Annotated in this window: 202 protein-coding genes, 4 tRNA genes and 7 pseudogenes (1 of these 213 running past the window's edge); 123 read left to right on the plus strand and 90 right to left on the minus strand. The window is 46.2% G+C overall.

Features of this window, described 5'->3' with window-relative positions:
- A protein-coding gene (locus P253_RS09660) for an IS4 family transposase (RefSeq protein ID WP_016658443.1) crosses the window boundary here: on the minus strand, positions 1–44 show its start. It extends 1,261 nt beyond the left edge of the window; 44 of the gene's 1,305 nt are visible here — the first part of the coding sequence; its start codon is at positions 42–44; the stop codon falls past the left edge of the window.
- A gap of 100 nt (positions 45–144) precedes the next feature.
- The gene (gene ponA, locus P253_RS09665; RefSeq protein ID WP_016658444.1) at positions 145–2,721 is read right to left on the minus strand and encodes a penicillin-binding protein PBP1a; all 2,577 of its coding nucleotides are present in this window, start codon (positions 2,719–2,721) and stop codon (positions 145–147) included.
- Between the two features lie 170 nt (positions 2,722–2,891).
- Between ponA and P253_RS09670 the strand changes: the two genes are divergently transcribed.
- From P253_RS09670 to P253_RS09750, 17 genes and pseudogenes are all read left to right on the plus strand, one after another.
- Positions 2,892–3,950 carry a pilus assembly protein PilM gene (locus tag P253_RS09670; protein WP_016658445.1) on the plus strand — a complete coding sequence of 353 codons (1,059 nt, stop codon included), beginning with the start codon at positions 2,892–2,894 and terminating at the stop codon, positions 3,948–3,950.
- A complete protein-coding gene (locus P253_RS09675) occupies positions 3,950–4,585 on the plus strand; it encodes a PilN domain-containing protein (RefSeq protein WP_005180516.1) in 636 nt (211 codons plus the stop codon). Before P253_RS09670 ends, P253_RS09675 begins: the two co-directional genes overlap by 1 nt.
- Entirely contained in the window at positions 4,582–5,301 is a 720-nt protein-coding gene (locus tag P253_RS09680; RefSeq protein ID WP_016658446.1) for a type IV pilus inner membrane component PilO, read from the plus strand. The genes P253_RS09675 and P253_RS09680 overlap by 4 nt, the downstream gene beginning before the upstream one ends.
- Positions 5,301–5,828: a pilus assembly protein PilP gene (locus tag P253_RS09685; RefSeq protein WP_035363443.1), complete on the plus strand. Its 528-nt coding sequence runs from the start codon at positions 5,301–5,303 to the stop codon at positions 5,826–5,828. Before P253_RS09680 ends, P253_RS09685 begins: the two co-directional genes overlap by 1 nt.
- A gap of 60 nt (positions 5,829–5,888) precedes the next feature.
- On the plus strand, positions 5,889–8,027 hold the full coding sequence (locus tag P253_RS09690; RefSeq protein WP_171066701.1) for a type IV pilus secretin PilQ: 2,139 nt from the start codon (positions 5,889–5,891) through the stop codon (positions 8,025–8,027).
- A gap of 36 nt (positions 8,028–8,063) precedes the next feature.
- Positions 8,064–8,606 (plus strand): shikimate kinase AroK, encoded by a 543-nt coding sequence (gene aroK / locus P253_RS09695; RefSeq protein ID WP_016658449.1) that lies wholly within the window; start codon positions 8,064–8,066, stop codon positions 8,604–8,606.
- A 22-nt stretch (positions 8,607–8,628) separates the two neighbouring features.
- On the plus strand, positions 8,629–9,711 hold the full coding sequence (aroB, locus tag P253_RS09700) for a 3-dehydroquinate synthase (RefSeq protein WP_016658450.1): 1,083 nt from the start codon (positions 8,629–8,631) through the stop codon (positions 9,709–9,711).
- 12 nt (positions 9,712–9,723) lie between these two features.
- Positions 9,724–10,560, plus strand: a complete 837-nt coding sequence (locus P253_RS09705) for a hypothetical protein (RefSeq protein WP_016658451.1) — start codon at positions 9,724–9,726, stop codon at positions 10,558–10,560.
- A 438-nt stretch (positions 10,561–10,998) separates the two neighbouring features.
- Entirely contained in the window at positions 10,999–15,474 is a 4,476-nt protein-coding gene (gene gltB, locus P253_RS09710; protein WP_155757093.1) for a glutamate synthase large subunit, read from the plus strand.
- A 73-nt stretch (positions 15,475–15,547) separates the two neighbouring features.
- On the plus strand, positions 15,548–16,969 hold the full coding sequence (locus tag P253_RS09715; RefSeq protein WP_016658453.1) for an FAD-dependent oxidoreductase: 1,422 nt from the start codon (positions 15,548–15,550) through the stop codon (positions 16,967–16,969).
- Positions 16,970–17,210: 241 nt separating this feature from the next.
- Positions 17,211–18,095 carry a metal-dependent hydrolase gene (locus P253_RS09720; RefSeq protein ID WP_016658454.1) on the plus strand — a complete coding sequence of 295 codons (885 nt, stop codon included), beginning with the start codon at positions 17,211–17,213 and terminating at the stop codon, positions 18,093–18,095.
- 166 nt (positions 18,096–18,261) lie between these two features.
- Positions 18,262–18,852, plus strand: coding sequence for a LemA family protein (locus P253_RS09725; RefSeq protein ID WP_005180484.1), 591 nt, complete (start codon positions 18,262–18,264; stop codon positions 18,850–18,852).
- Between the two features lie 26 nt (positions 18,853–18,878).
- Complete coding sequence (locus tag P253_RS09730; RefSeq protein WP_016658455.1) at positions 18,879–19,943, plus strand: TPM domain-containing protein; 1,065 nt, start codon at positions 18,879–18,881, stop codon at positions 19,941–19,943.
- Positions 19,937–20,497 (plus strand): TPM domain-containing protein, encoded by a 561-nt coding sequence (locus P253_RS09735; protein ID WP_016658456.1) that lies wholly within the window; start codon positions 19,937–19,939, stop codon positions 20,495–20,497. The genes P253_RS09730 and P253_RS09735 overlap by 7 nt, the downstream gene beginning before the upstream one ends.
- Positions 20,498–20,801: 304 nt before the next feature.
- A pseudogene (locus tag P253_RS09740) lies at positions 20,802–21,314 on the plus strand (hypothetical protein).
- A 426-nt stretch (positions 21,315–21,740) separates the two neighbouring features.
- Positions 21,741–21,989, plus strand: a complete 249-nt coding sequence (locus P253_RS09745; protein ID WP_016658457.1) for an antitoxin Xre/MbcA/ParS toxin-binding domain-containing protein — start codon at positions 21,741–21,743, stop codon at positions 21,987–21,989.
- 97 nt (positions 21,990–22,086) lie between these two features.
- Positions 22,087–22,872, plus strand: coding sequence for a hypothetical protein (locus P253_RS09750; protein WP_016658458.1), 786 nt, complete (start codon positions 22,087–22,089; stop codon positions 22,870–22,872).
- A gap of 31 nt (positions 22,873–22,903) precedes the next feature.
- On the opposite strand, the gene P253_RS09755 is transcribed toward P253_RS09750, so the two are convergent.
- Both P253_RS09755 and P253_RS09760 read right to left on the minus strand, forming a co-directional pair.
- Positions 22,904–23,524: an HAD family hydrolase gene (locus P253_RS09755; RefSeq protein ID WP_016658459.1), complete on the minus strand. Its 621-nt coding sequence runs from the start codon at positions 23,522–23,524 to the stop codon at positions 22,904–22,906.
- Between the two features lie 103 nt (positions 23,525–23,627).
- Positions 23,628–23,894: a hypothetical protein gene (locus tag P253_RS09760; RefSeq protein WP_004281168.1), complete on the minus strand. Its 267-nt coding sequence runs from the start codon at positions 23,892–23,894 to the stop codon at positions 23,628–23,630.
- Positions 23,895–24,054: 160 nt separating this feature from the next.
- Here P253_RS09760 and P253_RS09765 point away from each other — a divergent pair, with 160 nt between their 5' ends.
- Positions 24,055–24,282, plus strand: a complete 228-nt coding sequence (locus P253_RS09765) for a helix-turn-helix domain-containing protein (RefSeq protein ID WP_081402515.1) — start codon at positions 24,055–24,057, stop codon at positions 24,280–24,282.
- A 19-nt stretch (positions 24,283–24,301) separates the two neighbouring features.
- Here P253_RS09765 and P253_RS09770 read toward each other — a convergent pair whose 3' ends face one another.
- Positions 24,302–25,300: an Arc family DNA-binding protein gene (locus tag P253_RS09770; protein WP_016658460.1), complete on the minus strand. Its 999-nt coding sequence runs from the start codon at positions 25,298–25,300 to the stop codon at positions 24,302–24,304.
- A gap of 112 nt (positions 25,301–25,412) precedes the next feature.
- Here P253_RS09770 and P253_RS09775 point away from each other — a divergent pair, with 112 nt between their 5' ends.
- The 5 genes from P253_RS09775 to P253_RS09795 all read left to right on the plus strand — a co-directional run bounded on the left by P253_RS09775 (position 25,413) and on the right by P253_RS09795 (position 31,503).
- A complete protein-coding gene (locus tag P253_RS09775) occupies positions 25,413–25,562 on the plus strand; it encodes an Arc family DNA-binding protein (RefSeq protein ID WP_228153534.1) in 150 nt (49 codons plus the stop codon).
- 165 nt (positions 25,563–25,727) lie between these two features.
- On the plus strand, positions 25,728–27,155 hold the full coding sequence (locus P253_RS09780) for a tyrosine-type recombinase/integrase (RefSeq protein WP_016658461.1): 1,428 nt from the start codon (positions 25,728–25,730) through the stop codon (positions 27,153–27,155).
- Positions 27,152–29,089, plus strand: coding sequence for a hypothetical protein (locus tag P253_RS09785; protein WP_016658462.1), 1,938 nt, complete (start codon positions 27,152–27,154; stop codon positions 29,087–29,089). The genes P253_RS09780 and P253_RS09785 overlap by 4 nt, the downstream gene beginning before the upstream one ends.
- A complete protein-coding gene (locus P253_RS09790) occupies positions 29,086–31,143 on the plus strand; it encodes a hypothetical protein (RefSeq protein WP_016658463.1) in 2,058 nt (685 codons plus the stop codon). The genes P253_RS09785 and P253_RS09790 overlap by 4 nt, the downstream gene beginning before the upstream one ends.
- A 3-nt stretch (positions 31,144–31,146) precedes the next feature.
- Positions 31,147–31,503: a hypothetical protein gene (locus tag P253_RS09795; RefSeq protein WP_016658464.1), complete on the plus strand. Its 357-nt coding sequence runs from the start codon at positions 31,147–31,149 to the stop codon at positions 31,501–31,503.
- 27 nt (positions 31,504–31,530) lie between these two features.
- Here the strand turns inward: P253_RS09795 and P253_RS09800 are convergent, their stop codons facing one another.
- Positions 31,531–32,037, minus strand: coding sequence for a pilin (locus P253_RS09800; RefSeq protein ID WP_370670881.1), 507 nt, complete (start codon positions 32,035–32,037; stop codon positions 31,531–31,533).
- 788 nt (positions 32,038–32,825) lie between these two features.
- Here P253_RS09800 and P253_RS09805 point away from each other — a divergent pair.
- The 3 genes from P253_RS09805 to P253_RS09815 all read left to right on the plus strand — a co-directional run bounded on the left by P253_RS09805 (position 32,826) and on the right by P253_RS09815 (position 35,926).
- Positions 32,826–33,332 (plus strand): pilin, encoded by a 507-nt coding sequence (locus P253_RS09805; RefSeq protein ID WP_016658467.1) that lies wholly within the window; start codon positions 32,826–32,828, stop codon positions 33,330–33,332.
- A gap of 145 nt (positions 33,333–33,477) precedes the next feature.
- Entirely contained in the window at positions 33,478–34,194 is a 717-nt protein-coding gene (tfpZ, locus tag P253_RS09810) for a TfpX/TfpZ family type IV pilin accessory protein (protein ID WP_016658468.1), read from the plus strand.
- 91 nt (positions 34,195–34,285) lie between these two features.
- Positions 34,286–35,926 (plus strand): PglL family O-oligosaccharyltransferase, encoded by a 1,641-nt coding sequence (locus P253_RS09815; RefSeq protein WP_016658469.1) that lies wholly within the window; start codon positions 34,286–34,288, stop codon positions 35,924–35,926.
- A gap of 111 nt (positions 35,927–36,037) precedes the next feature.
- Here the strand turns inward: P253_RS09815 and bfr are convergent, their stop codons facing one another.
- From bfr to gmk, 6 genes are all read right to left on the minus strand, one after another.
- Positions 36,038–36,502, minus strand: a complete 465-nt coding sequence (gene bfr, locus P253_RS09820; protein ID WP_005180468.1) for a heteropolymeric bacterioferritin subunit Bfr — start codon at positions 36,500–36,502, stop codon at positions 36,038–36,040.
- Between the two features lie 248 nt (positions 36,503–36,750).
- The gene (locus P253_RS09825) at positions 36,751–36,945 is read right to left on the minus strand and encodes a bacterioferritin-associated ferredoxin (protein WP_035363392.1); all 195 of its coding nucleotides are present in this window, start codon (positions 36,943–36,945) and stop codon (positions 36,751–36,753) included.
- Positions 36,946–37,099: 154 nt separating this feature from the next.
- Complete coding sequence (locus P253_RS09830; RefSeq protein ID WP_016658471.1) at positions 37,100–37,483, minus strand: RidA family protein; 384 nt, start codon at positions 37,481–37,483, stop codon at positions 37,100–37,102.
- A gap of 71 nt (positions 37,484–37,554) precedes the next feature.
- The gene (locus P253_RS09835) at positions 37,555–39,654 is read right to left on the minus strand and encodes a RelA/SpoT family protein (RefSeq protein ID WP_016658472.1); all 2,100 of its coding nucleotides are present in this window, start codon (positions 39,652–39,654) and stop codon (positions 37,555–37,557) included.
- A 223-nt stretch (positions 39,655–39,877) separates the two neighbouring features.
- Positions 39,878–40,159: a DNA-directed RNA polymerase subunit omega gene (gene rpoZ / locus P253_RS09840; RefSeq protein ID WP_005013174.1), complete on the minus strand. Its 282-nt coding sequence runs from the start codon at positions 40,157–40,159 to the stop codon at positions 39,878–39,880.
- 76 nt (positions 40,160–40,235) lie between these two features.
- Positions 40,236–40,859: a guanylate kinase gene (gmk, locus tag P253_RS09845; RefSeq protein WP_005180457.1), complete on the minus strand. Its 624-nt coding sequence runs from the start codon at positions 40,857–40,859 to the stop codon at positions 40,236–40,238.
- A gap of 134 nt (positions 40,860–40,993) precedes the next feature.
- Here gmk and ispH point away from each other — a divergent pair, with 134 nt between their 5' ends.
- From ispH to rplS, 12 genes are all read left to right on the plus strand, one after another.
- Positions 40,994–41,944, plus strand: a complete 951-nt coding sequence (gene ispH / locus P253_RS09850) for a 4-hydroxy-3-methylbut-2-enyl diphosphate reductase (protein ID WP_016658473.1) — start codon at positions 40,994–40,996, stop codon at positions 41,942–41,944.
- A 164-nt stretch (positions 41,945–42,108) separates the two neighbouring features.
- Positions 42,109–42,552, plus strand: coding sequence for a GspH/FimT family pseudopilin (locus P253_RS09855; protein ID WP_016658474.1), 444 nt, complete (start codon positions 42,109–42,111; stop codon positions 42,550–42,552).
- On the plus strand, positions 42,549–43,055 hold the full coding sequence (pilV, locus tag P253_RS09860) for a type IV pilus modification protein PilV (RefSeq protein WP_016658475.1): 507 nt from the start codon (positions 42,549–42,551) through the stop codon (positions 43,053–43,055). Before P253_RS09855 ends, pilV begins: the two co-directional genes overlap by 4 nt.
- 1 nt (position 43,056) lies before the next feature.
- A complete protein-coding gene (locus P253_RS09865; RefSeq protein ID WP_016658476.1) occupies positions 43,057–44,181 on the plus strand; it encodes a PilW family protein in 1,125 nt (374 codons plus the stop codon).
- A complete protein-coding gene (locus tag P253_RS09870) occupies positions 44,181–44,948 on the plus strand; it encodes a hypothetical protein (protein ID WP_016658477.1) in 768 nt (255 codons plus the stop codon). The genes P253_RS09865 and P253_RS09870 overlap by 1 nt, the downstream gene beginning before the upstream one ends.
- 17 nt (positions 44,949–44,965) lie before the next feature.
- On the plus strand, positions 44,966–48,532 hold the full coding sequence (locus tag P253_RS09875; protein ID WP_016658478.1) for a pilus assembly protein: 3,567 nt from the start codon (positions 44,966–44,968) through the stop codon (positions 48,530–48,532).
- 10 nt (positions 48,533–48,542) lie between these two features.
- Positions 48,543–48,980 (plus strand): type IV pilin protein, encoded by a 438-nt coding sequence (locus tag P253_RS09880; protein WP_016658479.1) that lies wholly within the window; start codon positions 48,543–48,545, stop codon positions 48,978–48,980.
- The gene (locus P253_RS09885) at positions 48,974–49,444 is read left to right on the plus strand and encodes a type IV pilin protein (protein ID WP_016658480.1); all 471 of its coding nucleotides are present in this window, start codon (positions 48,974–48,976) and stop codon (positions 49,442–49,444) included. Before P253_RS09880 ends, P253_RS09885 begins: the two co-directional genes overlap by 7 nt.
- Before the next feature lie 146 nt (positions 49,445–49,590).
- Positions 49,591–49,848: a 30S ribosomal protein S16 gene (gene rpsP / locus P253_RS09890; protein ID WP_004809941.1), complete on the plus strand. Its 258-nt coding sequence runs from the start codon at positions 49,591–49,593 to the stop codon at positions 49,846–49,848.
- A 28-nt stretch (positions 49,849–49,876) separates the two neighbouring features.
- Positions 49,877–50,425 (plus strand): ribosome maturation factor RimM, encoded by a 549-nt coding sequence (rimM, locus tag P253_RS09895; protein WP_016658481.1) that lies wholly within the window; start codon positions 49,877–49,879, stop codon positions 50,423–50,425.
- A 26-nt stretch (positions 50,426–50,451) separates the two neighbouring features.
- The gene (trmD, locus tag P253_RS09900) at positions 50,452–51,192 is read left to right on the plus strand and encodes a tRNA (guanosine(37)-N1)-methyltransferase TrmD (RefSeq protein ID WP_016658482.1); all 741 of its coding nucleotides are present in this window, start codon (positions 50,452–50,454) and stop codon (positions 51,190–51,192) included.
- Between the two features lie 206 nt (positions 51,193–51,398).
- Positions 51,399–51,773 carry a 50S ribosomal protein L19 gene (gene rplS, locus P253_RS09905; protein WP_003792460.1) on the plus strand — a complete coding sequence of 125 codons (375 nt, stop codon included), beginning with the start codon at positions 51,399–51,401 and terminating at the stop codon, positions 51,771–51,773.
- Between the two features lie 63 nt (positions 51,774–51,836).
- On the opposite strand, the pseudogene P253_RS15900 reads toward rplS, so the two are convergent.
- The 4 genes and pseudogenes from P253_RS15900 to P253_RS09925 form a co-directional block, all read right to left on the minus strand.
- Positions 51,837–52,818, minus strand: a pseudogene (locus tag P253_RS15900) (esterase/lipase family protein).
- A gap of 71 nt (positions 52,819–52,889) precedes the next feature.
- On the minus strand, positions 52,890–53,864 hold the full coding sequence (locus P253_RS09915) for a lipase family alpha/beta hydrolase (RefSeq protein WP_016658486.1): 975 nt from the start codon (positions 53,862–53,864) through the stop codon (positions 52,890–52,892).
- Positions 53,865–53,951: 87 nt separating this feature from the next.
- Positions 53,952–54,938, minus strand: a complete 987-nt coding sequence (locus tag P253_RS09920; RefSeq protein ID WP_016658487.1) for an esterase/lipase family protein — start codon at positions 54,936–54,938, stop codon at positions 53,952–53,954.
- A 412-nt stretch (positions 54,939–55,350) separates the two neighbouring features.
- Positions 55,351–56,379 carry a lipase secretion chaperone gene (locus P253_RS09925; RefSeq protein WP_016658488.1) on the minus strand — a complete coding sequence of 343 codons (1,029 nt, stop codon included), beginning with the start codon at positions 56,377–56,379 and terminating at the stop codon, positions 55,351–55,353.
- Between the two features lie 149 nt (positions 56,380–56,528).
- Between P253_RS09925 and truB the strand changes: the two genes are divergently transcribed.
- The 3 genes from truB to P253_RS09945 all read left to right on the plus strand — a co-directional run bounded on the left by truB (position 56,529) and on the right by P253_RS09945 (position 58,856).
- Entirely contained in the window at positions 56,529–57,434 is a 906-nt protein-coding gene (truB, locus tag P253_RS09930; RefSeq protein WP_016658489.1) for a tRNA pseudouridine(55) synthase TruB, read from the plus strand.
- Positions 57,435–57,470: 36 nt separating this feature from the next.
- Positions 57,471–58,238: a sulfite exporter TauE/SafE family protein gene (locus tag P253_RS09935; RefSeq protein ID WP_016658490.1), complete on the plus strand. Its 768-nt coding sequence runs from the start codon at positions 57,471–57,473 to the stop codon at positions 58,236–58,238.
- A 159-nt stretch (positions 58,239–58,397) separates the two neighbouring features.
- The gene (locus P253_RS09945) at positions 58,398–58,856 is read left to right on the plus strand and encodes a hemerythrin domain-containing protein (RefSeq protein WP_005180403.1); all 459 of its coding nucleotides are present in this window, start codon (positions 58,398–58,400) and stop codon (positions 58,854–58,856) included.
- A 71-nt stretch (positions 58,857–58,927) separates the two neighbouring features.
- Here P253_RS09945 and P253_RS09950 read toward each other — a convergent pair whose 3' ends face one another.
- The 3 genes from P253_RS09950 to serA form a co-directional block, all read right to left on the minus strand.
- Positions 58,928–59,800 (minus strand): EamA family transporter, encoded by an 873-nt coding sequence (locus tag P253_RS09950; protein ID WP_035363445.1) that lies wholly within the window; start codon positions 59,798–59,800, stop codon positions 58,928–58,930.
- 146 nt (positions 59,801–59,946) lie between these two features.
- On the minus strand, positions 59,947–60,822 hold the full coding sequence (locus P253_RS09955) for an EamA family transporter (RefSeq protein ID WP_016658492.1): 876 nt from the start codon (positions 60,820–60,822) through the stop codon (positions 59,947–59,949).
- 236 nt (positions 60,823–61,058) lie between these two features.
- On the minus strand, positions 61,059–62,291 hold the full coding sequence (gene serA / locus P253_RS09960) for a phosphoglycerate dehydrogenase (protein WP_005180397.1): 1,233 nt from the start codon (positions 62,289–62,291) through the stop codon (positions 61,059–61,061).
- A 354-nt stretch (positions 62,292–62,645) separates the two neighbouring features.
- Between serA and P253_RS09965 the strand changes: the two genes are divergently transcribed.
- The 3 genes from P253_RS09965 to craA all read left to right on the plus strand — a co-directional run bounded on the left by P253_RS09965 (position 62,646) and on the right by craA (position 66,041).
- Positions 62,646–64,055, plus strand: a complete 1,410-nt coding sequence (locus P253_RS09965) for an FAD-binding oxidoreductase (protein ID WP_016658493.1) — start codon at positions 62,646–62,648, stop codon at positions 64,053–64,055.
- Positions 64,056–64,207: 152 nt separating this feature from the next.
- A complete protein-coding gene (locus P253_RS09970; RefSeq protein ID WP_016658494.1) occupies positions 64,208–64,579 on the plus strand; it encodes a hypothetical protein in 372 nt (123 codons plus the stop codon).
- A gap of 232 nt (positions 64,580–64,811) precedes the next feature.
- Positions 64,812–66,041 (plus strand): chloramphenicol efflux MFS transporter CraA, encoded by a 1,230-nt coding sequence (gene craA / locus P253_RS09975; RefSeq protein ID WP_016658495.1) that lies wholly within the window; start codon positions 64,812–64,814, stop codon positions 66,039–66,041.
- A gap of 114 nt (positions 66,042–66,155) precedes the next feature.
- On the opposite strand, the gene P253_RS09980 is transcribed toward craA, so the two are convergent.
- The 4 genes from P253_RS09980 to P253_RS09995 form a co-directional block, all read right to left on the minus strand.
- Positions 66,156–66,455: a DUF3817 domain-containing protein gene (locus P253_RS09980; RefSeq protein ID WP_016658496.1), complete on the minus strand. Its 300-nt coding sequence runs from the start codon at positions 66,453–66,455 to the stop codon at positions 66,156–66,158.
- Between the two features lie 287 nt (positions 66,456–66,742).
- Entirely contained in the window at positions 66,743–67,288 is a 546-nt protein-coding gene (gene sodC, locus P253_RS09985) for a superoxide dismutase family protein (protein WP_016658497.1), read from the minus strand.
- A 105-nt stretch (positions 67,289–67,393) separates the two neighbouring features.
- On the minus strand, positions 67,394–68,521 hold the full coding sequence (locus P253_RS09990) for an AI-2E family transporter (protein ID WP_162182848.1): 1,128 nt from the start codon (positions 68,519–68,521) through the stop codon (positions 67,394–67,396).
- Positions 68,522–68,657: 136 nt separating this feature from the next.
- Positions 68,658–69,302, minus strand: coding sequence for a ParA family protein (locus tag P253_RS09995; protein WP_016658498.1), 645 nt, complete (start codon positions 69,300–69,302; stop codon positions 68,658–68,660).
- A 119-nt stretch (positions 69,303–69,421) separates the two neighbouring features.
- Here P253_RS09995 and P253_RS10000 point away from each other — a divergent pair, with 119 nt between their 5' ends.
- Positions 69,422–69,889 carry a Holliday junction resolvase-like protein gene (locus P253_RS10000; RefSeq protein WP_005180383.1) on the plus strand — a complete coding sequence of 156 codons (468 nt, stop codon included), beginning with the start codon at positions 69,422–69,424 and terminating at the stop codon, positions 69,887–69,889.
- A 25-nt stretch (positions 69,890–69,914) separates the two neighbouring features.
- Positions 69,915–70,235, plus strand: a complete 321-nt coding sequence (locus tag P253_RS10005; RefSeq protein ID WP_174428841.1) for a hypothetical protein — start codon at positions 69,915–69,917, stop codon at positions 70,233–70,235.
- Positions 70,236–70,265: 30 nt separating this feature from the next.
- Here P253_RS10005 and tnpA read toward each other — a convergent pair whose 3' ends face one another.
- The gene (tnpA, locus tag P253_RS10010) at positions 70,266–70,715 is read right to left on the minus strand and encodes an IS200/IS605 family transposase (RefSeq protein ID WP_171066692.1); all 450 of its coding nucleotides are present in this window, start codon (positions 70,713–70,715) and stop codon (positions 70,266–70,268) included.
- Positions 70,716–70,786: 71 nt separating this feature from the next.
- Between tnpA and P253_RS10015 the strand changes: the two genes are divergently transcribed.
- Positions 70,787–72,178 carry an RNA-guided endonuclease InsQ/TnpB family protein gene (locus tag P253_RS10015; RefSeq protein WP_023274419.1) on the plus strand — a complete coding sequence of 464 codons (1,392 nt, stop codon included), beginning with the start codon at positions 70,787–70,789 and terminating at the stop codon, positions 72,176–72,178.
- 48 nt (positions 72,179–72,226) lie between these two features.
- Here the strand turns inward: P253_RS10015 and P253_RS10020 are convergent.
- Positions 72,227–72,658 (minus strand): annotated as a pseudogene (locus P253_RS10020) (class I SAM-dependent methyltransferase); the annotation flags it as partial.
- 200 nt (positions 72,659–72,858) lie between these two features.
- Here P253_RS10020 and P253_RS10025 point away from each other — a divergent pair.
- Both P253_RS10025 and P253_RS10030 read left to right on the plus strand, forming a co-directional pair.
- Entirely contained in the window at positions 72,859–73,392 is a 534-nt protein-coding gene (locus P253_RS10025; protein WP_370459245.1) for a hypothetical protein, read from the plus strand.
- 70 nt (positions 73,393–73,462) lie between these two features.
- On the plus strand, positions 73,463–73,882 hold the full coding sequence (locus P253_RS10030; RefSeq protein ID WP_035363407.1) for a protease inhibitor I42 family protein: 420 nt from the start codon (positions 73,463–73,465) through the stop codon (positions 73,880–73,882).
- Positions 73,883–73,939: 57 nt separating this feature from the next.
- Here the strand turns inward: P253_RS10030 and P253_RS10035 are convergent, their stop codons facing one another.
- Positions 73,940–74,272, minus strand: a complete 333-nt coding sequence (locus tag P253_RS10035) for a HopJ type III effector protein (protein WP_035363454.1) — start codon at positions 74,270–74,272, stop codon at positions 73,940–73,942.
- 173 nt (positions 74,273–74,445) lie between these two features.
- Between P253_RS10035 and crcB the strand changes: the two genes are divergently transcribed.
- A complete protein-coding gene (gene crcB, locus P253_RS10040) occupies positions 74,446–74,826 on the plus strand; it encodes a fluoride efflux transporter CrcB (RefSeq protein WP_016658506.1) in 381 nt (126 codons plus the stop codon).
- A 106-nt stretch (positions 74,827–74,932) separates the two neighbouring features.
- On the opposite strand, the gene P253_RS10045 is transcribed toward crcB, so the two are convergent.
- From P253_RS10045 to P253_RS10060, 4 genes are all read right to left on the minus strand, one after another.
- The gene (locus P253_RS10045; protein WP_016658507.1) at positions 74,933–75,190 is read right to left on the minus strand and encodes a type B 50S ribosomal protein L31; all 258 of its coding nucleotides are present in this window, start codon (positions 75,188–75,190) and stop codon (positions 74,933–74,935) included.
- A gap of 108 nt (positions 75,191–75,298) precedes the next feature.
- The gene (locus P253_RS10050) at positions 75,299–76,597 is read right to left on the minus strand and encodes an ABC1 kinase family protein (protein WP_016658508.1); all 1,299 of its coding nucleotides are present in this window, start codon (positions 76,595–76,597) and stop codon (positions 75,299–75,301) included.
- A 156-nt stretch (positions 76,598–76,753) separates the two neighbouring features.
- Positions 76,754–78,052 carry an MATE family efflux transporter gene (locus tag P253_RS10055; RefSeq protein WP_042119738.1) on the minus strand — a complete coding sequence of 433 codons (1,299 nt, stop codon included), beginning with the start codon at positions 78,050–78,052 and terminating at the stop codon, positions 76,754–76,756.
- Positions 78,053–78,143: 91 nt separating this feature from the next.
- The gene (locus P253_RS10060; protein WP_016658510.1) at positions 78,144–78,602 is read right to left on the minus strand and encodes a DMT family transporter; all 459 of its coding nucleotides are present in this window, start codon (positions 78,600–78,602) and stop codon (positions 78,144–78,146) included.
- Between the two features lie 127 nt (positions 78,603–78,729).
- On the opposite strand from P253_RS10060, the gene hemW reads away from it, so the two are divergent.
- Positions 78,730–79,884, plus strand: coding sequence for a radical SAM family heme chaperone HemW (gene hemW / locus P253_RS10065; RefSeq protein ID WP_016658511.1), 1,155 nt, complete (start codon positions 78,730–78,732; stop codon positions 79,882–79,884).
- Between the two features lie 89 nt (positions 79,885–79,973).
- Here the strand turns inward: hemW and P253_RS10070 are convergent, their stop codons facing one another.
- The 4 genes from P253_RS10070 to hemF form a co-directional block, all read right to left on the minus strand.
- A complete protein-coding gene (locus tag P253_RS10070; RefSeq protein ID WP_016658512.1) occupies positions 79,974–81,797 on the minus strand; it encodes an acyl-CoA dehydrogenase C-terminal domain-containing protein in 1,824 nt (607 codons plus the stop codon).
- 410 nt (positions 81,798–82,207) lie between these two features.
- Positions 82,208–82,996, minus strand: coding sequence for a shikimate dehydrogenase (gene aroE / locus P253_RS10075; RefSeq protein ID WP_005180346.1), 789 nt, complete (start codon positions 82,994–82,996; stop codon positions 82,208–82,210).
- 218 nt (positions 82,997–83,214) lie between these two features.
- Entirely contained in the window at positions 83,215–83,424 is a 210-nt protein-coding gene (locus tag P253_RS10080; RefSeq protein ID WP_016658513.1) for a hypothetical protein, read from the minus strand.
- Positions 83,425–83,629: 205 nt separating this feature from the next.
- Complete coding sequence (gene hemF, locus P253_RS10085; protein WP_016658514.1) at positions 83,630–84,571, minus strand: oxygen-dependent coproporphyrinogen oxidase; 942 nt, start codon at positions 84,569–84,571, stop codon at positions 83,630–83,632.
- 235 nt (positions 84,572–84,806) lie between these two features.
- Here hemF and hemN point away from each other — a divergent pair, with 235 nt between their 5' ends.
- On the plus strand, positions 84,807–86,180 hold the full coding sequence (hemN, locus tag P253_RS10090) for an oxygen-independent coproporphyrinogen III oxidase (RefSeq protein WP_016658515.1): 1,374 nt from the start codon (positions 84,807–84,809) through the stop codon (positions 86,178–86,180).
- Positions 86,181–86,495: 315 nt separating this feature from the next.
- On the opposite strand, the gene ribA is transcribed toward hemN, so the two are convergent.
- The gene (gene ribA, locus P253_RS10095) at positions 86,496–87,098 is read right to left on the minus strand and encodes a GTP cyclohydrolase II (protein WP_034598236.1); all 603 of its coding nucleotides are present in this window, start codon (positions 87,096–87,098) and stop codon (positions 86,496–86,498) included.
- A gap of 310 nt (positions 87,099–87,408) precedes the next feature.
- Here ribA and dxs point away from each other — a divergent pair, with 310 nt between their 5' ends.
- The 8 genes from dxs to P253_RS10135 all read left to right on the plus strand — a co-directional run bounded on the left by dxs (position 87,409) and on the right by P253_RS10135 (position 96,112).
- Positions 87,409–89,319 carry a 1-deoxy-D-xylulose-5-phosphate synthase gene (gene dxs, locus P253_RS10100; RefSeq protein ID WP_016658516.1) on the plus strand — a complete coding sequence of 637 codons (1,911 nt, stop codon included), beginning with the start codon at positions 87,409–87,411 and terminating at the stop codon, positions 89,317–89,319.
- Positions 89,320–89,431: 112 nt separating this feature from the next.
- A complete protein-coding gene (locus P253_RS10105; RefSeq protein WP_034597976.1) occupies positions 89,432–90,262 on the plus strand; it encodes an inositol monophosphatase family protein in 831 nt (276 codons plus the stop codon).
- 457 nt (positions 90,263–90,719) lie between these two features.
- Positions 90,720–92,504 carry a DEAD/DEAH box helicase gene (locus P253_RS10110; RefSeq protein ID WP_005180331.1) on the plus strand — a complete coding sequence of 595 codons (1,785 nt, stop codon included), beginning with the start codon at positions 90,720–90,722 and terminating at the stop codon, positions 92,502–92,504.
- A 389-nt stretch (positions 92,505–92,893) separates the two neighbouring features.
- The gene (locus P253_RS10115) at positions 92,894–93,715 is read left to right on the plus strand and encodes an ABC transporter ATP-binding protein (RefSeq protein ID WP_005180329.1); all 822 of its coding nucleotides are present in this window, start codon (positions 92,894–92,896) and stop codon (positions 93,713–93,715) included.
- Positions 93,712–94,491: a lipid asymmetry maintenance ABC transporter permease subunit MlaE gene (mlaE, locus tag P253_RS10120; RefSeq protein WP_005180328.1), complete on the plus strand. Its 780-nt coding sequence runs from the start codon at positions 93,712–93,714 to the stop codon at positions 94,489–94,491. The genes P253_RS10115 and mlaE overlap by 4 nt, the downstream gene beginning before the upstream one ends.
- Positions 94,491–95,162 (plus strand): outer membrane lipid asymmetry maintenance protein MlaD, encoded by a 672-nt coding sequence (gene mlaD / locus P253_RS10125; RefSeq protein WP_016658517.1) that lies wholly within the window; start codon positions 94,491–94,493, stop codon positions 95,160–95,162. The genes mlaE and mlaD overlap by 1 nt, the downstream gene beginning before the upstream one ends.
- Positions 95,163–95,180: 18 nt before the next feature.
- Positions 95,181–95,813, plus strand: coding sequence for an MlaC/ttg2D family ABC transporter substrate-binding protein (locus P253_RS10130; protein WP_016658518.1), 633 nt, complete (start codon positions 95,181–95,183; stop codon positions 95,811–95,813).
- Positions 95,814–95,824: 11 nt separating this feature from the next.
- Positions 95,825–96,112 (plus strand): STAS domain-containing protein, encoded by a 288-nt coding sequence (locus tag P253_RS10135; protein WP_005180321.1) that lies wholly within the window; start codon positions 95,825–95,827, stop codon positions 96,110–96,112.
- Positions 96,113–96,251: 139 nt separating this feature from the next.
- Here P253_RS10135 and P253_RS10140 read toward each other — a convergent pair whose 3' ends face one another.
- The gene (locus P253_RS10140) at positions 96,252–97,265 is read right to left on the minus strand and encodes a CorA family divalent cation transporter (RefSeq protein ID WP_005180320.1); all 1,014 of its coding nucleotides are present in this window, start codon (positions 97,263–97,265) and stop codon (positions 96,252–96,254) included.
- Between the two features lie 152 nt (positions 97,266–97,417).
- Between P253_RS10140 and P253_RS10145 the strand changes: the two genes are divergently transcribed.
- Together P253_RS10145 and P253_RS10150 are read left to right on the plus strand one after the other, a co-directional pair.
- Positions 97,418–98,011: an LOG family protein gene (locus P253_RS10145; protein WP_005180318.1), complete on the plus strand. Its 594-nt coding sequence runs from the start codon at positions 97,418–97,420 to the stop codon at positions 98,009–98,011.
- Between the two features lie 2 nt (positions 98,012–98,013).
- Positions 98,014–98,415, plus strand: a complete 402-nt coding sequence (locus P253_RS10150) for an NUDIX hydrolase (RefSeq protein ID WP_035363410.1) — start codon at positions 98,014–98,016, stop codon at positions 98,413–98,415.
- A 22-nt stretch (positions 98,416–98,437) separates the two neighbouring features.
- Here P253_RS10150 and P253_RS10155 read toward each other — a convergent pair whose 3' ends face one another.
- Entirely contained in the window at positions 98,438–99,073 is a 636-nt protein-coding gene (locus P253_RS10155) for a ComF family protein (RefSeq protein ID WP_016658520.1), read from the minus strand.
- Positions 99,060–101,105 (minus strand): ATP-dependent DNA helicase RecG, encoded by a 2,046-nt coding sequence (recG, locus tag P253_RS10160; protein ID WP_016658521.1) that lies wholly within the window; start codon positions 101,103–101,105, stop codon positions 99,060–99,062. Before recG ends, P253_RS10155 begins: the two co-directional genes overlap by 14 nt.
- A 33-nt stretch (positions 101,106–101,138) precedes the next feature.
- On the opposite strand from recG, the gene P253_RS10165 reads away from it, so the two are divergent.
- Entirely contained in the window at positions 101,139–101,954 is an 816-nt protein-coding gene (locus tag P253_RS10165; protein WP_016658522.1) for an NAD(P)H-binding protein, read from the plus strand.
- Positions 101,955–102,034: 80 nt separating this feature from the next.
- Here P253_RS10165 and plsB read toward each other — a convergent pair whose 3' ends face one another.
- Positions 102,035–104,599, minus strand: a complete 2,565-nt coding sequence (plsB, locus tag P253_RS10170; RefSeq protein ID WP_016658523.1) for a glycerol-3-phosphate 1-O-acyltransferase PlsB — start codon at positions 104,597–104,599, stop codon at positions 102,035–102,037.
- A gap of 287 nt (positions 104,600–104,886) precedes the next feature.
- Here plsB and P253_RS10175 point away from each other — a divergent pair, with 287 nt between their 5' ends.
- Entirely contained in the window at positions 104,887–105,759 is an 873-nt protein-coding gene (locus tag P253_RS10175; protein WP_005180310.1) for an acyl-CoA thioesterase, read from the plus strand.
- Between the two features lie 49 nt (positions 105,760–105,808).
- On the opposite strand, the pseudogene P253_RS15515 reads toward P253_RS10175, so the two are convergent.
- Together P253_RS15515 and P253_RS16065 are read right to left on the minus strand one after the other, a co-directional pair.
- A pseudogene (locus P253_RS15515) lies at positions 105,809–107,046 on the minus strand (IS3 family transposase).
- Positions 107,047–107,141: 95 nt separating this feature from the next.
- Complete coding sequence (locus P253_RS16065) at positions 107,142–107,270, minus strand: YHYH domain-containing protein (RefSeq protein ID WP_194088134.1); 129 nt, start codon at positions 107,268–107,270, stop codon at positions 107,142–107,144.
- A gap of 179 nt (positions 107,271–107,449) precedes the next feature.
- Between P253_RS16065 and P253_RS10190 the strand changes: the two genes are divergently transcribed.
- Positions 107,450–108,694 carry a dicarboxylate/amino acid:cation symporter gene (locus P253_RS10190; protein WP_035363412.1) on the plus strand — a complete coding sequence of 415 codons (1,245 nt, stop codon included), beginning with the start codon at positions 107,450–107,452 and terminating at the stop codon, positions 108,692–108,694.
- Here the strand turns inward: P253_RS10190 and P253_RS10195 are convergent.
- The 7 genes from P253_RS10195 to P253_RS10225 all read right to left on the minus strand — a co-directional run bounded on the left by P253_RS10195 (position 108,685) and on the right by P253_RS10225 (position 115,958).
- Positions 108,685–109,110, minus strand: coding sequence for a VOC family protein (locus P253_RS10195; RefSeq protein WP_016658527.1), 426 nt, complete (start codon positions 109,108–109,110; stop codon positions 108,685–108,687). The two genes, P253_RS10190 and P253_RS10195, sit on opposite strands and share 10 nt — an antisense overlap.
- A gap of 113 nt (positions 109,111–109,223) precedes the next feature.
- Positions 109,224–110,171: a metal-dependent hydrolase gene (locus P253_RS10200; protein WP_016658528.1), complete on the minus strand. Its 948-nt coding sequence runs from the start codon at positions 110,169–110,171 to the stop codon at positions 109,224–109,226.
- Positions 110,172–110,320: 149 nt separating this feature from the next.
- On the minus strand, positions 110,321–111,160 hold the full coding sequence (gene yihA, locus P253_RS10205) for a ribosome biogenesis GTP-binding protein YihA/YsxC (RefSeq protein WP_005180304.1): 840 nt from the start codon (positions 111,158–111,160) through the stop codon (positions 110,321–110,323).
- 87 nt (positions 111,161–111,247) lie between these two features.
- Complete coding sequence (locus tag P253_RS10210; RefSeq protein WP_016658529.1) at positions 111,248–111,700, minus strand: RrF2 family transcriptional regulator; 453 nt, start codon at positions 111,698–111,700, stop codon at positions 111,248–111,250.
- Positions 111,701–111,791: 91 nt separating this feature from the next.
- Positions 111,792–113,003 (minus strand): NO-inducible flavohemoprotein, encoded by a 1,212-nt coding sequence (hmpA, locus tag P253_RS10215; protein ID WP_005180299.1) that lies wholly within the window; start codon positions 113,001–113,003, stop codon positions 111,792–111,794.
- 149 nt (positions 113,004–113,152) lie between these two features.
- Positions 113,153–114,736 (minus strand): helicase HerA-like domain-containing protein, encoded by a 1,584-nt coding sequence (locus tag P253_RS10220; RefSeq protein ID WP_016658530.1) that lies wholly within the window; start codon positions 114,734–114,736, stop codon positions 113,153–113,155.
- Positions 114,737–114,755: 19 nt separating this feature from the next.
- Positions 114,756–115,958, minus strand: coding sequence for a PLP-dependent transferase (locus P253_RS10225; protein ID WP_016658531.1), 1,203 nt, complete (start codon positions 115,956–115,958; stop codon positions 114,756–114,758).
- 161 nt (positions 115,959–116,119) lie between these two features.
- Here P253_RS10225 and P253_RS10230 point away from each other — a divergent pair, with 161 nt between their 5' ends.
- From P253_RS10230 to P253_RS10370, 30 genes and pseudogenes are all read left to right on the plus strand, one after another.
- A complete protein-coding gene (locus P253_RS10230) occupies positions 116,120–116,872 on the plus strand; it encodes a type 1 glutamine amidotransferase (RefSeq protein ID WP_016658532.1) in 753 nt (250 codons plus the stop codon).
- Positions 116,873–117,138: 266 nt separating this feature from the next.
- Positions 117,139–117,450 carry a 30S ribosomal protein S10 gene (gene rpsJ, locus P253_RS10235; protein ID WP_005180291.1) on the plus strand — a complete coding sequence of 104 codons (312 nt, stop codon included), beginning with the start codon at positions 117,139–117,141 and terminating at the stop codon, positions 117,448–117,450.
- Between the two features lie 59 nt (positions 117,451–117,509).
- Positions 117,510–118,148, plus strand: a complete 639-nt coding sequence (gene rplC, locus P253_RS10240) for a 50S ribosomal protein L3 (protein ID WP_005180289.1) — start codon at positions 117,510–117,512, stop codon at positions 118,146–118,148.
- 11 nt (positions 118,149–118,159) lie between these two features.
- A complete protein-coding gene (gene rplD / locus P253_RS10245; protein ID WP_005180287.1) occupies positions 118,160–118,762 on the plus strand; it encodes a 50S ribosomal protein L4 in 603 nt (200 codons plus the stop codon).
- On the plus strand, positions 118,759–119,079 hold the full coding sequence (rplW, locus tag P253_RS10250; protein ID WP_005180285.1) for a 50S ribosomal protein L23: 321 nt from the start codon (positions 118,759–118,761) through the stop codon (positions 119,077–119,079). Before rplD ends, rplW begins: the two co-directional genes overlap by 4 nt.
- 11 nt (positions 119,080–119,090) lie before the next feature.
- Positions 119,091–119,915 carry a 50S ribosomal protein L2 gene (gene rplB, locus P253_RS10255; protein WP_005180283.1) on the plus strand — a complete coding sequence of 275 codons (825 nt, stop codon included), beginning with the start codon at positions 119,091–119,093 and terminating at the stop codon, positions 119,913–119,915.
- A gap of 20 nt (positions 119,916–119,935) precedes the next feature.
- The gene (gene rpsS / locus P253_RS10260) at positions 119,936–120,211 is read left to right on the plus strand and encodes a 30S ribosomal protein S19 (RefSeq protein WP_001138119.1); all 276 of its coding nucleotides are present in this window, start codon (positions 119,936–119,938) and stop codon (positions 120,209–120,211) included.
- Positions 120,212–120,222: 11 nt separating this feature from the next.
- Complete coding sequence (rplV, locus tag P253_RS10265) at positions 120,223–120,552, plus strand: 50S ribosomal protein L22 (protein ID WP_001982638.1); 330 nt, start codon at positions 120,223–120,225, stop codon at positions 120,550–120,552.
- A gap of 1 nt (position 120,553) precedes the next feature.
- Positions 120,554–121,370, plus strand: a pseudogene (gene rpsC, locus P253_RS10270) (30S ribosomal protein S3).
- Positions 121,310–121,723, plus strand: a complete 414-nt coding sequence (rplP, locus tag P253_RS10275) for a 50S ribosomal protein L16 (protein ID WP_005180280.1) — start codon at positions 121,310–121,312, stop codon at positions 121,721–121,723. Before rpsC ends, rplP begins: the two are co-directional and overlap by 61 nt.
- Positions 121,723–121,920, plus strand: a complete 198-nt coding sequence (gene rpmC, locus P253_RS10280; RefSeq protein WP_000849928.1) for a 50S ribosomal protein L29 — start codon at positions 121,723–121,725, stop codon at positions 121,918–121,920. Before rplP ends, rpmC begins: the two co-directional genes overlap by 1 nt.
- On the plus strand, positions 121,917–122,174 hold the full coding sequence (gene rpsQ, locus P253_RS10285; protein ID WP_005180277.1) for a 30S ribosomal protein S17: 258 nt from the start codon (positions 121,917–121,919) through the stop codon (positions 122,172–122,174). Before rpmC ends, rpsQ begins: the two co-directional genes overlap by 4 nt.
- Before the next feature lie 91 nt (positions 122,175–122,265).
- Complete coding sequence (gene rplN / locus P253_RS10290; protein WP_001982634.1) at positions 122,266–122,634, plus strand: 50S ribosomal protein L14; 369 nt, start codon at positions 122,266–122,268, stop codon at positions 122,632–122,634.
- Positions 122,635–122,643: 9 nt separating this feature from the next.
- On the plus strand, positions 122,644–122,961 hold the full coding sequence (gene rplX / locus P253_RS10295) for a 50S ribosomal protein L24 (protein WP_005180274.1): 318 nt from the start codon (positions 122,644–122,646) through the stop codon (positions 122,959–122,961).
- Positions 122,962–122,977: 16 nt separating this feature from the next.
- Positions 122,978–123,514: a 50S ribosomal protein L5 gene (rplE, locus tag P253_RS10300; protein ID WP_005180272.1), complete on the plus strand. Its 537-nt coding sequence runs from the start codon at positions 122,978–122,980 to the stop codon at positions 123,512–123,514.
- A gap of 9 nt (positions 123,515–123,523) precedes the next feature.
- Entirely contained in the window at positions 123,524–123,829 is a 306-nt protein-coding gene (gene rpsN, locus P253_RS10305) for a 30S ribosomal protein S14 (protein ID WP_005180266.1), read from the plus strand.
- Positions 123,830–123,841: 12 nt separating this feature from the next.
- Positions 123,842–124,237: a 30S ribosomal protein S8 gene (gene rpsH, locus P253_RS10310; RefSeq protein ID WP_005180264.1), complete on the plus strand. Its 396-nt coding sequence runs from the start codon at positions 123,842–123,844 to the stop codon at positions 124,235–124,237.
- A 13-nt stretch (positions 124,238–124,250) separates the two neighbouring features.
- Positions 124,251–124,784 carry a 50S ribosomal protein L6 gene (rplF, locus tag P253_RS10315; protein ID WP_005180261.1) on the plus strand — a complete coding sequence of 178 codons (534 nt, stop codon included), beginning with the start codon at positions 124,251–124,253 and terminating at the stop codon, positions 124,782–124,784.
- A 14-nt stretch (positions 124,785–124,798) separates the two neighbouring features.
- Complete coding sequence (gene rplR, locus P253_RS10320; protein WP_005180260.1) at positions 124,799–125,149, plus strand: 50S ribosomal protein L18; 351 nt, start codon at positions 124,799–124,801, stop codon at positions 125,147–125,149.
- 2 nt (positions 125,150–125,151) lie between these two features.
- Positions 125,152–125,649, plus strand: coding sequence for a 30S ribosomal protein S5 (rpsE, locus tag P253_RS10325; protein ID WP_005180258.1), 498 nt, complete (start codon positions 125,152–125,154; stop codon positions 125,647–125,649).
- A gap of 6 nt (positions 125,650–125,655) precedes the next feature.
- Complete coding sequence (gene rpmD, locus P253_RS10330; protein WP_005180256.1) at positions 125,656–125,832, plus strand: 50S ribosomal protein L30; 177 nt, start codon at positions 125,656–125,658, stop codon at positions 125,830–125,832.
- A 3-nt stretch (positions 125,833–125,835) separates the two neighbouring features.
- Entirely contained in the window at positions 125,836–126,276 is a 441-nt protein-coding gene (gene rplO, locus P253_RS10335) for a 50S ribosomal protein L15 (RefSeq protein WP_005180254.1), read from the plus strand.
- A gap of 45 nt (positions 126,277–126,321) precedes the next feature.
- Complete coding sequence (gene secY / locus P253_RS10340) at positions 126,322–127,641, plus strand: preprotein translocase subunit SecY (RefSeq protein ID WP_171065119.1); 1,320 nt, start codon at positions 126,322–126,324, stop codon at positions 127,639–127,641.
- Between the two features lie 20 nt (positions 127,642–127,661).
- Positions 127,662–127,778 carry a 50S ribosomal protein L36 gene (gene rpmJ / locus P253_RS15520; protein ID WP_000867907.1) on the plus strand — a complete coding sequence of 39 codons (117 nt, stop codon included), beginning with the start codon at positions 127,662–127,664 and terminating at the stop codon, positions 127,776–127,778.
- Between the two features lie 107 nt (positions 127,779–127,885).
- Positions 127,886–128,242, plus strand: a complete 357-nt coding sequence (gene rpsM, locus P253_RS10345) for a 30S ribosomal protein S13 (RefSeq protein ID WP_005012957.1) — start codon at positions 127,886–127,888, stop codon at positions 128,240–128,242.
- A 19-nt stretch (positions 128,243–128,261) separates the two neighbouring features.
- Positions 128,262–128,648, plus strand: a complete 387-nt coding sequence (rpsK, locus tag P253_RS10350) for a 30S ribosomal protein S11 (protein ID WP_001040166.1) — start codon at positions 128,262–128,264, stop codon at positions 128,646–128,648.
- A gap of 12 nt (positions 128,649–128,660) precedes the next feature.
- The gene (rpsD, locus tag P253_RS10355) at positions 128,661–129,284 is read left to right on the plus strand and encodes a 30S ribosomal protein S4 (protein WP_016658534.1); all 624 of its coding nucleotides are present in this window, start codon (positions 128,661–128,663) and stop codon (positions 129,282–129,284) included.
- 17 nt (positions 129,285–129,301) lie between these two features.
- Positions 129,302–130,309, plus strand: a complete 1,008-nt coding sequence (locus P253_RS10360) for a DNA-directed RNA polymerase subunit alpha (protein ID WP_005180245.1) — start codon at positions 129,302–129,304, stop codon at positions 130,307–130,309.
- Between the two features lie 19 nt (positions 130,310–130,328).
- On the plus strand, positions 130,329–130,694 hold the full coding sequence (gene rplQ / locus P253_RS10365; RefSeq protein ID WP_016658535.1) for a 50S ribosomal protein L17: 366 nt from the start codon (positions 130,329–130,331) through the stop codon (positions 130,692–130,694).
- A 198-nt stretch (positions 130,695–130,892) separates the two neighbouring features.
- Entirely contained in the window at positions 130,893–132,383 is a 1,491-nt protein-coding gene (locus P253_RS10370; protein WP_005180241.1) for a flavin-containing monooxygenase, read from the plus strand.
- An 87-nt stretch (positions 132,384–132,470) separates the two neighbouring features.
- On the opposite strand, the gene P253_RS10375 is transcribed toward P253_RS10370, so the two are convergent.
- A complete protein-coding gene (locus P253_RS10375; protein ID WP_016658536.1) occupies positions 132,471–133,643 on the minus strand; it encodes an acyl-CoA dehydrogenase family protein in 1,173 nt (390 codons plus the stop codon).
- A 183-nt stretch (positions 133,644–133,826) separates the two neighbouring features.
- Between P253_RS10375 and P253_RS10380 the strand changes: the two genes are divergently transcribed.
- Both P253_RS10380 and P253_RS10385 read left to right on the plus strand, forming a co-directional pair.
- Complete coding sequence (locus P253_RS10380; protein WP_005180238.1) at positions 133,827–134,084, plus strand: FAD assembly factor SdhE; 258 nt, start codon at positions 133,827–133,829, stop codon at positions 134,082–134,084.
- A complete protein-coding gene (locus P253_RS10385; RefSeq protein ID WP_005180237.1) occupies positions 134,071–134,463 on the plus strand; it encodes a hypothetical protein in 393 nt (130 codons plus the stop codon). The genes P253_RS10380 and P253_RS10385 overlap by 14 nt, the downstream gene beginning before the upstream one ends.
- A gap of 147 nt (positions 134,464–134,610) precedes the next feature.
- Here P253_RS10385 and P253_RS15775 read toward each other — a convergent pair whose 3' ends face one another.
- The gene (locus P253_RS15775; protein ID WP_127801044.1) at positions 134,611–134,790 is read right to left on the minus strand and encodes a hypothetical protein; all 180 of its coding nucleotides are present in this window, start codon (positions 134,788–134,790) and stop codon (positions 134,611–134,613) included.
- Positions 134,791–134,979: 189 nt separating this feature from the next.
- On the opposite strand from P253_RS15775, the gene P253_RS10390 reads away from it, so the two are divergent.
- The 3 genes from P253_RS10390 to P253_RS16120 all read left to right on the plus strand — a co-directional run bounded on the left by P253_RS10390 (position 134,980) and on the right by P253_RS16120 (position 139,138).
- Entirely contained in the window at positions 134,980–136,053 is a 1,074-nt protein-coding gene (locus P253_RS10390) for a hypothetical protein (RefSeq protein WP_016658537.1), read from the plus strand.
- A gap of 55 nt (positions 136,054–136,108) precedes the next feature.
- Positions 136,109–136,681: a rhombosortase gene (gene rrtA, locus P253_RS10395; protein WP_016658538.1), complete on the plus strand. Its 573-nt coding sequence runs from the start codon at positions 136,109–136,111 to the stop codon at positions 136,679–136,681.
- 1,014 nt (positions 136,682–137,695) lie between these two features.
- Positions 137,696–139,138 carry a TRAP transporter large permease subunit gene (locus P253_RS16120; protein WP_370670875.1) on the plus strand — a complete coding sequence of 481 codons (1,443 nt, stop codon included), beginning with the start codon at positions 137,696–137,698 and terminating at the stop codon, positions 139,136–139,138.
- A 61-nt stretch (positions 139,139–139,199) separates the two neighbouring features.
- Here P253_RS16120 and P253_RS10405 read toward each other — a convergent pair whose 3' ends face one another.
- The 5 genes from P253_RS10405 to rnr all read right to left on the minus strand — a co-directional run bounded on the left by P253_RS10405 (position 139,200) and on the right by rnr (position 145,444).
- A complete protein-coding gene (locus P253_RS10405) occupies positions 139,200–140,087 on the minus strand; it encodes a DMT family transporter (protein ID WP_016658540.1) in 888 nt (295 codons plus the stop codon).
- Positions 140,088–140,147: 60 nt separating this feature from the next.
- Complete coding sequence (locus P253_RS10410) at positions 140,148–140,564, minus strand: hypothetical protein (RefSeq protein ID WP_016658541.1); 417 nt, start codon at positions 140,562–140,564, stop codon at positions 140,148–140,150.
- A 22-nt stretch (positions 140,565–140,586) separates the two neighbouring features.
- Positions 140,587–140,796 (minus strand): YheV family putative zinc ribbon protein, encoded by a 210-nt coding sequence (locus tag P253_RS10415; protein WP_171065117.1) that lies wholly within the window; start codon positions 140,794–140,796, stop codon positions 140,587–140,589.
- Positions 140,797–140,836: 40 nt separating this feature from the next.
- The gene (locus P253_RS10420; protein WP_035363458.1) at positions 140,837–142,876 is read right to left on the minus strand and encodes a M3 family metallopeptidase; all 2,040 of its coding nucleotides are present in this window, start codon (positions 142,874–142,876) and stop codon (positions 140,837–140,839) included.
- Positions 142,877–143,011: 135 nt separating this feature from the next.
- Positions 143,012–145,444 (minus strand): ribonuclease R, encoded by a 2,433-nt coding sequence (rnr, locus tag P253_RS10425; protein ID WP_016658543.1) that lies wholly within the window; start codon positions 145,442–145,444, stop codon positions 143,012–143,014.
- A gap of 265 nt (positions 145,445–145,709) precedes the next feature.
- On the opposite strand from rnr, the gene P253_RS10430 reads away from it, so the two are divergent.
- The 4 genes from P253_RS10430 to P253_RS10445 all read left to right on the plus strand — a co-directional run bounded on the left by P253_RS10430 (position 145,710) and on the right by P253_RS10445 (position 146,323).
- Positions 145,710–145,799, plus strand: a tRNA-Ser gene (locus tag P253_RS10430).
- Positions 145,800–145,812: 13 nt separating this feature from the next.
- Positions 145,813–145,889, plus strand: a tRNA-Arg gene (locus tag P253_RS10435).
- 49 nt (positions 145,890–145,938) lie between these two features.
- Positions 145,939–146,015: transfer RNA gene (locus P253_RS10440), tRNA-Arg, on the plus strand.
- Positions 146,016–146,246: 231 nt separating this feature from the next.
- Positions 146,247–146,323 (plus strand) — tRNA-Arg (locus tag P253_RS10445).
- A gap of 77 nt (positions 146,324–146,400) precedes the next feature.
- On the opposite strand, the gene P253_RS10450 is transcribed toward P253_RS10445, so the two are convergent.
- Positions 146,401–147,699, minus strand: coding sequence for an SRPBCC family protein (locus P253_RS10450; protein ID WP_016658544.1), 1,299 nt, complete (start codon positions 147,697–147,699; stop codon positions 146,401–146,403).
- A gap of 172 nt (positions 147,700–147,871) precedes the next feature.
- On the opposite strand from P253_RS10450, the gene P253_RS10455 reads away from it, so the two are divergent.
- Together P253_RS10455 and P253_RS10460 are read left to right on the plus strand one after the other, a co-directional pair.
- On the plus strand, positions 147,872–148,369 hold the full coding sequence (locus P253_RS10455) for a YcxB family protein (RefSeq protein ID WP_005180217.1): 498 nt from the start codon (positions 147,872–147,874) through the stop codon (positions 148,367–148,369).
- 36 nt (positions 148,370–148,405) lie between these two features.
- Positions 148,406–149,047 carry a fumarylacetoacetate hydrolase family protein gene (locus P253_RS10460; protein WP_016658545.1) on the plus strand — a complete coding sequence of 214 codons (642 nt, stop codon included), beginning with the start codon at positions 148,406–148,408 and terminating at the stop codon, positions 149,045–149,047.
- Between the two features lie 69 nt (positions 149,048–149,116).
- Here P253_RS10460 and msrA read toward each other — a convergent pair whose 3' ends face one another.
- From msrA to lgt, 9 genes are all read right to left on the minus strand, one after another.
- On the minus strand, positions 149,117–149,638 hold the full coding sequence (gene msrA / locus P253_RS10465) for a peptide-methionine (S)-S-oxide reductase MsrA (RefSeq protein ID WP_016658546.1): 522 nt from the start codon (positions 149,636–149,638) through the stop codon (positions 149,117–149,119).
- Positions 149,639–149,703: 65 nt separating this feature from the next.
- Complete coding sequence (locus P253_RS10470) at positions 149,704–150,165, minus strand: META domain-containing protein (protein ID WP_005180208.1); 462 nt, start codon at positions 150,163–150,165, stop codon at positions 149,704–149,706.
- Positions 150,166–150,240: 75 nt separating this feature from the next.
- On the minus strand, positions 150,241–151,311 hold the full coding sequence (locus P253_RS10475) for an Lnb N-terminal periplasmic domain-containing protein (protein WP_016658547.1): 1,071 nt from the start codon (positions 151,309–151,311) through the stop codon (positions 150,241–150,243).
- A gap of 29 nt (positions 151,312–151,340) precedes the next feature.
- Positions 151,341–151,853: a dihydrofolate reductase gene (locus P253_RS10480; protein ID WP_016658548.1), complete on the minus strand. Its 513-nt coding sequence runs from the start codon at positions 151,851–151,853 to the stop codon at positions 151,341–151,343.
- A gap of 100 nt (positions 151,854–151,953) precedes the next feature.
- Positions 151,954–152,796: a thymidylate synthase gene (gene thyA / locus P253_RS10485; protein WP_016658549.1), complete on the minus strand. Its 843-nt coding sequence runs from the start codon at positions 152,794–152,796 to the stop codon at positions 151,954–151,956.
- A 202-nt stretch (positions 152,797–152,998) separates the two neighbouring features.
- Positions 152,999–153,490 (minus strand): lipocalin family protein, encoded by a 492-nt coding sequence (locus P253_RS10490; RefSeq protein WP_005180198.1) that lies wholly within the window; start codon positions 153,488–153,490, stop codon positions 152,999–153,001.
- A gap of 184 nt (positions 153,491–153,674) precedes the next feature.
- A complete protein-coding gene (locus tag P253_RS10495; RefSeq protein ID WP_005180197.1) occupies positions 153,675–154,049 on the minus strand; it encodes a hypothetical protein in 375 nt (124 codons plus the stop codon).
- A complete protein-coding gene (locus tag P253_RS10500; protein ID WP_016658550.1) occupies positions 154,050–154,427 on the minus strand; it encodes a hypothetical protein in 378 nt (125 codons plus the stop codon).
- An 83-nt stretch (positions 154,428–154,510) separates the two neighbouring features.
- Positions 154,511–155,320: a prolipoprotein diacylglyceryl transferase gene (gene lgt, locus P253_RS10505; protein WP_016658551.1), complete on the minus strand. Its 810-nt coding sequence runs from the start codon at positions 155,318–155,320 to the stop codon at positions 154,511–154,513.
- Positions 155,321–155,414: 94 nt separating this feature from the next.
- On the opposite strand from lgt, the gene P253_RS10510 reads away from it, so the two are divergent.
- Positions 155,415–156,197: an NRDE family protein gene (locus tag P253_RS10510; protein ID WP_035363459.1), complete on the plus strand. Its 783-nt coding sequence runs from the start codon at positions 155,415–155,417 to the stop codon at positions 156,195–156,197.
- 41 nt (positions 156,198–156,238) lie between these two features.
- Here the strand turns inward: P253_RS10510 and P253_RS10515 are convergent, their stop codons facing one another.
- From P253_RS10515 to tatA, 4 genes are all read right to left on the minus strand, one after another.
- The gene (locus P253_RS10515) at positions 156,239–158,566 is read right to left on the minus strand and encodes a PhoX family protein (RefSeq protein WP_016658553.1); all 2,328 of its coding nucleotides are present in this window, start codon (positions 158,564–158,566) and stop codon (positions 156,239–156,241) included.
- Positions 158,567–158,738: 172 nt separating this feature from the next.
- Positions 158,739–159,521, minus strand: coding sequence for a twin-arginine translocase subunit TatC (gene tatC / locus P253_RS10520; protein ID WP_016658554.1), 783 nt, complete (start codon positions 159,519–159,521; stop codon positions 158,739–158,741).
- The gene (gene tatB, locus P253_RS10525; RefSeq protein ID WP_016658555.1) at positions 159,518–159,964 is read right to left on the minus strand and encodes a Sec-independent protein translocase protein TatB; all 447 of its coding nucleotides are present in this window, start codon (positions 159,962–159,964) and stop codon (positions 159,518–159,520) included. The genes tatC and tatB overlap by 4 nt, the downstream gene beginning before the upstream one ends.
- A 19-nt stretch (positions 159,965–159,983) precedes the next feature.
- Positions 159,984–160,208: a Sec-independent protein translocase subunit TatA gene (tatA, locus tag P253_RS10530; protein ID WP_005180185.1), complete on the minus strand. Its 225-nt coding sequence runs from the start codon at positions 160,206–160,208 to the stop codon at positions 159,984–159,986.
- Between the two features lie 160 nt (positions 160,209–160,368).
- Between tatA and P253_RS10535 the strand changes: the two genes are divergently transcribed.
- Entirely contained in the window at positions 160,369–161,250 is an 882-nt protein-coding gene (locus P253_RS10535) for an AEC family transporter (protein ID WP_016658556.1), read from the plus strand.
- A 195-nt stretch (positions 161,251–161,445) separates the two neighbouring features.
- Here P253_RS10535 and rdgB read toward each other — a convergent pair whose 3' ends face one another.
- The 9 genes from rdgB to P253_RS10580 form a co-directional block, all read right to left on the minus strand.
- Complete coding sequence (gene rdgB / locus P253_RS10540) at positions 161,446–162,072, minus strand: RdgB/HAM1 family non-canonical purine NTP pyrophosphatase (RefSeq protein ID WP_016658557.1); 627 nt, start codon at positions 162,070–162,072, stop codon at positions 161,446–161,448.
- Positions 162,073–162,177: 105 nt separating this feature from the next.
- Positions 162,178–162,768, minus strand: a complete 591-nt coding sequence (locus P253_RS10545) for a tetratricopeptide repeat protein (RefSeq protein ID WP_005180179.1) — start codon at positions 162,766–162,768, stop codon at positions 162,178–162,180.
- Positions 162,765–163,358 (minus strand): methionine biosynthesis protein MetW, encoded by a 594-nt coding sequence (metW, locus tag P253_RS10550; protein WP_016658558.1) that lies wholly within the window; start codon positions 163,356–163,358, stop codon positions 162,765–162,767. Before metW ends, P253_RS10545 begins: the two co-directional genes overlap by 4 nt.
- Entirely contained in the window at positions 163,358–164,518 is a 1,161-nt protein-coding gene (gene metX / locus P253_RS10555) for a homoserine O-succinyltransferase MetX (protein WP_005180176.1), read from the minus strand. The genes metW and metX overlap by 1 nt, the downstream gene beginning before the upstream one ends.
- 84 nt (positions 164,519–164,602) lie before the next feature.
- Complete coding sequence (gene leuA, locus P253_RS10560; RefSeq protein ID WP_016658559.1) at positions 164,603–166,300, minus strand: 2-isopropylmalate synthase; 1,698 nt, start codon at positions 166,298–166,300, stop codon at positions 164,603–164,605.
- Between the two features lie 255 nt (positions 166,301–166,555).
- Positions 166,556–167,668 carry an alpha-hydroxy acid oxidase gene (locus P253_RS10565; protein ID WP_016658560.1) on the minus strand — a complete coding sequence of 371 codons (1,113 nt, stop codon included), beginning with the start codon at positions 167,666–167,668 and terminating at the stop codon, positions 166,556–166,558.
- Complete coding sequence (locus tag P253_RS10570; protein ID WP_016658561.1) at positions 167,665–168,348, minus strand: Fe2+-dependent dioxygenase; 684 nt, start codon at positions 168,346–168,348, stop codon at positions 167,665–167,667. Before P253_RS10570 ends, P253_RS10565 begins: the two co-directional genes overlap by 4 nt.
- A gap of 107 nt (positions 168,349–168,455) precedes the next feature.
- Complete coding sequence (locus tag P253_RS10575) at positions 168,456–170,690, minus strand: catecholate siderophore receptor Fiu (RefSeq protein ID WP_016658562.1); 2,235 nt, start codon at positions 170,688–170,690, stop codon at positions 168,456–168,458.
- Between the two features lie 321 nt (positions 170,691–171,011).
- The gene (locus P253_RS10580; RefSeq protein WP_016658563.1) at positions 171,012–173,210 is read right to left on the minus strand and encodes a TonB-dependent receptor domain-containing protein; all 2,199 of its coding nucleotides are present in this window, start codon (positions 173,208–173,210) and stop codon (positions 171,012–171,014) included.
- 245 nt (positions 173,211–173,455) lie between these two features.
- Here P253_RS10580 and tig point away from each other — a divergent pair, with 245 nt between their 5' ends.
- The 4 genes from tig (at position 173,456) to P253_RS10600 (ending at position 177,805) form a co-directional block, all read left to right on the plus strand.
- Positions 173,456–174,787, plus strand: a complete 1,332-nt coding sequence (gene tig, locus P253_RS10585) for a trigger factor (RefSeq protein WP_016658564.1) — start codon at positions 173,456–173,458, stop codon at positions 174,785–174,787.
- A gap of 191 nt (positions 174,788–174,978) precedes the next feature.
- On the plus strand, positions 174,979–175,584 hold the full coding sequence (gene clpP / locus P253_RS10590) for an ATP-dependent Clp endopeptidase proteolytic subunit ClpP (protein ID WP_005180162.1): 606 nt from the start codon (positions 174,979–174,981) through the stop codon (positions 175,582–175,584).
- A gap of 27 nt (positions 175,585–175,611) precedes the next feature.
- Complete coding sequence (gene clpX / locus P253_RS10595) at positions 175,612–176,922, plus strand: ATP-dependent protease ATP-binding subunit ClpX (RefSeq protein ID WP_016658565.1); 1,311 nt, start codon at positions 175,612–175,614, stop codon at positions 176,920–176,922.
- Positions 176,923–177,091: 169 nt separating this feature from the next.
- Positions 177,092–177,805 (plus strand): DUF2846 domain-containing protein, encoded by a 714-nt coding sequence (locus P253_RS10600; protein WP_016658566.1) that lies wholly within the window; start codon positions 177,092–177,094, stop codon positions 177,803–177,805.
- A 72-nt stretch (positions 177,806–177,877) separates the two neighbouring features.
- Here P253_RS10600 and P253_RS10605 read toward each other — a convergent pair whose 3' ends face one another.
- The 7 genes from P253_RS10605 to P253_RS10630 form a co-directional block, all read right to left on the minus strand.
- A complete protein-coding gene (locus tag P253_RS10605; protein WP_005180157.1) occupies positions 177,878–179,404 on the minus strand; it encodes a fumarate hydratase in 1,527 nt (508 codons plus the stop codon).
- A 545-nt stretch (positions 179,405–179,949) separates the two neighbouring features.
- Complete coding sequence (locus P253_RS10610; protein WP_016658567.1) at positions 179,950–180,351, minus strand: hypothetical protein; 402 nt, start codon at positions 180,349–180,351, stop codon at positions 179,950–179,952.
- Entirely contained in the window at positions 180,318–180,530 is a 213-nt protein-coding gene (locus P253_RS16000; RefSeq protein ID WP_016658568.1) for a hypothetical protein, read from the minus strand. Before P253_RS16000 ends, P253_RS10610 begins: the two co-directional genes overlap by 34 nt.
- Positions 180,531–180,647: 117 nt before the next feature.
- The gene (pta, locus tag P253_RS10615; protein WP_016658569.1) at positions 180,648–182,786 is read right to left on the minus strand and encodes a phosphate acetyltransferase; all 2,139 of its coding nucleotides are present in this window, start codon (positions 182,784–182,786) and stop codon (positions 180,648–180,650) included.
- 49 nt (positions 182,787–182,835) lie between these two features.
- Entirely contained in the window at positions 182,836–184,056 is a 1,221-nt protein-coding gene (locus P253_RS10620; RefSeq protein WP_016658570.1) for an acetate/propionate family kinase, read from the minus strand.
- 314 nt (positions 184,057–184,370) lie between these two features.
- Entirely contained in the window at positions 184,371–184,775 is a 405-nt protein-coding gene (locus P253_RS10625; protein ID WP_005180148.1) for a hypothetical protein, read from the minus strand.
- A 115-nt stretch (positions 184,776–184,890) separates the two neighbouring features.
- Positions 184,891–186,156 carry a glutamate-5-semialdehyde dehydrogenase gene (locus P253_RS10630; RefSeq protein ID WP_016658571.1) on the minus strand — a complete coding sequence of 422 codons (1,266 nt, stop codon included), beginning with the start codon at positions 186,154–186,156 and terminating at the stop codon, positions 184,891–184,893.
- A 307-nt stretch (positions 186,157–186,463) separates the two neighbouring features.
- On the opposite strand from P253_RS10630, the gene P253_RS10635 reads away from it, so the two are divergent.
- Entirely contained in the window at positions 186,464–187,786 is a 1,323-nt protein-coding gene (locus P253_RS10635) for an alpha/beta fold hydrolase (RefSeq protein WP_016658572.1), read from the plus strand.
- A gap of 74 nt (positions 187,787–187,860) precedes the next feature.
- On the opposite strand, the gene P253_RS10640 is transcribed toward P253_RS10635, so the two are convergent.
- Together P253_RS10640 and nagZ are read right to left on the minus strand one after the other, a co-directional pair.
- Entirely contained in the window at positions 187,861–188,715 is an 855-nt protein-coding gene (locus P253_RS10640; protein ID WP_016658573.1) for a class I SAM-dependent methyltransferase, read from the minus strand.
- A gap of 94 nt (positions 188,716–188,809) precedes the next feature.
- Positions 188,810–189,832 carry a beta-N-acetylhexosaminidase gene (nagZ, locus tag P253_RS10645; protein ID WP_016658574.1) on the minus strand — a complete coding sequence of 341 codons (1,023 nt, stop codon included), beginning with the start codon at positions 189,830–189,832 and terminating at the stop codon, positions 188,810–188,812.
- Between the two features lie 195 nt (positions 189,833–190,027).
- On the opposite strand from nagZ, the gene P253_RS10650 reads away from it, so the two are divergent.
- Positions 190,028–192,220 carry a carboxy terminal-processing peptidase gene (locus tag P253_RS10650; protein WP_016658575.1) on the plus strand — a complete coding sequence of 731 codons (2,193 nt, stop codon included), beginning with the start codon at positions 190,028–190,030 and terminating at the stop codon, positions 192,218–192,220.
- Between the two features lie 279 nt (positions 192,221–192,499).
- Positions 192,500–194,560, plus strand: coding sequence for a putative bifunctional diguanylate cyclase/phosphodiesterase (locus P253_RS10655; RefSeq protein WP_016658576.1), 2,061 nt, complete (start codon positions 192,500–192,502; stop codon positions 194,558–194,560).
- A 127-nt stretch (positions 194,561–194,687) separates the two neighbouring features.
- On the opposite strand, the pseudogene P253_RS15525 reads toward P253_RS10655, so the two are convergent.
- Positions 194,688–196,650, minus strand: a pseudogene (locus P253_RS15525) (TonB-dependent receptor); the annotation flags it as partial.
- Positions 196,651–197,155: 505 nt separating this feature from the next.
- Here P253_RS15525 and P253_RS10670 point away from each other — a divergent pair.
- The 5 genes from P253_RS10670 to P253_RS10690 all read left to right on the plus strand — a co-directional run bounded on the left by P253_RS10670 (position 197,156) and on the right by P253_RS10690 (position 202,379).
- Positions 197,156–198,745 (plus strand): peptide chain release factor 3, encoded by a 1,590-nt coding sequence (locus P253_RS10670; protein WP_005180132.1) that lies wholly within the window; start codon positions 197,156–197,158, stop codon positions 198,743–198,745.
- A gap of 79 nt (positions 198,746–198,824) precedes the next feature.
- A complete protein-coding gene (locus P253_RS10675) occupies positions 198,825–199,649 on the plus strand; it encodes a hypothetical protein (RefSeq protein WP_016658579.1) in 825 nt (274 codons plus the stop codon).
- A gap of 56 nt (positions 199,650–199,705) precedes the next feature.
- On the plus strand, positions 199,706–200,680 hold the full coding sequence (locus P253_RS10680) for a DUF3298 and DUF4163 domain-containing protein (protein ID WP_016658580.1): 975 nt from the start codon (positions 199,706–199,708) through the stop codon (positions 200,678–200,680).
- Positions 200,680–201,498, plus strand: a complete 819-nt coding sequence (locus P253_RS10685) for a TatD family hydrolase (RefSeq protein ID WP_016658581.1) — start codon at positions 200,680–200,682, stop codon at positions 201,496–201,498. Before P253_RS10680 ends, P253_RS10685 begins: the two co-directional genes overlap by 1 nt.
- Positions 201,499–201,605: 107 nt before the next feature.
- Positions 201,606–202,379 (plus strand): tRNA threonylcarbamoyladenosine dehydratase, encoded by a 774-nt coding sequence (locus tag P253_RS10690; protein ID WP_005180122.1) that lies wholly within the window; start codon positions 201,606–201,608, stop codon positions 202,377–202,379.
- Between the two features lie 57 nt (positions 202,380–202,436).
- On the opposite strand, the gene dusA is transcribed toward P253_RS10690, so the two are convergent.
- A complete protein-coding gene (dusA, locus tag P253_RS10695; protein ID WP_016658582.1) occupies positions 202,437–203,459 on the minus strand; it encodes a tRNA dihydrouridine(20/20a) synthase DusA in 1,023 nt (340 codons plus the stop codon).
- Between the two features lie 133 nt (positions 203,460–203,592).
- On the opposite strand from dusA, the gene P253_RS10700 reads away from it, so the two are divergent.
- Positions 203,593–204,741, plus strand: coding sequence for a site-specific integrase (locus P253_RS10700; RefSeq protein WP_016658583.1), 1,149 nt, complete (start codon positions 203,593–203,595; stop codon positions 204,739–204,741).
- On the opposite strand, the gene P253_RS10705 is transcribed toward P253_RS10700, so the two are convergent.
- Positions 204,725–205,000 carry a pyocin activator PrtN family protein gene (locus P253_RS10705; protein ID WP_035363420.1) on the minus strand — a complete coding sequence of 92 codons (276 nt, stop codon included), beginning with the start codon at positions 204,998–205,000 and terminating at the stop codon, positions 204,725–204,727. The two genes, P253_RS10700 and P253_RS10705, sit on opposite strands and share 17 nt — an antisense overlap.
- Positions 205,001–205,184: 184 nt before the next feature.
- Between P253_RS10705 and P253_RS10710 the strand changes: the two genes are divergently transcribed.
- On the plus strand, positions 205,185–206,117 hold the full coding sequence (locus tag P253_RS10710) for an IS5-like element IS17 family transposase (RefSeq protein ID WP_081402516.1): 933 nt from the start codon (positions 205,185–205,187) through the stop codon (positions 206,115–206,117).
- A 68-nt stretch (positions 206,118–206,185) separates the two neighbouring features.
- A pseudogene (locus P253_RS15780) lies at positions 206,186–206,277 on the plus strand (hydrolase or metal-binding protein); the annotation flags it as partial.

The following is a 206,277-nucleotide window of genomic DNA, read 5'->3' on the forward strand; positions in this document are numbered from 1 at the left end:
AGAGCATGTTCAAGAGTGGATTCTAAATGTTCAGATAAAGACATAAAAAAATGAGCGTATTTACATACACTCATTTTTACTACATTTTTCTAAAATTTGCTTAACTGACTGGCATTACTCAACTGAGGGCTTTTTGTGGTGCGTTTATAAGACTTCATCAATCAGGTTTTCAATCGCATCAGGGCGAGAATTCTGCTGCTGATTTTGCGCTGGTTGTTGCGGCTGTGCCGGTTGCTGTGGCTGAGGCTGCATTGGTGGTGGAGTCGCCTCATCCGGAATCAGGATTTCCTCACCCGGCAAATCATCAAAATCATGCTGTGGCGCAGGCGCGACCGGTGCCGGCGCAGGACGATACAGCGGACGGGCCAATGGCGGTGATGAACGATAGCGCTGCTGCAACTCCTGGCCCATGCTGTCATTGCTGGCACTATCGCGGCTTAGCTGGTTGCCTTTACGGTCCAGACTGACCCAGGCTTCCGGTGTACCTTGCAGGGCTTTACCCATAAACTCGGTCCAGATCGGCAGGGCTGCGACACCGCCATATTCACGACGACCCAAAGTCGTTGGCTGGTCAAAACCGACCCAGGAAATGGTCACCAGTTTACCATTAAAGCCGGCGAACCAGGCATCTTTGGCATCGTTGGTGGTTCCGGTTTTTCCACCAATATCATTACGGCCAATACGCAGGGCAGCGCGTCCAGTACCGTACTGAATCACATCACGTAGAATATTGGCCATATCATAGGCCGAGCTGGATTTTAAAATACGCTGTGCCTGACGATACTGGCTGCGTTCAATCTTGTTGGCTGGCGCTGCATCTGCAGTTTGGATTGACTGATTGGTGACTTCAATCACTTCATCATCTGGCGTTTTTACTTCAGCTGTTTCAGGATTTTTTTCATCTTCACTGATACAGGCAATGCAGGCATATTCAGGATTGGCCTGATAGATGGTTTTGCCATACGCATCTTCAATACGCTGAATAAAATGCGGTTGTACCCGATAACCGCCATTGGCAAAGGTGGCATAGCCGGTGGCCATTTGCACCGGCAGCACCTGTGGCGTACCTAAGGCGATGGTGTAGTTACGCGGAATCTGGTCTTCCTGCAAGCCAAAATCCATAAATAGTTGGCGGGTACGGTCCAGACCGACGGTTTGAAGTAAGCGGACTGAAACGGTATTTCGAGATAAATACAGCGCACGGCGTAAAGGAATCATGCCCAGATAACGGCCATCCGAGTTACGTGGTGACCATTTGCCAATGGTAATTGGGCTGTCATTGAGCATGGTATGCGGAGTCATGCCGCGTTCCAGCGCCATCGCATAAACAAAGGGTTTGATAATTGAGCCTGGCTGGCGCCAGCCTTGCAAGGCACGGTTAAAGGTCGATTGATAAAAGTTATAACCGCCGACAATGGCTTCAATCGCGCCATTGTTTGGGTTAATTGCAATCAGCTGCCCCTGAACTTTGGGAACTTGCACCAGTGACCAGGAACTTTTGTTCTGGTTAGGGCGTAAACGGACAATATCGTTAACTTTGACAATTTGAGCTGCCCGGTTTGGTGCTGCGCCAACACTATTGGCATTGCGATAGGGACGCGCCCAGGACATGCCAGACCACGGGACAGTGACGGTAGAACCATCCTGCATCAGGGCTTCAAAAGAATTGTTCAGGACTTTGGTGACTTGTGCGGGATAGGTGTTGGCAAAGGCACGAAAGTCACTCAGTGGCTGGTCATGCGCTTCGGCACCGCGCCAGCCATGACGGCGGTCATATGCTTCTAGACCATTTTGCACCGCCTGTTCGGCATAAGCCTGACGTTTACTGTCAATGGTGGTGTAAACCTTATAACCAGAATCAACCGCCTGCTTGCCGAATTTTTTGACCAGTTCAGCTCGGACCATTTCCCCAACATAGGGGTGAATATTACTGATACTGCGATCCGGCATATCCAGGTTAATTGGCTCGGCAATCCCACCCTGATATTCATTCTGGTTGATATAACCGAGTTGCAGCATCCGGCCCAGAATCCAGTTGCGACGTTCTAAGGCACGTTCCGGATTGACCACTGGATTGTAACGTGATGGCGCTTTTGGCAGACCGGCAATCATCGCCATTTGCGCAATACTCAGTTCTTCCAAGCTTTTGTTATAGTAAATTTTGGCTGCTGCCGCGATCCCGTAAGCATTTTTACCGAGAAAGATTTTATTGACATACAGGGTCAGAATTTCTTCTTTGGACAGGTTCTGTTCAATTTTTCGGGCTAGAAAAATTTCAGTCAGTTTGCGTCTTAAAGTGCGTTCCGGGCTTAAATAATAGTTCTTGGCCACCTGCATGGTAATGGTCGAGCCACCGGTTTGCACATTAGAACCGGTCACCGCTTCACTCACCGCACGGCCTAGGCCTTTAAAGCTGATGCCGCTATGTTCGAAAAAGGCCGAATCTTCAGCCGCTAAAAAGGCATAGATAAACTTTTCGGGAATCTGGTTGTACTCGACAGGTACAGAAAGTTTGCCACCATACTCTGCAATTAACTGATTATCCGTGCTATAAACTTGTAAAGGCTTCAAAAGAGGCGCTTTTTTTAGAGTGGTCATTTCCGGCAAAGATGGGGCAATATAGAGATACATGCCATAAAAACCCATCGGAATGGAAACTAACACAATAATTATGAGCAAAAAAAATGGATGAACACGGCCCGAACAAGATAGCTTTTTCATAACAAGTAAGTTTTAATAAGAGCTAATGGCAAACTAATTGCTGGTCAGTATAGCCTTTACCCATACGGATTGTTAGATGAGTTATTGTATCCGTACAAAAATATAGACCACAAAGCAACTTAGTGAATGGCATTTTTTTGGGGATAAAAAAATAATAGGAAAAACTTATTGTGCGCAGGTTATATCGTAAACCGAGTAAGGGGTTAATAGGTGTAGATATTAGTTCTACTTCTGTTAAGTTATTGGAACTCTCTGTAAAGAATGATCGTTACTGGGTGGAAAGTTACGCCTTGGTACCGCTCCCAGAGGGCAGTGTGGTTGAGAAAAATATTCTGAATCCTGAAGCTGTAGGGGATGCGCTCGAGCGTGCCTTTAATTTGGCCAATACACCGACAACAGCTGCCGCTTTAGCGATTCCAACCTCAATGGTAATTAGCAAGACCATTGAGATGGATGCCGATATGACGGATGACGAACGTGAAGTTCAAATCCGGATGGATGCAGAGCAATATATTCCTTTCCCATTAGATGAAGTTAGCCTGGACTTTGAGGTGCTGCCTGATCGTCTGGCCAATCCAAACCGGGTCAATGTTTTGCTGGTGGCGACACGACTGGAAAATGTCGAGAGTCGCTGTGAAGCGATTGAACTGGCCGGTTTAACCCCAAAAGTGGCAGATGTCGAAAGCTTTGCCATTGAAAATGCCTTTAAAGTCTTCGCCGATACCTTGCCGATGGGGGTAAATACCATTGGTGTGTTAGACATTGGTCATACTATGACCACGCTGTCGGTACTCAAAGACAATAAAATTATCTATACCCGCGAGCAGGTCTTTGGTGGCAAGCAGCTGACCCAGGAAATCCAGAACCGTTATGGTCTGTCCTTTGAAGAAGCCGGCCGCGCCAAGAAAAGCCGTACCTTGCCAGATGATTATGATGTTGAAGTGTTGGAGCCATTCCTTGAGGCGGTGGTGCAGCAGGCGGCACGTTCGCTGCAGTTCTTCTTCTCCTCATCGCAGTTTAGTGAAATTGACCATATTCTGCTGGCCGGTGGGAATGCCAATATTCCGGGCCTGGCCAAGCTGCTCCAGCAAAAACTGGGTTACCGAGTCACCATTGCCAATCCGTTTTTACAGATGGGTTTCTCCTCCAAAATTGATATTAAAAGAATTGAAAGCGATGCCTCTTCATTGATGGTGGCATGTGGCTTGGCATTGAGGAGTTTTGATTAATGGCAAAAATTAACTTACTCCCTTGGCGTGATGAGCTAAGAGAAAAACGAAAAAAAGAATTTATTGCGGTTTGTATTGGGGCTGCATTAATTGGGGTGCTGGCCGTCACGCTGGCATGGTTCTATTACAACCATAAACTGCAGGATCAGGAACAGGCCAATCAGCTGGTGATCAGTACCAATCAGAATCTGGATGTACAGTTAAAGTCGCTGGAAGGTCTGCAAGAGCAGCGTAATGCCATTGTCGAGCGTATGAAGCTGATTCAGGGTCTGCAAAGTCAGCGTCCTGTAGCGGTACGTCTGGTCGATGAACTGGTACGCGTCACCCCAAGCAGCATGTATTTGACCAAAGTGGCCCGTATTGGCAATAAATTTACCTTTGAAGGCAAGGCTGAAAGTCCAAACACCGTGGCAGAGTTCCTGCGTAATCTGGAAGCATCGCCATGGTATCGCAATGCCTTCATGAATTCTTTCTTGGCCGTTGAAGAAAATAAAAACAAGGCACCAAGTTCGGTTGTTCCACGGGTAGAAGAAAGCTATGGCAGCTTCGTGGTAACGGCAGATTTGGATGAAATTGCACTTCCAGGCACAGCACCTGCGTCTGGTACTCAAGCAACAGCGGGGGCAGTACAATGAGTCTCGATCAATATGAAGAAATGAATCAGGATACTGTTGCTGCGCCAAAGAAAAAAATGACGCTGGATAAATTCCTGCAGCAATGGAATACCTTAGATCCGAATAACTATGGCAGCTGGCCGTTTTCCGTCAAGCTGACCATCTGGCTCTTTATTATTATTTTAATTGCCATCCTGGGCTATTTCCTGGCCATCAAGCCCAAGCTGGATGCAATTTCCAATGCGCGTGCACAAGAGCAGAACCTGCTGAATGAATTTCGTGAAAAAGATTCCAAACTGCGTAACTTGCAGCAATATCAGGCGCAGTTACAGGAAATGGAAGCCAACTTTAACCAGCAGCTACAACAGTTGCCAAAAGAAACCGAAATTCCAGGTCTGGTTGAAGATGTCAACGTTACGGGCGTGAATTCAGGCTTAAGATTTAAAAATATCCGTCTGGAAAATGAAATCAAGCAAGAGTTCTTTATCGAGCAGCCAATTTCGATTGAAGCCACCGGTGATTATCATGCTTTTGGTTCTTTTGTGAGCGGTACAGCCGCTTTACCGCGAATTGTGACCATGCATGATTTCACTATTACTGCCGGTGAAAACAAGGAAAAGAAAACCGATATTCCACAAATTACCTATGTCGCGAAAGCCAAGACCTATCGCTATGTCGCGAATACCGATGCACAGGCCGGTAATAGTACGACTCCAGCCACAGGAGCAGCACAATGATGAAATTTGAAAAACTTTCGTTGGTTCTGGTGTTGGGCCTACTGGCTGCAGGTTGTGATTCACGTATTGATGCCGTGAATGCACAAATGGCAGAAATCCGTAATCAGCCGCCGTTACCGATTGAACCGGCACCGACTTTTGAGCCAGCACCTGTATTTAACTATGCAGCACATCAGCTGAAAAGCCCGTTTATGCCAAGTTCTCTGGCGGCCGAGCTAAAGATTATGGCCGGCAAGCGGGTTTATCCAAACCTGTCACGCCAGTTGCAGCCTTTAGAAAGCTATGCACTGGAAACCTTAAGCATGAAAGGCAGCATGCGCGGGCAACGCGGTGAGATTCAGGCCCTGATTCAAACTCCAGATGGGGAAATTGAACGGATTCAGCGCGGCAGCTATATGGGCTTGAATCATGGTCGGGTCATCAATATTACGCCGACACAAATTGACTTAATTGAGATTATTCCAGATGGTCGCGAAGGGTATGTTGAACGTCCAAGAAGTCTAGTACTGATTGGGCCGGCACCATAAATTAAAGGAATAAAAATGAATAATACTGTGAAAGATTTTATTTTTGGGGATGGCATTACAATGAACAATTTGTTCCGTCAGTTTTCAATGGGCGCTGTTGCGATGGCCGTCATGCAAGTGGCCAATGCGCAGGTCAGCATTACCAATATCGTACCCATGCAAATTCCAGGACAAGGTACTGAAATTCGTGTCATGTTCAATGGCTTGCCGTCTCAGCCTGCAGCCTATCAGCTTGAGCAGCCATCACGTTTGGTGCTGGATTTTGATAAAGCCCAGCAGAGCTTAAAACAGGCCAGCATTCCGGTTGCGACCCGAGAAGCCAGCTCGGTTGATGTCAGTTCCGATGCCCAGCGTGCACGTTTAACGGTCAATCTGGCTGAAGCCGGTGCTTTTACTACCCGTGTCGAAGGTAATACTTTTATTCTTAAAATTAATAGCACTCAGGCAGCCGCAACCCCAGTAGCCGTACAGCAGACGGCTCAAGGCGTATCGAATATTGGCTTCCAGCGCGGTGCAGAAGGGGAAGGTCAGGTGGTGATTGACCTGGCAGGCAGCAATACTCCGGTCGATGTACAACAGCAAGGCAGTAAAATTATTGTCCGTACTTTGGGCAATAAAATTCCTGCACATCTGGCGCGCCGGTTAAATGTCAATGATTTTGCCACGCCGGTATCTACCATTGATGCGCAAAATGATGGTGGTAATGGGGTGATTACCATTCAGTCTGCCGGAAGCTATGAATATATGGCGTATCAGGCGGAAAATAAACTGACCATTAGCCTGAAACGCCCGGTAGATAAGAACCCGTTCAAACCGCGTGCAGCACAAAGTTATACCGGCAAAAAGATTTCTTTAGATTTCCAGGATATTGAAGTGCGTCGTGTGCTGCAGTTACTGGCGGATTTTACCGGAATTAACATGGTGGCCGCCGATACGGTACAAGGCAATATCACCTTACGTCTCAAAGATGTGCCGTGGGATCAGGCGCTAGATATTATTTTAAAAACTAAAAATCTGGATAAACGCCGTAACGGCAATGTGATCTGGATTGCACCCGTCGCAGAACTGATCAAGGCCGAAGAAGAAGAAGCCAAAGCGATTGCACAAAGCGTCAAGCTGGCGCCGTTGCAAACCGAATATATTCAGTTAAATTATGCCAAGGCTGCTGATATTGAGAAACTGATTACTGATGGTAAAAACGCATCCAATTCTCGTGGCGGCACAAATTCGGGTTCAGGGACAGATCCACTTGGTGATAGCGTCGGTAGTCTGCTCAGCCCTCGCGGTACCGTGTCAGTTGATCCACGAACCAACACCCTGATTATTAATGATACCGCGCAAAAGATTGACCAGATTCGCGGCATGATTGACTTGCTGGATGTGTCAGTGAAACAGGTGATGATTGAAGCGCGTATTGTGCGTGCCACCACTGATTTTACCAAAGAGATGGGGGTGAAGTGGGGCATCCTGTCACAAGGGATCATGAATAATAACCATCTTCTGGTCGGTGGTAGTGATACCACACTGTGGAATTTACGTGAGCCGGAATTTGACGATGTGCGTGGTGGTTATACCTATGAAATTGAACGTCCACAAAACTTGAATGTCGATTTGGGAGTCACCAGCCCAGGTGCGAGCCGGATTGCTTTTGGTCTCATCAGCCTGTCTGACTTTATGCTGGATTTAGAACTGTCTGCCTTACAAGCTGATGGCTATGGTGAAGTAATTTCGACCCCGAAAGTGCTGACTGCTGACAAGCAACAGGCCAAAGTCGCTTCAGGTACGCAGATCCCGTATCAGTCTGCTGAAGGAGGTGGTGCCAATGCGGTGTCCACCACAGAGTTTATTGATGCCACGCTCAGTCTGGACGTTACACCAAGCATTACCCCGGATGGTAAAGTGCAGATGAACCTGAATATCACCAGTGATAGTCCAGGAGCACCAACCCCAACCGGTCAGCTGACCATTAACAAAAACTCGATCAATACCAATGTACTGGTCGATAATGGTGAAACCGTCGTGCTCGGTGGTATTTTTGAGCAACAAACGGCAAACTCACAAACTAAAGTGCCATTCCTGGGTGATATTCCGTATTTAGGCCGTTTATTCCGTAAAGATATTAAATCGGACAATAAACGTGAGTTGCTGATTTTTGTGACACCACGAATTGTTAATGACAGTGTTTCAAGAAATCATTAATATATTTTCAATTTAACAAAATAAATAGGTGACTCCTTGCCAAGCAAAGAGTTTAACGCCCTGCCAAATATCTATTTGGTAGGGCCGATGGGGGCCGGAAAAACCACGGTAGGGCGACATTTGGCAGAGCTGCTCGGGCGCGAGTTCCTGGACAGCGATCATGAAATCGAGCGCCGTACCGGGGCCACCATTCCCTGGATTTTTGAAAAAGAAGGGGAAAGCGGTTTCCGTAACCGTGAAACCACCGTCATTGACGAGCTGACCTCTCGCACTCAACTGGTTCTTGCCACCGGCGGCGGTGCAGTCACCCAGGCCCCGAACCGTGAATTCCTCAAACAGCGTGGTATTGTGGTATATCTGTATACCCCGGTGGAAATCCAGCTGCAACGTACCTACCGCGATAAAAACCGTCCTCTCCTTCAAGTTGAAAATCCTGAACAGAAACTGAAAGATTTGCTTGCAGTACGCGATCCATTATATCGTGAGGTGGCACATCATATTATTGAAACCAATCAGGGTGCAGCCCGTGATCTGGCACAAAAAATCCTGAATGTGATCGTGGCGAAGAAATCAATTTAATTGAGTACAGTGTTTTAAAACCATGCAAACCTTATATGTTGAACTCGGCGATCGCCGTTACCCGATTTTTATTGGCAGTGATTTAAATCCGCAGACCTTACTGGAGCCTTATATTCAAGGCAAGCAGGTCATGATTGTGAGCAACAGTACCGTGGCGCCTTTGTATTTAGAGCACTATCAAACTGCCATAGAAGCACTGGGTAAACAGGTGGCAACATGTATTTTGCCTGATGGTGAAAAATACAAGGATATTCAGCATCTCAATCTGATTTTTGATGCGCTGCTAGAGGCCGGGTTTAACCGCGATTGTACCGTGCTGGCACTCGGCGGCGGTGTGATTGGTGATATGGCCGGGTTTGCCTCAGCCTGTTTCCAGCGCGGCGTGTATTTTATTCAGGTACCGACCACCTTGCTGTCTCAGGTCGACTCCAGTGTGGGTGGGAAAACCGGGATTAACCATCCGCTAGGTAAAAACATGATTGGTGCCTTCCAGCAGCCGCAAGTGGTGCTGGCCGATATGTCGCAGCTCAAGACCTTGCCGGATCGTGAGCTGTCTGCTGGTCTGGCCGAAGTGATTAAATATGCACTGCTGGGTGATATTGAGTTTCTGGACTGGTTAGAACAGCACATGGATGCCTTGGTGGCGCGTGATCCGGTTTTACTGGCAGAAGCGGTGTACCGTTCTTGCGCGCACAAAGCCCGTATTGTCGCCAATGATGAAAAAGAGCAGGGCGAACGCGCATTGCTGAATTTAGGCCATACCTTTGGTCATGCTATCGAGTCTTATCTCGGCTATGGCGAATGGCTGCATGGTGAAGCGGTTGCGACCGGCATGGTGATGGCCGCCGATTTATCACATCGGATGGGCTGGATTTCCGCAGACGATGTTGAGCGTACAAAAAGAATCATTTCTCGTGCCCAATTGCCGATAGTATGTCCTAAAATTCCGTTGGATGATTTTCTCGGTTTTATGGCCCATGACAAAAAAGTGCTGAATGGCCAGTTGCGACTGGTGTTAATGCAGCGTCTGGGACAGGCCATCATTACCCGGGAATTTGATCCGGAATTAATGAAACAGTCTATTCTTGCGCATCAGGCAGCATAAATAAGGGATCCCATGGCAGCAGCATCACAAAGCGTCAAACAACGTGTTCAGAATTCCATCTGGTTGGTGTGTGGTGCGCTGTGTCTGCTGCTGGCGATTATCTTCTGGGCCATTACCGATCGTGATGAGCTGGTTGAAGTGGAAAAAGCCCCGGAATCAGAAGTTGAATTACAGATTCAGCCGGCAAAAGTCGCGGCAACCGCGCATTTGGGTGCCTTGATCGACGAAGTCAAACCGCTGGAACAAACCAAGCGTTTAACCGCTTCCGGTTTGCATGAGCCTGAATTTCGCGGCACCAAATTTATCTCCGAGCAGCGTAAGAACCAGACCATTGAACTGTTTCGCGTGAGCGAAGAAGACATTATCAAGGGTTTTCTGAAAAAACAGGCTGATCGCCAGAGTTTTCTTTATATTCGCTTGAGTGGTGAAAACCGCGCCGAGCAATATGTATTGCTGTATGGCAATTATAAAAATACCAGTCAGGCGCAAAGCGCTTTAGAACAGCTAGCGCTGCAATTGCCTGCATCGATCAAACCGGTGGTAACCAGCTTTATGGACTATCTGCCGTTTGTCAATGACCTGGGTGCAGAGGAAGTGAGCCTGAACAATAAACTCTATGAAGTGGCTTTAAAGCCGGCTGCGCTGCCGAAAATTGATGAAAGTCTGCTGGCTGCACCAAAACAGAGCGCAACCAGTCCGCAACGCTCCACCACAACCACCACCGTAACCCGCCGTGATCAGGACGGAAACGTGGTGGATGTGCAAAAATCACAAAGTGGTGTCGCTCCACCTGCACCAGCATCGAATAACACCACCACAGAACAAGAAATTAGCGATCCTTTCAATTAAACTGCCGTTCTAAAATAGCGCAGGCTGGTGTATAAAAATAAAGATATGCACAAAAATAGTGCGTATAAAATAAGCCAAACTTCCCTGAAAGCGCACTGCTCTCACTGAAACTTGCCCAAATTAAGTCATTTAAAAATAGCACAATAAAGTTGGCATCATTTTTGCATTATTGGTGCATCAATTGAGTTAATGTCCCTATTTTGGAGCAAGAAAGATTCAATGATTGTGCGAAATCGTCAAATGTTTATGCTTGATTTAAGTGCGTAAAGGCAGTCATGGTTTTCCTTAGCTTGTCATCTTGATCACTCAAGATCAAAGCCAGGAGAAATGAACTTGCTCAACATGGATCTTAAGCTAAGTCAGTCGGACCAGGTCGCAAAAGAAAGTAGATTGTTAATGCCCAGCAAGGGCGCGTTGAAAGAAGGGTACGCTATGCACATGCCATCGCCTAATACTGTAGCTCCCGCTCAAGGTTTATACCAACCGGATGAGTTTAAAGATAACTGTGGTTTCGGTTTAATCGCCCATATGCAGGGTGATGCAAGCCATGATCTCGTCAAGACCGCCATTCATAGTTTAAGTTGTATGACCCACCGTGGTGGTATTGCCGCAGATGGCAAGACGGGCGATGGTTGCGGTCTATTGCTTGCCATGCCAAAGCAGTTCTTCCGTGAAGAAGCCAAACGCTTAAGTGACATTACCTTAAGTGAAGTGTTTGCTGTGGGCACCATTTTCCTGAGCCTCGATCCGGCCTTAGCTGCGCATGCCAAACAGACGTTAACCAAAGAAATTGAAGCAGAAGGCTGTAAAGTCATTGCCTGGCGTGTAGTGCCAACCAATAACGATGCCTTAGGCTCAATTGCCATGCAGTCTTTGCCTGCCTTTGAACAGGTCATCGTGAACTGCCCGATTGGCGTGACTGAAGTTGAATTTAACCGCAAATTATTTTTGGCGCGTCGCCGTGCCGAGCAGCAACTCAGCAATGATCCGTATTTCTATGTGACCACTTTGTGCTCAACTGTGATCAGCTATAAAGGTCTGATGATGCCAGCCGCGATTGCTGACTTCTATACCGACCTGGCTGATGAGCGTTTAGCGTCTCATATTGTGGTGTTCCACCAGCGTTTCTCGACCAATACCTTGCCACGCTGGCCGCTGGCGCAGCCGTTCCGTTATCTGGCGCACAATGGTGAAATCAACACCATTACGGCAAACCGTAACTGGGCGCTGGCGCGTACCCCTAAATTTGAAAACCCGTTATTGCCGGGCTTAACCGAGCTGAATCCAATTGTGAACCGTACCGGTTCGGATTCATCCAGTCTGGACAATATGCTGGAAATCCTCGTGGGTGGCGGTATGGATCTGTTCCGTGCGCTGCGTATGCTGGTGCCACCAGCCTGGCAAAACGTGGAAACCCTGGATGCAGACCTGCGTGCCTTCTATGAATTTAACTCGAAACACATGGAAGCCTGGGATGGTCCGGCAGGTTTGGTGATTCAGGATGGCCGTCATGCCATCTGTATGTTAGACCGTAACGGTTTACGTCCAGCACGCTGGGTCATCACCAAAAATGGCTATATTACGCTTGCCTCTGAAATTGGGGTTTGGGGTTATGAACCGGAAGATGTGGTGTCGAAAGGCCGTGTTGGTCCGGGCCAGATTCTGGTGGTCGATACCATGACCGGCAAAGTGCTGGACACCAGTGATGTAAACCAGCACCTGAAAAAAATGCGTCCTTACCGTGAATGGTTACGTGAAAATTCAGTTCGCGTTCAAGGCAGCCCGGAATTAGAAGAATATTTATGTGATCAGGGCTTAAAAGGCGATGGCCTGAAAGCGGCACAAAAAATGTTTATGGTCACTTTTGAAGAGCGTGATCAGCTGCTGCGTCCAATTGCAGAAAGCGGTCAGGAAGCAGTTGGCTCGATGGGCGATGATACCCCAATGGCCGTGTTGTCGCGTCAGGTGCGTCATGTATCGGATTATTTCCGTCAGCAGTTTGCACAGGTCACCAACCCGCCAATCGACCCGTTACGTGAATCGATTGTGATGTCGCTGGAAACCTGTCTGGGCCGTGAGCAAAACGTATTTGAACAGGGGCCGGAACATGCTGATCGTCTGATCATTTCCAGCCCGGTACTGTCAAACTCGAAAATGCACCAGATTCGTACTTTAGGACGTAAAGGCTATGAAATTGCCGATATCGACCTGAACTATGCTGAAACTGAAGGTCTGGAAGCGGCAATCACACGTATTTGCGAGCAGTCTGCGCAAGCAATTCGTGATGGCAAAACCTTATTGGTACTTTCCGACAAGAAAATCCGTGAAGGCTATCTGCCGGCTAATGCAGTGATGGTCACTGGGGCAGTGCATCACCACCTGATCAATACCGGTTTACGTACCGATGCTAACCTGATTGTGGAAACTGGTTTTGCCCGTGATCCGCATCAATTTGCAGTGTTGCTCGGTTTTGGTGCAACCGCGATCTATCCATATCTGGCCTATGATGTGATCAATGATCTGGTGACTAAAGGTGAATTGCTCGGTGATCCGGTCTATGCACAATCGAACTTCCGTAAAGGGATTGAAAAAGGCCTGCTGAAAGTTCTGTCAAAAATGGGTATTTCAACTGTTGCTTCGTATCGTGGTGGTCAGCTATTTGAAGCAGTCGGTTTATCTGCCGAAGTGGTGAATACCTGCTTTAGCGGTGTACCAAGCCGTATTCAGGGCGCGACTTTTGTCGATCTGGAAAATGACCAGAAAAAACTGGCCGATACTGCGTGGAAAGCGCGTAAGCCAATTGACCAGGGTGGTTTGCTGAAATTCGTCTTCGGCAAGGAATATCATGCCTTTAACCCGGATGTGATCAATTCCTTACACAAGGCGGTGCGTTCAGGCAATTATGCCGATTTTAAAGAATACGCCGAGATTGTGAATAACCGTCCAATCGCGACCATTCGTGATTTATTCAAACTGAAAACAGACAATTCGATTCCACTGGAACAGGTGGAATCGGTTGAAGAGATTTTACCGCGCTTCGACTCTGCCGGGATGTCTTTGGGTGCGTTATCACCTGAAGCGCACGAAGCGATTGCGATTGCCATGAATACGATTGGTGGTCGTTCTAACTCGGGTGAGGGCGGTGAAGATCCAGCGCGTTACGGCACCATCCGTAACTCGAAAATCAAACAAATTGCATCGGGCCGTTTTGGTGTGACTCCTGCCTATTTAACCTCTGCAGAAGTCCTCCAGATTAAAGTCGCGCAAGGTGCAAAACCAGGTGAAGGTGGCCAGTTGCCGGGCGGTAAAGTAAACGGACTCATTGCGCGTTTACGTTACTCTGTACCGGGCGTAACCTTAATTTCGCCGCCGCCGCATCACGACATTTACTCGATTGAAGATTTATCACAGTTGATCTTCGATTTAAAACAGGTGAACCCACAGGCGATGGTGTCGGTGAAACTTGTTTCTGAGCCAGGTGTCGGTACGATTGCGGCCGGTGTTGCGAAAGCTTATGCCGATTTCATTACCATTTCTGGTTATGATGGCGGTACAGCGGCTTCGCCACTTTCTTCTATTCATCATGCAGGTTCTCCGTGGGAGCTCGGTCTAAGTGAAGCGCATCAGGCACTGCGTGTGAACGACTTGCGTGGTAAAGTTCGCGTACAAACCGATGGTGGTTTAAAAACCGGTCTGGACGTGGTGAAAGCGGCTATCCTCGGTGCTGAAAGCTTCGGTTTTGGTTCTACCCCAATGATCGCTTTAGGTTGTAAATACCTGCGTATCTGTCACCTGAACAACTGTGCGACCGGTGTGGCGACGCAGCAGGATCACTTGCGTCAGGAACACTATATTGGTGAGCCGCAAATGCTGATCAACTTCTTCACCTTTATTGCTGAAGAAACCCGTGAATGGCTGGCGGCACTGGGTGTATCCAGTCTGAAAGACCTGATTGGTCGTACAGACTTGCTGGAAATTCTGCCAGGTGAAACCGACAAGCATGCCCATCTGGATTTAAGCGCCTTGCTGGAATCACATCCTGCCGCGGAAGGTAAGGCGCAGTACTGTGAAGTACAAGGCAATGAACCGTTCGATAAAGGCGTATTGGCCGAGCAGATGGTTAGCGAGATGCTGCCAGCAATTGAAGCCGGTACCGGTGGTGAATTTAATTACAGCATTGGCAACTGTGACCGTTCAATCGGAGCACGTATTTCCGGTGAAATTGCCCGCCGTTATGGCAACCTCGGTATGGAAGCCCATCCGGTGAAAATGAACCTGACCGGTACTGCAGGTCAATCGCTGGGTGTCTGGAATGCCGGTGGTTTACACATCAAGCTGGAAGGCGATGCCAACGATTACGTCGGTAAAGGTATGGCTGGTGGACGACTCTCGATCTTCCCGCCAAAAGGTTCGCCGTTCCAGACCCAGAATACCGCAATTATTGGGAACACCTGTCTGTATGGTGCCACTGGTGGTAAACTGTTTGCAGCCGGAACTGCAGGCGAGCGTTTCGCGGTGCGTAACTCGGGTGCCTTTGCCGTGATTGAAGGCGCGGGCGATCACTGCTGTGAATACATGACCGGTGGTATCGTGACCGTGCTGGGTAAAGTCGGACACAACTTTGGTGCCGGGATGACAGGTGGTTTTGCTTATGTACTTGATTTGGACAACGACTTCGTTGACCATTACAACCATGAGCTGATCGAGTTAAACCGTATTTCTACAGAGTCGATGGAGGAACACAAAGAGTTCTTGTCACGTATCTTAGATGAGCATATTCAAGAAACGGGTAGTGCCTGGGCGTACAAGATCCGCCATGAGTTTGATTACTACAGCCGCAAGTTCTGGCTGGTAAAACCAAAAGCAGCCAACTTGCTGACTTTGTTAAAGACAACTCAAGCTGATCCTCAATAATTCCACGACTGCAGAAATGAAGCCAGATGCAAGGCAACTGTGAATCCCTTGCATCTAGCCACGGAGTAAAGACATGGCAGAACGCCTAAGTAATGACTTTCAATTCCTGGATGTTGCACGCCAAGACCCAGAGAAAAAAGAGATTGACGTCCGCAAATCTGAGTTTGTGGAAATTTATAAGCCATTTACCGCAGAAGTGGCGACCAACCAGACCCATCGCTGTTTAGGCTGTGGTAACCCGTATTGTGAATGGAAATGTCCGGTACATAACTACATTCCAAACTGGTTAAAACTGGTTTCAGAAGGCCGTATTTTCCAGGCGGCAGAACTGTGCCACCAGACTAACACCTTGCCAGAAGTTTGTGGCCGGGTGTGTCCGCAGGACCGTCTCTGTGAAGGCGCCTGTACCCTAAATGATGGCTTTGGTGCTGTGACCATCGGTAATGCAGAAAAATACATCAATGACACTGCATTTGCGCTGGGCTGGCGTCCAGACATGTCACATGTCAAATGGACCGATAAAAAAGTCGCGATTATTGGTGCGGGTCCGGCAGGTCTGGGTTGTGCCGATATTCTGGTGCGTAACGGGGTAAAACCAGTCGTATTTGACAAGCGTCCGGAAATTGGTGGTCTGCTGACTTTTGGTATTCCAGAATTCAAGATGGAAAAAGATGTAATGAAACGCCGCCGTGAAATTTTTACCGGTATGGGCGTAGAGTTCCGTTTAAATACCGAAATTGGCACAGATGTCACCATCGACCAGTTACTGGCTGATTACGATGCCGTATTCATGGGCATGGGTACTTATACCTATATGAAAGGTGGTTTTGCCGGTGAAGACCTAGATGGTGTGTACGATGCGCTGGACTTCCTGATTGCCAACGTGAATCGTTGTCAGGGTTGGGAAAAAGATCCATCGGAATACATCTCAGTCGAAGGCAAAAAAGTGATTGTCCTGGGTGGTGGTGATACCGCGATGGACTGTAACCGTACTTCAATCCGTCAGGGTGCCGGGTCAGTGACCTGTGCCTATCGTCGTGATGAAGCCAACATGCCGGGTTCACGTCGTGAAGTGACCAATGCGCGTGAAGAAGGGGTTGAATTCCAGTTTAACCGTCAGCCAATTGAAATTGTTGGCGAAAATGGCAAAGTGACTGGCGTGAAATTCGTGACCACGCAACTGAGTGAACCAGACAGCCGTGGCCGTCGCAGCCCTGAACCAATTCCGGGTTCAGAAGAAATTGTGCCGGCAGATGCGGTGCTGTTGGCCTTTGGTTTTCGTACCAGCCCAGCCGACTGGTTTGCCGATGTGAACATCAACCTGGATGGTTCAGGTCGTGTGGTGGCTGCAGAACAGCAGCAATTTAAATTCCAGACTTCAAACCCGAAAATTTTCGCCGGTGGTGATATGGTGCGTGGTTCTGATTTAGTCGTGACTGCAATCTGGGAAGGCCGTCAGGCAGCAGAAGGCATTCTGGACTATCTGGATGTCTGATTTACGCTGAATTCATTCAAGAAGCCCGCTTTTTAGAGCGGGTTTTTTAATCTCTTTGGTTTAAGAATCAATCCCTGAAAATGGAAAAGAGGCAATGGCTGCTAGCAAATTTTATTGAAACGCACTTTATGCAACCGGCGATTTTGAAGTTTTTTGCAAATCGAATCGGTCTTTTTGCCATAGGGGAAAAGTGATTTTGTTCACATACTGAGCTTCTCCAAAACAAAAAAGGTCAGTAACCATGACGCAAGTGACGGCAGAAAAATCTTATCTTCATCGTCCGAAAGCCATTGGGATCACGGTTCGCCGGCTCAAATTTAATCCTCATGCTATCCGCCGGTATTATTTTGCCAATTCGCCGGTGATGTCGCATCTGCTTACCGCCTTATCTTCCACTTTTCCCATTGGTGAGCAGTTTTTTGTGCATAGCGTGCGTAATGTACGCGATCGGGTTCAGGATCCGCAGTTGCAGGCACAAATTGCTGCATTTATTGGGCAAGAGGCGATGCATTCCAAGGCACATCGTGAATTTAACAACGCCTGGCGCCGTGATGATTATCAGCTGGATCGTTTTCAGGCCTGGCTGGCGCGTAAAGATCATCATGTCAAAAGTCTGCCCCCTAAAGTGCAACTGGCGATTACCTGTGCCTTTGAACATTTTACTGCGCTACTGGGCGGCTATATCCTGCGTCATCCGGAAGTGTTGAGTACGCTGGATGATGATGCGGCCAAGCTGTGGATCTGGCATGCGATTGAAGAAATTGAGCATCGGGCGGTGGCGTTTGAGGTGTATCAGCATGTGTATAATGATCATCGTCTGCGCCGTATGATTATGCGCAGTGTTACTGCCGGTTTTGCCAGTCTGACTTTTTATAGCACCTCACAGCTGTTTTTACAGGACAAGAAAAACAGTATGCCGAAAATCGGCGGTAATCTGTTTGGTTTGTATTTGCTGGCGAAAATGCTACTGCAGTTATTGCCGGAATATCTGTCCTATTACCGGAAAGATTTTCATCCGGCTAAAATTAATTACAGTCACAGCCTTACCTACTGGAAGCAGCGCATGGCAACGCAGTATCAGGTTGAAGGTTTCCAGCAGGAACAACAGCCACAATTACTCAGTTAATTCAAACAGATGGTAAACCAATGATTAAAACCGGGCTTCTTTACGCGTCCGGTTTTTTCATGTGCATGTGTTTTCCAAGTGATAAATAAAATTAACAAAACTGGGCTAAAATACCGTTAGAATCAAATTATTGAACAAATACAAATAAATAATTAGAGGATAAGGCATGAACTTAATGAAAAAAACACTGCTGATGCTGGCACTCAGCAGCAGCTTGACCCTGAGTGGCTGTGGCTATAACACCTTGCAGGTCAAAGATGAAGCCGTGACGGCGGCCTGGTCGGAAGTCCAAAACCAGTATCAGCGCCGTGCCGATCTGGTGCCGAACTTGGTCAATGTGGTGAAAGGCTACGCTGCACATGAAGAGCAGGTGTTGACTGAAGTGACCCAGGCACGTGCCAATGTGGCCGGCTTAAAAGTCGATCAGGCGGTGCTGGAAGATCCGGCTCTGTTCCAGCGCTATCAGGAAGCGCAAGCGCAAATGACCGGGGCGTTATCGCGTTTAATCGCGGTATCAGAAAATTATCCGGATTTAAAAGCCAATCAGCAGTTCCGGGATTTGCAGGTACAGCTTGAAGGCACCGAAAACCGTATTGCGGTAGCGCGTAACCGTTATATCACCACGGTACAGGACTTTAATGCCTATTCACGCCAGTTCCCGCAGGTGATGACCGCAAAAGTCATTGGTATGGACACCAAGCCAAACTTTAGTGCCGATCAAAACGCGCAAACTGCACCAACCGTATCGTTTGAATAATCCCACGCCCCAAGGAGCCGCGGATCATGCCTGATTCAATTACTGCTCTCATCCGGTGTATACTACACTGCCTGCTGTTGTGCTGTGCGCTATTGCTCAGTTCACTCAGCTTGGCAGATACCGCTGCCACCAGCTCAGCAGATGATCTGGTGGCAGCGCGTATCATTCAGGAACAGCAACGTGCGGCCAATGCTCGTCATCAGAGTCAGACAGCCGCTGCATCTGAGGCAAGTGTTGAACAACCGGTGATTGGCAATGATATGGCAGAAGGGGAGTCCATTCGTGGCTTGCCGACTTTAAATGAACCGGTGATTGATCAGGCCAATTTGCTGAGTGCAGCGCAGAAACAGGCGATTAGCCAGCGGATTTTGGCACTGCATCAGCAGGGTAAAGCGCAAATTGGGGTGGTAATTGTGCCGACCACCGGTCAGGAAGATATTTTTGATTTTGCTATGCGTGTTGCAGAACGCTGGCAGTTGGGCTCGGCCAAATATGACAATGGCTTGTTGATGGCAATTGCGGTGAATGATCGCCGTATTCAAATTCTGACCGGTTATGGTCTGGAAGGGGTATTACCCGATATTGTGCTAGGCCGGATTATCAACAACCAGATCACCCCGTATTTTAAACAGGCACAATATGCCAGCGGCATTGAAGCCGGTCTAGCCGAAATTGAACGTATTTTGAATATGGACCCGGAAGTAGCGGCCACTGCGGCTAAAGAACTGCAGGAACGCCAGCAACAGGCACTGCGTGAGCAGCAGGCACGGGAAAAAACTTTTAATACAGTAATTTTTATTTTAATTGCCGGGGTGATTGGCTCTTATATTGTCGGTAAACGTCTCAGCGCTTCAACCGCTGCGGTGGCGGCTACGGTGGCGGGGTTGGTCAATGGTGTGGGCATATTCACCAGTTTATTAATGGGGCTTGGGATTTTCTTTTTACTCATTACCGCACTGGCCCAAGCGATTTTTCATATTTTCCTAGTCTCGGCCGGTCGTGGCGGTGGAGGCGGCGGCTTTGGTGGAGGCGGTGGATATAGCGGCGGAGGCGGCGGCTTCGGCGGGGGAGGGGCATCAGGATCATGGTAACCACAACAGATACAACCGAAATAATTACCCAGCCGAAAACTCAGGAGCTGAGTCAACCCAGTTTAAAGCGCTGGTTCAGGCATTTTTTCTACATGCCGGCCACTAAACGCTTTTTTAACCAGCAGGACCAGTACGCGATTGCGCAAGCGGTCACAGAAGCTGAACACGGACACATTGGTGAAATACAAGTCGTCATTGAAGGTTGTCTGCCTTCGCGTTTAGCTTATTATCAGGATACGCGTACCCGCGCACGGCAGCTGTTTGCTGAATTAGGTGTTTGGGATACGGAATATAACAGTGGGGTACTGCTTTATTTAAACTTGTGTGAGCGAAAAGTTGAGATTGTGATTGACCGTGGTATTAAGCATGCTACTGAGCAGCAGGTCTGGGATGAGATTTGCCAGAAAATGGTATATGGCCTAGCGCAAAGAGAGTATCAGCAGGCAGTGATCTTGGGGGTTAAAGAAATTGGCATGATTCTGGATGGTTATTATGACCGGAAAATTCAGGATGAAGCCAATGAGCTAGGGAATAAGCCGATTATTCTCGGTTAATGTTGTAAATATGTGACACTAAGTGTCACTTTTTTACATAAAAATACATTAAAAAAATAAAGTGAAAAATTTTTATCCATAAATGGCTGTTTTTTCTTTAAATATATTTATAATAAAAGTTGGCACATATAGTGCTATATACAAAATAGCTTACAAAGCTTATAAAAAATTAACAAAACATTTGTGGAGAATGTTATGAAAACTGCTCAAAAGGGTTTCACCCTAATCGATACTCCATAAGTGTCCATATAAAATGAACAATCCATAAGTAATTCAATATGGACATAAAAATAATAAATTTGATATGAAGAATCACTATTATCTTTTTCTACTTTTTTCAATCTCCGTTTTTACTCATGCTCAAGAACTAGACTTCATTCAATATTCAGATATTTCATCAATTCCTCAAATTGTTTTGAATCCAAAAATCCAAACAGAACTTCAAACATTGTTAAAGCATGATTATCTAAAATTTTAATCTAATTTCGACAATTACTCAGCGCCCTATTTACTAAAAACAGATGAGGCTCTGTATTATGAAGGTCGGTCTGGAAGCAGTTTAGATGCTTCATCCGCGATTGTGTTTAAAGATGGGCGATTTTTTGCTGCAATATATTTTTCCAATACCAAGACTTTAAAATACTTTAGCAACGATGCCAGTTGCTCAGAACAGTTACATCCTGCGATTCAAGTTTTTGCTCAGCAGCGTGAAATTCAAGGTATTGAATATGCAACAGCTAGAGCCAATACCGCTTTAAAATATAATTTTGGCCCCTCTTCAAAATGTGAAACCTATTTTAAAAAATTAGGAAGATAGCTGTGTTAGCGGCAGTGTAAAAATGCCCCCCTAACGGCATTTAAAAACTGCCCCCTTGGTTAATATAGTGGTCGATTTATTGTTCGTGTTCCATCATTGTTCATCAAAAACTTGCCTTGGAAGCAGCAGGGCGTGGTGTAAGTATGAATCATCAGGTGTCGGCAAAATTAGCTTATGTGACTATTTCTGGTCGTCTAACAAGTAAGAATAACTGGTATGCTACGAACAGGAATAGGTGATCATTTTATCTAGTAATTTGTATGATATTGTTAGATTTAAGGCTTGATCAGTAAAATTAGAGCTTGAGGTGATGCTATGACGTTATTGGAACAGCAGGTAGTACCAGCAGCTGTATTGGGAAAGTCAGTACTTAGGGCTGCTAAACTGCTTTCCCTTAGTCAGTCTTAGCTCGCAATAGTGCTAGATATGGATGTTGAGGTAATCACTCAATTGCAAAACCAACCTGAATTAGATACAAATTCTAAACAGGGGAAATTAGCACTGTTGCTGATTCGTCTATGCCAGGCTTTACATGCTTTGACAGGTGGTGATCAGGCTGCGATGAAGATTTTTTTAACGTCCGAAAATAGAGTCACTAGCGGTATCCCAATTCATCAAATAGAAACGATGAGTGGCTTGATTTCTGTTCTTAATTTTGTTGAAGCCCTTGAGTGACAATATACTCCTATGGACTAACTTACAATCAACTTTCACAAATTATGTTGTGTAACGCATGTAACAAGTTGAAATTATTAAAAAAGGATAACTAAAAATGCAACCGACTGAATTAAAACAATTACCAGACTGGTTATTAGAACAGTTACCCCAAATAACTGAAACAGCAATTTTATCACTGCGTGATACGAAACTTGTCGTCACTTACCCTGATCGTATGGAAGCAATTCACGAAAGCTTAAAAGACGTACAACGCCAGATCCATCATGTCAAACCTACAGATTTACAGATTCTACCAGAGGTCTATCAATATTTTGGTAAGGATAAAGAGAGTGGTGGTTTATTTTTTAAAACCTCTGAGCATCTTTCTAGTAGTTTGTTTTCCTACACTGATAAAAATAAATTTGAGCATTTACAATCTGCTTTACAGACTGCCTTTGAAAATGAGCAAGCATATCTCGCAAATCCAACAGACTTTTTAACAGCCTATCATTTTATTGATACACACCCAGCTTTTTGGACGGTTATTGGTGATGTACCATCATGGCACTGGAATACATGGGGGCACTGCCAAAATGTTTATCACGGTGCATATAATGATGAAGATAATGGGCAATTAGTGATTTATTTAGAAACTGGCTCACATCTCAATAAAGTAGAAGATGGTGGTAAATTATACCAAGAGCATTATCATGATTATCGTTTAGATGTTTGGGCAAATACGTTTGAACAGGCGTTTATCAAGTTGGCGGCAAAGGTGTATAAGTTTTTTGACCATCAAGGTGTTGAGCGCCTAAATGTGCCACATATAAAACCAGCATGGGTTCTGGAGCTTGAAGAACGAATTGCAGAATTTAAAAAATGGAAAGATGAGGAGCTGTGAGTATTCACTATTAGGTGGCGTCCACGAGTTGTTAAAGTATGTCGCTTAAAACATCTGCCAGCTTTTGCCCACTCTTACGATCAATTAAACGTGCTGACATACCAAATTCAGTTGGACCACTGTAATCAGCTAAAAGAGTATCTCCAATAAACAAAATGTCTTTGGCATGACATTGTAATTTATCAATTAAATATTGATAAATTTGTGACTCTGGTTTAATTGCTCCAACCTCATAACTCCAAGCATAAGCATCAAGAGAAGGTAAAAATGAAGAAACAACTTTTCCATATGGCATCGCTAAATTTGAGCATACTGCCAATCTGAATCCTAGTTTTTTTAATTCTTCCAAAGTTGATAAGGTATCTTCATACAGTCTAATAGAGCGTAACTCTTCATCTAAATCATGCTCAAGTTCTTGCAGAAATTGGTCTGGAATATTTACTGCTAATCGCTTTGTAAGCTCTGCCAAATTCAAATTGTGGGACATAATAAATTTGGCACCATCAGGTTTTGGTTGTCGCCCATTTTCTTTTAGCCATTTCATTAATTTTCTATATGGAGAACGTCTTTCCTCTATTTTTACAAGTGTACCAAACACGTCAAAAATAATGACTGAAGGCTCAATATGGCCTACTTTTATAAATAATTCCATATTTTTACAACCAATTAAATTGAATTTCACTTTTTGTTGAGATTACCATAAGAGGATTGCTATAAAAATTAAGGGAGATATTTGATATCTCCCTTTGATTATTTTATTCACTGAAATTTGCAAACATAATTTTAGGAAAATTTTTCATAAAGTGGCGTCTAACATGATTGAAGTCACTGAGATCATGTTGATTTTTTTCAAAATAATTCACCCAGGCTAAAGTCGCATCTTGGTCATTTAAGTTAGGGTTAACATTCAGAAACAAAGCTAAATCAAATGTACGGTCAATATTAAACTCTTTGATTAGTGCAACAGCAGTTGAACGAACTTCCTCTGAAACAGAGAATTTTGGAGAAAAATAGTTATTCATAGCTGAACTTCCTTAAAAAACTATATAATGAAATTTAGAACGGCTAATTTGTTTTTTAATAAAACAATATAACCTGCTGCAGGTTAAATTATCACGGTAAAAGTTATTTATCAAGTTGAATTAACCTGCTGCAGGTTAATTTTTTAATTTAAAGGTTGTTATGATTAGATGTAGGTTGTCAAATTTGATGGGTGAGCGAAAAATTTTAAAGTTAAGTGAGGTAGCTCAAGCGACTGGTATTAATCGTAATACGCTAACAAGTCTTTACTATGATCGTGCAGTACGAATTGAACTTTCAGTCGCTGATACCTTATGTAAATATTTTAATTGTAATATGCAAGATTTATTTGAATATATCGATGAGTATGAGGAAAGAGACGACACTTAGTAAAATGTCGTCCTTTTTTTTAAAGCTGAATAGGATGCTTTAAATACAATTCAGGATCATTCCAAATCGTCTGAATGTATTCTTTTGCATCAAAATCTCGTATTAGTCTTGCTCTAAGTTCATCAAAACCATCCCAATAATCTAAATTTTCATATGGAAATTTATCTACTAAATCACTCAACCATTGAATATTAGGTAGTTTTTCTGCAATTGTTAAGGGGTGAACTTTTCCAGTCAAAATAAGTTTAAACTGTTCTTTTGAGAGAAGGTGGCTGCATATAGTCACTTTAGCGTTGTAATATCGCAGCAGCACTTTGGTCAATAAGCAAAAATATAATAATGAGTTATATCCACCTACTCCGTTTACGTCACTGATATGATATGGAGGATAAAAAGTCTCAACTGCGTAATTTTCATAAATTTTAAGAATAATTAATTGCCCCGCTTCTGACAATTCTCGAATAAACTTTAATTCTTTCACTTTTGAATTATTTAAATATTCATTATTTGGATTTGAGCCTAAGAGCAGTTTTATATCTTGATCTAAATACTCTTTTAAACGTATGTGCTGAATATCATAGGGAGTCTGTTTACCAAAGAGTAACCAGTTTGGATTCACTGAAGTATGTTGCGCTATTTTTTCCAATTGTCCGAAGGTGGGTTCTAATTCTGCTCTAAACCATGCTTCAGCCTCATCAGCCGTATCTTCATTGATCTCAAAAGCTAATTCAGCAATTGTAAACTCATTGAAATGATGAAGTTTTTTCAGCTCACTTAGTACAAAATTTAAACGTTCTGCTACCACTTTTTTTCGCTCTGTCGGAGATCGAGCTCGAAGAAAGTTTTCAACGATTTTTGCTGCTTCAACTTGAATATTATCATTCATGACGAATGAATCGTAAAGTCGAGAGGTCGCTTCTGCATTGATAGAGCGTTGATTCGCTTTCGCTGCAGCATCAATTTTAGCTTTTAGCTCTTCAGGAATACGAAGATTAAATTGGATATCTTTCTTACTCATACATTTTTAAGTCGGTAAAAAATAGCACTAGCATTATGCTATAAAAAAAGAGTTGACATAAGTGTTAGCATATTGCTATGTTAGCAATATGCTAACAATTGGTGTGATGCACATGAAACAGACGAATCTTCGTTTACCCATAGATTTAGTTTCTTGGGTCAAACAAATGGCAAAACAAAGACATCAGTCAATGAATGCTTTTTTTATTACGGAATTGGAACGATTAAGGAAAGAGGAACAGAGAGAATTGACAAAAAAGTAATTATTTTCATTCGGCAAAAAGTATAAAAGCCCATGCGGGAACATGAGCTTTTATGAATGTCTTGATTGGCGTCCAGACACTTCGATTTTGATGGATAGGGGTATTTTTGTCAATCCTATATCAAGGTCACTTTTTGCCTGTTTTTTAATAAACAGGAGGCTCAAAATGAGCACTAAACTTAAAAATGGTCAGTCACGCTACCAATCGAAAGCCAAAGTTGTGAGCATCAAAAAATTTCAGTTATTGACGTTGGTTAATGCAACCCGTTGTTTAAATGATGCAGCGTTTGAAAAACATGGTGATGCTTACCTTGAATTCCCTGTAATTGTTCAGGGAGATGGTAGCCCTTCTGACGTTTTTAATCTGTATTTGCTGAAAAAACTTGAGCAAACAATACAGTATGATTTTAAAACATTTGCATCTATTGCCAATCAGTTGGTTGATTTTCAGCGTTTTTTAGAAGATGAGCAACTGGACTGTTTGAAATTCCACAAACTAAAACAGTCAAATGCGATTTTTAAATATCGCACTCGTCTTATTGAGCAAGCGAATGCAGGTCTAATTTCAGCTCGCTCTGCAAGTAATCGAATTAATGCGGTAGTGAATTTTTATCGATTTCTCGTTACAGAAGACTTAGTTGATCATCAGCGCTATGGCATACCGTTTAAAGATGTCTACAAATATATTGCCGTGGATAATGAGTTTGGCGCACGTCAAAAAATGGCAATTAAGTCGCATGATCTTGCGATACATGTTCCAGCCAAGGCTCCGAATTCTGAAGCCATTATTGACGGTGGTGAATTAAGCCCACTTACTGTTGAAGAGCAGGCTGTTATATTAAAAGCACTGCAAAAATCATCACGTGAATATCAATTGATGTTTTATCTTGCATTGTTTACAGGTGCTCGTTTACAAACGATTTGTACTTTGCGAATCAAAAACTTAATTGGTTGTGAGCTTGATAGTCATGGTTTTATTCGTCTGCCCGTTGGAGCGGGTACAGGTGTGGACACTAAATTTCAAAAGCCGATGACACTTTTGATTCCAAATTGGTTAGTACAAGATCTTAAAATCTATATCAATAGTGAGAAAGCGCGTCTGCGTAGACAGAAATCAAATTATGGCGACTCGGATGAAAACTATGTGTTTCTCACCAAGCTTGGTACACCTTTCTACACCAGCAAAGCTGAACAGCAGAAGTTAACCGAAAAGATCAAAGCATCTGACTCCTTTGAGACTCGACTGAAAATCTATGAAGGTGAAGCAGTACGTAGTTATTTAAAAATGGTGTTATTGCCTGAAATTCGTCTAATTGATCCACAATTTAAAAGTTTCAAATTCCATGACTTACGTGCCAGTTTTGGGATGAATCTGCTGGAAAGTCAGTTACAGCATCTACCTGCAGGGCATTCTGCTATGACCGCTGTTGAGTATGTGCAAGCTCGTATGGGACATCGTAACATCAGCACGACTTTACAGTATTTGAATTATAAATCACGATTGCAATGGCGCAGTAAAATTCAGCATGAGTATGAATCAAGCTTAATGAAATACGTGATGTCTTCTGTCAATTTAGCGGGAGAATTGTCATGAATTTTAGACGCTCTCCACTTTTTGTGCATATTTCAGATATCAATAAACAAATTAATGAGCATGAGCGACTTGTCCTTGTCTGCAAAGATAAGACAGCTTCTTTTGCTTTTAAGACATTTGACATTGGAACTCTGTTTTATCGTAAAAGAGTATTTGGCGAGGCTTTGTCAGAACAACAGTTATCTGCATCTTTTGATGAAAAAAGACGTTATTTTTTGCAGTGTTTAACGGACTATTTGTTGCAAATGAGCGGATCAGATTTGTCAAAAGGACTATTTTATTACACTAGTAAACTTTTTTTAGATTGGGTGGATAGCCAAAAGAAAAATTTTGATTTATCAAATCAAGACAGTGTGATAGATGCGTATCGTCGTTACAGCAAATATTTAGTTGATCGCACTTTGCTTGCAGATACTGATGAAGAAAACCTAGCTGCACATACAGCAAAGCAATATCAGCGTAATGCGGCGAAGTTGATAGCATATGTATTTGACTGTCATGAAATTGATATTGTTAGTCAAGCGATGCAAGTACAGTCTCAGCGTTATGATGTTCCTGTTTTTCCAGTCGCTAAAGAAGATCATCAGAAGACGTATGCAACTTTGTTGCATGTCTTTCTTGAAATTTATCGTATTGTGATGCAAGGCGCAGATTTTCCAGCACATTTTCAGTCCGTGGATCAGGAAGATTTTTATTTTTACTCGGGCTTTCATCATCAAACTGGAAAACAGCATATCCAGTTTGATATGCAGAATTATTTAGCCAAATATCCAATTATTCCAGCCCTTTCCAAAATGCTGGCTGATTTTGAGTTAGAAGAAGATAGTGAGCATCGAAAACGTGTACGTGAAAATCGCAATCAAGCGATTCGTAAACTTGAAGAACGTAATAAAGACAAGCGACATTTAGAGCGTACAAGACTTGCCTCCTACGGTCTTGCCATTGGCATGCTGTTATTTATTGCACAAACTGGTGCAAATTTAGACACTGCTCAACAATTACAACTCGTCAGCATGAAAGTCCTTCCATCCACACAAGGTCGACGTTTCTCGGGAACAAAAAGCCGCGCTAGACGCAAGACAGTACGACCAGAGTTTGGAGTTAATTTTGAGCCGATTTTTAGAAAAATTTTAGAACTTCGGGCTTGGTATATTCAAGATGAGCAGTGTGATTTGGTCTTTCCAATGCGCGATAATATTCGAAAATTAAGTTCAATCGGAAATAGTAAATTACAGTCACTAAAAAAATTTTTGCAGCGCATTTTCCCGAAAATGGCTTGGATCACACCACGAGAGTGGCGCAAGCATGTTAGCAGTCAATATGTTGAATTGAGCGATGGTGATTTATTGCTTGAAGTCGAAAAAATGGGACACTCACTCGATACTGCGAAGAAAAATTACAGTCGAACTTCATTTAAAGATGCAGCTCAGCAAATTTCACAATTTTTTAATGAGTTGAGAGAAGTTGCGGTAGCACAAACTCGAACCGTTGAGCGTATTCCTGTGCAAACGTTAGATGAGACTGTTGATGTTCAAACCTTAGCTGTCGGGGCTTGTACGACTACCAGTCTACAACCTGAAAAAGCAACAGGTTTTACTGCGCAAGCTCCAACTCCAAACTGTCAACAATTTGAGCATTGCTTATTCTGTCAATACTATGCAGTCCACGCTGATGACGAAGATGTGCGTAAGCTTTTATCACTGAAAAGCCTACTCGGCTACGTTAAGCAAAAAGTCACGGACTTAATCAAGTGGGAACAGCAGTTTGGGGTTGTGCTACATCGAATTGACGAAGTACTCAACGAATTATCAGACACTTATGAAAATTTACGTGATCGTATTTTTTCAATTCAAGAAGAAGTAGAAAGTGGTGATTTAGATGCCTATTGGCTCAATCATTTTGAATTGCTAATTGATTTGGGGTGGATATCATGAGTTCATTTAATTCATATCTATATTCATTGGGTATTGCTGAGCAGTTCTTACCTGATGAGTACAATCTACTGAATAATCAGCTGACTGTTCCAAGTACTTTTGTATTATCGCGAATGAAGAGTGGTGAGATATTGTCAGTTTATTCAGACAATATCTGGGATCTTTCTCCATATTTACCGAAGTGTGATTGTCGCCTGAATTTTGATAGTTGGCTTGAAAATGCCCGAGAAAATGACTTTCTTTACTGTCAAATTCGGGCAGAAATGAAAAAAATCAGTTTTGCTTTGCTTTATATAAAATCTGGTAAGTCGATTATTAAAAGTATCGAACAGCGGCACACGGTTTTACGCCAGTTTGCAGCAATTGCATATAAAAATGGCTGTACATTGCAGCAGTTATTTAGTGATGTTGCTTATATGTCAAAAGTAAATGATGCTTATGTTGGTGTGAGCTATCAAAAAGCCATTCACATTAAAGCATTTTTAACTGATTGTTTTGCCTTACAACAGCAATACCCATTGCTCATTCCTGCGTTTAGTACATATAAGCCAATAGAGCATTTAGCAAAGTTGGCTGCTCAACTCAGGTTGCAGTCAGGCAAAGTAGGCCCACAAACCAAAGTTGTTCCTTCACGGCTTTATATAGCCTTAATTAATGCTTTAGCAGATAAATTGAATGAATTTAATCAAAATGCATCAGCACTTCTGAAATGGTTTCAGCGCAAGCAGCAGGATGCAAATTTTGCTTTGATGCCGACAGAATTTAAGCGTGAAAAAAATGCGGTAAGTTTTGCTGATGCTCGAGATTTACTCGGTTTAACGGTACTGTTTGAAAATAACCAGATTCAAAAACATGCCAACCTCACCCGTTATATGACGCTGATTCAAGGTATGGCCAAGTTGTGGATTCATCTGTTTACAGGGATGCGGGACAATGAAGTGAATCAGCTGTCATCTGATTGCTATCAAACTATTCAAAGTAATGAGCATCTTGTGCATGTCATTATGGGTTATACCTCCAAGTTGCATGGTGGTGGAAATAAATCGACGTATTGGATCACGTTTGCAGATATTCAAATAGGCGTACATGCAGCACAAAGTATTGGTGAAGTCTACGCCTTACTCAATCCTCACTATGATATGTCTAATTCTGCTGAATATCCATTATTCCCAACACTATACTCGCAAAAGCATCGAAATAAAAATAACCGCAATATTGAGCATGAAACGGATTTTATCTCTAATTTTGAGGGTGCTCCGACTCGAACACAGTCTAATTTTAATCAGTATTTAAGCCGTATTTCTGTATTGCTTGGAGAGGGGTTGAAAATCGCAGAAAGTGATATCGTCGAGCTTGAAGCTTTTGATGGTTTCCGCAATTGGCGAGAAGAAAAAGACTGCCAAGTTGGTGAGTACTGGAATATCTGTACCCATCAATTTAGACGTTCGCTTGCAGTTTATGGCGCTCGTTCAGGCATGATCGGACTTGGCGCTTTGTCAGTCCAATTTAAGCATCTAACAGAGTCTATGACGTTGTATTACCGTAATAATGCGGTATTTGCACCAAATATTTTAGTGAGTGATAGCCAAAAAGAGTTTATTCAAGAACTGGAATATCAGCGCTTGGTACATTCTTATGCACAATTTGAAGATGGTGTAATTAATAGTGCTAGTCGTTTACTCGGTGGGGCAGGAACCTATTTGCAGCTACAAAAAGACCGCGAGCAATTACTCACAGTATTTCCAAACCGTGATGAAGCGATTAAGCGCATGAAAAAAGGGGAAATTGCTTACAAACCGAGTCTTTTGGGTGCTTGTACTAATCCTGATTCTTGCGAAAAAATTTCATTTACTGCGATTACCAGTTGTTTGAGTTGTGCCCATGCTGTGTTTGATGCAACAAGTGCTGAAAAAATGCAAAAAGCGGTTCAGCGACTACAACGGCAGCGAGATATGCAAGTACAGAACAGTCTGCTATACGAGCAAATGGACAGTGATATTTTGGCTTTAAACAAAATGATTCAAAAAATTAAAACGATTAATATTGAGGTGTAAAATATGAGTGTACTTAATGATTATTACGCTGCTTTAGAGCGATTAAAAGCCAACAAACCAGAGGTTCTACCGAAAGGCTCTGCCATTAATAACGATACGGTTGCAATGGAAGCTGGACGTAAAAGAGGCTCGATTAAGAAGAGTCGTCATGCTGCATTAATTGAGGCAATTGAGCAAGCTGCACAGGCAGCAGGGCAAAATGTTCTTTCGCCTGCCCAGCAAATTGAGCAAGCGAAAACTAAGACCAAAGCGGTGAAAAGTGATTATGATCAGTTAAAAAAGGACTATGAAAAACTGCTAGAAAAGTGCAATGCTCTATTACTGGAAAATTTTGAGTTAAAACAAAAAACGCATCTTTAAAGATGCGTTTTTACATAAGATATTTAATTAAGAAGCAAGATTACGGCATTCAGTAGGAACATATTTAAAATTAGCTTCAGTAGTAGTACATTTCCAAGCAATACCAGGATTATTTACTGCTGCAACATCCTTATCATCCTTATCTTTTGTAGCTAAACTATCGGCAGTAGGTGTAAGAGTTAATGCTACTTTTTTACCTTTATCATTCATTGTAACGGTAATACCTCCTGTAGTAGCACTACATTCTAATTTGGCGACATTACCTACACCTTTTCCATTCGTAGCAGTGGCGTCAAAAACTCCGACACCAGCACATGCACCCTTTCCACCATTGTCAGCTGCAGCTGGTAAAACACCACCATTCATTGTAATATTTTCGGCTACTGTTGCCTTAGCAGTGCCTGCAACTCCTAGAGCTTCAGAGACACGGGCACGTACAGTATAATCCTGATATGCAGGAAGTGCGATTGCAGCCAAAATTCCAATAATAGCGACAACAATCATAAGTTCGATGAGCGTGAAGCCCTTCTGCATTGTATTCATAACATTCTCCACAAATGTTGTTAATTTAGTTATAAGCTTTGTAAGCTATTTTATAGTTTGCACAAAGCATGCCAATGCATATTACTCAATTATTTCTTATGAAATCAATAGATTGTTTAATAGATTAAAAATCTTAAAAACTTAAAAGTAAATTTATGTAATTAAGTGACAAAAAATGTCAGTTTTGTCGGTTTTGAGATATGTAAAAATAAAAATTGCTTGTACTGGGAAAACTTAAATTATTAGCAGCTAAGCGAGCAGAAAACTATATTGGTTTGGTAGTGGTTGTTTGTGGGGGGATGAAAGCAATTTGAAATTGAAAGTGCTGTTGTATACGGAATATTTCATATATGGGTGAGTAATAGAATGAAACGGCTTAAAGACTTCAAAATACCCGAACGAATACCTCGTGCAGCTGTGAAAGTTGTGTCCATGCAATTTGGTGATGGCGAAGCGACTCGGTGTATTGCTCTGCATCATGCAAAATGTGTGATTCTTCAGCCTAAAGGAGAAATACAGAAGTTAACCTATAAATGATTCTGGATTTTTTATTCAGTTTTAGCTTAACAAAATTTTAAAATATCTCATGAGCAGTCTGCCATTATAAAAATTCATTCTATCGCCCCGAGTAAAAGCCATTTTCTGATATGGACAAATTGGAAAAATTTGTCCATTGAAAACGATGTCCATATGGACAAAGCAAGTAATTATATAAAGCAAGATAATTCAATGGTTTGATGCATGTCCATATAAAGTGACTTATGGAATGTACATCATTAATGATCGTTGTTGCGATCATTGGTATTTTGGCTGCGGTTGCACTTCCTGCATATCAAGATTATACAATCCGTGCCAAGATGGCTGAGCCAGTATTGGCAGGTTCTACTTGTCGTACTACAGTTTCAGAAGTTTATCAATCAGCTTCTGCTCTTCCTGGTGCGAATACTTGGGGATGTGAAGTAGGTACCCCTCCAACCACTAGCACACCAGAGCCTACTGAGGCTGTTCCAGATCCAGATCCAATTACAGTAGAAGGGACTCCATCTACTAAATATACAGCTTTGGTTGAAACTTCAGCTACAGGTGTAATCACAGTAACTACTACCAAAGCTGCTGATTTAAAAGATGCTGCTGATAAAACTTTCCAGTTAACTCCATTAAAAGCAGGCGGTGTGGCAATGACAGCGGATGATATTGGTACGACAGTAAACTCTTGGAAATGCGGTCCAGGTGGTCCACGAGCTATTGATGCTAAATATTTACCAGGTTCATGTCGCGGTAACTAATTCGGCTTTAATAAAAAAGACTGGCTAGCCAGTCTTTTTTTATGTAATAAAACCTAATTTTTTGAAAAAATACAGTGATCTTTGGGGTAGAAAATCATAGTCAGATGATTTACTTGAATTAAGATCGAAATTTAGAGAGTAAGTAATGCCAAAGCGACTAACCTTTTTCTTGGGGCATTTAGCTATTTCTATAATTATTGCATTAATGGCTATGGGGCTGGTTTTCTTTATTTGGTATCCATCACCACTTGCAAGTGCAGTCGGTGTTACCCAAATTTTTTTAATGATGCTGGCGATAGATGTGATCGTGGGTCCAGTGCTTGGCTTCATTGTTTATAAAGAAGGCAAGAAAACTTTAAAAATGGATTTGGCTATTATTATTCTGATTCAGCTCTCAGCGCTGATCTATGGTTTGTATAGTATTGAAAAAGGGCGACCAGCCTATATTGCATACAACATAGATCGCTTTGAACTGGTTCGTAAGAATGAGATCGCGAGCAATGATTATCAACACAATGAAAATTTTGGATCATATCCAAGCTATGTGGTGGTCCAATATCCAAAAGATCCGAAACTCAAAGAAAAAGTCATGTTTGATGAAGTCTTTGGCGGAGTGTCTTTAAGTCAAAGGCCGGAGTTTTACCAAGCATTGGAGAGTGCTAAGCAACAAATGAAGGATAAAAGTCTTAGTTTGAATGACTTATCAAAATATAATTCACTTTCAACGGTAGATAAAATATTATCAAAATATCCAACAGCAATCGGTTTCTTTCCTTTAAAAGCAAGCAATTTAGATATGACTGTATTGGTGGATAAAGAATATAAAGTCATTAAAATCGTCGACCTCCGCCCTTGGCACTAACGCAAAATAGAACAATAATTTCACCAAGCAGCTGATTTCCTCAGCTGCTTTTTTGATTATCATAGCTCATCTTTTTCTCAACTCTTGCAGCATGAAATTTTTCCTCTTGCTTCTCGCTGGTATTTTTATCTCCCTCGCTTGGCTCCTTCCCATCCATTACCGCCCTTGGGTGACCTATACCGGCGAGCTATATGCTTTTCTTGCGCTGTTCGCTTTAGCGGCTATTTTCCTAAAAGAAAAACTGATTATCCCTAAAATTAGCCTGCCTTTACTGGCCTTAACTGCTATCCCATTTATCCAATGGGCTTGTGGTTTGCTATTCTTTTTTGACAAAGCGCTATTTAGCAGCCTGTATATCTTTGGCTTCTGGTTTGCGATTGTATTGGGCTATAACCTGACTTTAGATAACGCGCAGCGAGAAAAAATATTTACAGGTTTAAGTTTTGTCCTTTTAGGTGTCGGCACCCTAACCGGTCTCATGGCCATTTGCCAATGGCTGACCATCGACCAGTATTTTCCATTTATAGTCGATATTCGTACCGGCCAGCGTCCTTATGCCAACTTTGCCCAGCCAAATAATATGGCGACCTTTCTGGTCATGTCCTTAATGGCCTGTTTATATCTGTATGAAAAACAGAAACTGAAAACAGTACTTTTGGTTGCAACTGGTTTGGTCATCTTAAGCGGGGTGGTGCTAAGTCAATCGCGGACCTCTTGGGTCGCCTCGCTGTGTATTCTGGCTTATCTCGGTTATCAGCAATATCAAGGCTATATCCGCCTGAAATGGTGCTATAGTGCGCTTTGGTTTGCCACTTTTGTCGGTTTGATCTTTATTGCACCTTCCGTAAGTCAGCTACTCTCACAAAGCGCAGATATAGCGGTACAGTCTCGTGATGTGGTACAGCGCGCTACCGGTGATATGTCACGATTGGCAATCTGGGAGCAAATGCTACACGCAATTGCTCATCAGCCCTGGTTTGGCTATGGCTGGCATCAGACCAGTGTCGCTTACACCACGATTAGCGAATTTTTCCAGGGGCCAGTATGGATTCGTAGCGCTCACAATATCGTGCTTGATCTGCTGCTCTGGAATGGTCTGCTGATTGGCCTGCCATTGTTGGCTTATCTGGCCTATTGGGGTTATCAGCTGCATCGGCATGTGAATTCAACTATTTCGGTGATTGGTCTGTTGGTGCTCGGTGCCTTCCTGATTCATGCCATGCTGGAATTTCCACAGAACTATGCCTATTTTCTGCTGCCCGCCGGTTTTATCTTGGGAATTGTACAATCACAACGTTCAAAGGCTGGCGTGCAGTTATCGCCAATATTCATGCGCGTTAGCTTTGGCGTGGGCTTAGTCCTGCTGCTGCTGATTTATCGTGATTATGAGCTGATGGTACCGAAGCTAAATCAATCGGTGCGTTATGAAAAGACACCGGAAAAAATCACCAACCAGGATCAGATTTATCTGCTCGAGGAATTTAACCGCCGCATTGCCTGGATTCGTCTGAATCCGTATAGCCAGCAAAGTCCGGAGCAATTGCAGCAGATTCATGAGATTGTATTGAACTATCCAACCCAGTATGACCTGCTTAAATATGCCCGGGTGCTGGCCTTTAATGGCTATGAAGTAGAAGCCAAACGGCAGCTGGAGTTGTTAAAGACCTTGCGCAAGGTCGAGGTGGATTATGACAGCTTGCTGGATGGAGCAGAAATCAGACAGGAACCATAAATCATCTGCTGATTTTTAAGGCTGCTGTTTGGGATGTGAAACACATTGCTCAATCCATAAAAAAGACCGGACTTCCGGTCTTTTTTATGCAGTTAATCTTTTTAATTGAGCTTAGAGCTGACTCTGAATATAGTTTTCAATACCGACAGATTCAGTTAAATCCAGTTGCGTGGTCGCCCAGTCCAGATATTCTTCTTCTTTTTCCAGAATTTCCTGAACCAGATCGCGGGTTACATAATCCATTTCCTGTTCAGCCAAAACGACGGCTTTCTGAATGGCTTCAATATTTTCTTTGACTTTACGGACATCGCAGTTCAGTACTTCAACGGTATGCTGACCAATATACAGTTTGCCCAGATGTTGCAGATTTGGCAGACCTTCTAGAAATAAAATCCGCTCGATAATTTTATCGGCATGTTTCATCTGACGAATTGATTCTTTATATTCCGCCGAACCGAGTTGTTCAATGCCCCAGTCATTAAACATGCGCGAATGTAAAAAATATTGGTTAATTGCAGTCAGGTGATGATACAAAACTTGGTTGAGTTGATTAATCACCTCACGATTGCCTTTCATTGCACTACTCCATCTCACAATTTCTGCCCTAAACAGTTTTAAGGCAATCTAGAGCTTTATCTTAAACAAGATGATGCAGGATGGCGAGTAATTTATTGAACGGCAAATGAAAATCGCAATCAAAAACAATTAGCTAGGCGGTGTGAAGAAATGTAAGACAAGAAAAACCCGCTGTAGTCGAAAGCGGGAGAGGAAACACCGAGTAAAATTATAATATTTAAATGCGGGAGAGCAATAAAACGTCAGCTTTAGGCAGCAACGGCAAGACGAGACGCAATTTGTGCAATTTCATCGCTAATGATGGCGCGAGTTTCAGGGGCACAGCGACCACAGCAGGTTCCCAGATCCAGCAGGTCACGAATTTCGCGATAGCTTTCAGCACCATTTGCTACGGCGTCTTTAATGTCTTGATCTGTAATACCACGGCACAAGCAAACGTACATTGATACAACCATGAAGAATTAAATAAGATAAGTGTTATTATTGATAATTATTATCGTTTGTCAATAAAAATCATTTGAAAATTCATTTGTTGTGATTGGGTTTTTGAATAAAAAAATACCATCTTATCGATGGTATCTTTTTTGTGCAGCTAAGTTATTGATTAATAATCACCACACCATCCATTTCAGCCAGTGCACCTTTGGGCAGGCTGGCCACACCTAAAGCGGCGCGTGCTGGATATGGCTGGGCAAAATATTCACCCATAATCTGGTTCACCAACTGGAAGTTGGATAAATCGGTCAGGTAGATGTTCAATTTGGCAATATCAGCCAGCGTGCCACCTGCGGCTTCACAGACGGCTTTCAGGTTATCAAAAACACGGCGGATTTGCGCTTCAATGCCTTCAACCAGTTCCATGCTGTAAGGATCAAGGCCAATCTGTCCTGACAGGTACACGGTATTGCCAACTAAAATGGCTTGAGAATATGTACCAATGGCAGCAGGCGCATTTTCAGTATGGATCACTTGGCGGGACATCGATTTCTCCTTTTATAAGTATGGACAGCATAAACGATTAGCCGGGCAGGCCCGGGACTATCGTATCATGATTAACAGGCCTTGGATGTTTCGGCAATATTAGGCGGCAGTTCCAGACGGATAATCCGCGGGAAGCCAAAATGCATACGCAGGTCACGAATAATCTGGGCAATCTGCTTGCGGTTATTTACCACAATATTGACATAGGTCTTGGCATCGTGGCTACGGACCATTTCTACCCCGGTTTTGGCTTTACGGCATTGATAGATCAGGTCGGAAATCTGCTCATCATTCATTTCAATATCAATGCATAAATAGGCGGTGAAGCTGACGTCATCGATATCATCCGAGTTCCACTGCAATGGCATGATATTTTCCGGATGCAGATGCTGTTCATGCAGCAGGTTATGGCAGCGCGCACGATGTACAATTAAACCACGGCGGGATAAATGGCCCTGAATCGGATCACCCAGTACCGGATTACAGCAATGCGCATATTTGACATCAATACCTTCGGTGCCCTGAATCAGACGATCCGAAACTTCCGAGCTGCTGTCCTGTGAATAAAGATGATTGGCCACCAGTTGTGGTAACAGGTCACCGACTGCAATCTGTTCGAACAGGCGTTCTTTGCTATCGATATGACGCCATTGCAGCAGGTTAATCCAGTCATCTTCGGTTAAGTCTTTAATCGAACAGTTAAACAGTTTTAAGGCACGGTTAAGGGCCTGTTCACCGACCAGACGTTGCTCGTCAATATCTTGGTCACGCAGAATATTTTGCAGGGCACGGCGCGCTTTCTGGGTGTTAATAAAGCTGAGCCAGTCCGGGTTTGGTGTTGCTAAAACATCGGTAATCACTTCCACCACTTGGCCGCTGGTTAGCGGGGTCGACAGCGGTTTGATTTCTCCATTAATTTTGGCACCGACGGCATGGTTACCGAGGAACAGGCTGGCTGAATAGGCAAAATCCACCGCGGTGGCGCCTTGTGGTAATTCATGCAGATGGCCATGCGGAGTATAAACCCAGATCTTTTCCTGATGCAGATAATCCAGCAGTTCGCTAAAGGTGGTTTTGGCACAGGCGCCATCAATCAGTACGTTCAGGTTTTGCATGGACGCCTGAATCGCCGAGCGACAGGCTTGCGGTGCATTCTCACCGAGAACCACGCCAAAACGGGCCGCTTTACGCATCAGCTCGGTTTGAATGGTTAAGGATAAAGTAGTTTTTTCACCTTTCAGGCGCAGCATCAGTGACTGGTTGCCACCGGGCAACGGACGGCGAATATGGTCGGCAAAATGCAGCACCTGAAAATGTTCACGTAAAATATCGGCTAAGCGGTCACAGTCGGCAATGCTTTGCAGAATAATTTCAAAGGCGTGGCTGTGAGTCAGCTCTTGCAGATCGATGTCATTTTTAACGAAATAACGGAGCAGTTCGATATTGTTATTTTTCTTTTTAATCCGGCCGCTAATCTGATGATATTGCAGTAGCTCGGCCAGGTTCTTTTCCCATTTGGCCTGATATTCACAGCGTTTCGGCTTGGTTTCTAGCAGGGCAGCCTGAACATTGTTGAACATATCCAGATCAAGATTCTGGTAGCACAGATGTTCCAGGTTGTCGGCCATTTCATTCATACCGACAATACGCGCCATCGGCACAAAAATATCAAAAGTTTCCTGGGCAATGCGGGCACGTTTGTCTGGGCGCAAGGCATCTAGCGTGGTCATGTTGTGATAGCGGTCAGCCAGTTTAATAATGATCACACGCGGGTCTTGCAGGGTCGCTTGCAGAATTTTACGGAAGGACGCGGCTTTATTGTATTCTTTATCGCTGGAATGGCTGAGTTTGGTGACGCCATCGACCAGTTCGGCCACGGTCCGGCCAAATTTTTCAGTAATATCTTCTTTGCTAAATTCGGTATCTTCAATCACATCATGCAGCAGTGCCGCCATCAGGGTTTCGGCATCCAGACGCATATGTGCCAGAATGCAGCTGACCGCAATCGGATGCAGAATATAAGGCTCGCCGCTTTTACGGGTCACGCCATCATGCGCCAGATCGGCATAGTCACAGGCCGCAAGCACGCGCTCGCTATCGCTTTCACTCAAGTAAGCGTCGATAATCATATTTAGTTGCTGTTTGGCTTGGCTGACCTCTGCGCCTGGCATATACCACCTTTAACTACAATGCTCGTAACAATCACAAAAACTGATCTTCTAATGAAAAACATATTGCATGACTTGTCAATTTTTTTCACCGAAAATATCGAAATAAAAGCTCGTTGTAATTACGAGTTCCGATGCTTATGTTATAACGGTTATTGCGCAAATATTAAAGTTCAAATAATAAAAAAGCCTAGTAAAAAACTAGGCTTTTTCAGGATGTATTTTCTTATTGGAAAGAAAAACCATCTAAATTCAAGTTATTTGCTGAAAGTGCAAGGTCAAGGCTAGAGGCTTGGTAGTCCTGATCGCGTTGTTTCAAAATGTCTTTAGAAACGTGGCCTTCTGCAATTTCACGTAAAGCAACAACGGTAGGTTTGTCGTTGTCCCACTCAACGGTAGGTTCAATTCCTTGACGTGCCAATTGACGCGCGCGTTTGCTTGCCACTAGTACAAGCTCAAAGCGGTTGTCTACATGGTCTAAACAATCTTCAACGGTGACGCGTGCCATAAGAGTTCTCGTTTGAATGGTAAATTTAAACAGACTGTGCAGTATAAGGTGCTTTGTCTGAAGACTCAAGTTTTAATCAGGGTGCTGTAGGGGTAATCAGCTTCTGGATCAGCTCCTGGTGACGGTTGGCCTGCTGGCTTAACACCAGACGGTTGGCAATAATCACGGCTTCCAGGTCATGCAGTGCTTTATTGAAGTCATCATTGATAATCACATAGTCAAAGTTGACATATTGCTGCATATCTTCTACCGCACAGCTTAAGCGATGTTCAATCACATCGACAGCATCGGTGCCGCGATTGGACAGGCGCTGGCGCAGGTCAAACTGGCTTGGCGGTAAAATAAAAATCTGTTTCGATTCAGGAAAAAGTTTGCGCACCTGCTGCGCACCTTGCCAGTCAATTTCAAGTAACACATCGTGACCTTTGGCTAACTGCTCTTTAACCGTTGCTTGCGCGGTACCATAATAGTTGCCAAATACTTCTGCATATTCAATAAAACCGCCTTGTTCTACCAAGTCGATAAAATCTTGTTTTTGTGTGAAGTGATAATGCACACCATCAAGTTCGCCGGGACGCTGACCACGTGTTGTGTGAGAGACTGAAACGTGTAAATTATTCACACGCTCAAGCAGGGCTTTAACAAGGGATGTTTTGCCTGTTCCTGAGGCGGCAGAAACGACAAACAATAGACCCGACATGATATTTTTCCTGATATGATAAAATATCTTCTCTATTTTAGAGTAGACGCCCCTTAAACAAAATAGCCAAGATGGCTTTTGTTGGCATAAATTTTTAAACATCCTACCTATTTAACTTCAACATAGAGGGTTCTATGGAAATTGTATTGGCGAATCCACGTGGTTTTTGTGCAGGTGTAGACCGAGCAATTGCGATTGTAAATCGTGCCCTTGAGTGTTTTAATCCCCCTATATATGTACGTCACGAAGTGGTACACAATAAATTTGTGGTAGATGACTTACGCCAACGCGGTGCAATTTTTGTCGATGAGCTAGATGAAGTGCCAGATGACAATATCGTGATTTTTAGTGCGCATGGCGTATCTAAAGCGGTGCAGCAAGAAGCGGAGCGTCGTGGCTTAAAAGTATTTGATGCGACTTGTCCGTTGGTCACCAAAGTACATATTGAAGTCACCAAATATGCGCGAGAAGGCACAGAGGCGATTTTAATTGGTCACGAAGGACACCCCGAAGTTGAAGGAACGATGGGTCAGTATGACAAGAAAAATGGTGGCGAAATTTATTTGGTAGAAGATGAGGATGATGTGGCTGCACTTGCGGTTCAGCATCCAGATAAAGTGGCTTTTGTGACACAAACTACTTTGTCGATTGATGATACTGCTAAAGTCATTGATGCCTTGCGCCAGAAATATCCTAATATTCAAGGGCCACGCAAAGACGATATTTGTTATGCCACCCAAAACCGTCAAGATGCTGTACGCGACTTAGCCAATCAATGCGATGTGGTGTTGGTGGTGGGTTCGCCAAATTCATCTAACTCTAACCGTTTACGCGAACTTGCAGAGCGTATGGGGAAACAAGCCTACTTGGTAGATAATGCCGATGAATTAAACCAAGCATGGTTTAAAGCAAATACAAAAATTGGTGTAACTGCGGGCGCATCTGCACCTGAAATTTTAATTAAACAGGTGATTCAACGCTTACAGGATTGGGGTGCAACAGCACCTGAAGAGCTGGCTGGACGTGAAGAAAATATTACCTTTAGTTTGCCCAAAGAGTTACGCATTCCTGTAACACAAGCTTAAACTGCGAAGCATATAACACTTTAAAAAACTGATTAAAAATAGGCAGATAACCGTTAAATGACGGTTATCTGCTTTTTTATGCCTTTTATCCTGAAGTGTGAGGGTTTTGTAAAGTTGTTGGTTACTATTTTTAATAGGGCAACGTCTGTGTCTTTGGGGGGAGTATGCGACATAAAGAAAACGGGTTCACCTTAATTGAGTTGATGGTGACCATTGCGGTGATGGCGATTATCGCAATGATTGCTGTGCCTTCTTTCAGCAATATGTTGCTAAAGCAAAACTTAAAAAAAAGTACGCAAGAGTTAGCCAATGTATTGGTTCAAGCAAGGTCAAAAGCAGCATTAGAGCGTAGGGAAGTTACTGTGCAACTAAATACTTCAGCGGTTGCTGATTCTTTGACGCAATTAAATTGGATGCCAGAAGGAAAAGCAGTGTTGAAAACTGGTTCACCAACAAGTATTACATTTTTAGCTACCGGTTTAATCAAGAGTGCAACAGCGGATACGTCTTTTACTATCTGTGAGCAGGTATCTGGTGAATTATCAAGAACTGTGAGTATTTCGAGAATGGGCACCATACAGCAGATTACTGAGGGAACATGCTCATGAAAATAATAATGTCGAGTCAAAAGGGTGTTGGTTTAATTGAGATTTTAGTGGCTTTGCTGGTCTTGGCAATTGGGATTTTAGGATTTGTTGCATTGCAATATCGGGCTGTAGAGGCAACATCTGAAGCAATAAATCGCGTTCAAGCGATCAATATTGCACGCGACTTAGCGGAGCGAATTCGAGCAAATCGCGATGGACTGGCTGCCTATAAAGCCCAAACTGCTACTGCAGCGAATCAGGTTGCATACAATACAAACTGTATGACCAATGCATGCAGTACTGCAGATTTGGCTGATTTTGATGTGTCTCAAGTCACAGGGAAAGCGGCCGACTTGGGGATGACAGTTAACATATTGTCTTGTGCTGGTAATAATGATGGTCGAAATTGCTTGTATGTTGCTTGGGGAGATACCAGTGCGACGGATGGTACTGGTAGTGGCGACTGTACCAATGGGACATCCTATAATCCTAGCTCGACCTGTGTAATTATGGAGACCTATTAAAATGAAGAAAAAACAATTAGGTTTTACCTTAATCGAACTAATGATCTCATTGACCTTAGGGTTGATTGTTACCGCAGCTGCTATTTTATTGTTTATTACCGGGCAGCGTAGTGTAATGATGCAAAGAGGTGTGGCGGAGCTACAAGACAATGCTAATTTTGGGTTAAATTATATTACCAAAGACATTCGTTTGGCTAACCTTAACACCAGTACTGCGGCAATTAATGACCAAACTTTATATGGTGGTGTGGTATTGACTTCAGACGCATCGGACGATGTTGTTGAGGCCTCAGGAGTAAAAAGCCCAACTCTACCTACCACTATTGTGGTTGCTGATGCCTTGCTTTCTCAGGGTGATGACCGTGTAGCAGTTGGCACAAGCCCTCAATGGACGGGTTCTTCGAATGCGGAAGATACTTCGGGTACGGCTCTGACCAGTGATCAATTGGTGATTCAATATTTACCGCAATACACCATTGACCCTAAAACTACCCCAACAGATGATACGGATGATGAGTATGTGGGTGGATTTGATTGTGAAGGTAATGAAATTCGTTTCTCTGCAGCTGAAAACTTAAGAATTTATGTGCAACGTTATTTCTTAAGAGAAGATGATAATCAAGCCACTAATGAAACCTCTCCTTTAGCGCTCGCATGTGATGCTGGATATTATGCAATAGGCGATTTTCATGGTGATATTCCAGCAACAGGAAGCTCACCAGCTATTCCTGCAACAATTCCTGCAACTGCACCAACTGCGATTACCAATTATGGTGGTGCGGGTGAAATTATTATGAAACGTGTTGATCATTTCCGTGTATTGCTCGGCGTACAAAGTGATGTTGCCGCTGCGGCGAGTACACCTGCGAGCACAACTCATCAGTATCTGTCGATTAAAGACTATATGGGAATGACTGCACCTCGTCCGCGTATTTTATCTATTCAATTGGGTGCTTTGGTGCGTTCAACGCAATCGGTTGGAGCGGAATCTGCAGTGAGGGCAGATCAGCAATTCCAGATTCTTGACCAAACTGTAAAGCTTAAAACATCAACCGATCCTAAATATATTCGTCAAGTGGTCTCGCAAACCATCGCGTTGCGTAATGCACTCGGGGAGCGAGAATAATGAAAACAAAACAAGAAGGTGCGACATTAATTGTTGTTCTAATTCTATTGGTCATTATTACTATGATTGGGACATTAGCCATCCGAAGCAGTTTGACCACCTTAAATATTGCCACCAATAGCCAAGCACAGCAGTTGTTGGTACAAAACTCCGATTCCGCAATTTTTAATGTTGAAGACCCTGATCTTATTGAAAGAAACACGGCCTATGATGGATTATTTGGTTTGGTAAAAAGCGATGCCAATAAGGGTAAGGAGTTGGTGTTTTGCTATAAAGGGACTGCGACTGAGTTTTATGATTTTTCACGCGCCAGTTTTATGCAATGGGTGTCGGGAACAGCTCCAAATAACAGCGAGTTAGGTATAGATGGTTATTGTAAGATGGATAGCAGTAATAATTTCTTTACCAGTGGTCGTAAAGCGGTCATGACTCAAGTTTCAATTAAGGTGAATACCGATGCCTCAAGTAATTTAGATCGGGCATTCGAACATATGCAAAGAGGAACCGACGCGGAGTCTGCCAAGATTGATAAGTCAGAAAAAATATTGGTTACTGCGACTTCAATTGTACCTTCAATGAGCACAGCAAACGATACAGATATTAATAATTGTTTTTCTACACACATGAATCAGGTGGTCATTCCGAGTGGTGTGACACCTGCCACAGGCATGAATAAAAGTGTGTCGCAATGTTTGCAAGATTTGGGTGTGCCAGTAAATACGCAAATTGCCGAATACAACTTAACGCAAGCTTTTGACCGTACTTAATGTTGAGGGATTAAACCATGAAAAATACAGCAAAAATAATGACATTTAAGCTCTCAGTATTAACCACGTTAATGCTGTGTGTAACAGCCAATAATGCCAGCGATATTGAAATTTATAAAGCACCGAATGCTTCTGACGGTAAAGCACGGGTGATGTTGAATTTGGATAACTCGACTTTTATGTCGGGTGACCCCGATGGTACCAATGGGGGAAATGGTACAATCGGAATGGACTTTCCAGGGGTTGAGTGTAAAGATAAGGGTGAAAAATATAAAATCGAGTCTGAAACATGGACCACTGGAACAAAGTCTTATACCTATGAAGCAGCTTACTGCGTAATGCCAAAAGCAACTTATGATGGTTTAACTGGCGCTGCTAAAACTCGAGTCACAAACCTATGTCCATCTACGGCTTCGGGTGATCGTAAATGTTATAGCCGTTTAACCATGTTAAAGCGTGGTGCTCTCAAGGTAATTAATGATGCAGCTTTGGGATCAAATGTCAAAATTGGGTTGAATTTCTTTCCTCAACATACAGCGGCCCCGCAAGATGGCAGTGCCGATGTCACTCGGCCTGTGCCTTTAGCGTGGTATAACGCAAGTACTGGTGCGATTTGCGATACCGCACCTTATACAGGTTGTACTGATGGGCGTGATCAATTAAGTCGGATTGTCGCAGGAATTCGTAAATCGGAAACGAATTTAAAAGAAAAAACAGTACCTGTGGCTCTAGGCTACGGCAACGCAGCGCATGGTTTGTTGACCGATTCAGCAAATGTGGCTTTAGGAACAGCAGACCAATGTTCGGGTTATGGTATTTTTACTTTGACATCTGGTATGCCTGTTGATGACGATATTGGCGCAGGACGTGATCAATTAAATAAAATCTTGCGAACAGGAACAGATAGTCAATTATCTGGTAGTAGTGCGAGCCAATGTGCAAATGGTGGTAGTGGTGGCTCAACAGGAAATACTGGTGCTGCATGGCAATGTGTTAATGCTGCTGCAACCCGTCTAATGGCAGGTAAAGCCAAAATTAGTGTGCCTGTAAAATCGGTTGTGGTGAGTTATGGTACCGACATGACACTCGGACTGCCTGATTTGCAACCATACGATCCTGAATTGACCTCTCAAACGACCATCAATACCGACGTTCAATCCATTAGCGACGGTAAAATAAAAGAAAATAAAAGGTATGCTGCTTATGCAGGTTTAAATGGTGGTGGTGGGTATTACTCTGTACAAGACCCTGATACTTTATCTAAAACAATTAAAGATTTTATTGCCGATGTCGGTAAGGTTGATATTCCGTATATGACGACTGGTGCGCCGACTATCCCACAAGACCCACTAAACCCAGTGCTTATACAAAGTAATGCGTACTTTTCTCAATTTAAACCAACGCCAACTAAAACCACTACTGTGGGCAACCAGCTTTGGGCTGGGAATATGAAAAAGTACCGAGTCAATAATGTGGGTCGTTTGGTCGGTAAAAATGGTGATATCGTTGGCGCTGCCGAGGTAAAAGAAGACGTAACCAATGACGTAGGTCAATTAATTACAGGGACACATGACTACTGGGCACCAGCTGTGAGTTCGGATGCCACGATTGCCAAAGGTGCTGAAACTTTACAGGGTAGTGAGTTGTTCGCCCGTATGGGTGGGGCGTGGTCACAATTGCCACTTGCCACAATCGTTGCTGGGGCTACGGTTGATAATCGTAAATTATGGACCAATCGTGTAGTTGATAGTGCTACGGCTGCGGTCAGTAATAGTTCGACTTTACGCCAAATTAACAGTGCAGATTGGGCTGTCAATGATCCAAAACGTTCAGACATTATGAGTTTGTTTAATTTGCGTCAATTGGGTGCGGTCATGCATTCGTCACCGTTATTACTATCGAATGAAGGTAAAATAACCTATAACGCCTCGACCAAACAGCTTGAATCGAGTGGTCGTGAAGATTATGTATTGTTTGGTAGTACACAAGGTTTATTGCATGTGGTGAAAGCTGATGACTACACCTCAACCAATGGTGGTGGTAAGGAAATATTTGCATTCGTTCCAAATGAAATGGTTGAAAACCAAAGTAAAGCTTTCTTAACCCCTGATCAAACCACAGGTGGAACAGCAAATTTATTTTATGGTATAGATGCGCCGTGGACGGCTTATACCGAATATGTACCTAAGGCGGATGGTACTTTAACCGTCGGTACGGGGAAAACTACGACAGGTACAACGACACTCAAGGGTAAGCAGTTTGTTTATGGTGGTTTACGTATGGGTGGTCGTAGCTATTACTCACTTGACCTGACAGATATGAGTAGTCCATCTTTAAAATTCCATATTAATCCAGATGCCGCTGCTTCAGGAACACCGTTAAGCTATATGGGCGAAAGTTGGTCGAAACCTAAAATTGCTTGGGTAAACTGGCAAGGCAGCCGAAAAATGGTGATGTTTGTGGGGGGCGGTTATGACGCAGGCGGTACCACAGGTAAAGCCAATAATGGAGGATATGAAAGTGATACCTACGACCAAGACAATGGTATTGGTGCGGGTGTGTATATGTTTAGTGCCGATGGTGCGGATGCAGGTAATTTGTTGTGGTGGGCAAGTAATAATGCTTCAGCTACTACGGCTGCTACAACCGACTCCGGCGTGATTGCGCTGAAAGATGCCAATATGAAATACAGTGTGGTAAGTGAAATTAAAACTGCCGACCGAGACAACGATGGTTTAGTCGATCATCTTTATTTTGGTGATTTAGGTGGACAAGTCTTCCGCATTGATCTGAATAATAACGCGTCAACCAGTGGTGCATTTGCGACACGTTCAACTCGTATTATGAATATGCATGCTTCGGGTGGAACGAGCCCACGTTTCTACGCTGCGCCATCGTTTGCGATTTTTGAAGACAGTGCAAGTGGTAATTTATTTGCAGGCATTTCGATTGGTAGTGGGAATTTGAGTCATCCTTTAGCTGGATATGATTCGGGTCGACACTATGATGCTTTATATACGATTTACGATAAAGACGTAACTCGCTCTGATCTATATACTGCAAGTACAATGAATACTCAAGATACAGCAGTGGGTGCGACTGGTTCACTTGCGATCAATGAACTCACTATGGAGAATCGTTTCCAGCAGACCGAGGATAACATGACAGCATTGGTTGCACCTTATGCAACCTCATCAGGTTGGTATTATAAACTCCCAGGTGGTACGAAAATTCAACATGAAAAGATATTCTACTCACCAACCGTAATTGATTATGACCTGTATGTGAGTAGCTATGATGCAAGTCGTTTAGGTTTAACGGGTGCGTGTGGTGGTGGTGTGCAAGGGGTAAGTAAAGTACAAATCTTCTGTATGCCATTTGGTCAATGTTCAGCGGCAGACTATCCAAGTCGCACAAATACGAACTATAGTGACGATCATGGACCAGGGATTCAAAACCATGCGATTGCGAGTGGTGGTGATGGTACAACACGTTTAGTTGGTGGTGCGATTATTGGTAATAATTTAAATGATCAATATGCAACGACTATTAAATTAATTGCACAACGTTGGTATGAAAAATAATAGGTGATCTATGAAAAAAAATGGTTTCACCTTAATCGAGCTCATGGTCGTTGTTGTGATTGTTGCGATTTTCGTAGCAATCGCAATTCCATCCTATCAAGCTTATATCCGTAGAGCAGAGACATCGAAAGCACAACAAGAGTTGAAGCGCATTGCGACATTACTTGAACGGCATAAAGCACGAAATTTTAGTTATAAGGGATTTGATTTTTCTGCTCAAACATTAAGTACTCCTAGAACCTATAGCTTTGAACTCAAAGATGGTACAAATACGACTAAATTATTAAATGCAACAGATGCTGCGGGTCATGCTTGGGTGTTAAAAGCGACGACAACAGATGCAAAAAATTATAACTACTTAATTACAAGCACTGGAATTCGGTGTAAAAATTTGACTGCTGAAAACATTAGTTATACAGGGTGTGGCACTGGAGGGGAGGCATGGTAATACAGCAAAAAGGCTTTACTCTTATTGAGTTAATGATCGTTGTTGCGGTAATTGCAGTTCTAGCAGCAATTGCCTATCCCTCTTATCAAGACTCTGTACGTCGTACAAAACGAGCAGATATGAAGGCCAACTTGACTGAAATTGCGAGTCAAATTCAACGCTACAAAATTGCTAATTTTAAGGTAACGGGTGCAACAACTAGTGATGTGGGAATAGCAGCGGCTTATCCGACACAGGGGACAGCTTTATATACTGTAAATTTAAGCCCTGTGAGCGGTACTCCATCAGCGTTAACATCATCAGCGTGGACGTTAACAGCAACTCCAATTGCTGGATCAGCACAACAAGGTGATGGGCATTTGGTTGTAAATTATCGTGGTGAGCGTTGTTGGACCAAAGGAACCGACATTAATAGTGGGACTGCCTGTGTGCCGTCAGCCACTACAAATTGGGATGGTCGCTAACTTCCAAATTCAAAACTGTGGATAAATCATTTTTTGATCTTTCCCTCGTGCGGAATTTAGCGTAGAATATTGCCCTCTATGAAAGGGGTTTGAAATGTATCGATGGTCGGTACAGGGATAATCCGTAAAAACTATAAGGTTGTATCATGGTAGTTATTCGTCTTACTCGCGGTGGTGCTAAAAAGCGTCCATTCTATCAAATCGTTGTAACTGATAGCCGCAATCCACGTGACGGTCGTTTCATTGAACGTATCGGTTTCTTCAACCCTACAGCGCAAGGTAAAGCAGAAAAACTTCGTTTAGATGCTGACCGTTTTGCTCACTGGGTAGCACAAGGTGCTCAACCTTCTGAACGTGTTGCTTCTTTAGCTGCTCAAGCGAAGAAAGCTGCAGCTGCTGCATAATTTTAAAGAATTAAGTAGTAGGTAGCCCATGACACCAACACAGAATGTACCCGAAGATCGTATTCAGATTGGACAGTTACGTTCAGCATATGGATTAAATGGGTGGCTCTGGGTCTATTCCAATACAGAACCCATGAGCAACATGTTTGACTACCTGCCTTGGTACATTGAGACCAAAGCAGGTTGGCAAACTGTCGATGTAAAACGTTGGAAACCACATGGCAAAGGCCTGGTTGTCAGCTTAAAAGGTGTGAGCGATCGCACCGCAGCAGACGGTCTGGTTGGTGCAAATATCTGGATTTCAAAATCGCAACTGCCGCAAGCAGGTGTGGATGAGTATTACTGGTCTGATTTAAAAGGTCTAACCGTGTTAGGTCTGGATGATGAGGAACAGGAAGTTAATCTCGGTCAAATCCACGAACTGTTTGAAACAGGCGCTAACGATGTGATGGTGGTTCGCGCAACTGCTGACAGCATTGATGGTGAAGAGCGTATGATTCCATGGCATAAAGATGTGGTACAACGCGTTGATCTCGAAACAGGTCGTATTTATGTCAATTGGGGCGTAGATTACTAATATTTTTGGAAATACGGGAGTCTGCGATGTTTTTTGCAGTCATTACGCTTTTTCCTGAAATGTTTGAAGCGATTACACGTTTCGGTATTAGCGGGCGCGCAGCACAACGTGAGTTGATGCAAATTCATTGTATCAATCCTCGCGATTATGCTGAGGGTAACTACAAACGAGTGGATGAACGTCCATTTGGTGGTGGTCCCGGTATGGTAATGATGGCTGAGCCACTGGCAAAAGCAATCCACCGTGCCAAAGAACTTGCTCATGAAGCAGGTGCGGTCAACGTACCCGTGGTGTATATGTCACCACAAGGTCAAACCTTAAATGAACCCGCTGTACAAGAATTTGTTCAATATGACGGATTGATTTTGCTGTGTGGCCGTTATGAAGGTATCGATGAACGTTTAATCCAGAAATATGTCGATCAGGAATGGTCGATTGGAGATTACGTGTTATCGGGCGGTGAACTGCCTGCGATGGTGTTGTTGGACAGTATTATCCGGAGACTTCCGGGTGTTATGTCAGATGAACAATCTCATGTGCAAGACTCTTTTGTGGATGGTCTTTTAGACTGCCCACAATATACCAAGCCAGACCATTTTGAAGGTTTGGATGTTCCTGAAGTATTAAAGTCGGGACATCATGCGAATATTGAAAAATGGCGTTTTTTGCAGCGTTATCAGCGTACACTTGAGCGTCGACCTGAACTGGTTGAACAGGTGGAACTGACCAAGCAGCAAAAGAAATGGCTAAAAGATGAGCGAGGGTAAGTAAAGCATTGCTTTACCCGAGCGCAAGGCGAGAAGCTATGCTTCGAGCAAACTAAACTGCTTAATGTAAATTAAGTACTTAAATAGGCTCTTTATGTCTTGAAGCGGTCAAGCATAAAGGGAAAGTTAATCGGGTCTATGCGCTTTAGCCTCTAGCCCCAGTGGATCTCAGACCTCTTCTGACCCACACATATTGGAGATACCCCATGAGTGGTAAGCATCCTTTAGTTCAAGCTGTTGAAAATGCTCAGCTTAAACAAGACATCCCAGCTTTTGCACCAGGTGACACAGTAGTTGTTCAAGTAAAAGTTAAAGAAGGTGACCGTGAGCGTCTACAAGCGTTCGAAGGCGTTGTCATTGCGAAGAAAAACCGTGGTCTGAACTCTGCGTTCACCGTACGTAAAATTTCTAGCGGTGTTGGCGTTGAGCGTGTATTCCAAACTCACTCTCCAATCGTTGCTAAAATCGAAGTGAAACGTCGTGGTGACGTTCGTCGTGCTAAACTTTACTACCTACGTGAATTGTCTGGTAAAGCTGCACGTATTCGTGAAAAGTTACCAGCGCGTAAAACTGAAGCTTAATCAGTTTTATCTCGTTGAAAAAAATGCGCCCCATGGCGCATTTTTTTATGGCCGAATATTGGTTTATAAACCTTGCAGTTTGAGCCGGTTGGCATGCTGGCGATAGACCGCGACTGGGTCTGGAGCAAAAGTACCTTTTAAACCAAACAGTAAATTCACTTCATCGAGATGATTCCATGGAAAATCATCCCGAATGGTTTGCCAAATTTGGCCCTACAGACCGAGACAATGCCATCATTGGTACCGCCTTTATGGGCCGAGATTAAATCAAGGGCTTTCATAGCAGCATCACCAACATCCAGTGGATTGGTGACTTGTGTGGTCATTGAATATAAGGCAATACTCTGGTCCTGATATTTGCCTTCACCACAGGGTGTTAAGGATAAGCCCAGCTGAAAACGCTGATTAAATTCCGCGGTACCCTCAATCGAGGTACTATGACCTGCAGCTAAGGCATTATGCGGAAATCCATTGCTGTCCAGGCTTTGTGCCCACATGATCACTTTGCCAAAACTGCTGATTAGTACATTTAACAGGTCAGAGCTTCCTGTTTGATCCGCAAATTTCATTACATCGGAGGCCACCACGGTACACCCTGATTGGCACCACCGAAGGTCAGTACCGAACCCACTTGGTCAGGAATTACACTTGCTGCATAACGCACCGCATGGGCTCCATGCGAATGGCCAATCACGTTGACTTTTTTCGCTCCGCTGATGGCCATCACCTCCTGGAGCTGGGCCAGATATTGTTCACCACGGACTTCATCACTGGAGTTAAACGGCGACATCCGTGCTGCCTAGGCATTGCCGCCGTTACGCGCTAAATCCGGCAGAATCTGATACCAATAGTCCATGCCCAAGGTATCGGTACCAATGCGGTTAAATCCGACCATGCCATGTGCAAACACAATCGGATATTGGGTTTGGGCATAAACAGAGGTCACCCGTTTGCTTTCGGCTTTAATCACATGGCTGTCTTGTGCCAGTACCGTTCCACAGCACAGTACAGTTGTCATGAGGGTAAGTAAAATTTTTATTTTCATAAAGTTCCATTTTTCTTCATCATTAAAAATAAAAACCCTGCTCAAAAGAGCAGGGCAGATCATCCTTAAGTTTACAAGCCTTGCTGTTTTAAACGGTTGGCATGTTGGCGGTAGACACTGATCGGATCGGGGGCGAATACGGCTTTCAGGCCCAGAAACTGATTGACTTCATCTAAATGGTTCCAGTTATAGTCATCGCGGATGGTTTTCCCAAACTTGGCACTACAGCGAGAGACCAGACCGTCATTTTCTTTGCCGCCATCAATCAGCAAGCTGGTGATTTTCAGGGCAGAGTCCGGGTCCAGAATATTGGTGACTGTACCAATACCGGTAAAGGAATAATTCACAACCCCATTCTGTTTATAGGCACCTTCACCGCAGGCTGTGGTTGGCATCCCCAGCGGGAATTTCTGGTTAAACTTGGCCGAGCCGGCCAGGGTCAGGCTGCTGCCACTAGCAAGAGAATCATGTGGGAAGCTGTTCGGGTCCAGACCTTGCGCCCAGGTAATGGCTTTGGACACCAGATTGACTGCACCAACCAATGGCCCTTCAACCGGCGAGCCTTCTGCTTTTAAAATCAGGTCGGCCGCTGGCGAGCCTTTATTCGGTGCACCCACCGCAGTTAAAGATGCCACCTGGTCTGGCATTACCCCGGCCACATAACGAATGGTAGGCCCGCCATGCGAATGGCCAATCAGGTTAACTTTGTCGGCACCGGTCACAGCGAGAATTTCCTCGACTTGCTGTGCCAGCTGCTCGCCACGGACCTCACTGGAGTTAAATGGCGATACCCGGGTGGCCCAGACATTGCTGCCGTGGCGCGCCAGATCTGGCAGAATCTGATACCAGTAATCCAGGCCAAAATTGTCGGTCCCTAGGGTAATAAAGCCACTCATACCATGACTAAATACAATCGGATATTTGGTTTTGGCATACTGCGAGCTAATAAAAGGTGCCTTGACCTGGGTGCTGTTTGAGGCGTGCAGCTGTGTGGTACCGCTCAATACAGTGGCGGCCATACCGGCGATGAGATATCCATATTTCATTGTTAAATCCTCAGTCTTGTTATTGTGAGTACAGACCGCTTACGATCTGTACGGTGTTCAGCCTTGTCACCAAGGCAATTTAAAAGTCTAGAGCTGTTGCTGTTTCAGGCGATTGGCATGCTGACGGAACAGTGCCACCGGATCCGGGGCAAAGCGGCCGGTCAGTCCGAACATCATATTGGCCAGATCGGTATGGTTCAGGTTGTAGTTGTCCCGAATCACCTTGCCAATATGCGAGCTGCAACGTGCCACCATGCCGTCATTGTCCTTATTGCCATACGACAGCGGCCCGAGTTGCATCAGAATGGTGTCGATATCCAGCAGATTGGTGGCTTGTGCAGTGCCGGTCCAGGAGTAGTAGCGGATCCCGCGATCAACTTCAGCGCCGGCCTGATCACAGTTTGCTGCCAGTGCCGTGGTCGGGAAACGGCGGTTAAAGTCCGCAGAACCGGTTTCGGTCAGGGATTTCATCGAGGCATCAAAGTTGATGGGCATATCTGGCTGTAACTGGGCATAACTGATGAGCGGGGCAATCATATAATCACCGACCAGATTGAAGACGGTACGCAGTGCCGTACTGTTCTGAATATCATCGGCCACTTTAGAGCCGCGGAACGTGCCACCAATACCGGTGACTGAGGCCACATATTCAGGTTTGACCGCCGCCACATAACTTACAGTCGGGCCGCCATGTGAGTGGCCAATCAGATTGACCTTATTTTTGCCCGTAATGGCCAGCACATCTTCCACCTGGTGAATCAGCTGTTCACCACAAAATTCGGTCTGATGTGCTGGAGATAGCTGTGCGGCAAACACAGTGGCGCCGTGACGCGCCAGATCGGGCAAAATCTGGTACCAGTAATCCTTATTGAAAGTTTCATTGCCAATTCGCGACCAGCCAAGCCAGCCGTGGGTCATGACAATTGGATATCGGGTTTGGGCATAATGGCTGATGGCGCGTTCTTGAACCTGCAAGACGCCCGGTTCGGCCTGTACGGGTGTGCTTAAGCCAAACAGGGCCGTAGCAACTAACAGGGCTGAACCCCATGTGGTTTTTTGTTTTAAATGATGCATGATTGATCCTTCATCTCATTTTTTGTTTTATTAATGCAGTACCACCTGTCAAAAATTCCTTCTTTGTCGTGCTTTGCATAAAAATGTGATGATGTCTTCGATTTACATGGAATGATGAGTGCTCATCCCGGCAGCCTGCCTGCAAATATGTCATTTCAGGCCAAAATTTATCAAAAATTACTGTTTTTATAATGACTTAGTAATTTTAAAATCCATTTTTTAGTATAAATAAACAGTTTTCTTGAAATCGTCATTAGCCATTCGGTTATTTTTTGTAGTTGCCGATAACTGGTTGAGGACGTGCAGGTGAAATGGCAAAGATATTGATAAAAAAATAGGGGGTAGAAGCTTAGTAGAAAGATAAAAATAGACCCATCCACCAAAATAATGGATGAGTCATCTTTAGAGGATGTTATTCGGCAAAAGGCAGTTTACCGCCCTGATCGTGCACTGATTCAAAGGTATCCAGCCGCAGCTGTTCTTGCGGATTATTAAAATACTGTTGACGTAATTCTGCGACTGCCTGCTGTTTGGCGGCATCATTTAGGCCGGCACTGAGAATCTGATCGCGTTCATTTAAATATTGGATGACACGGGTTTTCCAGTGGCTGCGCTCGACATCCAGCTGTTCCAGACGCTGCGTGGCTTCAGGCCCGACCAGATTCAGGCGCATCTGGCGCAGTTCTGTACTGGAGCCACCGCGGGCTTTAATTTCTGCGGTCAGTGCTCTTAAATCTTCCAGCTTGTTGAGCTGTTCCAGATTGGCCTGCCAGTCTTCCGGTAGTTGCTCAAACAGGGCTTTTAATTTCTGGGCTTTTTCTGCTTCGGAGAGCTGTTTATTGTCCATCACGCTGAGTCGTTCCAGGGTATAGTCATGATAAACATCTTCCACCCCAAACAGACCCTCAATTTCATAGGCCGAGAAAAACTGCTGACGCAGGTTTTTCATGCTAGTAAAAATACTGCGGTAATATTGCGGACTGTCCGGATCCAGTTGCGGCGGCTGCAATTCCCCCAAACGCTCCCGATAATCCAGATAGCGCTTCCATAAATCCAGAATTTGTCCCAAGGCCGGTTCCTGATGGGTCTGGGCGATATAACGCTGAAAATCCTGACGGATCTGCTCCAGGGATTTCTCGCCGTATTGGGTAATAAAATATTCAAAACAGTTGCGGGTCTGTTCATTGACCATCAGCCGGTTGCCCGAGTCGAGCTGTAACTGGCAGTTAATTTCAGTGTCCTGCTGACTGGGACTTAAAAAGGGCAGGGTTGCAGAGCTGTTTGGACTGCTCACGGCTAGAGGCGAGGTTGCAGATGTACGCGCTGTGGGGGCCTGTGCATGACCGGGGGATGGTGGCGAATGGGGAATTAACCAGTAAATAATGCCCATCACTGCCACGGTAATCAGGCCAAACCAGAGCCATAATTTATGTTTTTGCATTCCTATGCACCTGTTTTTCCATTGTATTTATTTTAGGTTTTCGGTTTGGCCTCAATATGCCATAAAAATGACATTGTTTTATAGAAAAGTTGTAAAGCTTGTGCTCAGGTTGCTACCATGGCGCAGTTTAGAATTGTCCGATTTTTGCCATGAAAGCATCTTCTCCTAAAATTCAGCGTCGTCCTGTGCATGGCGTATTTTTATTGAATAAACCCCTGGGTATCAGCTCCAATGCTGCGCTGCAAAAGGTGCGCTGGCTGTATCGTGCGCAAAAAGCCGGACATACCGGTGCTTTAGATCCATTGGCCTCTGGTTTATTGCCAATCTGTCTGGGCGAGGCGACCAAGTTTTCGCATTTTCTTCTGGATTCGACCAAGCGTTACCAGACCACCATTCAGCTGGGACATAGTACCACCACCGGTGATGTTGAAGGTGAAGTGCTGTTAGAGGCTACGGTACCGGCATTGACTGAAGAAAAGATTTTAGCTGTCCTGGCACAATTTACTGGCGATATTCAGCAGGTGCCACCGATGTATTCAGCGCTGAAAAAAGAAGGCCGTCCCTTATACGAGCTGGCCCGTAAAGGCATTGAAATTGAACGGGATGCGCGTCCCATCAGTATTTATGCGCTGGAGCTGCTAGGGTTTACTGACAATAGTATCACCCTGGATGTGACCTGTTCCAAAGGCACCTATATTCGTGTACTCGGTGAAGATATTGCCAAGGCGCTCGGCAGCTATGGGCATCTGACCTATTTGCACCGTATTCAGACCGGGCATTTTGATCTGATCCCAAGCTATACCCTAGACTATCTGGAAAGCCTGAGTGAAGCCGAGCGTGAAGCACTGTTGCTGCCGGTTTATGCACCAATTGAGCATTTTCCACAGGTACAGGTACCAGAAGGTCGAGCTGAATATTTTTGTCACGGCATGGAAAGTAATATTGACCATGCGGCGGCAACTCAGGTATTGGTATTTGAGGGCGAGAAATGTTTGGGTCTGGCGGAAATTACCGATAAAAAACGTCTGGTACCCAAACGGGTCCTGAATCTCTAATTTTCATTTGCACTGAGGCCATAGGATTGCCCCGATATGGATATTGAAATCATCATCAGCCTCGTGATTTTTGCCTTCTGTGCCGGTGCGATTGATGCCGCAGTTGGTGGTGGTGGCCTGATCCAGATTCCGGCGATTATGGGCGCGATGCCGCAACTGGCACCGGCCACGGTGTTTGGCACCAACAAACTGGCTTCCATTTGTGGCACTGCTTCGGCGGCCTTTTCTTTTTTACGCAAAGTGCAGCTGTCCTGGAAATTGCTGGGCGTGATCGGGCTATGTGCCTTTCTCAGCTCTTTCGTTGGCGCAGCCTGCGTGTCAATGATTCCGACCGATATTTTGCGGCCCTTTGTGCTGCTGATGCTGATCGTGATTGCCATCTACACCTTCATGAAAAAGCAGTTTGGCCAGCTGCATGTGCAGCAGACTTTAAACCGCAAAATGTTGCTCCTGGCGGCGTTGGGCAGTGTGCTGATTGGTTTTTATGATGGTATTTTTGGCCCCGGCACGGGCAGCTTTTTTATTTTCTATTTTATTCGTTATTTACAGGTCGATTTTTTGCATGCCTCGGCCTTGTCGAAAATTGCCAATTTTATGACCAATCTGGCAGCGCTGAGTTTCTTTATTCCCACGGGGCATGTGCTGTTTATGGTCGGGGCGATGATGGCACTGGCTAATATTACCGGTTCTCTGGTCGGGGTACGTCTGGCCTTTAAATATGGCAGCGGCTTTATCCGGATTGTATTTCTGATCCTGGTTAGTGTGCTGATTGTACGCATGGCCTATCAGATGTTCTGGTTGTAAATCATTCTCATTATTAAAATTTCCCATACAAATTGCTGCAGGAACCGTCGCACGGGCTTGGCGTATAGTGAATGCTTAGCCTGACCTGTCTGCTTAACAATAATGATGCAACCCGTTGTCGGGTGTTTAAATTTTGGCATTTGAAAGGGTAATAACAACATGAATATTTTTGAAGCACTACGTGAAAGCCATGAAATACAGCGTGATCTGGCCGAGCGTTTAATCCAGACCTCGGGGGATACACCAGAACGCCGCGAGCTGTTTGATCAACTGAAAAATGAATTATTCGCCCATGCTGTGGCCGAAGACCGTTATTTTTATATTCCACTAATGATGACCGATTCCGGGCTGAACATTACCCGGCATGCGCTGGCAGAACATCATGAAATGGATGAGCTGCTGGAAAAACTGACCGAAACCGAATTTAGCAATCCGGGCTGGCTGGCGATTGCCAAGCAGCTGTCTGAAAAAGTGCATCATCATTTGCAGGAAGAAGAACATGGCTTTTTCCAGCAGGCTGGGAAAATTTTGGAAGAACGCCAGAAAACCGAGCTGGCCAAACAGTATTTAAGTGAATACGGCAAATATAAAGCCATTCAAAAAGACAGTCTGGTCTAAATTCAGGACTTAAAAAAGATGGCTCTCTTGGCCATCTTTTTTTATTCATCTTCTTTGATCTCTCTTTTTGCTTAAGGGCTGACAGCTTTCTTACGGCTGGCTCTTAGAGTCACGCCCACGGAAGCCAGCATCACGCAGAATAAAGCGACCCATTGCAACAGGCTGATCTGTTCACCAAGTAACACCAGACCGGTCAAGGCGGCCAGTGCCGGCGATAAACTGGACAGGGTGCCATAGCTGAGCTTGCTTAAATGCTGCAAGGCTTTCAGATCCAGTGCATACGGAATGGCGGTGGCCAAAATGGCAATAGCGATGGCTTTGCCCCAGTACTGGGTATCGACCAGGGCCGCGGCATTGTGATACAGACCAATGGGTAACAGGGTCAGCGCAGCCAGACTAATGGCAATGGTGAGGGCATGCATGCCAATATTCTGCTGTACCACGCGCTGTCCGAAATAAATATAGAGGGCCCAGCAAAAGCCGGCGCCCAGCGCACAGAGGGTACCAAAGACTGAGAAATTGTCACTGTTGGCCTGTCCCCAGGGCACCATCAGCGCAATTCCCAAAATGGCTAAAAGCACCCAGATATAATCACTACGCTGTTTAATCGAGAGCAGGGCCAGTCCCAGTGGGCCAATAAATTCCAGACCAACCGCAATCCCTTGCGGCAATTTGCCCAGCGACATATAGAACAGTACATTCATCAGACACAGGGCCGCGCTATAGCAGAGCAGATCACGCCATTTTAAAAAGGACAGCCGGGAAATAATCTTCCAGGAACGGAACATCAGGCAGATAATAATGGCGGCAAAGCACAACCGTAAAATGGTCACGGTAAGCGGATCGAGCACCTCAAACAGTTGTTTGGCAAAGGAGGCACTAATCTGGTACGAGGTCATGGACAGCACCATGAACAGCACCGACAGCAGTTGAGCATTTTGCATAAGCGCACCACCAACACCGGAAGGTGTCAGCATATTGGGGAGATGCTGCTGATTATAGCAATTTGCTTAAATTTTGATGAGTAGCCGGTCAAAATAAATTCCAGCACTACACAGCAGGAGGCTCAGTCTGGCCAGATCCACTCTACTTAACTGGACTGCTGTTTACGCTGCTGTACGGTATAGGTACAGCCAATAGAGGCGGCAATAATGGTGCTTAAGGCCAGCCATTGATTCCAGAGTAACTGTTCGCCCAAAAAGACAAAACCGGAGAGCGCGGCAATGGCCGGTTCCATGCTCATCAGTGTACCGAAACTGAGTGCGGTCAGGTTGCGAAGTGCAATCATTTCCAGACTAAAGGGCAAGGCGCTGGCCAGAACTGCCAAGGCAATAAAATAGATGAAATTGCCCGGTTCAAATACGCTAACAGGCAGGCCATCCCATAAAGCAATGGGTAATAAAATCAGGGTACCGACCAGCATACCTAAACAGACCGTATGATTCCCGGACACACCCGAGGGTTTCTGTCCGGCCACAATATATAAGGCCCAGCAGGCACCGGCGCCTAAGGCAAACAACACACCCAGACCATCGAGCGGCTGCGCGGTCTGATCAAAGGGAAATAACAGCACCAGCCCGACAATGGCGAGGCCGACCCAAATAAAATCGAATTTGCGCCGGGCATAAAACAGCGCCACGCTTAACGGCCCGATAAATTCAAATGATACCGCAATGCCCAGCGGCAGGCGGTCAATTGCCAGATAAAACAGCATATTCATACCGGCCAGTGCGGCACCATAACTGAAAATCGCTGGCCAGCGTATGGCTTTGAGCTGAATGTTCCAGAGCTGAAAAATCAGCATCAGCACCAGCGCGCTCAGCAGCAGCCGCATGGCAGAAACGGTCAGAATCGGAAACTGATCAAACAGTAGTTTGGCCATCGAGCCGCTGCTTTGCAGGCTGAGCATGGCAATCAGCAACAACAGCACAGCGCGGAGATGCGGCGCATTTTGAAGTATCGACATAACTGGAATGGGCTGGTTGGGAGAGTAGGGCGATCATCAGCAGATCAATAGCCGCTAGCATAGCATGAACAGATGACGCTTCCATGTCGTGACTGCGTAAGCGGTCAGCAGGTAAAACAAGACTCATGCACGATTTCAAAAGAACATGAAATAAGGATTGCGTATTGTTTTTAAAGCGGGAAATAAAAAACCACAGCACAAGGGCTGTGGTTTTGGGTGTCACTGTCTAATTGAAATTAGAACAGAACACGTACACGGATAGTGCCTTCAACATCATGCAGCATATCCAGTGCTTCTTGAGATGCAGTTGCATCCACATCCATCACCAGATAACCGACATCACCTTTGGTCATTAAAGATTGACCCGAAATGTTGATGCCTTGCTCAGCAAACAGGTTGTTGATTTTAGACAATACGCCTGGAATGTTTTTATGAATGTGCAGTAAACGGTGTTTACCTTCAGTCAATGGCAAGGCAATTTCAGGGAAGTTCACTGCAGACAGGGTCATACCCTTGTCAGAATAAGCCACAAATTTCTCAGCCACTTCCAGACCAATGTTGGCTTGCGCTTCCATGGTTGAACCGCCCACGTGTGGAGTCAGGATCACATTGTCCAGACCGCGCAGTGGAGAAACGAATTCTTCACCATTGGCTTTCGGCTCTTTCGGGAATACGTCAACCGCAGCACCAGCCAGATGACCTGATTTAATTGCATCTGCCAGATCTTCAATAATGACACAGGTACCACGTGCCGCATTCAGGAAGATCGCGCCTTCTTTCATTTGTGCAAACTGTTCTTTGCCCATAAAGTTACGGGTTGATGGAACGTCTGGCACGTGTAGCGATACCACGTCTGCATTGGCCAGCAATTCAGCCAAAGAACCGACCTGGCGCGCATTACCCATTGGCAGTTTGGTCACTGCATCATAATAGATCACATGCATACCCAGGCTTTCAGCAAGCACAGACAGTTGCGAACCAATTGAACCGTAACCCACAATACCTAAAGTCTTACCGCGTGTTTCAAAAGAACCCGCTGCAGATTTTTCCCAGCCACCGCGGTGACATGATGCCGATTTGGCTGGTACGCCACGAAGCAGCAGAATCAGTTCAGCAAGGACCAGTTCCGCAACAGAACGGGTATTTGAATATGGTGCATTAAATACTGGAATACCACGTACCATGGCTGCATTTAAATCGACTTGGTTGGTTCCGATACAGAAACAGCCAACCGCGATCAGCTTGTTCGCAGCTTCAAAGATTTCTTCAGTTAATTGCGTACGTGAACGAATACCAATGAAGTGTGCATCTTTGACCGCTTCTTTCAGCGCTTCACCCTCAAGCGCAGTTTTACGGTAGTCGATGTTGGTATATCCGGCAGCATTTAACGTGTCGATGGCATTTTGGTGAACGCCCTCTAACAACAGGAAACGAATTTTATCTTTAGGTAGTGAAAGATGTTGGCTCATTACGGCTCCGCTACAAAGGCCAAATTTAGTGGCAGTATCATATCATAGGAGCGGGCAGGAGATACATTCCATTTATGGCTGATCGGTCTGCTATTTCTGTAGAAAATATAAACGCAGGATTCACTTTTGTTTGAATTAACTCTGTATTTTCAAAGCTATATTATCAAAATGATGGTTTTTCTCAGGTTTTACAGAAAAATCGCTTATAATAGCCCCAGACGGCAAAAACCGGCCTCAGGCTGTTGGTTTCTTGCCCGTTTTTTATCTTTTACTGTGCTTTGGCATGACTTTAAAATGTACAGCGCCAGTCCGGATAAATCTCTTCTTGTTTAATTCTTGCCAGGTCTGCAAACGATGAATGCTCCAGTCGCTTTAACCCCAGAGTTATTGACCCAATTGACTGCAATTGTAGGTGAAAACCGTATTAAAACTGATGCGGACAGCCTCCAGAATTGGGGTCGAGATCATACCAAGCACTTTGATCCAAACCCATCCGTCATCGTTTTTCCATCGAGCACTGAGCAGGTGCAAGCGATTGTGAAACTTGCTAATCAGTTCAATGTCGCAGTGACCCCATCGGGCGGTCGTACCGGTCTTTCTGCGGGTGCGGTAGCGGCCAACGGTGAAATCGTGGTAAGCATGGACAAGATGAACCAGATTCTGGAATTCTTCCCGGCAGACCGCATGGTGCGGGTACAGGCCGGTGTGGTGACTGAACAGCTGCAAAACTATGCCGAAGAGCAAGGGATGTATTACCCGGTCGATTTCGCTTCTGCCGGTTCATCGCAAATTGGCGGTAACATCGGTACCAATGCCGGCGGCATTAAAGTCATTAAATACGGCATGACCCGTAACTGGGTGCTGGGCTTAACCGTGGTGACCGGTAAAGGTGATGTGCTGCGTTTAAACAAAGGCATGATCAAAAACGCCACCGGTTATGCACTGCAACACTTATTCATTGGTGGTGAAGGGACTTTAGGCCTAGTCACTGAAGCGGAAATCAAGCTGGAGCGTCAACCGCAAGACCTGCAAGTGATGGTGCTGGGTGTACCGGATTTTGATGCAGTGATGCCTGTGCTGCACGCTTTCCAGGCCAAAATTGATTTAACTGCGTTCGAGTTCTTTGGTGAACTGGCAATGCAGAAAGTACTGGCCAATGGTCATGTACAGCGTCCGTTTGAAACCGAATGTCCATTCTATGTATTGGTTGAATTTGAAGCGCCGTTTGAACCGATTATGGACAAGGCGATGGAAATTTTTGAGCACTGTATGGAACAGGGCTGGGTGCTGGACGGCGTACTCAGCCAAAGCCTGGATCAGGTCGAAAGCTTATGGCGTTTACGTGAAGATATTTCGGAATCGATTGCGCCGTTTATTCCATACAAAAACGATATTTCAGTGCTGATTACCCACGTGCCGGCATTTATTAAAGAAATTGATGCGATTGTGGCCGAGAACTATCCGGACTTTGAAATCTGCTGGTTCGGTCATATTGGTGACGGTAACCTGCACCTGAACATCCTGAAACCTGCCGATTTAAGCAAAGATGAATTCTTTGCCAAATGTCAGGTGGTGAACAAGTATGTGTTTGATACCGTGAAAAAATATGACGGTTCAATTTCTGCAGAGCACGGTGTTGGCATGACCAAAAAGCCATATCTGGAATACTCGCGTTCTGCTGAAGAAATCGAATATATGAAAGCCTTGAAACAGGTCTTTGACCCGAATGGGATTATGAACCCGGGTAAATTATTCGACCTGTAATCAGGCCAATAGAACGAAAAAGCGCATCTCCGGATGCGCTTTTTTTATGGCACTTATCATGTGCACTCTCGCTCAAATTACATTCTGTGCATAGTGTTAAGCGCAAAAAGCCGGCATCATTTTTACAGTGTTGAATCAGTTTGGATAGAGTTATGTTTCGTTTCGCTGCAATGGCAGGACTGGCGATTGCTGTTACAGGATGTGCCACCACCCAGAATATTGTGTCTAAAGTGACACCGTCTGCCGAAACACCGTTGGCACAGGTGTTAAAAGAGCGTCCGGATTTACGTAAACAGCTGGCGACAGTCGAGCTGCGTCAATTCTTTAATAATGTCGAATCACCGACCGCGGCCCAGGTTAAAGTGACTGAAACCGGTTTAATGGATGATTCGGTACGCTCGATTCGTACCATTTACAGTTTTAAACTGGTCAATGGCGACTGGGAAAAAGTGAAAACTGAAAAGAGCTATCAATGTCTGCGCGGCAAAAATACCAAGACTTTCCAGAAGGCTGTATGTCCTTAATCCGCTTGACTCTTTCAATGATTTTGATTGAAAAGCGTAGCTAAACCCTGCGCTTTTCTGTTTTTAAAACCGGGGATTTATACTGATTTTGTTCAGCCGCTCTAGCTGAGTGCTGCTGCCGCAAGTCCAGCATTTCCTCATCAGAAAAGTCACAGATTTTAAAAATAAACTCTGCTACACTGCGCCCATTGTTATGATTGCAGCTTGCTGATCTGGCAGGCTTTTGAGCGCTATGCAAACCACTCCAACTACAACGCTCTCCCGTGCCACCTTAATGTTTCCGCTGGCTTTGGTGCTGTTCGAATTTTCTGTCTATATCGGCAATGATCTGGTACAGCCGGCCATGCTCGCCATTACCCAGGATTTTGGCGTCAGCAGTTCCTGGGCAGCCTCTTCGATGTCGTTTTATCTGCTCGGCGGTGCCTGTGTCGCGGCCATTTTAGGCCCTTTATCGGACCGTTTAGGCCGTAAAAAAGTCCTGCTGGGTGGGGTACTGTTTTTTGTGGTGACCTGCCTGCTGATTTTATTGACCCAGAACATCGAAAGCTTTTTATTGCTGCGCTTTTTGCAGGGCTTTGGCCTGTCGGTAATAACTGCGGTGGGCTATGCCGCCATTCAGGAAAGTTTTGCCGAACGCGATGCAATTAAAGTCATGGCACTCATGGCCAATGTGTCGCTGCTGGCGCCGCTACTGGGGCCGGTGTTGGGTGCGTTTATGATCGAGCATGTGTCCTGGCACTGGGGCTTTATTGGGATTGCAGCTTTGGCGGCTTTGAGCTGGCTCGGACTGAAAGCAAAAATGCCGGAGCAGCAGCTCAGTATTCCGAAACAGCCGATTGGCTATATCTGGGATGATTTTAAACAGGTACTGAAAAACCGCCGTTTTCTGACCATGACCTTTGCCTTGCCGCTCTTAAGTATGCCGCTGATGTTATGGATTGCCTTGTCGCCGGTGATGCTGGTGGAACAGCTCGGTCTGAGCAGTCTGCAATATGGTCTGGCCCAATTTCCGGTGTTGGGCGGGCTGATTGCCGGGAATCTATTGCTGCTGAAAATCATTGACCGTTTTGCTTTGGGACAGACTGTGCTGATGGGCTTGCCACTCATGTTGGTCGGTACCTTGCTGTTAATTCTTGGTCTGCTCATACCAGACTATTTAATCTGGTGTCTGATTCTGGGTATGACTTTCATCAGCTTTGGTGAGGGCATCAGTTTTTCAATTATTTACCGTTTTGCCCTGATGTCGTCCGAAGTGTCGAAAGGGACCGTGGCCGCAACTGCCTCTGTGTTGATGATGCTGAGCTTTTTTGTGGTGATTGAACTGGTGCGCATGCTCTACAGCCATTTTGAACTGTGGGCTTATAGCCTGTCCTGTTTTGCTTTAATTGCCTTGTGGTTTGCTTATCCACGGCTAAGCTTAAAACAGATTATGCACGAACGTGCCGAAAGCGGTCAGTTTTAAGCGGGCTGATCATCTCGCATTTATCAATAGGATAATGTGGCTGAAAGGCCAAAAATAAAAGGCATCCAGCAGACAGTAATCTGGTGGATGCCTGATTCACAGATCCGTCAGAAGTTACACTTTGACCTGCGGCTGTGCCATTTTCTTCAGTTTGGCATCGAAAATAAACGGGCCAAACGGTAAAATTGAGGCAATCACACCCATTAAAAATACCTGAATTGACCATTTCTGTTTTTCACAGACCACGAACTGCACCACCAGAAAGGCAATAAACAGCACACCGTGGCCCATGCCGACGTATTTCACCAGAATTGGGTTACCCCATATATATTTCAGTGGCATGGCAATAAGCAGCAAGGCTAGAAAAGATAAACCTTCTAAAAAACCCACCACACGCAAGCTTTGGATGTTCATACTCTGCAATTTCCCCATAGATCTAGCTGCAGTGTAGCGAATATTAGCGCAGAGGGCCATGCTTTTTAGTACACAGCCTGGGTTTAAGTTTTTGTTTTTTAATATAAATCAGACTATTTTGCTTGGTTTTTGCTAAGCTGTTGATGTTGAAATAAAAGCCTGATAATCAATCTTGTAGCCTCAGATTGCTATTTAATCTAGGCATAGAAAAAGGCACTCATCGCTATGGATAAGTGCCTTAAAAATCAGAAAACTGTGGATAAGTCGGGATTTATCCGCATCAAGGTTTAGATCACGCCACAGGCAATCCGGTCACCACCACCGCCTAACGGTTTTGGCGTATCGGCATAGTTATCGCCACCGGCATGAATCATGAGCGCCAGACCTTGTACATCCTGTAATTTCAGACGCGGCGCCAGTAGGGTGACACGTGCCGTGCCATTGGCTGCCACATTCAGGACCGGTAAATCACCGAGATGGCCGCTTAATGGATTGCCGTGGTTGGGTGCCTGATTCGGATTAAAGTGACCACCTGCGGCTAGCGCAGCCTGCATTTTACCGTCTTTTTCTGCTGGGGCGCAGGAACCGTTTTCATGAATATGGAAACCATGTGGACCCGGTGGTAACTGGGTCAGATTGGTACGGATGACCAGACCCGCAGCACTATCGGTCAGTTGAACTTCACCGAGCTGGGCGCCAATGCCTTGGGCAGAGACCGCATTAACGGCAACGTTTTTACTGGCACCAATCATAGGATCGGGTGTGGTGGTACAGCCGACTCCGATCAGCGCGGTAAACGCACATAAAGCACCAAGTTTAAAAAGTGGGGTCATGGTTTGCATCCTGTCTTATTCGAATATGTGGCTTCATTCAAACAAGGCTCAGGAGGCAACACAATGCTGTTTGCGTACAGGCGTGTATAAGTTTCTTAATGAAATTTAGCCTTTTGGTGCAGCCGGTCCCTGATCATCGGGCAGGTCATAGGCCATGGTGGTTTTTGGCATCATCATGGCTTCGGCTTCATTGGTTTCATGCAGCCATTCACGCCAGATTGCCAGCAAGACCGCCAGAATCACCGGGCCAATAAACAGGCCAATCAGGCCAAAGCTGGCAATACCGCCCAGAACCCCGAACATGATCAGCAGGAATGGAATCTGGGTGGCGCCGGAAATCACCAGCGGACGAATCACGTTATCTGCGGTACTGACCACACACACGCCCCAGGCCATCACGCCAATTGCTTCAATGGTTTGCCCCTGCGAGAACAGCCACAGCGCCACCGAGCCATAGGCCAGCGGTGGGCCAAACGGAATCAGGGCAAACAGGAAAGTGACAATGGTCAATACCATCGGGTTTGGCACCCCGGCCACAAAGTAGCTGACCCCGGCCAAAAGTGCCTGGGCAATTGCAGTCAAGCCAACCCCGTAAACCACCGCACGGGTGGTTTCAGAAATGGTATCTAAATAATGGTGTACACGTGGTCCGATCACCATTTCCAGCGCTTTACTGACCTGATTTAAAATGGTCTGGCCATCACGATAGAAGAAGAACAGCGACAGCATGGCAAAGCCGAGTTTAATTAAATTGCGGCTAATTTCACTGAGCAGGAAACGGCCATAATTCAGATGGCCCTGAATCCAGACTGAAATCGAATTAATGATACTGTTCGGATCTTCATTAATTTCACGTAAGGAACGGCTAATTTCTTTACCGACAAAGGGCAGATCGCGGATAAAATCCGGCACATTCAAATGTCCGGAAAAGACCTGTTTCTGTAATTCGTAATACAGGTTACGACCTTCATGCTGCAAGATAAAAATGGCAAAGGTCAATGGAATACCGACCACCAGCGTCACCAGAATCATCATAATTGTGGCGCTTAAGGTCGGCCGCGGACCGCACATACGCTGTACCGACTGATACAGCGGCCAGGTCATATAGGCAATAATAGTGGCCCAAACTACAGGAACAATAAAGTATTTGAGGACATGAAAGCTCAAAAAAATCAGGACAAAAAATAGTCCAAATAGCAAGACTTTTTGTAAAGTGGGCGCGTATTGTTGCACTGAGTTCACTGGCTCATTCCTAAGGTCTTGAAGCATATTAACTGAAAACCCAGCGCTCGCAAATGAACGCTGCGTAAGTTCTGTTAAATATTGAAGCGGGAATGGAAAGGCAAAAGCCGTTTAATCGCTTAGGCGCTTAGAACCATTGGGCCGGATCATCAATAATCGCATTCAGGACAGGTTGCCACTGATTTTGAATGGTCAGGTAATTTTTCTGGGTTTTATCAAATACGCTTAAGCCCTGCATCGCCAGTTGACCATAGGCAGCACGTTCAGAAATCCAGGCCACCGGTTCCTGTTCAATTTTTTCAAAGAAATCACGAATTTCTTTGGAGCTGGCACTGTTGGTCTTGACCCGGTTGGCTAGCAGTAAAATCTGAACCTTGCCTTTACGAATCCGTTTAATTTCCTGCAAATGCTTTAAAAAGCGGCGGGTTGAATCAATATCGAAGAAGGAAGGCTGCAGCGGGGTAATAATCGCATGCGCTTCACTAATCAGCTGCTCGGCCTGATCACCAGATAATGCCCCCGGCGCATCAATAATCAGGTATTCGATATTTTTAGGCGCATCACCGACCGATTTTTCATGACGCCAGTCCAGACTCTGAATGGGAGCGGCGCTTTCTGGACGCTGTTTTAACCATTGTCGTGCAGATTTCTGGTTATCGGCATCGAACAGGGCGACTTTATATCCTTTTTGGGCTAAGGCGGAAGCTAAACTGATGGCGGTAATGGTTTTTCCACATCCACCTTTTTGATTGGCGACTAAGATTGTTTTCATGACCCTACTAAAGATTTTATTCTGCTCATCCCTAGCATATCATTGTTTGATGTGCTGGAGATGACCGTTGACAAAAGTCGTAGCGCTGCTTGCAAATTTTAAAAAATCAGGAAAACCCCATGTCGATATGGATGGCAATGCTTATAGGCGCTGCAATAGGAGTGGTGCTGACCACCATCATTTTAAGTCATAGCCGCAATGGCCGGATTAAGGCCGAATATGAACAGTATATTGCCGAGCTGGAGCTGGAACATCAGCAGGCACTGGCGCAGGCCCAAAAGCGCAGCGTCAATACCAGCCGTGCGGTGCTCAAAGGCAAAATGGCCGAGCAGATGGCACCGATTATGCCGCAATTTGAATACTTGCCCAGCGATGCCAAATTTCTGGGCGATCCGGTCGATTATATTGTGTTTGATGGCTATACCGATTTTCGGGATGGCGATGGTCGGGCTGAGGATATTCAGGTGGTGTTAATTGATATTAAAAGTGGCGGCGCACGTCTAACCAAAGGCCAGCAGGCCATTGCCGAAGCCATTCAGCAAGGGCGACTGCGTTTTGAAACCATCCGTATTGATTTTGAGGATTAACCTTTTTTGATGACTGAACTTTCTTGTGAATAAAATACTGCTCAGCCTGGTGGGACTAGCCCTGATGATCTGGCTGTGGTCGGAATATTTTCGTGCCATCCCGCATCTACAGCAGTCGGGGGTGTTAAAGAACTTTGCGCTGGAAACTGAAGGGGGTTTTTCCGGGCAGTATCAGGTCGTGGCAAAACGCTACTACAGTCCGGACCGGCGGGTGATTCATCCGGCTGCACCGGTGGTGGGACATTTTAATGATCTGGCCTATATCAGCAATATTGATCTGCTGTTGGCCAAAGAAGATTTTAGCGCATCAGGCCAGGCCCAAACGGTCGATTTTGAACAAGCATAAAGAGCGCATTCTCACTCTTTTAAGGGCGAGTTAGCTCTTTTTTAGTGACTTGGATTTTTTTGCATTTTTTTCAGAAGTTGGTGTTCTTTGGTTTTCGATATGCTTTTTAACAACTTCTAAACTTGCACCACCACAAGATACAACGCAATAACTAGGCGACCAAAAGTGGTTGCCCCATAATTTTCCCTTAATTTCATCCCAATAAGATCGTCTTAAAACATAAGAGCTTTTGCCCTTTAGTTTACCCACTAAATTAGACACTGAATGTTTAGGGTGAACACTTACAAGCATGTGAATATGATCATCCTCGCCATTAAACTCAATGAGTTCACAATTCATTTGCAAGCAAGTTTCTTTCATAATCTCATTTAAAGAAGTAAGCATTTCCATTGTTAATACATCTCTTCGGTATTTCGTAACAAATACTAAATGAACAATATTGTTAAAAACACATGATCTACCTGTTCTCCACTCGTACATATTAACCACACACTAGATTTACATTGATCTTATTTTAAGCTAAAATAAGCGTATTCACTAGAGGTTTTTAATTGCTAACAGGCATCAGGTTAAGGGTGTATCCAACTGAACATCAAAAGCTGATTTTAAGTCAGTGGATGGGTTGTGCTCGTTTTATTTGGAATGCCAAATGTGATGAAGATAAATACTATCGTGGTTTTGCTCGCAAATTCACACCATACAATCACTATTATGAAACCCAAGATCAGAAATATTCTCACTTTAAATCGAATGAATTAAGCTCTTGGCTTGCAAACTGTCCTAGCACCATTCAAAAGAACTCAACCGTTAATTGGTACAACACACTCAAAAAATCCATTAAGGGTGTGTGTGGGCGACCAAAACGTAAAAAGAAGACAGATAAAGGTTCGATTCATTTAACCTCTGATTTATTCGAGTTTCGCACGGAAAGAAATAAGCGCAAGCTATATATCGGTGGTAAAAAATTTAATATAGGCTCATTAAGTTTTAAGGCTCATGCTAACTTTAAAGAACCGAAATCCCTTTATATTCGCAAAGAGCGTGGTCAATATTTCGTTTCTTTCTGCTATGAAGATGGTGTTGAGATTCAAGAGTTTGACGGTAAGAAATTCGATGCTAAAAAATACGCCAAAAGACAGTTAGATCATTTGCAGGGCATGGACGAAGAACAACTACAAAAAATAGTGGTTGGTATAGATCGTGGTGTCACCATTCCTGTTCATGCAGGCTATGAAGAATTCGATTTTTCTAAAGAACAAAAGAATCACATGAGTAAAGCAGATCGCTACATTAAGCGACTGCAAAGAAAACTTGCTCGACAAATCAAAGGCTCAAACCGAAGAGCTAAGACCAAACATCGAATTGCGGTGCATCACTCTAAGAAAGCCAATATTCGCAAGGACTTTGCTCATAAGACAAGTCGTAGTTTAGCTAATGGATTCGGTCAGGTATTTATTTTTGAGAAACTAAATACCAAACAGATGACCAAAAAGCCTAACCCTAAGAAAGATAAATTCGGACGTTTTATTCCAAATAAGACTAAAGCTAAAGCAGGGTTAAACAAAGCTATTCTCAATGTAGGATGGCACAGAATTTCAGAATTCTTAACGTATAAATCAGTCAAATTAGGTAAGGCTGTATTTACGGTTCATGCTTCTTACACAAGTCAGGAGTGCGCTTCATGCGGTCACACTCACCCCGACAATCGCAAAAGCCAAGACAGGTTTAAGTGCGTGAGTTGTGGACATGCTGATAATGCAGATCACAATGCATCAATTGTTATTAAGAACAGAGCGATTAATTTAATTTTAGACTGTGGAACACAGTTGGATGGTAATTATTTATCATCTAGTGGGCGTGGAGGTGTTCGTAAGACGACTAGAGGTGTCAAAGCTTCTTTTCGCAGTACCGTAGAAGCGTCAAAAGAGATGTGTGCGACTTAGGTTGCACTACGGAAACTCGGTTGATTTAGCTCCGAGTAGTTCATTATATAAATTTTCAGGATGCAGTACATGCTCGACCAGATGCAGGCAACCACCCGGTTTCAGTACCCGATAAATTTCGGCCAGACACTGTTCAATCTGTTGCACGCTGCATAAGGTCCAGGTTGATACCACATGATCCAGACGATTATCGGCAAAATCCAGCTGCTTAGCTTTGCCAGCCAGATGCTCCACCAGAATGGCACTGTCACGAATCCGTGTTTCGGCCAGCTGGAAAATCTCTAGGTTTGGCTCTAACGCATAGACCACATCGACATTTTGGTAAAAGGGTAAATTCAGTCCGGTGCCAAAGCCAATCTCCAGTACCTCACCCTCAATTGGCAGCAGCAATTCACGGCGTAAATCCATCAGGCTCGGCGTCTGCATCACCTGATTCAGCAGGTGTGGGAAAATATGCTGTTGATAGAATTTATAAAGCATTGAAATCACATATTTTTATTTAATCTATGTTTATTTTAACTGAGCCGCGCAGGCAAAGACAAAAATGAGACCAAAGGTAACTATTTTCTTACCATTTCTTTATTTTCTGCTGATCAACATCGATTAACATCAAAGATATATCTGTTCTGACTGAAGGATCTGAGAATCTCATGAAGCTGCGCTTTGGACTTATTTCGCTTATGACGGCCGCCCTATTACAGACCAGTGCCATGGCATCGGTCGACTATAATATTGCCAAAGGGTTAGCGCCGGCATCTGCCGATCAGTCGATTTCGGTCTTGCAGTCCTTTCGTGGTGATTTCCGGATTTTAGGTTCAAAAACCTATACCGATGATGAACAGGCCAAGTTTTCTCCGATTGATTATGCCGTGAGCTGGGGCCTGTTTGCAGAGCCGGAAATTGCCCGGCATATTACGGTAAATCAGTACGACCGCTATTTAAACTGGAAGATGGATCGTTTGCCGGTGCCGGCAGAGCAGGCCATGCAGATGGTTTCCAATATGCACATCATTCCAGCCAATCCGAACATTGCCAAACAGATCAAGCAGGTCAAACGTGGTGATCTGGTGCGTTTAAGCGGGGAACTGGTGGAAGTTAAAGACAAAGATATGGTCTGGACGTCATCACTCACCCCGACCGATACCGGCGATGGTGCCTGTGAAGTGTTTCGGGTCAGTTCAATCCAGTGGATTGAAAAAGTAAAACGCAGTTAATATGGCCTGATGGGTAAAATGTAGCGGCAGGGGAATGTCGATGAATCATAGGTGGATGAATCATAGGTGGATGAATCATAGCAAGACGCTCATTCTCTGTAGCTGGCTGGGGCTGTTGACCCTCAGCGGTTGTGGCAGCGTCAGCACCCCGGTCGATGGTACTCATGTTTATCATGCCGATCAGCAATGTCCGGCACTGTTAAATTTAAAGATCGGGGAAACCCTGGAATTGCGTCTGGCAGAGAATCCGGCCACCGGCTATCACTGGTCGGTGATGCAACATCCGTCCATCTTTAAGCTGGAAACCTTGTATCTACAGGCGGATGCAGAAAATACTCAGCATGACTCCGCGCAGTTAAATGCGGCTGGAGAAAAAACTTTCCGTTTTCGTGCGGTTCAGGTCGGTGAAGGACTGATTCATTTAAAACAGGCCAGGGCGGGAGAACCGCTTCCCTTGGCAGAATGGAAATGCCGGGTGCGCGTGGCTTAAGACCTGAACATCAGACATAAAAAAACCTCTGTTTTAGAGGTTTTTCGTTTTAAAGGCTTATTTGGCCGTTAGCGCTTCGCCTTCAAACTGTACACCAGCCCAACCTTGCTGCATAAACTGGCGGATATTCTGGTGATCAGTGGCTTCAGGCGTAGCCAGTACCGCCGCATAGTGTTCAGCAAACAGGCTTAAGGTTTGCGCGTGGTCTAAGCCATTTAATTTGGCAAAACTCAGTACTTTGGCGCTGCCCTGGTTTTCGGTGGCGGCATTGTGTTGCTGGCCATTGCTAAACGCAGTTGGCGTGTGGGTATAACGTGCATCAATATAGGCAATCACATCGGCAAAGTTCGCTTTGCCTGCATGCAGCTGGGCCAATAAATCTTGAGCCATCATGTTCTCAGTCCATAGAAAAAATTGGTAAAAGCCCTGCGACAATAGCATGTTTTTTCGCAGGGGTTTAGCCTATTACGGCCTCAATTTTTGCACCCATTAGATGAAAAAATCTGCGCTTTGGCCCAACTTGTGGATAAAATGGCAGTTATACACATGGAGATAAACACAACATGAATTGGCTTTGGGTGGCATTGGGTGGAGCAATCGGGGCGAGTCTGCGCTATGGCCTGAGTTTGTGGCTATTTAAGCCCGGTGTGTTATTTCCTTGGCCGACCTGGTCGGTGAATCTGCTCGGCTGTTTTGCTGCCGGAATATTCTTTGCCTTCAGCCAAAAGTTCCCGGTACTACAACAGGAGCTTCGACTGTTTCTAATGGTGGGTATTTTAGGCGGCTTTACCACCTTTTCCAGTTTTGGGCTGGAAACCTTTCAATTGCTGAAACAGGGACACGCCAGCGTGGCGTTAATGTATGTGATCTCAAGTGTGATTTTGGGTGTGCTCTGTCTGGCGGTGGGTTTTTATCTGTTTCAGGTGCTATTAAATACGAAATAAAAAACAGGAAAATCAACTGCATAAAATAAAAAAATGAAGCCTAGCTGGAGATAAAGGTCTAGACTTCATAAAGGATGTGTATGCCAATTTTTTTCTACTGCGCGGCTTAGTCCTTGCTGCGTTTAAAACGGGCAAAGCGTTTATTGAAGCTGGCGACACGGCCTTCATTGCTGGCCTGACGCTGCTCACCGGTATAAAACGGATGCGAAGCACTGGAAATATCTAAAGTCATATAGGGATAGATTTTGCCCTGATATTCCTTGGTCTGCTGCGGCTTCAGGGTGCTGCCAATAATAAAATAGGCATCGGCATTGGTGTCGTGAAACAGCACTTCCTGATATTCGGGATGGATCTCTGGACGCATAACAATTCCTCATGTTTGTTGAATTGTGTAATGTTATAACGTAACAAATAAAAAGTAAAGTCAGCCCGAATGGGTCATTCGGGCTCAGTGTGGTTTTTAATATATTGTTTAAGCGTGTGGTGGAACCAGTTCTTCAAACAGATCATTTAAATTGTCATGCACTTTTAAATGAATCAGGTTCCAGTAATGACCCGACACCGTGCGGTTGACCATTAAGGTATCGGGTGATGGCTTGAATACATCCCAATATTTTAACGAGGGTTTCATCAGTTCCATACCATCATGATGGGCCGAGTTTTCGGCAAAATCATAATCGGTGGTCAAAGGGCGCATCAGCACTTCCAGCCAGGCCTGATACAGTTCTGGCGGGAATTTGCCTTGCTCGGACAGGGAGTGCAGGGCAGTCAGTTCCTGTTCCATTAAGGCAATATTCTGGGCACGGCCGGCCTGAATCAGCGCTTTAAAATGCTGCACAATGTCATTGGACAAGGTTTTCACACCGCCGTAATCATAAATAATCACGCTGCCATCTTCACGGAAGGCAAAGTTACCCGGATGCGGGTCACAGTGAAAGCGCTTGAGATAGAAAATTTCCTGGCCAATAGCACGAAACAGGCGGCGTCCCAGTTCATTCCGGGTGGCCAGTGGCCACTGGCTGGCGGTTTCAATACTGTCACCCTGTTCCAGACTTAACGTTAAAATATGCCGGGTCGAATAGTCCTTAAAGACCTGCGGAATAATAATTTTACTGTCCAGCGCCTGATGGAAGGTACGCGCCACTTCCAGGTTTTGTGCTTCAATCTGGTAGTTCAGCTCATTGTCCAGACTGTCCTGAATTTCCTGGAACAGTTTGTCCTGCAATTTGCGGTCAATTTTTAACACACCCATTAAACGCAAGGCCAGACGCACCTGTTTCAGGTCACTTTCACAGGCTTCATCGACACCCGGATACTGGATTTTCACTACCACCTGTTCACCCGTCGGCAAAATTGCCTTATGTACCTGGCCAATGGACGCGGCGGCAAATGGGGTTTCATCAAAATGTTGGAAAATCTGCGCGAGGGGCTTGCCCAGTTCTTTTTCGATTTGTGCCTGAATTTCGGCAAAAGGCATCGGCGGTGCCTGACGTTGTAATTTGCTGATGGCCCGTGCCACTTCCGGTGGGAAAATATCTTTATATTGTGAGGCAATTTGCCCCACTTTCATGACCGCACCTTTCATTTCTCCCAAGGTATCAGCAATCTGGATGCCAATATCCTGAAATAGTTTGCTGCGTGCGGCATTTTTCTGCTCGTCATCGGCAGAAAAGTTTTTAATTGAATTGGAAACGGTTTTGGTGGCGATACTGGCGGTCATACTGGCCAGTTTCATAAAGCGACGACCCGGTGTACTAGCCGTTTTTGCCATGCGAGGTTCCTTAAGATCATCTTGACTATCTGCCTTGAGCATACCGGCAGTTGGGTGAAAAGCCTACTTTAAATTGTTAATAAGCAATTTCACTGCATGCTACAAATAAAAAAGCCGGCGGTAATGGCCGGCTAGAGATGATGGGAGGCGAATCGGTTAGCTGCTTTGACTCAGGCGCTGGTTGTTCATATACAACCGGATCAGCAACAGTACACAGGCCACGCTCAAGCCGACAATCAGGCCGACCCAGACCCCGGCGGCACCCATGCTGCCAAAGCGGGAAAAATATACCCCGACCGGAAAGGCAATGACCCAGTAGGCCAGCATGGTAATCCACATTGGGCCTTTGGTGTCCTGCATACCGCGCAAACAGCCGGCTGCACTAATTTGCCAGGCATCCATTAGCTGGTAGGCAATTGCAAACAGCAGCAGATACATTGCCACCTGTGCCACATCGACATCCGAGGTATAAATCGAAATAATTTCCGGACGGAACAGCCACATAAAACTCATGGTCATAAAGGCCAGCAGGGTTGCGGTAATCAGCCCCAAATACTGCACGCGGCGCATGGCAGCCCAGTTTTTTTCACCATAATAGGTGCCAATGCGGATGGTCAGTGCAATGGCTAGAGACATCGGAATCATAAACAGCTGTGAGGTCACCGACATGGCAATCTGGTGTGCTGCTACCAGCGTTTCCCCTAAGGGGCTAATCACGATGGCTGCGGTACTGAAAATACTGACTTCAAAGAAAATTGCCAAACCAATCGGCAGGCCGAGCATTAAAATCCGTTTCATCCAGTAACGGTCGATGGGTTCCCAGCGGGTGAAAATCTGGGTGCTTTGGTAGGCGCTGCTTTTGGAAATGTACAGCGCCAGGGTAATAAACATCAGCCACTGTAAAATGGCCGTGGCAAAGCCGCAGCCGGCACTGCCCAGTTCAGGCAGCGGCCCTAAACCATACATAAAGATCAGGTTCAACGGCACCAGTACTACCAGCGCCAGCAGACTGATGACCGTTACCGGCCGTGGATAACCCAGCGCCTCGGAATAGCCACGTAGCGCAGCATACATGGTCACCGCCGGCATACCAAACCCAATGGCATGCAGAAACAGTCCAGCTTTCGGTTGCAGGCTTTCTGGTACTCCAAGCAGCGGCAATAACAGCGGTGCCAGCTGTAAAATCAGGCAGGCAATCCAGCCCAAAATAAACGCCACCCATAACGATTGCCGGGCAATGGTGGCAATTTTTACCGGTGTACGCGCACCATTGGCCTCGGCCACCAGCGGCGTGGTGGCAATCATGATGCCACTAAACAGCAGCATCACCGGAAGCCAGAGTCCCACACCAACTGCAATTGCGGCTAAATCGGTCGGTGAAAACTGACCGGCCATAATGGTATCAATTAGCCCCAGACCGGCCTGGGCAAATTGCGTCACCAGAATCGGAATCATTAAACGGAACAGTTGTTTTAATTCAAAACGTGTGCTGACAAGCGTAGCCACAGTTATTACCCATATTCATCATGTGCTTAGAACAGAGCGATTAGCGTTGTAAAGTGAGAAGCACACCTATAAAAATCACCACGCCACCCAGAAGACGTTGCCAGTTGATGGGTGCTTTTTCTGTGCCCAGGACACCAAAATGATCGACCAGCATCGACATGGCAATCTGGCCAAACAGGATTAAACCGGTCAGGGTGAGATAGCCGAGTTTCGGTGCTGCATAAATACTTAAACTGATGGCATAGACCCCTAACACACCGCCCAGCCACATATACCAGGGTAAATGGACGATCTCGTGCAGATTAGGTTTGGGAACCTGTTGAAAAAACACCAAAATAGCCAGCACTATTGTACCAACCAAAAACGAGAAAAGGGCAGCCTGCAAAGGAGAATATAAATATTCGCGTAGCTGGGTATTGATGGCAGTTTGCAGGGTCATGGCAATCCCGATCCCCATGGCCAGCGGCATTAAAAGCAGTAATTGCGAAGATATTTTCATCATTCTAACACGCTAATTCTTCTGTAATTTTTTCTAGTGTAGCGGTATTCGCTGTGAGATTTTATCGGTGTCCTGATGCAGTCATGTTAAAATATGCATCTTCCTTTGCTGTTTTTGAGCTTGTTCCTTGGCTGAATTGAATCCTGCGTCTGTGCCCTTGTCCCTCTATATTCACATGCCGTGGTGCGTGCGCAAGTGTCCGTATTGTGACTTTAACTCGCATGCCGTCCCGGATGGCAAACTGTCACTGGATTTAGAACAGCAATATTTACAGGCCTTGGTCGCCGATTTTAATACGCAGCTGGAATTTGCCCAGGGCCGTGCAATTCACAGTGTGTTTATTGGCGGTGGGACGCCATCGCTGATTTCAGCAGCTGGCTATCAATGGCTGTTTGCACAGCTTAAAGCGCTGTTGCCATTTCAAGACGATTGCGAAATTACCTTAGAGGCCAATCCGGGCACCATTGAACATGATCCTTTTGCCGGTTATCTGGCGGCGGGAATTAACCGCCTGTCAATTGGGGTGCAAAGTTTTAATAGCGATCATCTAAAAAAACTGGGCCGGATTCATAGCCAGAGCGATGCGCTTTCAGCGATTCACTTGGCGCGTGAGGCCGGCTTTCAGCGCATTAACGTTGATTTGATGCATGGTTTGCCGGAGCAGACTTTGGAACAGGCTTTAAATGATTTAAAGCTGGCGGTTGGGCAGGGCGCGACCCATATTTCCTGGTATCAGCTGACCATTGAACCGAATACCGTATTTTTCCGCACCCAGCCGGTTTTACCGGTCGATGAGGTGCTAGAAGCGATTCAGGAACAGGGTGAGGCCTATTTAAAGGCCAATGGTTTTATCAATTATGAAGTGTCGGCATGGCGGAAGGAGCGACCTTCGGCACATAATTTGAATTACTGGCAATTTGGCGATTATCTGGCGATTGGCGCCGGCGCGCATGGCAAAGTCACCCGACCAGATGGTGTGTACCGTTTCCAGAAAACCCGCCTACCAAAAGATTATCTGGCCAAGGTGCCGGCCGAGCATGGACAGTTCAAACGGATTACCGCTGAGGAGATGCCGTTTGAGTTTATGATGAATGCACTACGCCTGAATGCCGGTGTCGATGCGAAACTTTATGCAGAACGTACCGGTTTAAATCTGGATGATTTGGCACCAGTATTAACCTCACTACGTCAGCGCAAGTTGCTGGTGGAAGATGCCAACCGGCTGGCCTGTACCGAACAGGGGCATGTGTTTTTAAATTCGGTGCTGGAAGAGTTTTTATAACAATCCAAAACCTTCGCTTAGGATATTCACTGCTTTACAGTACTCATAAAAAAGACCGCTTGCGCGGTCTTTTCTTTTTTGGCTTTGACTTAGTAGTCGAAGCTAAAATGTTCCGGTGCCAATGCCGTCATGGTTTTAGATGGATTGACCATTGCTTCGGCATGACCTTGAGTACGTGGCAATAAGCGTTCAAAGTAGAAATCTGCCACTTTGATTTTCGCTTTGTAGAATTCTGGGGTTTCTGCGCCATCATTCGATGCCAGTTTGGCCGATGCAACGGCCGCCTGCTGTGCCCAGAAGTAAGCCATCATCACATAACCCGAGAACATCAGGAAGTCGACAGAGGCACTTGAGACGATGTCGCGGTCTTTACGTGCCGCCAGCATGATGCGTACCGTCAGGGCGTTCCACTGCGCGCATAGCTTGGTTAAGTCCCAGGCAAAACGGCGCATGTATTTATTACGGGCGTGCTGACCACAGAATTTCAGAATTTCTGCGGTATAGTCACGAATCACTTTACCTTTTGAGGTCAGCAGTACTTTACGGCCAATCAGGTCAAGCGCCTGTACACCGGTGGTGCCTTCATATAGGGTCGAGATACGCGAGTCACGTACAATCTGTTCCATGCCCCATTCTTTGATATAACCATGACCGCCATAAACCTGCATGCCGTGGTTGGCTGCTTCATAGCCCATTTCAGTCAGGAAGCCTTTTAGAATTGGAGTATAGAAACCCAGGTGATCATCATGCTGTTCAAAGGCAGCAGTATCGCCACGCTCCAGTGCATCGGTCATTTTGTCGGCAATTTGTGCGGCATGATAAATCATGGCACGACCGCCTTCAGCAATGGCTTTTTGCGTCAGCAGCATACGGCGCACATCGGCATGGTGAATAATGGCATCGGCCACTTTTTCCGGATCTTTTTTACCGGACAGAGCACGCATTGACATCCGCTCTTTGGCATACGGTAAAGCACCCTGGAAGGCCAGTTCCGCATGACAGATCCCCTGAATCGCGGTACCAATACGGGCAGTATTCATAAAGGTGAACATGGCATGCAGGCCTTTGTTTGGTTCGCCAATTAAATAACCCACCGCATTGTCAAAGTTCAGCACCGCGGTTGCTGACGCGCGAATCCCCATTTTGTGTTCAATCGAACCACAGGTCACCGGGTTACGCTCACCCACGCCACCATCTGCAGATGGCAGGAATTTCGGTACGATAAACAGGGAAATGCCTTTGGTGCCGGCCGGAGCATCCGGTAAACGCGCCAGCACAATATGGACAATATTTTCGGTCAGGTCATGTTCGCCGGCAGAAATAAAGATTTTGGTGCCTGAAATGGCATAAGTGCCATCGGCTTGCGGTTCTGCTTTGGTTTTTACCTGACCTAAGTCAGTACCACATTGTGGCTCGGTCAAACACATGGTTCCTGACCAGGTGCCTGCTACCAGATGCGGTAAATAGGTATCTTTTTGTTCGTCTGTGCCGTACTGGATAATGGTGTTGATACAGCCCACGCTTAAACCCGGATACATCTGGAATGACCAGTTGGCGGTGCCCATCATTTCAGATTTGATCAGGTTTAACGACATTGGCAGGTTTTGACCGCCGTACTGTTCTGGATAAGACAGACCTTGCCAGCCGCTTTGCACAAACTGGTCATAGGCTTCTTTAAAGCCTTTTGGCGTTTTCACTTCGCCATTTTCAAAATGACAGCCTTCCTGGTCGCCGGTCTGGTTCAAAGGAGAGAGGACATTTTCACAAAAATCAGCCGCCCCTTCGAGAATCATGTCGACTGTTTCTGGATCTGCTGCTTCACCGTTAGACAAAGTTTGATAATGTGCTGGATAGTCAAACACTTCATTCATTAAGAAACGAATGTCGTGTAAAGGCGCTTTATATGCTGGCATAACATTAATCCTGATTTAAAAATAGTTTTGGATTATCTGATCGGATAGTTTGATTATTCACACTGCGCATCAAAATACATTGATGTTGAATTCAGTTAAAAATGTCAGAAAAGCGAATCAATAGAATCTTATAGACGTGGGATCAGTTCTAATTTAGGAGAAAATCCTGCCCTTGTCACCACTGTTTTTTGTATTCTATTTATTTAAATTATAACAAAATAAAACATAAGTGAGCATGATCTAGGACCAAAGCCTAATGGCCGGCAAAGACGTTTAAATCTGGGCAAATCGGTTGCCATATTTGTGTCATTAAATCCAATCATAATACGGGTTAATTGTGCAGCCCAAAGGCTAGGCATAAAAAAAGAACCGTGCAAGATCGGTTCTTTTTCTGGGCAAAATCGCAGATTTTAAAGAAAATCTTTTAAATCGGGTTTGACCCCATTCCAGATTGAAAACGATTCAATCGCCTGACCGACCAGCATGCCAAAGCCTTCCGAGGTTGGAATCTGACGGGCTTTGGCCTGTTCCAGAAAACTGGAGGGCTTGCCATAGGCCATTTCATAGGCATGTTGAAATTGCAGCGCGTCCGGCAGGATTAAGGCATCGCCACTCAAGCTGGCCGATGTCGCATTAATGACAATGTCAAACTCGCCCGCTAGTGCATCCAGACCAATGGTAGACAATTCGGCCTGTGGTACGGCCTGTTGCAAATCGGCCACCAGCTGCTCGGCACGCGCCAGAGTACGGTTGGCAATCACCACTTTTTTCACGCCGGCCTGAACCAGTGGATAAATCACGCCACGGGTGGCGCCACCAGCGCCAATAATCAGAATTTTAGTATTGTCCAAATTCCAGTTCAGCGCACGAATGGCATCGACCAGCCCTTGACCATCGGTATTGTCCCCATGCAGCTGACCATCTTGCATCCATAAGGTATTTACAGCTTTGGCGGTTTTGGCCCGTTCGCTGAGCACATCACACAAGGCAAAAGCCTGTTCCTTAAAAGGCACGGTGACATTCATGCCTACCCCACCTTCGGCAAAGAATTCACGAATATTGGCTTCAAAACCATCCAATGGTGCCAGGCGTTTGCGATAGACCAGATCAACCCCGGTTTTTTCGGCAAAGGCATGATGCAGTTCTGGAGAGCGGGACTGTTCAATCGGGTTGCCCACAACGGCAAATTGTTTGCGCATTTTCACATGATCCATTTGCTGAAATGCCCATCAATATACGCCAAATCGGGCAGGGGCTAAAGCCTGCAAATGATGAACAATTGGAATAAATCCAATAAGCAAAACGACACAATCGGGTGTCGGGCAGGGAAGAGGGGGATAAGGTAAAAGAAGAGAAAATCGAATAGAGAAAAATAAAAAGATCAATAAAGCAGTCTGATCTGTAAACCTGTGACGGCTTAAGGATTACAGATATCTAAAATAGTATCCAAAACCAGCAAAACTGAAGTAAAGACCAGAGCAATCAGGGCAAAAACACTGGCCACAATCGACAGGCTGTCACTTAAAGGATGTTCAAAAATAAAAGTAATGCTGAGAGAGCAGACTAGAAGACTGAGAATTAGCCAGAATAGCAGACCTTTGTGTTGAGCAATAAAATTTTGCAGCATGGGAGTGTTCCTTAAATCGATATTGGCTCAATTCCATCTTTCGCCAGACGCATTAAACCAAGACTATAGAGTCTACTCGCTTTAAATGAAAGTCTTGTGAAGAGTTGGCGAAAAAGTGTATGCAAATATATTGAAACGTATGCACCTTGCAAGCGTATGTTGCAAGAAAAAAAGCTACCGCTATTTGCGGTAGCTTTTTAGAAACTTATTGTAGTTCGCGTAGCCAGTCATGCGGCTTTAAATAATAGTCGGTGAGTTTTTTCTCTGCGGAATCGGCATCCCATTCCGGGCGATAACTCCAGCCGGCCAGGTTGGGCAAGCTGACCAGAATGGATTCAATCCGGCCGCCAGTTTGCAGGCCAAACAGCGTGCCGCGGTCATAGACCAGATTATATTCCACATAGCGGCCACGACGATAGAGCTGGAATTCACGCTGCGCTTCGGTATAAGGTTTATCTTGATTGCGTTTAAAAATCGGTAAAATCGCTTCCAGATAGCCGTTGCCCACCGCCTGAATATATTCAAAGCAGGTGTCAAAATCCCACTGGTTTAAATCGTCAAAGAACAGACCGCCGACCCCGCGCTGTTCATCGCGATGTTTCAGATAAAAATAGTCATCACACCACTGTTTGTGTTCGGTATAGACCTGCTCGCCAAAGGGTGCACATAAGTCATGTGCCGTCTGATGCCAGGACAGGACATCTTCATCATTCGGATAAAACGGGGTCAGGTCAAAACCGCCGCCAAACCACCAGATCGGGTCCTGACCTTCCGGTTCGGCTACAAATAGACGAACATTGGCATGTGAGGTCGGGACATTCGGATTTTTCGGATGAATCACCAGGGATACACCCATGGCCTGCGCTTTGGCACCGGCAATACCGGGATGACGTTCAGTTGCCGAGGCAGGCAGTTTGGAGATGTTAATATGCGAGAACATCACCCCGCCTTTTTCAATCACGCTGCCGTTTTGTAGGACCCGGGAACGGCCACCGCCCCCTTCAGGGCGCTGCCAGTCATCAATCACAAATTCAGCCGTACCGCCGCTGGCCCGTTCCTGTTGTTCTAACGCGGCACAGATGCGCGCCTGTAAATCGAGAAGAAATTCACGTACGCGTTGAATATCAGCGGAGGTTGGATGCTGCATGATGACACTCATGAATAAAAAACAATAAGTACATCAAAGCACAGATTGGTAAAAAAATTAAGAGGGGAAGGGCTGCTGTACGCTGCGCATGGCTGATCTAAGTAAAAAGGCAACAGCATGAGCTTCCCGATTCCCGACCAAAAGGCTAGGTTGAATTCCTGTTTTAAGCTCCGCACAATAGTGAATACGGGCCTTGTGCCTACCTCATAGGGTCAATTGCAGTGGAGCAATGTAGATGTTGAAACCGGCCAGTTCTCTCGTACAAAAATACAATGTTCCAGGACCCCGCTATACCAGTTATCCGACCGTACCGTATTGGGAAGAGGCCAGTTTTTCTCGCGAGGCCTGGCAGCAAAGTCTGCAACGCGCGTTTGCTGAATCCAATGCCAGCGAAGGCATCAGCCTGTATATCCATCTGCCCTTCTGCGAAAGTTTATGTACCTTTTGCGGTTGCCATAAGCGTGTCACCAAGCGCCACGAAATGGAGCAACCCTACATTCAGGCAGTGCTGAAAGAGTGGGATTTATATTGCCAGTTACTGCCAGACCGGCCGATGATTAAAGAAATCCATTTGGGTGGCGGCACGCCGACTTTCTTTTCTGTAGCCCATTTACAGCAGCTGATTCAGGGCATTCTGGCCAAAGCCATAGTCGCGCCCGAGCATGAATTCAGTTTTGAAGGCCATCCGAACAATACCACCCGTGAACATTTGCAGGCGCTATATGATCTGGGCTTTCGCCGGGTCAGCTATGGCGTGCAGGACTATAATGAAAAGGTCCAGAAAGCCATCCACCGGATTCAGCCTTATGAACATGTGCAGCGTGTGACCGAATGGGCGCGTGATATTGGCTACACGTCAATTTCGCATGATCTGGTTTTTGGCTTGCCTTTTCAGAATCTGGAGGATGTTTTAAATACCATTCAGCAGACCACCCAGTTAAATCCGGACCGTCTGGCTTTTTATAGTTATGCGCATGTACCGTGGATTAAAGGCAATGGCCAGCGCGGTTTTAAAGATGATGATGTGCCAAAAGATGAACTGAAACGTACCCTGTATGAAGAGGGCAAGAAGAAATTGCTGGCGCATGGTTATCATGAAATTGGCATGGATCATTTTGCCCTGAAAAGCGATGCCATGTATCAGGCTTTTCAGCAGGGCAGTCTGCACCGTAACTTTATGGGCTATACCGCTTCCAAAACCCAGCTGATGATTGGGCTTGGGTTATCTTCCATCAGTGATAGCTGGTACAGCTTTGCGCAAAATGAAAAGACCCTGGAAGATTATTATGCGCGACTGGAACAGAATGAAATTCCGGTATTTCGCGGGCATGTATTGACCGCTGAGGACCTGATGATTCGCCGGCATATCCTGAATTTGATGTGCAGCTTCCAGACCTCATGGGCCGAGCCAGAGATGCAGTTCCCGGAATTGCCTGAGGTGCTCAAGCAGCTGGAAGAAATGCAGGAAGATGGCTTGTTAACGCTGTTTGAGGATCATTTACAGGTTACGGAGCAGGGCAAACCGTTTGTACGTAATATCTGTATGGCGTTTGATTTGCGTTTAAAACGTAAAGTACCGAGTACCCGTATTTTCTCGATGACGATTTAATTTTTATCTTATCCAATTCAGCATTCAATCACATGACCCGGCGACAGGGAGGTCGCCATTTCACTGTATGGCAGGGATGCCATATCAGTGAAATAAAGGGGTTTGGTTACTTTGCCCCGTCAAAGTAACAAAGAAAAAGCCTTCATGCAGAATGAAATGTTATTGATACAGGTAGTCTGCCAATTTGAAATAGTTTAAAAAGAAGCCATTTAATCGAGATAAGCGGAAAGGCGACATTCCTGTCGCCGGTCATTTGATTAAAAGGTGTTTTGACTCTAAAAGAGGGAAAGCTGTTTTTGGAAACCTTAAAATGACTTAGAAGTCATCTTTTTGGTACATATGCGCCATACGCTCATGTTTGGTCTTTAAATACTGCTCATTAAACGGGTTTAAACCTACCGTTAACGGCACGCGATCAACCACATTAATTCCTTGTTCACGCAATGCTTCAATCTTTAGCGGGTTATTGGTAATTAACCGCACCGCTTTGACTTGCAGATGATCCAGCATAATGCTGCACATATCATATTGACGGGCATCGGCAGGCAGATTCAGCATTAAATTGGCATCTACCGTATCATGTCCCTGATCTTGCAGGGCATAGGCGCGAATCTTGTTGGTCAGGCCAATGCCGCGTCCTTCCTGACGCAAATATAAAATCACCCCTTGTCCGGCTTCATTAATCAGACGCTGGGTGGCCTGTAATTGCGGGCCGCAGTCACATTTTAATGAAGCAAAGGCATCCCCGGTTAAGCACTCGGAATGGACACGAACCAGTACCGGTTCGGTCGGGGCCTGTTCCAGACCTTTAGACAGTGCAACATGCTCTTCGCCAGTTTTCGGATCTTGAAATACAGTAATTTTAAATTCACCAAAAGCGGTTGGTAGTCTTGACGTTGCGACAAATTCTATAGGCACAGTTTTACCCGTTAAATTGTTCATGAATGCGTTAAAGTATAGCCTAATGCTCAGACATTAGTAGAATAGGATTGCTGAATTTCTGCAGAAGATTTTCTTTTTTGTAGAAAGCGAACGATAATAGTTGATAAATAGCAAGGTTATTCAGGATAATCTACGCCACCTAAACACTGCCCGACTGAAATCATTGCTCAAAACTACATCGCTAGAAATGTGGCTGATTGAAGATGGTACAATTCGACTATATGATCGAGTAACTCCCCCTTGACCTAGCTTAGGTTTTGCCAGGCTTTAGAAGGCTTTGCCACATATGTTGTATACAGAAATACCGACTCAACGCCCTGTAACACCGTTGCTGGATAGCATAGATCATCCACAACAATTACGTTTACTCGCGCAAAGCCAGTTAGCACAAGTGGCAGATGAGTTACGTCAATTCATTTTGTATGCAGCAGGGCAAAGTGGCGGGCATTTCGGTGCCAATTTAGGGGTCATCGAACTGACTGTGGCCTTGCATTATGCGTTTAATACGCCACATGACCGTCTGATCTGGGATGTCGGTCATCAGGCTTATCCGCATAAAGCCTTAACTGGACGCCGTGAACAGCTGACCACTATTCGTGCCAAAGATGGTCTGGCCGCGTTTCCGGCCCGTGAAGAATCTGAATTTGATACCTTTGGCGTCGGACATTCATCCACCGCGATTTCTGCCGGTTTGGGCATGGCGCTGGCTAGCCGTTATCAGCAGCAGCAGCGTGAAGTGGTGGCAATTATTGGTGATGGTGCCATGACCGCCGGCATGGCCTTTGAAGCCATGAATGATGCGGTGGCGCATCAGGCCGATTTAATGGTCATTTTAAACGACAATGATATGTCAATTTCCTGCAGCACCGGTGGTTTTGCCAAACATCTGGCGGCGCTGTGGCAGCGCGGCGAAAGCGTGCATATTGATGCTGCTGGCGAGGCCTATATCCAGCCACATCCCGAGTGGAACTACACCTCACGTTTGCATTGTGCTGCAACCGATGCGGCTGATAATTTATTTAAAGCGATTGGTTTTGATTATTTTGGTCCTTTTGATGGCCATGATGTTGATCAGCTGGTCAATGTATTCCAGGCACTGAAAAAGCGTAAAGGCCCGCGTTTAATCCACATCTATACCAAAAAAGGTAAAGGCTTTGCCCCGGCAGAAGCGGACCAGATTAAATATCACGCCATTAGTAAAATCAACAGCAGTGCGTCTGCAGCAGCGGCGCCTAAATATTCCGATGTTTTTGGCCAATGGCTGTCCGATGAAGCTGCACAAGATTCACGTCTGCTGGCGATTACCCCAGCCATGTGCGAAGGTTCGGGCATGGTGCAGTTTGCCAAGCAATATCCGGAGCGTTTCTTTGATGTGGCCATTGCCGAACAGCATGCCGTGACCCTGGCCGCCGGAATGGCCTGTGAAGGTTTAAAACCTGTGGTCGCAATTTATTCGACCTTCCTGCAACGTGGATATGATCAGCTGATTCATGATGTGGCGCTGCAAAATCTAGATGTCACTTTCGGCATCGACCGGGCTGGTCTGGTCGGTGAAGATGGTCCGACCCATGCCGGTGCCTACGATTACGCCTATATGCGCACCGTACCCAACATGGTGATTATGGCACCGAAAGATGAAAATGAATGCCGCCAGATGCTGCACACGGCTTATCATTATCCGGGGCCGGCAGCGGTGCGTTATCCACGCGGTAATGGCGTTGGAGTCGAAATTCAGCAGCAATTGAACCTGATGGAGATCGGTCAGGCAGAAATTGTGGCGCGTTTTAATGAACAGTCGGATGAGCAGATTGCCATTTTGGCCTTTGGTAGCCGGGTCTATCCGGCCATTGAAGCAGCACAGGCATTTGCAGCCCGGCATGACATTGCCGTGCAAGTGGTGAACATGCGTTTTGTGAAACCGCTGGATGAAGCCATGATTGAACGCCTGGCTGAAAACACCCAGCTGTTTGTAACCGTAGAAGAACATGCAGTGATGGGCGGCGCGGGCAGTGCCGTCAGTGAATATCTGGCCAAGGCTCAGCTGGTCAAGCCTATTATTCACTTAGGCCTGGATGACAGCTTTATGCAACAGGCCACACATAGCCAGATGTTGCAGCAGGCCGGTCTTGATGCCGCCGGTATCGAGCAGGCCATGACCCAGGCCTGGAACAAGCTGACCGAGAGCGTTTCATCCTGAAGCAATAAATTTTAGAAACATTTATTCCCCAAAAGCCCCAATATTTGCTAAAATGTTGGGGCTTTTATGCATTATTCTTTATCAGTATCTTCAAATTTGTAGTGGGTGTTCAATGGAACCTATGGTGGTGATGGCTGCGCGTGCGGCTCAAACAGTTGGTCAAGAGCTTTTAAAAGCGCATCAGAATCGTCATAAACTCGATCTACAAGTCGAAGAAAAAGGAATTGATGGTCCAGTAACGCGTGTTGACCGTTATCTGGAACAGTTGACCATCGATACCCTACGTAAAAGCTATAAAAATCACAGTTTCTTGGGTGAAGAGTTCGGTCTGCAAGAAGGTAAAGGTCATGATGCCGATTGGTGCTGGGTGATCGATCCTTTAGACGGTACGCTTAACTTCATCAACGGTTTTCCGCATTTCTGTATCTCTATTGCTGTTCAGCACAAAGGCGTGACTCAGCACGGCGTGATCTATGATCCAGTCAAAGACGAATTGTTCTCTGCCAGCCGTGGTCGTGGTGCCATGCTTAATCAGCGCCGTATCCGCGTGAATGTTAAAGACAGCCTGGAGAATACGTTCCTGGCTGTGGGTCATGCTTACCGCGCCAAACGTAATGGTGAAGTGGTGTCGTATGCCAAAAACCATTTCGAATCATTATTGAACGTGACTGAAGCTGGTGCGCAATATCGCCGTGCAGGTTCTGCTGCGCTGGATCTGGCTTATGTGGCAGCTGGCCGTTTAGATGGCTATTTCGAGCTGGGCCTAAAACCGTGGGATATCGCAGCGGGCGAGTTAATCGTCAAAGAAGCTGGTGGTACTGTAGTGGATGCACGTGGTGGCAGCGATTCTATGGACAATGGTCAGGTACTTGCGTGTTCTATGAAAATGCTGAAGCCTTTAATGAAGGCAGTAGTACCTGCCTGGGGCGACGCGGCAAAATAATAGACGCATTGAGTGAAATGACAAGGCTTGCTCCCAAGCCTTAAAAAACAGCCCGCCCAGTCGGGCTGTTTTTTTTGCCTGTTATTTGTGCTTGATTTAATTCAAGTTTAACGACTGGTACAGAAATTAACGCAAAAGTTGATTAAATTAGATGACTTTTAAAATAATCCTGCTATAATCCGCCCACGCACTTAATTTCCGTTCATTACCTGAACATTTCTCTTCTAATCATTGTGTATGCGCGTGCGGTCCAAAGAGAGGACGATATCTCGCGCCCCAATCGCTAAAGCGATTCCTTCAGGTTAAGCCGTAATCATGCGTGCGTTATATCAACATCGTCGTTACTCGGATCGCCGCTGAATTCTTAAATTTTCAGCGTTCAATGCTGTGCCGCTTTTTGCCGATGTCCATTTGACTTTATTATTATGGAGCACCCAATTCTCGGGTGAAATACTCTATGAGCAAAACTTTTGCTGATTTTCCTCTACACGAAACTTTACAACAAGCGTTAGACGCTCTTGGCTTTACTGCGCCTACGCCTGTACAGGAACAGTCAATTCCTGCGGCATTAGAAGGTAAAGATCTTCTTGTATCAAGCCAAACCGGTTCGGGTAAAACTGCAGCGTTCCTTCTCCCAACGCTGAACGCACTTGCAAACCAGGACACATTCGTTCCGTTTAAAGAACGTATGAAAGCCATTACTCAGCCATCTATTCTGGTACTTTGCCCAACACGTGAACTTGCTCAACAGGTGAGCCAGGACGCGATTGCATTTGTACGTCACATGAAAGGTGTTCGTATTGCTGCGATCATGGGTGGTATGCCTTTTGGTAAACAAATTCAACAGTTAAAAGGTGCACAAGTGGTTGTAGCGACGCCAGGTCGTCTACTTGACCTTGTGAACCGTCGTCAAATCAAACTCGACAAAGTTAATGCGTTGATCGTTGACGAAGCTGACCGTATGCTGGACCTGGGTTTCTCTGAAGACCTGGAAGCAATCAGTGATTTGGCTGCAAACCGCGAACAGACCTTAATGTTCTCTGCGACATTTGCACCACGTATCATCACGCTTGCTGAACGTATGATGAATGAGCCAGAACGTATTGCGATCGAAACTGGTCACTCTACTAACACTGACATCACTCAAACGCTGCACTGGACTGATGGCTTCGAGCACAAGAAAAAACTGTTGACGCACTGGTTGAGCGAACAGGATCTTGATCAGGCCGTTGTATTCGCTTCTACCCAAGAAGATACCGATATGCTGGCTGAAGAACTGGCTGAAGCAGGTCACTCAGTTGTTGCGCTGCATGGTGCAATGCCACAAACCGTTCGTAACCGCCGTTTACGCAGCATTCGTGAAGGTCGTGCCAAGATTTTAGTTGCAACTGACGTTGCAGCGCGTGGTCTGGACGTACCGACTATTTCTCACGTGATTAACTTCGGTCTGCCAATGAAGAACGAAGACTATGTACACCGTATTGGCCGTACTGGTCGTGCCGGTCGTACTGGTAAAGCCATTACTTTGGCGACTTACCGTGAACGCGGTAAAATTCGTGCGCTTGAAGACTATTTGGATGCACGTTTAGAAGTATCTGAAATTGAAGGTTTAGAGCCATCTCCACCTCCAGCACGTCCACGTCGTGACGGCGGCCGTGGTGGTAAACGTGACGGTGGTCGCGGTGGCCGTGGTGGTTTTGGCGGTGGCCGTCGTTTTGAAGGCGAAAGCAACTTCAAACGTCGTGAAGGCGGTGATGACCGTCCACGTCGCAGCTTCGATGACAAACCACGTGGCGAGCGTCCATTTGGTGAAGACCGTCCACGTCGTGAATTCAACAGCGATCGTCCGCGTCGTGAAGGTGGCTTTGGCGACCGTCCACAGCGTTCTTTCGATGACCGTCCACGTCGCGAATTCAACAGCGACCGTCCACGTCGTGAAGGTGGCTTTGGTGACCGTCCACAACGTTCTTTCGATGATCGTCCACGCCGTGAATTCAACAGTGACCGTCCGCGTCGCGAAGGTGGTTTCAACGAGCGTCCACGTTTTGACAGCAATGATGACAACCGTGGCAACCGCGTAGACTACAAACCACGTCGTGAAGGTGCTTTCGGTGACCGTCCTAAGCGTGATTTTGGCGACCGTCCAGCGCGTTCATTCGGTGAAGATCGTCCACGTCGCGAGTTCAACAGCGACCGTCCACGCCGTGAAGGTGGTGACCGTCGTCGTAAATTCAACGACTAAGTTGAACTGAGCGAATTCAGAAAACCGGTGCTTGCACCGGTTTTTTATGCGAGAAAATTTGAATTTTGATGAGGAAAATGTATACTGGTTCAAGTTTATTTAAGAATATATTAAGCGATGTCTCATTATCATTCGCACAAACTGCCCGGTGTGTCATCTATGAAAGAGGTGCTTATGCCATATATTTTTTTGGTTTTGCTGCTCTGTAACCTCATCTTTTTTATTTACAGAACTTTTGCCTAAGCTGCATCTCTTTGTTTCTACACTCAAATTAGACCATAATAAAATTGTACAACTTGTACACAGTTTAAAAGAATTTCATAGATAACAATTTGTTCTCCAATCCTTTATAGTATGCATGCTGAAAAAATGCAGGAAAATCCTCAGCTATGAATAATCAGACACCTCTACAGGCGCCAGCACTGATTGAAGTCAATCACCTGAGCTTTAAACGAGGGGAGCGGGTCATTTACGACAATGTCAGCTTAAAAATTCGACGTGGGCAGATTACTGCAATTATGGGACCGTCAGGCACGGGTAAAACCACCTTGCTGCGTTTAATTGGCGGGCAGCTCACTCCGGATCAGGGTGAAGTGCTGCTCGATGGTAAGAATATTGGGAAAATGTCACGTCAGGAGCTGTTTGCAGCACGGGCGCGAATGGGCATGCTGTTTCAAAGCGGTGCCTTGTTTACCGATATGACGGTTTATGAAAACGTGGCCTTCCCGATTCGTGCACATACCCGTTTACCCGAACATCTTATTGCCGAACTGGTGGCTTTAAAGCTGGAATCGGTGGGTTTGCGTGGTGCCGAGCAGCTCATGCCGTCTGAACTGTCTGGCGGGATGAACCGTCGTGTGGCTTTGGCGCGTGCCATTGCGCTGGACCCGGAACTGATTATGTACGATGAACCTTTTGCCGGTCAGGACCCGATTGTGATGGGCGTATTGACCCGTTTAATCCGTTCATTGCGTGAAGCACTGGATTTAACCACCATTATTGTGTCGCATGATGTGGCCGAAACCCTCTCCATTGCCGACTATATTTATGTGGTGGCGGAAGGGAAAGTGCAGGGTGAAGGCACCCCAGAACAATTAAAACAGCATGCCTCGCCTTTTGTACGTCAGTTCTTAACCGGTTCAGTTGAAGGCCCGGTCGACTATCAGTTTAGCCATCAACCCTATTTAAGTCATGAGGTGCATTCAGCATGAATGCGATTGCTGCATTAGGACGCCGTGTGATTGAGCGGGTACGTGGTATAGGCGTTGCCACATTAATGCTGCTCCAGATTTTATTTTCCATGCCAACCTGGATTGGCGTGAAACTGTTTATTTACCAGATGTACCGCGTCGGGGTGATGTCACTGCTGATTATTGTGGTGTCGGGCTTATTTATTGGTGCGGTGCTGGGCCTGCAAATGTACAGCATTCTGGTGACCTTTGGCAGTGAAGCCATGCTGGGCACCGCGGTGGCCTTAACCTTGCTGCGTGAACTGGCACCAGTGGTTGCGGCCCTGTTATTTGCTGGCCGTGCCGGTTCTGCCTTAACTGCTGAAATTGGCCTGATGAAAGCCACCGAACAATTGTCCAGTATGGAAATGATCGGGGTGGATCCTTTAAAACGGGTCATCTCGCCACGTTTATGGGCCGGGATTTTCAGCTTGCCGATGCTATCCGTGATTTTTGCGGCAGTCGGCATTATGGGCGGTAAATTCGTTGGGGTAGATTTTTTAGGCGCCGATGAAGGCTCTTACTGGAGCGGTATGGAAAGCACCGTACAGTTCTATAAAGATATCTTTAACGGCACCATTATTAAAAGTTTTGTTTTTGCATTAATTTGTACCTGGATTGCGGTCTACCAAGGCTATGCCTGCGAGCCTACGTCTGAAGGTATCGCGACATCTACCACGCGTACCGTGGTGTATTCATCGCTTTGTGTTTTAGGTTTTGATTTCGTATTGACTGCGGTCATGTTCGGAGGTGTTTAATGAAATCACGTACTAGTGAGCTGGCCGTCGGTGTTTTTGTCATTCTGTTTGGTATTGCTTTATTCTTCCTGGCGATGCGGGTCAGTGGTCTGGTGGGCACCACCATTCAGGACAGTTATTCCATGACTGCAACGTTTGACAATATTAACGGGATTAAACCACGTGCCAAAGTGGCCTTAAGCGGGGTTAAAGTCGGGCAGGTCGAATCCATTACTTTAGACCCGGTGACGCGTCTGGCCACTGTGACCATGATTCTGGATGGTGAGCTGACCACCTTTAATCAGGAACAGTTACAACAGGTGCAACAATATGCCCTGGAAGAGTTGCGTTACAGCAGCGAATACAGCGAAGCCGATTCTGCGCAACAAAAAGCAATGGAAAAGCAACTGTTGGATAACATGACCTCCATCACCAATATCGATGAAGATGCTTACATAATGGTAGCAACCAATGGTCTTTTGGGTGAGAAGTACCTGAAGATTGTACCGGGTGGTGGTCTGAATTATTTAAAACGTGGTGATCAAATCAGCAATACCCAAAGCACCATGGAAATTGAAGACCTTGTGACCAAGTTTGTAACCGGCGGCGCAGGCAACAAGTCATCATCCGATAACCCGGCAGATGAGACATCCGCTGAAACAACAGATGCAGAAGTGTCATTTGTTGAGTAATTGAGAGGAGAAATTTTAGTGAAGACATTGTTCAAACAAACCTTGACCGCAAGTGTTTTGGCCACGCTGGTGGCAGGTAGTGCATTTGCTGCACCAACCGAAACTCCTCCCGCATTTATCAAGAAAGTGGCGGATGGTCTGATTTCGCGCTTAAAAGCCGATCATGCCAAACTACAAAATAATCCGGCCTTGGTGAAAACCATTGTGCGTCAGAACCTTGATCCGTATATCGATTCGCCAGCCTTTACCCGTATTGTGATGGGAACCTATGCGACCAATCAGTACAGTTCGGCTGCCCAGCGTGCCCAGTTTGAAAAGAATTTCCGTGAAACCCTGATTGAAAACTACGGTTCAGCCTTTGCGAAATTCAGCAACCAGACTTATACCTTACGTCCGTATAAAGCCAGCAACAGCAAGAACCCGGTAGTGACCATCGACTTTAACAACAAAGGCGAGAAAATTCCGGTATCGTTCCAGCTGGTCGATAAAGGCAATCAGTGGAAAATCCGTAACATCAACGTATCCGGGATTGATTTAGGCCTGCAGTTCCGTAACCAGTTTGCAGCCAACGTCAAACGTAATGGCGGCAATATTGATAAGGCGATTGCGACCTTTAAACCAGATGCAGAAGCTGCGGTTGATAAAAAATAATAGGACGTGCTGTGATTGAATATGTAAATCAGGAACTGCGGGTTTCCGGGAAAATTGACTTTAACAATGCCGAGCAGTATTACCAGCAGGGCTTGCAGCTGATTCAACAGCAGCCTGCCCCGGTGGTTGTGAATCTGGCCGGACTTGAGCAGGGCAGTACCCTGGCTTTGGCTGTGCTGGTGCGCTGGTTAAGACAGACCCCGGATGCGCAAGGGCTGGTCTTTAAAGCTGTCCCGGAAAAAATGATGAAGATTATTCAATCCTGTCATTTGCAGGATGATTTACAGCTCAGCGCTTAAACAAAAAGCACCTCAACCGAGGTGCTTTTTTATGGCATTAAGTTTCTCGCTTGACTCAAGGGAGGTGAGGAGGGATAGAAGATTAGCGAAACCAGCCCTCTCTCTAACTCTCTCCCTCAGGGAGAGAGGACATGTCGCATTAAATCCATTTCTTCCATCTGAAGTAAATCAGCGGCCCGATAAAGAAGCCAATCAGGATAATACTGACAATAATAAAACTGGTGGTGCCTTTGGCAAAAGGCAGTACGTCGGTGTTCATGCCATAAACACTGGCCACCAGCATTGGCGGTGCCAGCATACTTGGTAAAATCGAGAAGCGACGGATGGTGTCATTCTGTTCGGTGTTAATGAAACCCGAAGTAGTATCGAGCAGGAAGCGTACTTTCTGGAACAGGAAGGCGTCGTGTTCGACCAGCGAGCGTACATCTTCACTCAGTTCACGGATATCGGCATCATAAATATGACTGCCCAAGGCACGTGGACGCGCTAAAAAGGTCAGCACACGGCGTAAATCAATCAGACAGAGCTGGGCTTTTCCAAGCATATCTTCCAGTTGAGCCAGCCGGGTAATCATGTCATCAAGGTCTAAAATCATTTCCCGGTGGCGGTTATTCAGCACTTCGGTGGAGTATTTTTCCAGGTCCTTGTGGATATCTTCCAAGATATCCGCAAGCTCATCCAGCTTGGCTTCTAACAGACCGAGCAGCACCCAGGTCGGGTCTTTATAATCAATTTCATAATCATTGCGCCGTGCACGGGCACGAAAGGCACGAAAGGCCACCAGTTTTTCACCGCGCAGGGTTAGCAGACGGTCCCGGTTTAAAATAAAGGCAACGGTTTGTACCGTGGCGAGAATACTGGAATTTTCTTCCGATTCATCATCGACCTGATAGTTTTTATTTTTCGTTAAAAAATAGGTGCTGATGTGTAAAACCCCATCATCATCACGGTAAAATCGGGCAGATGAGGAAATGTCTTCCAGGGACTTTAAGGTGGGTAAATCCTGCCGGTAGGCGTCCATGACCCACTGTTGTTCTTCTTGTGAAGGGGCGATCAGGTCAATCCAGACCAGTTCTGGATGCAGGTCGAAGCCGCCGTTGATGGTGGCATCTTCCAGACTACCGCGCTCTGTGGCGTAAAAGGCTTCAAGCATTAGTCTTTTCTCCCTTGCGCAGTATGGGTTTTATTGATGGGTGTATTTTAGACAAGGATTTGATTAAAAACACTGTTTGAAGTGCTAATTTATTTAAAAAACCAGCTCAAGGGTATATTTGCGGCATCATAGCCGCTGAACATGGTGAAAAAATGACAAATTCAATTGCAGTCTTCTGTGGCTCGGCTTTAGGTTCCGATGCGGTTTTTGTGGACACGGCGCAGCTGGTCGGGCAAACGATTGCAAAACAGGGCAAAACCCTGGTCTATGGTGGTGGTCGCTCCGGGTTAATGGGTGTGGTCGCAGACAGTGCCTTGCAGGCCGGTGGTGCCGTAATTGGCGTGATTCCGGAGCCACTGGTTGATCGCGAGCTGGCCCATCCCGGTTTAACCGAGCTGCATGTGGTGAAGAATATGCATGAGCGTAAAACCAAAATGTCAGAACTGTCCGATGCCTTTATTGCCATGCCAGGTGGTGCCGGCACACTGGAAGAAATTTTTGAGCAGTGGACCTGGGCCCAGCTGGGAATTCATTTAAAACCGAATGCCTTTTTAAATGTTGAAGGTTTTTATGATGATCTGCTGCGCTTTATTCGCATGACTACTGATAAGGGCTTTACCCATGCACGTTTTACCGAGGCGTTAATTGTGTCTGATTCTATGGATGAGATTTTAAGCCAGTTTGAACGCTTTCAGGCACCTGAACCGAAATGGGGTATGGCCGACCGTCAGGCCTTGGTGAAATAAATATGAACACCATTACCGTAGCTGCGGCCATTATTCTGAACGAGCAGCAGCAATTGCTGCTGGTACGCAAACAGCACACCCAATGTTTTATGCAGGTTGGCGGCAAGCTGGAAAGCGCTGAGCCACCGGAGCAGACCATCTGCCGGGAAATTGCGGAGGAAATTGACTGTCAGGCCCGGATTAAACAGTTTGTTGGCCGTTTTGAAACCGCTACAGCCAATGAGCCGGATCATCGTCTGGTCAGTTATGTTTATTATGTGCAGCTCGATCAGGACCCGCAGGTTCAGGCGGAAATTGCGGAAATGAAATGGATTGAACTGGAGGATAAGACGACACGTCTGGCACCGTTAACCACAGAAGTGGTGATTCCCTGGGTGAAACAGCATCTGTTACAGTCGGCTTAAGGCTGGCTGTTTTTCAGATGATTTAACCATCGGCACTGGCAATACACACCGCATAGACCTTGTGACAGCCAAGTTGCTCCAGCTGCTGTTTCAGTGCACGAATTGAGCTGCCGGTGGTGACCACATCATCGACAATTAATACCCGGCGATAAGGCCGGCCGGCATCGGGTCGCAGCTGGAATTGCTGGTCCAGATTTTCCAGTCGTTCCAAGCGGCTTAAGCCTTTTTGACTGTGTTGATGGCGCCGTACAACCGGTTGCCAGATTGGTAGTTGTAAATGGCGTGCCAGCACCTGAGCCAGCAGCAGGGTATGATGATAGCCACGCTCTGCCAGTCGCTCGGTTGCCACCGGCATCGGGACAATGGCCTGTACCCGTGGATAGGCCAATTCACACAGGCTGCCCGCCAGTAAAGACTGATAATGCAATTGCTGCTCATATTTGAATTGCTGAATCATCCGGTCGACTGGATAACGATAATGACAGGCCACCTGAATCTCGGTTTCCTGCCGGTAGACGTTTGCTTTTAACCATGGCAGTTGCTGCAAGCAATCTGCACAGACCCGGTACTGCTGCTGGGCCGCACTGCCACAGAGCTGGCAGGGCAGTAATTTTTGTAATAGCGTACGGCTATGCGCCAGCAGCTTAAACATAGGCATAACGTGGTGCTTCCGGCAGCCAGCGTTTGAGCAGGGCCTCGGCCTGCTCGGGATAATCTTTCAGCATCTGCTGGGCCACATAATGTGCCTGATTCAGCAGATGATCATCGCGTTCCAGCTTGGCCACCCGAAAGCCCATATCGCCGGTTTGTTTGGTGCCCAGCAACTCCCCGGGGCCGCGCAGTTCCAGATCTTTTTCGGCAATCACAAAGCCATCATTGCTTTCTCTTAAAATCCGCAGCCGTTCCTGGCCGTTTTGCGACAGCGGATGCTTATACAGCAGGGCACAGAAACTGGCTTTGGCGCCCCGACCGACCCGGCCACGCAGCTGATGCAATTGCGACAGCCCTAAACGCTCGGCATTTTCAATCACCATAATTGAAGCATTCGGGACATCGACGCCGACTTCAATCACGGTGGTGGCAATCAGCAATTGTAGCTGGTTGTCTTTAAACTGCTGCATCACCGCCTGTTTGTCATCAGCCTTCATTTTGCCATGCACCAGACCAATATTCAGTTCCGGAAAGCGTTCCTTGATTTCAGCAAAAGTCGCTTCGGCAGCTTGCGCATCCAACGTTTCTGACTGTTCGACCAGGGTGCAGACCCAATAGGCCTGTTTGCCTTCGGCACAGTTGCTGGCAATACGCTGTAGTACCTGTTCGCGCCGGTCCAGTGGAATGGTCACGGTCTGAATCGGGGTACGGCCCGGCGGCAGCTCATCAATAATGGAAGTGTCCAGATCGCCATAGGCGGACATCGCCAGCGTACGTGGAATTGGGGTGGCGGTCATCACTAGCTGATGCGGAGTCATGTGATTCAGGCCCTTGTTTCTTAAGGCCAGCCGCTGATCGACCCCAAAGCGGTGCTGCTCATCAATAATCACCAGTCCCAGCTTGGCAAATTCGACATTGTCCTGAAACAGCGCATGGGTGCCGACCACCAGCTGGGCGCTGCCATCCTGAATAATCTGTTCGGCGCTGGCGCGGGCCTTGCCTTTCTGTTTGCCAGAGAGCCAGGATACGGTCAGTCCCAAAGGTTCAAACCAGCGTTTAAAGTTTAAATAATGTTGTTCAGCCAGAATCTCAGTCGGTGCCATCAGCGCCACCTGCCAGCCTTCTTCCAGTGCATGACAGGCCGCCACCGCCGCCACCAGCGTTTTGCCGGCGCCGACATCGCCTTGTACCAGTCGCAGCATCGGCTTGTTTTGTTTCAGGTCCTGGATAATTTCCTTGGACACCCGTTTTTGTGCGCCGGTCATGCTAAACGGTAAACCGGCCAGTAACTGCTTGGCCAGACGTTGGCTGGGCGCAAAAGCTGGCGCTTCAATCTGCTGGATATAAGCGCGGCGGGTTAATAAACTGACCTGATGTGCCACCAGTTCCTCAAAAATCAGCCGCTGCTGGGCCGGATGCGAACCCTGACCAAGCTGCAGCATATTGGCACTGGTTGGCGGCTCATGGATATATTCTAGCGCCTGTTTCAGTGCATAGCCGTTGGTAAATTTTTCCGGCAACAGTTCCGGCAGATCATCACTGTGCTGTTTCAGCGCCTGTTTGACATAGTCGCGCAGTTTGGGCTGGGTCAGCCCTTCGGTGCTTGGGTAAATCGCCGTGAGCTGGGTTTTCGGTAGCGGAGTATGCTCGCTGATCAGCTGGATTTCCGGATGATACATTTCCAGACCACGTGCGCCGACCCGGACTTCACCAAACACGCGCAGGCGGTTGCCGACTTTGGCACGGTCGGTTAGGCCTTTATAAATATGATAAAAACGTAAGGTGACTTTGGCGCTGTCATCATCCAGCAGAATTGCCATCGACTTGCGTTTGCCGGGTGGGAAATCGACCCCTTTGACAATGCCTTCCAGTAAATAACTGCGGCCGACGTTCAATTGGTTCATCGGAATGATCGTGCTACGATCTTCATAATCACGCGGCAGATGAAACAGTAGGTCATCTGTGGTGAAAATATTCAGTTTTTCCAGTAACGCGGCAGCAGCAGCGCCAACGCCTTGTAATTGATGGACTGCGGCCATGTCCCCTCAACAATGGTAATGAGCAAGTGGGTTATGCATATTTTATTTATCGGTTATGGTAAAACATCTGCACGTGTGGCTAAACAACTATTTCAAGCCGGCCACCAAATTACCACAATTAGCCGCAGCCGGAAAAGTGATGTGCATGCAACGCATCTGATTCAGGATGTGCAGCAGCTGGATTTAAGCCAGCTGGCGCCCATTGACTGGGTCTATGTGCTGCTCAGTCCGGGGCAGAGTACGCCGGAGGCCTATCAGCAGACCTATCTGGATTCGGTGCAACCAATTGTAACGGCGCTGGCAGCGCATCCGGTGCGGCGCATGGTGGTGGTGTCATCGACCCGGGTGTATGGACAAAATGCCGGGGAATGGATTGAGGATACCACACTGCTTCAGCCGCCAGATACGCAGGCAGACATTCTGCTCAAGATGGAGCAGGCCTATTTAAGCGCTTATCCGGAGCGTTGCACCATTATCCGGCCCAGCGGTATTTATGGCACCTCAATCGCAAGGATGGTCAAGCTGGCGCACACGCTCACTGAATATCCAAACCGGCACTGGTCTAACCGGATTCATATTGATGATCTGGCGCGTTTTCTGGCACAGATGATTCACGTGGAACATCTGCAGGAGAGTTATATTGTCAGTAATGGTCAGCCGCAACTGCTGCATGAAGTGGTGCAATGGTTTCAGCAGCAGCTACATCGGCCGTTATTAACCCTGACCAGCGAGTACGAAACCGGCAAGCGGATTCGACCGAAACGGATGCAGGACAGTGGTTTTAAGTTACAGCATGATGACTGTTTTCAGGATTATCTGGCCCTGTTACAGCAAGCGGATGTGAACTAAGAATTTTTAATTTTATTGAGGATGGCTTATATTTCCCGCACCTTTGCACGAAGGCAAAGATACGGGTTATGGACAGTTTTTTATTTCTTTTTACGTTTTAAGCGACGTTTGGCTTGCTGTGCGGCTAGGGCATCCAGCGCATCTTTCAGTTCTTCATCGCTAAAGGTGGTGATGTGTTGCAGCATTTGCAGGGTTACATCATCCAGCACCAGATTGGCATACTGCGCCACATTGCTAAAGTTCTCATCAAAGACAATAGCATTGTCGCTGTTGGTGCTGATATAGCCTTGCTGGGTCAGCACTTTAATAAAGCTCTGGAACAGGGCCTTATCGAAGAACTCTGGTGAGTTGAACTCATACAGCACCGATAAACGCTGACCAACCAGATGACTCAGTTCTTCAACCTGACGGGCGGAAATATTGCCAGAACCACGCTGGGTAATCAGCGCCAGGGTCATGTAGTAGCGTTCCAGGCTTTGCATCACCGGCGCAGCCAGCACCACCAGCTGGTTATGATCTTCACTGTTCGGTGCCGGAGAAAGCAGATTCCCTTCAGCATCTTCACTGATCAGTTTGGCCTGAATCAGCCCATCGGCATAGGCACAGATCTGCTGTTTCAGTTCTGCTTCATTCCATTTCAGGAACAGCTCGGCTTTCAGGAACGGATACAGCGTGCGAATTACATTAATCAGATCGCCGCGCTTGATCGAACCATTGTGCTCAACCAGTGCCGCTACCAGAGATGGCAGGACAAAGGCATGCAGAATATTGTTACGGAAGTAGGTCAGCAACACCGCCTGATTGTCTTCAATGGCAATAATATCGCCCAGAACGTGTTGTACACGTTTGATCAGTTTCAGCTTCAGACCGTAGGCAATAATTTCCTTGCCTGAAAGCGGGGTAATGTGGGTGCGCTCATCGTATGGCAGGGCAGTAAGCAGGTCACGATAGGTATCCAGCTGCTTGATACAGATCGCTTCATCTAAGGTATGTTTTGGCGTGCCCAGCAAAATCAGCGATAACAGCGATACCGGGTTAATTACCACGGCGCGGTTAATGTTTTCCAGAATCGCATAGGCCGAGCTGTTTACCGCATCGGATACTTCCTGCGGAATCGGATCGTCATTTTTTTCGATGCTGATCTGCTCGGCGCCATGCTGTTTTAGCATGTCATCTAAAAATACCGGCTCGCCAAAATTCACATGCACCTTGCCAAAAATACGCTCGATTTTTCTCAAGGTTTTCAGAATACCGACAATGGATTCGGCCTCTTTCGGTTTACCCTGCATTTCACCGACATAGGTCGAACCTTCCATCAGGCGTTCATAGCCAATATAGGTTGGCACAAAGGCAATCGGTTTGGCGCGGCCACGTAAATGTCCATGTACGGTCATGGCCAGCATACCGGTTTTTGGTGGCAACAAGCGGCCGGTACGCGAACGGCCGCCTTCAATAAAGTATTCCAGCGGCGTGTTGCGCGACAGAATGCTGTACAGATATTCCTTAAATACGGTGGTGTACAGGCCATTGCCACGGAAAGTCCGGCGAATAAAGAAAGCCCCGCCACCGCGTAATAACTGACCGACAAAGGGCATGTTCAGGTTATCGCCAGCGGCAATATACGGCACCATCATGCCGCGTTTATAAATCACATAAGACAGCAATAAATAGTCGATATGACTGCGATGGCACGGGGTATAAATAATTTCGTAGTCTTTGGCCAGCTCACGCACGGTACTGAAATTATGCACCTCGACGCCATCATAGAGTTGGGTCCATAAACGGGTTAGCGCCGTTTCAGCAAAGCGGATGGCGGCATAGGAATAGTCCGACACGATTTCATTTAAATAGCCAATGGCACGACGCTCGGCTTCAATCATGCTGATTTTACTGCGGATGCTTTCGCGGCGAATGGCTTCCTGTACATCCGGCGCTTTAATCAGGCTATGCATCACATTACGGCGATCCGATAAATCGGGGCCTAACACCACTTCGCGCTGGCTGTCTAAATAATTATTTAAGGTATTGATGATACAGGTCGCCGGCGACAGGTTCGGGGCCTGCATCTTGGCGGTCTGCACCATGGCTCTTAAAGACTGTGCCTCATGAAATTCCAGATAGGATTGGCGACCATGCAGGCCAATGTTGACCAGCTGCTTGACGGTGCCTGGTGTAGCCCAGGTATCGGTCAGTAGCAGTTTGAGCCAGGAATCTTCTTTATCTGGTGCGCGGCCCCAGAGGACGGTGACTGGAATCAGCTCAATATCCAGTTCCGGGTACTGCTCCAGCAGTTCAATCAGACGCAGCAAACGCGGCGGAAAGGCGTGTGGCGGCGGATTTAGCAGATTGTTTTCATCATAGTGCTGTAAAAACAGGATTGAGGCTTTTTCCTTGTGCTGGCCAATCTGCATCGGGTCTAATGCGGGCGGCAGCTTTAAGCGGCGTGTTTCACCATCAAGGACCAAGGCATTGCTGCGGGAATGGTTCTGCAGCACATAGCAGACAATTTTCTGGGTCGGCTGTTCTGAATGGTCTGTCGCTGCTGCTTCGGCAGGAACCTCGCCCAGTACATGCGGGGTTACCACCAGATCAAGCAGTTTGCTTGAAAGCTGACGATAAATTTGACCAAAACCACTCTTGGACATACCAACTCCTAAATCAATGACCAGTACCGCAGATTATCTGAGGAAAAAAATAATGAATCTAATTGTAGCGAAAAATAGCCTGACATTTTCTGACAAATTCTATCTTTAGTGCTCAATTTTATCGTTAAAAATCGTATTTTTAGTGCGGCGCATTATACGGGAGTCGTGACAGGGCAGTCAGTTAAACTTTAGTGTTTTGGTCAACAAATATGGCAAAATAGGCAAGATTGAGCTGTTTCTATTTTGCTTGTTTTGATTTTTAAATATCCCGACATAGGTTTCCCCGCATGAATGCACTGACTCAGGAACTGGTTGAACTGCTTAGCCTGGAAAAACTTGAAGAAAATATCTACCGAGGCATCAGCCGCAATCTGGTCGGTAAGCGCGTGTTCGGTGGACAGGTGCTGGGCCAGGCACTGCGTGCGGCTTCGTATACCACCGACCGTCCGGCGCATTCCTTACATGCCTACTTCCTGTTTGGTGGCGATGTCAACGCACCGATTATTTATGAAGTGGACCGGATTCGTGAAGGCAAGAGCTTTGTTAGCCGTCAGGTGCGAGCCATCCAGCATGGCCGGACCATCTTTATGTGTATGGTATCTTTTGCTGCGCCAGAAGAAGGGCTGAATTACCAGATTTCCGAGCCTGAATATCCGGCACCGGAACAGTTAAAAAATGAAGCAGAACTGGTACAGAGCATTGTCGAGTTTATTCCGAAAAACGTTCGTGCCAGCTTTACCCGTGACCGGCATGTGGAAATCCGTCCGGTGAATCCAAGTAATCCGTTTCAGCCACAGCCGGAAGCACCGTCTTATGCGCACTATATCCGTACGCATAGTCCGATTGCAGCGGAGCAGGATGAAATTGCCCTGCATCAGGCCATTGCTGCCTTTTATTCAGACTTTACCCTGATGACCACCGCGCTGCGTCCGCATGGCTTGAGTTATCTGTCGCCAAGTTTGCAATGTGCCAGTATCGACCATGCCATGTATTTCCATAAGCCATTCCGGGTCGATGACTGGATGCTGTATGACATGGAAGCCACCATCAGTAACAGTTCGCGTGGCCTGAACTTTGGCCGTATGTGGCAAAACGGCGAGCTGGTCTGTAGCACCACGCAGGAAGGTTTAATTCGCTTACGCGAAATTGAAACCCAGTAAGCTCTGTCTTGTCCTGAAATAGATTGACAGTATTCCACTTCAAACCGAGTTAAGCAATTAGCTCGGTTTTAGTTTGCTCATACGTCTGATTCGGGGTGTTCATATTTAAACTTAAATGTGGTCTATAGCAATTATAAATCATGATAGAATCCGCAATTAAGTGATCTAACTCCTTCATGGTTTGACATCGTGTAGTTAAAAACTCCTGCTTTAATATTCCATTAATCCGCTCTGCTAATGCATTCTGGTATGAGAAACACTGTTTCGCAAGGCCTCCATCTGTCATAGAAGGACATACCCCATAATGGCGTAATGCCGATTGATATAGTTCAGAGCAATACTGAGAGCCTCTGTCTGAATGGTGAATCATCCTGGCTGCCCGATCTGTCACATGCTGCATCGCCATATGTAGTGCCTGCACAATATTCTCTGCACGCATATCATTCGATAACTTATAACCTTTAATCTGGCGGGTATAAGCATCTGTCACTAAGGATAAATAATGTACGCCTTCAGCACTCTCAACATAGGTAATATCACTGACAAAGACTTCATTGGCTTGCACCGCTGAATAATCCTTTAATAAATTTGGATGCTTCTTCATCCAATGCTTGCTATCCGTAGTTTGTGTATAACGACGCTTGGGGCGAATCAATAAATTATTTTCTTTCAATATTTTAAATAACTGATCCCGTCCACACTTTAAACCACGCTGCAACAATTTGCCTTTAATAAGCCAATACAGCTTACGTGTTCCGATACTTGGCATGAGACAGCGATACTCCATAACCAACTCGAGTATTTGTTCTGCTACTTATGCAGTCATTTGAGCACGTTTTTCTGCTTGATAATAAGCTTGTCGAGTGATTCCTAACCACTGACAATAACGTGAAACGCTTAGTCTTCTTTGGCTTTGCCAATCTTTGAAACGTGCTCGGTATACTTTTTTCCAAGATCAGTCCCACACTCTTTATCAATGTGATAAATCACATCCTGTATAAATTCAGTTTTGAGCTTTTCTGCGGCTAACTGTTTTTCTAATTGGCGGATTCGTTGTTGGGATGTCAATTGGCGTTTAGAAGAAGTCGGCATATTCGAAGTCCAATCCTGTTGTCCGTGCTTGCGTAACCATACCAGCACAGTTGATCTTCCTTGAATACCATATTTTGCCTGAGCTTGTTTATAAGTGATTTGCCCTTTTTCTACTTCATGTACCACCATCATTTTAAAGGCGAAGCTATAATCACGTTGTGTGCGCTTAACTCGTTGTTCTCGTGCATGTTCCATAAAATAAGTCTCTTAAGGTGTAAACTTATTTCAGGACGGGACACTCACCTCAATAAAAAAGCCGAATCAACTGATTCGGCTTTTTTATCCCACCTTCAATGGCAATGCGGCAGATCACTTGGTGCATGTTTATGGCAGCCTTGTGCCTTGCTGTTGCCCGAAGAATGGGCAAAAACCTGAGAGGTGCTACAAATTAGTGCAAGAATAAGGGCGAGTTTTTTCATGAGGTTACTCTTTTAGTCTTAAAAACAAGGTAATGCACTGATAAAGCACATCTTATGCCAGTTTTTCTGGCACTGGGCTTTTTTCCTGGGCTGGATTTGCTTTTGACAAAATAATGCTCGATTCAGCGCAGCTCGCATGGCATAGTGCCAAGCAAGATGACATCACAATATATGCACCCATGAGCTTAAATACACAAATTCTGGTGGCCGCAATTTTAGGGGTTCTATTCGGGTTTTTATTGAACCTGTTGCCGGGCAGCGCTTTTTATGACGGCAGTTTGTATGGCCTGAGTATTGCCAGCAGTATTTTTATCGGCCTGCTGAAAATGCTGCTGATTCCCCTGATTTTCAGTTCGATTGTGGTCGGGGTATCCAACCTGCAGGCTTCTGGCCAGCTGAGCCGGGTCTGGAAAATTACCTTATTGTGCTGTGTGACCACCACCACATTGGCACTCATTCTGGGGCTGGCCTGTGCGCATCTGTTTGAAGTCGGTAAAGGCGTAGATGTGCGTTTATTCCAGGACGCGATGAGCCAGCATCAGACGCCGGATACCTTAACGCCGTCATCCTTCTTCACCAATTTTATTCAAAACACCCTGATTAATCCGTTTAAAGCCTTGGCCGAGGGCAATGTACTGGCGGTGGTGGTGTTTGCCTTATTTGTCGGGGTAGCGCTGGTCAAAGGCGGTGAGCAGTTCCGGACCGTGCGCCGGCTTAGTCATCAGTTTTTTGACATCATGATGCTGATGATTGGCTGGGTAATGAAACTGGCACCGCTGGGGATTTTTGCCCTACTGGCCAAGCTGATTGCCACCGAAGATGTGACCGTGCTCAGCCGTCTGGCTGAGTTTGCTGTGGTGGTAACGGGTACCACTATTTTTCATGGTCTGGTGGTACTGCCGCTACTGCTATGGCTGTTTGGAAAAATGAATCCGGTGACCTTCTTTAAAGGAACGCGCGCTGCTTTAATTACTGCATTTGCCACCAGTTCCAGCTCGGCCACCATGCCGCTTTCGATGAAATGTGCCCAGGAAAACCTGAAGGTGCGCCCGCAAACAGCTGGCTTTGTAATTCCACTGGGGACACAGCTGAATATGGATGGCACAGCCTTATATGAAGCCGCTGCGGCGCTGTTTATTGCCAATTTAATGGGGCTGGATTTGACCTTGGGCCAGCAGCTGGTGGTTTGCGCCACCGCCATGATTGCCTCCTTGGGCGCGCCGGGTATTCCAAGTGCCGGCATGGTCACCATGATTATGGTGTTGCAATCGGTTGGTCTGCCGGCAGAAGCAATTGCCATTTTACTGCCGATTGACCGTTTGCTGGATACCGTACGTACCGTGGTCAATGTCCAGGGTGATATGATGATTAGTGTAGTGGTTGACCGCTATACCCGCGACGATGAGATCACCACTCAATCCTGAGCATCTTCCCAGCACGGATTCCAGACCACTTCCCAGAGATGGCCATCGGGGTCCTGAAAATAACCGGCATAACCGCCATAAAAGGTGGCCTGTGCCGGTTTGACAATGGTGGCACCGGCACGCTCGGCCTGCTGCATCACCTGATCTACGTCCAGCGGACTATGCACATTATGCCCCAGACTGATTTGGGTCGGGCAAAAACGGCTCAGGGGCAGGCCGCTATCCTGCGCCAAGGCAGTCTGCGGCCACAGTGCCAGTGTCAGGCCTGAATCCAGCGTGATAAACGCCACTGCGCCCTGTTCAAATTCCTGCCCGACGATACCCTCACTCTGCCAGCCCAAACCTTGCTGATAAAAGCGCAAAGCTGCGTCTAAATCCTGCACAGCCAGCGTGATCACACTTAAAGATGCGCGCATTGTTCCTGCCTTTTCGTTCAAGTCTAATTTTTATCTTAGCGGAAATCTGGCTTGACACAGTGCTGCCTGTGTCGGGCAATTGTATCTCTGCAATTCTGCACCAAGTGGACGCTTTACGCGACTTTAAGTTGGGCGCGCTGTGCCGCCGGGGAGGCTTGCAGATAGGCCAGCGCATCTTCGGTTTTGGCTTCATGCAGCGGGTCATACCACGGCATTAAATAACCCAACTGTTGTGATACCAGCCAGAATGGTGAGGGCAATAAGCCATTATTGGCCTGTGCAGTGCGGTACCATTCCCGCCAGATCCACGGTTTATACAGGGCTGGCCGGATTGATGCATAACGTGGGTCCTGACGCATAATATGCGCCGCGCCATCAACCCAAAGACCAATTACCCCGGCAATCACCAGCAGGCTCAGATTATAACGGGCCAGATAACTGCCACCCAAATGCCGGTACAGGTCAAAGGCTACGGTGCGATGCTCGATTTCTTCTGCGCCGTGCCATTTGACCAGATCCAGCATGGCCGGGTCGGCGCCCTGACGCTGCCATTCGCGGTTATACAGCGCATATTTACCCAGCACGCAGGTCATGTGTTCTACCGTAGCAACAATACCTAAACGGAACAGATCCCAGTGCCGTTCGCTCCACTGCGGCAATTGCAGACCTAAAGGCCGATCAGCCAGTAACTGGTTAAACAGCCCGTTCATCAGACTGATATTGCGCTGAATATCAATCTGGCGTTCAGTTAAATAATCCTTGTTGGCCGAGTTGTGCGCCTGGGCGTGCATGGCTTCCTGGCGGATAAAGGCCTGCACATCCTGTTTCAGTTTTTCATCCTGAATCTGTGGCAAAACCTTGTTGTACAGCCGGCAAAACCAGAACTCGCCGGCCGGCAGAATCATGTTAATTTCATTAATAAAATAACTGGCAAAAGGCTGCTGCGGAATCCAGTCGATGGGGGTGTCCTGCCATTCAAAGCGGACTTTACGCGGTTGAATAAAGTAGCCAATGGATGAGCCACGGGCAGCACGGCGAAAACGTGCGAGGAGTTTTTTCATGCTGTATTGCACCTCTAAAATGTGATGCGGTTCAAATTATGCTCAGCATGAGTATGAAAAAAATATCCCCCATTGAAACTAGCAATAGGGGACATTCCAATATCAATAGATGTAAATTATTGTCAGACAGTTTTGAGTTGTTGCAAAGCTTATGGTTCTTTGGCGGCCGTTTCAGTCAGCTGTTCAACAGCTTCTGTATCCGGCAGCTCTTCTGCTTCCAGTTCATCTGCCGTGGCTTCCGGAATACTGGCCAGATCAAACTGCTGCGATTGTTCCAGGGTAAAGTTCAGACGACCGGCCATTACACTGGCCAGTTCTTCCAGACCCTGACGATTGAGTGAGGAGAACAGTTGAATCGAGAAATCCAGCTTCATCTTTTTCAGCTGCTGTTTTACTTCCAGCAGGACTTTATTGGCCGGGCCACGATTCAGCTTGTCGGATTTGGTCAGCAAAACATGCACAAACAGATGACGAGAATAAGCCCATTCCAGCATCATCACATCAAAATGCTGCAGCGGATGGCGAATATCCATCAGCAAGACCAGACCCTGTAAGCTCTTGCGATGAATCAGGTAGTTTTCCAGCTCTTTTTGCCAGACAATTTTCATTGATTCAGGTACTGCGGCATAACCATAACCCGGTAAATCGACCAGACGCTGCTCTGGATTGCCCAGACTAAAGAAGTTGATCATCTGGGTACGGCCCGGTTTTTTCGAGGCACGTGCCAGCTGTTTCTGGTTGGTGAGGGCATTAATCGCACTGGATTTGCCAGCATTGGAACGTCCGGCAAAGGCCACCTCATAGCCGCTATCTTCTACACAGAGATTCAGCTTTGGTGCACTCATCAGGAATTCGGCTTTACGTAGCCAGTTCAGGGCACGAACGGCATATTCGGTAATCGCAGGATCAGCCTTTTTCTCATAGCTAATCTTTTGCTTCGGCGCATTAGCGGCCTTAGTGTTTTTCGATTTTCCTCTGCTATGGTGCATAACTTAACTTCATCACTGCTTTTACAAAGCGGTATTATAGATCAACTCGCGCAGACACGCGAACTTTGCTGTAGCCGTGTGCAAAAGTTAGCTGACTTGGAGATTGATCAGCTGAATCGGCGATTGTGTGCTCCACTGTGCCGGTGCAGGAGTATCTAATACGTCGGACAGGGTGTACTGGTCCAGACTCTGATAAAACTGTTCCAGCGCCTGATCTAAAATGCCTTTTAAGCCACAGCGGCTGCGCAGCACGCACGGCGGGGTATTACATTCCACAATCTGGGTTTCACGTTGCAAGATACGCACGATCTGGCCCAGCTTCAGGTCCCGTGCATCCGGATTTAAACGCAGGCCGCCCCCTTTACCACGGGTGGTAATCAGCCATTCCTGTTTGCCCATGAAATGCACAATTTTAACCAGATGGTTTTGGGAAACATGCAAATCCTGCGCAATTTCCGCAATCGTATACGGCAGATCTCGCGGTGGGGAGATATACAGCAGAATACGTAATGCATAGTCGGTGAATTTATTTAATTGCATGATCGCACAAATATTTTTTCAAAGTTGAAATACAAGAAGGCTAGTCTACCATAAGCAGACTAGCCCTCCTATGTTTTACACGTGTGGGGTTTTAGTGACGTACACCACCCGTACCAAACGCTTCACTGTGAATCTGTTCGGCTTTAATACCACGTGCCAGTAAGGCTTTTTGCTGCTCGGCCATGAATGGCATTGGGCCACACAGGTAGTAATCAGCATTTTCCGGTAATAAGGCAGCATCCATGGTGCTCAGGTCCAGACGACCGGCCACATCATAATCCTGACCTAACACATCTTCGGTATTCGGGAATTCATAGGCTGTAAAGGTATGAATACGTGGATACTTCGCCTTGATGTCCTGAATATGCTGTTTCATGGCATGTACCTGTTTGCTGCGGCAGGCATGAATGAAGGTCACCGGTTGTGGCACATCTAAAGTGACCAGCTGGTTCAGCATCGCAATCATTGGGGTTAAGCCAACACCACCACTGATGAACACATTACGTTTGTTGCTGTCGATCAGGTAGAAGTTTCCGGTTGGCGCTGAAATTTCAAGTTCTGCACCTTCTGGCAGCTGATGGAGCGCATTAGATACCCAGCCTGCAATCTTGTCGGCGCCATTACCCGGTTCGCGTTTCACTGAAATACGTAAGTAGTCTTGCTGCGGGCTGGTTGACAGCGTGTATTGACGTGGTTGTTTCAGGTCCAGTTCAGGGACAAAAACACGTACTGAAATGTATTGGCCGGCTTCATATTTTGGTAAGGCACCACCATCGACCGGTTCAAAGTAGAACGAGGTAATTTCGTCGCTTTCTACCACTTTCTTGGCGATTTTGAAATTACGCCAGCCTAACCAGCTGCCTTGAGTTTGCTGATGCTGCTCGTAAATGGCACGTTCGGTATTAATAAACACTTCTGCAAGCTGGCCATACGCGGCGGCCCAGGCATCAATCAGTGGATCATCCATGGAAATATTCAGCACTTCGCTGATGGAGTGCAGCAGGTTTTCACCGACAATATTATAGTCCGGAGCTTGAATATTCAGACTGACATGCTTGTGTGCGACCAGTTCAATTACTGGCGCCAGTACTGATGGATCTTCAATATTTTCTGCATAGGCCAGTACCGCACCTGCCAGTGCCTGCGCCTGCGCACCACTGCGTTGATGACCCAGGTTAAAGGTTTCTTTAAGGTCCGGATTATTCCCCAACATGCGGTTATAGAAATAGCTGGTCAGGGCCACACCATTTTCACGTAGAACAGGAACAGTTGCTTTTACAAGGTCAATTTGCTGTGGAGTCATGGCTGATCTCTCATGGCTGGTTATTTATAAGATGTATTTAAAATACATTTTATAAAACGCCAGTGCAAGCACTGTTTTTAAAAAACCATAAAAAAATTATGGGATATAAAAATATCCCATAATGAAAGCGGTTCCTATCGGTTTTTTGATTATTTTCGGCCAAACAGGGAGCCTAATAATCCGCGGACAATTTTCTGTCCGGTGCTGCCGCCTAAGGTGCGGGCCGCGCTCTTGGCAAAGGTACCGACAATGTCCTGAGTCAGCTTTTCACGCTGCCGTGCAGTGCGTTCAGCTTCTTTTTGCTGTTCGCGGGCCAGACGTTCCTGCTCACGCGCTTGCTGTTTGGCTAAAGCAGCCTGCTCTTTAGCTTGCTGCTTGGCTAGGGCTTCCTGTTCCTTGGCGCGTTGCTGTTCGAGCGCGGCCTGTTCAGCCTGTTGCTGACGTTCCGCTACTTTCTGTTGCAGCATTTCATAGGCACTGTCCCGGTCCAGACTCTGCTCATATACACCGGCGACAATACTCTGGCTCATCAGTGCCTTGCGCTGTTCAGGGCTAATCGGGCTAAACGAGGAGTAGGGTGGCATCACCCAGCCGCGCTCTACAATCTGCGGCGTGCCTTGTTCATCCAGACAGCTAATTAGGGCTTCACCGACCGCCAGTTCGGTAATGGCCTGTTCCACCTGAAATTCCGGATTGGCACGGAAGGTTGCAGCCGCGGTTTTGACCGCTTTCTGATCTTTGGGGGTAAAGGCGCGTAAGGCATGTTGCACCCGGTTGCCGAGCTGTCCCAGTACACTTTCAGGCAAATCCAGCGGATTCTGGGTGACAAAATAAACTCCAACCCCTTTGGAGCGAATCAGGCGGACTACCTGCTCAATTTTCTCCTGCAGGGCCGGGCTGGCATTGTCAAACAGTAAATGCGCTTCATCAAAGAAGAACACCAGTTTGGGTTTGTCCATATCACCGACTTCCGGCAACTGTTCAAACAGCTCTGACAGCATCCACAATAAAAAGGTCGCATACAGTTTCGGGGTGTGCATCAACTTGTCTGCAGCCAGCAGGTTGATGTTGCCGTGTCCCTGAGCATCGGTCTGCATGAAATCCAGAATATTCAGGCTGGGCTCGCCAAAAAACAGATCACCACCCTGATCGGCCAGTGCCAGTAAATTGCGCTGAATCGCGCCCAGACTGGCCGGAGATAAATTGCCATAGTCGGCCTTTAACTCTGCCGCATGTTCGCTAACATAGCTGAGCATAGCTTTCAGGTCTTTAAAGTCAATCAGGAGTAAGCTCTGATCATCGGCAATCCGAAACACCGCTGACAATACACCTTCCTGAGTGTCATTTAAATTCAGCATCCGGGCTAGCAACAGGGGGCCAATTTCGGAGATGGTGGTGCGAATCGGGTGGCCCTGTTCACCAAATAAATCCCAGAACACCACCGGCGAGGCAGCAAAGGGGATGTTGTCAATGCCAAGGCTTTTAATCCGTTCATCAAATTTGGGATTGCTGGAACCAGCCTGCGCCAGACTGGAAACATCGCCTTTGGCATCGGCCAGAAAGACTGGGACACCAATGCGGGAAAAACTTTCTGCCAGGACTTTTAAGGTCACGGTTTTACCGGTACCGGTCGCACCGGCAATCAGGCCATGCCGGTTGGCAAACTGGGAATGTAAGACTATCGCTTGTGTGGTATCACGGTTTTTTTTGGCAATGGTAATTGGTGTACCCATACTGTACTGATCCTCGTTGTTATTCGTTTTTATGCTGCTTTAAATGTTGTAATGCTTGCGCTATATCTTGAATTAAATCATCCGGATGTTCCAGTCCTATACAGAAACGCACCAGCAAACCTTGTTTTAGGTGTTTATGCTCAAGCACACGCATCTCTTTAAGGTTATACAGCATTACCAGGCTGACCGGCCCGCCCCAGCTAAAGCCCAGCTTGAACAGGGTTAATGCATCACAGAATGCCCGAATATCGTTTAAATTGTATTGCGCATCAAAAATCACACTAACCAGTCCGGCGCTGTGACCGTCTTTGCAGATGTCCTTCCAATATGCATGACCGGCACTGTCCGGATCAGCCGGATGCAGGACCTGAACCAGCTCTTTTTGCTGTTTTAGCCAGTTCAGCAAGGTCAGTGCTGATTGTGACTGTTGCTGGTAACGCAGCTGCATGGAGGCCAGACTGCGCTGGATTTGCGCCGTATCATCTCCGCTGACACAAATCCCCTGAATGGCATGCATCCGGAATAATTGATGATGGAGCTTCTGGTCACGCGTCACCACCGAGCCCATTAAAATATCGCCACCCCCGCTTGGATATTTGGTCAGCGCATGTACGGTCAGATCTACGCTTAAGTGGTCCTCGCCAAAATCAAAGGCATTAAAGGCCAGTCCTGCGCCCCAGGTATTGTCCAGCGCAGTCAGAATGCTATGAGCTTGGGCTTTTTTCACCAGACCGCTTAAGTCCGGAAACTCCAGCGTCACCGAACCAGCCGCTTCCAGCCATAACAGTTTGGCTTTATCACTTGGGTTAAAGCTTTCTACCTCCACCGGGTTATAGACCTTGACGGCAATGCCATAACGCTGCTGCAGATTACGCAGATGCTCCATATTCGGGCCATAAATATTATCCGGAACCCAGACTTCATCGCCCTGACTTAACAAGCAGGAATTGACCAGATTAATCGCAGAAAGGCCGCTCGGCGCCAGCAGGTGATAGAGGCCGCCTTCGATCTGCGCGATGTGATCACCTAAAGTAAAGGTCGTCGGCGTGCCATGCGTGCCATAACTATAGTCATAGGCATCGGTCCAGTGGCGATTAAACAGTGCATCGGTGTTGTTAAAAATAATCGTCGATGCACGATAGAGGGGAGGTTGAACCGTAGAAATCAGTTGAGGGGCTTTTCGTGGTGCATGAATCAGTTCGGTTTGCGGATTTTTTTTCACGACTTCGCTCAAATCAGGACAATCAATTGAATTTAGCTTAAGAGAAAAGGATCAGTTGTGCCATATCTGGCTGTATTTATTTGACTTTGAACACTCGGCGCTAAAGTTGGCTTCATTTTTGCAAAACCTAAAAGCATAGCTACAACAACAGGTTTCAGCGCATGGCGTCGCATTTAAAAGTACATTATTTTCAGCATATTGCTGGTGAAGGATTTGGAAGTTGTTATACGCATTTAAAACGGTTAAATGCAGAGATCAGTGCCACAGAATTTTTTGCCTTGCCGGTTGATTCAGCACTGGATATTGAAGCGCTGCCGCAGATCGATGAGGTCGATTTGTTAATTGTCATGGGCGGCACCATGAGCGTTAATGATGAAGCCAATTTCCCCTGGTTAAAAATGGAAAAACGCTGGCTCAGGCGTTATTTGGCCATGGGAAAACCGGCCATTGGTCTGTGTCTGGGTGGGCAACTGATCGCCAATGCGCTGGGCGCGGCCGTCAGTCGCAATCCTGTACAGGAGCTGGGCTGGCACGAGGTACGCAAGGTTAGTCATGTGCCACCAGACTATTTTCAGTTGCCGGAGCAGTTTAATGTCATGCAGTGGCATAGCGAAAGCTTTGAAATCCCCAAAGGAGCTGTGCATCTGGCCGAAAATGATGCCTGTCGCAATCAGATGTATCAGATTGGCAAAAATGTACTGGGCTTTCAGTTTCACCCGGAAACCACGCCAGAAAGCCTGCAATTATTCCTGGAAGATGAAGAAGAGCTGGCCCTGTTTCAGGGACCTTATGTGCAATCGGTAGAGCAGCTGCAGCGCGCCAATAAAAATAAATTTATTCAAGGAAATCAGATATTAAATCAGGCGATAGATTATGTGTTACAGCAAACTGCAGCGCAGCGGCGGGCTGTATAATTATTAAACAATTGATTTGTCGAAATATTTGAAAAATGATGTAAAAAGCCACAAAAGGATTTGCTTATGCATTAAACAATCGTTATAATGGGCGACCCTTTGATATTAAGGGGGTTAACCGCGAAGAAAGTGGTTAACTATCGTTACAGTCGTGGCATCGATCACGACCTTAGTGATATTTCACTGCTCTTGACACTTGCCTTTATTAGTGGGGTGAGATGCGTCAAGAGTGATTCTTTATATATTTTGGCTTGGAGTTAACTGGTATGTCTAACCAGAGAATTCGTATCCGTCTTAAGTCTTTTGATCACCGTTTAATTGATCAATCTGCTCAAGAGATCGTAGAAACCGCTAAGCGTACTGGCGCACAAGTGTGTGGTCCAATCCCGATGCCTACTCGCATCGAACGCTTCAACGTTCTTACATCACCGCACGTTTACAAAGATGCGCGTGACCAATATGAGATCCGCACTTACAAACGTTTGATCGATATCGTTCAACCTACAGACAAAACTGTAGATGCATTGATGAAATTAGATCTTGCAGCTGGTGTTGATGTTCAGATCGCATTGGGTTAAGGCTTTCGGTTAATTAACGCTCTAAGTTAATTAAGCCGCTTTTTTAGAGGTTTATGCACATGGCTATTGGTTTAGTCGGTCGCAAGTGCGGTATGACCCGTATCTTTACAGATGCTGGTGTTTCTGTACCTGTTACAGTGATTGAGGTTGATCCTAACCGCATCACACAAATCAAAACGCTTGAAACTGATGGTTATCAAGCGATTCAAATCACTACTGGTGAACGTCGCGAATCTCGCGTAACTAACGCTCAGAAAGGTCACTTTGCGAAAGCGGGTGTTGCTGCTGGTCGTCTGGTTCAAGAATTCCGCGTTACAGAAGCTGAGCTTGAAGGTCGTGAAGTTGGTGGTACGCTTACTGTAGATTTGTTCACAGTTGGTCAAATCGTTGACGTAACTGGCACATCTAAAGGTAAAGGTTTCCAAGGTGGTGTTAAGCGTTGGAACTTCCGTACTCAAGACGCTACTCACGGTAACTCTGTTTCTCACCGTGTTCTAGGTTCTACAGGTCAAAACCAGACTCCTGGTCGCGTATTCAAAGGCAAAAAAATGGCTGGCCATTTAGGTGCTGAACGCGTAACTACACAGGGTCTTGAAATCGTTGCAATCGACACAGAGCGTTCAGTTCTAGTTGTTAAAGGCGCGGTTCCTGGTGCTACTGGTGGCGACGTAACTGTTCGTCCTACTATCAAGGCCTGAGGGGAAATAACGTGAATTTAAAAACTGTTTCCGGCTCTGCTGTTGAATTGTCTGAAGTAGCTTTCGGCCGTGAATTTAACGAAGCGCTTGTACACCAAGTTGTTACAGCTTACTTAGCTGGTGGTCGTCAAGGTTCTAAAGCTCAGAAGTCACGTGCAGACGTTTCTGGCGGTGGTAAAAAACCATTCCGTCAAAAAGGTACTGGCCGCGCTCGTGCTGGTTCTATTCGTAGCCCAATCTGGGTTGGCGGTGGTAAAACTTTTGCTGCTCGTCCACAAGACTGGTCTCAAAAAGTGAACCGTAAGATGTACCGCGGTGCAATGCAATGTATCTTAGCTGAACTTGTTCGCCAAGATCGTCTTGTATTAGTTGAAGAGTTTGCTGTTGAAGCGCCTAAAACTAAAGCATTGCTTGCAAAACTGAACGACTTGAATGCAACTCGCGCATTGATCGTTACTGAAGCTGTAGATGAGAATCTATACCTTGCAGCTCGCAACCTTCCACACGTTGATGTGGTTGACGCTACTGCAATCGATCCTGTTAGCTTGATCGCGTTCGATAAAGTTGTAATGTCTGTTGCTGCTGCTAAGAAAATTGAGGTAGAACTCGGATGAACAACGAACGTTTATATCAAGTCCTACAAGGACCTGTATTCTCAGAAAAAGCACAAGTTTTAGGTGAAACTGCTGGTGTTCAAGTGTTCAAGGTTGCATTAAATGCAAACAAGCTTGAAATCAAAAAAGCAGTGGAACAATTATTTGGTGTAGAAGTTGTTAAAGTTAACACGACTATCACTAAAGGTAAGACTAAACGCTTTGGTAAAACTATCGGACGTCGTTCTGATGTTAAAAAAGCATACGTCACCCTGAAAGCTGGCCAAGATGTTGAAATGGCTGACTTGGGCGATACCGCTGAAACCGCAGCGGAATAAGGACGAAAATTATGCCTATTCAAAAATGTAAGCCAACGTCTCCAGGACGTCGCTTTGTAGAGAAAGTGGTTCATGATCACCTTCACAAAGGCGCGCCATATGCTCCGTTGGTAGAAGCTAAAAAACGTACTGGTGGTCGTAACAACAACGGTCACATTACGACTCGTCACGTTGGTGGTGGCCACAAACAGCACTACCGTATCGTTGACTTCAAACGTAACAAAGACGGCATTCCTGCTGTAGTTGAGCGTATTGAATACGATCCTAACCGTACTGCACACATCGCACTGCTGAAGTATGCTGACGGTGAGCGTCGTTATATTATTGCGCCTAAAGGCTTACGTGCTGGTGATAAAGTACAGTCTGGTAACGATGCTCCAATTCGTCCAGGTAACTGCTTGCCACTTCGCAACATGCCTATCGGTTCTACTCTTCACAACATCGAACTTAAAATCGGTAAAGGCGCGCAGTTAGCTCGTTCAGCTGGTACTTCAGTTCAGTTGTTGGGGCGTGACGGTTCTTACGCTATCGTTCGTTTACGTTCTGGTGAAATGCGTAAAGTACACGTTGAATGTCGTGCTGTATTGGGTGAAGTTTCTAACTCAGAAAGCAACTTGCGTTCACTTGGTAAAGCAGGTGCTTCACGCTGGCGTGGCGTTCGTCCTACCGTACGTGGTATGGCGATGAACCCGGTTGACCACCCACACGGTGGTGGTGAAGGGCGTAACAAAGGTATTCAACCTGTAAGCCCATGGGGTCAAAAAGCTAAAGGGTACAAGACACGTACCAACAAGCGTACGACTAAGATGATTATTCGCGACCGTCGCGTTAAGTAACAAGTAAAGGAATCTGACTAATGCCTCGTTCATTGAAAAAAGGCCCATTCGTCGATGCGCACTTGTTCGCTAAGGTTGAAGCGGCTGTTGCGAGCAACTCTCGTAAGCCGATCAAAACTTGGTCGCGTCGTTCGATGATTCTTCCGGATTTTGTTGGTCTAACAATTTCTGTACACAATGGTCGTAACCACGTTCCAGTAATCGTTACTGAACACATGGTTGGCCATAAACTAGGTGAATTCGCGCCAACTCGTACCTATCGTGGTCACGGTGTTGACAAGAAGTCTAAACGTTAATAGGTGCTATGATGGAAGTAACTGCTAAATTACGCGGTGCCGCTATCTCGGCACAAAAGGCACGTTTGGTTGCAGACCTTATTCGCGGCAAATCTGTTGCGCATGCGCTTAACATCCTGAACTTCAGCAACAAGAAAGCTGCTGTACTGGTTAAAAAAGCGTTGGAATCTGCAATTGCAAATGCTGAACACAATAACAGTTTAGATGTAGACGACCTTAAAGTTTCTACGATCTACGTTGATGAAGGCATGAGCCTGAAACGTATTATGCCACGTGCTAAAGGCCGTGCAGATCGTATTACTAAGCGTACTTGTCACATCACCGTTAAGGTAGGGGTTTGATATGGGTCAGAAGGTTCATCCAATCGGTATCCGCCTAGGTGTTGTGAAACGTCATAACGCTAACTGGTATGCGAATCCGAAACAATACGCTGAATACTTGCTTAAAGACCTTCAAGTTCGTGAGTTTTTAACTAAAAAACTTAAGAACGCAATGGTAAGCAATATTCTTATCGAACGTCCGACAGGCGCTGCTAAAGTAACTATTAGCACTGCTCGTCCTGGTATCGTTATCGGTAAAAAAGGCGAAGACATTGAGAAATTACAGCGCGAACTTACCAACATTATGGGTGTTCCAGCGCAAGTAAGCATCAACGAAATCGATCGTCCAGACTTAGACGCACGTCTGGTTGCTGAAGCAATCGCTTCTCAATTAGAAAAGCGTGTAATGTTCCGTCGTGCTATGAAGCGTGCGGTTCAAAACACTATGCGTGCTGGTGCCAAAGGTATCAAAGTTGAAGTTTCTGGCCGTTTAGGCGGTGCTGAGATCGCTCGTACAGAATGGTATCGTGAAGGTCGTGTACCTCTACATACACTTCGTGCGGACATCGACTACGCGACTATGCGTGCTGAAACGACTTACGGTACGATTGGTGTTAAAGTTTGGATCTTCCGTGGTGAGATCTTGGGCGGCATGAAACAAGTCATGAACCCAGCTCCAGCTGAAGAACGTCCAGCTAAACGCGGTCGCGGTCGTGGTGAAGGTCAAGAGCGTCGTGGTCGTCGCAATGATCGTTCTGCTGAAAAAGGAGAATAATCCATGTTGCAACCTAAACGTACTAAGTTCCGTAAGGTTCAAAAAGGCCGTAACACTGGTCTAGCGCACCGTGGTAGCACTGTATCTTTCGGTTCTATCGCACTTAAAGCGACTGAACGTGGTCGTATGACTGCGCGTCAGATCGAAGCTGCGCGTCGTACAATCAGCCGTCGTGTTAAACGTGGTGGTAAGATCTTTATCCGTGTATTCCCGGACAAACCAATTACTGAAAAACCATTAGAAGTTCGTATGGGTAACGGTAAAGGTAACGTGGAATACTGGGTTTGCGAAATCAAACCAGGTAAGATCCTGTACGAAATGGAAGGTGTGAACGATGAATTAGCAACTGAAGCATTCAAGCTTGCTGCTGCTAAACTTCCGTTTAAAACCACTATCGTGACTCGGACGGTAATGTAATGAAAACTAAAGATCTACGTGAAAAGTCGGTAGAAGAGTTGAAAGCTTTGCTTGATGAGCAACAGCTTAACCAATTCCGTCTTCGTATGGCGAAAGCAACTGGTCAATTGGGCAAATCGCACGAAGTGCAAGTCGCTCGTAAAACTATTGCTCGTATTAAGACACTCCTTACCGAAAAACAGGGGAACGGACAATGAGTGATAAAACAGTCCGCACGTTAACCGGCAAAGTCGTAAGCGACAAAATGGACAAGTCTATTGTTGTGCTTATTGAACGTCGTGTTCAACACCCGTTGTATGGCAAATCAATCCGCCGTTCAACAAAATTACATGCTCATGATGAGAACAATACCGCTAAAATCGGTGATGTTGTAACCATCAAAGAAAGCCGCCCAATTTCTAAAACTAAGTCTTGGACTCTAGTTGAAGTTGTTGAAGCAGCTGCTGAGTAATTAACGTTCTTGTTGCATCATCGGTCAATTTCGAGTACTCTTTGAGCCTTTCGAAATTGTGACCGGTGATGCTCGGTTTTGGAGTAGGGCAATGATTCAAACCGAAACGATGCTCGACGTAGCAGACAACAGTGGTGCTCGCCGCGTACAATGTATTAAAGTACTTGGTGGTTCACATCGTCGTTATGCTTCTGTTGGCGACATTATTAAAGTTACTGTAAAAGAAGCAATTCCACGCGCACGTGTTAAAAAAGGTGACGTGATGAATGCTGTAGTTGTACGTACAAAATTCGGTATCCGTCGTCCAGATGGTTCTGTGATTCGTTTCGACGATAACGCAGCCGTTATTTTGAACAACAACAAAGCGCCGATTGCTACTCGTATTTTCGGACCAGTGACTCGTGAACTTCGTACTGAACAGTTCATGAAAATTATTTCATTGGCTCCTGAAGTTCTATAAGAGGCAATCATGGCTAAGATTAAAAAAGGCGATCAAGTAATCGTGATCGCAGGTAAAGAAAAAGGCAAACAGGGTACTGTTTTGTCAGTTTCTAATGACCGCGTTAAGGTTGAAGGCCTTAACCTGGTTAAGAAGCATCAAAAGCCGAACCGTGTTACTGGCGCTGAAGGCGGCATCGTAACTCAGGAAGCTTCGCTTCATATTTCAAACGTGGCAATTTTTAATGCTACAACCCAAAAGGCTGACCGTGTTGGTTACCAAACGATTGACGGCGTGAAAACTCGCGTTTACAAATCAAATGGTGAATCAGTGGCGGTAGCGAAGTAATAGGTTGAAATAGGCAATGGCCAGACTTAAAACACGTTACAACGACGAACTTAAAGCTCAATTACAAGAACAATTGGGCATTAAGAATGTGATGGAGATCCCTCGCATCACTAAAATCACTATCAACATGGGTGTTGGTGCAGCTGCTGCTGACAAGAAACTCCTTGATGGTGCTCTTTCTGATATGCAAGCTATCGCTGGTCAAAAACCAGTTCTTACGTTAGCTCGTAAATCTATCGCAGGTTTTAAAATCCGTGATGGTTGGCCGATTGGTTGTAAAGTTACTTTACGCGGCGAACGCATGTACGAATTCTTAGACCGTTTGATCTCTATCGCGATCCCTCGTATCCGTGACTTCCGTGGTTTCTCTGCGAAATCATTTGATGGTCGTGGTAACTACTCTATGGGTCTTAAAGAACAAATCGTTTTCCCTGAAATCGATTTCGATAAGATTGATCGTATTCGTGGTATGGATATTACCATCACTACGACTGCTCGCACCGATGACGAAGGCCGTGCGCTTATGCGTGCATTCGGCTTCCCGTTCAAATAAGAGGTCGATATGGCTAAGAAAAGTATGATTAATCGCGAATTGAAACGCGAAGCTACTGTTGCTAAATACGCTGCAAAACGTGCTGAATTAAAAGCTGTTATTGCAAACGTAAATGCAAGCGACGAAGAGCGTTTCGAAGCGATGATGAAGTTACAAGCATTACCACGTAATGCGTCTCCAGTGCGTCTTCGTAACCGTTGTGGTTTAACTGGTCGTCCTCATGGTTACTTCCGTAAGTTCGGTTTAAGCCGTAACAAATTACGTGACACAGTAATGCAAGGTGATGTACCTGGCGTTGTTAAGGCAAGCTGGTAAGGAGCGACTAGAATGAGTATGCAAGATACCGTTGCCGACATGTTAACTCGTGTTCGTAACGCACAAATGGCGAAGAAACAAACTGTTTCTATGCCTAACTCTAAGTTGAAAGTTGCGATTGCAAACGTACTTCAACAAGAAGGTTACATTGCCAATGTAGAAGTTGCTGACGTTGAAGGCAAAGCAACTCTTACTTTGACATTAAAGTATTTCGAAGGCAAACCAGTTATCGAAACTGTGAAACGCGTAAGCCGTCCTGGTCTACGTCAGTATCGCGGTAAAGATGCACTTCCAAGCGTTAAGCAAGGTTTAGGTATTGCAATTGTTTCTACAAGCAAAGGCATCATGACTGATCGCGCTGCACGTGCTGCGGGCGTTGGTGGTGAAGTTATTGCTTTTGTTTCTTAATAGGTGATTCCTCATGTCTCGTGTGGCTAAAGCCCCAGTAACTGTACCTAACGGTGTAACAGTTACTCAGAACGGCCGGCAGGTCGAAGTGAAAGGCAGCAAAGGTACATTGTCTTTCAACCTGCATGCGCTGGTCGAGCTAAAACAGGAAGATGGTACTCTTCAAGTTGCTCCAGTAAAAGAGTCGAAAGACGCTTGGATGCAAGCTGGTACTGCTCGCGCTGTATTAAACAACCTTGTAAAAGGTGTGAACGAAGGTTTCGAACGTAAGTTACAACTGATTGGTGTTGGTTATAAAGCTGCGGTTAAAGGTACTGTTGTTAACCTTAACCTTGGTTTCTCTCATCCAATCGATTACAGCCTTCCTGAAGGTGTAACTGCAGAAACTCCTACTGCAACTGAAATCATCCTGAAATCTGCTAACAAGCAATTATTAGGTCAGGTAGCAGCTGAGATCCGTGGTTACCGTCCACCAGAGCCATATAAAGGTAAAGGTGTTCGTTATTCTGACGAAGTTGTACTTCGTAAAGAAGCTAAGAAGAAATAAGGCGCGAGGTTCTTATGAACGAAAAGAAACAATCCCGTTTGCGTCGTGCGAAAAGCACACGCTTGCACATCCGTGCATTGGGTGCGACTCGTTTGTGTGTAAACCGCACTCCGCGTCACATCTATGCTCAAGTTATCTCAGCAGATGGTGGCAAAGTTTTAGCGCAAGCTTCTACTTTAGATGCTACTTTACGTGCTGGTACAACTGGTAACGTTGAAGCTGCCAAGAAAGTTGGTGCTTTAATCGCAGAACGTGCGAAAGCAGCTGGTGTAACTAAAGTTGCATTTGACCGTTCTGGTTTTAAATATCATGGTCGTATCAAAGCCTTGGCTGATGCTGCTCGTGAAAACGGCTTGGAGTTCTAATCATGGCTAAAGTTGAACAAAACGAAGGTCTTGTTGAAAAGCTGGTAGCCGTTGATCGTGTTGCCAAAGTTGTTAAGGGTGGTCGTATCTTCTCTTTCACAGCATTAACTGTTGTGGGTGACGGTAATGGTCGCGTAGGTTTTGGTCGTGGTAAAGCGCGTGAAGTTCCAGCTGCTATTTCTAAAGCACTTGAAGCTGCTCGTCGCAACATGATTACTGTTGACCTTGTTGACGGTACTGTTCAGCATCCTATTCATGCTCGTCACGGTGCAAGCCGCGTTTACATGCAACCTGCTTCTGAAGGTACTGGTGTAATTGCTGGTGGCGCTATGCGTGCAGTTCTAGAGGCTGTTGGCGTGCGTAACGTATTAACAAAATGTTATGGCTCTACAAATGCTGCGAACGTAGTAAACGCGACTTTCAACGGTCTGCGTGATATGACTTCTCCTGAGAAAGTCGCTGCGAAACGTGGTCTGACTGTAGAACAAATTCAAGGGTAATCAATCATGAAAACGATTAAAGTTACCCAGACTAAATCTGCATCGCACCGCTTGAAAAATCACAAGCTTTGCCTGAAAGGTTTAGGTCTGCGTCGTATTGGTCATACTGTAGAAGTGCAAGATACGCCTTCTAACCGTGGTATGATCAACCAAGTCTACTATATGGTTAGTGTAGAGGAATAAGCCATGACTCTGCGTTTAAATGAACTTGCACCTGCAGAAGGTGCTAAACGTGAAAACCGTCGTCTGGGCCGTGGTATCGGTTCTGGCGTAGGTAAGACTGGTGGCCGTGGTGTCAAAGGTCAAAAATCACGTAAGAGCGGTGGCGTACGTCCAGGTTTCGAAGGTGGTCAAACTGCGTTATATCGTCGTTTACCTAAATTCGGTTTCACTAGCCAAATCGCTTTAAAAACTGCTGAAGTACGTTTATCTGAGCTTGCTAAAGTTGAAGGCGACATCGTTAGCCTAGAAACTTTAAAAGCGGCGAACGTTGTGCGTAAAGACATGATCCGTGCGCGTATCGTACTTTCTGGTGAAATTACTCGTGCTTTCACTGTTCAAGGTGTTGCATTGACTAAAGGCGCTAAAGCTGCTGTTGAAGCTGCTGGCGGTAAAGTCGAGGAGTAATCTCCAGTGTCTATGTCTCCTAGTTCTTCAGGTCATGTACATATGATGAAAGGCCAACCATTTCACGTGAAATATCGTGAAATTATTCGCCGAATGATGTTTCTCATTGGTGCGTTATTGGTATTTCGACTAGGAGCGCATATTCCAGTACCAGGCATTAATAATGCCGCACTTGAAAATCTTTTTAATGCAAACTCAGGTACTATCCTGGGTTTGTTTAACATGTTTTCGGGTGGTGCATTAGAGCGAATGTCGATTCTTGCTCTCGGGATCATGCCCTACATCTCTGCGTCGATTATCGTGCAGCTGATGTCAACCGTGGTTCCTTCGCTGGAAGCTTTAAAGAAAGAAGGCGAGCAGGGCAAGCGTAAGATTAATCAATATACGCGCCAAGGTACCTTGTTCCTTGCCTTAGTACAGGCAATCGGGATGTGTGCAGGTCTGATCAGTCAAGGGATTACCTTAACGTCAGGTCTTGCGTTTTACGTTCCGGCAGTCACCTCGCTGGTGGCGGGTACAATGTTCCTGATGTGGTTGGGTGAACAGATTACCGAACGTGGGGTGGGCAATGGTATTTCCATGATCATCTTCGCCGGTATCGTTGCCGGATTGCCAAATCTGATTTTGCAATCGTTATCTTCAGTGGATAATGGTCAAACCAGCCTGATTGGTCTGGTGATTTTTGGTCTGTTGTCACTGGCGGTACTGGCAGCCATTGTGTTTATCGAGAAAGCGCAACGTCGTATTCCGGTAAACTATGCTCAAAAACAGCAAGGTCGTCGTGTATTTACTGCACAGCAAACCCATTTGCCATTAAAAATTAATATGGCAGGTGTGATTCCGGCAATTTTTGCCAGCTCTCTGCTGTTGTTCCCGGCCAGTCTGGGTCAATGGGTAGGAAGTGCGGATCCTGATGCAGGGATTATCAAGCGTAGCTTGCAAGATCTGGCACTCGTATTGTCGCCTGGACAGCCATTGTATTTGGTGCTCTTTGGTGCGTTAATTATCTTTTTCTGTTATTTCTATACCGCGCTAGTTTTTAGTCCGAAAGAAGTGTCAGAGAACTTGAAACGCAGCGGAGCTTATGTGCCTGGTATTCGCCCAGGTGAGCAAACTGCTCGTTACTTAGATCATATTCTCAATCGTTTGACCTTTATTGGTTCGATTTATATCACAGTGGTCTGCTTGATGCCGATGGTATTGCAGAGCTCGTTTGGTATTCCATTCTATTTGGGTGGTACCTCATTATTGATCGTTGTGGTAGTCGTGATGGACTTTATGGCTCAGCTTCAAGCACATCTCACCTCGCACCAGTACGATAATCAAACGTTAATGAGAAAAACGACTGCTCATCCTAAGGGATAAGCGCACTTAGAGGTTTCATCATGAAAGTACAAGCTTCTGTAAAGAAAATTTGTGGTAGCTGTAAAGTTATCCGTCGTAATGGGGTTATCCGCGTAATTTGCAGCGCAGAACCTCGTCATAAGCAGCGTCAAGGTTAATCTGATCAAGACCTGTTGATTTCAGTAGGCTAATTAGGTTATTATCCGCCCCTCAAGATTTTTGTGGGGCGGTTGATTATCTTAACTGCCTTTTTGGAGAAAATTGAATGGCTCGTATTGCCGGTGTAAACATTCCGGATAACAAGCATGCTGTTATCTCTCTAACGTACATCTTTGGTATTGGTCGCCACACTGCTAAGAACATCTTAGCTGCTGCTGGTATCGCTACTACCACTAAGATCCGTGAATTAGATGACGCTCAGCTTGATGCGATTCGTGCAGAAGTTGCTAAGGTTCCGACCGAAGGTGACTTACGTCGCGAAATTTCCATGAACATTAAACGTTTAATGGATTTAGGCTGCTACCGCGGTCTTCGTCATCGTCGCAGCTTGCCTGTCCGTGGTCAACGCACCAAAACTAACGCACGTACCCGTAAAGGTCCGCGCAAACCAATTAAGAAATAAGATTTCTGGAAGCTAAAAGATGGCTAAAGATACTCGCACACGCAAGAAGGTCACCCGTACCGTCTCTGAAGGTGTTGCACACATTCACGCTTCTTTTAATAACACCATTGTGACTATTACCGATCGTCAAGGTAATGCACTGGCTTGGGCCACTTCAGGTGGACAAGGCTTCCGTGGATCACGTAAATCAACTCCGTTTGCTGCTCAGGTAGCTGCTGAAGTTGCTGGTAAAGCTGCTTTAGATTACGGTTTGAAAAACTTGGACGTCCTTGTAAAAGGTCCTGGTCCAGGTCGTGAGTCTGCGGTTCGTGCATTAGGTGCAGTGGGTTATAAAATTAACAGCATTACCGATGTGACTCCAATTCCTCACAACGGTTGCCGTCCACCTAAAAAACGTCGCGTGTAAGGAGAAACATTCATGGCTCGTTATATTGGTCCAAAATGCAAACTCTCTCGCCGCGAAGGGACAGACCTGCAACTAAAATCTGGCGTTAAACCATTTGACGTCAAAACTAAAAAACACGCTAAAGCTCCTGGTCAACATGGCCAAGCGCGCGGCAAACAATCTGAGTATTCACTACAATTACGTGAAAAACAAAAAGTACGTCGTATGTACGGTGTTTTAGAGCGTCAATTTAGTAATTACTATAAAGAAGCAGCTCGTGTTAAAGGCGCAACAGGTGAAAACTTGTTGAAATTGCTTGAAAGCCGTCTTGATAACGTCGTTTATCGCATGGGTTTTGGTTCTACACGTGCAGAAGCTCGTCAGCTTGTATCTCACCGTAGCATTACTTTGAATGGCCGTCGTGTTAACATCGCGTCTATCCAAGTTAAAGCTGGTGACGTGATCGCAGTTCACGAAGGTGCTAAACAACAATTACGTATCAAAAACGCAATTGAATTAGCTGCTCAACGTGGTATCCCTTCTTGGATGGAAGTTGATCACGCTAAATTAGAAGGTACGTTCAAAGCTGCACCAGATCGTTCTGATTTACCTGCTGAAATCAACGAAAGCTTGATTGTAGAATTGTATTCTAAATAATCCTTGAGGTAGCAATAATGACGCGTACTGCAAATGAGTTTCTAACTCCGCAAGCGATCAAGGTCGAAGCGGTTAGCGGGACCTCGGCAAAAGTTATTCTGGAACCATTAGAGCGTGGCTTTGGTCATACTCTTGGTAATGCTTTACGTCGCATCCTTCTTTCTTCTTTACCTGGCGCAGCTGTGGTTGAAGTTGAAATTGAGGGTGTTGAGCACGAGTACAGTACCTTAGAAGGCTTGCAGCAGGACATCGTCGAGCTCTTGCTGAACCTGAAAGGATTGTCTATTAAGCTATTCGATCAAAATGAAGCTTATTTGACATTGGAAAAACAAGGTCCAGGTGACGTTACTGCAGCTGACCTTCGTTTACCGCACAATGTTGAAGTGGTTAACCCTGAACACTTGATCGGCACTCTAAGTGCATCAGGCGCGTTAAAAATGCGTTTGAAAGTGGCTCAAGGCCGTGGTTATGAAACATCTGACTCACGTTTCCCAGAAGGCGAAACTCGCCCAGTGGGTCGTTTACAGTTAGATGCTTCTTATAGCCCGATCAAACGTGTGTCTTACATCGTAGAAAATGCGCGTGTAGAACAACGTACTGACCTTGACAAGCTGATCATTGATCTTGAAACCAACGGTACTGTTGATCCTGAAGAAGCAATCCGCAAAGCGGCCACAATCTTGCAACAACAAATTGCAATCTTTGTTGACCTTCAGAAAGATCAGGCACCTGTGGCTCAAGAACCTCGTGAAGAAGTTGACCCAATTTTGCTTCGTCCAGTAGATGATCTAGAGCTTACTGTTCGTTCTGCTAACTGTTTGAAAGCAGAAAATATTTACTACATTGGTGATCTTGTACAGCGCACCGAGGTTGAGTTACTTAAAACACCTAACCTGGGTAAAAAATCGCTTACTGAGATCAAAGATGTTCTGGCATCGAAAGGCTTGCAGCTCGGCATGCGTTTAGAGAACTGGCCACCAGCTAGTCTCCGCATGGACGACCGCTTCGCTTATCGTAGCCGTTAATTAAGTAGGACTATTCACCATGCGTCATCGTAATAGTGGTGTGAAATTAGGCCGTACCAGCAGCCACCGTAAGGCGTTGTTCCAAAACTTAACCAATGCTTTAGTTGAGCACGAGTTAATTAAAACAACTTTGCCTAAAGCGAAAGAACTTCGCCGCGTTGCTGAGCCTTTAATCACTTTAGCTAAAAACGATACAGTTGCAAACCGTCGTTTGGCGTTTGCTCGTACTCGTAATGCAGCAACTGTTGGTAAATTATTTACCGTTCTTGGCCCTCGTTACAAAAAACGTAACGGCGGTTATCTACGTGTTCTTAAAGCGGGCTTCCGTGCAGGTGATGCTGCACCGATGGCTTACGTTGAACTTGTAGATCGCGAAGTTAAATAATTTCGCAAGAGCAGTTCAGTTGTTCTAAAAAAGGTCGGTTTTTTAAACCGGCCTTTTTTTTATGGCCAGTTGTCAGACAATTTTTCTGTTGTGTCCCGAATTGATATAAATTTTATCGCTTTTTATCAAACTTGACATTGAGTATTGTCAAATTTGTGCTTTAATAAAAACAGAACGTTGAACAGGTATAAAAACAAAATGGACAAGCATGTTGATATTCTAATTGTGGGTGCGGGCATCTCCGGCATTGGTCTGGCCGCGCATCTTTCCAAACACTGCCCACAGCGCACCTTTGAAATTATCGAGCGTCGTGAGAGCTTTGGTGGCACTTGGGATTTATTTAAATATCCGGGTATCCGTTCCGATTCGGATATGTCGACCTTTGGCTTTAATTTTAAGCCCTGGACGCAAGACAGCATTCTGGCTGATGGCGCTTCAATTAAGAACTATCTGTCAGAAGTGATTGCAGAGTATCAACTGAAATCCAAAATTCATTTCCAGCATCGGGTGTTGTCTGCCAATTATGATAGCCAGACCCAGAAATGGTCTGTCGTGATTGAAAATGCACAGGGCAAAAAACAGACCTGGATCGCCAATTTTGTTCTGGGGTGTACCGGTTATTACAATTATGATCAGGGCTTCCAGCCGGATTTCCCGAATCAGTCGGCATTTAAAGGTACTTTTATTCATCCACAGCATTGGCCGGAAAACTTCGATTATTCTGGTAAAAAAGTGGTGATTATTGGCAGTGGTGCTACCGCTATTACCTTGGTGCCTGCAATGGTCAAAGGCGGTGCAGCGCATGTCACCATGCTGCAGCGCTCACCGACCTATATTGCTTCCATTCCATCGGTAGATTTTATCTATAACAACATGCGCAAGGTGTTGCCGGAGGAGCTGGCTTATAAGCTGACGCGGGCACGAAATATTGGTATGCAACGCGGTGTGTATGCGCTGGCACAGAAACAGCCGAAGCTGCTGCGTAAATTTTTATTAAAGTCAATTGAGATGCAGCTGAAAGGCAAAGTGGATATGAAACACTTTAGCCCGAGCTATAATCCATGGGATCAGCGTCTGTGTGTGGTGCCAGATGGAGATTTGTTTAAAGTGCTGCGTGAAGGGCAGGCCAGTGTTGAAACCGACCAGATTGAAGCCTTTACCGAACAGGGCATCCAGTTAAAATCTGGCAAACATCTCGACGCAGATGTGATTGTGTCGGCTACCGGTCTGCAAATTCAGATTTTAGGCGGGGTTAAAGCCACCATTGATCATCAGCCTTTGGATACCTCGAAACATATGCTGTATCAGGGTGTGATGGTCAGCGATGTGCCGAATATGGCCATGATTATTGGCTATATCAATGCCTCTTGGACTTTAAAAGTTGATATTGCTGCGGATTATATCTGCCGTCTGATTAATCATATGGATCAGCAAGGCTATACCGAAGTGATTGCGGAAGGTGATCCTTCAGAGTTGATGGAAGACACTGTGATGGGTAGTTTAACTTCGGGTTATATTGCCCGTGCCGCGAATGTGATGCCAAAGCAGGGTAAACATGCGCCTTGGCGGGTGAGTAATAATTACCTGAAAGACCGTAAGGATTTAAAACAGGCTTCATTTGCTGATCCGGTGCTGAAGTTCCGTAAAGCAGTCAGTGAGTCTGCACGTAAACCTAAACTGGTGTCTTAAGCACACATCATCATGATCGTGCAATGAACAAAGGAAGCTCAATTGAGCTTCCTTGTTGTTTATATCGGGTTCTACGCTTGTAATGCGTTATAGGGAGCGGGAAATCAGCTCTTTCATAATTTCATTGGTACCGGCATAAATCCGGTTGGCGCGATTGTCTAAATACGCACGGGCAATCGGATATTCCAGCATATAGCCATAGCCGCCATGCAATTGCAGACATTCATCCACCACTTTGGAAAACAGCTCCGAGATTTTGTATTTGGCCGCCGCTGCTGCATCAACACTTAGCTCATCTTCGAGCTGCAGTTCCATACACCGGTCCAGATAGGCGCGGCAGAAATCAATTTCAGTGCGCATTTCCGCCAGTTTAAAGCGGGTATTCTGAAAGGCGCCAATCGGTTTGCCAAAGGCTTTACGTTCTTTGGTGTATTGTAGGGTATGCGCAAAGGCTGCTTCGGCACCGGCCTGACAGATAATCGCCACAATCATGCGTTCCCAGGCCAGCTCTTTCATCAGCATGATAAAGCCCATACCTTCCATCCCGAGCAGGTTTTCTTTGGGCACTCGCACATTATCAAAAAACAGCTCGCAGGTGTCCTGACCTTTCATGCCAATTTTATTCAGCGGTTTACCTTTGCTAAAACCGGCGCGATCTGTCTCGACCATAATCAGCGACAGGTTGGCAGAACCTTTGTCACTATTGCCAGTTTTACACACCACAATCGCCATATCGCATAAATAGCCATTGGTAATAAAAATTTTAGAGCCGTTAATGACGTATTCATCGCCCTCTAAAACTGCCGTGGTGCGTACTGCCTGTAAATCTGAGCCTGTGCCCGGTTCGGTCATGGCAATGGCGGTGACCACTTCACCTGTCGCCATTTTCGGCAACCAGTGCTGTTTTTGCTGTTCGTTGCCAAAATTATGAATATAGTTGGCGACAATATCGGAATGCAGCGAGAAGCCGGTGGCCGAGTCGCCGGCATAGGCCTGTTCTTCAATCAGGATCATGCTGTAGAGGCGATCTACTCCAGAGCCACCATACTGCTCTGGCATGGTGGTACACAGCAGTCCCAGTTCACCGGCCTTGTTCCATAAATCGCGGTCTACATGCTGTTGCTGTTCATATTTTTCCGTATTCGGCAAAACTTCCTTTTCATAAAATTTGCGCACCGTATCGCGGAATGCCTCATGCTCACTCTGAAATAATTTTCGTGGCAACATGTTGTTGAGTGGGCGAATTGCAGCAGATTGCATGGTTAGAGTTCCTTCACTTATTTTTATGCCTTGAAACTAAAGCAAACAGAGCCGGCAGTACAATGTGCAGAAACATCATTTCTGGCTTTTTGCTGGCGGTTTTGGTCAGTCCGATAAATTCATCGAAACTTTTTCTGGGCTGGGTTAAACTAATTGCGATATCAATATGATGTGGACCAAACCATGAGTGAAGACATTAGCTTAGAAGAGCGTAAAGTGATTTATCGTGCCCGTCGCGGTTTAAAGGAAATTGATGTCTACTTTGATCCTTATGTGAAAAACTATTATTTAACCGCTGATCCGGAAGAAAAAGCCACGTTTGCGGCGCTGGTTGAACAGGAAGATCCGGATTTACTGGACTGGTTTATGGAAGTGTCTGAACCGCCACGCCCGGAAATGCGCGAGCTGATCCGTAAATTAAAACACTATGTCCACGGCTAAGCGCGACTTTCAGCTGAAACCGAGCCGTCTGGCGCTGCTGTTTCAGCTGAGCCTGCTGATTCTATTTTCTGTTTTAAGTTTTCAATTATTACATCCGCTGCTTTGGCTGCTAGGTCTGCTCCTGGCGGCTGTCAGTTATTACGGGTTTCAGCGACGCTCCCAATTAACCGCCTTGGCGCATTTAGATGGGGCAGAGTGGAGTCTGCAGTTTAATTCTGGCTCCAAGATTCAACGCGGTCTGCTCGAGCATATTCTGGATCATCAGCTGTATCTGGTGCTGTATTTTCATCATGCACCGGTCAAATCTGCAGTCATCTGGCGTGACCAAGTTTCGTTTGCAGAGTGGAAAGCCTTAAAAACATTGGCAAAAACCATCTAATTGTCAGACAGTTGTATATTTTAATATAAAAATAAGATATTGATTTTAAATAAATTTAGAAAGTCTATCATTTTATTTGTCCTACACAGTCACGATAAATTGGCAAAAAATACCGATTGTTGGACAAAAGCCTCTTGTGTTTGAAAATTATCCAGATATATTAAAGACACCAACAGCAAACAGGGAAATCGCCAGGGTGATCGCCACGTGAATGTTTCTGGTCATCGCAATTGTGTTCAATTGTGGCTGGATGATGAGGAAGCTTGCTGAAGGAACGAATTGCACCAATAAAATGCCCGTAATTGGGTTCCAGTTAATAAGTAGCATGTGCTGAACCGTCGCAATGCTACTTTTTTTTGCCTAAAATTTGGCTTTCCTGCAAATTCAGTCAATTTTCTTGCCCGCTTTTCATGTCAAAGTACAGCTCTCAGATTAGAGTAAATGCTCTTTTATTCAGATAATGCATCTGATATGTTTGTTGCCATGGACATAAACACAATTATAGAGGACAGGAAAATGTCGCAAGTCCAAAAAATCTGCCAGGGTGTGGCGGTTATTGCATTCACAACAACACTTCTTTCCGGCTGTTCACAAGTGGTGAAAACCGGTGCCAATGTGGCTTTAGGTTTTACAGAAAAACATATTGTTCCTCCCATTCTGGCTATGGATGATGCCGAAATGGTCTGTAGCAGCGGCAATTCCTTGACCCCTGCAATTATGGCCACCAAAGATATGGGGGCAGACCCGACCCGGGTTGCGGTGCTGATGTATTCAGCCGCCGGTATCTGTGCGGAAAACCGTGCCCTAGATGCCGAGCTGCGTTATTTGCGTGCGTCAAAAGCCGGACAGGTCAGTGAAGCGCAAGATGCCCGGATTGAACAGAAACGCTGGGCGGCTATTGCGGCACAGCGCCAATATACCGGTTATCAGTTATTCCAGAATCGCTGGGAAAAGAAATACAGAAAACCACTGGGTGAAGGCTGCCCGAAAATGAACAGCGATATTGATCAGACCGTGTATTTGCTTGGCATGATCAGTGGTTTACAGGCCATGACCAATGATATTAACTCTGGCGGTGCGGTGCATGTGCCTAAAGATATTGCTGCCGTGGTCGAGCGTGGCATGACCTGTCTGAACAATGAAAAATTCTGGGGTGCACCACAAGCCACCCGTGCCGTGATCTGGACCTTGTTGCCAGGTGCGGGAGATGGCAAACCGGAGCCGTATCAGACCCTGAAACAGTCGATGCAAATTGGTGAGCAGAAAGGTGTGCGCCTGTCGCATGCCCTGTATGCAGTGGCCGCGCAGGCCAGCGGCGATGATGCCAAGATTCGTGATGCGCTAAAATCATTTGCGGCTGCACGCACCGAAGAAAAACCAATTAACCCGCAATTCAAGCTAATTGACAGCATGGCTGCCACCATGGTGCAGGGGATTTCAGACCGTTACTGGACTGAAAATACCGGGGTACGTACTGCCGATGATGGTATGAGCCGTTTCTGGGATGAGCAGGACAATGCGTCTGAACTGGATGATTTATTTGGTGAAGATACAACGGCCGTTCCAGATACGGAACTCAACAATCTGTAAATAGTCGCTACGAGGAGGACGCTTTATACTTAAAAGATTCAACAGGGACAACGACATGACACTTCATTTTTTCAGTAAGAAAATTATTTTTATTGCCGTGTTTATGTCGCTGGCGGCCTGTTTGCAGGTGTTTGCGGATCATTTTATTTATTGGCGTCCTGCTCTGTTACAAGAATTCTGGCGCTTGTGGACAGCGCATTGGGTGCATGTGGGCTGGGTGCATTATCTGCTGAATATTCTGGCCTTTGCCTGTTTGCCTTTTATTTTTCCGCGGGTCAAAACCTGGCATTTTTTCAGCCTGTTATTACTATTACCTCCGGCTATCAGTTTCAGTTTCTATGTCCTGTTTCCACATATTGAAGCCTATGCCGGCCTGTCTGGGGTGCTGCATGGAGCCTATATGGCGGTGGCAGTAGTGCATTTGCTTGATGCTCAAGAACGCCGGTTTGCTGCGCTGGTATTGCTGCTGATTCTGGCCAAACTGCTGTGGGAAAATACCTTTGGCAGTAAGGAAACGGCCGAGCTGATTGGCAGCCCGGTACTGGTCGAGGCGCATTTGCTGGGCGTGATCTGGGGTGCGGGATTGGCGATTGTCTATCTGATCTATACCTACAGCTTGAAAAAGTGATCCGGTTGACCATTTCTACCAAAAAGAAAATGAATATTGTCATTTTAAATGAATGTACTTTGATGCACATTCGAAAAGAATGACAACAAGATTTGAATAGCAGCAGGATGGCTGCTTGCTACAGGATGCGCGAAATACGGCCCTGTTGCCGTTTCCGAAAATAAAAAAACAGGAAAAAATATGTCAAATCAAGGACAACGCAGATCCGGACTGGATCTGCTCAGATATATATGGACAGAATGGATTTCTGCCTTTGTGATTCTGGTGCTGCTGCTGCTGACGCTGATCATTGGAACCGGTGAGATGATTCACGGCCAGCTGTTGCGTATGGGCGAACGTCTATACGGTGATCCTGCCACCGGTATGCAGTATTCATTCTTGCGCGCTGAACCAAGTGCCCCTGACTGTGACCGCAACCCGGATATTGACGGCCAGGTGCAGGCACAAATGAAAGCCAATGCGGCCGATGAATTTGCTGATATTTTTGGAACCCCGTCTGAATCGGATGTGCGTGCCTCAATTATGGCCGCGCAGCAGGTCTGTGAAGAAAAATATGTGTTTTATGATCAGGCTGTGCAGCATATGCAGGCGCATCCAAGTTTACGCACCTATCGCAGTGTAGAAACCACCTTCTTTGGCATCTTTAAATTTGGTACTGAAAACCGTGCCTTGCTGCTGGTGTTGATGGTGGTGTTTGCCGCGATTAGTGCCACTTTAAAAACCCATCATATTGGTTTGCGTGGGCCTGCCACACGAATTGATTATCGGATATATACCACCTGCATGACCGTGGCCAATGCCTTTCTGGCGTTCTCGGCCTATAGCCAGTATCGTTCGGTGCTGAATTCCGGGGTGCCGATGACCGGTGAAATGCAGATCATTTACTGGTTGTGGATGATCCTGTTCAGTGCGCTGACCCTCATCAGTTTATGGCAGTTTATTCGCCCGCCTGCACCAACGCGAGAAGGGGGCAGTCTAGGTCTGGCTTTCCTGAGTGTACCGCTGTATGCCTATATGGCCATTATTACCGGTATTGCCTTTACCTTCTTCATGGATTATCCAATGGGGCAGGGGATTTACCTGGGCCAGCTGGTGGAATTCTCCAGCATCTTCCTGAATCTGGCGCTGTTTATCTGGGTCGGTATGCTGCTGAAACAGACCCGTGTGGTGGATAAATTCCTGAACATCATGCGGCCATGGAATCTGGCACCCGAAACCCTGACCTGGTTAATCCTGATTGGTGCAGCATTACCGACAGCCTATACCGGTGCCTCGGGGATTTTCGTGATCGCGGCCGGTGCCATCATTTATAAAGAAGTCTGGAATGCTGGCGGGCGCCGTCAGTTTGCCCTGGCAGCAACGGCTTTATCTGGTTCGATGGGGGTAGTCTTACGTCCATGTCTGCTGATTGTGGTTGTTGCCTCTTTAAACAAGGAAGTCACCACCGATGTGCTGTACCACTATGGCGTGTATGTATTCCTGCTGACTACAACAATTTTCCTGGTGGTATCGCTGTTCTTTGCTGAAAGTAAGTTCCGGATTGCTTCACCAGCTGTGGCTGCACCACGATCTTTACGTGCCATGGGTGCGGTGGTGCCGTATGTGATTATTTTCGTGCTGATCTGGATGTTCTACAAATATGCGCTGGACACCAACCTGAACGAATTTACCGCGCCGGTGATGATGCCTGTGATTCTGCTGTTAATTGTCCTGTTTGATAAATTGCGGCATGAACCGGCGCCAATTCCACCAGTAGGTCATTGGGATGAAAGCCTGACAGCAAAATATACCGATTCATCGCAACCGGCGCTGGCGACCGCCAGTGCAGTCAGTGGTGTGGAATACCGCGATGGCGTACATACTGCAACTGAGGATACTGGCATGTCGGCGGATCATAGCGTGGCGGTGTCCGAGCCGGAGCGTGAGGTTGGCTTCTGGAAGTCGATGCACATTTCCATTAGTGAAACCGTGGGGCATATTGGTGCACTGGTGATTTTGATGGCCTTATCGGTCAGTGTCGGCGGCTTCCTGGAACGGATTGAAATCATGGAAGCTTTCCCGACCGATATCAGTAGTACCTTTATTGTGATTAGCCTGATTGTGCTGGTGATGGTACTGGTCGGCATGATTATGGACCCGTTTGGTGCGGTCATCCTGATTTCTGCCACGGTGGCACCGGTAGCCTACCAGTATGGGATTGAACCGGTACATTTCTGGATGATTACCCTGATTGGCTTTGAAATGGGCTATATCACCCCGCCGGTCGCGCTGAACCACTTGCTGGCGAGGCAGTCGATTGGCGATGAAGAAGTGGCGGCGGCAGATGCCGAAGTGCGCCACAAATCCTTCTACTATCGTTTTGAGCGCTGGATTCTGCCGATTCTGGTGATGCTGCCAGCGATGCTGATCATTGCCTATGTACCATACTTCTTTAAACTGTTTGGCTGGTATCAGTAAGCCAGCCGTTCAACCGTGATGATGACCATACCCTGATCTTTTGCGAAAGGTCAGGGTATTTTTATGGCGCCTGTGTAGGACTGGCTTTTTTAAACAGCGGGCTGCACAGTAAAATCGCAATTAAAATCAGGCCAAAGCCGAGCAGGCTAGACAGATCTGGCAATTCCTGCCAGAACAAAAAGCCCCAGATGCCGGCAAAAATAATCGCAATATAATTTACCGGCCCAATCTGACCGGCAGGTGCCAGACTATAGGCCCGCGACATAAAAATCTGGCTGATATTGGCCAGCACCCCGGCACTGATCAGCAGGCCCAGTTCACTCCATTGATAGCTTCGCCATAGCCAGAACATTGGAATGACTGAAATCAGGGTGCCAATCAGGCAGAAATAAAACACAATCCGTTCTGGTGGTTCGGTTTGCGTCAGGGCGCGCACAGTGACAAAGGCCATTGCGGCCAGAAAACTGGCGCCCAGACCAATGATCGACAGATGATTGAACAGGCCGGCATCTGGTTTGGCCACACAGAGTACGCCCATTAGACCAAACAGGGCGGCGATCAGCATGGCTGCACTGACTTTTTCTTTCAGGAATAACCAGGCAATGAGCGGAATAAAGATCGGGGAAGAATAGGTAAACACCATCGCATTGGACAGTTTAAGCTGGGCAATGGCATAGAAAAAGCCATACATCGCCAGCAGACCGACCACACTACGCCAGGTATGCATCCACAGACGCCGGGTTTTAAAAAAGCCGAGGCCTTTATTGAACAGCAGCGGCAGAAAAATAAACAGGCCAATAAAATTACGGAAGAACACAATAGTGGCATTGTCGACCGTATGCGAGGCGTAGCGGATACACACGCCCATGAGCGAAAACAGAAAAGCAGAGAGGGTGAGTAAGCCAATGGCTTTGATCAGATCATGCTGAGGCGTGGAAGCAGTCATCATCAACCCGGGCGAGGAATAAGGATGTATTCTAGCCGATTTAACGCAGACTGCCGGTCATAATTATTGCTGTTTGAGCTGGGCTTCGAGCAGCTGAATCTGTTCTTCTTTCAGGCGAATCAGTTCATCAGCATCGGCGTGCTGGGCATTGAGCAGTGCGGCCTGATCATCTAGCTGTGCCTGCAGGTCTTCTAGTTTGGCCATTTCTTCTTTGGCCAGGGTCGCGTTGGTAGCAACCGGCTGTTTCAGAATATCTTCACTCACCAGTTGCTGTGGCACTTCTTCCAGCTGCACCGCTGGTTCTGCTTTGGCTTTGGCAGCCGGTGCGGCCGGCTGACTTAGCAGCTGGGCTTCAGGTGTTACCTCTGCGCTCTGGTTTTGGCTCATCCATTGATAAGACAGCACCACAAGTACGATTACGATCAGGCCCCCAATAATGGCCCATAATAGTTTTGAGCTATTTCTCTGATCAAGCGTCATGAATAAATGAACCTTAATTTTTTTACTTAGGATGACGTGGTTTAAATTGAATCACACCCACTTCATCAGGCGCTGCCGGTGGCTGAGGTTCATCGACATGGGTTGGGCGATTTTCGCTATAGCCACAGTCGATACATTCAATCCATTCATCATCACCTGAGGTCAGCATGACCACCCGATCCATAGCCTGGCATTTTGGACATTTTGCGCCTGCAATGAAACGACGTTTGATGGTCATCATACTGATCCTGTGTTCAAATTAAGGCCCTAGTTTAAGCGTTTTTAATTGGCTTCGTCCAACCTTGATGACGCAATAATGCATCTATTTTTGGCTCGCGTCCGCGGAAATTGATAAACGCGTCAAGTGCTGAATCTTTTCCGCCAACTGCTAGAATAAACTGCCTGAACTGCTTTCCGGTGTCGGTGTTAAATACCCCTTCATTTTCGAAGCGATCGAAGGCATCGCTGGCCAAAACTTCGGCCCATTTATAGGAATAATAACCGGCCGCATAGCCCCCCGCGAAGATGTGGCTGAAGCTATGCTGGAAGCGGTTGTAATCGGTGGTTGGCACCACTGCATATTTGTGCCGGATTTCATTCAGCACATCCTGAATCTGGCTGGCGGTCAAGGCCGGAGTCATGCAGTGAATATTCAGGTCAAACAGGGCAAATTCCAACTGACGCAGGGTCTGCATGCCGGACTGGAAGAAGCGGGCATTGAGTAGTGCCTGCAGTAAATCATCCGGCAGGGTGGCCTGTGTGTCGATATGCTGACTGAGTACATCCAGGCTTTCTTTGTCCCAAGCCCAGAATTCCATAAACTGGCTTGGCAGTTCCACCGCATCCCAGGCTACGCCGTGAGTGCCGGCCACCGCAATGTTGTCGACTTCCGTCAGCATATGATGCAGGCCATGCCCAAATTCATGGAATAAGGTCAGTACTTCATCATGGGTCAGTAAGGCCGGCTGATCCCCCACGGGCGGGGTGAAGTTACAGACCATATAGCAAATTGGCTGTTGCAGGCCCTGGCTTTGCTGCATGCGCGAACGGAAACCGCTCATCCAGGCGCCGCCGCGTTTGCCCTGACGGGCATACAGGTCAAAATAGAAACCGCCAATTACCTGACCCTGATCTTGCAGTTCAAAATAACGGGCGTCTGGATGCCAGACCGGTGCTTCACGCTCGATAATATCGACATCGTATAGACGCTTGACGATGCTAAATAAGCCATCAACCACTTTTGGCGCCGGGAAATACGGTTTCAGTGCTTCCTGAGACAGATTGAACTGGGCCAGTTTCAGCTTTTCTGAATAGAAACTGGTATCCCAGGGTTGCAGCTGCTGAATGCCATCTGCTGCGGCAATGGCTTTCAGTTCGGCAATCTCCTGTTCAGCCGGCTGACGGGCATGTTCGGCCAGCTCAACCAGGAACTGCTCAACTGCTTCGACACTTGGTGCCATTTTGCTGGCTAATGACAGTTCGGCATAGTTGTTAAAGCCGAGCAGCTGGGCCATTTCCTGACGCAGGCTTAAAATTTCTTCCATCACCGCGGTATTGTCAAAGGCCTGATCGGCCGACTGGTCAGAAGCACGGGTGGTATAAGCCTTATATAACTCTTCACGCAGGCTGCGATCTTCAGCATAGGTCATAATGGCCAGATAGGACGGGAAATCCAGCGTCGCAACCGGCTGCTCCAGCTCACGTTGCTGGCCATACTGCTTGAGTAATTCCACACTGCTGGCAGGCAGGCCGGCCAGTTGCGCTTCTGTGAGCGGTTTAAAGTAAGCCTGTGTTGCATCCAGTACATGGTTGGAAAAGTCAGAGGACAGCTGCGACAGGCGCGCTGAAATTTCCGCATAGCGTTTTTTCGCTTCACCTTCCAAGGCCACACCTGACAATTTAAAGTCACGCAGCGCCAGTTTAATTGCGCTTTGTTGCGCTGCGGGTAAGTCATTAAACGTCACTGCATCATGAGCCTGCTGATAGGTCTGATACAGCACCGTGTGCTGACCGAGCTGGGTATAGTATTCGCTCAGGCCAGGTAACAGTGCCTGATAGACTTCACGGGTTTCGGCATTGTTCATCACCGCATTCAGGTGCGAGAGTACGCCCCAGCTTTCGCTCATCTGGTTTTCCAGATGATCGACCTGCGCCAGAACCTGCAACTGTGCATCGCTACTGGCCGGAATGTCTTGGAGTTGCTGTAAAAAGGCCTGCCCTTGGGTGATGGTCTGTTCAACCTGTTGTTTTAATTGGGGCAGCGTAATCTGGTCAAACTGGGGTACTGGCAGGGTTACCTGTTCTAATGTCATTTCTTTTTCCATGTTGAAGTCCTGTCTTAGCAATAGATGTAGGGCCTCCAGCGTGGGAAATCAAGCGGTGTGTACAGAATTGCTCAACTTCATACAAAAAAGAGCGCCGTGGCGCTCTGTTTCTGATCGGGCTGCTTAGTCCAGCTTGGACTTGGCATTGGACTTTTTCTTTTTCACTTTGGCTTTTTTCTTGACCTTGTCTTTGCTTTCAGCCTTGGCGGTGACTTTTTTCGCCGGCTTTTTGCCATAAGAACTCGGCTTGGATTTGGCCTTTTTCTTCTTCAACGGCTGTTCGCCATCTTCACTCACGGCAAGCTTGACTGGACGATCATGAAAGATTTCTTCGGTGGCTTCAGCACGCGGCGCGGCTTTGGCCACGCGTGGTGCACGGCTGCGGATCGCACGACCGGCATGGGTCAATTGTTTGACCAGCTCGAAATCAATCTTGCGTTCTTCCAGGTTGACTCCGGCCACCTTGACTTTGACTTCATCGCCCAGACTAAAGGTCTGACCGCGTGACTGACCGACCAGTGACTGGCTGGCCTGATCAAACATAAAGAAGTCATCGCCCAGCTGGCTGACGTGAATCATGCCATCGACATACAGATCTTTCAGCGTGACAAACAGACCAAATTCGGTCACGGCAGAAATCACCCCGACAAATTCTTCGCCTAAATGCTGCTGCATATAATGACATTTCAGCCACATGGTCACAGAGCGGGAAGCTTCATCGGCACGACGTTCGGTTTGCGAGAAATGCTCACCGGCATCATCCAGCGCGGCACCCGAAATCGGATATGGTTTCTGGGCCAGATGCGCTTTAATGGCACGGTGCAAGAGTAGATCCGGATAACGGCGAATTGGCGAGGTGAAGTGAGTATAGGCTTCATAGGCCAGACCATAGTGGCCGGCATTGGCCGCGCCGTAATAGGCCTGCATCATCGAGCGTAATAGCACCGCATGAATACTTGGCGCATCAATGCGGTCTTTGGTGGCATCAATCACGGCCTGATAATCGGCCTGGGTTGGCTGTTCCGGGAAATTCAATCCCAGCAGTTTTACAAATTCACGAACTTTCTGAATCCGTGAAAATTCAGGTGGCTCATGCACACGGTACAGCATCGGAATATCATTTTTGAGCGCAAATTCTGCCGCCGCCACGTTGGCCAGCAACATGCACTCTTCAATCAGTTTATGCGCATCATTACGGGTTCGCGGCAGGATTTCCTGAATCCCGCCGAGTTCGTCGAAGGTCATATAGGTTTCGACGGTTTCAAATTCCATGGCATGACGCTGGGAACGTAAACCTTTAAGTACCTGATACAGCTGGAACAGGGTATTCAGCGATTTGCGTACATCCCGGTCTTCCGGAATGGCAGCGCTGTCACCATCAAAATATTGCGCCACCTGGGTATAGGTCAGACGGGCTTTGGAATGCATTACCGCGGGATAGAATTCGAATTTGGTTACCCGGCCGGCACGGGACAGGTTCAGGTCACAGACCATACACAGACGATCTACCTGCGGATTCAGCGAACATAAGCCATTCGATAAGGCTTCTGGCAACATCGGCAAGACAAAATGCGGGAAATAGACCGAAGTGCCGCGTTCCTGGGCTTCATCATCCAGTGGTTTGCCCGTGCGGACATAGTGGCTGACATCAGCAATCGCGACCACTACGCGGTAACCACCCCCTGGACGTTTTTCTGCATACACCGCATCATCAAAGTCGCGGGCATCTTCACCATCAATGGTGACCAGAGCTAAATCACGTAAATCGACCCGGCCCTCACGGTCTTTGGCTGACGGTTCTTTAAAACTGTCGGCATCTTTTAAGACATTGTCCGGAAATTCATACGGCAAACCAAACTCTAAAATGGTTTGGGGAATGATGATTTCGGTGTCGGCTTTATCGGCCATCGACTGCACCACATGGCCGGTGGCAAATTCTTCACGGCTTGGATAGTCATCAATGGCAACGCGAACTGAATCGCCCAGATTCAGTTTGGCGTGTTCAACCAGCTCTTTTTCTAAAGTCACCGGCTGATGGCTGTTCGGATTGCCCGGCTGAATAAAATATTCACCGTCATACATCGACAGTTTGCCAATGATCTGTTTCACACGGCGCTGCTGGACTTCGGTAATAAAGCCCCAGGCTTTGCCTTTGCGATCGACCGAGGTCTGGCGCACTTTAACGCGGTCGCCATTAAACACCAGACGCAATTCACGCTCGGGTAGCAGGATGTCATTTTGTCCGTCAATATGGGCAGAACCGAGACCCTTGCTATTAATGTAGACCGTGGCTTCATGGGTAGGCTGCTCGGCGGCAAGCTGGAACTTGAATCCGTCTTTCATGAGCTGGCCATCACGCACCATGGCAATTAAGCGGTGGCTCAGGGCATCAATACTTTTCTGATCGGCAATTTCAAAATATTCAACCAAGTCGGCATGCGACTGGGCCTGTTGCAGTTTTTCAATACTTTCAAGAATCAGTGTGCGACTTGGAATCGGATTATCGTAACGTTCGGCTTCAGCTTTTGCTTCAGGATCGACCCAGTTTTTCATCATGTCTTTGGCTTCAAGTCAGAAGATAGGTTTAGCATAAGTCATGCAGCGTCAGACTGCACGTAAATGATTGCAATAATGTGTTTTAAGTCTTTATTTTAAGATGATTGCGAGTAGATAAAATCACATTCCCCATAAATTTGCAGAAAATGCCAGGCTAGAAGCAATAAATTGTTTAAAAAATATTTAATTGAGCAAAAAACTGCAAAAAATAGAGTGACTGCGCTTGCAGTGCTACAGTTAAATTTGTATTATGGCGGCACGTTACGGTGAGATGGGTGAGTGGCTGAAACCACGTCCCTGCTAAGGACGCATACGGGCAACTGTATCGAGGGTTCGAATCCCTCTCTCACCGCCACTTTACTTATGTCGCGCTCATAGCTCAGCTGGATAGAGCACTTGGCTACGAACTAAGGGGTCGGGAGTTCGAATCTCTCTGAGCGCACCAATAAGTAAACTGGGAAATAACGTAGTCTAATATAGACGACACAAGTGACGCGCTCATAGCTCAGCTGGATAGAGCACTTGGCTACGAACTAAGGGGTCGGGAGTTCGAATCTCTCTGAGCGCACCAACTTGAACAATTAACCGCACATGTTGCGGTTTTTTTGTGCCTGCAATTTGGCTACTCAGCTGCATCAGCCGGCTTCCTTATTTGTTACAATTTCAACTGCAATTTAAAACCTGTATAAAATCAGCGTACAAATACATGATTTGTCCAATATCTATCCATTTGGTTGCATTTTTATGAAATAAGACTTAACAAATACCGAAAAGCCCGTATAATGCACCCCATCAAGACGTTGCGCTCATAGCTCAGCTGGATAGAGCACTTGGCTACGAACTAAGGGGTCGGGAGTTCGAATCTCTCTGAGCGCACCAATCTTGATAAAGAATTCTGAAAAAACCGCACATGTTGCGGTTTTTTTGTGTCTATAATTTACTAAAACATTCCCGCATTATTTGATCTTCTGTTGAATCTTTAAGGTCAGCACGGTATTGCCACCCAATGCCGGCAGCAGCTCGTGATACGGCATACTGCGCATGGCGCGTAATAAAAACGGTGCCTGCGCATCAATGTTCATGGCGCTGGTCACATTCAGTAAACTGCCCTCGGCTTGCGGCAAAATCTGCATGTCGCCTTGCACATAGCGTAAATCTCCACCCACCGCCTGAAACTGCTGCTCCAGAGCGCCTTGTGCCTGAAAACGCAGTTTAAAATCAAACGGAATCTGAATCACGCCCAGTCCGACCGAAATTTTATAGTCGGCATCCAGCTGCCGGGCAGAGGGCTGCTGAATATGAACTTTTTTAATTTGCCGTGGAAACAGGTGCTGGTAGGCCTGCGGTTCAAGCCAGGGTTTTAGCTTGCTGGCCGGCTGGGCATAGTACTGATAGCTGCTGCTAAAACGCATGATTTCCTGCTTTGCACCATAGGACACCTGATAGGCCGGTAAAATAAAGGATACGGGTTCTTGTGATTTCTGGCTGATCTGCCGGATTTTGTTCATCTGGCTGACACTTAATTCAGGGGCTGGTACGTCGCCGGCGGGTAAGGCTCGGGGTGTTGTGCTTTTAAATTTACGTTGCAGTGCTTCCAGAATAAAGGCATTGGTGCCGGCCGGCAGGCCCAGTTTGGCATCGGGCAGGGCATTCAGGATGGTACGAAATAAAAAGCCTTTGGGCTGCGCCAAATCTCCCCAGTGCGTGACCGTGACCAGCGTCTGATGGGCCGACAAGGCAAACCATTCTATTTTTCCGGCGCCATACGGAATGGGTGCGTCAATCACCAGGGTTTCAATACTGTTGTCGGTGCGCTGATGTTGCAGGATCACATCGTCTTTAAAGTTCAGCACCGGAATGGGCGTGGGAATATGAATCCGGTATTTGACCTGACTGATGTGCTGGCGCTGCTCCAGCATCTTGGCGCTTTTTAAGGTCGGAAACAGCTGGGCATAGCCTGAATAATCACTGAGCAGCGCCGCAACTTTGTGACTGGGCACTGGCAGCACCACCGCAGCACTATAAAATTTACCCCGTTTTGTGGATGCGAAAGTTGGCAGCTGAATCGGTTGCGCGGCATGCGCATAAATCAGAATTCCATCTCCGGTCAGCGCGGCCAGCTGCTCGGCACTGCTGCCATAGCCTTGTAAACTGCCTGGCATTTTTCCTGTCCAGCGAACTAAACTGGCCCAGGCAGAAACCGGCAGCAGCAGACTGCAAAGCAGGGCGATCAATCGGGTGTGCGTCTGTGGCATAAAACATCCTGTTTTTGCTGTGGAGGTGAGCGAATCATCCCGTTTTGAATAGGGTTATTTTTTGAATGGTGGTTGCAGCATCATCATGACAGCACTGGCGAGAAAAAGAATAAGGAAATCACCTATTCTGGTGTAATATTTAGCGTAATTTAACTGATTTGATGATGAGCCGATGTCGGAACTCAAGCCTGCCTTGTCGCTACGTTATTTTTTAAATCTGGAAGAATCTCAGGATGGCTTTGCTCTGGCCACCTTTGGTAAAAAACAGTTTACCCGTTTTATTACCCCGTTAATCAGTGTCGGGATTATTGCCTGGGGCATTTATTTGGGCCTCGATGGTGTAGGTCGTTACTATCTGGCGCTGGGGGTATTTTTTCTGGTGCTACAGATGCTGATGCGCTACTGGTTCCTGCCGATGATGTTTAAGCGTCAGTTTGTCAAATACCAGTTTGGAAAAAGCGAACAGGGCATTGCGCTGTATCAGGATTATGCCGAGATTTCTGCCAATGGCCGTGACAAAGTGGTGCATTATAACGAAGTGCAGAATTTTGCTTCAGGCAAGCTGACCTATATGATTGAGCTGAAAAACCGCATGGTGATTATTGTGCCAAAACGCGTGTTTGAAAGCACAGCCGATCAGACCCTGTTTGAAAATACCTTTAAAAAATAAGCCTGTTAAAACCATCACATCATAAGAGGGAAGATCATGAATACACGTCCATCGAAAATTGTCTGTGTGGGTCGCAGTTATGCGGATCATGCCAAAGAACTGGGCAATGCGGTTCCTGATCGTCCGGTGCTGTTTATCAAACCGCCGAGCAGCCTGCGTCCGTTATCTGCCGGGATTGCCTGGAATCCGGCCTGGGGCAGCTGTCATTATGAATGTGAACTCAGCCTGCGTATTGACCAGCCCTTAAAGGCAGAAACCGATCCGCAAAAAGCCTTGCAGGCCGTGGGGGCGGTGACTTTGGGGCTGGACCTCACTTTGCGTGACTTGCAGGATGAACTGAAACAGAAAGGCCATCCATGGGAACGAGCCAAAGCCTTTGATGGGGCTTGTGTACTGGCAGACTGGGTCGATGTTGCAGAAATTAATGACTGGAAAGATGTGCACTATACGCTGCATATTAATGACGAACTGCGTCAGCAGGGGCATACCGCGCTGCTGATTTTTGAAATTGGTGCGCTACTGGCTGAAATTAGCCACAGTTTTAGTTTGGAGCCGGGCGATGTGGTAATGACCGGTACTCCGGCCGGGGTGGGTGCCTTAAAGGCCAATGACCAGTTAAGTATGCGTTTGCAGGGCAAAACCCGGGAATTTGTCTGGAGCACTTTTGTTCAGGCTTAACCGCCTCCCCAGACGACGAGGACTGCAATTGCAGTCCTTTTTTATGGCGCTTTTCGAGCCTTCCTGGTTTCAGTCTTTGAGTAAATCCTGAAACTTGCTATGCAGCTTCATCAGTTTGGGTGGAATTACAAAGTTGCAATAGCCTTGCGTCGGGTTATTGGCAAAGAAGTTCTGATGATAGGCCTCTGCCGGATAAAAACGCGGTGCAGCGGTCACTTCGGTGACCACAGCAATGCCCTCGGCTTTGAGCTGCTGGATCATCTGTTCGGCCTGTTGCTGCTGCTCCGGATTTAAATAATAAATCACCGAACGATACTGGCTGCCGACATCATTGCCCTGACGGTTAAGCGTGGTCGGGTCATGGGTGGCAAAGAACACATTTAACAGCTGGGTATAGCTGATTTGACTGTCATCGAAATCAATCAGAATGACTTCAGCATGGCCGGTATCACCATTGCACACCGCTTCATAATTTGGATTGTCCATCTGGCCGCCGGCATAGCCACTCACCACTTTGGCCACACCGCGCAGTTGGAGAAATACCGCTTCGGTACACCAGAAACATCCACCACCAAAAATTGCCTGTTGCATAGAGTCAGCCTTCTGTTTTCAATCGTTCATAAAAAAGGTCTGCAAAGGTGCAGGCCGGTGCAGTATTAACGCGGTTGTACGGCACTTTCCAGCTGAATCAGCAAATTGCCATAACGATCCAGCAGTTTCAGGGTTTTACCAAAGACCTGATAATGGGTCACTTTGGCCAGTGCTTCATTGAATTTCTGATCAATGCCATTGCTGTTGAGGCAGGCCATACGGGTGCCAGCCATTTGGCTTAGCGTTAGCGTGTCACGGCCGGCGCTGTAGCTGCCCATAATCCGGTTACAGCCATCGGCACCGCTAACGCGTTGGGTGGCGCTATCAAATTGCAGGCTTGGAATATTGTGGGCAGTCGGTTCGGTGCGAACCGCGGTATTGCCAATCTGGGTCACAATCCAAGTGCGGTTTTGCAGCTGGACAAGATTGGCAGTTTCAACGGTAGCACCCGGGGTTGGTAAAGTTTCACAGCCGCTAAAAACTAGGGCTGAACCTAAAAGGGCAACGGCAGCAAGATGTTTAAGCATATGGATTTCTCTTTATTTTAAAGCTGATGGATGTATCTAAACCAATTTTAAATTTGATCGCCAGTTAAAATTGTATCATTGATTTGACGGAGCGCCAGGAGCGGATGGCGCGGGCAAACCCTGCCGGATTAGTGCTGAAAATTGTGCACTATCCAGCTGGCCCGGCTGTTCCACACGCGGATTGATATAAGCGCGCTGATACCAGCTTTCAATGCTCAAGCTCTGATCAAGCGCCTGTAAATCATACAAATAATTGGGTAAATAACCCGAAGCTAGCAGGCGATAATCGGTGGGCAAGGTCTGGTTGGATACTGCCTGCACCATGTCAAAGACCAGGGTGGTGCAGTTACTGGTCAGGGTGTTATACCATTTGGGCTGTTGTGCCAGTTCATCGGCTTTGGCCAGATATTCTAGAAACAGGGCTTTTTGCATGTCCCGTGGCATCTTCAGCGGGAAAAAATAGACCTGTTCGCCGCGAATATTACTGCGGGTATAGATAATATCTTTTTCATCCGCTGCCACCAGACTCAGTTCATATTTGCGGAAGAATCCGCCCAGCGAAGAAAATTCTTCATGGCGTTCTTTGCGGATTTCAATCGAAAAAGTCAGCGGTGCGGCATTGGCAAAATCGAAACTGACCAGGGTGTGGGCAATTTGTGGTCCCATCCAGTAGGAAGTGATGATGTTGACGCCCCGAATCTGGTTCAGGTCATAATGGCGACTTTCCCAGCGCTGCTCGTAGGAACCATCGCTGTGCCAGTTAAAGTTACGCACATTGTGCAGAATGACCTGATCGCCGTGACGCTCGGAATGTAACAGCTGCGCCACTTCGGGATTCCAGTCGCGGTCCTGGCGAGGTGGCAGGCCAAAATACCAGAGCTGGCTGCACAGAAATACCAGCAGATAAATCAGCACATCCAGTTTACGGCTAATCAGATGCCGGCTGATATAGATGCCCAGAATGCTCATGGCAAAGGCAATCCACAGGCCAATCAGGATCCGGCTAAACAGCAGTCCAAACGGCTGCTGAAACCACAGGATCAGCACCAGCCAGATCGAGCTGCCAATTACAAACAGGCTAAACAGGCCATGCAAACTGCCTTGAATCAAACGCTGTGCCAGTTCGGGCTGTTGGGGTGTCTGCATGCTGATGAATTCATTCAGAAAAATAAGCTTTATTTTCGGTAGCTGGCAAACTCAAATGCAATGCCAGTTTTGTCATCCAAATGTTGCTCGGCACTGACTTTCTGGAACGCTGCCGGAATTTCCGGATAATGTGCATCGCCCTGCACATCCAGCTCGACATGGGTCAGTTCCAGACGGTCGGCAATATCCATGGTCTGTTTAAAGATTTCACCACCGCCAATAATAAAAATACTGTCCGGCTTTTCTGAAGCCTGCACATCAGCCACGGCCTGAGTTAAAGCTTCTTCAATTGAATAGGCGACTTTGGTGCCCTCAAAGGCCCAATTTGGATCTCGGGTAATCACCCAATTGACACGTTTCGGTAAGGCACGACCCATTGATTCCAGGGTTTTACGGCCCATCACTACCACGCCGCCCTGGGTAATTTCCTTAAAATGTTTTAAGTCGGCAGAAATATGCCATGGCAAATCATTGGCTTTTCCAATACAGCGCTGCTGATCCATGGCCACCACGTGTACAACTTCTAAACCTTGAAATGCCATGCTGTTTCATCCATATCTCATGCGAAAAATTAACCCTATTAAAATGTAAAATCCCCCTCGATGAAAGGGGGATGGGGCATTTGTCCGGAATTAATTGGCTTTAAACCGCTACCGGGGCCTTAATTGCCGGATGTGACTCATAACCGACAATTTCAATATCTTCAAATTTAAACGCGAACAGATCTTTGACGTCCGGGTTCAGTTTCAGCTGGCACAGCCCCAGCGGTTCACGACTGAGTTGCAGTTGTGCCTGTTCAAAATGGTTGGCATATAAATGGGTATCGCCGCCGGTCCAGACAAAATCACCAACCTCTAGATCACATACCTGGGCAATCATATGGGTCAGCAGCGCATAGCTAGCAATATTGAATGGTACACCCAGGAAGACATCGGCACTACGCTGATACAGCTGGCAAGAGAGTTTGCCGTTATGAACAAAAAACTGGAACAGGGTATGACAAGGTGGTAATGCCACCTGACCGGCTTCCTGCGGATTCCAGCCCGATACAATTAAACGGCGTGAATTCGGGTTGGTTTTAATCTCATTGATTAGCCAGGAAATCTGGTCAAAACCATCCTGATTATAGCCGTTATCGGCATTTTTGCTGGCGCCAAAGTTACGCCACTGATGGCCATATACCGGACCAAGCTCGCCTTCAGGACGGCCGAAACGCGCGGTCTGTTCTGCCGTTGACCATTCATCCCAAATCGTAACTTTGTTGTCCTGCAGATACTGAACGTTGGTATCACCTTTCAGGAACCATAACAGTTCAATCACAATTGAACGGAAATGCACTTTTTTGGTGGTTAACAGCGGAAAACCCTGAGACAGATCAAAGCGCATCTGATGACCGAATACAGAACGGGTTCCCGTGCCGGTACGGTCGCCTTTGTCGCCGCCGTGGTCAAGGATATGTTGTAACAGGTCAAGATATTGGCGCATGAAATTCTCTCAATCAAATAGTGATGTGGCTCCTGTGTCGACCTTCATTGCAGCGCAAAAGGCTGGCTGTGTTGAAGATCTTGGCTTTAAATGAGCACATAAAAGTGCAGCCATCATAACATTGATGCCGGGCCGAGATGAATATTCATCATCATTAAAAAAAGGCATCTTAAAAAAGATGCCTCAGCAAAATAGTGGCAGCTTATGCGGTTGGCCGGCCGGTGTGCGGGGTGTAAATCAGATCACTCAGGTCATAACCCAGACTTTTGGCCTGCGCCAGATATTCATTTTGTGTGGCTTCATCCAGCTGTGGATGACGATGCAGCAACCATAAGTATTTGCGGCTCGGGTCACCGACCAGTGCGGTCTGATACTCCGGATCAAGTTTTAAAATCCAGTAATCACCTTTGGTAAACGGAATCCAGCGCAGGCCTTCTGGCAAGAAGCTGACTTCCAGCTTGCCATGTTCAGCATCGACCGGGGTGGCTTCACCAATCGATTCATCTAGTTGACCCTGACCATCCAGACGGCGGTTTTGCACACGCACTTTGCTATCTTCATTCAGGCTGTAGGTGGCGGAAATATCGGTACTGTCTTCGGGTTCATGGCGCATTGGCAAACGGGCAATTTCGTACCAGGTGCCCAAATAACGTTGCAGGTTAAAACCGGAAATGGTGTTCAGTTCTGAATTCATAAACAACTTCCTGAATTATTTTCATAAAGACTGCAGTTATTCTAAGCAGGCTGAACGGGATTCGGGTTATTGTTGTTAGCGCTCCTGTTTCGGCATGTATGCAGTGTAAATTCAGCCCGGTTTTCTGTGCAGCAACTGCTACACAGGTTATTAAAATGCAAAAAATTGGACAGGAAAATAAAGTTTAGGAGTCAAACCGTTTGGCACGTTGCTGGTAGATCGACACCATAAACAGTCCTACCAAGATAAAGCCGAGTGCTTGCAAGGCCATGGCCCAAAGTTGCATTTTCGGTAGAAACAACAGCAATACGGCCAGCAGGAGCAGCGGTGCCAGATTCAATCCCCCGTACATCAGTCTGCGCTGATGTTCTGGCCAGGAACGACGATTGCTCCATTGATACAGCAGATGTAAGCCCATGCCCAGAATCAGACTGAGGATGACCCAAAACGGTGGCAGCTGTGCCTGCGTCGAGGCCAGATAAATCAGCAGACAGGTACCAATACAGATCATCAGTTTGAGCTGACGATGACAACGCGCGGAATACCAGAAACTGAGCATTTATGCCTGATCCTGATGTTGATGCAGCAATGACAGTGGCGAGAACAGACAAATTGCCAGAGCCATAAAGCCAAGTCCTTGTGCGCCCGGTAATAAAATTTCACCCTGTTGCATATTCATGAAAATTAGTGCCAACAGCAGGGCAATCGGAATCCAGGTCAGCAGGCGATACAGTAAACCGGTGGGACGTTGTGCCGCAAAATGAATTTTGCAGTAACGGCAAATCAGAAAAATAATACCGGTGCCCATAAACATCAGGATGGCATCATAGGCCAGCGGTTGCATCCAGTATAAAACGCCGGTGACCACTGCAATCAGAATAAACAGCATGAGTTTTTGCAGTACGGATACGTTGGGATTAAACCAGAATTCGAGCATAGCCCACCAGATGAATTGTGCAAGGGTGCATGCACTTTAGCAAAAATGGCATAAAAAAAGCGAGGCCAATGCCTCGCTCCGGTTTAACTATTTTTCTGTGGGCCCCAGTCATAGATTTTTTTCTGGTAGGCGTACCACATCATCCAGAGACCGACCAGAATCATTGGCAGACTCAGGAATTGGCCTTTACTCATCCAGGCAATAAATAGCTGACCATTGTCCGGTTCGCGGAAGAATTCCACCACAAAACGCGCCAGACCATAACCAATCAGGAACAGTGCCGAAACTGCCATACGTGGACGCGGTTTGGAACTGAACCACCACAGCAGAATAAATAACAGCAGCCCTTCAAACAGCGCCTGATACAACTGTGATGGATGACGTACCAGCTGTAGTGGATCGGTCGGGAAAATCATGCCCAGTGCAAAGTTTGGATCAGTGACCGGACGGCCATATAACTCGCCACCAATAAAGTTGCCGATGCGTCCAAACATCAGCCCGGTCGGGACACAAGGTGCAATAAAGTCCAGGGTTTGGAACCAGGTCATCTGGTATTTTTTGCACCAGAACAGCATGGCCAGCATGACCCCCAGGAAACCACCGTGGAAACTCATGCCCCCGGTCCAGACTTGAAACAGCCACACCGGGTTAGCCAGAAACTGCTCAAAGCCATAAAAGAACACATAACCGACACGGCCGCCAATGACTACACCCAGCGCGCCGTAAAAGATCAGGTCCGAAACCATGTCCGGTGTCCAGCCACGCTGCTTGGCGCGATAAGTGGCCAGACCCCAGGCAAATAAAAAGGCCAATAAATACATCAGTCCATACCAGTGGACTTGTAAGGGACCCAGCGATATCGCCACCGGATCAATATTTGGATAGGTCAGCATTCCTGTTCCTTGTCATTCTGTTTTGCACAGATTTTAGCTGAATAAGATGAAAAATGTTGTACATTCAATGTGTAAAGATAGCGAGCAGGAAATTATGTGTATTGTGGCCTTTGCCTGGCAGGTTCTGGATGAGCTGCCTTTATGTTTAATTTCAAACCGTGATGAGTTTTATCAGCGTCCGACTGCGGCGTTGCATGCCTGGGAAAATAGCCCGATTTATGCCGGACAGGACTTGCAGTCGGGTGGCACCTGGATGGGCGTGACCGCCAGAGGCCGCTGGGCCATTGTTACCAATTTTCGTAATGGACAGGATCAGCACAATTATCCGACCTCACGCGGGCATCTGATTCAGGATTTTCTGGAATCTGAATTAAGTCCAATTCGCTTTGCGCAAGCCTTGGAGCCGCGCCAGTGCGATTATGCCGGCTTTAATTTATTTGTCGGCGACCGGGAACAGGCGGTGTATATGAGTAACCGAGGGGAGGCGCCGCAAGTGCTGGCCAAAGGGGTATATGTGGTGTCCAATGGCTTAATGGGCGAGCATTGGGAAAAAACCGGCCATTTGCGTAAACGCTTTACCCAAGAATTTTTACCGATGTTACAGCAAGTCCAGTTGCCAGAAGCAGATCTGCAGCATGCTGCCTGGAATATTTTGGAAGATGAACGCAAGGTGATTGCAGATTTATTGCCAGAAACCGGTATCTCTGTCGAGCTAGAAGAGTTATTGTCGTCGACCTTTATTCAGAGTCCGGCGTATGGTACACGCTGTTCCAATATTTTAAGATTAAATGCTCAGCAATGGCACTGGTTAGAGAAAAGCCAGCAGGGTGAAACCGCCGGGCAGATCGTGGAGCTGAATATTCCACTACAGAAATAAAAAATACCGGCATCAAGCCGGTATTTTTGTGAAAGAGAGGATTATCCTGCAATCGCTTTACCATCAGTACGAGTGATGACCACTGTTGCAGAACGAGGGCGTGCAGTTTTGTTATTGATATCCGTTTGAGTTGCTGGCCAATGGCTTGTTGGTGCATCAAAACGTGGTGAATCTTCGCCTGGGTGCTGAACGTTAATGAAGATTGCTTTGTAGTCAGGTGTCATGGTCACGCCGGTGATTTCACATTCTTTTGGTCCAACCAGGAAGCGACGCAGGTTTTCATCCGTTACTTGAGCACCTGCAATAGTGGCTTGGCCGTTTACTGTAGTTACAGACTGACCATCACCGACCTGACCAGGTAATGCAGCAAGCATCATACAGTTAGTGACATCAGTATATGCACCATCATCGGTTTGAATCCAAAGCACACCACGTGGATCAAACCACATACCATCCGGGCTCGAGAAGTCATTGGCATCGGTCAAGCCTGAAAGGTTGATGTTCGCATCCATTTGAGCTTCTGCACCAAACAGATAAATATCCCACTCAAACGTTGTTGCAGCAGTGCTTTCTTCTTTAAAGCGAATAATGTGGCCGTTGACGTTCCCTTTACCCCCTTCAGGGTCTGAATAGTTACGTGGGTTAGCTGCATTTACTGGTTGTTCCGGATTATTACCACGGTTAGAGTTGTTGGTTAAAGTTACATAAACTTCACCATTTTCAGGATTCACAGCAACCCATTCTGGACGGTCCATTTTAGTTGCACCGACAGAGTCTGCAGCAAGGCGAGCAAAAGTCAGGACATCTGCTTGAGAGCTAAATGGATAAAGGGTATTGTCTTGTGTCAAACCATTTTTACCAAATGCCAGTTCAATCCATTCGCCCTGACCTGAAGCATCAAATTTGGCAACATAGAATTTCCCTGTATTCATATACTTGTCGCCAGCAGCATAACCGCCGTTGACATCTTTAGGGTCCCACACTGCATCTGATACGAATTTATAGATGTATTCACCACGAGAGTCATCGCCCATATAGAAGGCAAACTGCTGTCCTTCAATTGCACGGCTTGCACGGCAATCTTCATGCGCAAAACGACCTAAAGCAGTACGTTTTACCGGGTTTGCACTATTATCAAATGGATCAATTTCAACAATCCAGCCAAAGGTATTTGGTGCATTACGATAGTCTTCAGTCGCAGATGCTTTGGTTACGTTAGCTGACCAGCGATCATACATATCTTGTGATTCAACACCAGCCTGAGCAGTTTCCCATGCATAACGTGAAGATTTATCTAAATAAACAATACGGCCTTGTTCGTCGAGTTCCGGCACTTTTTGTTTTTGTGCATCGAGAACATAAACAATGTTATTTTTCTCATCACGTTTAATTGAACCATCTGCATTTTTTTCAGTTTGATATGAAATATCTAAGCCTAAGCCATAACGTTTGAGTGCAGTTTTCTCTGCTTCGCTACGGTCTGCGTATTGGTCTGTGCCTGAACGTTGGAAATAACCAATAAAGTTTTCTTCGGCAGTTAAATAAGTGCCCCATGGTGTATAACCATTACCACAGTTATTTTGTGTACCACGTGTTTGGCGACCGGCAGGAGAGAACGCTGTACGCAGTAATGGAGAATTTGGATTGACCGCTGGACCTGCAAAATCCATTACTGTTGAAGCTGTAATACGACGGTTAAATGGTGATGATTTAACAATTTCTACCGCTTGAGTTTCGGTATTTTTCTTAATGTGTACCACAGAAACACCGTGAGCATTCACTTCGCGGATAACTTCATCTTCTGGACGACGGCCATTTACTTTGGTTGGACCTTCTGGGTGCAAGAAGGTTTGGTTAATATATTCATGGTTTAAAACCAGTAAGCCATGATCAGATGCGTTTGCATCATAGCGCCCCGTTTTGGTACTCAAGCCAAAATAACTCATACCATCGTGGCAGTCACCAGAACGGAACTGGAAACTTGGACCTAATGGAACATTTTTGTCTGCATTCCAATCGCTAAAAGCAGGGTGAATCGAGTCACCTAAAGCATATAATACAGTTGCCTGATAGCCTTCTGGAACGGTCACAATATCATTTAAGTTTTTATCAACAGCTGTGAAAGAAAGTGACTCCGGTTTGCTGTTTGGATCTTCCTGGTCAGCTGGTGGAGTAACACTGTTGTCATCATCGTCATCACTACATGCAGACAGTGAAGATGCTAAAGCTAAAGCAGCTGCACCACTTGCAGTTCTTTTAATTAAACTGCGGCGACTGATACGTTGTTCTAAAATGTCACGAAAGTGTGTATTGTCTGAAGTGTTGTTATCTAACTCTTGATCTTCATTGTAAGGCATATAGTCAGTCATTTTTTTTCCTAGCAAATTCGCTTGGTGGTTTAAAAGTTATATGTAAATTAGTGGCTAAACATGACGTCAAGGTTAAGCTTATATGTCAAACTGGTTAAATTCACCAAACCGTAAATGGTTGCCATAAAAAAAGAAGCAACAAGTGCTTCTTTTTTAAATTCATGAGCTTATATTATTTCCGGTTGACTCGACGCTTCTCAATCAGCTTGCCAGCAAATAAGCCCAATTCGAATAACATCCACATTGGAATGGCCAGCATAATCATCGACAGCGCATCCGGTGGGGTAACAAACATCGAAACAAAGAAACAGCCGACAATAATAAATCGACGTTTTTCGACCAGCTGCTGGGTACTAACCACACCAATTAAAATCAGCAATAGGGTAATAATCGGAATTTCAAAGGTAAATCCGAACACCAAAAATAGCTTCAAACAAAAAGTCAGATAACTATTAATATCGGTCATCGGGGCAACTGTTTCCGGTGACACACTGATGAAAAAGTGCAGAATTGACGGCAGTGCAATAAAGTAAGCAAATGAAATCCCAATATAGAACAGGGCAATACTGCTTATGAGCAATGGCAGCGCCAGACTTTTCTCTTTTTCATATAAGGCCGGTTTTACGAAAGCCCACAGCTGATAAATAATAAACGGCATCGCAATCATCAATGCCACAAAAAAATTTAGCTTAAACGGTGCCATAAAGGTGGCCGTGACATCGGTAGCAATCATGGTCGATGAGGTCGGCAACTGCGCACGCAGCGGCTCAGATAAAATCTGATAGGTGCGATTGGCAAAAGGCAATAAGCAGAAAAACAGTGCAATAACCAAACCCACAATTTTAAATAGATGCTTGCGCAGAATCACCAGATGTTTGGTGATCGGCATTTCTTCTAAAGCAGCTTGCTCGCCCACTGTCGCCGCTGGCAATTGAGAAGGAGAACTTTGACTCATACAGCCACCTTATAATCGGTAAATTGTGATGTGGTCGGAGGGATAGCTTCAGTCGCGGTTAGCGGTTGATGCTGAGGACGCAGCAACAGCGAAGGTTGCGGGGCAATAAAGGTATAACGCGTCGGCAAATTTTTATTATCCGTTGCAGCGGTCTGGTTCGGTTGTTCTTCCGCGAATATTTTTTGTTGTTTTAGCTCATGCATCTGAGACTGCATTTTTTGCTCAAGTTCCTGAATACGTGCCATTTCCTGTTGCATCTGTTCACGCAGTTCAGAAAGTCGAAGTTCCCGATCAATATCATTTTGCACATTGCTGATGGTACGTTTAATTTTGCCGTACCACTTTCCAACAAAACGTGCAGCTTCAGGCAGCTTTTCTGGACCCAGCACCAATAATGCAATGATGCCGAAAAACAGCAGTTCCGTCATTCCAATATTGAGCATAACAAAATTACCTGAAAAATTATTGTTTTACAGTCGTGTTAACATCAGATGATGTCGCTTGATGTTCAATGGTACGTGGCTCGTTTAGGGCCGCAGTGGTCGTTTCATCATCTTTAATTGATTTTTTAAAGTCTTTAACCGCACCGCCCACATCTTTACCCAGGTTTTTCAGTTTAGATGTACCAAACAGAAGAATCACCACAATTGCAAAAATCAGAACGTGCCAGATCGATAAACCAGCCATAATATTTACCTCTTTTTAATTCAAGACATATCTCAACAGGTCTAGATGACAGCGAGGTGACAGGAATATTGCGATTCAAAGACAACAGATGGGCTAAAAGCATGTTTTGCCATCAATTATGTTAGGATAATCCCCACTTTTTACCTTTCTGTGTACCCGCATGGTGCTGCTGCTTCCGTTAATTTCATTTCTGATTGGATACTTCGGGGTCGCGTATTTAAAGCCGTTGCGTCCAGTGCTGGCGATGTTACTGGCCCGGCTGTTTATTCCGTTACTGATTATCTACAACATGGTGTTTTATCAGGACGGCAGCTTGTGGCTGATTGGTTTTAGTCTGGTCAGTTCCATCCTTTTCTTTGCGTTCTTTTATGTCTTGCAAAAAGATAAACTGATCGCACTGTGCTTCAGTTATTTAAATGGGGCCTGGCTGGGTTTTCCCTTTGCCTTGGCCCTGTTTGGACCTGCGGCCAGCAGTATTATTGTGGCGCTGTATATTGGCGGATCTTTATTTGGCAATGTTTGTGCGGTGATGGCGGTGAGCCAGACCCGGCAAGAATTAAAGTTTATTGTTAAAAATGTACTGCTTTCACCACCGGTGGTTGCCCTGAGTCTGGCGGGGATTCTGTCTTTTTGGGATGTGAGCCAGTTTGAACATCAGACCTGGCTACAAGTGATTTACCAAAGCAATAAAGTACTGGTGACCTTTGCCGGCATGTGCGTGCTGGGGATGTGGCTGAGTAAAGTCCGGATTGGCTGGGCTGACTTAAAGCGCAGCCTGGGTTTACTGGTCGCACGTATTCCGCTGGCCTTGTTGCTATGTGCTGTGGCGTACTGGTGTTTACCCATTCCGCAGCAGACCTTGATATACGCCGTCATGCTGATGTTTTTCCTGCTGCCACCGGCTGCTAATATTGTGGCCCTAGAAACCCATTATCAGGGCACAGGTGATTCTGCCAAATATATTGCCTCAGGAACGATTGCCAGTGCGATTTTGATTGGCGTATATGGCGTGGTGATGCATGCGGTGGTGCAGGGTTTATAAATCAAAAAGTTCTCTCTCCCTTTGGGAGAGAGTTAGAGAGAGGGTATAAAAGTTTTTGAAAGTCCCTCTTTATTAAAGAGGGGGATTTACGGAAACCCTTTGTAGAAATCAGCAATATTTTAGCGTCAGAAGAAAGATGTATAGAAGAATCTCTCCCAGCCTCCCTTTTTCAAAGGGAGGAGTTTTAAAAGGATGTTACTTCTCCAAACTCGCTTTAAACAGCTGCATCGCCTGACCTCGATGGCTGATCTTATTTTTTTCTTCTTTGCTCATCTCTGCGCTGGAAATCCCCAGTTCCGGTAACCAGAACAGTGGATCATAACCAAAACCATTTTCACCACGTGGAGCATCCAGAATTTCACCTTGCCAGATGCCCTGGAAAATTTGTGGTAAAGGATCTTCGGCATGCTGCACCAGGGCCAGCACACAAACAAACATCCCTTCAATCGCTGTTCCATCTTTGCGTAAAGGCTGTAAGTCTGCCAGCAGTTTTTCATTATTGGCGGCATCATTGCCATGTGCGCCAGCATAACGGGCAGAGTAAATTCCCGGTGCGCCGCCTAGTGCTGGTACGCAAATCCCGGAATCATCAGCAATCGCAGGCTTGCCAGAAATTTTAGAGGCATGACGCGCTTTAATAATCGCATTTTCAACAAAGCTCAGACCATCTTCAATGGCATCTTCAATATTGAGCTGGCCTTGCGGGATGACATCAACCGGTAAATTCAGTTCTGCAAATAGTTTTTCAAATTCCGCAATTTTGCCTTTGTTATTGCTGGCCAGAACCAGGGTGCCTTGAGAGAGCCAAGCAGGTGCAGTCATCTCGAATTACTCATGATTGAAAACATGCGGGCTAGTTTAACCGAAAACCGCTAGACAGCAGGCATGAAAAAAGCACCCGAAGGTGCTAGTGTTTTTGAACCTGGCTTATTGTGCCTGAATCCATTTGTCGGCACGGTCACGCGCCTGACGAATCTGTTCTTGGGTCAGGTTGGCGGCCAAGGCCGTTTTTTTACCTTCAGATAAAGAAATCACTTTATTGTCGAGCATGCCATCACGGGTAGACAGCTCATACCACTGATAAGCGCCCATATAGTTTTTCTTTTTCTCTTCCATCATCGCCAGGTTAAAGCTGGCACGGTTATCACCGCGGCTGGCCGCTTTTTCAAAATACTGACGGGCCAGGACTTCATCTTTTTTGGTGCCAATGCCATCAGCCAGCATACGACCCACGTTCAATTGGGCTGAAGACAGTCCCTGATCGGCAGCGGCTTTATACCAGGCAAAAGCCTGACGTTCATCTTTAGCGACATCTTGGCCATGCAGATATTTGGTTGCTAGATAGAACTGCGCACCGGCCTGACCGGCTTTGGCGGCTTTAATCAGACCCTGAATGTCCATCACCGAATACTGGGCGGCCTGGCTCGACACCGAGCTGCCTGGCGCCACGTAATCTGCATGCGCCTGCAGGCTAAAAAGTCCAACCAGTAGCGTCGTGCTTAATAATAATTTTTTCATAGAGCGCTCACTCGATAAATTGCGACTTCACCAAACAGATTCGGGATATGTTTACTGAGTAAACTAACTTGTTGATCCCCATTCACAGCGAGTCGATTAATAATACGGATATTGTTTTCAGCACAGAGTGCTTCGAAATCACGGAAAGTACAGAGGTGGATGTTTGGGGTGTTGTACCACATATACGGCAAAGCTTCTGAAACCGGCATTTTTCCTTTCAGTGCCAGGAAAGAACGGGCCTTCCAGTGGGCAAAGTTCGGAAAGGTAATAATCGCCTGTTTTCCGACACGCACCATATCACGCAATAATACGTCAGGTGCATCTACAGCTTGCAAGGCTTGTGCCATGACCACATAGTCAAAAGACTGGTCGGCAAAGCGGCTTAAACCGAGATTTAAGTCTTGTTGGATGATATTTAACCCCCGACTGACGGCAATTGCAATCTTTTCTTGGTCAATTTCTAGGCCGTAAGCACGAATATTGTGCTTTTTACTCATGTGGGCCAGCAGTTCACCATCACCACAACCGAGGTCTAAAACGCGGGAACCGGGCTTAATCCACTTTTCGGCAAGTTGCTGATCAATACGCATTACACAGCCTCCTGCGGGGTTGCCTTGAGGTGTTCTGCACCTCCCAAAAATGCTCTTAAAGATTTGACATATAACGGAATCGGAAACAGGAAGGAGTCATGGCCCTGTTCGGCATCAATGTCTAAATAGCTGACCGGTTTATGGTTGCTAATCAGCGCATCGACAATTTCCTGCGAACGCGAAGGCGAGAAACGCCAGTCAGTGGTAAACGAAATCACCAGGAACTGACATTGGGTATGGGCCATGGCCTGTACCAGCGACTGTTCATATTCCCGCGACGGATCAAAATAATCCAGCGCCTTGGTCATAATTAAATAGGTGTTGGCATCAAAGTTACGGCTGAACTGTTCACCCTGATAGCGCAAATAGCTTTCCACCTGAAACTCGACATCGAAACCGTACATGAATTTGCCCAGTTTCAGGTCACGGCCAAATTTCTGCTTCATGGCTTCTTCAGACAGATAGGTGATGTGTCCGACCATCCGTGCCAGAATCAGGCCACGTTTTGGATAGCTGTCATGTTCCAGATAACGGCCATGATGAAAATCAGGATCTGAAAGAATCGACTGACGCGCGACTTCGTTAAAGGCAATATTCTGTGCCGAGAGTTTTGGCGCACTGGCAATAATCACACATTTTTCCAGACGGTCCGGATAATCAACCGACCATTGCAAGGCCTGCATGCCCCCCAAAGAACCGCCAATTACTGCATACCATTTTTGAATGCCTAAGCGGTCTGATAGCATGGCCTGGGTTTTGACCCAGTCACGCACCGTCACCAGCGGGAAATCTGGACCATAAGGGCGGTTTTCATTTTCCGGGTTGGGTGAGGTTGGACCGGTCGAACCATGACAGCCACCAATATTGTTCAGTGCCACCACAAAGAATTTAGAGGTATCAATGGCTTTGCCCGGACCAATACAGCTGTCCCACCAGCCAGACTTTTTATCATCTTCATGATGATAGCCCGCCGCATGATGATGCCCGGACAGGGCATGGCAGATTAAAATGGCATTGGATTTGTCGGCATTCAAGCTTCCGTAAGTTTCAACCATCAGTTCAAAACGTGGCAGAATGCGTCCACATTCCAGCTCTAACGGCTCTTCAAATTGAAACTGTTGTGGCGTTACGACACCCACAGAGTTAGCAGGGAAAGACACAGGAATAATTCGCCTTAGAATCTTTAGAATGAATAAATAAAAAGGATACCACTTGGGGTATCCTTTCTAAAGTACTTTATGTGCTTAAACGGCAGCAGCAACCAATTGTTCTTTGCTTAATACGCCCTGATCAATCAGACGGTTAGTGCTGGCAATAATGGCTTCAATGGATGAAGTCACAATGTTGTCATGCACCCCGGCACCAAAGGCAGATTTACCGGTACCTTTCACCTGCAACTCAACCAAGGCCAAGGCTTTGGCATTGGCACCCGAGCTGATGCCGCGTTCTTCATAGTTCAAGACATCAATTGGTAACTGCAACGCATCCAAAATGGCCGAGATCGGACCGTTACCTTCACCGCGCAACTGCTGTGTCGAGCCATTCACCACCACTTCAAGTTCAATTACCTGTTTGCCATTGTCATCAGACAATTTATAGCTCTTGGCAGAATAATGTGAATCTTTGGCATCGACATAGGTTTGCTGGAACAATGACCAGATTTGCTGTGCTGAAATTTCAGTGCCTTCTTCATCGGTCACTTGCTGCACCACTTGCGAGAACTCGATTTGTACACGACGCGGCAACACCACGTTGTAGTTCGATTCTAACAAGTAAGCAATCCCGCCTTTACCTGACTGCGAGTTCACCCGAATCACGGCATCATAGTCACGGCCCAAGTCTTTCGGATCGATTGGCAAGTAAGGCATATCCCAGATTTCTTCGTTTTTCTGGTATTCAAAGCCTTTTTTAATCGCATCCTGGTGTGAACCCGAGAACGCCGTGAACACCAAACCACCGGCATATGGATGACGTGGATGCACAGGTAAACCGGTACATTCTTCTACGGTCGCAATAATTTCGTTGATGTTAGAGAAATCCAATTCTGGTGCCACGCCCTGGGTGTACATGTTCAAGGCAATTGCTGCCACGTCAACGTTACCGGTACGCTCGCCGTTACCAAACACACAACCTTCAACACGGTCAGCACCGGCCATAATCGCCAATTCAGAGGCAGCAATACCACAGCCACGGTCGTTATGACAGTGAACAGAGATGATCACCCCGTCACGACGTTTGATGTTGCGGTGCATCCACTCGACCTGGTCGGCATATACGTTTGGAGTCGAAACTTCTACAGTCGCAGGCAAGTTTAAGATGACTTTGTTTTCAGGAGAAGCTTCCCAGATTTCAGTCACGGCGTCACAGACATCTTTAGCCACTTCCAATTCGGTTGCGGTGAAACATTCCGGGCTGTACTGGAAAATCCAGTCCGTTTCTGGATATTGCGCTGCGTATTCTTTCACTTTTTCAGCAGCGTTAATGGCCAACTGTTTGGCACCCGCGACATCAACATTCAAGACTTTTTGACGGAAGGTTGGCGAGTTGGAGTTATAGATATGTACAATCGCGCGTTTTGCACCTTCCAATGCTTCAAAGGTACGCTGAATCAAATGGTCACGTGCCTGAACCAAAACCTCGATATACACATCATCTGGAATGTGGTTTTCTTCAATCAATTTACGGGTGAAATCGAAGTCAATTTGTGAAGCAGACGGGAAGCCAATTTCAATATGCTTAAAGCCAATTTTCACCAACATCTGGAACATTTTGAACTTCTGTTCAATGCTCATTGGTTCGAAAATTGCCTGGTTACCATCACGCAGGTCGGTGCTCATCCAGATAGGCGCTTTTGTAATTTCGTTGTTCGGCCATTGACGGTCTGGCAAGTCAACACGTTGATACATGCGACGATATTTTTTACTTGGATCAGCCAACATCATGAGGTAACTCCTTGTGAAGCATGGGTTGCTTAAGCTTATAAAAAAGCAACGTACTACTTATATAGATGGTATCTATGGTATCAATTTACAAGCGTATTTCCGGAAAATATTAGGATCAGTCCACATTTTCAGAAAGAGTTGCTACCTGGCTGGTACCGTTCGCGGTCTTGCAAATTCCTAAGATAAATATAAGCCAACTGAAGTGGAAATTATTCTCTTAGTTTGCATCATTAAAGGTTGTGGAGATAAAAAATTTCACTGGATCTGGTTTTTGTGAAAAATATAGCGACTATTGATCTCTTGCAGGCGCGCCGTTCCCATTAAAGCCATGGTCACTTCCAGTTCTTCCCGCAAAATTTTAATCACATGCGCCACACCTAACGCACCGGCTATTGCCAGACCATAAATATACGGCCGGCCAATCAGCACGGCGGATGCGCCCAAGGCCAGCGCCTTGAAAATATCGGAGCCGCGGCGGATGCCACCATCCAGCACTAAGGGAAAATTTGCCGGCAGTTGTGCGCGTATCATCTGTAGAGCTGTCAGTGGGCTAATGCAGTCATCTAGCACCCGGCCACCATGATTGGAAATGACCAGTCCCTGTACACCGTATTGCAATGCCAGTTGAGCATCTTCAGGATGCACAATGCCTTTGAGCAGCACCGGTAAAGACGTTTGCTGTACCAGCCAGGCGATATCTTCCCAGGTCGGTGCCTGTTGCATCAGACCATCAAACAGGGGATGTTGCTCTGGCCTGAGGATGGGGGATGTAAAGGAAGATAGATGCGGATGAGGCAGATGCGCCGGCACTTGAAAACCGGCCCGACGTTCACGGTCACGAACGCCGCTATGCGGTGAATCGACGGTCACCACAATGGCTTTAAACTGTTGTTGCTCTGCCAGTTGCACCAGTGCCAGCGATTGTTCGCGATTGCCTTGCCAATACAGCTGAAACCATTTAAGAGAGGTTGTTGGCGCAACTTCACGCAGATCGGTAGTACTTAAATGACTCAGGACCAGATTACTGCCCACCGCTTCTGCTGCGAGGGCAGTGGCTAGTTCACCCTGTGGATGAAACAGTTGCTGATGGCCAACCGGGGCTAGAAAAATTGGATGGGGAAATTCCTGCCCGAACAGTTCGCAGCGGGTATGGCCTTGGCTTAGGTCACGCAGCATTCTGGGCAGCAGTTGCAGCTGCTGAAACTGGTCCAGATTCTGTTGCAGGCTGCGCTCATCCATGGCGCCGCCTTGTAAATAGTGCCAGGTGGCCGGCGTTAAATGTTTGCTGGCCTGAGCTTCATAGTCAGCAATGGTTTGCAGATAGGCTGGAATCTGGGTAAGTGGCGGCAGTGGCTGGGCAGATGTCATAGTTCGCCCCATTGACGCAGCAGATTATGATAATGCGCGGTCAGTTGCAGCACTTGTTCATTATCGCCAAGTTGCTGACGCAGTTGGCCAATGGTCATATCCAGATTAAACAGCATGCTGCGCTGCCAGTCATCGCGAATCATGCTTTGTGCCCAGGTAAAGGCGGCAATGCGCCGCCCGGCAGTGACCGGTTCTACCCGGTGCAGGCTGGTGGCGGGATAGAGAATCACATCACCGGCATCCAGCTTGACTTCATGAGCCCCGTAAGTGTCTTCAATCACCAGTTCACCGCCCTGATATTCTTCCGGTTCAGACAAAAATAAGGTCATGGAAACATCAGTACGAATCAGCTGCTGATGTGCAGCCGAATAATGCACGGCGCTGTCGACATGATTGCCATATGTCCCTTGCTGCTGATAGCAGTTAAACATCGGCCGTAGAATATGTTTGGCTAAGGTCGCAGATTGTACCAGCGGATGCTGTCTCAGTGCCTGTTCAATCTGTTCAGCCAGCGCTGGATACACCAGATGCTGTGGGTCAAATTGCAGATTGTGTTTGCTTTTCTTGGCCTGTGGCCCGGCACTGTGCTGGCCATCAATCCAGGCGGTGTGCTGGTCGAGCTGCTGACGGATGTCAGCCACGGCCGCTTTACTGAGAACTTGAGGAACATGCTGCATCATGAGACTTGAATCATCCTTCAGACAGAGCGCTGTCTGTCATCATAAAGCCAAATAAAAAATGAAGCAGCATTTCAGATAAATGCTGCTCCAACAGAAGAAAATAAAACTTAGAATTTGTAGTTAAAGGTCAGGCTGGCACTGCGCTCCTGACCAAGCGTCATACGCGAACCGCCGTTGTTCAGGGTACTGATGTATTCTTCATCTGCCAGGTTATAGACGTTCAGGTTCAGTGAGGCATTTTCATTGAATTGATAACCGGCCATGGCATCAAACACCACATAGCTTGGAATGCTTGGCATATTGGCTGGAGCAGTGCTGTCGGTGACGACACGTTTTTGCTCATCGACATAACGCGCGCCCAGACCCAGTTTAAAGCCGGCAATGTCATAGGTGGTCCATAATGAGGCGGTCCATTCCGGTGACCAGCGCACGCTATCGGTACGGGTCATGACATTGTCACGGAAACTTTGCTGATCTTCCTGTTTGGTTTTCATATGCGCCACACCGGCAGAAATATTCCAGGCATCGGTAATCTGGCCGACTGCACTCAGCTCAACCCCATCGACGATGGTTTTGCCTTCCTGGATGGATTCCTGTGTAATCGCATCCTGGGTAAACTGGTTTTCATTTTCCGTGCGATAGACTGCGGCATTCAGAGCTAGACGGCCATCAAGCAGATCCCATTTGCTACCCAGTTCATAATGATGGGTTTCTTGTGGTTCTGCCGCTGCGCTGTTAATGCCCGACTCAGACATTACAAAGTTGGCGCTGCCCGGTGGGGTTAAGGATTTGCCATAAGAGGCATAAACGCTGCTGTAAGCAGTTGGTTTGTACAGACCGCCAAGTTTCCAGCTCAGCAGGGTGTCATGCGCGCTGATATCTGAAGCTACAAGGGCATTTGTGCCGCGAGATAAAGATAAGCCTTGATAGTCGGTTTCGTAATAATCTACCCGTACTCCACCGTTTAACTGGAAGCGTTCGCCAAATTTTAAGGTGTCAAACAGATAAGCCGCAGCCGTCTGGGTTTCACCATCGCTATAAGCACCGTTATAGATCAGGTCGGCTATTGGATCATTGGGGTTTGGGTTATACAGGTTGGCTTCAGTGGTGGATACTGCAGGCTCATCCGGCATTTGGGTGGCCAGATTGCGGGTGTATTGCTGCTCTTTTAAAAATTCCAGGCCAGCTACCACATCATGTTCAATAGCACCGGTTTTCAGGTTCAAATTTAAAGTGGTCTGGTTGGCCAGAATTTTATTTTCCTGATCAACCCCCTGACGTGAACGGCTGATGGTCCAGTCGGCTGGATTGGTCGAATCATGTGCAGAAATGGTGTTAATCCCGGTCAGGACTCGGTTCATCTGGGTTTGACCCAAACGGGTGATATTAGTCAGTTTTAGATTATCTGCCAGATCACTTTCAATTTTCGCGGTGAACATGTCGGCATCGACATCTTCGTAATCATCTACATGGCCATAATAGTTTTCACGATTAACCTTGCCTGCTTGGGCAATATCCGGATTGGCATTCCAGAAGCCTTCCATACCAATGGTTGGAATACCGCCATCAGGGATATTACGTTGACGGACGTGCTGTGAATATAAATACAGGCGGGTCGGAGTATTCAGGCCAAAGGCAACAGATGGGGCAATGGCATAGCTATTGTTTTCGAGCACATCACGGCCTTGCACGCCCCCTTCTTGTCCCATGACATTGAGACGAAAAGCGGTATTGTCATTGATGGCTTGGTTGATATCGGCCGAGAGGCGGGCATTTTCTGCGGTGTTGTAACTGGCAGAGACTTCGCTGCTGTTTTGCAGATGCGGCAGTTTGCTGACCAGGTTGATATAACCGGATGCCGAACCACGACCGGCTTCTGCACCGGCCGGGCCTTTCACGACTTCGACCTGTTCCAGGTTAAATACATCGCGGCTGACTGCGCCCAAATCACGGATACCATCGACATAGGTAGAGGTTTGGGTTGAGAAACCACGCATCTGGAAGGTATCGCCGGCGCTGGTATTGCCGTTTTCACCCATTTGTAAGGTAATGCCCGGGGTGTTGCGTAGCGCTTCAACCAGTGATGTCGCGCCTTGTTCTTTTAATAAGGTTTGATTAATAACAGAAACTGTTTGTGGGGTATCGACCAGTGGCTGGGTCTGTTTCGCGGAGCTGAGCTGATTGGTTTTATATTTATTTTCAGCCTGAGATTTCACCGTGATTTCAGGAAGCTGGGTGACTTCTTCGGTCGCTGGGGTTGCATGTGCCATGAGCGGCAGGGTGGCTGCAAGGGCAACGAATGATGCAGTGCGTTGATGTTTACGGCTCTTAATCTGTGCCATGGTGGTGTATTTCCTGATATGAATGACAAAACTCCCTTACCACAATGATTTGAGTGCGCAGTTCAAATGCAGAGTAATGATGGACTTATTGTATGTGTTCAATAAGTAATGCGAATTTTAGTGATAATAATTCTCAGTAACAATATGAAAATTGGTTAAAACAAGCTAAACAATTAAGAAAATATTTATGGATTAGCTGCATTTAATGAAATAAATCAATAAGAATATTTGAATAATCGTATTTTTGATTTAATTTGATCGGTTTTTGGAATTAAAAAACCCTGCCGGGGCAGGGTTTTGGGTTCTTATGTGAAATCTGGATTAGAAGTCATAAGAGATAGATAACCAGTAGTTGCGGCCTGGGAGGTAAGTACCAGACATACCAGAGGCAATGTCTAAGTATTTGTAAGCAGTTGCGCTGGCGATAATTAGACTACCGTTCTTATCAGTTGAATCATATTGGTAGGTTTGATTGTCTTCAGTAAAATCTTTGTCTAATAAGTTATTTACCGCCATATTAATTCGGATCTGATCATTCACTGTATAACTTGCACCTAAGTTAAACACGTTATAGCCTGCAAATTTATCTCCAAAAATCAAAGACTCTTGATAGTCTGAAGAACCAAGTCCAGATGCTGGTGTTTTGGGTTGGGTCTGGAATCGGTCTTTACTTGAACGATATTCGTGTTGTAACCAGATATCTAAAGCAGGGTTAATATGCCAAGTCGAGGTCGTATTCAGCGCGTGTTTTGGTACGTTGCTGAAGTAAGCGCCTTTATTTTTACCTTTGGTGATCTCAGTTTCCATCAGCGTATAGGCTGTTTTAATATCCCATTCTGGCAATATTGAATAATTTAGGCTAACTTCTAAACCCTTTGTTTCAGCTTCATCTGCATTGGCACTTTGTGTGTATTCGGTCACACCTGTAGCTAAATTGGCACATTCAGGAGAGGCCGGGCAGTTGAATCGTGAAGATATAATTTTGTCTTCAATTTGGTTAAAGAAAGCTGTTGCAGTTAGATTTAATTGATCACTAGGTTGGAAATTAAAACCTAATTCATAGTTAATCGAAGTTTCAGGCTTTAAGTTTGAGTTGCCTAAAGTCGGAGTTTCACCTTGTCCGCTGTAGTTAATAATTCCGTCATGTAAAGCTTTTGGAGATGGAACTTTATAACCTGTACTCACACCACCTTTCACAGTGAAGATATCGTTGGTGTTCCAAACTAAGTAAGCACGTGGACTAAATTGTCCACCAAAACCTGAGTGATCTTCGTAACGTCCCCCAAAGGTAAAACGGAGATTATCTCGTAATGCCCACTCATCTTCTGCGTATAACGACCAGGAATCTTTAGAGAATTCTTGGCCAATACCTGCAATATCATCAGCAACTGTTGCATCTTTATATTCAGCACCTGCAGTCACGGTGTGATTTGCCAAAGGCATGACAATGTGTGAGTCAACAACTAAGTCTGTATTTTCTAAAGTACGATCTTGACCTTCATATGCATTGTTTGGGAAGGTGCCATTAGGAATCGTACGGCCTATAGTTTCTGTTTCAGTATGGCTAACATAAGTTTTCCATTGACCAAAACTATAGTCACCATCATGTCCTACAGAAACTTGTGTACGGTTAAACTCTAATTCATCTTTATAGCCATTTGCTTTGTTAGGTTTATCAATATTACCTAAACGGTTGTCTTCATTTTTATATTTTTGACTGGAATGGAAGCCGTCTATCCATAAAGTATTTGTATCATTTAACTGGTAAGTAAGCTTAGCACCTGCATCATAATTGTCTGCTTTACTTGGGCGTGGATCACGACCTGTTGAGCCAGGTACTCGCTCTGAACGTTGACGGTCTAAATATGAGCCACGTAGTTGCATACCAAGTCGATCATTGATAATCGGACCATTAACAACAACGCTAGTTTTCCAGGAATCAGCTTCACCATTATGTTCCATTGCATTGCCACTAACCGTGACATTGCCATTCCATTCATTACTGACTTTTTTGGTGATGATGTTGATTACACCACCCATCGCTTCTGAGCCATAGCGGGTTGCCATTGGTCCACGGATGACCTCAATACGTTCAATTGATGAAAGAGGCGGTAAGTAACCATTTGATGATTCACCAAAACCATTAGGCGCAACATCAGAAGAGGTGGTTTGGCGACGTCCATCAATTAAAATCAAAGAATATTCGTTACCTAAACCGCGCATTTTAATATTTAAGCCGGAGGTTTTGCCTACACCATCACGAATATCAATACCAGGTACATCAACTAACAAATCAGCAATACTGGTGGCATTTTTCTTTTCAATATCTTCTTTTGTGACCACACTAATAGAAGCAGGTGCATTTTTAATATCTTGTTCAAAACCCGCCGCAGAGACCACAATCGTAGATAATTGATGTGTCGGGTCGGCTGTAGTTTCAGTGGTTGTATTTGCAAATGCGGAACTAGCAGAAATTCCAAGAATCGCGAGCGAAAGCGGGCGAAGGTTAAAGGTGCGCATAACCGAATTCCAGTATTGGGATATAAGAAGAATAGTTAAAAATATGAGTTAAAAACCATTGAATATTAATGATAGTACTTATCATTTGCAACAAATATTAGACAATAGATAAAAATAGCGAAGGGAATATGAAGAATTTAAGCCGAAAAATTGTTCTGATCGCTTGTTATTTTGTATATCTTTAAATGTTGTCATATAATATGGCACTTTTTTAAAAACTGTTATTACTAAATATCGAGGAAGCCATGCAAGTAACTTCTGAAGCGGTTTCGGGCGTTGCCCGTCGTTTAAATGTATCTGTACCGACGAGCCGTATTAACGAGCAGTTCGAAGCTCGCTTAAAACGCACAGCTAAAACTGCGAAGATTAACGGCTTCCGTCCAGGTAAAGTGCCTGTAAACGTTGTACGTCGTGAATATGGCGCGGGTATCTATCAAGAAGTTGTAAACGACATCATTCGTGACACCGTATTTGAAGCAATCCAACAAGAAAAAATCAATGCTGTTGGTATGCCAAACATTGAAAAAACTGAAATGAAAGACGACGCTTTAGTATATGAAGCGACTGTTGAAGTTTATCCAGAAGTTGAAGTGAAATTCGAAGGTCTGGAAGTTGAGCGTAAAGCATCTGAAGTTAGCGACAAAGATGTAGATCAAATGATCGAAAACCTGCAAAAGCAGCGCGCAACTTGGGTTGAAACCAAAGGCATGGCGAAAAAAGACATGCGAGTAACTTTTGATTTCGAAGGCACAGTAGATGGCGAGAAATTTGAAGGCGGTTCTGCTGAAGACTTCAAACTGGTATTAGGTTCTGGCCGTATGATCCCGGGCTTTGAAGATGGCATCGTGGGCATGAAAAAAGGCGAAGAGAAAGTTATTGATGTAACTTTCCCGGAAGACTACCAAGCTGAACAGCTGGCAGGTAAAGCAGCTCAGTTCAAAATCAATGTAAAACTAGTTGAAAAACAAAAACTTCCAGAAGTTGATGCTGAATTCTTAAAAATCTTCGGTTTAACTGAAGAAGAAGGCGTTGAAAAGTTAAAAGCTGACGTTCGTAAAAACATGGAACGTGAAGTGAAAAACGGTCTTCGTAACCAGGTGAAAGGTGCAACGTTTGATGCACTGGTTGCTGCGAACGAAATCGAAGTTCCAGAATCTATGGTTAAGCAAGAAATTGACCGTCAACGTCAACAAATGATCCAACAGTTCACGCAGCAGTTTGGTGCGCAAGGTGCGAAAGCATTTGACTCAAGCATGCTTCCAGACGAACTGTTCAAAGAACAAGCTGAAAAATCTGTAAAACTTGGCGTATTGGTGAGCAAAGTTTTAGCAGACGCGAAACTTGAAGTGGATGCTGCACGTGTTGATGCTTACATCGAAGACATGGCATCTTCTTATGAAGATCCAAACGAAGTAATTGAATACTTCAAAAATGACAAACAGCAACGTGCTCAAATTGAAGCAGTTGTGTTAGAAGACCAGGTGGTTGATCACATTCTTGCAGCTGCAAAAGTGACTGACAAACAAGTCAGCTACGAAGACTTATTGAAAGAGCAACAAGCTCGTCAACAAGGCTAATTTCAGCTGAAGTAAAAAAGGCGCCTAAGGCGCCTTTTTTATATAATATAAAAACTTGGATGGTTTTAAAGTTTACAAAGCTTATGCAAAAAATATCCATGAATTGTGGGTGAATATTTTGCAATTTAGATGATTATCCCTCATATTGTGATCATGGGTGAACTCACAAGAATTTAGGAATAAATAAACGTATGTATGTTCCATCAATTGATAACGCATTGGTTCCAGTAGTCGTTGAGCAATCATCTCGTGGTGAGCGTTCTTTTGATATTTATTCACGTCTTTTGCGTGAACGGGTAATTTTTTTAACGGGTGAGGTTGAAGACAACATGGCCAACTTGATTGTGGCGCAAATGTTGTTTTTAGAGGCAGAGAACCCAGATAAGGATATTCATTTATACATTAACTCGCCAGGCGGTTCAGTCACTGCCGGTATGGCGATTTATGACACCATGCAGTTTATCAAGCCAGATGTGGTGACTTACTGTATGGGTCAGGCAGCGTCCATGGGTGCATTCCTGCTGAATGCCGGTGCCAAAGGCAAACGTTACTGCCTAGAAAATGCCCGGGTCATGATTCACCAGCCTTTAGGCGGTTTCCGTGGTCAGGCTTCTGATATTGAAATTCATGCGCGTGAAATCCTGTTCATTAAAGAGCGCTTGAACCGTTTGATGGCAGAGCACAGTGGCCAGGACTATGAAAAAGTGGCCAAAGATACCGACCGTGATAACTTTATGACTGCACAGCAGGCCAAAGAATACGGTTTAGTGGACGAAGTGTTATCTAAGCGTCCATAAGTTTTAAAGATTTAAATTGGAGAGAATATGTCCGAACATCCTCAAGGACAAAAACATTGTTCATTTTGCGGTAAAACGCAGTCTGAAGTCGGGAAGCTGATTGCAGGCGAGGACGCATATATCTGTAATGAATGTGTGGACGTATGCCTGGATCTGGTTCAGACCAGTCAACAAGTTGAGTCGAGTGACTGGGCCGCCCGTCCGTTGCCAAAACCGCATGAAATTCGCGCTGCACTGGATCAATATGTGATTGGTCAGGACCTGGCGAAAAAGACTTTATCGGTGGCAGTTTATAACCACTATAAGCGTTTGAAAGTCACGCATAACGGTCAGAAAACCAATGATGCAGTCGAAATTGCCAAAAGTAATATCCTGCTGGTGGGTCCAACCGGTTCGGGTAAAACCTTATTGGCACAGACCTTAGCGCGTTTGCTGGATGTTCCGTTTGCCATGGCCGATGCCACCACCTTAACCGAAGCTGGTTATGTGGGGGAAGATGTAGAAAACATCGTGCAGAAGCTGCTGCAAAAAGCCGATTACGATGTCGAAAAGGCGCAAAAAGGCATTATCTATATCGATGAAATCGACAAGATTACCCGTAAGTCTGAAAACCCGTCGATTACCCGTGATGTATCGGGCGAGGGTGTGCAGCAGGCCTTGTTGAAAATGATTGAAGGCACAGTGGCGTCTATTCCGCCGCAGGGTGGCCGCAAGCATCCGCAGCAGGAATTTATCCAGATTGATACTTCCAACATCCTGTTTATCTGTGGTGGTGCATTCTCGGGTCTAGAGAAAATTGTGCAGCAACGTCAGGAAAAAGGTGGTATTGGCTTTACCGCTGAAGTACGTAACAAGGATGAAAGCAAAAAGCTGTCTGAACTGTTCCGTCAGGTTGAAGCAACAGATTTGGTGAAATTCGGTTTAATTCCGGAATTTATTGGCCGTTTGCCAGTCATTGCAACACTGGATGAGCTGGATGAAGACGCATTAATGCAGATTCTGACCGAGCCGAAGAATGCCTTGACGCGTCAATACGAATATCTGTTCGAGATGGAAAATGTCGACCTGATCTTTGATGACGCTGCATTACGTGCGGTGGCGAAAAAAGCCTTGGAACGTAATACAGGTGCGCGTGGTCTGCGTTCAATTCTGGAAAATGCCTTGCTTGAAATCATGTATGACTTGCCAAGTCGTAGTGATGTAGGCACGGTCATCATCACTGAAGCAGTGATTAATGGTCAGGCCAAGCCAGAATTAAAAGCGGAACGTCAAAGCAAAGAAGCTGTGGTAGAACAGCCGAAAGCCGATTTAAAAGTCGTGAATTCAAAAACGGCTTAAGACGCTATTCGTCAGAAACGTGCGGAAATCAACGGTTTTCGCACGTTTTTTTATTTGAAAAAATAAGACAGAGTGCTAATCTCTGCATCAGGGCCTGGATGCCCAACCCAATAAAAATATTGAAAAAGTGTTAAGTGTAAAAATAAAAACGAAGGAATGAGGGATGTTCATGCGTGCTATATCAATCGTATTTCTGGCTGTCGCATTGGCTGGCTGTTATGGGAAGTCGTCAACCGAGGCGCAACTGCCGCCCACCTCTACGTTAAAAGCTATTGATCAGAACGAAAAGCCGAGTTTGCTGGAACAGTACCGCTTTGGCATGTTTACCATTGGCGGTTGGGTCAATCAGAAATTAGGCCAGCGCTTTCAAGCCATTCAGCCGCAGCATGATCAGGCCGCCGTGGTGTATTTATATCGTCCGGATTCACGCTGGAACCGTCAGGAAATTGTAGCCTCCAGCCTATTTATCAATAGCGAACGCATTCCAAGCCTGCTGCATAATCATTATTACTGGATTGAATTGCCTGCCGGGGATTATCGTTTATCTACCAGTCGTCCTTTAGGCGTGCAGCATTTCCAAAAGCCGAAGTATCTGGATTTTTCCGTTGAAGCAGGCAAGTCCTATTTTATTAAATATGATGAAGAAAATAGCAGTACCCGCCGCACGATTTCTGGTCCCTTAATCATGATGCCGGAAACGGTAGGCCTCAATGAAATTGCTTTTACTCAATTGAAATCGCACAGTTATAATTTTGTGGCTGAAGACCAGAGCACCGGTAAAATTCGCTCTAAGGCACAAAAAATCAAACATGCCGATTATGACCCGGCCAGCGATGTGCAGTTGACTAAGCCATTTAAATTGTGGGACCCACGCACCTGGTAAAAATGCTTGAATCGAGAAATAAAAAAAAGCACCCAGATTTGGGTGCTTTTTTAATCGCTTCAACAGCATTCATTAGCCAGCAGCGGCATCAACCACTGGAATCTTGCCAATTTTAGCTTGCCAGATTTTTGGTGCAGTCGCGTGTACAGAAGTACCGTTTACGTCAACTGCGACAGATACAGGCATGTCTTTTACTACAAACTTGTAGATCGCTTCCATACCCAAGTCTTCAAAAGCAACTACTTCAGCTTCACGGATGGCTTTAGATACCAGGTAAGCAGCACCGCCTACAGCCATCAGGTACGTTGCTTTGTTGTCTTTAATCGCTTCAATAGCCGCAGGACCACGGTCTGCTTTACCAATCATGCCATAAAGACCAGTCGCTTCTAACACCTGACGAGTGAACTTGTCCATACGAGTCGCTGTTGTCGGACCTGCAGGGCCAACCACTTCATCACCCACTGGATCAACAGGACCTACGTAGTAGATGAACTTGCCTTTTAAATCAACCGGTAATTCTTCACCATTGTTGAGCATGTCAACCATACGTTTGTGTGCAGCATCACGGCCGGTATAGATGGTCCCGTTCAGCAGCAGTGTATCGCCTGGTTGCCAAGAGTTCATTTCTTCTTGGGTGATGTTGTCGAGGTCAACACGTTTAGACGAAGATGAGTCCCAAGTAACTTCAGGATAATCTTCAAGACGTGGTGCCTGAATATGGGCAACGCCTGAACCATCTAAAGTGAAGTGTGCGTGACGCGTTGCAGCACAGTTTGGAATCATACCGACTGGTTTGCCCGCAGCGTGACAAGGGTAATCTTTAATCTTGATGTCAAGTACAGTGGTTAAACCGCCCAGACCTTGTGCACCAATACCCAGCGCGTTTACTTTTTCGAAGATTTCAATACGAAGTTCTTCAAGTTTATTTTGTGGACCACGACGAAGCAGTTCGTCCATGTTGATCTCTTCCATGAGTGCTTCTTTGGCCAGCATCATGGCTTTTTCAGCAGTACCACCGATCCCGATACCAAGCATACCTGGTGGACACCAGCCTGCACCCATGGTTGGAACAGTTTTCAGTACCCAATCTACGATAGAGTCAGATGGGTTAAGCATTGCCAGTTTAGATTTGTTTTCTGAACCGCCACCTTTGGCTGCAACAGTAATGTCGACTTTGTTGCCTGGAACCAGTTTGTGGTAAATCACCGCAGGGGTGTTGTCTTTGGTGTTCTTACGACCAAATGCAGGGTCAGCAAGTACAGATGCACGAAGGACGTTAGAGTTTTCCAGGTAACCTTGACGCACACCTTCATTAATCGCGTCGTCTAAGCTCATTGTTAAATCAAATTTAACATCCATGCCCACTTCAACGAATACGTTGACGATACCGGTATCTTGACAGATTGGGCGGTGACCCTCTGCACACATACGAGAGTTAATTAAGATTTGTGCAATCGCATCTTTTGCAGCTTTGTTTTCTTCACGGTCATACGCACGGCTCATCGCTTGGATGAAATCTTGTGGGTGATAGTAAGAAATGAACTGAAGCGCATCTTTAACCGATGTGATCAAGTCATCTTGCTTGATAATAGTTGTCATATCAAAATTCTCTTGAGCGGGCTGATAGCTAGCGGGCTAAATTATAAGACAAAATGACGGCATTGTGGGCGTTTTAGAAGTGGATTGGCCGAAAGTTTATAGTGGTGCTTTTACACAGGATTTTGGGTGATTTTTACTGTATTTGGCGGGCGGTTTTGTCATATTTGAGCTGAAATTAATGTCATATTACAGCTTAAGTTTAGATGAAATTTCATTAAGTTGTTGAATTTTAATTATTTAATAAAATTTAAATATTTCGGTTTTGTCATATAACTGTCATAAAACTTTCGCATAATTGTCACATCCAAAAATGAGACCTTAAAGATGACAACAGGTATTTTGATGGTTGCGGGCTTTTGTGTATATATCGCTGCAACTTGGATGTATGGCCAAAAAGAAGATCAAGCTTAAGCTTTATCTTCTTTTTTCATTTTAGCCTGATAAAAATAATATTTTTCTCAATTCTCAATTCTCAATTCTCAATTCTCAATTCTCAATTCTCAATTCTCAATTCTCAATTCTCAAAATTTGTTTATAGCTTTGCTTTATCCTCCTTTAAAGAAGGCAAGTTCTAAAGCTCGATATGCTGAAATCTGATACCCCACTTTGTCTTGCATTAAACGATAAAAACTTTCAAAAACCGCCTCATTTTTTAATTCGTCCAGAAGCGTTAGATATTCCAGATAAGTTTCAGGACGTTTAAATGCGAAGTTATGGGGTTCGTTGCCGCTTAAGAATCTAAATACACGGCTATCCCAAATCGCATAGTGTTCAGGATGAATAAAGTGCAACAATTTAGATACACCGACAAGAGAGTTATTGAATGCACTTTTGAGTGTTTGAAGTTCTGGTACTGTTAATCGATGACCTTGTTTTGCTTTGTTAAATATTTTGATCAGATCATCTGCTGCAGTTAAATCAATTTTTTTAAAATGGTCGGCATCCACGAATAGGTAAAGCTGATGCCGATAACAATGTCATCCAAGGTGAGTACATCTGTCTTTTTGGAATAATTTAAAAAATGGGAATACGCAATGAGATAATTTTCTTGCTCTTTGTCAAATTGATTGGCGATTTCAAAGATCTGTTTAAAAACTTCGTTGTTATTTTTTAATGTTAAAGGCATGTGATTACCACCTCACCTATACAGAAAATGAGATGTATTTGATACGTCTGGTCTAAATTAAAAAACCACCCTATCTTTCGACAGGGTGGGTGAAGCGGAGCTTGTTAAAAACAGTATTTAAGCAGACTGCTGTTCAGCCTGAATTGCAGTTAGAGCAATGGTAAACACAATATCATCGACCAATGCACCGCGTGACAGGTCATTCACCGGCTTATTTAAACCTTGCAACATTGGGCCAACACTCACTACATTGGCAGAACGTTGTACTGCTTTATAAGTGGTATTACCTGTGTTCAGGTCAGGGAAAATAAATACATTGGCACGACCAGCCACCTGAGAGTTTGGTGCTTTAGAACGACCAACGCTTTCAACCGATGCAGCATCGTATTGCAGCGGGCCATCAATCAGCAGGTCTGGACGGCGCTGTCTGGCAATTTCAGTCGCTTGCGCTACTTTTTCTACATCGGCACCGGCACCTGAAGTTCCGGTTGAGTAAGAGATCATGGCAATACGCGGGTCAATACCAAAGGCTTTGGCCGAGTCAGCAGATTGAATGGCAATTTCAGCCAGTTGTTCTGCATCCGGGTCCGGGTTAATCGCACAGTCACCATACACATAAACTTCATCTGGCAGCAGCATAAAGAATACTGAAGATACCAGTGAATATTCAGGTGCAGTTTTAATCAGCTGGAAGGCCGGACGTACGGTATTGGCCGTGGTATGTACTGCACCTGAAACTAAGCCATCAACCTGATCCAGCGCCAGCATCATGGTACCTAAAACCACCGTATCCTGAAGCTGTTCGCGTGCCTGTAATTCGTTAAGTTTGCCTTTACGCAGCTCAACCATTTTCTCGACATAGTTTTCGCGAATCAGATCCGGATCAATAATTTCTAAGTCATGCGGCAATTCAATACCACGGGCTTTGGCCACTTCAACTACGGCTTCAGGTTTGGCCAGCAAGATACAGTGCGCAATACCACGCGATTGGCAGATGGCCGCAGCCTGAACTGTACGTGGCTCATCACCTTCAGGTAAAACAATGCGTTTTTTCGCTGCAATTGATTTTTGTACAAGCTCATGACGGAAGGCAGAAGGCGATAAACGTGGGCTATGCGCACCGCTAATCAGCGAGTTTAACCATTGCGGATCAATATGGCTGGACACAAAACGGGTTACCTGTTCAGCGCGTTCAATATCATCGACCGGAATTTCATTACCGAAAGTCGAGAGTTGTTGCGCCGTTTCAAAGGTGGTTAAAGGGGTATGTAATACTGGTAAACCTTGCTTGATGGCAGTTTGACAGAAATTTAAGGCCTGTTCATTCGGTTGATGCTGCTCGGTTAAGACTAAGCCTGCTAAAGGAATGCCATTGCTGTTTGCCAGACTGCTGGCCAGTAGTACATCGGTACGGTCAGCTGCGGTAATAATCAGTTCACCGGCCACAAACTTGTGCAGTTCATGCTCGATATTCGAAGTAATCAGGCTGCTATGTAACACACGGCGTGTATTTGCTTCGCCTTCATGAATCCACTGGGCAGAAATATGCGCCGCCAGATCAGACAGGCGCGGCACGCTCAGGGTATTACTAAATGGTACCAAACCAATCACTGGCAGTTTTTCTGTGCCAATGTAGCTATAAGTTTGCTGAATGCTGGCCACAAACTTGCTGGTATCTGACAGTAAACGCAGGTTTGGATCAATCGTCACAGGAATTTGCGCAGAATCTTCTGGCAAACCTTTGGTCCGCATAAACAGCACACCGCGTAAACGATTTGATTCTGCACCACCGAAGTTACGAATCTGGTGTTCAATTCGTTCAGCAGAACGAAGCGGATTGTTGATGTCGGCACCGCTAACAATCACTACCTGTGCATCTAGGGCTTGAGCCAGCAGGGCATTCAGGTCATCTGCGAAGCTGTCACGGAAATTCGGTAACAGACCTTCGACAATAATCAGGTCATGCTGTTTGGCCACTTCACGGTGTAAACGAACCGCTTCTTCCAGTAATTCATCTTGCTGGTCATGGCTCAGTTGATGCACCACCTGTGCATAAGGAATGGGTTGAACCGTTTTGGTTTTAGATACATGCTCAAACAGCGCTGTCGTCCGTTCGTTTTCAGGCTGTAATTCTTGAGAGAAAGGTTTGACGAAACCGGGTTTAATGCCCTGGCATTCCAAAGCATACACCAGACCTAAACATGCAGATGTTAGACCAACACCTTCTCCAGTTGGGACAAGTAGAATTGTTTTCATAAGGTATTATTCAAATCAGCCAAAAGTAAACAGGGTAAAACCGCGATTGCTAAGCAATCGCAGTTTCTAATTCAGACTTTTTTGCCGGAGTTGCTCCCAACTCAGACTCCACCACCGCACTGGTTTCTTTGGCAATACGGCCTTCTTCATCGGTTGGAACCACCCAGATTTGTGGACCGGTACCGTTATCGATACGACCTTCGGTGCCACGTTTCAGGCTGTCATTCTTCTCTTTGCTAAAGTTAAAGCCGAAGTGTGGTAAGTAAGACAGGGTTTTTTCACGGATATAGGCCGAGTTTTCACCAATACCACCCGTGAAGAACAGACCATCTAGACGCGGTAAGCCACAGCTTAAGGCTGCTAAAGATTTCGCTAAACGGTAGCAGAATACTTCAATGGCCAGGGTTGCATCTTCATTGCCTTGTTCAGAGGCTTCAATCAGGGTGCGCATATCGTTAGAGAGGCCAGATAAACCGAGTAGACCGCTTTGGCTGTTCAGCATCTTGTCAATTTTGTAGATATCCCAACCCAAGTTGCTGGCCAGGAAAGTGTGTAAAGATGGATCTACATCACCACTACGGGTACCCATCACCAGACCTTCAAGTGGGGTAAGGCCCATAGAGGTATCTACACTTTCACCGTTCCAGATGGCACAGGTCGAGCTACCATTGCCGAGGTGCGCTGTTAACCAGCCGCCTTGTTTCAGGCTGCCGGCCAGTTCTGAACCACGTTCAGAAACATAGGCATGGCTGGTGCCGTGGAAGCCGTAACGACGTACGTTATGATCGGTGTACAGGAATTTTGGCACGGCATAACGATAAGCGTGCGCAGGCATAGTTTGGTGGAATGCGGTATCAAATACAGCAACTTGAGGTAATTCAGGGAATAAACGCATGGTCGCTTCAATGCCTACCAGGTGCGCCGGGTTATGTAACGGTGCCAGTGGGGTTGCTTCACGAATGCGTTGAATAATTTCTGGGGTTAAGCGCTCGGCTTTGGTCAAGCTGCCGCCATGTACCACACGGTGGCCAATCGCTTGAGGATTGTATTGTGACAAGCGCGATAAAATGGTTTCTAAGGCTTTTTCATGATCTGCGTGCGGAATAGAAAGTTCGAGCGGTTCACCTCCGACAGTGATCCCTTTAATACGTGCCTCGACAGATCCTAAATTTTCAGCCAAACCAAAAATACGGTCTTCGCGACGTTCAGAAACAAGCGCGTATTTAATTGAAGAAGATCCGCAGTTAATTACTAATACAGTTGTAGACACGTTGTTTTACCCGAATTCTAATTGAAATATTTGTATCCCGTATTGATCTGCACCTGTTCCAACACGGTGCAATCTTGATCAATAACTAATTTTTATCATGGGATGGGTATCGCTTCTAGATAGACTTTAGGAGATTAGACTTAAGCACTATCGACCCTTACGGGAATAATAACTAAAATTTATCGGTTGATAGATTTCATTTATTAATAAAATAGTAGTCATGTCCAGTCGCGTTGTTCTTCTGTTTACCATAACACGCCTTGAATCAAAGCATGTGACAGAACTGTTTGAAAATATTTCTTATTCCTTCATATTCAAGGTTTCTGATACTTCATTTCCGACCAGCGCACAATCACATAGGCAAATAGCGCCACCATAAAAAATACCAGCATCATCCAGGCCAAGCCTTGCAGGGTTTCAATTAAGGTGCGGTAAATTTCCAGAAACCAGCGTTCCTGCGTCAGTTCAATAATAATTTTCTGGTCGTTTTCGCTATAGGTGAGTGGGGTAATGTATTTTTCCATGTCATAAATCCGGATTCCGGAGGAAGTCCCGACCACCATACCGGCAAATTTGGTATATCTGGCCCAAGCTTCATGAATCGGATCATGAATAATACGTGCCAGAATACGGTTAATGGAACTGGAAAAAATACGCATCACCACAAATGACACCAGCAGTGCCAGAACAAATGTGGTCACAATTAAATAATAGAACATTGTCCACCTCTTATTCTCATTCTTAAGACAGTGTACGGTGGAATAGACAGGGAAAACAGCAGAAAAATGTTCAGCCTCCGCAAAGGCTGAACATTCATATATTTAGAGAAGTGAGTTATTGGCGAATCTGGCCATCTCCAAACACCACCCATTTTTGCGAGGTCAGACCTTCCAGACCGACTGGGCCGCGGGTGTGGATTTTATCGGTAGAAATACCAATTTCCGCCCCTAAACCGTATTCAAAGCCATCGGCAAAGCGGGTAGAGGCGTTAATCATCACTGAACTGGAATCAACACGGGCCAGGAACTGACGCGCCAGACTGAAGTTTTCAGTAATAATGGCATCGGTATGGTGTGAGCCATATTTATTGATATGGGTAATCGCTTCATCCAGACCCGACACCACTTTAATGGCCAGAACCGGACCAAGATATTCAGTATACCAGTCGTCTTCGGTAGCCGTTTGAACGCTGTCGCCTAAAATACGCTGGGTTTCGGCGCAGCCACGGAGCTCGACCTGTTTTTCCGCATACAGCTCGGCAATGCGCGGTAAAAACTCATCTGCAATGGCTTCATCCACCAACAAGGTTTCCATGGCATTACAGACGCCATAACGATGGGTTTTGGCATTCAGGGCAATCGGTAGGGCTTTTTGCAAGTCAGCCTGTGCTTCGACAAAGACATGACAGTTACCATCCAGATGTTTAATTACCGGAATACGGGCTTCATTGGTGATGCGCTCGATTAAGCCTTTACCGCCACGTGGCACAATCACATCGACATATTCCGACATGGTAATTAGCTGGCCTACAGCAGCACGATCTGGGGTATTGATGACCTGTACCGCCGTTTCTGGCAAGCCTGCAGTTTTCAGACCGTGCTGAATGGCTTCGGCAATGGCTTTATTCGATTCCAGCGCTTCTGAACCGCCACGTAAAATAATGGCATTGCCTGATTTTAGCGCCAGCGAAGCTGCTTCTAAGGTCACGTTCGGACGTGATTCATAAATCATGCCGACCACGCCCAAAGGTACTCGCATTTTGCCAATCTGGATGCCCGACGGACGATAGGCCATATCGGTAATTTCACCAATTGGGTCAAGCAGGCCAATCACATCTTTCAGGCCCTGTAACATGCCTTTAAAGCGCGGGGGAGTCAGTTCTAAGCGATCAAGCAGGGCGCTATCCAGATTGTTGTTGCGACCTTTGGTCATATCAACCTGGTTGGCAGCTAAAATTGCTGTTTCACTGTTTTCAAGTGCAGTGTAAATAGCAGATAAAGCATGGTTTTTTGTTTGGGTAGAAGCACTTGCCAGAACTGCGGAAGCTTGGCGCGCTTGTTGTCCTACCGTTTGCATATATTGTTCAATAGACTCGTGCATAGCGGTTTGATCACTTAGAAATTTCTCCTCGATATTAACAGTCTAGGTCGGGACAATGAAGCAGTTTGATGGAATTTTCCGCAGGAAAGCCGGAAAAGCGCTAAACATTTTGAAATTGTTTCCTGTTTAAAAGCAGACAAGTGGTTGCAGAAGAGGTTGCGTGTCAAAACGACACCTGTATAGAATGAAACACGATGGACATTGAAGTCATACAAATAACAATGAAAGAGCAGGATGCGATTTTTGCTCAATTTTAGAAATCATCTCTTGCACAATAAAAATAAGCGCGAGAATGGAGGAAAGGAATATGAATTCCATTATCCAAATGGACTCGGAAGTCGGGCAGTCAAGTGCTCACTTTGGTTTTTTTGATCTTTACGATAAGCACAGTTTCAAACAGCCAGCGCGTACAACCTGGATTGACGGTTGGAAGATTGAATACATGGCGATTGCTCGCCCAGACACCTTGCACATGACGCCGATGGTAATTATCGGGGGCGCTTTTCAGAATTTTAACTCCTATAAATACTGTGTTGAGCAACTGTTTGATGCCGGCCCGATTATCCTGATTGACTTACCTTCCATGGGCGCCAACCAGCAAATCAGCAATGTCGATACTGGCATATCTGCCGGTACGCTGGAGCTGGAAGATCTGGCAGCCATGCTCGGTCGCTGGCTGGATATTGTTGGCTTGAGTCAGGTCGCGGTATTGGGCATGTCCCTTGGTTCGGTGGTGGCATCTTGCCTGGCGCATCAGCGTCCGGAACTGATAGACCGCATGATTCTGATGGGTGTCATGCAAAAGACCCGGAAAAGCTGGCGTATGCTGCTGGAAGAATCGCTGCATTTAATGAAAGAGCAGCGTATGGATGAGTTTGGTCAGGCGGTGATTTTATATCTGGTCAATCATGCCAAGCTGGAAGCGACCCGCATGTCGCCAACCGCCAAGCGGCTGTTCTTCCGGCAGATGGCCGAGTTCACCGCCACCGAGCAGGAACGCTATGATATTAATTGTAATCGTCTGCTGCGCCTGACTCACGTTCCTATTCCGCAGTGCAAGGTGCTGGTGGCCTGTGGCCAGTATGACAGTTTTACCTTGCCACATGAAAATGCCAATTTTGCCCTGCAATGTCCGGACATGGAGTTTGCCATGATTGCCAATGCTGATCATGTGCCGCAGTTGCAGCGCCGTAAAGAAACCATGCGCCTGTTTGCCACCTTTTTAAGAGATGAGCCGATTCAGTCGTTAGAAGGTATTATCCCCATGACCCGTGCCCAGCTCTTGACCATGGAGCGCCGTGGAGAAGAACGCATTGCTGTACAACAGCCATTTAGTCAGTTAACGCACCGTCATTCCGATTTAAGCTTTGCCACGGAAATTGTCGATCTGAACTTTTTTGGCGTATTGCTACGTTTTGAAGACGGACAGGCAGAACGGGCTGCGCAGTATGAGCGTGATTTGGCCCTGACACTCCAAGATGAAGAGGGTAGTTTCCAGATTGAGTGCCTGATTTTTGAAGTGCAGGATCAGCAGATTCGCGCTTTATTAAAACATGGCAGCTTTGAGATTGCCGAGCGTTTGATGCGTTATATCCAGCGTCAAAAAGGTTGTCTGGCAGCAATTGCCTAAATTGAGGTGTCTAAAAATAAAACAGCGCAAAGGCGCTGTTTTTTTTATGGGCTGATGAGGCTCAGAACTCTCTTTTAGGCACTGGGCTGTTTATGGCAGGCGTGCAGCACCCAGACAATATCACCCAAATGTTCTTCAGGGGCGGGCAGGTCCGGAGTGTGGAAATAGTGCTGCGGCTGCAGAATATCGACCCGCTCAAAACCGCTGGCTTTAACAAAGTCACGGACTTCACCCGGACTTTGAAAATGAAAACTAAAGGCGCTGCGAGACATGACTTTCAGTAATTTACTGCTGGTCCACATAAAGCTGGCCAGTTTGTTTTTCACCGGTTCAGGATAAATATCACTCAAGTAATGCAGTTCCTGAAAATGTTGTCCATATTGATAAATCCCATGCAGCAGTTTGCTGAGCATCGGCTTATCGAAATAATTGATTAAGCCTTCACTAATAATTACCAGCGGTTGCTGCGGGTCAAAATGCTGAAAAATCTGGGCAAATTCTTCACTGAAAATATCGGCACTCAAGACTTCCGGTGCCTGCTGGTCCAGTTGTTGCAAGGCGGCGGTTTTCACCTTGGCCATATCCGGTAAATCCAGCTCGCGGTAATTCAGTTCCGGATATTTCTGGCGGAAACTCCAGCTCCGTGGGGACAGGCCGCAGGCAATTTCCAGCACCTGGGTACGAGGATTGCGGGCAATCAGCTCGGTCAGTTGCTGGTCAATAATGGTGTGGCGTTCTTTCAGGGTGGTGCGCATACTGCCACCGACATATTTTTCGGCCCAGCTTTCCAGCGGATGGACCAATTTGGCCAGAAACTTGCCTTTTGAAGTAGCAAATACCGGATGCGAGATGCCCATTTGAAACCAGATATAGCCGGTATAGTGGGCAGTAAAGGATATATGGCGATGTTCGGAAAGCGGTTGGCTCATGCAAGGTCCTCTATTCTTTTTATTTATTCGGGGTGGATTTATGTATTTGCATCATAAAGAAAAAGGAACAGCTTGTCCTGTTCCTTTGTCGGTATTACTGGCCGCTGTCTTTAAAGCGGACAATACGGTCGCGTACTGCTTGCCATTCCGGGCCGAGCTCGAGTACATCACCGATCTGAATTTCTGGAATCTGGCCACGCATACGGGCTAAACGGGCCTGATTTGGTAACGGTAAATCCTGAATGCCGTCCAGTGCCAGACAGGCGGCGGCACGGTCATTACAGACCAGTCCCATATCACAACCGGCGTTTAAGGCCGCTTGAATGCGGGCATCGGCACCACCCGCCACACAGGCGGCCTGCATGCTTAAATCATCCGAGAACAGCACGCCATCAAAATTCAGCTGTTGACGTAGCACGGTCTGAATCCAGTACGGAGAGAAACCGGCTGGGTTCGGATCGACCTGATCATAAATTACATGCGCAGGCATTAGGGCATCCAGTTGGGCTTGCAGCTGGATAAAGCTTTGCATGTCTTTTTGCTGAATCTCTGCATAAGAACGTGAATCAATCGCAGCGGCCACATGCGAATCGGCCTTGACCGAGCCATGACCGGGGAAATGCTTGCCGGTGGTGGCCATACCAGCGCGCTGCATGCCACTTAAGAAGGCGCGTGCCAGTACGATAATATCGTCCATATTGCGGGCAAAACTGCGGTCGCCAATGACATCGCTGATGTCATTTAAATCCAGCACCGGGGCAAAACTGAAATCAATACCGACCGCTAATACTTCGGTGGCCATCAGCCAGCCGCACTGTTCAGCCAGCTCGACTGCCAGTTCCGGCTGCTGCTGATACAGCTCGCCAAAACGGCCCATGGCCGGCAGTAGGGTGAAACCCTGTTTTAAACGCTGCACCCGGCCGCCTTCCTGATCGACTGCAATTAAAATATCCGGACGTACCTGACGCATATGATCGGTCAGGGCGCGTACTTGCCGCGGTGATTCGATATTTCGACCAAATAAAATGACGCCACCGACTTGCGGAGCTTGTAAGAGTTGAATATCTTCTTGAGTAAGTGCTGTGCCAGCGATGTCGAGCATCAATGCGCCAATCATATCGGTTCCGGATTCAAATTTTTATCGAAAAACAATACCTGAATTCTGCAATGATTTGCTACATTTTGTCAGCACAGAATATGATAAAACTACACGACATAAACAGATTAAGTTGTTTAAGATTTTGAATCTGCTTGATTCGTCGCTAAGCAACCTTGTACTACTGGTCGAAAACCAAGGAAATACACATTATTTATGAAACTTCAAACGATAGCTTGTGCAGTTGCCGTGGCAACTGGGGGATTCTTCTTTAGTCACGCAATCAACGAAGCCATTGCTGCCAATAATACTGCTGCTGTTTCCAATACCATTGTTCCAACCCGGGAACAGGCCTTGGTGTCACGCCAGTTAGCGACCTTGGTTGACCGTCAGCATTACCTGAACCAGCGTTTAGACAGCAACACTTCCAATCGCATTTTTGATTTTTACATCGATAGTCTGGACCCGGAGCACACCTTGTTCCTGGCCGATGAAGTCGAACAGTACAAGAAAAAATATGGCGCCAATTTTGGAGCCGCCTTAAAAGCCGGTGATTTATCGGGCCCGTATCAGATTCATGCGCATTATCGTGAACGCATGCAGGCCTTTTATCAGTTTATGCTGGCCGAGCTGAAAAAACCGCAGAATTTAAAACAGCCGAATGTCACCATTGAGCTGGATCGTGAAAAAGCGCCGTTCTTTAAGACCCAGGCCGAGCAGCGTGCCCACTGGCAAAAAATGCTGGTGTCCCAGCTGATTAACCTGACCATCAGCAAAGAAGAAGAGCAGGCCAAACAAAAAGCCCTCAAGGAAAATCCAGAACTGGCCAATGGGCAAGATTTATCCGGCCCGGAAGATATGACGCCGGTGGAAACCCTGACCAAGCGTTATACTCGTCAGCTGGAACGCATGAGCCGTCTGAAAAGCGACGATGTGCTGGACAAAACCTTAAATGCGATGATGCTGACCTATGATCCGCACAGCAACTATTTCCCGCCTGTTGATGCAATGGAGCTCAACCGTCAGACCACCTTACAGCTGGAAGGGATTGGGGTGTCGATTCGTCCGGATCGCAGCAATGAAGATTACACCAAGATTGAAACCATTGTTGAAGGCGGACCGGCGAGTAAATCTGGTCAGGTCAAATCCGGCGACCGGATTATTGGTGTCGGTCAGGATGGCGAGAAAATTGTGGATGTGATTGGCTGGCCAAGCAATGAAGTGGTCGGTCTGATTCGCGGTAAACGTGGCACCAAAGTGACCTTGCGTTTACTTGGTCCGGGAGCCTCGATGAGTCAGGCACGTACCGTAACATTGGTACGTGACATTATTCAGGAAGAAGATGCCGGAGTACGTAACCGAACCGTGCAAATTCAACGTGATGGCAAAACCTATACCTATGGCGTGATTGAAATTCCATCATTTTATCTGAACTATCGGGCGCGCCGTGCCGGGGTGGAATACCGTTCGGTATCGGAAGACACCAACAATGCCTTGAAAACGCTGGCTGCCAAAAATGTCGACGGGATTATTGTCGATTTACGCAATAACCCGGGCGGCTCACTTGAAGAGGTGGCACGTATGCTGGGTCAGGTGATTAAATCGGGTCCGGTAGTACAAATCCGTGATGGCAATGGCAACGTGAGCGTGTTTGAAGACAATGATGGCGGTGAACAGACCTATGCTGGCCCGCTAGCAGTCCTGATTAACCTGGCCTCGGCTTCTGCCAGCGAGATTTATTCAGCCGCGATTCAGGATTATGAGCGCGGTATTGTGATTGGTAGCACAACCACCGGTAAAGGGACAGCACAGGTACAATTGGACACTCTGGCCTATGGTCAGGCCACGCTTACCCAGCGTAAGTTCTACCGGATTACCGGCGGCAGTACCCAGAACAAAGGGGTGATTCCGGACATTAAACTGGTAGATATCTACAATGAAGAATTTGGTGAGCGTAAGGCCAAGAATGCGCTGAAGTGGGACACCATTGCCACCGCACCATTTAAACGTGAGGGTGTGGTGCAGTCTTATGTGCCGCAACTGGCCAAATCTTCGCAGACCCGGGTCAGTATTGATCCGCAGTTCAAGTATCTGACTGAGCGTAAAAATATTGCCAAACAGGCAGAAGAGCGCAAAACGGCGGTGCTGGATTTAGATCAGCGCCGTGCCGAGCTGATTGAGCTGGAGCGTAAAACCTTAGCCGCTGAAAACGTACGTCGTCAGGCGACCGGTTTGGCGCCGTATCCAAACTGGGAAAGCTATCAGGCCTCACTGGAAGCGCAAGCCGAGTCACGGGCCAAAATGAAAGCCAACCAGCGTCCACCACTGCCGGAAGAAGAAGTCTTTGTGAGCGAAGCGGCCAATGTGTTACTGGATTATAGTCAGTTACAATCAGGCACAGCCAAATAAGACCTTGGATGTGAGAAAAAGGCCGGTAGATGTACTGGCCTTTTTTGATGCTTTTGAGTTGAATAACTCAAGATCCAGATGAGCCGGCAAATCAACATAAAAAATGACGGTTTTCAGGGCGGAAAAACCGCATTTAGGCTTGACCTCAATGCGATAGTATAAGATTCTAATTTGAGTTTTAATTCCTTGTTTTATTGTTATCTTTTAAAGCGGCAAATTCATGAGTATTTAGCGTTGAGTATAGTAACAACAAAAAAATAACCTATACGGAAGCTTTTTATGGTTCATATTCATTATGACTTTAGCCTGGTGGTAGGTTCAATTGCGGTTGCAATTCTGGCCAGTTATCTGGCTATTTCAACCCAGCAGTTCCTGCTCGGGGGAATCCGCCAGAAATCTGAAAAAGCCATGCTCTTGCTCAGTGGCCTATGCTTTGGCGTTGCTATTTGGGGCATGCATTTTGTCGGGATGCTGGCTTGCCAGTTACCAGCCAATTACGCGTTTAATCTGCCGCTAACCATTTTTTCTGGCGTTATTGCCTTTATTGCTTCCACCTTTGCCATCTGGCTGACCACCAAACCCACCCTGCCTTTTGCCCGTCTGGTGATTGGGGCAGTGTTAATGGGGCTCGGAATTTCCGGCATGCACTATACTGGTATGCTGGGCATGGTCGTAGAGAATCACCGGACCTACTATGATCCGCTACTGGTGGTGTTTTCGGTGCTCATTGCCATTAGTGGTTCCGGCCTGACCTTCTGGCTGGCGTTACGTTTTAAAAATACCTTGCTTTACCATCGTCACTATAAGGTGATGATTGCCATTATGATGTCGCTGGCCATTGTCGGAATGCATTATACCGGCATGGCCTCGGTGTCTTACTATCCGATTGATACGGAACGTCTGGGTGCGATCTATAAAACCGGCAATGGCATCTTGCTGTTTACCGTGATTTTTGTGACTAGTCTGGTGATCGTTGCCGCCTTTAGTGTGGCCGTGTTGGAGCAGCGTCTGGAAGAGCGTAACCGCCAGTTGTCACTGGTCAACCGCGAGCTGGCCAATCAGGCGGTGCAGGACAATCTGACCAAATTACCCAACCGTTTATATCTCGCTGAATATGCGCATTTGTTGTTTAGCGCCCAGCGCATCAATCAGCAGAATGTCGCGTTTTTATATATTGATCTGGACCGTTTTAAGGCGGTGAATGATGTATTTGGCCATCATGTTGGTGATCAGTTGCTGATTCAGCTGACCACACGACTGCATCAGCAGCTCAAATCACAGGAAAAATTATTAAGAATTGGCGGTGATGAGTTCTTGCTGGTGTTGGAGCAGGCCACGGTTGAGGATGCGATTCAGGCGGCAGAAAATGTGCTGCACAGTGTACAGGAGAGTTTCCTGATTGCCGGCAAGAGCATTAATATCTCGGCCAGTATTGGTATTGCGATGTACCCGGAGCACGGTAACAACCTGCAAGATGTACTGATGAATGCCGATGCCGCCATGCTGACCTCAAAATATCAGGGCCGAAACACTTATTCGGTGTTTAATTACAGCATTGACCAGCAGGAAACCAAAAGCCAGACCAAGCTGCTGAATGATTTATATAAAGCTGTCGATGAACAGCAGTTTATTCTATTTTACCAGCCCAAATTTACCACCAGCACCCGGCGGATTTGTGGCGTCGAAGCATTAATTCGCTGGATGCATCCGGTGCATGGTCTGTTGACCCCGAATATGTTTATTAAAGGCGCGGAGAAGTCCGGCCTGATTATCCAGATGGGCTATTGGGCACTAGAGCAGGCTTGCAAACAGATTCAGCAATGGGAACAGCAGGGACTGAAACTGTTTCCATTAGCAGTCAATCTGTCGGCGGTACAGTTCGAACATAAACATCTGTTTAGCACCTTAGAAAACTTATTCCGCCGTTATGCGATTGACCCGAGTCATCTCATGATTGAAATTACCGAAACCACTGCCATGCATCATGTGGAATCGAGTATTCGTAGTTTTAGACGCTTAAGAGAAATGGGCGTAAAACTGGCGATTGATGATTTTGGCACTGGCCATTCCAGTTTCCTGTATTTAAAAGACTTGCCGGTGGATGAGCTGAAAATTGACCGCGCATTTATTAAAGACCTGTATCGTGATTCCAAAGAAGAAATGATTCTGGAAAGTATTATCCAGCTGGCGACCAAACTGGGATTGACGGTTACCGCAGAAGGGGTGGAAACGCCATTACAGGCCGAAATTCTGGCGCGTTTGGGTTGTCAGCAATTACAAGGTTATTTGCTGTCGATGCCGGTTGAGGTCAAGCGTTTGCAAGACTTGCCGCAAGTATAAAATGAAATTATCGGGTCTGATTAAGGTACTGTTTTTAGATAGCCAGATGTTTCAAAAATCACGGTCGATGTTGCAAGAAAAAATGGTTTGAAAATGGATGCCAGATGACATCCATTTACCCCACATATTAAAAACGATAACGAAGCGCGAGCTGCGCATTCAGTGGATCGCCCATCATATTGGAATCGTTTCCTTCACCATGTCCTGAGATAAAATAATCACGGTCAAACAGGCTGTTCAGATTCAGCGCTACATCATACTGCGCGGTCTGATAACCCAGCGCGGCATTGAAAACCGCATAGCCCGGCAAGACATTTTTATTGTCCGGCGCACTGAAGCGGGAGGATTCTGCCCGGCCACCCACTGCAGCAAACCAGTTTTTATCCAGTTGATACTTTAACCAGAGATTGGCGCTGTTTTTGGGCGTTAATGCGGCCTGTTTACCGGCCAGACCGATGGTTGATTTTTCAATTTTTCCATCCATATAGGCGTAACCGGCCAACAGTGATAGCTGCTCACTGAGCTGACCGGTCAAGGATACTTCAACGCCTTGTGTGCTTTGTTCCCCGGCCAGCATCGCCAGCGGTGGATTACTGTCCGTAATTTTATTTTGGATATTGCTCTGGGTCATTTCAAATACGGCCAGGGTCATATTCAGTCGATCATTGATGTCCCATTTGGTCCCGACTTCCAGGTTTCTGGTTTTGGTTGGTTTTAGGTCAGCACTGTTGCTATAAAACACGAATGAATCTGCAAGCGGCTGGAAGGACTGATTATAGGCGGCATATAAAGATAAATTTTTGGTCGGTTGATAGACCACGCCCAGGCGAGGGGAGAGGGGCTGGTCATCGCGCTGGATGTTGCTATTATTTTTCTTATCATGCCTGTACTGGGAAAGATGATCATAACGTATCCCGGCCAAAAGCTTGAGCTGTTCATTCAGACTGATCAGGTCTTGTACATAGACAGCATAATTTTCAAATTTGCTGGCGGTATTGACTCTTGGAGTGGCAGAGGTATCGACCTGTGACCAGTGCGGCAAGACCGGATCATACAAATCGGTCGTGGCTTTTGACCCTAGCCAGAATATCTCATCTTTATGCTGCTTGCTGTATTCCGTGCCGATTAAGGTCTCGTGTTTGATTTGACCAGTATGAAAGACGCCGGACAGTTCATTCTGCAAGAAGATGCCATCTTCATCGCGCATACGTTTAATCTGGCTGAGCGTGATCTGATCTGCTGCTGGACTGGCGTTGCCGTATTCCCGGTCTAAGGTATAATTATAATGCCGGGCGACACCGCGATATTTCAGCTGATCATTGAACTGATGTTCTAGCGTAACCGTCTGGCTGGACACTTCAGTATCGACATTGCCTACATCTTTTGCGTTGGATGCGCCATAGAATGTTTTTTGGATTGGTACGTACCGGTTTACCGGTCAGCGGGTCCATGGGAAAGCCCTGATCGGCCAAACGGTCATCGTGCAAATAATCGGCTTGCAAGAGCAGAGTGGTTCGATCTGAAATATCCCATTGCACAGACGGTGCTACAGTTTCCCGGTTCACGAAACTCTGATTGCGATAGCCATCTGAGTGTTCAAGCGCACCGGTCAGACGGACTTTGAGCTGGTCATTGAGAGCATCGGCAAAATCAAGTTCGGCACGTTTTTGCCCCAAGCTGCTGCCGATCAGGCTGATTTCATGCAGTGCTTCATCCAGGGGTTTCTTATTGATCCGGTTGATCAGGCCGCCTGCTGAACCCCGGCCATATAACACCGAACCCGGCCCTTTTAGCACTTCCACCCGTTCTACATTTGACAGATCACGATAATACAGCGCATCATCACGTACTCCATCGACATACTGATCGGAAATGGCTGAAAAGCCGCGAATCATGACCTGATCACGCTGGCCATCTCCGACGCTAAAACTTAAGCCTGTTACATTCTGCAATGCGCCTTGAAGGGAGGTCACATTCTGTTCTTTTAAGACTTGTTGCGGAACCACATTCACAATCTGAGGAATATCTTTCAGTGGTACCATACCTTTGCTGGCGGTGGAGGCTTGCTCTACTTGCGTTTTCAGGCTAAGGCTTGCGCTGTCATCAAGCTGAGTGAAGACAGCAAAAAAAGAGAAGATTTCATAACATGCTCTGGATGGACCCCGAAAAAAGTGCATGCAGTGTGGGGAATAAACAGTCTGCTGTAAATGATATTGAATATCACTCTCTATTGATAATAATTATTATTTAATTGGCTTTAATGAGATATTTAAATCAAAAATATCCGCAGAGAGGATGCTGATTTTCCCTGATTTTTCCAAATGATAAAGAAATATGGGGAGTTCTGTTCTGCGGTGAAAAGCCTAAGTCTTTTAAAACTAAATAGATGGTGATTTTGAAAACTTTTATCGCAAAGTCGCGATCTCCAGATACTTTTATTTTCCACTTAAAATTTAAACCGATTCCGGCCCAAGTGCTCTAATGATTGTTGGCTGAAATCTGCTACAATTGCGCCAATTTTAAGTTATCCCTTCACGGCTTGGATTCACATGAAAATGTGTGTCGCAAACTGTGTATATATTGAAGATTTCCCTTATGTTTAAAGATCAACTCGCGAAAGAAGTCGCGGCGCGCAGGACCTTTGCGATTATTTCCCACCCCGATGCCGGTAAAACCACCATGACAGAAAAACTGCTGTTATGGGGGCAGGCGATTCAGGTGGCGGGGATGGTGAAAAGTCGTAAATCGGATCGGGCGGCGACCTCGGACTGGATGGAAATGGAAAAAGAGCGTGGGATTTCGATTACCACCTCGGTCATGCAGTTCCCGTATAAAGACAAGATGATCAACCTGCTCGATACCCCGGGGCACGAAGACTTCTCGGAAGATACCTACCGAACCTTAACCGCGGTAGACTCGGCACTTATGGTGATTGACGGGGCCAAAGGTGTCGAAGACCGGACCATCAAACTGATGGAGGTGTGTCGTATGCGTGACACGCCAATTATCTCTTTTGTCAACAAAATGGACCGTGAAATCCGTGAGCCTTTAGAGCTGCTGGATGAAATTGAAAACGTCCTGAAAATTAAATGTGTACCGATTACCTGGCCGCTGGGCACCGGGCGTGATTTTGCTGGCGTGTTTAACCTGCTGGAAGAAAAATTTTACGTGTATAAAGCCGGTTTTGGTTCAACCATTCCTGAAATTGAAGTGCGTGATGGCTATGACCATGCTGACCTGCGTGAAAAAGTCGGTGAACTGGCCTGGGCGGCATTTGAAGAATCTTTAGAGCTGGTGCAAATGGCCAATGAACCGTTAGATCGTGCAGAATTCCTGGCAGGTCGTCAAACCCCGGTACTGTTTGGAACTGCACTAGGTAACTTTGGTGTTGACCATGTCCTGAATGCTTTTAGCGACTATGCGCCACCACCAAAAGCACATCCGACTCAGGACCGTGTGGTCGAAGCGACTGAAGAAGGTTTCACGGGCTTTGTCTTTAAAATCCAAGCCAATATGGACCCGAAACACCGTGACCGGATTGCCTTTATGCGGATCTGCTCAGGCAAATATGAAAAAGGTCTGAAGATGAAGCATGTGCGTATTGGTAAAGACGTGCGTATTTCTGATGCTTTAACCTTCCTGGCCGGTGACCGTCAGCATCTGGAAGAAGCATGGCCGGGCGATATTATTGGTCTGCACAACCACGGTACCATCCAGATTGGTGATACGTTTACCTCAGGTGAAAACCTGCAGTTTACCGGTATTCCGCACTTCGCACCGGAAATGTTCCGCCGTGTACGTTTAAAAGATCCGCTAAAATCGAAGCAGCTGCAAAAAGGCTTAAAAGAGCTGTCGGAAGAAGGGGCGACCCAGGTATTTATGCCGCAAAACAGCAATGACCTGATCGTGGGTGCGGTCGGTGTGCTGCAGTTTGAAGTAGTGGCTTATCGTCTGAAAGAAGAATACAAGGTCGATTGTATTTACGAGCCGGTCAGCATCAACACGGTACGCTGGGTCTCTTGTGAAGATGAGAAGAAATTCAACGAGTTCAAGAAAAAAGCCCATGACCAGTTATCGGTGGATGGTGGCGGTCACCTGACCTATCTGGCGCCAAGCCGCGTCAACTTGCAGTTGATGCAGGAGCGTTATCCGGACATCGTGTTCCGTAACACCCGCGAACACTAAATGGTCATCGCCGTTAAAACAGCTTCTTCGTGAAGCTGTTTTTCTAGGATGGGGAAAATTTCAGGAAGAGAGAACCACAATGCAAACAAAAATCAGTTTTATCGCTTGTGCCGTGCTGGCACTGTCTTTGGGGGGCTGCGACTCATCTTCCCAGAACAATGAATCGGCTGAAGATGCACGTCCTGAAAAAAATATCTTCCAGCAGGAAAAGGCCGAGGTGCTGCCATTCCTGCAGATTAAGCAGCAGCCGGCAGAGATTGCTTTGCCATTTTGTGAAAAGAAAAACTGTATTGATCTGGATATTCAAACCATTCAGACGCAGGATCCATGGCTGAACCAGTGGATTGCCAAAAGTCAGGCCAAGGTGATTCAGGACCAGATCGGGCTGAAACAGGACATGAGCCTGCAGCAGGCAGTGAATGCCTATGTGAAAAAATCTGATGCCTGGCAGGCCGAGTTTGCCAAAAATCCGGCCTATGAACTGGCGCTGTATACCCGGCTAGCCTATCAGCGCAACCAGTATGTGTTATTGCAGATTGGGGTGGATAGCCATCAGGAAACAGTAAAAGTCAAAGAGCGTTATTATTTTTTCGTGGCTGATCGTCAACAGCAGCAGGCTTTAACCGCACTGGATATTATTCAGCCCGAGCAGCAAACTGCGATGCATGCAATCGTGCAGCAGGCCTATCGGCAATGGCTGAAAGAACAGAGTGCAGAGGTACAAAACACGGCACCGAAAACCTTATATTGGGGACAGGCCGACTGGTTCTTTGATCATGAAGGCATGGGGCTGCATTATCGCACCCATGAAATTGTGAAAGATGGAACACAGCTTGATATTTACTTAACGAAAGCACAAACTCAACAAGTTGTAAAAGCTGAAATTTATTCGCGCATGTTTTAATAATCAGAACATCCGCTTTGAATCTGGGATGCACAAAAGGCAATAAAGGTTATTCAATGTTAAAGCAAAAAACAGCATGGGTGATGAGTGTCTTGGCCATGTCCATGGCATTGACCGCATGTCAGCCCAAAAATAATGAACCGAAACAGGAACAGCAGGCGCAGGCTGCAGAAGTTGAACAGCAGGCGCTAAAACTGATTGGCGAGCCGGAAAAGCTGCAGCTGAACTTGCCGGAATGTGAAGGTAAAAACTGCCCCGAGCTTTCTGTTGAGCGTTTGCAGAGTAACCAGCCTTTTGTTGATGAGCAGATTGATCAGTACATTCTTAAAGAACTGAACCAGACCCTAGAAATTGCTCCGGCAGATAAACCTCTGAATGTTGAAGCACCAGCCTCTGCGGCAGAGCCAGCTTCCTCGGCACAGGCACTGACGCAAATTCCAACGCCAAAACAGAAACTGGAACAGCAGGTGCAGCCCTTTATTGCGGCCTTCTTAAGTCTGGATCAGGAAATCAAGGCGCTGAGTGCCAATCATCAGATTAGCCTGATGATTAAACCAAAAATTTTAAACTCGGAAGGGCCGCTGGTCACCGTGGTAGTAAATAGCAGCAGCTATCTGGGCGGTGCACATGGCGCTACTGCGCAAACCTATTTTAATTTTGATCTGGAGCAGAAAAAGCAGGTCAAACTGGCTGACATCTTGCAGCCGAAGCAACGAGCCGCTTTGGAAGCTGCTGCCTATGAAGCCTTTAAGCAATGGGTGGTAGACAGCAAACTGGCCAATAATGTTGCCGAGTACGAGCAGGCCTGGAAATTCAAGCTGTCGGATAATTTCTATCTGGGGCAGCAGGGCCTGATTCTGCAATATGCTGAATATGAAATTGGTCCGTATGTGGTCGGTTTGCCACGGCTGATGATTCCTTATACAGAGCTACAGCAGGTATTGAAAAAACCGTATTTGCCGGCACCCGAAGCGCCAGCCAGCGAAGCCACTACAGCAGCTGCGTCCAGCGCTGACGCGAAAACCATCTAATGACACTGGCGCTGTTTGATACCCATACCCACTTTGATGTGGCGGATTTTGATGCTGATCGGGAGCAACTGGCCTATCAGGCGAAGCAGGCGGGTGTCGAACAGCTGATTCTAATTGGCTTTGTGCAGTCGCGTTTTCAGCAGTTGCTGGATACTCATCAATGGTTGAACCGGTTAAGCCAAGCGCCGCGAAGCCATCTGGCACCGGGATTACATCCGTTTTATATCGAGCAGCATCAGCCGCAACATCTGCTGGATTTAGAACAGTTATTGCGTGAACAGGACTGCGTTGCGGTTGGTGAAATTGGCCTGGATACCTTTTTAAAGCAGCATAAACAGCCCGAGCTGTATCAGAAACAGCAGAAGTATTTTACCGCCCAGCTGGAGCTGGCACGGCAGTTTCAGCGTCCGGTATTGCTGCATATTCGTAAATCCCATGCTGATGTCTTGGCGCTGCTAAAACAGCAGAATTTTAGCTATGGCGGAATTGCCCATGCCTTTAGTGGCGGTGTTGAAGAAGCCAAAGCCTTTATCAAACTGGGTTTTAAAATTGGCGTGACCGGGCAAATTACCAATCCGAATGCCAAGAAACTGCATCGGGTGGTGCAGGAGCTGGGCCCAGAACATCTGGTGCTTGAAACCGACTGCCCGGATATGACACCGCTGTGCTGCCAGTCCTCGACCGAGCAGCGCACCCGCAATACGCCGGCCAATTTGCCTTATGTACTTGAAGGGCTGGCGCAAAGCCTGCAGATGGAGCAGACAGCACTGGCTGAGATGATCTGGCAGAATTCGTTACAGGCTTTACATCTGGCCTAAAATTTAAATCTCTCGCTGATGTTGCGCCGTGCAAAAATCCTCCAATCTCACACGCCATGTGAAAAAACCGTTAAAATAAGCCCTCCTGTATAAGATTTGATTGTGCAATGACTGAACTGCTCCAAGATGATGAATATGACCGCCGTTTTGCCGGTGTTGCCAAAATTTATGGTGAGGACAGCTTTCAGTATTATGCCAACAGTCATGTCATGGTGATTGGTATCGGCGGGGTCGGTTCCTGGGCGGTTGAAGCCTTGGCACGAACTGGTATTGGTGAGCTGACCCTGGTGGATATGGATGTGGTGGCCGCTTCCAACATCAACCGGCAATTACCGGCCATGAGCAGCACTTTGGGCCATGAAAAAATTGAAATTATGGCCGAGCGTTGCCGTGCTATTAATCCACGCATCAAGATCAACCTGATTGATGATTACCTGACCCCGGACAATGTCAAAGACCTGCTGGCGCATACGCCCGATGTGGTGCTGGACTGTATTGATGATGTCAAAGCCAAGCTGGCGCTGATGCTGTATTGCCGCTTTAATAAAGTGCCGCTGATTGTGTCCGGCGGTGCCGGCGGTAAACTCGATCCGCTGAAAATTCGTGTGGCTGATTTATCTAAAACCGAACAGGACCCGATGCTGGCCAAACTGCGTGCCCAGTTGCGTAGCAAAGGCATCTGTAAAAAGCCGAAAGAGAAGTTCGGGATTACCTGCATCTATTCAATTGATAATCCGTTTTCCAGTGCTGATGTCTGTGCCAGTGCCGGGCTGCGCTGTGGTGGCTATGGTTCGGCGGTAGTGGTTACTTCCAGTTTTGCGATGGTGGCCGTGGCCGAAGTTCTGAAAAAACTCGATCAGCTAAAAGCCAAACAGGCATAATCCGGTTACGATCTGATTCTAAAAAAAGCCCTCAATTGAGGGCTTTTTGTTGATCTTTTAAGGCTGAACAGCGTGTTCCTGCAGATAGTTTTCAGTACGCTGCATCGCGGCCTGAATATTCTGAATAGCCACTTCTACATCTTTTAAGGTTTTGGCATTACCACCACTTAGCGCCTGACGCCATTTGCGTGCGCCCGGTAAGTTCTGGAACAGGCCCAGAATATGACGGGTGATAATCGACAGCGGTGCACCTTCAGCCACGCGCTGTGCGATATATGGCATCATCTGCTGCATAATCTCGAAACGGTCCGGGAGGGGCAGATTCCAGAAATGTCCCAGCTCGGCCAGTAAATACGGATTGTGATAGGCTTCGCGGCCAATCATCACCCCATCGACATGCTGTAAATGCGCCTGTGTTTCTGCCAGGGTTTTAATGCCGCCGTTAATTTCAATGATCAGCTCCGGACGATCCTGCTTTAAACGGTAAACATCTTCATAGCGTAAAGGCGGCACTTCACGGTTTTCTTTCGGCGATAAGCCTTGTAGCAACGCAATGCGGGCATGCACGATAAAATTATTGCAGCCGGTTTTGGCAACGGTATCGACAAAATGCAGCATTTCTTCATACGAATGCATGTCATCAATCCCGATCCGGTGTTTAACCGTGACCGGAATATCCACCGCATGGCGCATTGCTGCGATACATTCTGCCACCAGATCAGGCTCGGCCATCAGGCAGGCACCAATTTTATTGTTCTGCACGCGGTCACTTGGGCAGCCGACATTCAGGTTAACTTCATCATAGCCCCAGTCTTGCGCCATTTTGCTACAGGTGGCCAGATCTTGAGGATTGGAGCCGCCGAGTTGCAGCACAATTGGATGTTCTTCCTGATTAAACTCCAGATGGCGTTTGGCATCACCATGAATAATGGCACCAGTGGAGACCATTTCTGTGTATAAAATCACGTTTGGGTTAAACAGGCGCGCAAAGAAACGATAATCCCGGGTGGTCCAATCCATCATCGGAGCAACACTGATTCGTGGAGATTGAGTGTTTTCAATGTTTTTGGTAATAGTCATTAAAAATCATACCTTTAATCTGTGTTTCGCAACCTGCGCGAATCTGTGTAAACCTATTTTTAGGTGAGTTTATCTGTTTGCATTTACACCAAGTTTTACACCATAATCAAAAAAACATTTTTTGGTGTAAATTATGGGGTCAATTACAGCAAGGAAAGGTGCAGATGGGAAGCTTAGCTATCGTGCTGCAATTCGAGTCAATCGAAAGGGCTTTCCTGCTTTTTCTGAGAGCAAAACATTTCATTCAAAAAAGATGGCTGAAAATTGGCTTAAGAAAAGAGAAGTCGAAATTCAAGAAAATCCTGATATTTTACTCGGCAAAGAAAAGCTGATTGATCTGACCTTATCAGATGCCATAGATAAATATTTAGGTGAAGTCGGGAGCGAGTACGGAAGGACAAAACGCTATTCTCTTCTCTTAATCAAGAAGCTGCCAATCGCGCGAAATATTATCACAAAAATAAAATCAGTACATTTGGCTGAGCATGTAGCTTTAAGAAAGGCGGGTATACCTAGCCTTGGGCTAGAGCCAATAGCTACCAGTACACAACAACATGAATTGTTGCATATCCGAGGAGTGCTTGCTCATGCTGCTGTGATGTGGGAGATGGACATTGATTTAAATGGTTTTGATAAGGCAACAGCTCAACTGAGAAAAACACGCCAAATATCATCTAGTCAAAAAAGGGATCGCTTGCCTTCAAGAGATGAGTTGGTTGCATTGACGAGGTATTTTACAGAGCGTTGGAATCTCAACCGTTATGGTTCTAAGTACCCCATGCATTTGATTATGTGGTTTGCTATTTTTTCATGCAGACGTGAAGCTGAATTAACACGACTGTATCTTCGAGACTATGATTTACATCATTCAACATGGAAAGTACATGATCTAAAGAATCCCAATGGTTCTAAAGGCAATCATAAATCGTTTGATGTACTTGATCCTTGTAAGGAAATTATTAAAAAATTGAAGCATCCTGATGTTCGTGGGCGGATGTTGCAGCTTGGCCATGATGAAAATTTATTATTACCCTTGAATCCCAAAAGCTTGGGTAAAGAGTTTAGAGATGCTTGTAAAATGTTAGGTATTGAGGATTTACGCTTTCATGATTTGAGACATGAAGGCTGTACTCGATTGGCAGAACAGAGTTTTACCATTCCTGAAATTCAAAAAGTAAGTTTGCATGATTCTTGGAGTAGTTTACAGCGCTATGTCTCGGTGAAGGCGAGAAGAAATATTATACAGTTTGAAGAGGTGCTACGCCTCATCGATGAAACGTAGCATAGTCTTTAGATGCTTCTGAATACTTTTTGTCTAAAATATCTGCTAAATCTTTTACGTGTACTAGAAAGGGTGCACGTTTACTTTGATCTATCTTAAATACTGAGAAAGGGAATTCTTGATTATTCGCCTTTCTCAGTGCTTCAGCTTTGCTAAGATGAGGGTAATAGTCTGAAATTACCGTCATTAATTCAACTGTCATGGAGCGATATTTCATAAAGAGGTAATCGGATGTGGAAATTTTTAAAGATATATTCATGATTAAAAGTTAACAGTTATCTCGATGAATTCAGTTTAGTGTTCTGAAAATAATAAAAGTAGAGTGGTGCAAATATTTAAAAATATATTAGTATTATGCTATTTAATTAATTGTATTTTAAAAATTTATGGGCTTTGTTGCACAAACCTATCTGTAAAGGCTTTTTCAGCGATATAATTTTCAAATGAAGAAGCCTACACACAAAATCTACCGCACAACCAATTGGCCCGCATATAACCGAGCACTCATGAGTCGCGGAAATATTGCCATTTGGTTTGATCCTGCTACGCAATGGTATGCGCCATCAAAAGGCAAACAAGGGCGAAATCAAACCTACTCCGACGCAGCCATCCAATGCTGCTTAATGATTAAATCCTTATTCCGTCTGTCTTTACGTATGGTCACTGGCTTTGTGCAAAGTCTGATTAAACTTTGCGGATTAAATTGGATAGCTCCAGATTACACCACGCTTTGTAGAAGACAAAAGCATATTGATATTGCAATCAGCTACCAAAAAAGTAGTGATGGGCTGCATCTACTCATGGACTCTACAGGCATGAAGTTTCTAGGTGAGGGCGAATGGAAACGCAAGAAACATGGACCTGAATATCGTCGCCAATGGCGTAAACTTCATATTGGTATAGATGCTAAAACCCTACAAATACGAGCAGTTCAGCTTACAACCAATAATGTCAGTGATTCACAGGTGCTTGGTGATTTACTTAATCAGATTCCACAAGATGAGCAGATTGACTCTGTTTATACCGATGGAGCTTATGACACCAAGCAATGCCGTCAGGTCATTGCAGATCGGCAAGCGCATGCAGTGATTCCACCTAGAAAAAATGCGAAACCATGGAAAGATACAAAGAGTAGCTCGCTAGCGCGAAATGAATTACTTCGAACAGTTAAACGTTTAGGCAGGACACTATGGAAAAAATGGTCAGGCTATCATCGCCGCAGTTTGGTGGAAACCAAGATGCATTGCATCAAATTATTAGGCGATAAATTAATGGCAAGAAGCTTTCCTAGTCAGGTGAATGAGATTCATGCACGTGTAGCAGTCCTCAACAGATTTACGGAATTAGGTCGACCACTTACCCAAGTTACGCCTTAAATTTGGCTCAATTAGGGGCGCTTTGCATTTCAAATCTTTGTGCAACAAAGCCGAATGCCGTTGACAACGTGGATTTAACACTCAGGGATGGTGTCAATCTGCAACAAGCGATTCAAGTGGCGAAAGATATAGATCAGCAAAGTAAGCAAAGTGGTTTTAA

The sequence above is a fragment of the Acinetobacter indicus CIP 110367 genome (assembly GCF_000488255.1).
Lineage (GTDB): Bacteria > Pseudomonadota > Gammaproteobacteria > Pseudomonadales > Moraxellaceae > Acinetobacter > Acinetobacter indicus.

Excerpts from the sequence above, each read along its gene's own strand:
- ponA (WP_016658444.1), bottom strand. The coding sequence starts at position 2,721 with ATGAAAAAGCTATCTTGTTCGGGCCGTGTTCATCCATTTTTTTTGCTC.
- P253_RS09675 (WP_005180516.1), top strand. The coding sequence starts at position 3,950 with ATGGCAAAAATTAACTTACTCCCTTGGCGTGATGAGCTAAGAGAAAAA.
- P253_RS09680 (WP_016658446.1), top strand. The coding sequence starts at position 4,582 with ATGAGTCTCGATCAATATGAAGAAATGAATCAGGATACTGTTGCTGCG.
- P253_RS09685 (WP_035363443.1), top strand. The coding sequence starts at position 5,301 with ATGAAATTTGAAAAACTTTCGTTGGTTCTGGTGTTGGGCCTACTGGCT.
- P253_RS09690 (WP_171066701.1), top strand. The coding sequence starts at position 5,889 with ATGAACAATTTGTTCCGTCAGTTTTCAATGGGCGCTGTTGCGATGGCC.
- aroB (WP_016658450.1), top strand. The coding sequence starts at position 8,629 with ATGCAAACCTTATATGTTGAACTCGGCGATCGCCGTTACCCGATTTTT.
- P253_RS09705 (WP_016658451.1), top strand. The coding sequence starts at position 9,724 with ATGGCAGCAGCATCACAAAGCGTCAAACAACGTGTTCAGAATTCCATC.
- gltB (WP_155757093.1), top strand. The coding sequence starts at position 10,999 with ATGCCATCGCCTAATACTGTAGCTCCCGCTCAAGGTTTATACCAACCG.
- P253_RS09715 (WP_016658453.1), top strand. The coding sequence starts at position 15,548 with ATGGCAGAACGCCTAAGTAATGACTTTCAATTCCTGGATGTTGCACGC.
- P253_RS09720 (WP_016658454.1), top strand. The coding sequence starts at position 17,211 with ATGACGCAAGTGACGGCAGAAAAATCTTATCTTCATCGTCCGAAAGCC.
- P253_RS09725 (WP_005180484.1), top strand. The coding sequence starts at position 18,262 with ATGAACTTAATGAAAAAAACACTGCTGATGCTGGCACTCAGCAGCAGC.
- P253_RS09730 (WP_016658455.1), top strand. The coding sequence starts at position 18,879 with ATGCCTGATTCAATTACTGCTCTCATCCGGTGTATACTACACTGCCTG.
- P253_RS09735 (WP_016658456.1), top strand. The coding sequence starts at position 19,937 with ATGGTAACCACAACAGATACAACCGAAATAATTACCCAGCCGAAAACT.
- P253_RS09745 (WP_016658457.1), top strand. The coding sequence starts at position 21,741 with ATGGATGTTGAGGTAATCACTCAATTGCAAAACCAACCTGAATTAGAT.
- P253_RS09750 (WP_016658458.1), top strand. The coding sequence starts at position 22,087 with ATGCAACCGACTGAATTAAAACAATTACCAGACTGGTTATTAGAACAG.
- P253_RS09755 (WP_016658459.1), bottom strand. The coding sequence starts at position 23,524 with ATGGAATTATTTATAAAAGTAGGCCATATTGAGCCTTCAGTCATTATT.
- P253_RS09760 (WP_004281168.1), bottom strand. The coding sequence starts at position 23,894 with ATGAATAACTATTTTTCTCCAAAATTCTCTGTTTCAGAGGAAGTTCGT.
- P253_RS09765 (WP_081402515.1), top strand. The coding sequence starts at position 24,055 with ATGATTAGATGTAGGTTGTCAAATTTGATGGGTGAGCGAAAAATTTTA.
- P253_RS09770 (WP_016658460.1), bottom strand. The coding sequence starts at position 25,300 with ATGAGTAAGAAAGATATCCAATTTAATCTTCGTATTCCTGAAGAGCTA.
- P253_RS09775 (WP_228153534.1), top strand. The coding sequence starts at position 25,413 with ATGAAACAGACGAATCTTCGTTTACCCATAGATTTAGTTTCTTGGGTC.
- P253_RS09780 (WP_016658461.1), top strand. The coding sequence starts at position 25,728 with ATGAGCACTAAACTTAAAAATGGTCAGTCACGCTACCAATCGAAAGCC.
- P253_RS09785 (WP_016658462.1), top strand. The coding sequence starts at position 27,152 with ATGAATTTTAGACGCTCTCCACTTTTTGTGCATATTTCAGATATCAAT.
- P253_RS09790 (WP_016658463.1), top strand. The coding sequence starts at position 29,086 with ATGAGTTCATTTAATTCATATCTATATTCATTGGGTATTGCTGAGCAG.
- P253_RS09795 (WP_016658464.1), top strand. The coding sequence starts at position 31,147 with ATGAGTGTACTTAATGATTATTACGCTGCTTTAGAGCGATTAAAAGCC.
- P253_RS09800 (WP_370670881.1), bottom strand. The coding sequence starts at position 32,037 with ATGCAGAAGGGCTTCACGCTCATCGAACTTATGATTGTTGTCGCTATT.
- P253_RS09805 (WP_016658467.1), top strand. The coding sequence starts at position 32,826 with ATGATCGTTGTTGCGATCATTGGTATTTTGGCTGCGGTTGCACTTCCT.
- tfpZ (WP_016658468.1), top strand. The coding sequence starts at position 33,478 with ATGCCAAAGCGACTAACCTTTTTCTTGGGGCATTTAGCTATTTCTATA.
- P253_RS09815 (WP_016658469.1), top strand. The coding sequence starts at position 34,286 with ATGAAATTTTTCCTCTTGCTTCTCGCTGGTATTTTTATCTCCCTCGCT.
- bfr (WP_005180468.1), bottom strand. The coding sequence starts at position 36,502 with ATGAAAGGCAATCGTGAGGTGATTAATCAACTCAACCAAGTTTTGTAT.
- P253_RS09825 (WP_035363392.1), bottom strand. The coding sequence starts at position 36,945 with ATGTACGTTTGCTTGTGCCGTGGTATTACAGATCAAGACATTAAAGAC.
- P253_RS09830 (WP_016658471.1), bottom strand. The coding sequence starts at position 37,483 with ATGTCCCGCCAAGTGATCCATACTGAAAATGCGCCTGCTGCCATTGGT.
- P253_RS09835 (WP_016658472.1), bottom strand. The coding sequence starts at position 39,654 with ATGCCAGGCGCAGAGGTCAGCCAAGCCAAACAGCAACTAAATATGATT.
- rpoZ (WP_005013174.1), bottom strand. The coding sequence starts at position 40,159 with ATGGCACGCGTCACCGTTGAAGATTGTTTAGACCATGTAGACAACCGC.
- gmk (WP_005180457.1), bottom strand. The coding sequence starts at position 40,859 with ATGTCGGGTCTATTGTTTGTCGTTTCTGCCGCCTCAGGAACAGGCAAA.
- ispH (WP_016658473.1), top strand. The coding sequence starts at position 40,994 with ATGGAAATTGTATTGGCGAATCCACGTGGTTTTTGTGCAGGTGTAGAC.
- P253_RS09855 (WP_016658474.1), top strand. The coding sequence starts at position 42,109 with ATGCGACATAAAGAAAACGGGTTCACCTTAATTGAGTTGATGGTGACC.
- pilV (WP_016658475.1), top strand. The coding sequence starts at position 42,549 with ATGAAAATAATAATGTCGAGTCAAAAGGGTGTTGGTTTAATTGAGATT.
- P253_RS09865 (WP_016658476.1), top strand. The coding sequence starts at position 43,057 with ATGAAGAAAAAACAATTAGGTTTTACCTTAATCGAACTAATGATCTCA.
- P253_RS09870 (WP_016658477.1), top strand. The coding sequence starts at position 44,181 with ATGAAAACAAAACAAGAAGGTGCGACATTAATTGTTGTTCTAATTCTA.
- P253_RS09875 (WP_016658478.1), top strand. The coding sequence starts at position 44,966 with ATGAAAAATACAGCAAAAATAATGACATTTAAGCTCTCAGTATTAACC.
- P253_RS09880 (WP_016658479.1), top strand. The coding sequence starts at position 48,543 with ATGAAAAAAAATGGTTTCACCTTAATCGAGCTCATGGTCGTTGTTGTG.
- P253_RS09885 (WP_016658480.1), top strand. The coding sequence starts at position 48,974 with ATGGTAATACAGCAAAAAGGCTTTACTCTTATTGAGTTAATGATCGTT.
- rpsP (WP_004809941.1), top strand. The coding sequence starts at position 49,591 with ATGGTAGTTATTCGTCTTACTCGCGGTGGTGCTAAAAAGCGTCCATTC.
- rimM (WP_016658481.1), top strand. The coding sequence starts at position 49,877 with ATGACACCAACACAGAATGTACCCGAAGATCGTATTCAGATTGGACAG.
- trmD (WP_016658482.1), top strand. The coding sequence starts at position 50,452 with ATGTTTTTTGCAGTCATTACGCTTTTTCCTGAAATGTTTGAAGCGATT.
- rplS (WP_003792460.1), top strand. The coding sequence starts at position 51,399 with ATGAGTGGTAAGCATCCTTTAGTTCAAGCTGTTGAAAATGCTCAGCTT.
- P253_RS09915 (WP_016658486.1), bottom strand. The coding sequence starts at position 53,864 with ATGAAATATGGATATCTCATCGCCGGTATGGCCGCCACTGTATTGAGC.
- P253_RS09920 (WP_016658487.1), bottom strand. The coding sequence starts at position 54,938 with ATGCATCATTTAAAACAAAAAACCACATGGGGTTCAGCCCTGTTAGTT.
- P253_RS09925 (WP_016658488.1), bottom strand. The coding sequence starts at position 56,379 with ATGCAAAAACATAAATTATGGCTCTGGTTTGGCCTGATTACCGTGGCA.
- truB (WP_016658489.1), top strand. The coding sequence starts at position 56,529 with ATGAAAGCATCTTCTCCTAAAATTCAGCGTCGTCCTGTGCATGGCGTA.
- P253_RS09935 (WP_016658490.1), top strand. The coding sequence starts at position 57,471 with ATGGATATTGAAATCATCATCAGCCTCGTGATTTTTGCCTTCTGTGCC.
- P253_RS09945 (WP_005180403.1), top strand. The coding sequence starts at position 58,398 with ATGAATATTTTTGAAGCACTACGTGAAAGCCATGAAATACAGCGTGAT.
- P253_RS09950 (WP_035363445.1), bottom strand. The coding sequence starts at position 59,800 with ATGCAAAATGCTCAACTGCTGTCGGTGCTGTTCATGGTGCTGTCCATG.
- P253_RS09955 (WP_016658492.1), bottom strand. The coding sequence starts at position 60,822 with ATGTCGATACTTCAAAATGCGCCGCATCTCCGCGCTGTGCTGTTGTTG.
- serA (WP_005180397.1), bottom strand. The coding sequence starts at position 62,291 with ATGAGCCAACATCTTTCACTACCTAAAGATAAAATTCGTTTCCTGTTG.
- P253_RS09965 (WP_016658493.1), top strand. The coding sequence starts at position 62,646 with ATGAATGCTCCAGTCGCTTTAACCCCAGAGTTATTGACCCAATTGACT.
- P253_RS09970 (WP_016658494.1), top strand. The coding sequence starts at position 64,208 with ATGTTTCGTTTCGCTGCAATGGCAGGACTGGCGATTGCTGTTACAGGA.
- craA (WP_016658495.1), top strand. The coding sequence starts at position 64,812 with ATGCAAACCACTCCAACTACAACGCTCTCCCGTGCCACCTTAATGTTT.
- P253_RS09980 (WP_016658496.1), bottom strand. The coding sequence starts at position 66,455 with ATGAACATCCAAAGCTTGCGTGTGGTGGGTTTTTTAGAAGGTTTATCT.
- sodC (WP_016658497.1), bottom strand. The coding sequence starts at position 67,288 with ATGACCCCACTTTTTAAACTTGGTGCTTTATGTGCGTTTACCGCGCTG.
- P253_RS09995 (WP_016658498.1), bottom strand. The coding sequence starts at position 69,302 with ATGAAAACAATCTTAGTCGCCAATCAAAAAGGTGGATGTGGAAAAACC.
- P253_RS10000 (WP_005180383.1), top strand. The coding sequence starts at position 69,422 with ATGTCGATATGGATGGCAATGCTTATAGGCGCTGCAATAGGAGTGGTG.
- tnpA (WP_171066692.1), bottom strand. The coding sequence starts at position 70,715 with ATGTACGAGTGGAGAACAGGTAGATCATGTGTTTTTAACAATATTGTT.
- P253_RS10025 (WP_370459245.1), top strand. The coding sequence starts at position 72,859 with ATGACGGCCGCCCTATTACAGACCAGTGCCATGGCATCGGTCGACTAT.
- P253_RS10030 (WP_035363407.1), top strand. The coding sequence starts at position 73,463 with ATGAATCATAGCAAGACGCTCATTCTCTGTAGCTGGCTGGGGCTGTTG.
- P253_RS10035 (WP_035363454.1), bottom strand. The coding sequence starts at position 74,272 with ATGGCTCAAGATTTATTGGCCCAGCTGCATGCAGGCAAAGCGAACTTT.
- crcB (WP_016658506.1), top strand. The coding sequence starts at position 74,446 with ATGAATTGGCTTTGGGTGGCATTGGGTGGAGCAATCGGGGCGAGTCTG.
- P253_RS10045 (WP_016658507.1), bottom strand. The coding sequence starts at position 75,190 with ATGCGTCCAGAGATCCATCCCGAATATCAGGAAGTGCTGTTTCACGAC.
- P253_RS10050 (WP_016658508.1), bottom strand. The coding sequence starts at position 76,597 with ATGGCAAAAACGGCTAGTACACCGGGTCGTCGCTTTATGAAACTGGCC.
- P253_RS10055 (WP_042119738.1), bottom strand. The coding sequence starts at position 78,052 with ATGATTCCGATTCTGGTGACGCAATTTGCCCAGGCCGGTCTGGGGCTA.
- P253_RS10060 (WP_016658510.1), bottom strand. The coding sequence starts at position 78,602 with ATGAAAATATCTTCGCAATTACTGCTTTTAATGCCGCTGGCCATGGGG.
- P253_RS10070 (WP_016658512.1), bottom strand. The coding sequence starts at position 81,797 with ATGCCAGCATATAAAGCGCCTTTACACGACATTCGTTTCTTAATGAAT.
- aroE (WP_005180346.1), bottom strand. The coding sequence starts at position 82,996 with ATGCGCAAACAATTTGCCGTTGTGGGCAACCCGATTGAACAGTCCCGC.
- P253_RS10080 (WP_016658513.1), bottom strand. The coding sequence starts at position 83,424 with ATGCTGCAAAATTTTATTGCTCAACACAAAGGTCTGCTATTCTGGCTA.
- hemF (WP_016658514.1), bottom strand. The coding sequence starts at position 84,571 with ATGCAGCATCCAACCTCCGCTGATATTCAACGCGTACGTGAATTTCTT.
- hemN (WP_016658515.1), top strand. The coding sequence starts at position 84,807 with ATGTTGAAACCGGCCAGTTCTCTCGTACAAAAATACAATGTTCCAGGA.
- dxs (WP_016658516.1), top strand. The coding sequence starts at position 87,409 with ATGTTGTATACAGAAATACCGACTCAACGCCCTGTAACACCGTTGCTG.
- P253_RS10105 (WP_034597976.1), top strand. The coding sequence starts at position 89,432 with ATGGAACCTATGGTGGTGATGGCTGCGCGTGCGGCTCAAACAGTTGGT.
- P253_RS10110 (WP_005180331.1), top strand. The coding sequence starts at position 90,720 with ATGAGCAAAACTTTTGCTGATTTTCCTCTACACGAAACTTTACAACAA.
- P253_RS10115 (WP_005180329.1), top strand. The coding sequence starts at position 92,894 with ATGAATAATCAGACACCTCTACAGGCGCCAGCACTGATTGAAGTCAAT.
- mlaE (WP_005180328.1), top strand. The coding sequence starts at position 93,712 with ATGAATGCGATTGCTGCATTAGGACGCCGTGTGATTGAGCGGGTACGT.
- mlaD (WP_016658517.1), top strand. The coding sequence starts at position 94,491 with ATGAAATCACGTACTAGTGAGCTGGCCGTCGGTGTTTTTGTCATTCTG.
- P253_RS10140 (WP_005180320.1), bottom strand. The coding sequence starts at position 97,265 with ATGCTTGAAGCCTTTTACGCCACAGAGCGCGGTAGTCTGGAAGATGCC.
- P253_RS10145 (WP_005180318.1), top strand. The coding sequence starts at position 97,418 with ATGACAAATTCAATTGCAGTCTTCTGTGGCTCGGCTTTAGGTTCCGAT.
- P253_RS10150 (WP_035363410.1), top strand. The coding sequence starts at position 98,014 with ATGAACACCATTACCGTAGCTGCGGCCATTATTCTGAACGAGCAGCAG.
- P253_RS10155 (WP_016658520.1), bottom strand. The coding sequence starts at position 99,073 with ATGCCTATGTTTAAGCTGCTGGCGCATAGCCGTACGCTATTACAAAAA.
- recG (WP_016658521.1), bottom strand. The coding sequence starts at position 101,105 with ATGGCCGCAGTCCATCAATTACAAGGCGTTGGCGCTGCTGCTGCCGCG.
- P253_RS10165 (WP_016658522.1), top strand. The coding sequence starts at position 101,139 with ATGCATATTTTATTTATCGGTTATGGTAAAACATCTGCACGTGTGGCT.
- plsB (WP_016658523.1), bottom strand. The coding sequence starts at position 104,599 with ATGTCCAAGAGTGGTTTTGGTCAAATTTATCGTCAGCTTTCAAGCAAA.
- P253_RS10175 (WP_005180310.1), top strand. The coding sequence starts at position 104,887 with ATGAATGCACTGACTCAGGAACTGGTTGAACTGCTTAGCCTGGAAAAA.
- P253_RS16065 (WP_194088134.1), bottom strand. The coding sequence starts at position 107,270 with ATGAAAAAACTCGCCCTTATTCTTGCACTAATTTGTAGCACCTCTCAG.
- P253_RS10190 (WP_035363412.1), top strand. The coding sequence starts at position 107,450 with ATGAGCTTAAATACACAAATTCTGGTGGCCGCAATTTTAGGGGTTCTA.
- P253_RS10195 (WP_016658527.1), bottom strand. The coding sequence starts at position 109,110 with ATGCGCGCATCTTTAAGTGTGATCACGCTGGCTGTGCAGGATTTAGAC.
- P253_RS10200 (WP_016658528.1), bottom strand. The coding sequence starts at position 110,171 with ATGAAAAAACTCCTCGCACGTTTTCGCCGTGCTGCCCGTGGCTCATCC.
- yihA (WP_005180304.1), bottom strand. The coding sequence starts at position 111,160 with ATGCACCATAGCAGAGGAAAATCGAAAAACACTAAGGCCGCTAATGCG.
- P253_RS10210 (WP_016658529.1), bottom strand. The coding sequence starts at position 111,700 with ATGCAATTAAATAAATTCACCGACTATGCATTACGTATTCTGCTGTAT.
- hmpA (WP_005180299.1), bottom strand. The coding sequence starts at position 113,003 with ATGACTCCACAGCAAATTGACCTTGTAAAAGCAACTGTTCCTGTTCTA.
- P253_RS10220 (WP_016658530.1), bottom strand. The coding sequence starts at position 114,736 with ATGGGTACACCAATTACCATTGCCAAAAAAAACCGTGATACCACACAA.
- P253_RS10230 (WP_016658532.1), top strand. The coding sequence starts at position 116,120 with ATGGCGTCGCATTTAAAAGTACATTATTTTCAGCATATTGCTGGTGAA.
- rpsJ (WP_005180291.1), top strand. The coding sequence starts at position 117,139 with ATGTCTAACCAGAGAATTCGTATCCGTCTTAAGTCTTTTGATCACCGT.
- rplC (WP_005180289.1), top strand. The coding sequence starts at position 117,510 with ATGGCTATTGGTTTAGTCGGTCGCAAGTGCGGTATGACCCGTATCTTT.
- rplW (WP_005180285.1), top strand. The coding sequence starts at position 118,759 with ATGAACAACGAACGTTTATATCAAGTCCTACAAGGACCTGTATTCTCA.
- rplB (WP_005180283.1), top strand. The coding sequence starts at position 119,091 with ATGCCTATTCAAAAATGTAAGCCAACGTCTCCAGGACGTCGCTTTGTA.
- rpsS (WP_001138119.1), top strand. The coding sequence starts at position 119,936 with ATGCCTCGTTCATTGAAAAAAGGCCCATTCGTCGATGCGCACTTGTTC.
- rplV (WP_001982638.1), top strand. The coding sequence starts at position 120,223 with ATGGAAGTAACTGCTAAATTACGCGGTGCCGCTATCTCGGCACAAAAG.
- rplP (WP_005180280.1), top strand. The coding sequence starts at position 121,310 with ATGTTGCAACCTAAACGTACTAAGTTCCGTAAGGTTCAAAAAGGCCGT.
- rpmC (WP_000849928.1), top strand. The coding sequence starts at position 121,723 with ATGAAAACTAAAGATCTACGTGAAAAGTCGGTAGAAGAGTTGAAAGCT.
- rpsQ (WP_005180277.1), top strand. The coding sequence starts at position 121,917 with ATGAGTGATAAAACAGTCCGCACGTTAACCGGCAAAGTCGTAAGCGAC.
- rplN (WP_001982634.1), top strand. The coding sequence starts at position 122,266 with ATGATTCAAACCGAAACGATGCTCGACGTAGCAGACAACAGTGGTGCT.
- rplX (WP_005180274.1), top strand. The coding sequence starts at position 122,644 with ATGGCTAAGATTAAAAAAGGCGATCAAGTAATCGTGATCGCAGGTAAA.
- rplE (WP_005180272.1), top strand. The coding sequence starts at position 122,978 with ATGGCCAGACTTAAAACACGTTACAACGACGAACTTAAAGCTCAATTA.
- rpsN (WP_005180266.1), top strand. The coding sequence starts at position 123,524 with ATGGCTAAGAAAAGTATGATTAATCGCGAATTGAAACGCGAAGCTACT.
- rpsH (WP_005180264.1), top strand. The coding sequence starts at position 123,842 with ATGAGTATGCAAGATACCGTTGCCGACATGTTAACTCGTGTTCGTAAC.
- rplF (WP_005180261.1), top strand. The coding sequence starts at position 124,251 with ATGTCTCGTGTGGCTAAAGCCCCAGTAACTGTACCTAACGGTGTAACA.
- rplR (WP_005180260.1), top strand. The coding sequence starts at position 124,799 with ATGAACGAAAAGAAACAATCCCGTTTGCGTCGTGCGAAAAGCACACGC.
- rpsE (WP_005180258.1), top strand. The coding sequence starts at position 125,152 with ATGGCTAAAGTTGAACAAAACGAAGGTCTTGTTGAAAAGCTGGTAGCC.
- rpmD (WP_005180256.1), top strand. The coding sequence starts at position 125,656 with ATGAAAACGATTAAAGTTACCCAGACTAAATCTGCATCGCACCGCTTG.
- rplO (WP_005180254.1), top strand. The coding sequence starts at position 125,836 with ATGACTCTGCGTTTAAATGAACTTGCACCTGCAGAAGGTGCTAAACGT.
- secY (WP_171065119.1), top strand. The coding sequence starts at position 126,322 with ATGAAAGGCCAACCATTTCACGTGAAATATCGTGAAATTATTCGCCGA.
- rpmJ (WP_000867907.1), top strand. The coding sequence starts at position 127,662 with ATGAAAGTACAAGCTTCTGTAAAGAAAATTTGTGGTAGCTGTAAAGTT.
- rpsM (WP_005012957.1), top strand. The coding sequence starts at position 127,886 with ATGGCTCGTATTGCCGGTGTAAACATTCCGGATAACAAGCATGCTGTT.
- rpsK (WP_001040166.1), top strand. The coding sequence starts at position 128,262 with ATGGCTAAAGATACTCGCACACGCAAGAAGGTCACCCGTACCGTCTCT.
- rpsD (WP_016658534.1), top strand. The coding sequence starts at position 128,661 with ATGGCTCGTTATATTGGTCCAAAATGCAAACTCTCTCGCCGCGAAGGG.
- P253_RS10360 (WP_005180245.1), top strand. The coding sequence starts at position 129,302 with ATGACGCGTACTGCAAATGAGTTTCTAACTCCGCAAGCGATCAAGGTC.
- rplQ (WP_016658535.1), top strand. The coding sequence starts at position 130,329 with ATGCGTCATCGTAATAGTGGTGTGAAATTAGGCCGTACCAGCAGCCAC.
- P253_RS10370 (WP_005180241.1), top strand. The coding sequence starts at position 130,893 with ATGGACAAGCATGTTGATATTCTAATTGTGGGTGCGGGCATCTCCGGC.
- P253_RS10375 (WP_016658536.1), bottom strand. The coding sequence starts at position 133,643 with ATGCAATCTGCTGCAATTCGCCCACTCAACAACATGTTGCCACGAAAA.
- P253_RS10380 (WP_005180238.1), top strand. The coding sequence starts at position 133,827 with ATGAGTGAAGACATTAGCTTAGAAGAGCGTAAAGTGATTTATCGTGCC.
- P253_RS10385 (WP_005180237.1), top strand. The coding sequence starts at position 134,071 with ATGTCCACGGCTAAGCGCGACTTTCAGCTGAAACCGAGCCGTCTGGCG.
- P253_RS15775 (WP_127801044.1), bottom strand. The coding sequence starts at position 134,790 with ATGCTACTTATTAACTGGAACCCAATTACGGGCATTTTATTGGTGCAA.
- P253_RS10390 (WP_016658537.1), top strand. The coding sequence starts at position 134,980 with ATGTCGCAAGTCCAAAAAATCTGCCAGGGTGTGGCGGTTATTGCATTC.
- rrtA (WP_016658538.1), top strand. The coding sequence starts at position 136,109 with ATGACACTTCATTTTTTCAGTAAGAAAATTATTTTTATTGCCGTGTTT.
- P253_RS16120 (WP_370670875.1), top strand. The coding sequence starts at position 137,696 with ATGGCCATTATTACCGGTATTGCCTTTACCTTCTTCATGGATTATCCA.
- P253_RS10405 (WP_016658540.1), bottom strand. The coding sequence starts at position 140,087 with ATGATGACTGCTTCCACGCCTCAGCATGATCTGATCAAAGCCATTGGC.
- P253_RS10410 (WP_016658541.1), bottom strand. The coding sequence starts at position 140,564 with ATGACGCTTGATCAGAGAAATAGCTCAAAACTATTATGGGCCATTATT.
- P253_RS10420 (WP_035363458.1), bottom strand. The coding sequence starts at position 142,876 with ATGACATTAGAACAGGTAACCCTGCCAGTACCCCAGTTTGACCAGATT.
- rnr (WP_016658543.1), bottom strand. The coding sequence starts at position 145,444 with ATGATGAAAAACTGGGTCGATCCTGAAGCAAAAGCTGAAGCCGAACGT.
- P253_RS10450 (WP_016658544.1), bottom strand. The coding sequence starts at position 147,699 with ATGCCACAGACGCACACCCGATTGATCGCCCTGCTTTGCAGTCTGCTG.
- P253_RS10455 (WP_005180217.1), top strand. The coding sequence starts at position 147,872 with ATGTCGGAACTCAAGCCTGCCTTGTCGCTACGTTATTTTTTAAATCTG.
- P253_RS10460 (WP_016658545.1), top strand. The coding sequence starts at position 148,406 with ATGAATACACGTCCATCGAAAATTGTCTGTGTGGGTCGCAGTTATGCG.
- msrA (WP_016658546.1), bottom strand. The coding sequence starts at position 149,638 with ATGCAACAGGCAATTTTTGGTGGTGGATGTTTCTGGTGTACCGAAGCG.
- P253_RS10470 (WP_005180208.1), bottom strand. The coding sequence starts at position 150,165 with ATGCTTAAACATCTTGCTGCCGTTGCCCTTTTAGGTTCAGCCCTAGTT.
- P253_RS10475 (WP_016658547.1), bottom strand. The coding sequence starts at position 151,311 with ATGCAGACACCCCAACAGCCCGAACTGGCACAGCGTTTGATTCAAGGC.
- P253_RS10480 (WP_016658548.1), bottom strand. The coding sequence starts at position 151,853 with ATGGCATTTCAAGGTTTAGAAGTTGTACACGTGGTGGCCATGGATCAG.
- thyA (WP_016658549.1), bottom strand. The coding sequence starts at position 152,796 with ATGCGCCAATATCTTGACCTGTTACAACATATCCTTGACCACGGCGGC.
- P253_RS10490 (WP_005180198.1), bottom strand. The coding sequence starts at position 153,490 with ATGAATTCAGAACTGAACACCATTTCCGGTTTTAACCTGCAACGTTAT.
- P253_RS10495 (WP_005180197.1), bottom strand. The coding sequence starts at position 154,049 with ATGCTCAGTTTCTGGTATTCCGCGCGTTGTCATCGTCAGCTCAAACTG.
- P253_RS10500 (WP_016658550.1), bottom strand. The coding sequence starts at position 154,427 with ATGCTCGAATTCTGGTTTAATCCCAACGTATCCGTACTGCAAAAACTC.
- lgt (WP_016658551.1), bottom strand. The coding sequence starts at position 155,320 with ATGCTGACCTATCCAAATATTGATCCGGTGGCGATATCGCTGGGTCCC.
- P253_RS10510 (WP_035363459.1), top strand. The coding sequence starts at position 155,415 with ATGTGTATTGTGGCCTTTGCCTGGCAGGTTCTGGATGAGCTGCCTTTA.
- P253_RS10515 (WP_016658553.1), bottom strand. The coding sequence starts at position 158,566 with ATGACTGACTATATGCCTTACAATGAAGATCAAGAGTTAGATAACAAC.
- tatC (WP_016658554.1), bottom strand. The coding sequence starts at position 159,521 with ATGAGTCAAAGTTCTCCTTCTCAATTGCCAGCGGCGACAGTGGGCGAG.
- tatB (WP_016658555.1), bottom strand. The coding sequence starts at position 159,964 with ATGCTCAATATTGGAATGACGGAACTGCTGTTTTTCGGCATCATTGCA.
- tatA (WP_005180185.1), bottom strand. The coding sequence starts at position 160,208 with ATGGCTGGTTTATCGATCTGGCACGTTCTGATTTTTGCAATTGTGGTG.
- P253_RS10535 (WP_016658556.1), top strand. The coding sequence starts at position 160,369 with ATGGTGCTGCTGCTTCCGTTAATTTCATTTCTGATTGGATACTTCGGG.
- rdgB (WP_016658557.1), bottom strand. The coding sequence starts at position 162,072 with ATGACTGCACCTGCTTGGCTCTCTCAAGGCACCCTGGTTCTGGCCAGC.
- P253_RS10545 (WP_005180179.1), bottom strand. The coding sequence starts at position 162,768 with ATGAAAAAATTATTATTAAGCACGACGCTACTGGTTGGACTTTTTAGC.
- metW (WP_016658558.1), bottom strand. The coding sequence starts at position 163,358 with ATGCGTATTGATCAGCAACTTGCCGAAAAGTGGATTAAGCCCGGTTCC.
- leuA (WP_016658559.1), bottom strand. The coding sequence starts at position 166,300 with ATGATGTTGGCTGATCCAAGTAAAAAATATCGTCGCATGTATCAACGT.
- P253_RS10565 (WP_016658560.1), bottom strand. The coding sequence starts at position 167,668 with ATGACATCTGCCCAGCCACTGCCGCCACTTACCCAGATTCCAGCCTAT.
- P253_RS10570 (WP_016658561.1), bottom strand. The coding sequence starts at position 168,348 with ATGATGCAGCATGTTCCTCAAGTTCTCAGTAAAGCGGCCGTGGCTGAC.
- P253_RS10575 (WP_016658562.1), bottom strand. The coding sequence starts at position 170,690 with ATGGCACAGATTAAGAGCCGTAAACATCAACGCACTGCATCATTCGTT.
- P253_RS10580 (WP_016658563.1), bottom strand. The coding sequence starts at position 173,210 with ATGCGCACCTTTAACCTTCGCCCGCTTTCGCTCGCGATTCTTGGAATT.
- tig (WP_016658564.1), top strand. The coding sequence starts at position 173,456 with ATGCAAGTAACTTCTGAAGCGGTTTCGGGCGTTGCCCGTCGTTTAAAT.
- clpP (WP_005180162.1), top strand. The coding sequence starts at position 174,979 with ATGTATGTTCCATCAATTGATAACGCATTGGTTCCAGTAGTCGTTGAG.
- clpX (WP_016658565.1), top strand. The coding sequence starts at position 175,612 with ATGTCCGAACATCCTCAAGGACAAAAACATTGTTCATTTTGCGGTAAA.
- P253_RS10600 (WP_016658566.1), top strand. The coding sequence starts at position 177,092 with ATGCGTGCTATATCAATCGTATTTCTGGCTGTCGCATTGGCTGGCTGT.
- P253_RS10605 (WP_005180157.1), bottom strand. The coding sequence starts at position 179,404 with ATGACAACTATTATCAAGCAAGATGACTTGATCACATCGGTTAAAGAT.
- P253_RS16000 (WP_016658568.1), bottom strand. The coding sequence starts at position 180,530 with ATGCCTTTAACATTAAAAAATAACAACGAAGTTTTTAAACAGATCTTT.
- pta (WP_016658569.1), bottom strand. The coding sequence starts at position 182,786 with ATGAAAACAATTCTACTTGTCCCAACTGGAGAAGGTGTTGGTCTAACA.
- P253_RS10625 (WP_005180148.1), bottom strand. The coding sequence starts at position 184,775 with ATGTTCTATTATTTAATTGTGACCACATTTGTTCTGGCACTGCTGGTG.
- P253_RS10630 (WP_016658571.1), bottom strand. The coding sequence starts at position 186,156 with ATGCACGAGTCTATTGAACAATATATGCAAACGGTAGGACAACAAGCG.
- P253_RS10635 (WP_016658572.1), top strand. The coding sequence starts at position 186,464 with ATGAATTCCATTATCCAAATGGACTCGGAAGTCGGGCAGTCAAGTGCT.
- P253_RS10640 (WP_016658573.1), bottom strand. The coding sequence starts at position 188,715 with ATGAGCCAACCGCTTTCCGAACATCGCCATATATCCTTTACTGCCCAC.
- nagZ (WP_016658574.1), bottom strand. The coding sequence starts at position 189,832 with ATGATTGGCGCATTGATGCTCGACATCGCTGGCACAGCACTTACTCAA.
- P253_RS10650 (WP_016658575.1), top strand. The coding sequence starts at position 190,028 with ATGAAACTTCAAACGATAGCTTGTGCAGTTGCCGTGGCAACTGGGGGA.
- P253_RS10655 (WP_016658576.1), top strand. The coding sequence starts at position 192,500 with ATGGTTCATATTCATTATGACTTTAGCCTGGTGGTAGGTTCAATTGCG.
- P253_RS10670 (WP_005180132.1), top strand. The coding sequence starts at position 197,156 with ATGTTTAAAGATCAACTCGCGAAAGAAGTCGCGGCGCGCAGGACCTTT.
- P253_RS10675 (WP_016658579.1), top strand. The coding sequence starts at position 198,825 with ATGCAAACAAAAATCAGTTTTATCGCTTGTGCCGTGCTGGCACTGTCT.
- P253_RS10680 (WP_016658580.1), top strand. The coding sequence starts at position 199,706 with ATGTTAAAGCAAAAAACAGCATGGGTGATGAGTGTCTTGGCCATGTCC.
- P253_RS10685 (WP_016658581.1), top strand. The coding sequence starts at position 200,680 with ATGACACTGGCGCTGTTTGATACCCATACCCACTTTGATGTGGCGGAT.
- P253_RS10690 (WP_005180122.1), top strand. The coding sequence starts at position 201,606 with ATGACTGAACTGCTCCAAGATGATGAATATGACCGCCGTTTTGCCGGT.
- dusA (WP_016658582.1), bottom strand. The coding sequence starts at position 203,459 with ATGACTATTACCAAAAACATTGAAAACACTCAATCTCCACGAATCAGT.
- P253_RS10700 (WP_016658583.1), top strand. The coding sequence starts at position 203,593 with ATGGGGTCAATTACAGCAAGGAAAGGTGCAGATGGGAAGCTTAGCTAT.
- P253_RS10705 (WP_035363420.1), bottom strand. The coding sequence starts at position 205,000 with ATGAATATATCTTTAAAAATTTCCACATCCGATTACCTCTTTATGAAA.
- P253_RS10710 (WP_081402516.1), top strand. The coding sequence starts at position 205,185 with ATGAAGAAGCCTACACACAAAATCTACCGCACAACCAATTGGCCCGCA.